Raw genomic sequence first — 194,966 nt, 5'->3', positions numbered from 1 at the left:
GGGCGTAAAGGAACGACGTTGCTTGGTCATCAGACACCTCTCTATGGCGAGCATTCTCGCCCTAAATGGGTGTCCGGAATCAGTAGACCACTACAACACAACAGTGTCTCTGGCTCCGCTGGCACCGGGTCCTGGGTCAGTCTCGGGTGGGCAAATAACGGCGGCGTCTCTCTATGGCTTCGCTACGCCTAAACATCAACGGCCCTCCGGGGCCTCTCCAAGGAGGACCTAATGGACTTTCCTATCGATCTCGAAACCGGCGTGGCCCTACTGGCCGCTAAGGACCCCGTATGGGGCAACCGCGAGCAGACCTACATCAATTGCACAGTGACTCTCCAGGGAGTGATTTTCGAGAGCCCGACTGAGGTTCCTTTCACAGCTGCACCCTGGGACACCATGCAACATGGGCGGGACCTGTTCGAGCACTTTAAGGACAGTGCGGCTCCGTATGAACGCCCTGAGGTGACCGTAGAGGACCTACAGCAGGACCTCGACAAGCTGATGCCGGACATCCTTCTGGGCCTGGCCACCGAAGAAGAGATCAGCCTCGCACGTACTCTGCGCTTGCAGATCAAGGCGATGTCCGCATGAGCATCTCTATCGACTTCAACAACGGAGTAATCCAAGCGACTCCGATTGCCGGAACGGCTGCTGCTGATGCGGTAAGTCGTGCTTTCTGGGGCCTGACGTTGAACGAGTGGTTCTACGTTTCGGCCATCCTCTATTCCCTCGTAATGACTGGCCTTGCGATCTATAAGGCAGTCAAGGAGACCACACCAAAAGGAGCATAACTATGAGCCAATCGGTTCTTGAGCAACTGCTTGAGGCCATCGACACGGAAACCGGGAAGAACCTATTGGCGGACCTGCGTGACCCCGACCGTCGCACCCCTCAGCTCTACAACGCCATCGGCAAGTACCTCGAACGACACAAGTTCACCATCCAGAAGTTGCAGCCTGACGAAGGCCTTCTGGGTGACCTCGCCGCTGCCCTCGAAGAAGTACCGGACCTATCCGATGCGGAGAGATACCACTAAATGAACGCCCTCATAACGAAAGTTGTGGGGGCTTTTTTTGCTCTATGCCTAATCGTCGGCCTCTCCTGGGGTTGGGGATATTCCGTTCGGGATCACAAGGCAGAGCGGGAAGCCCTCATTGCAAGCAACGCTGCGTTAGCTGCGCAGAACGAACTCAACGCTCAGCTCGAAAAGGAGCGTGAGACATCACAAAGGACACTCAATGAAATCTCAACGAAATGGCAAGCCTTCCTCAAGTCCGAGTCTCGTAATGCTGCTGACACTATTGCTGGCCTTAGGGCTACTGGTGTCCGGCTGTCAATCGAACTTGCCGACGCCAAAGTGTGTGCAGTCACGGGTAACTGTGGACCCAACACTAATGGCCGAGCCGAACTATCAGACCGAGCTTCTCAATTTCTTGTCGGACAAGCCAAGCGCGCCGACGAGCAAATAAAAGCCCTACAGGCCAACATCATAGAACTTCAAAGGGAAGCCAAATGATTCCTAAAGGCGAAGCAATGATCCCGTTCCGAGGGGAGTACGTGAAGTGTCATGTGGAAGTCCTCATGGTTGCCTTCACTACAGGCTCCTGTCGTGTGCGCGGAGTGGTCTTGGAAGGAAACGAAAACTGGCCCACCGGACAGACGTTCGGGGGCCACAACATTGCCCTCACTGAGGAGCTGCACGCTATTGTGATAGGAGGTAAATATGCCACGGAGGAAGGTAGACCCTGACTTTGTTGGGCCGCCGGCTCCGCCCAAGAAGAGAGCCCCGAGAAAGACCGCAACGCCCCCGCAAGACCCTCCCGCTGTAACCCCTCCAGAAGCCCCACCGAAGCCCGTAGCGAAGACCGACGCTGAGCGCCTACAGATGCTCAAGGGAAACTTCGTGGCCTTCCTGTTCGTCCTGTGGCGAGCCCTGGGGCTACCTAAGCCAACCCGCTGCCAGATCGATATGGGCCGGAAGCTCTCCGCAGGGGACGACCGCCGCTTCATCCTTCAGGCATTCCGAGGGATCGGGAAGTCGTTCATCACCTGCGCCTTCGTGGTGTGGATGCTCTGGAGGAACCCTCAGCTCAAGTTCATGATCGTGTCCGCCTCGAAGGAACGGGCAGATGCGAACTCCGTGTTCATCAAGCGGATCATCGACCTGCTGCCCTTCTTGCACGACCTGAAGCCCAGGCCCGGCCAGCGGGACTCTACAATCAGCTTCGATGTGGGGCCGGCAACGCCTGACCACTCGCCCTCGGTGAAGTCAGTAGGTATCACCGGCCAGCTGACGGGTAGCCGTGCGGACATCCTCATTGCGGACGACGTGGAGGTCCCGAACAACTCGGCGACCCAGGCGGCCCGAGATCGACTCGGCGAGCTGGTGAAGGAGTTCGATGCGATCCTGAAGCCGGGCGGGACGATCATCTACCTGGGCACGCCCCAGACCGAGATGACGCTGTACCGCGAGCTGGAGAACCGAGGCTACCGGACCACCATTTGGCCTGCTCGATACCCAGTGGACGCTAAGGCTCTGGAGAACTACGGCCATCGCCTGGCTCCCATGCTCCGTGCCGAGCTGGACGCTGAGGGCTGCTGGAACGTCCCAACTGACCCCGTGCGCTTCGACGATGCGGACCTGAGGGAGCGTGAGCTGTCCTACGGCAAGGGCGGCTTCGAGCTGCAATTCCAGCTGAACCCGAACCTCTCGGACGCCCAGAAGTACCCGCTGAAGCTGCGAGATTTCATCGTGGCTGCGCTGGACCCGGAGAGAGCCCCACTGTCCTACCAGTGGCTGCCCAACCCGGCCAACGAGATCACTGAGGTTCCCAACGTGGGCCTCAAGGGTGACCGCTTCCACCGCTATCAGGAAGCCAATACGTCCTTCGCCGAGTACCAGTCGAAAATCCTCGTGATTGACCCCTCGGGTCGAGGCAAGGATGAGACCGGCTATGCGGTCCTGTACCAGCTCAACGGCTACATCTACCTGATGGAGTGGGGCGGCTTCCGGGGCGGCTACGAGGACAAGACCCTTCAGTCCCTGGCGAACATCGGCAAGAAGTGGAAGGTGAATGAGGTAGTCATTGAGGGCAACTTCGGTGACGGCATGTACCTGAAGCTATTCAGCCCTGTGATGACCAAGGTTCACCGTTGCACCATCACAGAGGTGAAGTCCAAGGGGCAGAAGGAACAACGCATAGCGGACGTTCTGGAGCCTGTCCTGGGGTCCCACAAGCTGGTCGTCCGCGAGGCGGTCATTGAGGAGGACTACCGGACCGCTGCCAACATCGACGGCACCTTTGACGTTCAATACTGTGGCTTCCACCAGCTGACTCGCCTGACGAGGGAGCGCGGTGCCCTGGCCCATGACGACCGTCTGGATGCCCTTGCGATTGGCGTGCAGTTCTTCGTCGAGTCCATGGAGAAGAACTCGGAGGAGGGCGCCCAGGAGATGCTGGCTGACTTCCTTGAGGTTCACATGGAGAAGGAGCTGGCTGGCTTCGAGGATGCCCACCGGATTGCCCTGGGATCGGACGTCACGATTGTCTTCGAGGACGACTCGGGGTGGGGTGAGAACTACCTTTTCGGGTAGCCGTCAAGCACATTTAAAAACCCCCACTATAAGGGGGAGGAGACTCTAAGACTCTTAAAGCCTCCTCCCTCTGCCCAGCTTCACCTAAGGAGCGGCACGGGCAACCACCGATACCCAGACACAGGAGAGAGACGATGCGCTTAGCTCAGGCTTTTAGCGTTTTCAAAGTCGTCGCTACGCATCGTGTCACCTACCGATTTCTTGCTGTGGCTCTCGCTGCTATGGGTATTGCTGGATCAGACCAGCTATCACAGGCCCTTGAGACTGCTGTATGTCTATTTGCTGGTGGCTGTGTGTAGGGACGTTATCGAAGTAGTAATCACCCTATACGGGATCAGGAAGGCTCAGCCTCCTTGATGGGTAGAGCCTTCCTCAGTGCGTCCTTCACGATGCCCAGTTGGAGGCTCGACCCAGACCCGTAGTGGTCATAGGTGATCGAGTTCGAGCTGTGTCCCAGGATGCTCTGTGCGGCCTCAAGGGGAGTCCCTGTGGCCTTCAGCAGCGATGCCAGGGAGTGACGCAGCGAGTGGAACGTGGTGGTCGAGTCCTTCTCGTCCCCCAGGATTTCCTTCAGCACGACGTTCATATCCATGCTGACCCGTTTGTACACCGTCTTGGAGAGCCTTGCCCCTTTAGGCATGTTCCCCACAAATTCCAGAAAGGCCTTCAGGTCAAACCCGTAGGCACCATCAACGAGAGGCACCAGACGAGCGGAGTATTCGTTCTTCAGGCTCTTCCCTTCGCCTTCGTTGATGTCGATTACCCATCCACCGTCTACCTCACGGACGTCTTCCTTGAGGAGGTAGTAGATTTCGCCCAGGCGAGCCCCAGTGATGCACCCCAGGGTGATGAACCAACGCTCCCATTTGGTCTCCGGCCACTGCGACACAGCGTCCATCAACCGCTGGACCTGATCCTGAGTGAGCGCTTCACGAGAACTGTCCGCCCCTTTGGCGAGCTTCAGCTTCTTGTCGAAGGCACGCTCCAGATGGCCGTTGTTCACGCCCCAGCTGAGGACCGTGGAGAGACGGGCCAGGAGAGCGTTCACAGTGGAGCCCTTGCGGGTAGCCACGAGGCGAGCCTTCACGGCCACCAGATCGGCCCGAGTGTGGGTCTTCAGGTCCAGCTCGGCGCAGACCTCAGCGAGGCTCCGGCACTGGTAGGTCGTGTTCTTGAGGGTCGATTCCTTCATGTTCGCCCCTTGGTCCGCCAGGTATATCTCCGAGAGCTTCCCGAAGGTCATTGGCTCGCCATCCTCTTCAGCGGCAGGCTGTAGGACCTCTACGGGGATCGCAGCGGCACTCCGAGGGTGATCGGTGAGGTTCTCTATGAGATCGACGAGAGGCCCATTGTGGCCCGTCAGGAGACGCTCTTCGGCAGCCGCAAGGAACACTCGGGCTCCATCGGCGGCCTTCGCCTGGGGCACTGTGAGGGCTCCTGTGCGCGACCAGTCCCTGAGGTCCGCGCTCATATCCGAGTAGACCAGCCCCATCGTGTCCAGCAGCTCCCACTCGTTGGGCGTCGCAAGGGTGGCTTCGGCAATCTCACGCAGTCGATCCCTGAGCTGCTCCCAGGTGGCCTCTGGGTTGTCGAGATGAAAAGTCCTCAAGGTGCTCAGGAGTGTCTGGCTGCTTTGCATTGCTTTGGCTCGGTCGCTGGATCGAAGAGAGACGGTCATGGTAGCCGTGAGGCCCACTGGTCGGACCCGGAGGTAATAGACCCCTTCGCGCCGGTAGTGCCATGGCTTTGCCAGCTCAGTCTTTAACAGGACTTTAACAGTAGGCTCGTGTCCACTCGATTGCATTTGGCTGTAACCCTTGAGGTAGATGGGTCACGGCGCTTTACCACCTGCAATCCTTTGAAAATTTCCACGATAACCACTCGCGTTGGGCCACGGGGTGTGGCGGCTGCGGGGCGGCAGTCTATCAGCTCGACAGCGCCTTGCCGAACCTCCCGCTGCCCGGCAGCTGCCAGCGGCTAGCCCGGCATCGACCAGGGTTCCAGCAGATGGCCATCGTGCGCCAGTTCCAGGCGGGTCCGTTCGATCAGCGCGGCGAGGTGGCCGGCGTGGCTGTACTGACTGCGGGCGACATGGGCGACCGAGGCCAGGACCTGGCTGCCATCCGTCACCTCAAGGGAAAAGCTGGCGTCGCTGGGATCTTCACGGACTTCGCCGCGCAGCGGCAGAAAGGCTTTTTCGACGATGTGGACGGCGCGGGCGAGATCGATGGACATGGGCGGACTCCTCTATAGATCGCCTTCTATAGAGAGCGGGGTGCCGGAGAAATTCTGATTTGCCAACGCCAGCGGGCTTAGGCAGTCTCCCGGTCTTTGTCTGGACGTTTCCCCATGCGCAGCAACAATCCTCGTACCTTCTGGGCTCTGGTCGGCCTGGCCGCGGTCTTCGGTCTCGCCGGGCTGATCGGCAATCGGGTGGGCTGGGAGCGGCTGGAGATCGGCTATCGGACGGTGCCGTCGCCCAGTGGCCTGGACATCGGCGTGGCGGGGCAGGTCATCACCGGTCTGCCGTCGCTGTGCATAGCCCTGGCGCTGGTCACGATAGTGACGGCGCTGATCATCCGCGGTGGCCGCCGCTTTCGTTCGCGGCTGCCCCTGCCGGTGACGGCGGGCATTCTCTGGGTGCTACTGGCGGGCCTGCTGGTGCTCTTCTATCCCAGCACCCTGGCGTTCCAGTGGGAGAATCATCGCAGCGCGGCGGACATCGACTTCTATGTGCTGCAGGAGCGCCAGGGCCCGTTCCAGGGTACCGCGCAGAAAAGTCAGCGCCTGACCTACTACCGCGACTGCGGCGCCACCGGGCAGGCGGCCTGCCCGGTGTTCGAGTGCGTGGTGGAAAGACGCAGCTGGCTGGGCGGCCTGCAGAAGATCGAAGGCTTCTACCCGGGGCTGGATCAGGAGCGTCAGTTGGAGCTGCTGCGCACCCGCTGCCTGCCCGGCACGCCGTGACCGACGAAGCCGCCGGTCTGGTGGCGCCATAGGCGGGCATAGAGGCCGTTGTAGGCGATCAGCTCGTCGTGGGAGCCCATCTCGACGATCTGGCCGCGTTCCATGACCACCAGGCGATCCATGCGCGAGATGGTCGACAGCCGGTGGGCGATGGCGATCACCGTCTTGCCTTCCATGAGGGTTTCCAGGCTCTCCTGAATGGCCGCTTCCACCTCGGAGTCGAGGGCGGAGGTGGCTTCGTCCAGCAGCAGGATGGGGGCATCCTTGAGCAGGGTGCGGGCGATGGCGATGCGCTGGCGCTGGCCGCCGGAGAGCTTGACGCCGCGCTCACCCACCTGGGCGTCCAGGCCGGTGCGGCCGTGGGCGTCGGTGATGCGGGCGATGAAGTCGTCGGCCTTGGCCTTGCGCAGAGCCGCGTGCAGCTCCTCGTCGGTCGCCTCGGGGCGGCCGTAGAGCAGGTTCTCGCGGATCGAGCGGTGCAGCAGCGAGGTGTCCTGGGTGACCACGCCGATCTGGCATCTCAGGCTTTCCTGGGTGACATGGGCGATGTCCTGGCCATCGACCAGGATGCGACCGCCTTCCAGGTCGTAAAGGCGCAGGAGCACGTTGATCAGGGTGGACTTGCCGGCGCCCGACGGGCCGACCAGGCCGATCTTCTCGCCCGGTGCCACGTCGAGGGTCAGGCCTTCGATGATGCCGGCGCCCTTGCCGTAGTGGAAATGGATGTCCTCGAACAGCACGGCGCCACGGCTCACCTGCAACGGCTTGGCATCCGGGGCGTCGCCGACCTGGCGCGGCCTGGCGATGGTGCTCATGCCGTCCTGCACCATGCCGATGTTCTCGAAGATGCCGTTGACCACCCACATGATCCAGCCGGACATGCTGTTGATGCGGATCACCAGGCCGGTGGCCAGGGCGATGGCACCGACGCTGATGACGCCCTGGTGCCAGAGCCAGAGGGCGAGGCCGGTGGTGCCGGCGATGAGGAAGCCGCTGAGGATGGCGATGGTCACGCCCATGGCGGTGATCAGGCGCGCGGCGCTCTCGGCCTTTTCGGTCTGCTCTTCCATGGCCTGGCGAGCGTATTGCTCCTCCTGGGCCGAGTGGGAGAACAGCTTGAGGGTGGAGATGTTGGTGTAGCCGTCGACGATGCGCCCGGAGAGCTGCGAGCGGGCTTCGGAGGCGATGGCCGAGCGCTCCTTGGTCTGGGGCACGAAATACCAGAGGGCGATGACGTAGCCGATGATCCAGAGGACCAGGGGCACCATCAGCCAGACGTCTGCCTGGGCGAACAGGATCAGCGAGGTGACGGCAAAGATCAGCACGTGCCAGATGGCGTCCACCGCCTGCACCGCCGAATCGCGCAGGGAGACACCGGTCTGCATGATGCGGTTGGAGATGCGCCCGGCGAAGTCGCTGTGGAAGAAGCCCAGGCTCTGCTTGAGCACGTAGCGATGGTTCTGCCAGCGGATCAGGGTGGTGAGGCTTGGGGTGATGGTCTGGTGCACCAGCAGGTCGTGCAGGCTGATGAACAGCGGCCGGATGACCAGGGTGACCACCGCCATCCAGATCAGGGTGCCGCCATGTTCCTGGAAGAACACCGTGCTGTTGGGTGCGCTGCCGGCCAGGTCGACGATCTGGCCGATGAAGTTGAACAAGGCGACCTCGATCAGGGCGCCGATCAGGCCGACCGCCAACAGCAGGGCGAAGGCGGGCCAGGCTTGCTTGAGGAAGTGGAGATAGAAGGCGCCGACGCCAGTGGGCGGCATTTCATCGGGGGCTTCCCGAAACGCATCGATGAGGCGTTCGAAGCGGCGAAAGATCATGCGGGGTCCTTGTGAGGGGGAGACGGCGTCTCGCACTGGGGCCTCGCCTGGTTTACCGGACGACCGCCAGCGGATCGTCCGGCAGGACACGGGTCGGCTTACAGCCGTTTGGCAGCGAGAATCATCACCGGTTCACGGGGAATGTCGCGCAGCATGCCCTGGCGGGTGGTCTGCACCCCGGCGATCTGGTCGACGACTTCCATGCCGCGCACGACCTTGCCGAACACGGCATAGCCGAAGTCGCGCGAGCCGTGGTCGAGGAAGGCATTGTTCTCGACATTGATGAAGAACTGACTGGTAGCGGAGTTGACGTCCGAGGTCCGCGCCATGGCCAGGGTGCCACGCAGATTCTTCAGGCCGTTGTCGGCTTCGTTCTTGATCGGCGCCTTGGTGCGCTTCTCCTGCATGTCGCGAGTGTAGCCGCCGCCCTGGATCATGAAGCCGGGGATGACGCGGTGGAACAGGGTGCCCTTGTAGAAGCCGCTGTCGACGTAGCCGAGGAAGTTCTCGGTGCTGACCGGTGCCTTGGCCGCGTCCAGCTCGACCTCGATGTCACCCTTGTTGGTGCTGATGAGCACGTGCGGATTGTCCGCAGCCCAGGTGGAAGAGGCGACGAACAGGGCGCAGGCGGCAAGCAGGGCTTTGAACATGATGGATCCTTGAGTGGCAGAGACGACTGGCGAACGATAGCAACCCGGCTGGCACCCCGCCACGGTCAGCGTGGCAGGGCATGCTTGCGCAGCAGGTTCATGAGGATCTGCGAGGCCGGGCCCAACTCGTGCTGGCGGGTCTTGTAGAGCTGGAAGGGGTGGAAGCGCTGGGCCCCCTGTTCCAGTGGCAGCGGCTTGAGCAGGCCGGCATCGAGATCGGTCCGGATGGCGTCCCGCGGCAGCCAGGCGAAGCCCAGGCCGTCACGCAGGAAGGTCGCCGCGGTGCTGATGCTGCCTACCGTCCAGCGCTGCTCGGCGGCCAGCCAGCCGGCATCCCGCGGCTGGGCGCGACCGCTGTCGCGGATCACGATCTGCAGCTGTTCTTCCAGATCGGCGGTCACCAGGGTGCGCTGCAATTGATGCAGCGGATGCTCGGGATGGGCGACGGCGACGAATTCCACGTTGCCCAGGGAAGCGCCCAGATGAGCGGCGATCACCAGGCCGGTGATCGCCAGGTCCGCCGAGCCGTCGAGCAGGGCCTCTTCCACGCCGGACAGCACCTCTTCGCGCAGCCGCACCCGGCAACCACGGCTCTGCGGCATGAATTCGCGCAGGCACAGGAGCAGGGGACGAGTGGGGTAGGCGGCGTCCACCACCAGCCGCACCTCGGACTCCCAGCCCTGTTCCATGTGGTAGGCCAGTTCCTCCAGCTGGCTGGCCTGCTGCACCAGGCGGCGCGAGCGGCGCAGGAGCACGGCGCCGGCGTCGGTCAGCACGGCCCGGCGCCCCTCCAGGCGCAACAATGGCACGCCGAGCTGCTCCTGCATGCGTGCGACGGTATAGCTGACCGACGACTGGGAGCGATGCAGCACCTCGGCGGCCTGGGCGTAGCCGCCGTGATCCACCACCGCCTGCAGGGTCCGCCACTGATCGAGGGAAACGCGAGGAGTCTTCATCAAGCGCTCTGGGCTCACGAAAGGGCGCATGTTAGTGCCTAGGGTGGCAATGGCAAAACGCGGCGTCCATCACGGCATGAAAAAATGTCGGCTGGCGGGTCAAATGTCGCGCTGGCGCCGGCCTCCAAGCCTGCCGATGAGTTTCCCACTCTAGGCAAGACAAGGAGTCTCCATGTCGTCATTCAAGGCGTTGTTGGGTTGCTGTCTGGTCATCGCGCCGCTGCTGGTCCAGGCCGAGGAATTCCGCGCGGCGGCCGCCGAGCCGATCGATATCGAAGGCATGAACATCAGTCGGACCCTCGACTGCGAGGGGCGGGACGTGTCCCTGTCCGGCGAGGGCAATACCCTGACCTTGAAGGGCCAGTGCGGCGAGGTGGCGGTCTATGGCAGCCATCATCGACTGGTCCTCGACAGCGCCCGGGCGCTGACCATCCATGGCCTGGGCAGCGTGACCACGGTCAAGGGCGCGGTGGCCAGCCTGAGCATCGGCGGCGGCTACCAGCAGGTACAGGCCAATGTGCGTAGCAGCGACGGGCTGGCCAAGGTCGATGCCTACGGCTACGGCGCCAAGGCACGGCTGACTCTGCTCAGCCAGGCCGACATCGCGGTGGGCGGTTCCAGTCAGCAGGTCTACTGGTCGCGCGCCGCCGGGGTCGCCGAGCCCAAGACCCTGGTCTCTGGCGCCGACAACGTGCTGCAGGCCAATCAGTCGGTGGCGGGACTCACCGGCGGCGAGCCCTCGAGCCTGAGCGCCACCCGCTAGACAGCGACAGGTCGGGGGTTTCCCTCTGACGGCGGGCACGTTAAGGTCGCGCACCTTTTTCGTGCGTCGCCGTCATGCCTTATCTCCTGCTCGTCACCCTCATCTGGGCGTTTTCCTTCAGCCTGATCGGCGAATACCTCGCCGGTCGGGTCGACAGCGACTTCGCCGTGCTGGTCCGCGTGGCCATCGCCTTCGTGCTGTTCCTGCCCTTCACCCGCTGGCGCAGGGTGCCGGGCCGCTTCGCCCTGGGGCTGATGGCGGCGGGCGCCCTGCAATTCGGCATCACCTATCTGTGCCTGTATCGCAGCTTCGCGGTGCTGACGGTGCCCGAGGTGCTGCTGTTCACCGTGCTCACGCCCATCTACGTGACCCTGCTGGACGACGCCTGGCAGCGGCGCTTTCGCCTCTGGTCACTGCTGGCCGCCGTGGTGGCGGTGGGCGGCGCGGCACTGATCCGCTTCCAGCCGCTGACCGGCGACTATCTGCTGGGTTTTCTCCTGCTGCAGGTGGCCAACCTGACCTTCGCCGCCGGCCAGGTGCTGTGCAAGCACCTGGGGCATGCCTATGCCGGGCAGGGCGCCCTGCATCGCTATTTCGGGCTGTTCTTTCTCGGGGCCCTGCTGGTGGCCGCGCTATCCTTTCTGCTGTTCGGTAATCCGGCGCGGCTGCCCGGCACCCTGTTGCAGTGGGGCGTGCTGGTGTGGATGGGCGTCTTCGCCACGGCGCTCGGCCTCTACTGGTGGACCCTGGGCTCGCTACGGGTCAACGGCGGCACCCTGGCGATCATGAACGAAGCCCATGTGCCGGCGGGCCTGCTGGTCAGCCTGCTGATCTGGCAGCACCCGGCCGATCTGCCTAGGCTGTTGCTGGGCGGTGGGATCATCCTGCTGTCGCTATTCATCAATCGTCTGGGGCGTCAGTCATGAACGTGCTGTCCGGCAAGGGCCTGGGTCTGTCGGTGCTGTCGTCGGTGCTGTTCGCGCTGATGCCGGTGTACTTCGCCTGGCTGGCGCCGCTGGACGGCCTGCAGGTGGTGGCCCTGCGGGTGGTCTGGTCGCTGCCCATGGTGCTCCTGCTGGTGGTGGTCCTGCGGGAGGGCAGGGCGCTGTGGGCCACGCTCAAGCGACTGGTGCGCGAGCCCCGGCTGTGCCTGGCGATCCCGGCGGCGGCGCTGCTGATGGGCATCCAGTGGTGGGTGTTCGTCTGGGCGACCATGAATGGCGAGGCCATGGCCATGTCGCTGGGCTACTTCCTGCTGCCCCTGGCCATCGTGCTGACCGGCCGGCTGGTCTATGGCGAGCGCCTGCGGCCGCTGCAGCGGCTGGCGGTCGGCTGCGCGCTGCTGGGGGTGGTCAACGAGGTCTGGGTGACCGGTGCGCTGTCCTGGGTCAGCCTGCTGCCGGTGGTGGGCTATCCACCGTATTTCGTCCTGCGCCGCTGGATGGCGGTCGACGCCCTGTCCGGGTTCGTCCTGGAGATGGTCTGCCTGCTGCCCTTCGCGCTGCTGGCGCTGCACTGGGCCTCGCCCGGCGTCACCCTGCAGCAGTCGCCCTGGCTCTGGGCGCTGCTGCCCGGCCTGGGCCTGCTCAGCGCCATCGCCTTCGCCGCCATGCTGGCGTCCAGTCGCATGCTGCCGCTGAGTCTGTTCGGCATCCTCAGCTATGTGGAGCCGGCGTTGCTGGTGTTCGTCGCCCTCTATGTGCTCGGTGAGCAGCTGCCGGAGGGCGCGATCTGGACCTATGGCCCCATCTGGCTGGCGGTGGCCTGGGTTTGCCTGGACAGTGCGCGCCTGCTGCGCAAGCAGCTCAGGCGCGCGCCGGTGGCGCCCTAGAGGGCCAGGGTCGGGCACTCTGCGGCAGAGAAAAAGAACTCGTCGCAGTTGGGCAGGCTGCCGGCACGATCGACGATGAGGAATTCGTCCTCGTCGCGCAGGGCCAGCACCGGGTGGTGCCAAACGCCGGCATGGTAGTTGATGCCCTGGCGGCCATCGGTGCGGAAGACGCGGATGGCGCCGGCATCCGGGACCGCCGCCGGCGGCGCCACCACTACCAGGAAAGGTTCGCCGCGCAGCGGCACGAAGGCCTGGCTGCCGTGGGGATGGCGTTCGAGCATGGCGATGGTCAGCGGATAGTCCAGCCGCCGGGCGCGAAAGATGCTGATGATCGCCGCGCCGTCCGCCGGCCCCGTCTCGACCCGCGCCAGGGCGTGGTATCTCTGGGTCGAACCGTTGTTGATGGGATACCAGTCCCGGTCCGCTGTCTCGATGACCTCGCCGAAGGGCGCGAAGCCCTCGGCGGTCAGCGGCTCGATACGCAGTGGCCGACTCATGCCTGGCCCCGCGCCACCTTGCCGAACAGTCGCAGCCGGCTGACGCCGCCGTCCGGGAAGATGTTCAGGCGCACGTGGGTGATGGGGCCGAGGTCGCGCACCTGCTCGCGGAAGCTGTGCTCCTGGTGCATCTGCAGCTTTTGCGGCGGCAGCAGCTCCTTCCAGAAGAGACTCTGGGTCTCGATCTGGCCATCGGTACCGCCGCGCACATAGGCGCCCTGAATCTGGCAGCTGTCCGGGTAGTTGCCCTTGAAGTGCAGGGTGTCCACCAGGATTTCCTCGACGATGCCGGCGTGGCCCAGGGCGATGATCACCCAGTCGTTGCCGGGGGTGCGGCGGCGCGCGGTTTCCCAGCCGTCGGCCATGCTGGCGGCACGACCCGGATTGAGGATGTTGCTCATGCGACCGTAGTGCTCGTCGTTGCAGGCCAGGGCGCGACCGCCATTGAGGGCGGCGGCCAGATCCAGCACCTCGTCCTCGGCCTGGGCCGACCAGTCGCGATGGGGAATGCCATAGACCCGCAGGCGGGCCACACCGCCGTCGGGATAGATGTTCAGCCGCAGGTGGGTCCAGGGGCGGTCATCGGCGATGGCATGGTAGTGGTGGCTATTGCCCTGCATCTCGATGGCCGGCAGCACCTCGGTCCAGGCGGCATCGTCGGCCGGGTCGCCCTCGGCGCAGAAGCAGGCTTCCAGGGAGGCGGAGGGCGGGTAGTTGCCGGTGAACCAGCGGGTGTCGATGTCGACGCCCTTGATCGAGCCGGGTACGCCCAGGCGGATCACCGCATGGTCGTAGCCTTCGAATCTCTTGCGCCGCGACTCCCAGCCGTCCATCCATTTGCCGTTGTCGTCGTAGATGCCTTCCTTCCACTCCGGCTCGTGGGGCTGGAGCATACGATCGGCGGCGGCGAACCAGTCGTCGGTGACGCTGATGACGCGGGTGCCGAGGCGGGCGTCGGCAAGATTGAGGTATTTCTCGAAGGGCGCGGCGTAGGTGCGTTTCATGGGTTGCTCTTGTCGGGGAAGGGTCAGAGGGTCTGCAGGCGGAAGAGGGCGATGCGGTCGATCTCGGCCAGGGCGCGCTGGAATTCCTGCTCCGGGCTGTTGGGCAGGCGCTCTTCGAAAGCAGCCAGGATCAGATGCCGGTTGCTGCCCTTCACCGCCATGATGAAGGGGAAGCCGAATTTGGCGCGGTAGGCCTCATTGTGGCGGGTGAAGCGTTCGAGTTCGTCCGGGGTGCACTGATCGAGACCGGCACCCGCCTGTTCGCCACTGCTGGCGGCGGTCAGCTCGCCGGCCAGGGCGGCGCGGCCGGCGAGATCCGGATGCGCCTGGATCAGCGCCAGCTGTTCGGCCTGGCTGGCCCGGGCGACCTGGGTGGCGAGGCGCTGGTGCAGGGCCTCGACGCTATCCGGCAGCGGCTGGCCCTGGTCGAAGGCGCGCTCGGCGACCCAGGCGGAATGCTCGTAGATGCCGCCAAAGGCCGCGACGAAGGCGGCGCGCTCCAGCTGGCTTGGGGTGATGGTCTGGAAGGCAGTCATGCCGGCGGATGCTCCCTGTGCCAGTGACGGGCGATGTCCACCCGGCGGGCGAACCAGACGCGCTCATGGCTCTGGGCGTATTCGAGGAAACGCTTGAGCCCCACCAGGCGACCGGGGCGGCCGATCAGGCGGCAATGCAGACCGATGGAAAGCATCTTGGGCGCGGTGGCGCCTTCCGCGTAGAGGGTGTCGAAGGCGTCCTTGAGGTACTGGAAGAATTGCTCGGCGGTGTGGAAGCCCTGGACCTGGGTGAATCTCATGTCGTTGGTGTCCAGGGTGTAGGGGATCACCAGGTGCGGCTTGCCGGTGGGGGTGTCGGGTTCCCAGTAGGGCAGGTCGTCGTCGTAGGTGTCGCTGTCGTAGAGGAAGCCGCCTTCCTCCATCACCAGGCGCCGGGTGTTGGGGCCGGTCCGGCCGGTGTACCAGCCCAGCGGCCGCTCGCCGGTCAACTCGGTGAGGATCTCGATGGCACGCTGCAGATGGGCGCGTTCCTCGGCTTCGTCCATGTACTGGTAGTCGATCCAGCGATAGCCGTGGCTGCAGATCTCGTGGCCGGCCTGGACCATGGCGCGGATGACCTCGGGATGACGTTCGGCCGCCATGGCCACGGCAAAGACGGTCAGGGGCACCTGGTGCTTGGCGAACAGGTCCAGGATGCGCCAGACGCCGGCACGACTGCCGTATTCGTAGAGCGATTCCATGGACATGTTGCGTACGCCCGGCAACGGCTGGGCGGCGACCATCTCGGAAAGAAAGGCCTCTGACTCCTTGTCGCCGTGGAGGATGTTGCGCTCGCCACCCTCTTCGTAGTTGAGCACGAAGGACAGGGCGATGCGGGCGTCGCCCGGCCAGCGGGGGTGGGGCGGCTGGGCGCCATAGCCGATGAGATCGCGGGGATAGGTCATGGAAGGGGCATCCTGGCAGTCGAGATGTTTTGTATACAATGTTTGGAGACCTTTGCCGAGTCCCAGCAAGAATCCTGCCTAACTGGTCTGACCGGTCTGAAGACTTCCGGCAGGCTGGAGCGCTTCCGGGGCGCCAATAGAGCCACTGACCAGGCTGTATACAATCGCTGGCTGAAAAACTGCTAGGCTGGCTCATCCCCTTGCAGGAGCTTTCCCATGTCCGTTTCTTCCCCTGGCGGTTACCTGACGACCCATGTGCTGGACACCGCTGGTGGCTGTCCGGGCGCGGATATCGTCTTTCGCCTGTACCGTCTGGAGGGGGCTGCACGGCAGGCCCTGGGTGAAGGGCGGACCAATGCCGATGGCCGCAGCGATACGCCGTTGTTGCAGGGCGACGCCTTCACGGCGGGGGTCTATGAACTGGAGTTCGAGGTGGGCGCCTACTACCGGCGCCGCCAGGTGGCGCTGGATGAGCCGGCCTTTCTCGATACCGTGGTCCTGCGCTTCGGTCTCGCCGACGAGGGCGCGCACTACCATGTGCCGCTGCTGGTCTCCCCTTACAGCTACTCGACCTACCGTGGCAGCTAGCGGCAGCTGCTCCGCGCCGGTGCGCTTCCGCCCGGCCCGGCACCAGGGTAGGGCGCAGGTCCCGCGGAGCTAGTGGAAGTTCGGTTCGGTGTTCAGTCGCGCGGTCGCGAGCAGTGGGCGATCCGGCACGGCGCTGCCGGGCCAGGTCTGGGCGATGCGTTCCAGCACCACCTGGGCCAGCATGCTGTGGGTACGGCTGGCGAAATGACCCCGGGCACCGAAGATATAGGCCTGGTCGGCGCCCGGTTCGACGTAGCTGTCCGGATCGCAGAATTCGCGACCGGGCAGGCAGGCATCTCCTTCGGCATGGCTGAAGCCATAGTTGCCGTAGTGGGCGAAGACCTCTTCCATCACCCGGTAGGCATCCACCAGCAGCAGGCGGTCTCCGGCCGGCAGGTTGGCCTGCAGGGTATCGTTGTAGAGCTTGACCAGGTCATGGTTGCGCTGCGCCACCTGCTCGGTCCAGGGCTCGAGATAGGGCGCCTTGCCGTAGTCGGTGTTGTTGAGCACCACCAGCCGCTGGGCACCCAGGCTCAGCAGATAGCGCAGTAGCTTGACCTCGTTCAGGGCCGTATGCCGGATCCGCGCCTCGACCTGTTCGCGGACCTCCGGGGGTAGCGGGGCATCGGCCATCAACGCGGCCTTGAGCTTCTTGTCGTAGAAGGGGCCGATGATGTCATTGCCACCGATCTGCACCAGCACCAGGTCCTGCTGACGGAAGCGGCCATGCTGCATCTCGAAGTTGCGGATCTGCTGGGAAAAGGCCAGCGGCGCTTCGTTGTGGTCGAAGCCCGGCTCGGTGAAGCTGCCGGTCACGGCGCCGCCCTCGGCGTAGCAGAGACCGTCGGGATCGCTCGGCCCCTCGTGGCCATAGCCTTCCACCTGGCGATTAGGACCCAGCTCGATGCCATAGGCGTCGGCGATTTCCTGGGGGTAGGTACGACCGGGGTTGGTCGCATAGATGTGGCCGAAGGTGCCGCAATCCATGAGGCTGTCACCAAAGGCGATGACTCTCTGGATACCCCGCGCCTCGGCAATGGGCTCGGGACTGGGTACGAGGGCGAGTAGCGCGGCGACACCCGCCAATGCGGTCGCCAATCCCCAGTGCTTGCCCATCCTCCACCTCCCGGCAGCGCCCAGCGTCTGTGCTGCCCGTGCCTGCTGCAACCTTCATACCGGGAAGAGCGAAAAAGATCGCCGGGAGTTCCCGGCGCCCGGACCAGCCGAAGCGGCAGCCGACGACCAGCACGGAGCTCGGGTAGGAGAGGGTGATTTCGGCCCGCGCCCGCTGCCATCCCCGGCGGGCAGATTAGTCCGGTTTGGCGACGGGATCGGAAGACTGCGCCAGGATGGCTGCCATCAGCCCGGGAAAGCGCTGATCCAGGTCTTCGCGCCGCAACTGGTTCATGTGCGTGGTACCGGCGTTGCGGGTGTGCACCAGGCCGGCGTCGCGCAGGACACGGAAATGGTGCGACATGCTGGACTTGGGACGGCCGCCGTCGAGTTCGCCACAGGTGGCCTCGGCGACCCGCGCCAGGTAGCGGACGATATCCAGGCGCACGGGATCGCTGAGCGCGTGGAACAGACGCTCAAGGGAAAATTCGTCGGGACTGGGATGTTTGAAAGGGCGCATGGGCCAATCATACACCGGGGGTTGGCGATTATGTTATGTTCGATTAATATCGAAATAACGAAACAGCATCCACCTCATTGGAGACCGCTCAGATGTCCGCATTGTTCCAACCCTTCACCCTCAAGGACGTGACGCTGCGCAACCGCATCGCCATCCCGCCCATGTGCCAGTACAGCGCCGTCGACGGCGTCATCAACGACTGGCACCAGGTCCACTATGCCGGCCTGGCTCGTGGCGGTGCGGGGTTGGTCGTCGTCGAGGCCACGGCGGTCTCGCCGGAAGGCCGCATCACTCCCGGTTGCGCCGGCATCTGGTCGGACGCCCATGCCCAGGCCTTCGTGCCGGTGGTCAAGGCGATCAAGGCCGCCGGTTCGGTGCCGGGTATCCAGATCGCCCACGCCGGTCGCAAGGCCAGCGCCAACCGACCCTGGGAAGGTGACGACCATATCGCCGCCGACGACGCCCGCGGCTGGGACACCATCGCCCCGTCCGCCGTGGCTTTTGGCGCCAACCTGCCCAAGGTTCCCAAGGCCATGACTCTGGACGACATCGCCCGCGTCCGTCAGGACTTCGTTGATGCCGCCAAGCGGGCCTATGAAGCTGGCTTCGAGTGGCTGGAACTGCACTTCGCCCACGGCTATCTGGCTCAGAGCTTCTTCTCGGTGCATTCCAACCAGCGCGACGATCAGTACGGTGGCGATCTCGCCGGCCGCAGCCGCTTCCTGCTGGAAACCCTGGCCGAGGTGCGCAAGGTCTGGCCGGAGCACCTGCCGCTGACCGCGCGTTTTGGCGTTATCGAATACGATGGTCGCGATGAAGAGACCCTGGCCGAATCCATCGAGCTGGCCCAGGGCTTCAAGCGCGAAGGCCTGGACCTGCTGAGCGTCAGCATCGGCTTCTCCACCCCGACCGCCAACATCCCCTGGGGCTCGGGCCTGCTGGCGCCCATCACCGAGCAGGTGCGCAAGGCGACCGGCCTCAAGGTGGCCTCGGCCTGGAACATCGACACCCCGGCCCTCGCCAACCAGGTGGTGGCCGACGAGCAGCTGGATCTGGTGATGGTGGGGCGTGCCCACCTGGCCGATCCGCACTGGCCTTACTATGCGGCCAAGGCCCTGGGCGTCGACAAGCCGTCCTGGGTACTGCCGGCGCCCTACGCCCACTGGCTGGAGCGCTATCGCACCAGCTGAGTCGGCTCAGGCTGAAACTGAAAACCGCCCCTCGGGGCGGTTTTTTGTGGGCTTCGGATTAGGGGGCAGTGCCTTTGTCGGGCTTCGCTACGCGCAAACCAACCTACGTTGATGGGTAGATTGGGTTGAGGCGGCTCCTTCGGCGAAGCCCAACAGACCTGGGCCTCCTGGCGCCGCCCTTGGCCCACCCGTGGAAAACGCTGCGCGGTTTTCCAGGCTACCGGATTAAGGCTCGATCGGGCGCGGTCGCTTGGGGTCCGCTGGCTTCGCCCTTGGTCCTGGAACAGCGCCGGGAATGGGCAAGTAGGGTGGATAACGGCGCAGCCTTATCCACCTTCGCCACGAGCCTGCCAGCGGAAAACGCTGCGCGGTTTTCCACGCTACGGTGTCAGGCGTCGCGGCTGTGTACCCTGCGACCTGCGGCATGGGTCTCACGCACCACGCGGTCGTCGCCCAGCGTGGTGAGGACGAACAGGGTTTCCTCCAGGCTCCTGGACTGTTGCAGGCGGTAGTCGAGCAGCGGGGTGGCCTTGAGATCGAGCACCACGAAGTCGGCGTCGTGGCCAGGAGCCAGGCTGCCGATGCGATCGTCCAGGCGCAGGGCGCGGGCGCCGCCAAGGGTGGCCAGGTACAGCGACTTGAAGGGATGCAGGCGATGACCGCGCAACTGTTGCACCTTGTAGGCCTCGCCGAGGGTCTGCAGCAGCGAGAAGCTGGTGCCGGCGCCGACGTCGGTGCCGAGACCGACATTGACCTTGAAGGCTTCCATCCGCTCGAGATCGAACAACCCGCTGCCCAGGAAGAGGTTGGAGGTGGGGCAGTGGGCCACCGCCGAGCCGGTGTCGTGCAGGCGCTGGCATTCGGCGTCGCAGAGGTGGATGCCGTGGGCGAACACCGAGCGCGGACCGAGCAGCTGGAAGTGATCGTAGACGTCCAGGTAGTTGCTCCGCTCCGGGAATAGCGCCTTGACCCAGTCGATCTCCTTGAGGTTCTCGGAGAGGTGGGTGTGCAGGTAGACGTCCGAGTGCTCGGCCAGCAGGCGACCGGCGGCTGCCAGTTGTTCCGGCGTGCTGGTCGGCGCGAAGCGCGGGGTGACCGCATAGTGCAACCGGCCCTTGCCGTGCCAGCGCTGGATCAGCGCCTTGCTGTCGGTGTAGGCGGACTCGGCGGTGTCCTGCAGATAGTCCGGGGCGTTGCGGTCCATCAGCACCTTGCCGGCGATCATGCGCAGGTCGAGGCGTTCGGCGACCTGGAAGAAGGCATCCACCGACTGCGGATGGACGCTGCCGAACACCAGGGCGGTGGTGGTGCCGTTGCGCAGCAGTTCGCCGACGAAGACCTCAGCCACCTCGGCGGCCTTGGCCGGATCGGCGAAGGCGCCCTCGGTGGGAAAGGTGTAGGTGTCCAGCCAGTCCAGCAGCTGTTCGGCGTAGCTGGCGATCATGCCGGTCTGCGGATAGTGGATGTGGGTGTCGATGAAGCCGGGGGTGATCAGCGCATGGGGGTGCTCGATCACCGGGGTTCCGGTGGGCAGGGTGGGCAGCAGCTCGGCGGCCGGACCCATGGCCTGGATGCGGCCGTCCGCGACCAGCAGCAGGCCGTCGGCGTGGTATTCGTAGGAGGCGTCCAGACCCACCTCGGCCGGGTCGGCGAGGCTGTGGAGCAGGGCGGCGCGATGGGCGATGGCAGTCATAACGATCTCTGAAAGGCGAAGCGGCGAAAGAGGGGGTCAGCTGGGCACGGCATTGACCAGGCGCAGTGGCTGGTCCGCCGGCTGGGCCTGGCGGCCGTAGTGGACGATGACCTCGCCGGCCACGGCGATGGCGATCTCCAGCGGCAGCTTGCCCTGGACCTCGGGCAGGCCCAGCGGGCAGCGCACCGTGGCCAGGCGCTCGGCGCCGTGGCCACGCGCCGCCAGGCGGTGACGGAATTTGGCCCACTTGGTCCGGGAGCCGATCAGGCCGAAATAGCCATGGTCGCCGCGGGCGAGGATGGCATCGGTCAGCTCCAGGTCCAGGGGGTGATTATGGGTCATGACGATGTAGTAGGCACCCGCCGGCATCCGGGCGATCTCGTCGACCGGCTCCTCGGTGAGGACCTTTTCCACACCGGCGGGAAGCACGGCGGGAAATTCCTGGGGCCGGGAGTCGACCCAGCGCACCGCGCAGGGCAGGCCGGCCAGCAGGGGCACCAGGGCGCGGGCGACATGGCCGGCACCGAAGACGATCACCGGTACATCCTGGACCAATTGCGGTTCGAACAGCAGGGTGGTGACGCCGCCGCAGCACTGGCCGAGGCTGGCGGCCAGGGAGAAGCGCTCCAGGCGTGGCTGACGGACGCCGGCAGCGAGCATTTCCCGGGCGATCTCCACCGCGCGGTATTCCAGGTGGCCGCCACCGATGGTCAGGTGCTGTTCCTCGCGTCCCACCAGCATCTTGGTGCCGGCGTCGCGGGGGGTGGAGCCCTGGTCATCGGCCACGGTGATCAGCACGCAGGGTTCGCCGCGTGCCTCAAAGTCGGCGAGCAGGGCCAGCCAGCCGCGTTTGGTGTTCATGCCGGCTCCTCCGTGGCGGGGACCGGGGCGGCCTGCAGCTCGGCGGCCAGGCGGCGCATCCGCTCCACGCCCCAGAGCACTCGCTCCGGGGTAGCTGGAGCGTCCAGCGCCGGATGGAAGCGATAGTCCGCCACGCTGGCCACGGCGTCCTGCAGGGCGCACCACACCGAGATGCCGAGCATGAAGGGCGGCTCGCCCACGGCCTTGGAGTGGAACACCGTGGCCTCGGGATTCTGCCGATTCTCCACCAGGCGCACGCGCAGATCCGGTGGCACGTCGCTTACCGCCGGAATCTTGTAGGTGGAGGGACCGGCGGTGAGCAGCTTGCCGGCGTCGTTCCACACCAGTTCTTCCATGGTCAGCCAGCCCAGGCCCTGGACGAAGCCGCCTTCCACCTGGCCGATGTCGATGGCCGGATTCAGGGAGGCGCCGACGTCGTGGAGGATGTCGGTGCGCAGCAGTCGGTATTCGCCGGTGAGGGTGTCGATCAGCACCTCGGAGCAGGCGGCGCCGAAGGCGTAGTAGTAGAAGGGCCGGCCGCGGGCCTGGTCGCGATCGTAATGGATCTTGGGCGTGCGGTAGTAGCCGGTGCTGGACAGCGACACCTGGCCGACATAGGCCAGCTGGATCAGCTCCTCGAAGCTCAGCAGGCGATCGCGCAACCTGACGTGGCCGTTGCGGAAGTCGACTTCTTCGGGCCCGACGTGGAAGTGCCGACTGGCGAAGTCGATCAGCCGGTCCTTGATGGTCTGGGCGGCGTTCTGCGCGGCCTTGCCATTGAGGTCGGTGCCGCTGGAAGCGGCAGTGGGCGAGGTGTTGGGCACCTTGTCGGTGTTGGTCGCGGTGATCTGGATGCGGGCTATGTCGACCTGGAAGACCTCGGCCACCACCTGGGCGACCTTGGTGTTGAGTCCCTGGCCCATCTCGGTGCCGCCATGGTTCAGGTGGATGCTGCCATCGGTGTAGACGTTGACCAGGGCGCCGCCCTGGTTGAGGAAGGACGAGGTGAAGGAGATGCCGAATTTCACTGGGGTCAGGGCCAGGCCCTTCTTCAGTACCGGACTGTTCCGGTTGAAGTCGCGGATGGTCTCGCGGCGGGCCTGGTAGTCGCTGCTGGCCGCGAGGTCCGCGGTCATCTCGTCGAGCAGGTTGTCTTCCACCACCTGGTGGTAGTGGGTGACGTTGCGCGTCTCCTTGCCATAGTAGTTGCGCCGCCGTACTTCCAGCGGATCGAGGCCGCGATGGCGGGCGATGGCGTCCATGACGTTCTCGATAGCCAGCATGCCCTGGGGACCGCCGAAACCACGGTACGCGGTATTGGACGCCAGGTGGGTCTTGCATCTGTGGCCAGTGATCTGGGCGTTGCCGAGGAAGTAGGCGTTGTCGGCATGGAACATGGCGCGGTCGATGATGGCGTTGGAGAGGTCGGGCGAATAGCCGCAGTTGCCCGCCAGTTCGAAGCGGATGCCCAGCAGCCGGCCATCATCGTCGAAGCCGACGTCGTACTCGACGTGAAAGGGATGGCGCTTGCCGGTCATGTGCATGTCTTCGAACCGCGGCAGGCGCATCTTTACCGGACGCCCGGTGAGATGGGCGAAGACCGCGCAGAGCGCCGCCGGCATCCCGGCCTGGCTTTCCTTGCCGCCGAAGCCACCGCCCATGCGTCTCATGTCGACGGTGACCCTATTCATGGAGACGCCCAGCACCTCGGCCACCTGCTTCTGCACCTCGGTGGGATTCTGGGTCGAGGAATAGACCAGCATGCCGCCGTCCTCGGTGGGCATCACCGAGGCCACCTGGGTTTCCAGGTAGAAGTGCTCCTGGCCACCGATGGCCAGCTCGCCCTGCAGACGGTGGGGCGCGGCGGCCAGGGCGGCGGCCGCGTCACCGATCTGGTGGCTGTGGCTGGGCAAGATGAAGTGCTCGCGTTTAAGCGCTTCCTTGACGTCGAGGATGGCCTCCAGCGGCTCGTATTCGACGAGGGCGGCCTGGGCGGCGCGGCGGGCGGCCTCCAGACTGGTGGCGGCGACCGCCAGCACCGGCTGGCCCAGGTACTGCACCTCGCCATCGGCCAGCAGCGGATCGCCTGGCAAAACGGCGCCGATGTCGAGCTGGCCCGGTACGTCGGCGGCGGTGATGGCTAGGGCCACGCCGGGAATCCCGTAGCAGGGCGCGAGATCGATGCGCTTGATCCGCGCATGGGCGTGCTCGCTCATCCGCGCATAGACGTGCAGCTGGTTGGGGAATTCCAGGCGATCGTCGATGTAGAGGGCCTCGCCGCTGACATGCTTGGCGGCGCTCTCATGCTTGAGCGGCTTGCCGACGCCGGTGGCCAGTCCGGCGGCGAAGGCCGCGGCCATTTCTTCGGGGGTGCGAATGGGGAGGGTGCTAGACATGGGCGGTGACCCTCGTGGCGAGCGTGGGCTGGGTGGTCTCCAGGTGACATTTGCGCAGCAGGTTCTGCGCCGTCAGCAAACGATATTCGCGGCTGGCGCGAAAATCCGACAGCGGGGCGAAATCCTCGGCCAGGGCCTGAACGGCGCGCTCGATGGAAGAGGCGTCCCAGGGCTGGCCCAGCAGCGCCTGCTCGCAGTGGGCGGCGCGCTTTGGCGTGGCCGCCATGCCGCCATAGGCGATGCGTACCGCCGCGACACGACCCCCGTCGAGTTCCAGGGCGAAGGCGGCGCAGACCGCGGAGATGTCGTCGTCGAGGCGCTTGGACACCTTGAAGGCACGGAAGACCAGGCCCTCACGCGCCCGCGGCACCCGTACCGCCTGGATGAATTCACCCGGCGCCAGGGCGGTCTTGCGATAGTCGAGGAAGAAGTCGTCCAGCGGCAGTTCGCGCAGGCCTTCGCCCTGGCGCAACAGCACGCTGGCACCGAGGGCCAGGAGCAATGGCGGACTGTCGCCGATGGGCGAGGCGTTGCCGATGTTGCCGCCCAGGGTGCCCTGGTTGCGGATCTGCAGGGAGGCGAAGCGCTGCAGCAGGGCGCCGAAGTCCGGGTAGTCGGCGGCGAGGGCAGCAGCACAGTCGGCCAGCGGGGTGGCGGCGCCGATCTCGATAAGGTCGGCGCTGACGTTCACACCGCGTAGCTCGGGCAGGTTGCCCAGGTAGATCAGGGTCTCCAGGCGGCGATGGTTCTGGGTCACCTCAAGGGCCAGGTCGGTCCCGCCGGCCAAGAGCCGGGCCGCGGGATGGGCCTGGTAGAGGGTGGCGAGCTCGCCCAGGGTGGTGGGGCTATGACTGCGCCGACCGGCCCCTTCGAGGCGGGTCTCGGGCTGCGGCGCCAGGGCTTGCAGGCGCTCCAAGGTCTGTAGCTCGCGGGCATCGAACTGGTCCGGCTGGCGCTGGGCGCAGGCCTGTTCGGCCGCGGCCAGGATTGGCCGGTAGCCGGTGCAGCGGCAGAGATTGCCGGCCAGGGCCTCGTGGGTCGCGGCGTCATCGGGCGCGGCCACGTTCTTCTGCAAGGCGAACAGCGACATGACGAAACCCGGGGTGCAGTAGCCGCACTGGGAACCGTGGCAGTCGACCATGGCCTGCTGCACGCTGTGCAGGCGGCCCTGGTGCCTGAGGTCCTCCACGCTGATCAGCTGCCGGCCATCCAGGGCCGCGACAAAGGTCAGGCAGCTGTTGACCGTGCGATAGCGCAACCGGTCGCCGTCGGGTTCGGCCAGCACCACGGTGCAGGCGCCACAGTCGCCGGAGGCACAGCCTTCCTTGGTGCCGGTCTTGCCACAGCGCTCGCGCAGGTACTGCAGCACGGTAAGGTTGGGATCGAGCTGGTCTTCAACGCGCAGCTCCTGGTCCAGCAGAAACCTGATCACGGCCGCTCTCCAACTGGTCTCGAATGCCTTGATGGTGGGTAAAGCTGACCGATAGGTCAACATTTGCCCGGGGGAATGGCGGCGCTCTGTCGTTTTTGAGCAAGAGGGCCAGCAAAGGCTGCGCGTTCTTGGCGCGTCGAGCGCCGCCGTGCTCATGGATGGTGCAAATCTGGCCGCTCTAGCCAGGGTTTCTGCGGAATATTTATGCCGGCGCTTCAAGGCTGCTACGGCTATGCCGATATAAAAAGCAGACGATTACAGCTTTATCGCTGAACGTCCGCCGCCCCGTTCAATCCGTTGCATCAGGTCGCTTCCGTGCCTACCCAACTCAATCGTGTCGCCCGTCAGGCTTCCCTCGGCTTCTTCGCCCTGGTCACCCTCATCTTTGCCCTGGCAGGGTGGATGCTGTTCGATCTGTGCGCGCGCATCGACGAGCAGCAACGCCATCACAGCGAGGCGGATGCCCAGCGGGCACTGGAGATGCGGCTGGACAGACTGGGCCGGGTGCTGACCGATTACTCCTTCTGGCTGGAGGCCTATGCGCGGACCAGCAAGAAGGTGGACGTCAACTGGGCCTACGAGGAGGACAACGTCGGGCCGTCCCTCTACAGCGGCTACGGGGTGAATGGCGCCTTCATCCTGGCGCCCAATGGGGTCACCCGCTATTCCGTGGTCGGTGGCGGTCGCAGCAAGATGCAACTGGACACCTGGCTCGGCGACGACCAGACGGCGCTGCTGGCCCAGGCGCGGGAGCGGTCGCCCAAGGATGGCTATGCCCAGGGCTATTTTCTCATCGATGGCCAGCCGGCCAGCGTACTGGCCGCGGTCATCCGCCCGGATGCCACCTACCAGGACTTCAAGCGGCTGTCCTATATGGTTTTCGTCGACATCCTCACACCGGACAAGCTCGCCCAGCTCGGCCAGACCTTCGAATTGCACAATCTGACCGCGCAGCCGGGCGAACCCCCTGTCGCCTCGCAGCGGGCGACGCTGGTTGTGAGATCAGATCCAGGTATCGCCGTGACCTTCAACTGGACCGTCCATGGCATGGGTCAGCGGCTCCTGGCGCAATTCCTGCCATTGCTGGCAGTGATGTGCGGCCTGGCCTTGCTGATGGTCTGGTATCTGCGCCGGCGGGTCGGTTTGGCGGCTCTGCAGACGGACGTGGCCGAAGATGCCCTGAGGCACAGCGAGCAGCGCTTTCGCACCGTTTCCGAGGCCTCGTCCGACTGGATCTGGGAGACCGACGCCGAACAGCGGCTGGTCTATCTCTCGGAGCGTTTCGTGGCGGTGACCGGCTTCAGTCGGGAGGACTGGCTGGGCCGCCCGTTGCACGAGCTGCTGGGCTATGCGCCGAGCCAGGTCGAGGAGGTGGCGCGGACGCCGCTGGCGGCCGGCCGCAGCCGGCGTCCGCTGCCCTGCGAGATGCGCGACGCCCAGGCCAAGCTCAGGTACTGCCAGCTCTCGGCGCAGCCCATCATCAGTGGTGGCTTGCTGGCGGGCTTTCGCGGCACCGTGTGCGACGTGACCGAGGAGATCGAGGCCAAGGCCCGCATCGAACACATCAGCCAGCACGATGCCCTCACCGGACTGGCCAACCGTCATCAGCTGCACCGCTACCTGGCGCAGCGCTTTGCCGAGAACGTCAATGCCAGCCAGCCGCTGCATCTGCTGGCCCTCGACCTGGACCGCTTCAAGCCGGTCAACGACTCCCTCGGCCATGGGGCGGGCGACCAGGTGCTCTGCCAGGTCGCCCGGGAGTTGCGCGCCAGCGTCCGGGAGGGGGATCTGGTCGCGCGCATCGGCGGCGATGAATTCCTGATCGCGGTGAACGGCTGCCTGAGCGCCGAGCAGGTGAGCCTGCTCTGCAACCGCATGCTGGAAGGCATCGGCCGGACCATGCGCATCCACGAGCATGACATCAATATCGGCGCGAGCATCGGCATCGCCCAGGCCCCTCAGGATGGCCACAGCGCCGAGGATCTGCTGCGCTATGCGGATATCGCCCTGTACGAAGCCAAGGCCGCCGGACGCAACACCCTGAGATTCTATGAGCCCACCATGAACCAGCGCATCCTCGAACGGCGCCAGCTGGAGACCGAGTTGCGCCTGGGGTTGCAGCGGCTGGAGTTCGAGCTGGATTTCCAGCCGCGGTTCGACGCCAGCAGCCAGCGCCTGCTGGGCGCCGAGGCCCTGGTGCGCTGGGACCATCCCGCTCGCGGGCGCCTGGCACCTGCCGAGTTCATCGGGGTGGCGGAGGAGACCGGACTGATCCTCGGCCTGAGCGACTGGGTGCTGCAGGAGGCCTGCAGCCAGGCGCTGCTCTGGGAGCCGGAGCTGATCGTGTCCATCAACCTGTCGCCGCTGGAGTTCCAGCGCGACGACCTGGTCGCGCGGGTCCGCAAGGTGCTCGAGCGCACCGGCATCGATCCGGCGCGGGTCGAGCTGGAGCTGACCGAGAACGTCCTGCTGGACGACGCCGCGGGCGCCCTGGAGCTGATGAAGAAGCTCAAGGCGCTAGGGGTACGGCTGTCCATGGACGACTTCGGCACCGGCTATTCCTCACTGAGCTATCTGCGCACCTATCCCTTCGATTGCCTGAAGATCGATCGCAGCTTCGTCTCCAACATCGAGGTGAGCGAGAGCAACGCGGCCATCGTCGAGGCCATCGTCAGCATGGGAAAGGCGCTGTCGCTCACGGTGGTGGCCGAGGGCATCGAGACCGCCGGCCAATTGGCGCGCATTGCCGATCTCAGGTGCGACCAGGCCCAGGGGTTCCACCTGCAGCGACCGCTGTCCCAGGCGCGTTTCGCCGCCTTGCGACAGGAGCGGTCACGGCCGCGGCAAGCGTCCAACGACGCCAGTCGCACCCTGGTCGCCACTAGGCACCAGGAGAACCCGGGGCCGCACCCAGCAGCAGCGCGGCGAACAGCAGAAAGAGTCCGCCCGCCGCCTGGTTCAGGCGCGCGAGGGTAGAACCCGCGGTCAGGCGGGTACTCAAGGCTGCCGCAGCCCCGGCGTAGCTGCAGTGAATGAGGAGGCTCGACAGGCAGAAGGTCGTCACCAGCAGCACCAGCTGTGGCAGCACCGGGCGGTCGGCCTGGATGAAGGGCGGAAACAGCGCCAGAAAGAAGATGATCAGCTTGGGGTTGGTGAGGGACACCAGCAGCCCTTGGCGGAGACGTTTGGCAGCGCCGATCGCCGGCCGGGTCTTGCCGGTCCACTGGCCTGAGAGCGAGCCCTGGCGTAGGCGACTCAGACCCAGCCAGCCCAGATAGAGCGCGCCGAGCAGTTGCAGCCCCTGCAGCGCCCGCGGCGAACTGCTCATTTGGGCGCCGAGCGCGGTGCTCGCCAGAATGGCTACCAGCAGGATGCCCAGCATCACACCGAGGATGCCTGGCAGGGCGCCGCGCCACTGCAGCAGCAGGGCGTTGTTGACCGTGAGCAGCACGCCCGGACCGGGACTGGCAATGGTGAGGCCGCACAGCAGCAGGTAGAGGGCCAAGGTGTCCATGGCATGTCCGAGAGATTTGGCAGGCGGTCCCGTTGCCCAGGCGCGGAGCCGAGCCTGGGCCGGTCCCTCAGTGTGACCCGGAGCGCCAGGACGATCGCGGTGCAGAGTCTGGGTTTTTTGACCAGACAGCTCGGCCGCGGGTGAGCCAATCCTGTTTGAGTCGGATCGTTGTCCGACCCAGACCGCAGTGATCGGAATGCGCTATCGAATCCGTCATTCAGCGGGCGCCAGGGTTGACGGCGCGCTGGCCTGCAGGGCAACCGGCGCCGCGGCCGAGGCTTCCCAACCGCCGCCCAAAGCCTTGAAGGTCGCCACGGCAGCCTTGGCGGTTGCCGTCTGTGCCTGGGCCCGTGCATCGGCAGTGCGCAGCAGACGCTCATCCGCCTGCAGCACCTCCACCAGATTGACCACACCCCTGCGGTAGGCGAGGGCAGAGGCCTGGCGTGCTTGAGCGAGAGAGCGCTCGCTGGAGGCGAGTAGCGAGGCTTGCTCTTCGCGTCTCAGCTGACCGGTCAGCGCACCTTCGACATCCTCGGTAGCGCGCAATACGGCCAGCCGGTATGCCGCCAGCAATTCCGCATCTCGGCCCTTGGCCGCCTGGATCCGGGCATCGATGCGACCGAAGTCGAACAGCCGCCAGCGTACGCCGAGGGTCCCCAGGGCCTGGTTGGCGTCGTGGCTGAACAGGTTACCGCTCGAAATCGAGGTGGCACTACCCAGCAGGGCACTCAGGGTGAAACTGGGGTAATACTCCGCAACCGCTACGCCGATTCGCGCATTGGCCGCAGCCAGTCGACGCTCCGCCGCCATCAGATCGGGACGCCGCCGGAGCAGGTCGGCGGGATTGCCTGCGGTTTCGATACGCGGCGCCGCCGGGATGGGCGCCACCCTGGCCAGTGCTGTGCGATAGGTGCCAGGCGGCTTCGCCAACATGACATCGAGGGCATTCAGCGCCCGTTCGAGCGCGTCTTGCAGGACCGGTATCGAGGCCTGCACCTCCGCCAGGCCACCGGCGGCTTGGTGAAGCTCTCGTTCGGTCGCCAACCCCTTGCCATTCAGGAGCCTGACCATCGACAGCAGCCCCTGTTGGGTATCGACCTGACGCCGTGCGATCGCCAGGCGGGTCTGCAGACCGCGTACGTCGAGGTACAGATCGGCCGTCTGGGACGCCACCGCCAGGCGTGCGGCACTGGCGCCGGCCAAGGTGGCCTGGTAGTCGGCCTGAGCAGCTTCGCGACCTCGGCGCAGGCCGCCAAATACGTCCAGCTCCCAGCTCGCGCCGAGATTGGCCTCATAGGAAGAGCCGCTCCTGTCGTAGCCGGGCGATGAATCGAGGACCCGTCCAAGCGGTGTTTCCAGCGACTGATAGGCACGACCGGCCTGGCCACCGAAATCGCCTACCGGCAACAGCGTGGCTTTGGCCGCTGTCACGCCGGCGCGCGCCTGGGTAATGCGTGCGTCGGCCTGGGTCAGGTCGAGATTTTGCGCAAGAGCCTGCTCTACCAGGCGACTCAGGAGCGGATCGTCGAAACGGTCCCACCAGCCAGCAAGCGCCTGATCGGCCAGCGGCGCAGCGGCCGGCTGCTGCTGGAAGGCTGCCGGTAAGGCGACTACCGGGGCGTGGTAGTCGGGCCCGACTGTGCAGCCGCTCGCCAGGGTGGCGCTGGTGAGCAGAATAATCTGGAGTCTGGAGCGCATGGGCTTTTATCCTGAGCAACGCCTAACGGTTATAGTGACCATTATGTATATTGGTCACCTTCCGTTTCATTTTGCAACTGTTGGAACGCCCATCCCATGACTACCGAATCCGTTTCATCCGGCCAGGCCCGCGGACCGGCCGAGCACGACGTCCGCCACCAGATCATGGTGGCAGCTAAAGAACACTTCAGCCGCTACGGGTACGAGAAGACCACGGTGTCCGAACTCGCCAGGAGCATCGGGTTTTCCAAGGCCTACATCTACAAATTCTTCGACTCGAAGCAGGCGATCGGCGAGGCCATCTGTGCGGATTGCCTGAGCGGTATCGAGGCAGTGGCCAGGGCCGCAGTGGCCTCGACTACCCAACCGCCCGAGAAGCTTAGAAGGCTATTCCAGAGCCTGCCAATGGCGACATTGCAGCTGTTTTCAGACGATCGAAAGCTGTACGAAATCGCCATTTCCGCGGTGTCGGGTCGCTGGCCGGCCACGATCGGCTACGAAGCTCGGGTGCAGGAGCTCCTCAAGGAGATCCTGGTGCAAGGCCGCTGGGAGGGACAATTCGAACGCAAGACGCCGATCGACGATGTGACCTTGGCGACCTATCTCGTATTGCGACCCTACCTGAATCCGCTGCTGCTCCAGCACAGCTTCGAGCATTTCGACGTCGCTCCTGCCCAGTTGGCGAACCTGGTGCTGCGGAGCCTCGCACCCTAAATCGATTTGTGACTATTGACTAAAATAGTCACTCGTATCACATTGCGCGCTCTGCTGGCATCCTCTCGGAGCTTTCATGTTCGCGCGCCGTCCGCTCTCCACCGCTGTGGTGGCTACAGTCCTTTCGCTGTCCCTTGGCGGGTGCAACGCCCCTTCCCAAGGCGATCCCCGTACGCAGGCGCCTTTGGTGCGAGCCGCAGTGGCGGAGCCCGCCGAGAACGCTAGCCGCACCTTTACCGGTGTCGTCGCCGCGCGGATCCAGAGCGATCTGGGCTTTCGTGTGCCAGGCAAGGTCGCCGAACGTCTGGTGGACATCGGGGAAACCGTCAAGCGCGGGCAGCCGCTGCTGAAGCTCGATCCCATCGATCTGCAGCTGGCCCTGCAGGCTCAGCGCGAAGCCGTGGCAGCTGCGCAGGCGCGGGCGCGCCAGACGGCAGACGATGAGGCGCGCTATCGAGATCTGCGAGGCACGGGGGCGATTTCGGTCTCTGGCTACGATCAGATCAAGGCCGCTGCGGATACCGCCAGGGCCCAGCTCAAGGCTGCCGAAGCCCAGGCCGAAGTCGCGCTCAACGCCAGCCGCTATGCCGTCCTGGTGACCGATGCGGATGGCACCGTGGTCGACACCCTGGCCGAGCCCGGGCAGGTCGTAGCGGCAGGACAGAGCGTGGTGCGCCTGGCCCGCGCGGGTGCCCGCGAGGTCGTCGTCCAGCTACCGGAAACCTTGCGTCCAGCGCTTGGCTCACCTGCACAAGCCAGCCGTCTGGGTGGTGCTCAACAGCCGGGACCGGCACGGCTGCGGCAGTTGTCGGATAGCACCGACCGGGAGACGCGTACCTTCGAGGCGCGCTATGTGCTCGAAGGGGCGCTGGCCAGCGCTCCCCTGGGCACAACGGTGACACTGCGCATTCCGGAAGACACCGTGCAGCGGGCGAACGCCTTGAAGGTGCCGTTGGGGGCGCTGTACGACGCGGGCAAGGGCGCGGGGGTCTGGCGTATCCAGGGCTCGCCCGAGCAGGTTGCCTGGGTGCCCGTGCGGGTCCGTCAGGTGGCGGATGACACCGCTCTGGTAGAGGGGCCGCTGCAGCGGGGCGACAGGGTCGTAGCCCTCGGCGTTCATCTGCTCCACGACGGCCAAACGATCCGCCTGGCCACAGATGCCAATGGTGCCCTGGAAGGAAAGCAGCCGTGAGCGACAGCCGATTCAATCTGTCGGCGCTGGCCGTCCGCGAGCGCTCCATCACCCTGTTTCTGATCCTGCTGATCTCGGTCGGCGGGGTGCTGGCCTTCTTCAAACTAGGCCGGGCTGAAGATCCAGCCTTTACCGTCAAGGTCATGACCATCATCACGGCCTGGCCGGGTGCCACGGCGCAGGAGATGCAGGATCAGGTCGCCGAGAAGCTGGAAAAGCGCCTGCAGGAATTGCGCTGGTACGATCGTTCCGAAACCTATACCCGTCCGGGCCTGGCCTTCACCACCCTGACGCTGCTCGACAGCACGCCGCCCGCCGAGGTGCCGGAGGAGTTCTACCAGGCGCGCAAGAAGATCGGTGACGAAGCCAAGGCCTTGCCCGCCGGAGTCATTGGGCCAATGGTCAACGATGAGTACGCCGACGTCACCTTCGCGCTCTTCGCGCTGAAGGCCCGGGGTGAGCCACAGCGGTTGCTGGCGCGCGAGGCGGAGACGCTGCGCCAGCGTCTGCTGCATGTGCCGGGGGTCAAGAAGGTCAACATCCTGGGCGAGCAGACCGAGCGCATCCATGTGGAGTTTTCCCACGATCGCCTGGCGACCCTGGGGGTAGCACCGCAAGACATCTTCGCCGCGCTCAATGCCCAGAATGTCCTGACCCCCCGCGGGTTCCATCGAAACCCGCGGCCCCGAGGTGTTTGTCCGTCTCGACGGCGCCTTCGACCAGCTCGATGCCATTCGCGACACCCCGGTGATCGTCAAAGGCCGTACCTTCAAGCTGGCGGACATCGCCACGGTGAAGCGTGGCTATGAGGACCCGGCCACCTTCGTCATCCGCAGCGGTGGCGAGCCGGCGCTCTTGCTGGGCATCGTCATGCGCGACGGCTGGAATGGCCTGGATCTCGGCAAGTCACTCGAAAGCGAAGTCGGCGCCATAAACGCCGAGATGCCACTGGGCATGAGCCTGACCAAGGTGACCGATCAGGCGGTCAACATCGCCTCGTCGGTCGATGAGTTCATGGTCAAGTTCTTCGTCGCCCTGCTGGTGGTGATGGTGGTGTGCTTCGTCAGCATGGGCTGGCGCGTGGGCATCGTCGTGGCCGCTGCGGTGCCCCTGACACTGGCCGCGGTCTTCCTGATCATGGCCGCGACGGGCAAGAATTTCGATCGCATCACCCTGGGCTCGTTGATCCTGGCCCTGGGCCTGCTGGTGGACGATGCCATCATCGCCATCGAGATGATGGTGGTGAAGATGGAGGAGGGCTATAGCCGGATCAAGGCGTCGGCCTATGCCTGGAGCCACACCGCCGCCCCCATGCTGGCCGGCACCCTGGTAACGGCCGTGGGCTTCATGCCCAATGGCTTCGCCCAGTCCGCTGCGGGCGAATACACCAGCAACATGTTCTGGATCGTCGGTATCGCGCTGATCACCTCCTGGGTCGTGGCGGTGGTGTTCACGCCCTACCTGGGCGTCAAGCTGCTGCCGGAAACCAGGACCGTCGAAGGCGGGCACACCGCGCTCTACGACACGCCACGCTACAACCGCTTTCGCCGAGTGCTCGGCCAGGTGATCGCGCGCAAGTGGCTGGTCGCGTTGCTGGTAATAGCCCTGTTCGTCGGCGCCATCCTGGGCATGGCGGTCGTCAAGAAGCAGTTCTTCCCCATCTCCGATCGTCCCGAGGTGATGGTGGAGGTGCAGATGCCCTATGGCACCTCGATCACCGAGACCGAGCGGGCGACGGCCAAGGTCGAGGCCTGGCTCGCCCAGCAGGACGATGCCCGAATCGTGACCTCGTACATCGGGCAGGGTGCGCCGCGCTTCTTCCTGGCGATGAGCCCGGAACTGCCGGATCCGTCCTTCGCCAAGATCATCATCCGCACCGACAACCCCGAGGCCCGCGAAGCGCTCAAGGTGCGCCTGCGCGAGGCCATCGCCGCCGGGCTTGCGCCGGAGGCGCGGCTGCGGGTCACCCAGCTGGTGTTCGGGCCCTATTCGCCGTTCCCGGTCGCCTACCGGGTCAGCGGCCCCGATCCGCAGGTGCTGCGTCGGGTGGCGGGGGAGGTGGAGGAGGTGATGCGTGCCAGTCCGATGATGCGCACCGTCAACACCGACTGGGGCACCCGTACGCCGGTGCTGCGCTTCAAGCTGCAGCAGGATCGCCTGCAAGCGATAGGGCTGAGTTCCAACGCCGTGGCACAGCAGCTGCAATTCCTCCTCAGTGGCGTGCCGGTGACGGCGGTCCGCGAAGATATCCGCACCGTCCAGGTGGTGGCCCGCGCGGCGGGCGACGTTCGCCTCGACCCCGCGCGGCTGGGTGATCTCACCCTGGTCGGCGCTCAGGGGCAGCGTATTCCGCTGTCGCAGGTGGGCGACGTGGAGGTGCAGATGGAAGAGCCCCTCATGCGGCGGCGTGACCGGGTGCCCACCATCACCGTGCGCGGCGACATAGCCGAGGAGCTGCAGCCGCCGGACGTATCCACTGCCGTGCTCGAGCAACTCCAGCCGATCATCGATCGCCTGCCGGCGGGCTATCGAATCGTGCAGGCGGGCGCCATCGAGGAATCGGGCAAGGCGCTGGCGGCGATGCTGCCGATCTTCCCGCTGATGATCGCGCTGACGCTGCTCATCATCATCCTGCAGGTGCGCTCAATGGCCGCGATGATCATGGTCTTCATGACCAGCCCGCTGGGGCTGATCGGGGTCGTGCCAACGCTGATCCTCTTTCAGCAACCCTTCGGTATCAACGCCCTGGTCGGACTGATCGCGCTCTCGGGCATCCTGATGCGCAACACCCTGATCCTGATCGGGCAGATCCACCAGAACGAGCAGGACGGCCTGCCACCCTTCCAGGCGGTGGTCGAGGCGACCGTGCAGCGCGCAAGGCCGGTGATCCTCACGGCACTGGCGGCCGTGCTGGCCTTCATCCCGCTTACCCATTCCGTGTTCTGGGGCACCCTGGCCTACACCCTCATCGGCGGCACCCTCGCAGGCACCGTGCTCACGCTCGTATTCCTGCCGGCCATGTACGCCATCTGGTTCCGCATCAGGCTACCCGCCCGCAGTGATCCCCGGTCCTCCGACCTGGCAATCGCACCGTGATCGGACGCGAACAAGACTCGAGGTCGCTCGCAGGCGCCTCGTCCATCGAGAAAAGAGGTAAGGCAATGCAAGGCAACGACAGAACACGCATCGTGGTGACCGGTATGGGCACGGTCAGTCCCCTGGGCTATGGCACCGACGCCGTCTGGGCGCGGCTGCTGGCCGGTCGCTCGGGACTGAGCCTGTTGCCGGCCGAGGTCAGCGACGGGGTGGGCAGTCTCATCGCCGGTCAGGTCCCCGACCGCGCCGAAGATCCGGAAGCGGGCTACGACCCCTTGGTGGCCATCGCCGCCAAGGACCTGAAGAAGATGGATCGCTTCATCGAGTTCGCCCTGGTGGCGGCCCGGGAAGCGCTCGACCAGGCCGGCTGGCAGCCGACCAGCGAGGCGCAACGGGAGCGGACGGCGACCATCATCGCCTCTGGTGTCGGCGGTTTCGGCGCCATCGCCGAGGCGGTGCGGACCACCGACGCCCGTGGCCCACGGCGGCTCTCGCCGTTCACCGCACCCTCGTTCCTGGCCAACATGGCGGCAGGCAACGTCTCCATCCAGTACGGCTTGCGCGGTCCGCTGGGCGCGCCCATCACCGCCTGCGCCGCCGGTGTCCAGGCCATCGGCGATGCCGCCCGGCTGATTCGCAGTGGCGAAGCCGACATCGCCCTCTGCGGGGGCGCCGAGGCCGCCATCAACCGCGTCAGCCTGGGCAGCTTCGCCGTCGCCCGGGCGCTGTCCACGGGATTCAACGAGCGTCCGCAGGAGGCTTCGCGTCCCTTCGACAGTGATCGCGACGGCTTCGTCATGGCCGAAGGCGCGGGGCTGCTGGTGATCGAGACCCTGGCGCACGCCCTGGCACGGGGCGCCACACCCCTGGCCGAACTAGTGGGCTACGGTACCAGCGCCGATGCCTACCATCTCACCGCCGGCCCGGAAGATGGCAGCGGTGCCCGCCGCGCCATGACCCAGGCGCTGCGCCAGGCCGGTATCGACGCGACCCAGGTCCAGCACATCAACGCCCACGCCACCTCCACCCAGGTGGGCGACAAGGGTGAGCTGGCGGCCATCCGGGCGGTCTTCGGCGATAGCTCTCCGGTGGCCATCACCTCGACCAAGTCCAGTACGGGACATCTGCTAGGCGCTGCCGGGGGTATCGAAGCCATCTTCACGGTACTCGCCCTGCGCGACCAGATCGTGCCGCCGACTCTGAACCTGCACCACCCGGATCCGGCTGCCGAAGGCCTGAACCTCGTCGCCCTGCAGGCACGGCAACTACCGATTGAGTACGCGCTGTCGAATGGCTTCGGTTTCGGTGGGGTCAACGCCAGCGTGTTGTTCAAGCGCTGGACCGGGGCCTAGGCCCTCGCGCAGTCTTGGGGCTCGACGCAGCGGTAGGAACGGCGTTTCCCTGCGCCTGTTTCGGATACGGATTGAGCCCACCGGGAAGAGCCCTTTCTCTTCCCTTTTTTATCCCAAAGCGGGTGGCCGGACGCAGATGAGCAGGCGCCCGTGGCGGCCTTAGGCGAGTCATCCTCCGCTACGTCGCCCGCTCGACGCCTGTCCGACATCCTCATCCACCCGGGCGGCCATTCAGGGGCACCGAAAGCCCCCTAGAACGAGTAGTAGCGCATGCCGCCGTCCACGGTGGTCACCGAGCCGGTCACGTAGCGCGCCCGCGGGGATACCAGGAAGGCCGCCATGTTGGCCACGTCCTGGGGTTCGCCGAAGTCGCCGAGCGAGATGTGTGCCTGGGCGTACTCCTTGCGAGCGTCACCGGGGAACAGGCGACGGATTTGCGCGGTATCGAGCAGGCCCGGCTGGAGGGCATTCACGGTGACGCCGTACTTCCCCAGCTGATTGGACAGCCCCTTGGACCAGACGGCCATGGCCGCCTTCGCGACCGACCCGGCGTTGACGACGGGGGCTTCATAGGTGCCGGTGATATTCAAGATGGCACCTTGCTTGCGCTCGATGAATTGGGGGATCAGGTGCTGGGTCAGTTGGCGATGGCGATCGAAGTTGAGCGTCATCGTCTCCTCCCACACCGAATCTTCACCGATCATGTCGATCGGACGACTGCCGCCGGCATTGTTGACGAGGATGTCGATATGCCTCATTTCCCCGAGCGCCTGAACGGCGATGTTCCTGGCCGCATCGACGTCCAGAAAATCCTGGATGAAGGTGACGATCGGCGCCGAGCCTTCGGCTGCGGCTTTACGGACCAGGCTGGCCAGCCGCTCCTCACTGCGTGCGGTGGCAAACACCCTGACGCCTTCCCGGGCGAGTTCGAGGGCGATCGCGCGCCCCAGACCTTGGCTCGCGCCGGTGACAACGGCGGTCTTGCCTTGCAAGTGCAGATCCATACGTACTCCTGTTAGGTCGAAAGATGATCGTCAGCGACGCGATCGAGTCGGCCGCCGCCTTTCCACAAGCGGGGTTGCGATCGCACAGGCCCCGATCAGAACGCCTGCGCCCAGGCACGCCAGGGCGATGCCGCCGTGGCCGATGGCCCAGCCACCCAGAAGCGCACCCAGGCCAATACCGGCATTGGCTGCCGAGATGTTGAGCGTTCCGGCCAGCGCCTTGCCGGTGGTCGCCGCATTCATGACGCGAATCTGCGACAGCGGGAACAGCGCCGTATGGGCGATGCCCCAGACGACCAGGGTCGCGACGAAGGGAAGCGGCTGCTCCGCGACGAAGGGCGCCGATACCACGCCGACCGCCAACAGCGTGCAGAACAGCACGCTCGCTTGCCGCTCGTGCCTGTCCACCAGGCGACCGGCGAGGTAGTTGCCGACCAGGCCGACGGTGCCGAAGCCCATCAACCACCAGCCGACGTGGGCGGCCGGAACGTCCGCGGAACGCTCGAGCAGGTCGGCGAGATAGGTGTAGGCCGCGAACATGGCCGTGAAGATCGCCAGCGACAGGCCCAGGTTGGCCAGGAAGAAGCCGCTTTTGAACAGGGATACCTGGGACTTCAGGTTCTGCCGCGCACCCGCCGGGATCCGCGGCAGGGCGATGAGGAGCAGGGGAATCATGCCCAGGGACAGTGCCGCCAGGACCCAGAAGGCGCCACGCCAGCCGATGGCATTCCCCAGGACCGTGCCCAGGGGAATGCCGAAGAGCAGCGCTGCGGTCACGCCGAAATAGACGTGGGCCACCGCCTTGCCGGCATTTTCCCGGGATACGAGCTGTCCGGCGGATTCGCTGCCGATGCCCCAGAAGACCGGTACGAGCGCTGCCGGGATCACCCGTGCCACCACGAGCGCCCAGTAGCTGGGTGCCAGTGCGGCGGCGGCGTTGCACAGGGCGAAGGCCAGCGCCATGGCGACGAACAGCCGGCGGCGCTCGTAGCGTGACAACCAGGCGGTCATGAACGGGCCGGCGAGGGCAATGGTGAAGGCGAAGAGCGTCACCAACTGGCCAGCCATGGCCACTGAGATACCAAGATCCCTCGCCAGGGCGGGCAGCAGGCCCACGATGATGAACTCGGTGGTGACGATCACGAAGGCGGCCAGTGTCAGCGCGAAGATCGCCCAGCGGCCGGGCGGCCTGGTGGCTGGGTGCGGGATAGATTCGTTCGACATGGCGGCTCGTCCGGAGATAACGAATCGAATGGTAAATTCGCTGGATCGCGGGCACTATCCGGCCTGAATGACTGGCTGTGTAACGAATTTCGTTGGAATGAATCTCAAAGACCTGGACGTGTTCGTCAATGTCGTCGCGGTAGGCAGCCTGGCCGGAGCTGGGCGGCGCCTGGGCGTCAGCGCCATGGCGATTTCACGATCCCTGGCCGCCCTGGAAACCGAATTGGGCGTTCGCCTGATGCACCGCACGACGCGCTCGATTTCACTGACACCGGAAGGGGAGGTCTTCCTCGGCCATGCCCGTGCCTTGCTGGCTCTGGGCGAAGCCGCCCGGAGCAGCGTCACCACCGATCCGGAGATCGCCTCCGGAACCCTGAAGGCGACCTGTCCCCACCTCTTCGGCCGCGCCGTGTTGGTGCCGCTGCTCGGCGAACTGCAGCGCCGACAGCCGCCTTTGCAGGTGGAGCTCATTCTCAGCGACGAGCTGATCGACATCGTCGAGCAGGGAATCGACGTCGCGATTCGCCTGGCGCATCCCAAGGATTCGCGCCTGGTGGGGCGAAAGCTTTCGGACAATCCCCGCGCCTTGTACGCGGCACCCGCCTACCTGGACCGGCACGGGGCACCCAGCGCGCTTGGCGATCTCTCCCAGCACCAGGGCTTGCGCTCGCTGGCCATGACGTCCTGGCCCTTCATGGTCGGGGACGAGCTGCGCCTGATCCCCATCCCCGGACGTTTCGCCTGTAGCAGTGCGGAAGGGGTGAAGGAGGCCTGCCTGCAGGGGATGGGGCTGGCGATGTTGAGCTACTGGGACGTCGAGGCGGAAGTGGCGACGGGCCGCTTGCTACCTCTACCCCTTGCGGATGCCGAAGCCCAGAACCTGCCGATCTGGGCACTCATGCCTTCGTCCAGAAACGTGCCCACGCGCGTGCGCCTGCTCATCGACGAACTGCGGCAGCGCTTGCGGATCGCCCCGAGCGCAGGCTGAAGTCGTTGGCGCGAGGAGGCGGCAGCCAATCCCGCGTTGGGTACCTGCCAGCGAAGCACGAACCGCCTGCCGGATGGCCACCCCTGCAGTCGGCGCCGATCCTGACCGAGCGGGCGGCGCTGCTGGGCCAGCCAGCCACGATTCAGGCAGCGAGGGGCTCGCGATCTATTTGAAGCGTGCCGCGTAGCTCGCCAGGTTTTCGGCGGTGATCAGCTCGTACGGCACCCAGATATCCGCCTGGACCGGTTCCTTGCGGATCATCTTGAGCGCGGCTTGAACCGCCTGCATGGCCTGGCCTCGAGGGTCCTGGAACACCGAGGCGGCCAGCAGCCCGCGCTTGATGGCCGCCTGACCGTCGGGTAGACCATCCACGCCCACCACCGGAATCCGACCTTTGCCCATTCCGGCCTGTTGCAGCGCCATGGCGGCGCCGATGGCCATCTCGTCGTTGTTGGCGACAATGGCGTCGAAGCGGGTCCCGGCGGTCAGCCAGTTGCTGGTCAGGTCCATGCCCTTGCTGCGATCCCAATCGGCGTTCTGCTGGGCGACCACCTTGATGTCGGGATAGGCCTTGAGCGCTTCCTTGAGACCCTCGGAGCGGCCACGGGTGGCGTTCTGGGTCAGCTCCCCCATGATCAGGGCGATGCTGCCCTTGCCGTTCAATTGCTTGGCGATGAACTGCCCCTGCAACTGCCCGGCCTGCAGGTCGTCCGAGGCCACGGCGACCACCCCGGCGGGCAGCTTGGGATCGTCCGGGCGCCGGTTGACGTACACCAGCGGAACCTTGGCCGTGGTGGCGGCGCGAGTGATGTTGACGGTGGCGGCGGTGTCCACCGGCAGCACGATCACGGCGTCCACGTTCTGCGCCAGGAAGCTCTGCACCTGGTTCAGCTGGCGGACGACGTCGCCCTGGGCATCCTCGAATTGCAGGCTGATCTTTTCCGCCTTGCCAGCCTCTTCCAGATTGCGGCGGACATAGGTCATGAAGTTGTCGTCGACCTTGGCGATGCTGACCCCGATACGGTAGTCGGCGAGGGCCAGGGGTGTCAGGGCGAAGGCGAAGGCGGCGCACAGCAAGTTGCGAAGCAGCATGTTCGGTTCCTCTTGTTGTTATGCGAGCAGAAACACCGATCGGGATTACAGGGTGAAAGCCGTTCTGAAGCGCTCCAGCGCGCGTTCGGTATTGCCTTCTGCAGCCCAGCCTTCGAGGCCGACCACGCCGCGATAGCCGAGCCTGGCGAGCGCCCGGGCGATGGCCGGGTAGTGAATCTCGCCGGTCCCCGGCTCGCAGCGTCCGGGGACGTCGGCGACCTGGATCTCGCCAATGGCCGGTCCGGCCCGGCGGATCAGCTCGATCAGGTTCCCTTCGCCGATCTGGGCATGGTAGAGGTCCAGGTTGAGCTGCAGATGGGGACTGGCGACCGCCTCGATCAGGGCCAGGGTGTCTTCGGCGCGGGCGAAGGGCACGCCGGGATGGTCCATGGCGGTATTGAGGTTCTCCAGCAGGAAGACCCGGCCTGCGGATTCGCCCAGGCGGGCGATCCCGGCAAGGGTGTCGCGCGCCGCCAGCCAGTGCTGGCCGCTCGCCACGGCCAGCGGCTTGACCGGCAGGCCGCGCGGATCCAGGCCGGTGCCGTGCAGGTTGAGCGAGGGGCACCCCAGGCGCTCGGCCACGGCCAGGGATTCCCGAGCACTGGCGAGCAGGGCGGCACGGCCTTCGGCGCTGACCAGGTCGCCCGAGACATAGCCGGTCATGGAGGTGAAGCGCGCGCCGGTGGCGGCCAGGGCATCGATGTCGTGGTGCGTCCAGTCCCAGATCTCCACGGCGAAGCCCAGGGCGTGCAGGCGGCGGACCCGCTCGACGAAGGGCAGGTCGAGAAAGACCATTTCGGCGCTGACGGCCAGGACGAATGGCGATGAGGTCATTGGCTTCACTCCGCGACGGTGACTGGCTGGCCGGTTTGCACCGATTCGATGGCCGCCAGGGCAATGGCCAGCGCCGCCCGGGCGTCGTTGCCGCCCACCGGCACCGGGGTACCCTCGCGCACAGCATCGATGAAGGCGCGCAGCTCGGCCAGATAGGCGTCACGCAGCAACTCGGCGTCGGAGCGCTGGGTGGTCTGGCTGATACCTTCGGCGCCGTAGCAGACCAGCTCGCTGGTCCGGGCATCCCCGGCGGTCAGCATCCCCGCGCTGCCGAACACCTCGCCGCGCACGTCGTAGCCGTACACCGCCTGGAAGTTGGCCTCGGCGGTGGCGATGGCACCGTTGTCGTAGCGGATGGTCACCACGGCGGTGTCCAGCAATCCGCGGTCACGGAAATCGGGGCGCACCAGGGCGTCGGCGACCGCGTACACCTGGGTCGCCCGGGCGCCCGGATTGAAGAAGTTGAGGGTGTCGAAGTCGTGGATCAGGGTTTCCAGGAAGATGGTCCAGGGCTTCACCGCCGCCGGGTTATGGAGCGCCGGATCGCGGGTGAGGGAGCGCAGCAGCTGGGGGGTGCCAACGCGTCCCTGGGTGATCAGCTCACGAGCGGTTCGGAAGCTGGTGGCGAAACGCCGGTTGAAGCCCACCTGCAGGGCGACGCCTGCTGTAGCGCAGGCGGCGATGGCTCGGTCGGCCTCTTCCAGGGTCACGGCCATGGGCTTTTCGCAGAACACCGGCTTGCCGGCCCGGGCGGCGGCCACCACCAGCTCGGCATGGCTGCGAGCCGGGGCTACGATGACCACGGCCTCCACGGTGGGATCCTCGATCAGCGCCTGGGGATCGGTGTGGATGTGGGCGACGTCTAGAGTCTCGCCGAGCCGTATCGCGGCGCCGGGCGCCGGATCGGCGAGGGCGACCAGCCGCGCGCCATGCAGGTGCCGGGCGAGGGCGGTGGCATGGAAGGTACCCATGCGACCGGTACCGATGAGGCCGAGGGAGAGGGGGGTCTTAGTCTGCGGCATGAGGCGTCCTGTTGTGGTTGTTATAGGCGTGGGCGATGAACCCGTGAGGGTCTGAGCAACCGCCATGCCAGCGCAGGAAATGCGGCTAGGGTGCGGGCTGCAGGGCTTGTCAGTCCACGTTCATGTCTATAAAAAAGACATGTCCAGGTGGACATGTCCAAAGGTTGGACGAGGAGCCGAAGATGCAGGAGCAGGTCGCCCCGAGCGAGCTGACGCGGGAATTGCAATTCGTCAGCGAGCTGCAGCGGCCGTCGGTCGCGGAACGTGTCCAGCGCGAGCTGGATGCCGCCTGGACGGCCTGCCTGGCGGGGGCCTCTGAACTGGCCCCGGTGCGGCCGGTGATCCGGGCGTCCTGGCTGCGCAGTCGCGCGACGGGCATCGTCGCGGAGGAATTCCACTACGAGTTCGTCGGGTCGCAGGAGCTGGCCCGCCGGCTGCAGCGGCAGCGTGAGCTGCTGGACATCGCCGCACCGGTCATGGCCGAGCTGTTGCGCTACAACCCGGACGGGCACCTCAACCTGGCGGATGCCGAGGGCGTGACCCTGGCCGCCTGTGGGCTGGATCTCACGCCGCTGGGCAGTCGTCTGCTGGAGTCGGTGCAGGGCACCAACTGCACCGGCCTGGCCCTGCGCGAGCAGCGGCTGGTGTTCGTCCTGGCGGGCGAGAATTTCAAGCGCGAGCTGCGCGAGCGACGGATGCATTGCGCCTCGGCGCCGGTCCGCGACACCCAGGGACGGTTGCTCGGCGCCCTGACCCTCACCGCGGCGGTGGGCAACTTCCACTGCCATACCCTGGGCACGGTCCAGGCCGCGGCGGAGGCGATCTCTCGCCAGCTGGCGCTCACCGCGCTGCTGGACGAGCAGCAGCGGGTGCTGGAGGTACTCAACGAAGGCGTCATCCTGCTCGACGACGACCGTTGCATCCGTAGCCTGAACGGCTACGCGCGCCGCCTGCTGCAGCTCGACGATCCACAGCGAGGGCGTCCCTTCGCCAGCTTCATCACTCAGGACACCGACCTCGACCTCTGGCTGGATCGGCGCTGGGAGCGCCAGGACCGCGATCTCACCTTGTTGCTACCAGACGGCAGCGGTTTGCCGTGCCTGGCCTCCGCCGCGCCCATCGCCCAGGGCGGCTGGGTGCTTTCTCTACGAGAGAATCGCCGCATCCGCGAGATCACCCGGCAACTGCTGGGCACCCGGGCGCGTTACAGCTTCAACGATATCCAGGGACGCTCGCCAGCGTTGCAGAACGCCTTGCGCGTCGCGCAGGCAGCCAGCCACAGCGAAGCCACGGTGCTGGTGCTGGGAGAAAGCGGGGTAGGCAAGGAGCTGTTCGCCCAGGCGATCCACAACGCCAGTGCCCGTCGCCATGGCCCCTTCGTCGCGGTGAACTGCGGCGCCATCCCGCGCGACCTGGTGCAGAGCGAGCTGTTCGGCCACGTCGAGGGGGCCTTCACCGGCGCCGCCCGCGGCGGTACGGCGGGCAAGTTCGAGCTGGCCGACGGCGGCACGCTGTTTCTCGACGAGATCGGCGACATGCCCCTGGAGGCCCAGGCGAGCCTGCTGCGGGTGCTGCAGGAGGGCGAGGTGACCCGGGTCGGCGCCAAGAAGGCCCAGGCAGTGGACGTCCGCGTCATCGCGGCCACCCACCGGGATCTCGCCCAGGCCGTGACAGGCGGGAGCTTCCGTGAGGATGTCTTTTACCGTCTCAACGTGCTCCCCCTGCAGGTGCCGCCGTTGCGCGAGCGTCGCGAAGACATTCCACAGCTGGTGGCGACTCTGCTCAAGGCCCTGAGCCGTCACCTAGAGCGTCCGCCGCCGGCCATCACGGACGAGGCGCTGACGTTGCTGATGGCCCATAGCTGGCCCGGCAACGTGCGGGAGTTGGAAAACGTCATCGAACGCGCGGTCAATCTGGCCCAGGGATCGCTCATCCAGCCGGTGGACCTGCCACCTTCGCTGGTCTCCATCAGCCCTTCGCAAGGCGGAGGCGACGAGCCCCTTACTCCCCTTGAAAGGGGGCAGCGGGATCTGATCCGCGCCACCTTGCAGCAGACCCGCGGCAATCTTCGTCAAACGGCGACCCGACTCGGGATCTCACGCGCCGGGCTCTATGTGAAGCTGCGCCGCTATGCCCTGGATCCGGCGGATTTCCGGCCAGAACGCTGAAGTCCGGCAGCGCCCAAACGCAGCGAGCCAAGCTCGTTCCGGCCTGCCGGTTGCTGGCATCCTCGGTAACGTCAGGCCACCTGGAAGCGGCCGACCAGGGCTTGCTGCTGTTCCGCCAGGCGGGCCAGTTCGCGACTGGTGACCGCGGTCTGCTCGGCGCCGGCGCTGACCTGGATCACCAGCTCATGGATGTCGCTGACGTTGCGGCTGATGTCTTCGGCGACCTGGCTCTGCTGCTCGGCGGCCGAGGCCACCTGGATATTGCGGTCGTTGATCAGGGTCACGCCCTCGGCGATCTCGCTCAGCAGTTCGCCGGCGCGGAGCATGTTGCCGGCGCTGGTCTGCACCTGGCCGAGGGTTTCCTGCATGGCCTGGGCGGCGCGGTCGGCGCCGCTCTGCAGGTGGCTGATCATCTGCTGGATGCTGCCGGTGGATTGCTGGGTCTTTTGCGCCAGGGAGCGTACCTCGTCGGCGACCACGGCAAAGCCGCGCCCGGCTTCACCGGCGCGCGCCGCCTCGATGGCCGCGTTCAGCGCGAGCAGGTTGGTCTGCCCGGCGATGCCATTGATCACGTCCAGCACCAGGGAGATGGCGTCGCTCTCCTGCTTGAGTTCGACGATGATCTGCGCGGTGCGCTCGGCCTGGACCGATAGCCCTTGCACCAGGCCGATGGTGGCCTGCAGTTCGCGGCGACCCTGAAGGGTGTTGGCCTCCACCTGCCGCGAGCCCTCGGCGGCCTCGCTGGTGCTGCGGGCGACGTCCTTGACCGTAGCGCTCATCTCGGCGATGGCAGTGGCCACCTGGTCGGTACCCAGGCGCTGCTGAGCGACGCTCTCACTGGTCTGGATGGCGACCGCCGAGGCTCCTTCGGCGGCGGTGGCGACCTGCTGGGTAGCCGTCCGGATCTCCTGGATGACCTGGCCGAGTTCCTGGCTCATCAGGTTGAGATTGCCGGTGATGGTGCCGAATTCGTCCTGACCCCGATAGGCGCAACGGGCGGTGAGGTCACGAGTGGCCAGGCGGGTGAGGGTGCCATTGACCTGCCCGACCGCCTGCCTGATGTTGCGGATGACCAGCCACGCCAGCGCCGAGACGGCCATCAGCAGCACCAGCATCAGACCGAGGGTGGTCCAGAGATCGCGGCTGGCGCCGGCACGGGTGAGTTCGGTGATGGCGATGACGCCTGCGCCCAGTTCCGTTTCCAGCGTGCCCAGCTGATCGATGCGCTGGGTGGCCAGGGTGAACCAGGTTTCCGGCTGCACGTTCAGCGGCTTGCCCGGCGTCGTGTAGAGCGCACGCCGCTGCAACTGGGCCAACTCCAGGGCGCCGGGCTGCTGGAGAATGCTCTCGAACCGCTGGATGACCTCGGGCGCGGACCTCTGTCTGAAGGCGTCGGCGTAGGCGGTGAATTCGCCGAGATTGCGCGCGATCTGCACCAATATCGGCAACTCCAGACGATTCTTGCTGAAGGCTATCCCCAGCAGCGCGCGCTCGCGGCCAGCCCGTTCCTTCATCTCGACGAACAGATTCAGGGCATTCAGGGCGCGCTTGATAGCCGGATCCCCGACCCCGGCTTCGAGCTGGCCGTTGTAGCCGATCAATGCCTGGATCATCTCGGTATAGGCGGCACTGGATTGGGTACCGCTGACCGTCCTGCCGTCCACCTTGGTGCGCCAATCGGGCAGGCCGTCGAGGATCTTCAGCACGGGCTGGATGGCCGCATCGTCGCTGACCACCAGCGCGCGCAAGGCGTGTTGGGCCTGGTCGCTGTCCTGGCGGTAGGTCCGCAGCTCGTCGCGTAGGGCCATGCCGTCACTGCTGAGAAAGAGGCCACTGGCGCCCCGTTCACGCTGCAGGCGGGTGATCAGGGCGCTGACACCTTGCGCCGTGGCGCTGGCGGTCATGGTGTGATCGAGGTTCTCCAGCGTCTGGTAGCGCTCCTCCAGGAAGAGACCGCAAATCAGCAGAAAACCGGTCAAGGGCAGGAGCAGGATGAGCAGCAGCTTGGTACTCAGGGCGGCGTTCTTCAGCATCGGTCAGTCCTTTAATAGATGACCCTCGCGCCTGCTGGGGCGCGAGGGTTCGGTTCCAGGAGAGGTCACCGCGCAGGCGTCGCTGGAGGAAAGGATAAGCCCATCAAGTCTGGCTATTGATGGCAGAAAAAGCCTGGCAGCAGCGCGCTGTGGATGACCGGCCGCAACGCCTGCAAGTAGCGTGCTAGAGCGGATGGCTATTGTGGAGGTGCCGTTGCGGAGGGCTGCTTTGCCGCCCTGGCGAAGAGGCGCTCGCGGCAAAGGATCGAATCGACGCAGACGACTGACGTCCGGGTGGGTCGCGGTGAGTGAGGTGGGGCAGTGAAGGGTAGCGCGGGGAGGGTGTCGCGGGGCGGCAACGGTCGGTTGCAGCGAAGGGGAAGCGGGAGGACCTGGATCGGTCCTCCCATCTGGCGGTCGAGCGCCGGGTGGGCGTCAAGCCACCCGGAAGCGACCCACCAGCGCCTGCTGCTGTTCGGCGAGGCGGGCCAGTTCCCGGCTGGTGACGGCGGTCTGTTCGGCGCCGGCGCTGACCTGGATCACCAGGTCGTTGATGTCGTTGACGTTGCGGCTGATCTCTTCGGCGACCTGGCTCTGCTGCTCGGCGGCCGAGGCCACCTGGATGTTACGGTCGTTGATCAGGGTCACGCCCTCGGCGATCTCGCCCAGCAGCTCGCCGGCGCGAACGACGTTGCTGGCGCCGGTCTGCACCTGACTCAGGGTTTCCTGCATGGCCTGGGTGGCGCGGTCGGAGCCGTTCTGCAGATTATTGATCATCTGCTGAATGCTGCCGGTGGATTGCTGGGTCTTTTGCGCCAGGGAGCGCACCTCGTCGGCGACCACGGCGAAGCCACGACCGGCCTCACCGGCGCGAGCGGCTTCGATGGCGGCGTTGAGCGCCAGCAGGTTGGTCTGCTCGGCGATGCCGCGGATCACGTCCAGCACCGAGGAGATGGCGTCGCTCTCGTGCTTGAGTTCGGCGATGATCTCCGAGGTCCGTTCGGCCTGCACCGACAGCCCCTGCACCAGGCCAATGGTGGCCTGCAATTCGCGGCGACCCTGGCTGGTGTTGCCCTCGACCTGGCGCGAGCCTTCGGCGGCCTCGGTGGTGCTGCGGGCGACGTCCTTGACCGTGGCGCTCATCTCGGCGATGGCGGTCGCCACCTGGTCGGTGCCCAGGCGCTGCTGGGCGACGTTCTGGCTGGTCTGGACGGCGACCGCCGAAGCCTCTTCGGCAGCGGTGGCGACCTGCACGGTGGCCGCGCCGATCTCCTGGATCACCTGGCCCAGCTCCTGGCTCATCTGATTGAGGTTGCCGGTGATGGTGCCGAACTCGTCCCGTCCCTGGTAGGCGCAACGGGCGGTGAGGTCGCGGGTGGCCAGGCGAGTGAGGGTGCCATTGACCTGCTCGACCGCCTGCTTGATGTTGCGGATGATCACCCAGGCCAGCGTCGAGACGGCCACCAGCACCAGCAGCACCAGGCCGAGGGTGATCCAGAGGTCGCGACTGGCGTCGGCGCGGGCCTGCTCGGCCTGGCCGCCCACGCTGGCGCCGAGGTCCGCCTCCACCTTGCCCATCAGGTCGATGCGCTGGGTGGCCAGGTTGAACCAGTCCTCCGGCTTGACGCCCAGGGCATCGCCCAGGGGAACGGTGAAGGCCAATTGCTGCAGGCGACTGACTTCCTGGGCGCTGGGTTGCTTGAAGGTGTCGTCGAGCTCGCGGATGAAGTCGGGCGTGGCCTTGCGCTGGAAGGCGTCGGCATAGGCGGAGAATTCACCCAGGTTGCGAGCGAAGCGCGACAGCAGGCTGGCGTCGAAGCGATTCTGATTGAAGGCCAGACCCAGCAGCACCCGCTCGCGGCCGGCGCGTTCCTTCATCTCGACGAACAGATTGAGGGCGCCCAGGGCGCGCAGGATGGCCGGATCGTCGACGCCGGCTTCCAGCGAATGGGTGTAGCCGATCAGCGTCTTGATCAGGTCGGTGTAGGCCGCGCCGGACTGGGTGCTGTTGAGCGCCAGACCGTCGACCTTGGTGCGCAGCTCCGGCAGACCGTCCAGGGCACGCAGCAGGGCCTGGATGTTTGCATCGCTACCGCTGGCGAGGGTCTTGAGTTCGCCATGGGCCTTGTCGCTGTCCTGGCGGAAGGTCTTGAGCTTGTCCTGCATCGACTTGCCGCCGCTGCCGAGAAAGACGCCGCTGGCGCCGCGTTCGCGCTGCAGGCTGGTGATCACGGCGCTGATGCGCTGCGCCGTGGCACTGGCGGTGACCGTGTGCTCCATGTCCTTGAAGGTTTCGTAGCGGTCGGCGGTGTAGAGGCCCGAGATCACCAGGAAGCCAGCCAGCGGCAGCAGCAGGATCAGCAGGAGCTTGGTACTTAGGGGGGCATTCCTGAGCATCGTGGCATTCTCTGGGGTGTTCAGTGGGTACGCCGGCGGCAAGGGGGGAAGCCGGCGCGGGCAAGATCGCTTCCGGTTATGTCGGCACCCCGAGACGAACCTTGATAGTCAGGTTATTCATCGGCGTGAGAGGAATGGAGCTAAGCGCGCGGTCAGGCGCTACGCCGGCTGATGAACGCAGCGCCCGGAAAGGCCGGGCGCTATCGTCAGACGTCAATCAGCCCAGCTGGGCCTTGAAGAGCAGGGCGTAGCCGAGCAGCAGCAGCGGCCAGCCCACCGCTGGCCCGAACAGCAGGCGCCAGAGCCATAGGCGCGGCACGAAGCCGACGCCGTGGACCAGTCCGGCGGAGACGCCGAGCATGACCGCCATCAGCAATGGGTGGCTGTAGTGGCCGCTGGCGTCGAGCATCAGGCCAGGGTGGATCAGCAGCAGCAGGGCCAGGGGCGCTGCGAGTAGCAGCGAGAGCGTGCGCCCCAGCGGATGGACGCGGGGCAAGGCTTCAGCATTCGGCATCGTCATGGACGTCCAGCTCCCGGGTGCTTTCCAGCCAGAGGGCGTTGATGATGCCGAAGCTCGCGGCGAGCAGAACGCCGAGGATCCAGGTGAAGTACCACATGGCAGGTCTCCTTGAGAAAGGGCTGGTCAGTAGAGGCCGTGGGGGTTGGCGTCGATGAAGAGTTCGTCGACCTTGCCCCACATGCGCACGTAGCTCCACAGGGTGTAGGCCAGGATGAGCGGCACGAAAATGGCCGCGGCGACGAACATGATGCCCAGCGTCCTGTGGCTGGAGACGGCGTCCCAGACGGTCAGGCTGGAGGCCGGGTCCAGGCTCGACGGCAGCACGAAGGGAAACAGCGCGCAGCCGGCGGTGGCTAGGGTGCCGACGATGGCCAGGGCGGTGCCGGTGAAGGCCAGACCGGCCTGGCGCCAGCTGCTGCCGAGCAGGGCCAGGACGCTGCCCAATACGGCTACGACCGGGGCGATCAGGGTCAGCGGTTGGGCATGGTAGTTGGCCAGCCAGCCCGGGTTGCCAGCGGTCACGACCTTGTGCAGCGGATTCAGGGCACTTCCGGGATCGCCCTGGCTGATCAGCACGTAGCCGTCGAAGCCATAGGCCAGCCAGACGCCGGCCAGGCCGAAGGTGGCGAGGTGGAGCAGGGCGCACAGGCCGGTGGCGCGGCGGGCGCGCTCACCCAGGGCCTGGTGGGTACGCAGCATCAGCCAGCTGCCGCCATGGGCGCAGAGCATGGCCAGGCTGACCAGGCCGCAGAGCAGGGCGAAGGGGTTGAGCAGGGCGAAGAAGCTGCCGCTGTAGGTGGATCTCAGGGTGTCGTCGAGCTGGAAGGGCACGCCCTGGAAGAGGTTGCCGAAGGCCACGCCGAACACCAGTGCCGGGACCAGGCTGCCGGTGAACAGGCCCCAGTCCCAGGCGTTGCGCCAGCGGGTGTTGTCCAGCTTGCTGCGGTAGTCGAAGCCGACCGGACGCAGGAACAGGGCGAAGAGCACCAGCAGCAGTGCCCAGTAGAGCCCGGAGAAGGCGGTGGCATAGACCATCGGCCAGGCGGCGAAGAGCGCGCCGCCGGCGGTGATGAACCACACCTGGTTGCCGTCCCAGTGCGGCGCGATGCTGTTGATGGCGGCGCGGCGTTCCTTGTCGGTCTTGCCGATCAGGGGCATGAGGATCATGGCACCCATGTCGAAACCGTCGGTGAGGGCGAAGCCGATCAGCAGCACGCCGATCAGCACCCACCAGATGAGCTTGAGGACTTCATAGTCGAACATGGCGGTCTCCTCAGACGGTGGCCGGGGCGGCGGGCTTGGCCACCGCGGCCTGGCGCAGGGCGTCGCCGACCTGGGCGGCGCGTTCGTGGTAATAGCGGCCGCTGTGCAGGCTGCTCGGGCCGAGGCGGGCGAAGCGGATCATCAGGTACAGCTCCACGATCAGCAGTAGGGTGTAGAAGGTCACCAGGGCGCCGATGGAGCCCCAGAGGTCAGCGGGGGCCAGGGTCGAGGCCGAGAGGTGGGTGGGCAGTACTTCGCTGATGGTCCAGGGCTGGCGACCATGCTCGGCGACCCACCAGCCGGTCTGGGTGGCGATCCAGGGCAGTGGCAGGCTCAGCAGCGCCCATTTCAGCAGCCAGGGCTTCTTGAGTTCGTTGCGCCGGGTCGAGGCCCAGAAGGCGCAGAGGAACAGGGCCAGCATCAGCACGCCGCAGGCGACCATGATGCGGAAGGTCCAGAACACGCTCGCCACGTTGGGGATGGTGTCCAGGGCGGCCTTGCGCACCTGCTCGTCGGACGCGGCGGGCAGGTCGTTGGTGTACTTCTTGAGCAGCAGGCCATAGCCCAGGTCATGCTTGCGCGCATCGAAGGCGGCACGGGTGGCGGCGGAGTTGTCCCCCGCGCGCAGCCGTTCCAGCAGGGCATAGGCCTGGGCGCCGCTGCGGATGCGCTCCTCGTAGTGCTTGACCAGATCCTTGATGCCGGTGACCTGCTCGGTGGTGGAGCGGGTGGCGATCAGGCCCATCACATAGGGGATCTTCACCGCGTAGTCGGTGCGCATCTCCTGCTGGTTGGGGATCCCGAACAGCGTGAAGGAGGCGGGGGCTTCCTCGGTGTTCCACTCGGCTTCGATGGCGGCCAGCTTGACCTTCTGTACCTCGCCCACGCGATAGCCGGATTCGTCGCCCAGCACGATCACCGAGATGACCGCGGCCGTGCCGAAGGCGGCGGCCACGGCAAAGGAGCGCCGGGCGAAGCCGATGTCGCGGCCCTTGAGCAGGTAGTAGCTGGAGATCGCCAGCACGAAGATGGCGCCGGTGACGTAACCCGAGGCTACGGTGTGGACGAACTTCACCTGGGCGACGGGATTGAGCAGCAGGGCGCCGAAGTCGGCCAACTCCATGCGCATGGTCACATAGTTGAATTCGGCGCCGACCGGATTCTGCATCCAGCCATTGGCCACCAGGATCCACAGCGCGGAGAGATTCGAGCCCAGGGCCACCAGCCAGGTCACCAGCAGGTGCTGCCCTTTCGACAGCCGCTCCCAGCCAAAGAAGAACAGCCCGATCAGGGTCGATTCCAGGAAGAAGGCCATCAGGCCCTCGATGGCCAGGGGCGCGCCGAAGATGTCGCCGACATAGTGGGAGTAGTAGGCCCAGTTGGTGCCGAACTGGAACTCCATGGTCAGGCCGGTGGTGACGCCCAGGGCGAAGTTGATGCCGAACAGCTTGCCCCAGAACTGGGTCATGTCCTTGTAGACCTGTTTGCCGGTCATCACATAGACCGACTCCATGATCCCCAGGATCACCACCAGCCCCAGGGTCAGGGGCACGAAGATGAAGTGATACAGCGCGGTCATGCCGAATTGCAGGCGTGACAGGTCCACGACGGATTCCGAGATCATCCCGGCAATCTCCTCAAGCGAAGGGAAGGGGTACTAGTCCAGCAGGTGGGCGCTGACCGCCTGGGTGGCGTCGGGCGGGACCGTGGGGGCGCTGAACCAGAGGCTCTTGATGACCATCAGCAGCGCCAGCTTGATCAGGAGGATGACCAGCAGTTCTTTGACCAGGCGTCCGTTCATGGCGACCTCGCGAGCCGTGGCGCCCCTCCGGGGACGGAGTGGTGGCTGCATGCAGGATGCGCCTGCTGGCCTTGGGCAAAACTGATCCAGATCAATTGGCCAGTGGCCAGCGCCTGGGGCAGGTTGTCGCAGCCGTTCAGGTCGGGTTCAGAGGGGTTAAGACAGCGTTAAGACGCCTGGGCGCAAGGTGGAACCGTGACTGACGCCGGACCGTTTTCCGCGGCGACGCCAGCCCCCGTGTTCAAGACTGGAGGATTCACCATGAACGTCTTCAACAAGATGGCCGCTCTCGCCCTGCTCAGCACCGCCAGCTACACCGCCATGGCCGCCGAGATCAACGAAAGGCGCGCCCAGGCTGCACCGCAGCCCAAGGCGGCGCACAGCGAAGTCGTCGCGGTTCAGCGGCAGGCGCCGGCAGGCTGGGACCAGGTGCTCGATCCCCAGGCCTATGGCCAGGCGTCGGTGCGCTACCAGGCAAGAGCCGTGGATCCGGCGCTGCTGCGGGCCGTGAACGTCGGCTAGCGCCGAGGCGGGCCGGGCGGACCCTGGCCTCCGTCTGCATGCTATGTTGAACCCCTCGAGACATGCGCAGGGGAACGCCGATGCAGACGGTCGCAGCCATACCCGCGGGACCCAGGCCGATACGCTGGGAGGCGCATGCCTGCCTGCCGCTGGTGCCGGGGCAGGACATGGCTGGCTTGAGTCGCTATCGCGAAGCCGGCTTCCATCACGTGTCGATCAACGTCGGCATGGACATGACGCCTTTCGCGACGGTGCTGCAAACCCTCGCCGGCTTCCGCGCCTGGCTGGCTCGACATTCCGATGACTTCCGCCTCGTCGGCACGGTGGCCGACATCCACCGTGCGCATGAGCAAGACAGGCTGGCCGTTTCCTTCGATCTCGAAGGCTCGACCATGCTGCTCGACGACCCGGCGATGGTCGGGCTCTATGCCTCCCTCGGGGTGCGTCAGATGCTGCTCGCCTACAACCGCGATAACGCCTGCGCCGGGGGTTGCCATGGCGCGGGTGGCGGTCTGACCGCGCTGGGTCGCAAGGTTGTGGCGGCCGGCAATGCGGCAGGCATCACCCTCGACTGTGCCCACGCGAGCGAGCGCGCCAGCCTGGAAATCATGGCGGTCTCGACGCGGCCGGTGGTGTTTTCCCATACCAATATCAAGGCGCTCCACGATCATCCCCGGACGATCAGCGATCGGCAGATCCGCGCCTGTGCCGATCAGGATGGCGTGATCGGCCTGACGGGGCTAGGCATCTTTCTCGGCGATCCCGCGGCCTCGGTGGCCAGCTATGTCCGCCAGATCGACTACCTGGCGGAGCGGATCGGGACCCGCCATATCGGCATCGGGCTGGATACCGAGCTGTGCCCGGCCGACCATGACCTTCCCGCTGGCGTCGATGCTGAAGACTGGTGGCCCGCCCGCCACTATGGACAGCCGCATGGTCACGCCCAGCTGCAACCCGAGGCGCTGCCTGAGCTGATTGCGCAACTGGCGGCTCGGGGCTACAGCACCGATGACATCGACGCCATCCTGGGCGGGAATTTCCTGCGTATTGCGAGCCAGACCTGGCCGTCCGCGGCCGTCTGAGTCGCGACCTAGACGTACTGCGCCGCCGCGTAACCCGACGCCCAGGCCCACTGGAAGTTGAATCCGCCCAGGTGGCCGGTGACGTCCAGCACCTCGCCGATGAAGTACAGGCCAGGCGACTTCAGCGATTCCAGGGTCTTGGACGACACCTCGCGGGTGTCGACGCCACCCAGGGTGACCTCGGCGGTTCGGTAGCCCTCGGTGCCCGCCGGGACCAGTTGCCAATCGTGCAGGCGTGCGGCGATGGCCTTGAGTTCGTCCGGGGTGTATTGCTTCAACGGCTTGGACTGGAACCAGCTGTCGGCCAGCAGAGTGGCCATCTTCTTGGTGAACAGCTCGCCCAGCAGCGTCTTGAGTTCGCTGTTGGGCCGCGCCTGGCGCTGCTCGGCGAGCCACTGGGCCAGGTCGAGGTGCGGCAGCAGATCGATGCTGAGGCTGTCGCCGGGTTGCCAGTAGGAGGAGATCTGCAGGATCGCCGGACCGCTGAGGCCGCGGTGGGTGAACAGCAGATTCTCGACGAAGCTCTGGCCGTTGCAGCTGATCCGGCAGTCTTCCACCGCCGTACCGGACAGGGCGCTGCAGAATTCCTTGAGCTGCGGATCGGTGATCGTGAAGGGCACCAGACCGGCGCGGGTCGGCAGCAGCTGATGGCCGAACTGGCGGGCGACCTGGTAGCCGAAGCCGGTGGCTCCAAGGGTCGGGATGGACAGGCCGCCGGTGGCGATCACCAGGGACTCGCCACGCACCGGGCCCAGGCTGGTCTGCAGCTGATAGCCGCCCGGGTCGAGGCGGGTGATCTCCTGCACCGAGGTATCGAGACGGATGTCGACGCCGCCCTGTTCGCACTCGTCCAGCAGCACGGCGAGGATGTCGCTGGCCTTGTTGTCGCAGAACAGCTGGCCGAGCTTCTTCTCGTGATAGGGCACGCCGTGCTTGGCCACCAGGGCGATGAAGTCCCATTGGGTGTAGCGGGCCAGCGCCGATTTGCAGAAATGCGCGTTCTGCGAGAGGAAGTTGGCGGGCTCGCAATAGAGGTTGGTGAAGTTGCAGCGGCCGCCGCCAGACATGAGGATCTTCTTGCCGGCCTTGTTGGCGTGGTCGAGTACCAGCACCCGGCGCCCGCGCGCCGCAGCGCTCAAGGCGCACATCAAGCCGGCCGCGCCGGCACCGATGATGATGACCTGGGTATCGAACACTATGACTCCTTACCGATAGAAAGAGGGCCACTGGCCCGCGGCGGCGCATGTTACCTGATCGCCCGCGCAGGAGGGATGGCCGCTGTCGGTCCGTCCCGGTACTCCGTCGCGCCTTATCCTGCTCCGGCATGGTGCGCGGAGCGGGCACTCACTGCCGGGGCGGGCCGGAGGCCAGCGTTGCCGGCGGCGTACCTCAGGTCGCCAGGTGCGACTCGGGCTCGGCCATGATTTCCTGCAGCCGACGTGACAAGGCCTCCGCCGAGTAGGGCTTGTGGATCAGCTCGAAGCCCTGGGCGCCGTTGGTCGCCAGCACGTGGCTGTAGCCCGAGGTCAGCAGGATCGGCAGGCTGCGATAAAGGCGTCTGATCTTGATGGCCAGGTCCAGGCCACTCATGCCGGGCATGACGACGTCCGAGAAGACCACGTCGAACTGGCCTGGCTGGTCGGCGAGCAGGGCGAGGGCGATCTCGGCGTTGGCGGCCAGCACGGCGTGGTAGCCGAGATCGCTCAACAGGTCGACGGCGAAGGTACCGACCTCGAGATTGTCCTCGACCACCAGGACAGTGATCCCGCCGCCATCGGCCACCGCCGCGTAATCATCGAGGGCCGGTTGCTGCCCGGTTGCCGGCGCGAGCGGAAGATAGAGGTGAAAGGTCGTCCCGCGGCCGACTTCGCTGGTAACCCGTACTTCACCACCGGACTGCTTGATGAAGCCGAACACCTGACTCAGGCCGAGACCGGTGCCCTGGCCGACTCTCTTGGTGGTGAAGAAGGGCTCGAAGATGTGCTCCAGGTGCTCCTGGGTGATGCCACTGCCGCTGTCCGCCAGGGTGACGGCCACGGCCGGGAGGTCAAGGGCCGGCTGAGCCCCGCTAGCCGGAATGCTGGCGACGGTACCGACGCCGATGGTCAGGCGCCCGCCACCGCTCATGGCGTCACGGGCGTTCACCGCGATGTTCACCAGGGCGGTATCGAACTGGCTGGCGTCGGCGTAGACCAGGCAGGGGTCGTCGTTCACTTCGAGTGCGATGCCGACGTGCGAGCCGAGCAGGGTTTCCAGCATGTCGCTCAGGGCCAGGACATTGTCCCGCGCGGAAAACACCTCGGGTGCCAGGGTCTGGCGGCGCGCGAAGGCCAGTAGTTGCCCGGTCAGTCTGGCGGCGCGATCCACGGTGGTGGAAATCGCCTCTATGTAGCGCTCGCGACGGGCCTCGCTGAGGTTGGGGCGCTTGAGCAGGTCGCAGGAAGTGCGGGCGACGGTGAGCAGGTTGTTGAAGTCATGGGCCACGCCGCCGGTGAGCTGGCCGATGGCCTCCATCTTCTGCGCCTGGCGCAGGGCATCCTCGGCGGCTGCCAGATCCAGCGTCTGCTGGCGTTGCCGGGTCACGTCGCGCACGGTGGCATAGATCAGTTCGCCATTGCGCGTGGCATTCCAGGAAAACCAACGGTAGGACCCGTCGCGATGGCGATAGCGGTTTTCGAAGTTGATCAACGCGATGCCCTGCTTGATATCCCGGAACGCCTGGCGCGTGGCGACGAGATCGTCAGCGTGGACGAAGGTAAGGAAGGGGCGGGCCTTGAGCGCTTCGAGCGACCAGTCCAGGGTCGCCGTCCAGGCCGGGTTGAGGTTGACGAAGAAACCTTCGAGGTCAGCCACGCACAGTGGATCGGTGGAGCAATTCCAGATCTGGTCGCGCTCGGCGGTGCGCTCCGAGATGCGTTGCTCCAGTTCGCTGTTGAGCGCGGCGATGGCTTCGGCGCGGGCCTGCTGTGCCTGCTGGGCAAGGATGCGACTGCTGATGTCGCGGGAGATGCAGACGATCTTCACCTCACCGGTGCCGGCCACCACGAATCGCGAACAGGACACCTCCCACCAGCGCGGCTCGCCGCGGGCCGTGGGGCAGAAACCTTCTACCCGGGTGGTCTGGCCTTCGCCGGCGCGCGCGACGGCGTGGCGGATCTTCGCGACTTCTTCGTCGGGCCAGAGCGCGGCGTACTCGCAACCCATGACCTGGTCGAAGGACTGCAGTTGGTTGAGCTCCAGCCCCTGGGCATTCATGAATTCGATATGGCCCTCGGCGGAGAGGACCTTGACGCAATCCAGGCTGGCCTGGAGCAGGCTGCGGGAAAAGCCCTCGCTGTGCAGGACGTCGCGGGCGGCGGCGAAGCGGCGCTGGGCGCCGATCTCCAACGCGATCATGTCGGCGAAGAGTTCGAAGGCGGACAGGATCTCGGGGCTGCTGGGTTTGGCCGGCTGCGGATCGATGGCGCAGAGGGTGCCGAAGAAGCTGCCGTCGTCCAGCACGATGGGGACCGAGATATAGCTACGCAGGCCGTACTGCCGGGGCGTGTGATCGTGGCGGTAGAGGTCGTCCAGCGCCACGTCGTCGATCACCACCGGCTGGCGATGGTCGCGGATCTCGTCGCAGATGGTCGATTTGACTTCCAGCTCGCCACCGGGCTGGAGGCCGAAGCCGATCAGATCGAGGGTGCTGCAGGCGATCCAGCGATCGTCGGTCACCCGGGCGACGGTGGCAAAGCCCATGCCGGTCATCTGGCAGACCACATCCAGGATCTTGGGCACTGCGGCGATCTCGGCGATGAGATCGAGGTCCTGGGCCAGGGTGTACGAGGGGACTTGAGTCGAGGTGGGGGTGCTCATCGGGTCGCTCGTACGGTGCCCTACCGGGGCAGCAGGAAGATGGCGAGCGACAACAGGCTGAAGCCTCCGGCACGGATGCTAGAGGTATTCGTCACAGGCCGTGCGCGGCCAGTATAGCGAGCATCCAAGCGAAACGGGTGACAGGATGCCTTCCAGTTTGCGAAGGGCCTCTCCGTCTGCCACCCATGACCGCGGCCGCCGTTGCCCGGCGGCCAAGGCTTCAGCGGTTGCCTGACAACGGCGGCCGCCGTGCCGCCCAGGGTTGCGCGCGTTCCAGCTGGGCGGCCAGGGCCAGCAGGGTGCCTTCCTCGCCGAAACGCGCGGCGAAGTGGCTGCCCAGGGGCAGGCCGTTGGGGGTCCACCAGAGCGGTACCGACATGGCTGGCTGGCCGCTGGCATTGAACAGGGCGGTAAAGGGCGAGTAGCTGTGGAAGGCGGCGATGGCCTCGGCCAGCGGGCGCTCCTGGTGTGGACCATCCAGCTCGCCCAGGCGCGGCGGTTCGCGGGTCAGGGTGGGGGTGAGGATGACGTCATGGTCGGTGAGAAAGCGCGCCAGGGTCCGGCCAAGGGCATGCAGGCCTTCCACCGCAGCGGCGTAGCGGTGGGCAGGGATGTCGCCCCGTTCGCGCAGGATCACCCGGGTCCGGGCGTCCAGCTCCTCTTCGCTGACCGGAGCGCCGCGCATCGTGCCCAGCACCTGCAGGTAGTGGCGGGTGCTGGGACCGATGATGTCGAAGACCTGGTCGAGAAAGCGGGGCAGGTCCACTGGCAGGGTCGCCGGCTCGACGTGGTGGCCAAGGCTTTCGCACAGCCGCGCGGTGTGGCGCACCGCGGCCAGGGCGTCGGGACCGCTGGGCCAGGGCGCCAGGTGCTCTACCAGGGCGATGCGCAGCGGGCGCGGATCGCGTTCCAGCAGGCTGGCGAAGGGTAGGTCCTGGCGCGGTGCGGCATAGGGCGCGCCCAGGTCGGCACCGGCGGTGGCGTCCAGCAGCAGGGCGTTGTCGCGCACCGAGAGGCTCATGGCGTGGGGCGTGCCCATGCCGGCCCAGCCTTCGCCGACCATGGGGCCGGAGGGCATCCGGCCGCGACTGGGCTTGAGGCCGAAGATCCCGCAGCAGGAGGCCGGTACCCGCAGCGAACCGCCGCCGTCGTTGCCATGGGCGAAGGGCACTACCCGGGCGGCGACCAGGGCCGCGGCGCCGCCGCTCGAACCGCCGGCGCTGTGGGCCGGATTCCAGGGATTGGCGGTGGCGCCGAAACGGCGCGATTCGGTGCTGTAGGAGGTGCCGAATTCCGGCGAGGTGGTGGTGCCGACGAACAGGCAACCGGCCTGGCGCAAACGGGTGACCAGTTCACAGTCGAAGTCCGGGCGGGCTTCGCCCAGGGCCAGGGAGCCATTGGTCATGCGGGCGCCGGCGAGCGGGGTGAAGAGGTCCTTGACCAGGGTCGGGACTCCGGCGAAGGGCGCAGTGACGTCGAGCGGCGCCCTGGCCGCGGCGCGGGCCTGGTCATAGAGTCGCTCGCTCACGGCATTGAGGGACGGTTCCACAGTGTCCAGGCGTTCGATGACCGCTTCGAGCAGTTCGCTCGCCGTGATCTCGCGCTGCCGCAGCAGCGTCGCCAGGCCGTGGCCGTCGTGGGTGTCCAGCAGGGATTGCAGGCTGTGCATGGAAGATCCTCGATGAGAATTCAGGAAGAGCGCGACGGGGTCGGCAGGGCGGCCTTGCGCCTGAGCAGGCCGGCGGCGGCCCAGGCGAGCGCGGCGACCAGGGCGGCGCTGGCGAGGGCGCGGATGGCCAGGTGCAGATCACCGGCGAAGGGCAGGAGCACCGCCACCACCAACGGACTGGCGAACTGGCCCAGGTAGAGGCAGCCGGTGTAGCCACCCATGCCGCGACCCCGGGCGCGGGCGCTGAGGGCGCCCATCACCGGCGCCATGGTGTTGGGCACCAGCATGCCGACGCCCAGACCGTGGATGGTCACCGCCACCAGCACGGTCTCGTAGTTGCGTGCGGTCACCAGCAGCCAGAGACCGCTGCCCATGCAGGCCAGCAGCACGGCGTTGCAGCCGGCCAGGCCCCACCAGCGGCGCAACAGCGGCCAGAGCAGCGGTCCGCCGAGGGTGGCCAGCAGGCCGAGGCCCGCCGAGGCGCCGATCAGGGTGCTGGAGGTCACGCCCAGTTGCACCAGCAGCAACGGACTCTGGATGGGCACCACCACGCTGAGCACCATGCCGGCGAAGACCAGCAGGTAGTTGACGAGCAGCGGCAGGGGCGCACTGCGCTCGGGACCTTCGTCGAGGCGACTCTGGACACTGGCGCGGCTGGGCTCCCACAGCAGCCGCAGCATGAAGGGCACCAGCAGCAGGGGCAGCAGATAGAGATAGAAGGGCGTGCGCCAGGAATGCTCGCCCAGGGCGCCACCCACCACGAAGAACAGCGAGCCCACCAGGCTGATGGTGATGACCTGGCCGTTGACATAGGCCAGGCGCCGGCTGCCCTGCCAGTAATCGGCGATCAGCGTCACGCAGCAGGTCATCACCGCCGCTTCGGCCAGGCCGAAGACCAGGCGCGCGAGGGTGATGGTCGGCAGCGACTGCAGCAGCGCCGGCAACATGCCAAGCAGCGCATAGCACAGCGTCGCCAGGACCAGCAGGCGCTTGCGCCCCAGGCGGTCGGCCAGCCAGCCGGCCAGGGGAGCGAAGAGGGCGATGGCCAGGGCAGGGCCGGTCATCGCCAGGGGGATCAACAGATCGGCCCGGGGTTCGACGGGGCCGAATTCGGCGCCCAGCTTGGGTATGATCGGCGCGACCATCACCGAACCCATGATGGTCAGGCTGCTGCCGAGCAGGAGTACGGCGCCCTGGCGCCGGCCGGGGGTGGGGCGGGGGGAGGCGTTGGAGGTCATGGGCGGATCCTCAGAAACTGTGGGAGAGCCGCACGGCGAAGGCGTAGCCCTCGGCGCGGTTGCGGGCGTCGACTTCCTTGTAGAGGTGTACCCAGACCGGTGGCAGGCCAGGCTGGAAGAAGCTCAGCGCCGGTCCCAGCGCCAGCACCCGGGCGCGATTGCCGCGGGTGAGTCCGGGGGCGTCGTCGTCGGTGAGCTGGCGGTAGTAGTAGCCGCCCAGACCCAGGGTCCAGGGGCCTAGGTGCTGCCCCACGGCGAATTCGTGACGGTATTCCGTGCCGCTGCGGTAGTCGGTGGCGGGGTTGCGACTGTTGAAGTCGGCCTGGAAGCTGGACGAGACCTCGAAGCCCGAATCGCTGATGTAGCTCAGGTTGAGCATCGGCGAGACGGTCCAGTGGTTGGTACCCGGATTCACCAGTCGCCGTTTGTCGTAGTCCCCGGTGGGCGCCTGCACCTGGAACCAGAAGTTCACCCCCAGGTTGCGCGAGGGCTCCCATTGCAGGATCAGCGGAATGACCTGGATGTCGGCCTGGCGGAAGAGCTCGGCGCTGTCGGAAAACACCGGCACGCCATTGGCCTTGACGGTGAGATCCGCGTCCATCTTGAAGAACGGCTGGACCCCGCCAAAGCCGTAGCGGGCGCCCAGCACCCGGGTGTCGGTCATCTTCAGATAGGCCAGACCCAGGGAGAGCACATCGATGGAAAAGTCGTTGCCATTGTCGCGGCCATGACTGTCGCGGAGGGTGGTGGCGCGATAGAAGTTGGCGCGCAGGCCCAGGGTGCCGTGGGGCGTGGGCGGCGGGGTGAAGCCCGCGCCGAAGTCGTAGACCCCGAAAGCGGTGGTGGGCGAGCCGCTTTCGGTGGCGTGGCTCGCGGCGGTCATCCCCAGGGTGGCGAGGCCGACGGCAAGGACGTGAAGCTGGCGGGTAACGTTCATGGAGTTCCCTCTTCTTATTGGCCATTCGAGCCTGAGGGAAAGCCGTTACCCGCCGTTAGCCAGATTCAGCACTTCTGCGTGGCGGCCTTGAGGGTGGCGGAGGGCAGTTGCCCGAACAGTCTCTGGTAGTCGCGGGCGAAACGGCTGAGATGGCAGAAACCCCATTGGGCGGCGACGTCCTGTACCGATTCGCCCGCGCCCCGGCGCAGGGCACGGTGGGCCGCATTGAGGCGCAGGGTCCGCAGATAGGCCACCGGGTTGATGCCCAGCGTCTCCTGGAAACAGTACTGCAACTTGCGTCGACTGGCGCCGACTCTGTTGCACAGTTCGAGGATGCTGGGCGGCTGGTCCGGATGCGCCAGGGCGTATTCCCGTGCCCGCCGGATCACCCGCAAGCGCGCACTGGGGGCCAGTTCATGAGGTTCTCCCGTATCGAGCAGGTCGAGCAGGTGCGTCAGCACGGTGTCGCGTAGCACGGTACGCGTGCGCGGATGCGCCAGCCAGGTGAAGATCCGCGCCTCGGGCGCGAAGAGCTCCTGGGCCAGCCGCGCCAACGCCAGGTAGGCGCCCCCCGCCGGCAGCCGATAGCAGCCGGGCAGGTCGCGCACGCTCAGGCTACTGCGCTGGCAGGCGAGCAACTGCGCCATCTCGCCTTCCGGCAGGTTGATGCAGAGCAGTTCGAGATTGGCCGGCGTGCGCAGCTCCGGCAGGTCGTCCCCGCGCGCCACCAGCAACTGGGCGTCATGCAGGGTATGACCGGCACAGTGCAGGGCGCCCGCGTTCCCGATGGGCAGGCTGAAGGTCAGGGTGTTGCCCTGGGCTTCGCCACTCTTGAGCATCGCCTGGTTGGATCTGTCCCGCAGCAGGCTGAGATCGTCCAGCCAGAGATCGCTGAGTTCGCCGTGGAAGCGCCCCGCCGACAGCTGATCGTATTGCATGCGCCAGCCCTCGACGCAGAGCGCGTGCTCGTCGATGTCACCGGTATACCGATGCCGGACGCGCGGCGGTAACGCGAGGGAGCCGTCTTGGTGCATTTAGGAAACCTTTTGGGTAGCAAAGGGCCGGTAGTGCGGAAGCTACAAGTTTCGTACCTCAAGGCAGGATTGCGCGGCAAAGGTGCCAATTCTGGCTAGTGCGGCGTGTTCTGCTCGCCGCTGCCCTTACCGGGCACCGCCGATTGGCTACTCTGGGAAGACCCAACAACAAGGATGCAACCGATGCGCCATCTGTCCGCTGGATCCCTGCGTTCCTCGCTCGCGGCCATTGCCTGCTTGGCCAGTGCCACGGCCCTTGCGGTCACCTTGCCGGCAACCGATATCCCCGCCCGCCAGGAGGTGCTGACCTTCACCTCGCTGACCCTGAGCGATCAGCAATTCCTGACCGGGGACAAGGGCGGCACCGAGGTCCTGCTCGGTGGCGTGCTGTCGCTGCCGCCAGGCGAGGGCAGGGTACCGGTGGTGATTCTTCAGCATGGGTCGGGCGGGGTGGGCGCCAACATCACCTACTGGCAACGGCAGCTCAATCAGGCCGGCATCGCCACCTTCGCGGTGGATGGCTTCTCGGGCCGGGGCATCACCAGCACCACCACCGACCAGGCCCAGCTGGGGCGGCTCAATTTCGTGCTGGATGACTATCGCGCCGGCGCCTTGCTCGCGCGGCATCCCCGGGTCGATCCAGGCAAGATCATCCTCATGGGCTTTTCCCGCGGTGGGCAGGCCTCGCTCTATGCCGCCATGGAGCGCTTCGACAGACGCTGGAAAAGCCAGGACTTCCAGTTCGCCGGCTATCTGTCGTTCTATCCCGACTGCTCGATCAGCTTTCGCGAGCAGGACAGGGTCGTCGCCAAGCCGCTGCGCGTCTACCATGGCCTGGCCGATAACTACGATCCCTATTCCCGCTGCGAGGGCTATTTCGCCACGCTCGAGCAGCAGGGGGCCGATATCCAGGTGCATACCTATCCTCATGCCGAGCATGGCTTCGACAGCCCCTATGTCTGGAGTCCGGTGGTGGTCGCGAAGGGCAGCCAGACCGTGCGTGACTGTCGGATCACCGAGAACGCCAAGGGTGAGTTGATCAACCAGCAGACTGGCAAGGTGTTTTCCTACAGGGACAGCTGCGTCGTGCTGGGCCCCAAGGTGGGGGCCGATGCAGAGGCGACCCGGCAGGCCACCCGGGATGTGCTGGAGGCGGTCAGGGCCATCGCCAACTAGGCAAGCTCCCAGAGCGGCCGGGCTCTTGATTAGGAGTCTCCGAGCGGTTGGTGCCTGGACGCCCAGGCACCGACCGCTCGGACATCGGCCTAGGCGGAGGAGGGGCGCAAGGTCGCAACGGGGCTCGCGCGGACCGATTGACGGGATCGGCATCGTTCCAGGCAGGAGGCAGGCCCGCTGGTCGAAAAAGCCGCCGATATCCCGGTGTAGAGCCTTCAAGTCCGAGCGAGACGGCACTTTTACAAGATGTGTCCAGTCGTAATTCTGGCCTCGCGAGGGCGCTCAAGCGCCCTCGCGCCTCTCCCATGCTCCGCTCCGAGACCACTCCTGATGAATACCGCGAACTGGGCTTATATCCTTATCGTCGTTGCCGGATTCCTGCAGGCCGCCGGTGCGGCCATGAACGGCTCGCTCAACAAGGCGCTGGTCAATCCCTGGCTGGCGACCTCGGTGTCCTTCGTGATGGTCACCTTCGTCGCGATCGGGTTGTTCATCTGCATGCCCAGGCCGCTGCCTTCGATCAGCCAGATCGGCGACATGCCCTGGTGGGCGCCCCTCGGTGGCATCGCCGGCGCCGTGGCGGTCTTCGCCGGTCTGCTGTTCATCCAGCGCCTCGGCGCAGCGCCGGTGAACGGCGTCACCATCACCGCCAACCTCATCGCCAGCCTGGCCATCGATCACTTCGGCCTGTTTTCCATGGAACAGCATGCGGTCAACGGCTGGCGGTTGCTGGGCGCGATCCTGATGATTGCCGGGGTCGTCCTGATTGCCCGGTTCTGAACCTGACCTTCGGTAATCCCTAACGCATGGCGGCCCTCCTGTCCCCGGCTAGGATCGCTGTCGTCACTGCGCCTGGACGGTGAGGATAGCTCTGAGGCGCGGTGGGTCAGGCTAGCCGTCAGCCCTTTCCAGCCAGGCGCGGGCGATCTCTTCGCGGGTCGCGAACCACACCCCTTCGAACTGCCTGGCGTATTCGATGAATCTCTTGATCGCCCGGACCCGACCCGGACGACCGACCATGCGTGGGTGCAGTCCGATCGACATCATGCGCGGTCCGGTCGCGGAATCCTCGTAGAGGACCTCGAAGCTTTCCTTCATGTATTCGAGGAAGTCCGACGCCTGGGACAGACCGGGCGAATTCCAATAGCGGAAGTCGTTGACGTCGGCGGTGTAGGGCACGACGAGATGACGTTTGCCCTCGACCTCGACGAAGTAGGGGACGTCGTCGTTGTAGGCGTCGGAGTCGTAGAGAAAACCGCCTTCCTCGGCCACCAGCCGGCGCGTGTGGATGCTGGCGCCGTAGCGGCAATACCAGCCGACCGGCCGCTTGCCACAGGTGCGCTCGAAGGATTCGACGGCGAGGCGGATATGCTCGCGCTCCTCTTCTTCGCTGAGGCGAAAGACTTCCTCCCAGCGATAGCCATGGCTGCAGATCTCGTGGCCACCGGCCACTGCCGCCTGGGCGACGTCGGGATTCTGTTCGAAGGCTACCGCACAGGCATGGAAGGTCGCGCGCACCGCCTGCTCGTCGAGGATGTCGAGGATCCGCCAGATGCCGACGCGGGAACCGTATTCGTACATGGATTCCATGGCCAGGTTACGGGTGCCGGCGGGGATGGCGTAGCTGCCCCATTCCGTCATGGATTCCTGGTCCGGATCGCCCATGGCGAGCGAGCGCTCGGAGCCTTCCTCGTAGTTGATCACCAGACTGATGGCCAGACGGGCGCCGTTGGGCCAGGTGCCTTGCGGGCGTTGTCTTCCATAACCCACCAAATCGCGTGCAGGTGACAGCATCGGGGTCTACTCCTGAAGTGATTGTTGTGAACTACCTGGTGAGCGCAGGGGCTCAGCAGTCGATGTCCTTCAGCCGTTCATGGTCGAAGGCGCCATCGGTATCGCCCCGGCTGAAGGCGAGTCCCATGGCCAGGGTCTGGGCGATGCAGAAGGAGGCGGTGAGGGAGCGAAAGCCGAGCAGCTCCGCATCGTTGACCTCTATCACCGTCTCCGCCATCTTGCCGATCGGGCTCAGCACGGTGTCGGTGATGGCCACCAGCGTCACACCCGCCTCGCGCGCCTGACGGCAGGCTTCGACGGTGTCCCTCGCATAGGGCGGAAAACTTACGGCGATCAGCAGATCGTCCTGGGCGATGGCGCTGACCTGCTCCGGCAGGGTGCCGCCGCCGCCGCTGATCTGCACGGCGCGTCGGCCTACGCGGGCCAGGGCGTAGCTCAGGTAGGCGGCCACCGGAAAGGCCCGCCGCAGACCGATGACGAAGGTCGTACGTGCGACCTGCAGATGGGCGATGGCGGCTTCGATGTTGGCCTGCTGGTCGCCTTCCGCCAGGTGTTCCAGGGACACGATATTGGCCTGGCTGAACTCCCGCAGGATCGCGCCGACGTCGCTGGGATCGTCCAGCAGCTTTTCCCCGCCGTAATGCCGGATGCGCTCGCTGTGGGTATCGGCGGCCTGTTGCAGCGGCGCGCGAAACAGCCGCTGCAGATCCTTGAAACCGGCGAAGCCCAGCGCCTGGGCCAGGCGGATGTAGGCGGCCGGGGCGATGTTGGAGCGCCGGCCCAGCTCGGCGACCGTGCTGAGTGCGATCTCGTGCGGATTGTCGATGAGGAAGCGGGCCGCATCGCGCAGCCGCTCCGACAGGTGTTCGTGCTGGGCGGTTATGCAATCGCGCAGCTCCGCAAGGGTTTCGGGTAAGGCCATGAAAAACGCTCGGCAGAGGGAAAGGAGAGGCGCCGGTCAGCGCAATTCGGTGATTGCCTGATCCAGCGCGGCGATGAGGCGGTCGATCTCTTCGAGCGTGTTGTAGTGCGCCAGCGACACCCGCACCACGCCACCCTGGGGCGCCAGGCCCAGGGCTTCGATCAGGCGCCGGGCATAGAAGTCGCCGAAGCGGATGCCGATGCGCTGCTCGTCGACCTTGAGCACCACGGCTTCCGAGCGCACCCCTTCCACCACGAAGCTGATGGTGGGCACGCGCGCCTGGACGCTGGTCTTGCCGATGACCCGAACCCCTGGACGCTGGCGCAGAAAGCCCAGCAGCCGCTCGGCGAGGGCATCTTCCTGGACCTCGAAGGCGTCGAATGCTGCCTGCATCCGCTCGCGCTCGCTACCCTGGACGCCCAGTCGGTCGCCGATGTCGAGCAGATAGTCGGAGATGCCAATGCAGCCGAAGGACAGCTCGTAGTTGACGTTGCCGGGCTGCAGTTTGTAGGGCACCACCTCCTGGCCGATGAAGAAGTGGTTGAGGCTGGGAAATGCCAGCAGCAGATCGCGACGGCCCCAGAGTACGGCGAAGTGCGGGCCGAAGGTCTTGTAGAAGCTGTAGACATAGAAGTCGGCGCCGCTGGCCTGCACATCGACCAGCCGGTGTGGCGCATAGGCCACCGCGTCCACGCACAGCTGCGCGCCCACGGCATGGACGCGGCGGGCGATCTCGGCGACGGGATTGATCGAGCCGAGGATGTTGGAGGCGTGGGTCACCGCCACATAGCGGGTCCTGTCGCCGAGCAGCGCCTGCAGGTCGTCCAGTTCCAGCTCGAGGCTGTCGGGATCGACCTGCCAGACGCGCAGGGTGGCGCCGCGGTCTTCGCAGAGCCGGACCCAGGGGCCGATGTTGGCCTCGTGATCGCAATTGGTGACGATGATCTCGTCACCAGGCGCGATCAAGGGCGCGATGGCGCGGCAGAGTATCTGCAGCAGGTGGGTGGTCGAGCCGCCCATGATGACCTCGTCGGGGTGGGCCGCGTTGATCAGCTGCATGACCGAGCGGCGCGCCTGCATCACCCGTTCGCCGGCGGCGACCGAGGGCGGGTAGGAGGCGCCCAGCTGGACGCTGCTGTTGAGCAGGTAGTCGGCCACTCGGTCGGCGACCCCTTGCAACACCAGGGAGCCGCCAGCGTTGTCCATGAAGGCGTAGTCGGCGGCCAGACCGGGAAACTGCTTGCGAACGTATGCGATATCGAGGGAATTCACGCGACTTTCTCCAGCCAGGATCAGTGGTGCAGGATGGCCTGCAGGAAGGCCCGGGTGCGGGGTTCCTGAGGGGCGGTAAAGAAGGGTTCCGGTCTGTTCTGTTCGACGATGCGACCGCTCTCCATGAAGATCACCCGGTCGGCGACGCGGCGGGCGAAGCCCATTTCATGGGTCACCACGACCATGGTGACGCCGGAGCGGGCCAGGTTCTGCATGACGTCGAGCACCTCGCCGACCATCTCCGGGTCCAGCGCCGAGGTGGGCTCGTCGAAGAGGATGGCGCGGGGCTCCATGGCCATGGTGCGAGCGATGGCGACCCGTTGCTGCTGGCCGCCGGACAACTGGCTCGGGTACTTGTGGGCGTGATCGCCCATGCCGACCTTGACCAGCAGCTCCCGCGCGCGGGCATGGACCTCGCGCCGGTTCAGGCCGCGCACCCGGATCGGCGCCAGCGAGACGTTGTCGAGGACGCTCAGGTGCGGATAGAGGTTGAAGCTCTGGAAGACCATGCCTACTTCGCTACGGATACCGGCGAGGCGGGGTCCGTTCTCGACCCGTTCCCCGGCCACGCGGATATGGCCCTGCTGGTAGTTTTCCAGCAGGTTGATGCAGCGTATCAGCGTCGACTTGCCGGAGCCGGACGGGCCGAGGATGACCACCACCTCGCCTTCCTCGACCTGCAGATTGATGTCGCTCAGCGCCTGGAAATTGCCGTAGTACTTGTCGAGGTGTTCGATGTCGATCAGGGTGCTCATGCGGTCTTGCCTCCCATGCCATTGCGTCTTTCGACCCAGCTGACCAGTTGCACCATGGGCAGGAGCAGCAGCAGATAGAGCAGGGCGGCGCCCACCAGCGGGGTAGGGTTGGCGGTCAGGGCCTGGGCCTGGGTGGCCTGCTTGAGCAGGTCCGGCATCGCCACCACCGAGGCGAGGGCGGTGTCCTTCATGACGTTGATGCAATTGCTGGTCGTGGGCGGCAGCACGATGCGGATCGCCTGGGGCAGCACGACATCGCGCATGGTGTTGAAGAAGCTCATGCCCTGGGCGGCCGACGCCTCGAACTGACCACGGGGAATGGCTTCGATGCCCGAGCGGAAGATCTCGGCGCTATAGGCGCAGGACACGAGGGAAAGCGCGCTGGCCGCCGCCGCGAAGGAGGACAGGCGGATACCGACGAAGGGCAGCGCGTAATAGATCAGGACCAGCAGGACCAGCAGCGGGATTGACCTCATGATGTCGATGTAGATGCGCGCCAGCAGCCGCACCGGCGCGTAGGAATACAGGCGCAGCAGCGCCAGCAACAGGCCGCCGACCAGGCCCAGGACGATACTCACGAGGCCCAGCAGAACGGTCACGCCCAGGCCCCGGATCATCAGGGGCAGGGATTCGACCAGCACGTTCCAGTTGAAGAAGGTTTGCAGAAGATCCATGGGATACCTCGGTCACTGCCCGGGGGCGAACGGACGTCGCCCCGGGGCATGCAGCAGCGGCAGGGCTCACTTGGGCGCGGCGGAGACCTTCAGGGTGCTCGATTCCTTGTCAGCCTCGGTACCGAACCACTGTTTGTGGATGGCGCCCAGGGTGCCGTCTTCCTTCATCTTGCTGATGATGTCGTTGACCTGATCGCTCATGGCCCAGCCCTTGGCGTGCATCAGCGAATAGCGCTCACCGGTGGGGATGCGGGCGACGACGGAGAATTGCGGCTTGTCCTTGATGTAGTAGAGGACGGCGGGGATATCGCTCAGGTAGCCATCGATGCGCCCGGAGCCCAGGTCCAGCATGGCCGGTGACAGCCCTTCGTAGCGCGAAACGTCGGCGAACTTGTATTCGTTCTTGTGCTGGCCGATCCACATGTCGCCGGTGGAGCCGGTATCGACACCGACCACCTTGCCATTCATGTCCGCAAGGCTTTTCACCTTGGAGTTGGTCAGGGTGGTCAGCGACTGGTCGCTGTCGAAATAGGGTTGAGCGAAGGCGACCGATTCCAAGCGTTTGGGCGTGATGGTGATGGACGAAATCGCGATGTCGACGCGTTTCGACTGCACCGCGCTGAACAGGCCGTTGAAGGGAATGTTGACGAAATCCACGCTCTTGCCGGCCCGTTTCGCCACTTCCTTCACCACATCGACTTCGAAGCCGACGAAGTCCCCCTTGGCGTCCTGGAACTCCCAGGGCACGTTGCCGACGTTGGCCCCCACCGTCCAGTCGGCCGACCAGGCGGGCAGGGCTACTGCGGCGGTCATGAGCAGACCCAACGCTATCTTCGCTTTCATCTTCACTCCCTATTTTTCGGTGCGGTCAGTGGCTTTTTCCTTACGACGTCGAGCCGAGAGTAAGGCGATGAAATTTTTTATTCAATAGTCTTTTTTAATGAATATTTTGCTCCAAAATTGTGCGAAGCAGCCCAGTGGCTGCCCTCGTACAGGGGCTCTGCGCGGGTTTTCCTGGCTGCATTTTCAGTCAATTGCCGGAGCTAGACACCTCCAGCGGCTGGTCGCGTGCATGCCCGAAAATGAGTCACGAGACCTCTGGCCTGATGCTCGGGCCGTAAGCTCTCTCGCTGGCGGCGGACGAATGACAGCCTCCGCTGCAGCAGCGCGGCTGGGTCGTGGGCGACTGGCCTGGGCTATCCCCGGCCAAGGGCGGGTCTGCTCCCAGGACACTCGCTCAGAAAAGCGTCGCCGGCAGCCTGCTGTGGGCTCCGGGCAGTCCGGAACGGCCCCGAATTTCCCCTATGTCCTTGTGGCGACTACAGTTGTCTGACTAATCCAACAATGCCAACAAGGAAAGCCTGATGTCCGCTCCGTTCTTCCGTACCACCCTCGCTGCCGTTCTCGCCTGCTGCATCGTCATGCCCGCCAGTGCCGCGCTCGATGCGCGCATCCAGACCGCCGCGGAGCAGGCCAAGGCGCCGACGCTCAAGCTGCTGGAGCAACTGGTCAACATCGACTCGGGCTCCGGCTACGCGCCGGGGCTGACCGAGGTGGGCAAGCTCGTCAGCGCGGAATTGAAGAAACTCGGCGCCACGGTACAACAGGTGCCCAACACCGCGCCGGACAAGAGCCAGCACCTGGTGGCCACGCTCAAGGGCAATGGCAAGGCGAAGATTCTCCTGCTGGCGCACATGGACACGGTGTTCAAGGAGGGCACGGCCAAGGCCCGGCCCTATCGCACCGATGAAAAGCGCGCCTATGGTCCGGGCGTGTCCGACGACAAGGGTGGCATCGTGGTCGCCCTGGCGGCGCTGGAAATCCTCAAGCAGCTCGACTTCAAGGACTACGGGCAGATCACCCTGTTGCTGGATGCCAGCGAGGAAACCGGTTCCCAGGCGGCCACCGAGCTGATCGCCAGCACCGCCAGGCAGCATGACGTGACGCTGAATCTGGAGCCGGGTCGACCGGCCGATGGCCTGGTGGTATGGCGCAAGGGCAGCGCCACCGCCGTGGTGGAGGTCAAGGGCAAGTCGTCCCATGCCGGCGTCTCTCCGGAACTGGGACGCAACGCTGCCACCGAGGTCGCGCACCAGGTGCTGCAACTGGGCAACCTGGGCGATGCGGAGAAGAAGACCTCGGTCAATTTCACCGTGATCGAGGCGGGCGAGCGCATCAACGTGATTCCCGACCACGCCGTCGCCAAGGCCGACGTCCGCGCCGCGCTACCCGAAGAATTCGACCGGGTGGAAAAGGACCTGGCGCGAATCGCCGCCAACAAGCAGATCCCCGATACCGAGGTGACCACGCGGCTGGAGCGTGGCCTGCCGCCGATGCCGCAGACGGCGGCGAGCGATCGGCTGCTGGCCATGGCCCAGGGCATCTATGGCGAGTTGGGCCGTAAGCTGACCGTCGAGGGCAGCGGTGGCGCCGCGGATGCCAGCATCGCCGCCGGTGCCGGCGTGCCCACGCTGGACGGCTTCGGCATCGTCGGCGGCAAGCTGCACACCCCCGAGGAGTACGTCGAACTGGACAGCGTGACGCCGCGTATCTATCTGCTCACCCGGATGCTGGTGGAGCTGTCCAAGGGGCAGTGACGGCCTGGGCCCCCTGATGAGTGGGGGCCAGCGCCCAGGGGCTAGCGATCAGGGCGCGCAGTTGCCTGCCTTGGTGAAGCCTGCCGCCTTCGCCTCGGCTTCGGAGGCGAACTTGACCTGGTTCTTGGGCGACACCTGGGCGTAGCTCGGGCAGCCTTGCGGCAGGTGATAGACGTGGCTGTTGCGGTTGCCGATGATCGCGCCCTGGCTGGCAGCCGCGGGGTTATCGGTCTTGGCCGGTGCCTTCGGCGCCGATTTCGGTCCGGGCAGCGGGCTGACGATGCCGTCGCCCACCGGCTGGTAGCCCAGCGTCCAGTGCCGTTCGCCGGACACGAAGGGATTGCCATAGCCCATCACCGCGGCGATGCGTCTGTCCCTTTCGCGCTCCCAGGCGGTGACCGGCTGCTGCTTGTCCCAGGCCATGAGCAGTTGCTGCTGCTGGCGCGACATGTTCAGGCCGTAGCGATCGAACATGTAGAAGGTGACCCGGGCGACCAGTCCCTTGACCTCGTCGCGCGGTTCGGCGGCGCGTTCCTGGAAGTCGATCCTGGTCGTACAGCGGCCATATTGCGGCTGCACGCCCTGGGCCATGCCGTAATTGAAATTGGCCCGGTCCCCATTCACCTCACCCACGGCGGGGTAGAGGTTGAAGAGGTCGGCCTCCATCGCCCGGAACACCGGGTCATCCGCCACACAGTGTTCCCGCCCGCCGTTCTGCCAGCATTGGCGCTGATGACCGAAGGTCCAGGCCGGCACGATGTGCTCCCACTCGGTGCGTTCCCCACGGGTTTCCTGCTTGCGTGCCTGGAAGCCGCAGGAGGCGGCATCGACCCGTCCTCCGGATTTACCGACCCACTCCCACTGGCAGCCGCAATAGAGGTCGCCCTGGGCGCTGGTGTTCTGGTCGAAGTAGACCTTTTGTCTGGCGATTACCTTGGCTTCGACAAAGGTATCGGGCGCTGCGGCGAGCGCGGATGAGGCCAGCAGCGTGGCCAGGAGAAGCGAGAGCAGAGGGCGCATGTATCTTCACAGCTTATTTAGGGCGCCGAATTGTATAGCTTTTACCTGCCTGATGGCGGGTGCAGGGTTGCGGATGCCTCAGGCAGGCGCTCTAGCGCAAGGGGCTGGAAAACACCACGGCGGAACGCGCATTCAGCAACAATGAGATTCGCTACGATTTGTGAACCAAATCTCATAACCATGTCTGATGACGCAGTCTGTAATTTGTCCGGAGTGTTTTATGAATGGCCCCAACCCCTGCTGTGATCTGGGCATGAGCACCTCGTTGCTGGAAGAGGAGCTGGCCGAGCGCAAGATGCGTCTGGCCGAAGCCCAGGCCGATGCTCAGCGCCAGTTCCTGTCCTATGCGGACGAGCACGCCTGCATCGCCGTGCTGGAGCGGGCGCTGGCCAAGGCCTATCGGTTTTTCTAGCGTGTAGCTGCCGGCGCTGGCGTGGGGCTTCCGGATTCCGGCGCAGGGAGGTGCCTGTTCAGGTGCTCCCTTGGCCGGCGCGACGGTAGCCGCCGCGCTTCGTCACCGGGTCGACTAGCGCCTCAATTCTGGTTGTAGCAGCCGTTGCCAAACGCCAGGTAGTCCAGCTCATGTTCCCGGCCGGCGTGATCCAGGTAGTCGAGGCGTGCCGGCACGATGCCGCACTGGGCGTTCAGGTCGGTCTGGCTGACGACCCTGTCGACGTCGAGGGGGACGAAGAAGCCGGGCTTGTCGTGGATCAGGGCGGAATTATCGGAAGCGGCCAGGGCGGAGCCGGTGGCGAGCAGACCGAAGATGCCGAGCAGCAGTGCTTTCATGGAGAGTCCTCTTGAGTGGGGGTAGCTGTTCGCTGACCGGGCCACTTTAGGAGGGCAGGGGGAACGCCAGGCTGACCGGCGGATGACAAATCGGTCATGGAGGCTGTCGCGGGCCGCGCAGAAGGCCGTGATATCCGTGCGGCTCGAGGGTACGACGGCAAGAAGCGCCCTTGCGCAGCGCTCCCTGCCATGCGGGCACCGCTCAGACCGAGCAGTCCAGCGCCTTGCCCGGCACCTGGCGCCGCCCCCAGGACAGCATGACGATCACCAGGACGCAGCCGATCAGGATGGCGCCCGCCGACAGCATGAAGAGACTGCGCCGGTCGTTGCCTTCGATGAGCAGACTCAGCAGGGTCGGCGCCGCGGCCGCCGAGGCGACCTGTACCACACCGACCAGCTTGGTCAGGCGACCGCTCGGGTCGTGGGTCACGACCGAAGACATGTAGTAGGACAGTGCCAGGTTCCAGCCGAAGTTCATCAGGAACACCGCGAACAGCAGATCCGCCGCGGTGTGGATGCGCGTAGCCAGTAGATAGATGGCGCCGAGCACGGCCAGGGAGCCAGTGAGGATCATCGGCACGCGGCCCAGGTGCCGCCCGGCCAGGGTTGGCAGCGCCGCACCGGGCAGACCGCCGAGCAGGCCGATGCTGATCGCACAGCCGATATCGACCGGTGCCACCCCGGCGTCTCGGGCGATGCCTTCGACGAAGCCCCACAACGAATAGATCGACAGCTGCAGGAACAGCATGCCGAACAGCGAGCAGACGCCGATAACCGTCAGGCCGGAGCGCAGCGACGCCTTGTCCACCAATTGCGCTTCCGGACTCTGCCTGGCCGGCAGGCAGAGGCTCAGGAAGCAGACCAGGCCGAACCAGGCGGCCAGGTAGTAGATGGCCCCGGCGAAGCCCTGCCATTCGGCGATCATCGGCATGAGCACCGCGCTGCTCGCGAACAGGGCGGTCTGCACGAACAGCAGGATACCGAAGGACCGGTCCTGGCCCGGCATGCTGCCCAGCCAATAGATGGCGTAGGAGTAGAGCACGCCCGAGCAGAGACCCGAGAGGCCGCGCAAGGCCAGCAGCGGATCGAGGGTGGTGACGCTGGCGGTCGCCGCGTTGGCGAACAGCAGGAGCAGGGCGGTGCCCAGGGCAAGGGTGCGCGGTCCGAGAAAGCGGATCAGCGGCAGGTACAGCAGCGTCCCGACGATGGAGCCGCACATCTCCACGGACATGGTCCAGCTCTGCTGCGCCAGGGTCAGGCCGAGGCGTTCGGTCAGCAGTCCGATGAAGATCGGCTGTACACCGATGACGAGGATCGAGGCGGCGGCGATCGCGATGCAGGCGGCGCGTATTAGGCTTTGGTTGGCGATGGTCATGGTCAATTACCTGCCGGCTCGGCCACGGCGTGGCCTGCCGCTTCAGTAGAAAGCCGTGCTGCGAGAGGGGTGGCCGGTCAGGTGAGGCGATAGCAATGGATGGCCACCTGGTCGGCGGCGGGATAGCCCACCTTGCCGATCATCACGCTGCGGGTCAGCCAGTCGAGCCTGCCGCTGGCCACCTGGAAGCGCGGCGTGCAACTGCAGTGATAGTCCTCCTCGGCGATGGGCCATAGGCCCTGGGCGACCTGCGCCCGGCCCCGGTCGCTGAGAGTGATCACGCCGGTGTTGTGGATGTTGATCCACTCGCCCTGGTCGCTGCGCAGGCTGTAGCGTGCGTCCAGCTCGCCCACGCCGTCGCTGCGCAGCAGATAGAAATCCGCGCCGCCGGCGATCACCTCGCCGCGCACGTTCAGGCCTTCGAAGTGCCCGCCGGTGATCCGGTAGTTGCTGCGCTGGCCATCCGTGCAGACGCCCAGGCCATCGGCGGGGTCGATGAGGACATGGAGGCTCAGCACCCATTGCAGCGTCGGCACGGCGATCCCGTTTTTGGTATTCATCACGCTCTCCTGTGCCCCTCGGGGCAGTGGTGGCTGGTGGTCAGTAGCGATAGGTGAAGTACAGCTCGAGAGCACTGAAGCGGTCGTTGTCGCCGAACGCCTGGCGGGCGGCCGACCTGGCCTGCACCCAGTTGTACGAGAGCGAGCCGTAGAACTGCCGATTGGGCGTCCAATCGAGATACACCGCGGTCTCGTCGGCGAACCGCCGATCGCTGACGGCGGCGCCGCGGAAGTTGGCCTGGTCGAGCCAGAACTGGTAGTGGATGACGCCCAGGGTGAAGGTATCGTCGAGGCGGTTTTTCAGCGAGAACTGCTGGACGCGCTCGTTGCTGTTGAACAGCAGGTAGTTGCCCACCACGTCGCCCACCAGCCAGGTGCTCCAGTCGGTGAAGCCCTTGCTCAGCGGATCCCAGCCTTTCTGGCGGTTGTCAGTCGGGTCGCTGTCACCGGAGAAGACGGCATGGCGATAGCCGAGGGTGGGGGTGAAGGGCAGGTCCTGGAATTGATAGTCGGCCTGGACGTACCAGGCGCTGGCGTCGTAGCTGAGGGCGCCGTTACCACCACGCTGCATCGCGTATTCGCCATTCAAGGTGAGATTCGGCAGGCCCGGCAGATGACCGCGCAGGGCCCGCAGGTTGTACACCCCCATGCCGTCGCGGCGGACCGCGGTGCTCTTGTTGCTGGCCAGGGTATCGACCGTCATGGCCAGGGCGCCGAGGGTCACCTGGCCGTCGAGGTCGTAATCCAGGTTGGCGCCGCTCAGGCGGAAGTCGCCATAGTGATCGTCGGTGCGCAGGGTGAAGGCCTGTGCCTGGGCCGGGCCATGCCCCCACGCCAGGATCGCGGAGTCACGGAAGGCAGTGCGCGGGCCGAGCCAGTAGGCGCCATCGCCGAACAGATCGAGATTGCCGTCCATGACGATGAAGCCGGTGCCGACCATGAAGTTCTGGCGGCCCGCGGTGAATTTCCAGTTGCCCACCTGTACCCCGGCATAGCCTTCTTCGGGGGCGAAGCGGCCATCCGAGCTGCGGGTGAAGCCACCGGCATCACCGTCACCAAGGGTGATGGCGCCGACCACCGAGCCACCGGCCAGCAGGTGGACGCTGTCGCTGAGCGAATAGTCGAGGGTGACGCCGGGTTTGGCGTAGAACTCCTGCCAGGCGCTGCGGCTGCCCTCATTCCTGCCACTGCGGACATCCATGCGACCGGCGCCGAAGTTGACGCCCCGGGTGGTGATGGAACCGGCGCCCACCGTCAGGTTGAGGTCGCCTTTGAGGTTCCGGTAATCGAACGGATAGCCTGCCTGGGCCGGCTGACTGGCCAGCGGCAGGCCGAGCGCCAGCAGCACGCCGGGAAGGCGCTTGGTTATGCACATGTGGAGCTCCTGACTATTTTTCTTGTATTACAGGGCAGTGAAGGGTGGCCAAGGCGACCACCGGATACCTGGCGCAGCAGGTGGGAGCGCTGGCGGGCCGGCGCTCATCGATCTCGTTAGGGGGGGATCAGCCGCGCAACTGGGCAGCGATGGCGCGCAGCAGGCGTACGGTGTCGATGTCCAGTTCGGTGACCGCCTCGGGCAGCGACGACTGCTTGACGATCACCAGATCGGCGGCGAAATCGACGAACAGGTACTGGCCATGGATGCCGCTGGCCATGAGGGCCGAGCTGTGGTCGTTGAAGACGTACCACTGGCTGCGGTAGGAGGCGCCCGGGGTCCAGTCGGAGAAGTCCTGGTGCACGCCATAGACGGCCGGATCCCCGCCGGCCGCGATGGCCTGGATCACCGCCTGATCGATGACCTGCTGGCCGTCGACCACACCGCCGTTGGCCAGCATCAGACCGAAGCGGCCCATGTCGCGCAGGGTGGCGTTGAAGCCGGCGCCGGCGACGCTGCGGCCCCAGGGATCGGCCATGAAGTAGGCGTCGCGCTCGCAGCCGAGTTGCTGCCATATCCGCTGCAACTGCTCGGCGCAGCCCAGGCCGCTGGCGCGCTCCATGACCCAGGCCAGCACCTCGGTGGTGGCGGTCACGTAGTGGAAGAGGCCGCCGTGCTCGCATCTCTTGCGCAGCGACGGCAGGTACTGGTACAGCGACTCGTACTCGGCGTACGCGGGCGGCGCCGGCTTGAAGCCACAGGCGTAACCATACTGGGAGCTTTCCGAGGTGGGATCGTCATACAGCTCGGTGTAGTGGACGCCCACGGCCATGTCGAGCAACTGGCGGATGCTGGCGTCGCCGAAGGCGCTGCCGGCCAGTTCCGGCACATAGCGCTGGGTCAGCGCCTGGGCATCGAGCACGCCATCGTGGATGAGTTGCTCGCCGAGCACTCCGATCAGCGACTTGGTGACCGAGAACATGATGTGGCGGTCAGTGGCGACCTGGCCGTTGAAGTAGCGCTCGTACACCATCCGGCCCTGATGGAGCACCAGGAAGCCGTCGGTCTTGCTGGCCTGCAGATGGTCGAGGGCGCTGACGCTGCGGCCGCAGCTGCTTTCGAATCGCAGTTCTTCGAGGGCCACGGGTGCATGGGCCAACACCCTGTCCGGTCGCGGCCCGGCCGCCACCTCGATAGTGGGGCGCAGGCGCGCCAGATTGCGGAAGCCCCAGCGATTGAACGGCGGTGACATCCAGTTGGCCCAGGTCACGCGCCGGTCCGGCTCGGCTGGAAAGCCCTGCATCAGTACGGGCTCTTGTTCTTGTCTGTCGTACATCTCGCTGACTTCCCGACTCCGGGAAACCAGGGAGCGATCGAGGCTCTGGTTCATCAGGCTCATCCTGGCAGTGGCCCTGCGTAGAGCAGGTACGGGAAAATAATTAACCATGTTAATTTATTTAGTCAATAAAATATTTTCTGTAGCGAAGCCCGGCCAGCTATCCTTTCCGGCACCCCAGCAATCAGGAGCGACGGTGAGCGGGCTACGCGAACGTCAGAAGGAATTACGCCGCACCGCCATCTCGGCCGCGGCGGTCATGCTGTTCCAGCGTCAGGGCTTTCGCGAGACCACCGTCGAGCAGATCGCTCGCGAGGCCGGCGTCTCGGCGCCCACGGTGTTCAAGTATTTCGGCAGCAAGCACGAGATCATCCTGGAGATGATCAAGGAGTCCGATCGCCGGGCCCTGATCGACGTGCGCCGGCACCTGCGCGACTTCGCGGATCCCGTCGATGCGCTCTGCCACCTGGAGCACCTGCTCATCAGCTACGCGCTGGACGTCCTGCCCGCCGCCCTCTGGCGCGAACTGCTGCCGCTGGTGCTGGTAGGAGGCGACAGCGGTCTGCCCCAGGCCTACCGGCAGATGAACCGCGGCCTGCAGGACGAGATCGCCAAGGTGCTGCGCGAGTTGCAGGCCGCCGGCAAGTTGCGCGCCGACCTGGATGTGCAACTGGCCGCCTTCCTGCTCAACGACTACTCCCATCTGCAGCTGCTGCGCCTCACGGCCAGTGACCCGCTGGATCGCGAAGGCCATGCGGCCAACGTGCGCAATACCACGCGCCTGATCTTCGAGGGCATGCGCGCGCTGCCGCCGTGAGGCGCTAGCGGCTTCATCAGCCTCGGCGTTGTCTTCCCGCGTCGGCTGGCGTCTCGCGAGGTATGGCTCAGGGAGAGTGGCGGGTTGACCGGCGATCCGATTGCGAGGGCAGGGGGATCGCGACGCCAACCCGATATCGAGTCGAACAAGGCAGGCACCTTTCACCGATCCCAGCAGGGATTTGCCCAGCCCTTTTCAGATGCGCCTATAGTTAGCCCGCGCGTAGCTTGCGGAGCGTGCGGCTTTCAACGGGCCGGCCCGGCTCGCGCGTGCCAGGCATCGGTGCGCAGCCTGTCATGGCGGGCCGTTTGGAATAACAAGGTAACTGGGGTGCTTATGCCTATAGCGGGCTTCTTGATGCTGGTGGGTTGCTATCTGGTGGGCGCCTATATGACGACTCATATAGGCGGCATTCCGGCCAGCGTCATTGGGATCATCGTCCTCTTCATCCTGCTGATGCTGTTGCGTCGAGTGCCCGAGGGCGTGGAGACCATGGCCGGCAACCTGCTCCAGTACCTGCCGCTGATGCTCGTGGTGCCGGCGGTGGGCATCGTCGACTTCAGCGGCCTCGAAGCCTCGGTATGGCTGCGCCTGGTGCTGGTCATCGCCCTGTCTCTGCTGGTCACGGTGCCGCTGTGCGGCTGGCTGCTGCAGTACCTGATCGGTAGAAGCAAAGACCATGTCTGATCAAGCCCTCGCACCCCTGCTGGCCCTGTCCCTGACGCTCGCGGCCTATCAGCTGGCGCTCGTGCTGCAGCAGCGCCTGCGCCTGGTCATGCTGCAACCGGTATTGGTCACCACGGCCCTCGTCGCCACCGTGCTCTGGATCGGCGGCATTCCCTACGAGCAGTATCGAAGCGCCAGCGGGATGCTCTCGATGCTGCTCGGACCCACCACCGTGGGCCTCGCCGTTCCGCTCTACAAGAATGCCCAGCGCGTGAAGGCGCTGGGCAAGCCGCTGCTGATAACCCTCCTGGTCGGCGGCGTCGTAGGTGTCTCCCTGACCTTGGCCCTGGGCTGGCTGTTCGGCTTGTCGGAGACCCTGCTGATGAGCCTGGTGCCGAAGTCGGTCACCATGCCGATCGCCTTGCCACTGGCGGATCATTTCGGTGGCATCGCGCCCCTGACCGCGATGATCGTCATGTTGACCGGCGTGATCAGCACCACGCTGGCGCTGCCGCTGCTCAAGGTCTTCAAGGTGGAAGATCCGGCAGCCCGCGGCCTGACCCTGGGCATGAACGGCCATGCCATAGGCACCGCCCATGCGTTGCGCGAAAGTCAGGAGACGGCGGCCTTTTCGGCACTCGGCATGATCCTGCTCGGCATCCTGACGGCGCTGGTGCTGCCCGGGGTGCTAGGCGCCTGAGCGACCTCGCCCGAGCGGGCGGGAAGGGGCGTGGCAGGCCAGCCCGAGCGTCACGGCCTCAAGGGCTCCTGCAGGGCTCGTCGCAGACCGGCATTGCCCAACGAAAAGGCGATCCCGTCCTCGGCCAGGCCCAGCCCCGCGTTGATCCAGGTATCAGCGGCGTAGCGCTTGCGCAGTGCTATCGCGACCCTGGCCGCGACACAGGCTGCAGTCGCCCCGATCAAGGCAGGCAACAGTCTCGGTTGCCGCCGCACCCCTGCGAGTGCCGCCGCGCTGACGCCGCCGGACAGGGCACGGACCAGCATCGAAGGCGCTAGGGTGCGGTCCGGGGCGAAGGGCAACTTGTCACCCAACAGCTCTGCGGCCGCCAGGGGCAGCAGGTACTGCCGTACGGGCCGCGCCGCGAGCGTACGGGCGGGTTCGCCAACGCTGTCGAGGTCCGCACGTTCCGCCAGAGCCTGGCTGACCAGGGTCGGCGCCAGCATGCTGCGCATGCCGGTCACCACGCCTATGGCCAGGGCGCCCCACAAGACATCGCTGGTTGTCGTCATCGTCGAGTCTCCCAATGGTCGTTCCAATAGGGACCGGGTCCACGGGTGACTGTTCAGCGGGATGGCACCGCAGGTCGCACACGCTCCTCCCGGCTAGGGGTGAGATCAGGCGCTCAGCAATGCCCGCACGTGCGGCCGCCAGGGTTTGTGCACCAGCCGGCCCTTGAGCAGGTCGGCGTCGGCATCCAGCAGTCGCGAGGTCCGGAAATTGTCCCAGTCGTGCTGGAAGGCCGAGCGCGAACGCAACAGCTGGAGCTGCGCCAGCACCGCCTGTTCTTCCTCGGCCGTACTGCAGGGGTCGATCCAGTCGATGCGGCGGTGCTCCCGATCCACCTTGCCTGCCATGACCAGGTGGCCGTGGCGATCGGAGACGGAGATCCGCTTGGGGTGAAAGTCGAGTGTCGCCACGGGGGTCGGATAGCGATCCTGGCGGACCGCCGCCAAGGCGATCAGGAGGACGTCATCGAGCACACCGCACTGGCCGAGCTGGACATGGCCGGCGATATGGAAGGTGCCACGCCCGGCGTCTTCGAAGCGCTCCATCGTCCCATGCAGCAGGATGGTGAATTGCCGCTCGAACAGATCCTGGCGAAGCGACGTACCCGGTACATAGGGGTTGCTGACGAAGGGCTGGCCTTCGAAGTGTCGAATGATCAGATCCATGATGCCTCCGGCGTCCTGGAATCCATCATGCCCCCGAAAGGATGATGGATTCCTTAAGGGTAGACGAAGCAGGCGGGAAGCCAAGCCGGGCCGGCAAGCGTTCCGGTCCACCGTGCCGGTGATCCGCACTCCGCCTGCGAAGCGGAGTAGGGACCTCCCGTCTTGTCATCGCCGCACCCTACGGCTTGCCTGGAACCAGGGCGTAGGGTGCGCGCCCGAGCCGTCCACCTGAATACCGGCGACGGCTCGTGAAGAGTCGGGAATGAACCCGAGGCCTTGGCGACGTTCAGTGACTGACGGCGTGACGGCGGCTGCTCGTGGCTATCAGAAGCGAAAGGCCTGGCGGCCGATCAACAGCCAGTGGCCATTCTGTTTCTGCCAGATCTGGAAGTTTTCGATTTCGGTGGGCACGACCTTCCCGCTGTTCACGGCCTGGGCGGAAAAGTGGTTGCGCACCAGGGCGACGTCTCCGGACAGCGTGATCTTCTGGTTGAGCATCTTCAGATCGTTGAACGCGCTTTTGCCCGTTTCGATGTCGGCGATGAAGGCCTTCTTGTCCTGAATGTTGCCGCTCGAATGGCCGTAGGTCAGGTTGTCCGCGGTCAGGGCATCGAGTTGCGCAATATCCTTGTGCCACATGGCTTGGGTCAGCTTGTCGACAGCAGTGGCGACATCACCTTCATCGCCGGTGGCCGCTGCGACATAGCCGCTGAACAGACACAGGAAACCTACCGCCAATTTCAGCTTTTTCATGCTCGGATCCTTTTGTTGTAGTTGTCGGAAAGGGGACGTAGCAGGCGTCACAGGATGGCCATTCTTGTCGGTCATCGTATGACTATTGGATTGTGCCTTGCTGAAAGGCGTAAGGCCAGCCTTGGCTGCGCCCGCTAGCCCAGCGGAGTCATCCCCGCGGCTGGGCAAGAGGCACGGGCTTTCCATAGGCGTATTTGGCGAGCGGTCACCAGCGATTCTTCCGCCCAAGTGCCGCTCAGTCATCAATATGGACAGTTCATGCGATAACTGATGTATTCATCAGGTCGTCACGAAAGATGATGGCAATAAGCCAGTCGGCAATCGACAGCAGTGCTTTCAGGTAAGACCGCCATGGGCATCGACGACACCGAATTTCCCTCTCATCTCACCCTGGCCAGTCCGCTGGACCTGAACAGAGTCATGGATCAGGCCCGCCTCGATCAGGGCTTCATGCACCGGGTCATCACGGTGCTGGAAGAGTGCGGGGTGGACGATCGTACCGACGAAGAAAATGCGCTGCTCGAGTGGGCACGCAGCTTCCAGCGCCGGCAGCCTGGCGACGCTGAAGACTAGAAGGCCAGAGGTGCCCGCGCTTGGCGTTGGCCTGCCTTGGTCAGGCATTGCGCCTGGTCCGGGATTTTCAGCGACCCACCGGTCCTTGGCAGGCAGCCGCAGCCTGTCAATCCGGTATAAATGTGGCGTCAGCCTTGATCTGAGCTTCCCGTAGGAACCGTTTCTGCCACTAGCCCCAGTGGCAAAGGCGCCAGCAGCGCGGTCTCGGCCACCATGTCGGCGACCCGCTCGTTGAGATCCTGTATGGCCTGGAGGACAGCCTGGACGTCAGGGTCGTCGCAGTCGACCTTGCCCAGCCGCCTGGCATTTTCCTGTAGCTGACGATGGAGGCCGAGCAGCGCCTCCCGGGCTTGGCTCTGGGGATCAGGATGCATGACGGGGTCTCAGGCGTTTATTGGATTGATGGCGCATGGCCACTATGGCCGGATTGTTTTAGCATCGCAATAAACATTAAGACGATGACGCTACCTTTCGACGAGTGGCGGCCGCGCAGTGGGTCTGCCGTCTATTGGGTTGGCTAGCCAATGACAGGCTGGTGATTCGGAGCCCTGATGGGCGGTTCGGCTCCTGCTGCCGAGCCGCTGCGGTGGCATGCCGAGGTCCCGCAGCCAATCCGCTTCCAGGTTCAGTGACGGCAGGGGCAGGGGCAGGCGCAGCGGATATCCACGTTGTGGCTGAATTTCTCTGCACAGATTTCCAGCCACAGGGCGTAATGCCTGAGCCTGACGAATCTCGGGATGGCGCCAATGGAAAGTTCCAGCACGCTGATCAAGGATTCGACGGCGACTGCCCCGCGGTATCCCTGGAGCAGAGCCTCAAACTACGGTGGAGTAGCTTGAGGCGCGACGCCTGGCCTGCCCTGGGGCCGTCGCTTTCGGCTTCAGTAGCCGGCCACCAGGCCATCCTTGCGCGGATCGGAGCCGCCCACGTAGCCACCGGCGACGCGCTGGATGATCTGTGCGCCGCCGAAGGCGAACACGCCGGAGGGCTCTTCCACGGTCACCTCGTGGCCCAGTGCCCGCAGCGCCGCCAGGGTGGCCGGGTCCAGGCTGCTTTCCACCGCGACCCGGCGGCCGCCTTCGAGGCGCCAGCGCGGTGCATCGGCGGCGGCCTGGGGATTCTGCCGGTACTTGAGGATGCGCAGCATCAGCTGCAGGTGCCCCTGGGCCTGCATCGGGCCGCCCATCAGGCCGAAGGCCATCAGCGGGGTGCCGTCGGCGTTCATGGCGAAGCCGGGGATGATGGTGTGGAAGGGCCGCTTGCCCGGCGCCACGCTGTTGACGTGGTCAGGCGCCAGGGTGAAGCCGGCGCCGCGATTCTGCAGACTGATGCCGGTACCCGGCACCACCACGCCCGAGCCGAAGCCCATGTAGTTGGACTGAATGAAGGAAATCATCATGCCGCTGTCGTCGGCCGCCGACAGGCAAACGGTCCCACCGGGCCGCGGGGCGCCATAGCCGGGATCGCCGGCACGCGGCCCGAGCAGCCCGGCGCGTTCACGCAGGTAGGCCGGGTCCAGCAGATGCTCGGCCTGGATGCGCATGTGCGCGGAATCGGTGACATGCTGGTAGAGATCGGCCAGCCCCAGCTTCATGGCCTCGATCGATCGGTGCAGGGTGGCGGGGCTGTCCACGGGATCAGCGCCGATGCCGGCGGCTTCGAGGATACCCAGGCCGGCGAGGGTGGCGATGCCCTGGCCGTTGGGTGGCAACTCGTGCACCACGGCGCCAGCGAAGGGCACCGAGAGGGTGTCGATCCAGTCGGCCCGGTGGGCGCGCAAATCTTCTTCGTCCAGCACCGCCCCGTGTTCGCGGGCATGGCGTGCCATGGCCTGGGCCAGTTCGCCCTGATAGAAAGCGGCGCCTTCGCTTTCGGCGATGGCTTCCAGGGTTCGCGCATGATCGGGCAGGCGCACCAGGGTGCCGGCCCGGGGTACGCCGTTGGCCAGGAAGCAGGCGGCGAATCCGGGCTGGTCCTTGAGCTGCTCCGCGCCGCGGCGCCAGAGTTCGGCGATCAACGGGGTGAGCAGGAAGCCGTCGCGGGCATAGTGGATCGCCGGGCTGGCGAGGGTGGTCAGCGGCAGCTTGCCGTAGCGCTTGGCCAGGGCGACCCAGGCGGAGACGGCGCCGGGCACCGTGACCGCGCCCCAACCGCGGGCCGGCATGGCGCTCTGGCCGGCGAAGTATTCCGGCGTCCAACCGCGCGGTGCGCGGCCGGAGGCATTGAGGCCTTGCACCTTCTCGCCGTCCCAGACGATGGCGAAGGCGTCGCTGCCGATACCGCAGCCGGTGGGTTCCACCACGGTGAGCACCATGGCGGCGGCCACCGCGGCGTCCACCGCGTTGCCGCCGCGGCGCAGCATCTCCACCCCGGCCTGGGCGGCCAGGGGTTGCGAGCAGGCCACCAGGTTGCGGCCCATGACCGGCGAGCGAGCCGAGGAATAGGGGTTGTGATAATCCAGATCGGGCATGACGTAGGGTCTCATTGGTGACGAGGATCGAGGGCGTCGCGCAGGCCGTCGCCCAGCAGGTTGAAGCCCAGCACGGTGAGGTAGATGCAGACGCCCGGGGCGATGGACATCCAGGGCGCCTGCTCCATGAAGTTCTTGGCGGTGTTGAGCATGGAGCCCCAGGACGGCATCGGCGGTTGCTGGCCGAGGCCGAGGAACGACAGGCTGGCCTCGGCGAGGATGGCGGCGGCGATGGTCAGGGTGGCCTGCACCACCAGTGGCGAGAGGATGTTGGGCAGGACGTAGCGCCAGAGGATCCAGCGATCCGGCAGGCCGATGGCGCGGGCCCCTTCCAGATAGTCCTCGTGGCGGATGGCGAGCACCTGGCCACGGGTCAGTCGGGCGAATACCGGCATGGCGGACAGGCCGATGGCGATCATGGCGTTGCCCAGGCTCGGGCCGAGAAAGGCGCCCAAGGCGATGGCCAGGACCAGGAACGGACAGGACAGCAGGGCCTCCACCAGGCGCGAGATCAGGGCGTCCAGCCAGCCGCCGAAATAGCCGGCCACCAGGCCCAGAGGTACGCCCACCAGCAGGGCGATGGCCACCGAGACCACGCCGGCCAGCAGGGAGCTGCGCGCGCCCCACAGCAGGCGCGAGAGCAGGTCGCGCCCGAGTTCGTCGGTGCCCAGCCAGTTCAGCGCCGAGGGCGCCTTGCGTACCGCCAGGAAGCTGGTCTTGAGCGGATCGAAAGGGGCCAGCCAGGGCGCCAGCAGGGCGGCCAGGGCGAAGGTCAGGATCAGGGCGGCGCCGAGCAGCGCACCGCGATTGGCGCTGAACTTGCGCCAGAAGGGCGAGCGGGCGGGGCGCAGGGTGGCCGGGCGGGGCAGGGTCAGGGCGTTCATGCGGCTTGCCTCAGGCGCGGATTTATCAGGCGGTAGAGCAGGTCGGCGGCCAGGTTGAGCAGCACGAAGCCCACCGCCACGCAGAGCACCACCCCCTGGACCACCGCGTAGTCGCGGTTGAACACGGCGTCGACGATCATCTTGCCGAAGCCGGGGATGCTGAAGACCTGCTCGGTGAGCACCGCGCCGCCGAGCAGTTCGCCGAACAGCAGGGTGGTAAGGGTGACGATGGGCATCAGTGCATTGCGCAGGGCATGGCGCAGGATCACCACCCGCTCGCGCAGGCCCTTGGCCCGGGCGGTGCGCACGTAGTCGGCGCGCAGCACCTCCAGCATGGCCGCCCGGGTATGGCGCATCAGGGTGCCGGAGAGGCCGGCGCCCAGCACGAAGGCCGGCAGGATCAGGGTGCGCAGGTTGCGCAGCGGGTCTTCGTGGAAGGGCACGAAGCCGGAGGCCGGCAGCCATTGCAGCTTCACCGCGAACAGCAGGATCAGCAGGATGCCGAGCCAGAAGTGCGGGATGGAGATGCCGGACAGGGCCACCAGGTTGGCGCCGTAGTCCACCGCCGTGCCACGGCGCACCGCGGCGAGGATGCCCGTGGGGATACCGATGAGCAGGGCGATGACGATGGCCAGCAGCGACAGCTCCAGGGTCACCGGCAGCTTCTCGGCGATCAGCGCCGTCACCGGCTGGTCGGTGCGCAGCGAGATGCCCAGGTCACCCTGCAGCACCCCGGCCATCCAGTGCAGGTACTGCACCGGCACGGGGTCGTTGAGCCGGTATTTCTCGCGCAGGAATTCCAGCACCTGGGGATCGCGTTCCTCGCCGGCCATGGCCAGCACCGGATCGCCCGGCAGCAGTTGCTGCAGGGTGAAGACGAACAGCGACACCAGCAGCAGGGTCGGCAGGGCACTCAACAGGCCACGCAGGAAAAGACGTAGCATGGCTATTGCCCGCGGGTGACGCCGGCCAGGCGAATCAGGCCGTCGGGGTTGGGAATGAAGCCTTTGAGGTCCGCACGGGTGGCGATGATGCGCGGGTCGAAATAGAGATAGAACACCGGCAGTTCCTCACGCAGCAGGGTCAGGGCCTGGGCGTAGAGCGCCTGGCGCTGGGCCTGGTCGTTGGTGGTGCGGGCCTGATCGAGCAGTGTGTCCAGCGCCGCGTTGCAGTAGTGGCCGTCGTTCTGGTTGCCCTTGCAGGTGACGAATTGGTGCACGTTGCCATCCGGGTCGGGGCGGCCGGACCAGGCGCTCAGGCCGAGCTGGAAGTTGCCGGCGTGCTGTTCGGCCAGCAGGGTGGCGTATTCGGTGGCGACCAGGTTGACCTCGAAGCCCGCTTCGGCGGCCATGGCCTGGATCAGCTGGCCGACCTGCTGGGCGATGGGGTTGTTGGCGATCTTCAGCTCCACCTTGACCGGCAGGGCGACGCCGACGGCCTTGAGCAGCGCCTGGCTGCGTGCCACGTCGCGGGCCGGCACGGTGAAGGCCTTGTCGTAGTAGGGGCTGCTCTGCGGGAAGGGCTGCACGCTGGGCGCATAGAGACCCTCGAACACCACCTGGTTGAGCGCCTCGCGATCCAGCGCCAGGTCGAAGGCCTGACGCACGCGCTTGTCGCCGGCGAAGGGATTCTTCGCCCGGTCGCCGTTGGCCATATTCACCATCAGCTGCATGTAGCCCAGGCCCGGGGTGTTGTAGAGGGTGAAGCCAGCCTGGCCCTGCAGGCCCTTGACGTCGGTGGGCGCGACCCGCTCGACGATGTCCAGGTCGCCCGAGCGCAGGTTGGCCAGGCGCACCGAGGTGTCGGGGATGGGCAGGAAGACCACCTTGTCGAAGTGGTAGGCGCTGGCGTTCCAGTACTGCGGGAAGCGCTCCAGCACGATGCGGTCCTGCTGCACCCGCTGCACGAAGCGATAGGGGCCGGAGCAGACCGGCTTGCTGCCCACGTCACCCGCGGACGCCTTGGGCGCGAGCATCATGCCGGCGCGGTCGGAGAGCTGGGCGAGCAGGGTGGCGTCGGGTTGCTTGAGGCGGATGCGCACGGTCTGGGGATCGACCACCTCCACGGTATCCACCGAGGCCAGTTCGCTCTTGCGCAGCGAGTCGGGCAGGGTGCGGGCGCGGTCCAGGTTGAATTTCACCGCGGCGGCATCAAACGTCTCGCCGTCATGGAAGGTCACGCCCGGGCGCAGTTGCAGCGTCAGGCTGCGGTTGTCGTCGCTCCACTGCCAGGCGGTGGCCAGTTGAGGGACCAGCTCCAGTTGTGGCGAGACGTCCACCAGCTTGTCGCAGAGGGCGGTGTAGACCAGCCGGCCGGAATAGGTCCGCGAGCGGTGCGGATCGAGCACGTCGGGATCGTCCTGGATGCCGATGCGCAGGGTGGTCTCGGCCAGGGCGGAGCCGCCGGCCAGGAGCAGAAGGGTGGCGGTGAGCCAGGCGGAGGCTTTCATGGGGTGGACTCCAGGAGGGACTGATGACGGTTGAACAGGGCCAGGCGCCGGCTGAAGGCCGCGCTGGTGGCGATCAGGGGCGGCGGTGCGGCGCCGGCGCCAGCGATCTCGCGCCAGAAGTGGCAGGCCACGCGGGCCTCGTCGGAGGTGGCTTCGAGCGGCGGCTTGGCCTCGCGGCACAGCGATCGGGCGTGGGGACAGCGGGTGTGGAAGCGACAGCCGCTGGGCGGCGCCGTGGGGCTGGGCAGGTCGCCGCCGAGCAGGGTGCGCGGTCGCCGTGCCCGTGGATGGCTGACCGGCACCGCGGCCAGCAGCGCCTGGGTGTAGGGGTGCAGCGGCGTCTCGAACAGCGCTTCCACCGGCGCCAGTTCGACGATCTCGCCCAGGTACATCACCGCCACCCGGTCGCTCATGTGGCGAATCACGCCGAGGCCGTGGGCGACGATGATCAGGGTCAGGCCGAAGCGCGCCTTGAGGTCTTCCAGCAGGTTCACCACCTGCGCCTGCACCGAGACGTCCAGCGCCGAGACCGGCTCGTCACCCAGCAGCAGCCGCGGCTCGGCGGCCAGGGCGCGGGCGATGCCGATGCGCTGGCGCTGGCCGCCGGAAAATTCATGGGGATAGCGCCCCGCCAGTTCCGGCGCGAGGCCCACGGTGCGCAGCAACTCGGCCACCCGCTCCCCGCGCTGGCGGCGATCCAGCGGCTTGTGCAGCCACAGCGGCTCGCCAACGATGTCGGCCACGCTCATGCGCGGATTCAGCGAGGCGAAGGGGTCCTGGAAGATGATCTGCAATTCCTGGCGGACCTGGCGCAGCGCCGTCGGACTGAGGTTGCCCAGGTTGCGGCCTTCGTAGATGACGTCGCCGGCGGTGGGCGCGAGCAGGTTGAGCAGCAGGCGGCCGAGGGTCGACTTGCCCGAACCGGATTCGCCCACCAGGGCCAGGGTCTCGCCGCGGCGCACGGCGAAGGAGACATCGCTGACCGCCTGTACCGGTGGCCGCGGACGTTGCAGGAAACCGGCCTGGCCGCCGAAGTGCTTGGTCAGGCCGATGGCCTCGAGAATGGGACGTTCAACCGCTTTCATGCGCTGGTCTCCAGGTGCTGTTCCAGGGGCGCGCGGATACAGGCCACCTGTTGCCCCCGGGCGAGTTCCACCAGTGGCGGCGGGGCCAGGCGACAGGCGTCGAGGACGAAGGGGCAGCGGCTGGCGAAGCGACAGCCGGCGGGCATCTCGGCGGGCGTCGGCACCCGGCCGGCGATGGTCGCCAGGCGGCCCATGCGTGGCCCCAGCGAGGGCATGGAGCCCATCAGGCCGATGGTGTAGGGGTGCTGCGGGTCGTCGAACAGCTGGGCGACCGGGCCGGATTCCACCACCCGGCCGGCGTACATCACCGCCATCTCGTCGGCCACCTCGGCGACCACGCCGAGGTCGTGGGTGATGAGGATCATGGCGCTGCCGGTCTCGGCCTGCAGCCCGGCGATGAGTTCGAGGATCTGCGCCTGGATGGTCACGTCCAGCGCCGTAGTGGGTTCGTCGGCGATGATCAGCGCCGGATCGTTGGCCAGCGCCATGGCGATCATCACCCGCTGGCGCATGCCGCCGGAGAGTTCGTGGGGATAGGCCGCCAGGCGTTGGGCCGCGGCCGGTACCCGCACCTTTTCCAGCATCTCCAGGGCACGCTGGCGGGCGGTCGCCTGACTGCCACCGCGATGGCGCAGCACCGTCTCCATCAGCTGCTCGCCGACGCTGAAGGCGGGATTCAGCGAGGTCATCGGCTCCTGGAACACCATGGCCAGGCGATCGCCGCGCAGGTCGCGGCGGCGCGTCTCGGGCATGGTCAGCAGATCTTCGCCCATGAAGCTCGCCTGGCGGGCCTGGATCCGCGCGGTCGGCGGCAGCAGCCCCATCAGCGCCATGGAGGTCACGCTCTTGCCACAGCCGGATTCGCCCACCAGGGCCAGGGTACGGCCCGGCCGGACGGTGAAATTCAGGCCTTCCACCACGGCGGCAGGAGCGCCGGCGAAGCGTACGCTGAGGTCGTCCACCACCAATACCGGCGCGCTCATAGGGCCTGCTCCAGGGTCTGTTGCAGCACGCTATCCAGCGCCAGTTGCAGGGCGCGCAGATGGGCGCGCATCACCGCCGCGGCGCGGACCGGATCGCGGGCATCGATGCCTTCCACCAGGGCCTGGTGGTCATCGTGGTAGGCCAGCAGGCGCTGGGCGTTGCGTGCGCGGTGACGCAGGTCGCGCCAGATCGGGTCCAGGCGGATGGCGTCGAGCATCTCGAAGAGATCCAGCAGCAGGCGATTGCCGGCGGCCTCGGCGATGCTGCGGTGGAAGGCGCTGTCCCACAGCTCGATGGCGTCGGCGTCCTCGCTGCTGCCCAGGCGCTCGAAGGCGGTGCGCTCGGCCATGCGGCGGATCAGCGCGCGCTGTTCGCCACTGGCGCGCTGGGCGGCCAGGGCGGCGAGATTGGGCTCGAGGTGCAGCCGCGCCTCCATCACCTCGCTGAAGTTGGTGCGCGCGGAGAGCTGACTGAGGGTGAGGGCCGCGCTCGGCGGCGTAGGGCCGACGTAGGTACCCTTGCCCTGGCGGCGCCAGACCTGGCCCTCGGCTTCGAGTACCGCCAGGGCGCGGCGAATGGAACGCCGGCTGACGCCGAATTCACTGGCCAGCTCGCGCTCTGGCGGCAGCGGTTTGTCGGGAACGCTGCTCTGCTGGGTCACCAGGTTGCGCAAGGCATCCAGGGCCAGGCGGGCGCTGTCGTCGGTGTGGATCTGCATCGAACCTTTGCCTCTTAGGTCTGGGCTTTCTCCCGATGCGAAGGTGTTGCCAACGCGGCCGCAGGGGAGATGCGAATACCAGGGGCGGGTGCAAGGCCGATGCCATTTGAAATTGGTTCGCTGGGCCTTTCGGCGCGAGGCTCTGGGGCGATGCCTCGATTCCGCTCGCGGACCGGACCCATGGCATTGGTTCACGCTTGAGCGAACCTTTGGGCGGCTGCTCAGAAGGCGCTGCGCCAGGATGGAGCCAGGTCGCACCGCGGTGGCGCGTTGGGCGGCGAGCCTTTCCAGAGCGACCGCCCGCCCCGAGCTGCGGCAGGCTGACAGGTGTCTAGTCACCGGCCGGCAGGTAGCCTCACGACTTAGCATAAACAGGCGCAGTCGGGACTCTGCCAACGCTGCTTCCGGCAAGCATGAGGGCCGCTCAGCCCACAGCTTGCCTGAGCGTAAAATTCGCAGCGGCAACCGCCTCGCTCAAGGTCGAATCGGCATTCGACCGAGCGGCAGCACGAAAGTGGAGATGAGCGGGCAGGGCGCCTGTCCGATGCCACCTAGACTGGTAAGGCCGTAAATTACGCACCCAAGGTATGGCGGGACCGCTCCGATCTGGTCCGATCCGGGAAGTGGACTGTTTCCTAGGGCAAAGCCCCGTGGCGAAGCAGATGCACGACCTCGTCTTGCGTCTGGTTGACCGCCCCGAGTCGCTCGATCAGTTCGGCCGCGCGACTGCCACGCAGGCCGGCGGTGGTGAGCTGGCCGGCATGAACGTAGGTGTATACCCCGGATACGGCGAAGGCCTTGATACAGGCGATATGCTGCGCCTGCTCGGGCAGGCTGCCACGGAAGGCGTCACCGGCGAAGAAGCGTCGGCGTTCCAGCGGCGAGGCGAAGACGATCTCCACCATCGATAGCGCTGCGCGGATGGCATCGGCCCTGTGCGCCACGTCGGGCGACGGCGGATGTTGGTCGTCGTTGACGAAGGGCACGCAAGGGTGCACGCGAACCTTCAGGACGGCTGATTGTGCGGCCAGCCAGGGGCCTAGCTGGCTCAGCAGATAATTGTTCAGGTCCTCGAGGCTGTCGCGGGGATGCAGGTGCAGTTGCAGGCGATCCAGCTGGTCGGGGCCGTTGTGCTGCTCGTCCGCCAGCGTGTTCTTGAAGGCTTGCGAGCCATTGGGCAGGTCATAGGCAAGCGTCTCGGCGAACATGTTCTGCTCGTCGCTGAACAGCACCGGGCTGGCTGCCTGGAAGGTGCGCTGACGCCCCTCGTCAGCGAAGCCGATTTCCACCATCCCATCCAGTTCGTAGTCGGGAATCTCTCGGATGCCCTCAGCCAGTGGCCATAGATGGGCGTCCTGTTCGCGGTTGAAGTGGTACTGCACGTAGTGGTCGAGGCCCGGCAGACGGGCGCACAAGGGGCCGTGCACGTCCCGCCAGTAGTGCGCGAAGAGGTCATGGGGGACGCGTTCGCGGCGCTTGACCGTGGTGTAGCTGTTGATGGCGATCATGGGGGCACATTCCTGGAGGCGAGGCTAAGAAAGTGGACCCCTGATTCCGGCGATAAGCTCCAGACTTTCGCGCTCGGGATCGCTGGCCAGGGCTCGTGCCGGCCCACCCGCGCCAGGACGCGCTCGAGCCGTGGAGCTTGTCCTGGACATCTGTGATCGAGACGCCTGTCAGACCTGCGCCATGCCACCGTCGACCGGCAACTCGGCCCCGGTGATGAAGCTGCTCTGCTCGCTCGCGAGAAAGAGCGCGGCCGCGGCCACTTCGTCGACGCGTGCCATCCGGCCGAGCGGGATCAGCGTGTTCAGCTGCTCCCGTACCTCCGCGGAGGTCGCCGCCATCATGGCGGTGTCCGTGGGGCCCGGCGCGACGACGTTGACGCGGATGTTGCGGGGCGCCAGTTCATGGGCCCAGGTACGCGCCAAGGAGCGCACCGCCGCCTTGCTCGCCCCATAGACGCCATAGCCTTTGGTGCCGATCGCCGCGGCAATGGAGCCGATCAGTACGATGGCGCCGCCATCGGGCATGATCGCCGTCGCCGCCTGGGTGGCGAAGAGCAGGGCACGTACGTTGAGCGCGAAGGTCCGGTCGAAGTGTTCTTCGTTGATGGCCTCGAGCGGTGCGAACTCCGAAAGGCCGGCGTTCACCACCAGTACATCCACCCGACCGGCTTCGCGCCGCACGCTGTCGAAGAAGGCCGCGAGTGCCGTCACATCGGAGGCATCGAGGCTGCGCTCGAGCAACCTGCCCGCGCCGCGTTCGACGTCGCGGGCCTGGGTGCGCCGACTGCTGGCGTAGACGGTGGCGCCCTCGGTCGCGAACCGTTCCGCGATGGCCCCACCGATTCCGCCATGACCACCGATCACGACGGCGACTTTTGCTGAAAGCGTGCTCATAGATCCTCACCAGGCTGCTGTGGATGTCGAAGAGCAACGGTATCATTCGTATATCTGATCGCAAGAACGCACCTGAAGGTGCCTAGATATCCAGGCGGATACCCATGTCCAGCAACGAGCTCGAACTCCCTCTCAATGTCACCGCGACGCGTCCCATCCTCGAACACATCGGCAACAAGTGGGCCGTGCTGATCCTGAGCGTCCTGTGCACGCAGCCGGCGCGCTTCAACGACCTCAAGCGCCGCCTCCATGGCATCACCCACAAATCCCTTTCCGAGGCCTTGAAGCGGCTCGAGCGCAACGGCCTGATCAGCCGCAAGGTGCTGCCGACGCAGCCGATCGGTGTCGAATACACCATCACTCCGCTTGGCTGCTCGCTACGCGAACCCTTCGCCGCGCTCTATAGCTGGGCCCTGGCCAATGGCGCCGCCATGGAAGAGGCGCAACGGGTCTATGACGATTCGAGAAAGGCGGAAGGTCAGGACGCGGACCTCTAGCGCCCGTGATCTGGTTTCGCCGCTCTTGTCAGAGCAGGGAACGAGCGTGGCGCTCCAGGAAGCTGCCGGTGGATCTCAGGCAGAATTGCTGGCGAATCATGAGCGCGTGCTGGACGGCCTCACCCTCGCCTGGGAGGAGGGGGCACGCCGCACTCTGGAACCGCCACCATGCGGCGTGCGCCAGCGCTAGCGACTCAGCTCATAGGCGCACATGTTCACCGTGGCCGCCAGATTCAGGGACTCGATGGCGCCCGAGCCGGCGATGGTGAAGGGCTGGGCGTTCAGGGCGGTGAGGTGTTCACGGGGAACGCCGCGCGCTTCGTTGCCGAACAGGTAGCAGTCGAAGGCCTTGAAGGCGGCCGACTGCACGGGCGCACCCTGCATGTCCAGGCAGGCGAGGCGGGGGAAGCGCTCCTGCAGGCCGTCGAGTTCGACGTCGAGTTCCAGCGGGGTGTGGAAGATGGCGCCCATGCTGGCGCGGACCACCTTGGGGTTGTAGGGGTCGACGCTGCCTGGGCTGAGCAGGCAGCGGAAGCGCCCGAACCAGGCCAGGGTGCGCAGGATGGTGCCCAGATTGCCCGGATCCTGGATCTCGTGCAGATAGACGGCGCGCTCGCCCTCGACCGCTGCTGCCACGGGCTCCTGGGGCATTGGCACCACCGCAAGGATGCCCTGCGGGGTCTTGGTATCGGCGAGCTGCGCCATCTGGCGCTCGCTAATCGGATGGGTCCGGAACGGACTCTGCCAATTCTCGTAGGCGCCCGTCACATAGAGTTCGGCGCGCTGCAGCTCGGGGTGCTGCAGCGCGGCCTTTTGCAACTCCAGCGCGAGATGCTCGCCCTCCACCAGGAAGTGGCCGAATTCGGCGCGGTACTTCTTCTGGTGGAGCTTCTTGATGTCGTCGAGCTTCATCAACCCGCAGCCCGAACCAGCGGGGCGTCCTGCGCGTCGCCTTCCGCGAGCATCGCCTTGGCCAGGGCCTCGGCGACCTTGATGCCGTCCACGCCCGCGGAGAGGATGCCGCCCGCGTAGCCGGCGCCTTCACCGGCCGGATAGAGGCCACGCAGATTGAGGCTCTGCAGGCTGTCGTTGTCCCGGGTGATGCGCACCGGGGAGGAAGTGCGGGTCTCGATCCCGGTCAGGATGGCGTCATGGCGGTCGAAGCCGCGGATCTGCTTGCCGAAGGCGGGCAGGGCTTCGCGAATGGCCTCGATGGCATAGGCGGGCAGCGACGGTGCCAGATCGCCCAGGCGCACGCCGGGCTTGTAGGAGGGCTCGACTTCACCGAACTGGGTGGAGGGCACGCCGCGAATGAAGTCGCCGACCAGTTGGCCAGGGGCGGAATAGTCACTGCCGCCCAGTTCGTAGGCGCGGGATTCCAGGCGCTCCTGCAGCTCGACGCCGGCCAGCGGATCGCCGGGGAAGTCCTGCTCGGGATTGATGCCCACCACGATGCCGGAGTTGGCATTGCGCTCGTTGCGCGAGTACTGGCTCATGCCATTGGTGACGACGCGGCCCGGCTCGGAGGTAGCTGCCACCACGGTGCCGCCCGGGCACATGCAGAAGCTGTAGACAGCGCGGCCGTTCTTGGCGTGATGGACCAGCTTGTAGTCGGCGGCGCCCAGCTCCGGGTGACCGGCGTACTTGCCCAGGCGGGCCTGGTCGATCATGCCCTGGGGGTGTTCGATGCGGAAGCCGACGGCGAAGGGCTTGGCCTCGATGTACACGCCCTGGCGATGCAGCATGCGGAAGGTGTCGCGCGAGCTGTGGCCCAGGGCGAGCACCACGTGGCGGCTGTGCAGGGTCTCGCCACTGGCCAGCACCACGCCTTCGAGCTGGCCGTCATTGATCACCAGGTCGGTGACCTTGCTCTCGAAGCGGACTTCGCCGCCGAGGGCGATGATCTCTTCGCGCATGGCGGCGACCACGCCGGTCAGGCGGAAGGTGCCGATATGCGGCTTGCTGACGTAGAGGATCTCTTCGGGCGCGCCGGCGCGGACGAATTCGTGCATCACCTTGCGGGCGTAGAACTTCGGATCCTTGATCTGGCTATAGAGCTTGCCGTCGGAAAACAGCCCCGCCCCACCTTCACCGAATTGCACGTTGGATTCGGGGCTCAGTACCTTCTTGCGCCAGAGGGCCCAGGTGTCCTTGGTACGGCTGCGCACGTCCTTGCCGCGCTCGAGCACGATGGGCTTGAAGCCCATCTGGGCCAGCAGCAGGGCGGCGAACAGTCCACAGGGGCCGAACCCCACCACCAGCGGGCGCTCGGTCAGGTTGGCCGGAGCCTGGCCGACCGGGTAGTAGCCGGTGTCCGGCGCCGGGCGCACGTGCAGGTCATTGGCAAAGCGCGCCAGCACCGCCGCCTCGTCGCGTATTTCCAAATCGATGATGTAGATGAACAGGATGACGCTGTTCTTCTTGCGCGCATCGTAGCTGCGCTTGAACACGGTGAAATCGAGAAGGTCGGCGTCGCTCAGCTTCAGGCGCCCGAGGATGGCCTGGCGCAGCTCGGCGGGGGTGTGGTCAAGCGGGAGAGACAGTTCGTTGATGCGAATCATGACAATAATCCTGGCCGGTGACTCCGGCAAAGGAAGGGGACGAGGAGGGGTAGGGCGGCGATTGTACCCGGCGGCCCGGGCGCTGTCAGGCGCGGACGATGGGCGCGCTTTTGGGCGGCCTGGCGGTCGCTCGGGCGATCCCCGATTCGTCCCAGGGCGTTATCGGCTTATAATCGCCGCCACTTTGCGGCCGGCCAGACCTGGTGCGCGTCCGCTTCTCACCCGCTTTCCCGTGGTAGCTCCAACATGAAAAGATCCAAAAGCAGCCGTCGCTGGCTGGATGAACACGTCAACGATCCCTACGTCAAACGCGCTCAGAAAGACGGCCTGCGCTCGCGCTCCAGCTACAAGCTGATCGAGCTCAACGAGAAGGACAAGCTGATCCGTCCCGGCATGCTGGTCATGGACCTGGGCTCCGCGCCCGGTGGCTGGTCGCAGGTGGCCGGCGGCATCGTGGGCGACAAGGGCCGCGTGGTGGCCACCGACATCCTGCCGATGGGAGCCCTCGACAACGTCGACTTCGTCCAGGGCGACTTCACCGACGATGCCGTCTTCCAGAAGATCCTCGGCGTGCTCGATGGCCGCCAGCCCGATCTGATCGTCTCCGACATCGCGCCCAACATCAGCGGGGTCGCGGCCGCCGACCAGGCCGCCGCCATGTACCTGGTGGAGCTGACCCTCGACATGGTGCGCCAGGTGCTCAAGCCCGGCGGCAACTACGTGGTCAAGGTGTTCCAGGGCGAAGGATCCGATGTCTTCCTCAAGGACGTACGCACCTCCTTCGAGAAGGTGTCGATCCGCAAGCCCGAAGCCTCGCGTCCCCGCTCGCGGGAGGTCTATCTGGTGGGCAAGGGTTTCAAGGGCTGAGTCGGTCCGAGCCTTCGCTCCCTGCTCGGGCCCCTGCCAGGCGCCATGACGCTGGCGGGCTGACAAGAGCAGGCGCCTTCCTGACTCTAGGATGGCTGTTTGCCCATCCTCACCCGGTCGGAGCGATGAATTAAGTCCTCTGGTCTTTCGCTAGGGTGTCCCTTGATCGCGCGGCATCCCTTGGCTTTCCGCAAGAACGCTTCGAACCGGTCAGCGAGACGCTGCCCGCTAACCTTGTCGCCACTGCAACGACCGCAGCGCCTATGGCAACTGTGTGGGGATGTTTCCAGCAGGAGTTAATTCCTGGGTGGCTGCTAGGGTTGTCCATTCACCTGCACTCATGCAGTTGTGGCGGCGGCCTTTCGCCGAAAAGCAGGGAGCGGGATGGATGGATGTGTATGTGTTCGAGACGGCCAGGAGGTTGCTGACCGACATCTACGGCGCGCTCTACGAGATGCACAACGGTAATGGTTTCCGCTGCGTACGACCGCAAAGGGGACAGATATTTCTGTACCGGCCCAGCGCCGGTCTCGCCGAGGGCAACGCGGGCGAAATCGCTTTCGAGGTGGAGTCCCATGCCAGGAGGGCCGGTAAAGGGATCACAGAAACCAGACGCTTTTTCGAAGGGTTGCGCGTTGCCAACGGCCACGCTATCGCGCGCGACGGTCGCTATGACTGGATACGGGTCGGCTTTTCCGAAAAGCAAGAGGTCGCGTTCATCGCCCTGCAGCTCGAAGTCTTTCTCAAGCTGCGCGATTAGGGTGTCCGGAGCGGTCGTCTACCCGTAAGGCGATCATGAACACGCGGCCAGCCAACAGGCCGGTGCGCACGGCGTAAGCCCTCTACGGGTCCCTGCGGTCGACCTGCAGGGACCTGGCGTGAGACTTCGGATCAGGGCGCGGCGGGCACCTCTTGCAATCCAGCCTCGGGCTGGCGCCGCCGATACAGGACGAGGGTCGCACCCAGTCCGCAGAGCGCGGCGAACATCAGCCAGAAGGCCGGCGAGGCCTTGTCGCCGGTGGCATTGACCAGAAAGGTCGAGACTGCCGGGGTGAAGCCGCCGAACAGCGCCGTGGCCAGGCTGAAGGACAGCGAGAAGCCGGCGACGCGCACCTCGGCCGGCATGACCTCGGTCAGGGCCGCCACCATGGCGCCGTTGTAGCAGCCGAAGAACATCGAGAAATACAGCAGCACCGCGAGCATCCGCTCGAAGCTGGGCGCGGCGGCTAGCCAGGCCATGGCCGGATAGGCGGTGAGCAGGGCCAGGCTGGCGATGCCGAGCAGCAGCGGCCGACGACCGATGCGATCGGAAACGCTGCCGCCAATGGGTAGCCAGATGAAGTTGGATACACCGACGAACAGGGTGACGACCAGGCTGTCACTGGCGCTCAGGTGCAGCACGGTGCGGCCGAAGGTCGGGGTGTAGACGGTGATGAGGTAGAAGGTGGTGGTGGTCATGGAGGCCAGCAGACCGCCGGCCACGACCAGCACCCAGTTCTGCCGCATGGAGCGAAACACCTCGGCGGCGCTGGGGTGATGCCGGCGTTTCTTGAAGTCCTCGGTTTCCGCCAGCGAGCGGCGGATGAAAAAGATGAAGGGGACGATCAGACAGCCCACCACGAAGGGTAGGCGCCAGCCCCAATCGGTGAGCTGCTGGGCGCTGAGACTGGCATTGAGGACATAACCCAGCCCCGCGGCGACCACGATGGCCACCTGCTGGCTGGCCGATTGCCAACTGGTATAGAAGCCGCGCCGTCCGGGTGTGGCGATCTCCGAGAGGTACACCGAGACGCCGCCAAGTTCGGCGCCGGCCGAGAAGCCCTGCAGCAGTCTGCCGAGCAGCACCAGGGCCGGAGCCCAGAGGCCGATCTGGGCATAGCCGGGGACCAGCGCGATGAGGACGGTGCCGCTGGCCATGATCGCCAGGGTGACGATCAGGCCGCGGCGCCGGCCGACCTGGTCGATATAGGCGCCCAGCACGATGGCACCCAGCGGTCTCATCAGAAAGCCCGAGCCGAACACGGCGAAGGTCATCATCAGCGAGGCGAATTCGCTGTCGGACGGAAAGAACACCCGGGCGATGTAGGTGGCATAGAAGCCGAACAGGAAAAAGTCGAACTGCTCCAGGAAATTGCCGCTGGTGACGCGCAGGATGGCGCCGACCTTCGAGGGCTGGCGGGAGGTATCTGAGGACTTCATCGGTGCTCCATCATTGTTGTTGTCGTGGGGACGAGCGGATCAGTCGGCGCCGAGGCGCAGGCGATCGGGCTGGCGTTTCTCGATGGCGTGCTTGAGCAGCGCCGCGCTGCGAAAGATGCCGTGGGCGAACTTGCCGTAGGGCATGGTGAGGAAGAACGCCATGACGGCGCCCAGGTGGATGGCCAGCAGGGCGGCCATGGCGCCACTGTCGCGCCCCGCCAGCAGGGCCAGGCCGCTAAGGCCGACCAGCAGCAGCAGCAGGATGAAGGCCCGATCCATGGGGCGCTGGGCCACGTCGCCCTGTTGCGGATCGCGCCGCAGCCCGAGCCATAGCAGGCCGAGCGGACCCGCCATCAGGCCGAGACCCCCGGCGGTGCCGAGCAGGACCGGCGCGCTGAACAGTGGATAGGGTGCCTCCCAGGCCAGCAGATAGTGATAGAGGGTGGCCACCGAGGTGGCGGCGAAGCACAGCAGGAAGCCGTAGAAGGTCAGGTGGTGGAAGCGCCTGCGCCACAGGGTGAACCTGTCGCTTTCGTTGTTGCAGCCCTGGCCGTGGCCCCCGTCGAGGTATTTCAGGCGCAGCACCGCATCCACCGTCTCCGCACCGGCGGCCAGCGGCGATACGGGATCGCGTGGCGTCCCGGGCGGACTGATGCCGCGCCAGAAGCGGCCAACGCCGATCGCCAGGGCCAGGATCACCAGGGTGAAGACGCCACCGAACATCAGGGCCAGCAGGTTGTGGGGAAAGATCGCATAGAAGTTGCCCGCCAGCGGACCGGGGAACAGGGTGCCGCGCACTGCCAGCGCCAGCAGTAGGAACAGCGCAAGCCCACCGGCCGTGGCGCTGGCCAGGGTCAGCCCATTGCGCTGATAGAGCCGACCGAAAGCCGCCGGCCAGGCGAAGTGGGCGTAGGTCTGGCCACGCACCTTGGCCATGGCCTGGGGGATGTTCACGGCGAATTCGTGGGGTGGCGCATATTGGCAGGCGTGCAGACAGGCACCGCAGTTGTGGCAGAGGTTGGCCAGGTAGTGCATGTCCGCGCGGGCGAATTCCAGGCGCCGGGTCATGGCCGGGAACACCGCGCAGAAGCCTTCGCAATAACGGCAGGCGTTGCAGATGTGCAGCTGCCGATCGACCTCGCTTTCTTCGAGGGTGAGCAGATCGATGAGTTGTGGGGCCTGGTCCTGAAGTGGGCGGGTATCAAGCGGCTGCATGGTCGTAGCCCCGTTCGACGAAGGTGGAGGGATGGCCTGCGGCGGCGGCGGCACGCGCGCCGGCGATGCGGCCGAAGGCGGTGCCTATGCTCATGCCCACGCCGGCGGTGTAGCCCTTGCCCAGCACATTGCCGGCCATCATCTCGCCGGCGACGAACAGGTTGGGGCTGGGCTGGCCGGCGAAATGCACCGCGGCGCTGGTGTCGGTCTTGAGTCCCAGGTAGGTGAAGGTCACCCCCGGGCGCAGGGCATAGGCGTAGTAGGGCGGCGTATCCAGGGGGAGCGCCCAATGGCTCTTGCCCGGGCTGATGCCCTGGGTGTGGCAGTCGTCCAGCGAGGTGTGGTCGAAGTGACCTGGCTGGCAAGCCGCGTTGTAGGCGGAAACCGTGGCAAGAAAGGCCTCGACCGGCATTTCGAGCTTGCTGGCGAGTTCTTCCAGGCTGCCGGCCAGGGTGCCGGGAAAGACCGGCGGCATGAAGCGGCCGATGGCCTTGCGGTCGATGATGGAGTAGGCGATCTGTCCAGGTTGCCCGGCCACCAGGCGACCCCAGATGGCATAGCGCTTGGGCCAGAAATCCTCGCCTTCGTCGTAGAAGCGCTCGCCCTCGCGGTTGACCACCACGCCCAGGGAAACGCAGTCGATGCGGGTGCAGATGCCGCCGTCGTAGAGCGGCGCCCGGGCGTCGATGGCGACCATGTGCGCCTGGGTGGGATCGCCGATGGCATCGGCGCCCTCGGCCAGCAACTGCTTGAGCAGCACTCCCTGGTTGAAGCGGGTGCCCCGGATCAGGAAGTTGTCCGCCGGCCATTCGCCGCGCGCGTTCTGCCCCCAGGCTTCACGCAGCCAGTCGCGATTGGATTCGAAGCCGCCAGCGGCCAGCACGCAGGTCCGCGCCTCGATGCGCTCGGCTGGCAGGGCGACGCCGTCCACCTCGCGCGCGCCCAGATGGGCGGCGACGAAACGGCCGTCCTGCAGTTCGATGTGGGACACCGAGGCGTCATAGCGGATGCCTACCCCGAGCCGGGCGGCGCTGCGGTAGTAGGCATTCACCAGCGCCTTGCCGCCGCCCATGAAGAAGGCATTGGTGCGGGCGACGTGCAGGGCACCGGAGAGCGGGGGCTGGAAGTGCACGCCGTGCCGGCGCATCCAGTCGCGGCAGGTGGCGGAGGCGCGGATCACCAGGCGGGCCAGGGTTTCGTTGGTGAGGCCTCCGGTGACCTTGAGCAGGTCCTGCCAGTATTCCTCTTCGGGATAGGCCTCTATCAGCACGTCCTGGGGCGCCTCGTGCATGCAGCGCAGGTTACGGGTGTGCTGGGAATTGCCGCCGCGCCAGGCGCGTGGCGAACCTTCCAGCAGCAGGACGCTGGCTCCGGCTTCCCGGGCCATCAGCGCGGCGCAGAGAGCGGCGTTGCCACCCCCTACCACCAGGACGTCGATCATCGTGAATCCTCATTGGCTGGCCACAGCGGCCTTGTTTGCCACGGACCTTAGCCAAGAGGAGGATGCGGCCGACAGGGGCCGTCCGGGGGGTGGGCTTTAGTTTTGCTAAAGAGTAGGGGCGCTGGCATCCAGCAGGGTGGCGCCTGGCCAGCGCCCGTCACCGACCAGCCGGCGGACCACCTCCAGGGTCACCACCCGCGTCGCCAGCGCGGCCGGCGAGAGTTCATCATCCGCCAGGCTGGCGAGCAGGTTGCGGCGCTGCAGCGGGTGATCGCGCAAGGGGATGGCGCCCAGGCCCTCGGCGTAGGCGTGGGCCGCGGCCGAGCCCGGCTGGATGGTCGCGGCGAGGCCCTGGCGGACCACCTTCATCAGAGTGGCCAGGCCATCGATCTCCATGACCACGTTGATGTCCAGCCCGAGGGTCTCCGTGGCTGCTGCCAGACCGCTGCGCAGGCCGTGCTGCATGCTTGGCAACACCAGCGGCAGACGGCCCAGGGCGGCAAGCGACAGACTGGCGGTCGCCGGAACGCCCGGCAGGCCCGGCGCATGCAGCAGGATCAGGGCTTCGTCGAGCAAGGGATGCAGCGTCCAGCGGCGGCCCGGATCCGCCTGGAAGACCACGGCGAGGTCGAGCTGCCGGGCGTTGAGCTGAGCCCCCAGATAGCCCGACAGCATCTCCACCAGGTGCAGCTGGATGTCCGGATAGCGCTGCTGCAGCGTCTCGATCAAGGGCAGCGCCAGTACGCCGGCCACGGTCGGCGGCAGACCGACGCTGACATAGCCGCGCAGGCGATCGCGCTGGGCGGCTTGCACGGCGTAGTCGGCCTGGCGCAGGGTGAGCTGGGCATGGTGGAGGAAGGCCAGGCCGGCCGGGGTGGGCGTAGCGCCTAGCGAGGTGCGGTTGAGCAGGCGGATGCTCAGTTCCTGTTCCAGTCGGGTGAGCTGCTGACTCAGCGCCGAGGCGCCGATCCCCAGTTCCAGCGCGGCGCGCCCGAGACTGCCCATCTCGACGACCTTGGCGAAGTAGCGTAGCTGACGGAGTTCCATAAGCGTATCGCGTCCGCTCTACCCTGAGAGGGCGATCGGCGGCAGCGGACCTGGGATTTCTGGGGGTGGATCCACAGCATCGCAGATCTCGGCCAGCGGGTGCCGCTGTTTTCGACGCCTTCCTGGCCGTGGATAGCCGACGGCGCGCCAGCACCGTCGTACCCGTCCGATGGCTCCAACACGGTGCCAAGGTCTTCCGGCGCCAGAGGGGCCGGTATCGACAGCCGTCTCAGACCGCTTCCTCGAACCGCGCGAAACCGGCTGGTACGCCGCCCTGCGCGGCATGACGGGAGCTGTCGTTCGCTATCGATGGGCGCTTGGCCAGACCCGATCGCTTGGCCGCGGGTCGTGGCACATCTTGCGCGGCCGACGCGCCGTTCAGGGTAAAGAACTCCATCAGTTGCTGGAGCAATTCGGCCTGGCTGCTCATCTCTTCGGCGGTGGCGGCCAGTTCCTCGGAGGCCGAGGCGTTCTGCTGGGTGACCTGGCTGAGCTGCAACATGGCGCTGTTGATCTGCTCGACGCCGGAGGTCTGTTCTTCCGAGGCGGCAGTGATCTCCTGCACCAGGTCGGAGGTCTTGCTGATGGAGGGCACCATCTCGTCCAGCAGCGAGCCGGCGCGCTCGGCCAGGGCCACGCTGCCCTGGGCGACGTTGCTGATCTCCTGGGCCGCGACCTGGCTGCGCTCCGCCAGCTTGCGCACCTCGGAGGCCACCACGGCGAAGCCCTTGCCGTGTTCGCCGGCACGGGCAGCCTCGATGGCGGCGTTGAGGGCCAGCAGGTTGGTCTGGTAGGCGATGTCGTCGATGATGCTGATCTTGGCCGCGATGGTCTTCATGGCCACCAGGGTGTCCCTGACGGCCTGGCCGCCTTCGTTCGCCTCGCGATTGGCCTTGCCGGCCATGCCGTCGGTGACCTTGGCGTTCTCGGTGTTCTGGGCGATGGAAGCCGACATCTGCTCGACGCTGGCACTGGTCTCCTCGACCGAGGCGGCCTGTTCGGTGCTGGCCTGGCTGATGCTCTGGGCGGTGGCTGAGATCTCCTCCGAGGCACTGGCCAGCCCATCGGAGGCACTGCGGACATCGCTGATGATCTGCGACAGGCGCTGGTTCATGCCGTCCATGGCGCGCAGCAGGGCCGCGGTCTCGTCACGGCCTTCGGCGTCGATGCGCTGGGTGAGGTCGCCTGCAGCCAGGCGATCGGCGATCTCGACGGCCGCGCGCAAGGGGCGGGTGATGCTGCGGCTCATGAGGAAGCCCAGCAGGATGCCAAAGGCCACGCCTACCGCGATGATGCCGATCAGCATGACCCGGCTGCGGGCATAGATCTGGTCGGTGAGGTCGTTGGCGTCGCTGGCGTTCTGCTCCTTGCGCTTGGACAGCTCGGTCATCAGCACGCCCACCTGGTCGCCATAACGGCGGACACTGACCAGCTGGTTGTCCAACTCGGGATCGGCGTCCCGCAGCGTTCTCTTGCCCGCGATCGCCATGGCCTGGTCCAGCTGCGAGGTATAGCTGCCGAGCAACTCGTCGATCTGCCGGAAGTTGGCGGCCGACGCCTCGCTGCTGAACAGGGGGCGCGCCTTGGCGAGATTGTCCCGCACGTTGGCCAGACCCAGCTTGACCTCCGCCTGGGCGCGATTGCGATCCTCTTCGGAGGTCGCCAGCAGGTAGTTGCTGCGCGCGCGGCCGATAAAGACCAGATTCAGGTTGGCCTCCTTGATATAGGACAGCCCGAGCAACTCGTTCTGATAGAGCTGGGTCGCCAGATCGTTGATCTGGCTGCTGTTGTTCAAGCCTGCCAATCCCACCACCAGGCTGATGGACGCCACGGCGATGAAGGACACGATGAGACGGGTGCCAATCCGGAAATTCTTGAACATCTGAAAGCTCCTTGGGAAAGGACTAGCAGTCATAGCTAGCTGCAAGCGACGACGGGATAGTGACGTCAATAGTCAGGCTTTCGGATCGGATATCAGGAAATTTATGGTGGCGCTTTGCCGCATCGATGATTAGCAGCCGAATCGCCGAATTTCTCTGAAGTTTGGCCAATAATTGTTGTTGCAACAGCTTTTATGGGGGCTATCGAGTTTGGCGGGGGCGTCTGTATTCCGTATTGGGTCCCTGACTCGCTTCATCGAGCGTTCCACCTGAAACATGTGCCGACGCCATGTGGCGCTAGATTGCAGCTACCTGCTGTTTGAGCAGCTCGCGCAAACGCTGGGCGGCCGGGCTGAGCAGCTGGCCGTGCCGGGTAACGATACCGAGTGAACGGGTGATCGAGGGTTCAATCAGTTGCACGGCAACTAGACAGGTGTCGAGCGCACTGCCTGGAATGGCCAGCCGCGGTACCGTGGCTACGCCCAGTCCGGCGGCTACGAGATCGATCACGGTTCTGACGTGCCGCGCTTCCAGAACCGGTTTGGGCAGGTTGGGTATCTTGGCCAGGGCCAGATCCAGCAACATGCGATTGCCACTGGCTTTGTTGACTGAGATGTACCTGTGACCATTGAGCTCTGCCCAGCGCACCGCAGTGCGCGTAGCCAAGGGGTGAGTGTTCTGGCAGACCAGCACGAAGTCGTCCTCATGCAGAGGTTCGAACACCAGATTGCCTTCCTGGGCACCCAGGTAGTTGATGCCGAAGTCCGCTTCGCCACGCGTCACTCGGGTCAGTACATCGCTGGCGCCTTCGTCCAAGAGCCGTACCAGAATGCCCGGGTATAGCCTGTGATATTGATCGAGGACTTTAGGCATGAGTTGATTGACGGCCGTGGGGACGCAAGCCAGGGTGACCTCGCCGGTCAGACGGTTCGCCGCATCCGTTACGTCCAGCAGCGACTCATCGAAATCGTTGAGAACCTGCCGAGCGCGACCGAGGAAAGCGCGGCCGGGCGCGCTGAGTTCGATACGGCGCGTGGTCCGGTTGAGCAGGCGTACGCCCAGGCTGGTCTCCAGCTTGATGATGCGCCGGGATAGTGCAGGCTGGGAGAGGTGGAGCTCCCGCGCTGCCGCCGCGAAGCTGCCCAGCTCTGCCACCGCGACAAAGGCGCGCAGGTCTCCCATCTCCACATTCATGTTTTTCATGCATGGGTCCATTTGATAAATGCAGTTAAGTTTAGCGGGAGACTGAATCATGCTGTGAGGGCGCGCACCGCTCAGCACAATCCCAACATCGGAGCCTTGCATGATTCCCCTGAACCGTCGCAGCTTGCTCAAGATCAGCGCCGTCGCCTCGGCGGCCGCTGCCGCACCCCGCTTTGCCCTGGCAGCGGATGCCGCTCCAGCCGCCTCTGCATCGGCACCCGAGGAGGGCAAGAACACCACACGCATCCTGGCGGCCTATCTGGTGAAGGCTCGCTATGAAGACCTGCCGGCGAACGTACGCAAGGAGGGTGTACGCACGTTGCTCAACTGGGTGGGTGTCGCCGTGGGTGGTTCCCAACACGAAACGGTCGTTCGCGCCCTGCATGCGCTCCAGCCGTTCTCCGGGCCCGAACAGGCCAGCCTGCTCGGGCGGACCGAACGACTCGACATCATGAATGCCGCCTTTCTCAATGGCGTGGCGAGTCATATCTTCGACTACGACGACACCCATCTGAAAACCATCATCCATCCCGCCGGGCCGGTGGTGTCGGCCATCCTGGCGCTAGCCGAATACCGGCCGGTGAGGGGGGCGGATTTCCTGAATGCCCTGATCCTGGGAGTGGAAACCGAGTGCCGCATCGGCAATGCCGTCTACCCCAATCATTATGATGTGGGTTGGCATATCACCGGCACGGCGGGGGTGTTCGGCGCGGCTGCGGCGGCCGGCAAGCTGCTGGGGCTCAATGAGCAGCAGATGGTCTGGGCGCTGGGCCTGGCCGCCTCACAGCCGGTAGGCCTGCGGGAATCCTTTGGTTCCATGAACAAGAGCTTCAATCCTGGTCGGGCCGCGAGCAACGGTCTCTTCGCCGCGTTGCTGGCGGCGCAGGATTTCACCAGCTCCCAGGGCATGCTGGAGGCCAAGCGCGGCTGGGCTCATACCATCAGCACCAAGCAGGATTTCACCCAGATCACCGAAGGGCTGGGTACTCGCTACGAAGCAGCGCTCAACACCTACAAACCCTTCGCCTGCGGCATCGTCATCCATCCGGCGCTGGATGCGGCCATCCAGCTCCGCAACCAGTACCAGCTCAAGCCCGAGCAGATTGCCGAGGTGCGCTTGCGCGTCCATCCCCTGGTGCTTGAGCTGACTGGCAAGAAGACCCCCACGACGGGTCTGGAAGGCAAGTTCAGCATCTATCATTCGGTGGCCATCGCGCTGATCCAGGGCGCCGCAGGGGAACGGCAATACAGCGATCGAGCGGTTCAGGATCCCGCTGTGGTAGCCCTGCGGGGCAAGGTGACAGCCACGGTCGATCCTGAGATCAAGCCGCAGCAGGTCGACATGACCGTGGTGCTCAAGGATGGACGCGAGCTGCATAAGTACATCCAGCACGCGATCGGCAGCGTGGAAGTGCCCATGACCGACGAGCAGCTCGAAGCCAAATTCAGTGATCTCGCCGAGGGTGTCTTGCCCAGGCAGCAGACCCAGGCACTCCTGGAAAACTGCTGGAAAGTGGAGCAGCTGACGGACGCGGGACAGATCGCCCGGGCCGCAAGGCAAAATCCAGCGTAACGGGCGGCGGAATCGAGCCTGGGGGGTAAAACCTTGGTAGCGGAGCCGAGCCTGCGTGTAGGATTGAGCGTTATTCCAGGTCCGAGTCCATCGATGCTGACCCCCCGCGTTTCCCTGACCCTGACGCTGCTGCAAGCACGCGAAGCCGCCATGGCCTTTTTTCGACCATTGCTCAACCAGCATGGGCTGACCGAGCAGCAGTGGCGGGTGATCCGGCTGCTCAAGCAGCGCGGCGATACCGAGATGCACGAGCTGGCCACCCAGGCCTGTATCCTCAAGCCGAGCATGTCGGGAGTGCTGGCGCGCATGGAGCAGACGGGCTATGTGGAGCGCTATCGCAACGCCCGGGATGCCAGGCGGGTGCACGTCAAGCTGACTACCCAGGGCGAGGCCTGCTTTGCCGCCATGGCCGGTGGCATGGAGGCAAACTATCAGCGCATCCTCGAACAATTCGGCGAAGAAAAGCTCGGGACGCTGATCGGCCTGCTCGAAGAGCTAAAGCGCATCGAGCCGGAGGGCGGAATGGCGCCGGCCTCCGAATCGAATGAGGACGTCTAGTAGACTCCGCCGCCTGCCACAGGCTGCACGTCCTTGAAGTCTGCCAGCAGGGTCTGCAGCCCCTTGACCAGCACACTGGTGTCCACGCCCACGGCGACGAAGGTCGCACCCAGTTCCAGGTAGCACCTAGCCAACCCCTGGTCTGCGCTGAGAATGCCGGCCGCCTTGCCGCTGGCGACGATCTGGCCGATGGCCGTCTCGATGGCGGCCTGCACCTCGGGATGCCCCGGGTTACCCCGGTGGCCCAGGGCAGCGCTGAGGTCGGCGGGGCCGATGAAGACGCCGTCGACGCCCTCGACCGCGAGGATCTCCGGCAGGGCGGCAAGGCCCGCGCGGTTCTCCACCTGCACCAGCAGGCAGAGTTGCTCCTCGGCACGATTCAGATAGTCGGGCACGGTGTTCCAGCGCGAGGCGCGGGCGAGCGCGCTGCCGACGCCGCGGATGCCTTCGGGCGGGTAACGCATCGCCCGCACCAGTTCCTGTGCCTGGGTGGCGGATTCCACCATGGGCACCAGCAGGGTCTGGGCGCCGATGTCGAGCAACTGCTTGATCAGCACCGCATCGCCCACCGGCGGGCGAACGATGGGCTGGCTGCGGTACGGGGCCACGGCCTGCAGCTGGCCGAGCAGACTGCGCAGATCATTCGGGGCATGCTCGCCATCGAGCAGCAACCAATCGTAGCCGAGGGTTGCGGCCAGTTCGGCGGCGTAGGCATCGGCCAGTCCGACCCAGAGGCCGATCAAGGGATCGCCGCCCTTGAGCCGTTGCTTGAAGGTATTCAGCGGCAGGTCCATGGGCGTTCCTCAGACGAAGCGGCAGGCGATGCTGCCGAGTTGGTCGTAGTCGACGTGGAAGGTATCGCCAGGACGCGCCGCCACCGGACGGGTGAAGGAGCCGCCGAGGATGATCTGGCCCGCTTCGAGGGTGACGTCGTGGGCGGCCAGTTTGTTGGCGAGCCAGACCACGCCCTTGGCCGGATGGTTGAGCACCGCGGCGGAGACGCCGGATTCTTCGATGACGCCATTGCGATAGAGGATCGCCGGCACCCGTCGCAGGTCCAGGTCATGGGGACGGACGGCCTTGCCACCCATGACCACGCCGGCGTTGGCGGCGTTGTCGGAGATGGTGTCGAACACCTTGCGCGTGGCCTGGGTCTGGGGATCGACCTGCTGGATGCGGGCATCGATGATTTCCAGCGCCGGGATCACGTAGTCGGTGGCGGCGAGGACGTCGAAGAGGGTGCAGTTCGGACCACGCAGCGGCTTGCCGAGGATGAAGGCCAGCTCCACTTCCACCCGCGGCACGATGAAGCGCTGGAAGGGGATGTCGGTGCCTTCGTCGAAGAACATGTCGTCCAGCAGGGCGCCATAGTCGGGTTCGCTGATATTGGACGAGACCTGCATGGCGCGCGAGGTCAGGCCGATCTTGTGCCCCACCAGCTTGCGACCGTCGGCGATCTTCTGCTCGACCCAGGCGCGCTGGATGGCATAGGCGTCGTCGAGGGTGATCTCGGGTCGCTCCAGGGAAAGCTGGCCAATCTGTTCGCGGGAGCGTTCGGCCTGGTCGAGGCGACGCGCGGCGGCATGGAGGAAGGCGGTGTCGAGCATGGCTTAGTGTCCTTGTGGATTGACGAGACGGGCGGGCGTGCGCAGTACCAGCAGGGCGCCGAGCGCGATGAGCATGGCCAGCACCTGCAGGGCCAGGGCGCTGCTCTGGGTGGTGTCGCGCATCCAGCCGATGAAGAAGGGCGCACCGAAGGAGGCGATGCTGCCCAGGGAACTGATCAGCCCGATGCCGGCGGCCAGGGTCCGCTGGCCGAGAAAGGCCGGGGGCAGTTGCCAGAACTGCGGCAGGGCGGCGCTGGCGCCCATGCCGGCGAGCACCAGGCCGAGCATCACCGGCCAGGGCGCCTGGGGCAGCAGGCTGGCCAGGGCCAGGCCCAGCGCGGCCATGAGCAGGGGCACGCAGAGGTGCCAGCGGCGCTCGCGATGGTGGTCGGAGGAGCGGCCGGCGGCGAGCATGAACAGGCAACCCGCCAGGTACGGCAGGGCGCTGAGCAGGCCCACCTGACCGTCGCTGCCGATGCCGGCGCCGTGGATCAGCGCCGGCATCCAGAAGGCCAGGGTGTTGACCGCCAGCATCACCGCGCAATAGATGGCCACCAGCAACCAGAGATGACCGCTGCGCAGCAGGCCGGCGGCGGAGGTCACCGGCTTGCCGGCTTCCTCCTGGGCGAAGTCCTCGTGCAAGCGGGCCTTCTGGCGTTCGTCCAGCCAATGGACCCTCTGGTAGCCATCGGGCAGGGCGCGCAGCACCAGCAGGCCGAGCAGCACCACCGGCAGGCCTTCGAGCAGGAACATCCACTGCCAGCCGCGCAGCAGCGGCCCTTCGCGAAAGGCTTCGAGCAGGGCGCCGGACAGGGGGCCGCCGAGTACCCCGGCCAGGGGCACCGCCAGGGCGAACAGCGCGGTGACGCTGCCGCGTCGCCGTGCCGGGAACCAGCGCGCCAGATAGACCAGGATGCCGGGGAAGAAGCCGGCTTCGGCGGCGCCGAGCAGGAATCTCAGGGTGTAGAAGGCACCTGGCGTCTGCACCAGGAACATGCCGGCCGAGAGCAGCCCCCATACCACCATCAGCAGGGCGATCCAGCGCCGCGGGCCGACCCGCTCCAGCGCCAGGTTGCTGGGCACGCCGCACAGCGCATAGGCGATGAAGAACAGTCCGGCGCCGAAGCCATAGACGGTATCGCTGAAGTGCAGATCGGCGCTCATCTGCGTCTTGGCGAAGCCGATGTTGATGCGATCCAGATGGGCGAATAGATAGCAGACCAGCAGCAGCGGCATGAGGCGCCAGGTGATGCGGCGGTAGGGTGTCGTCGCCTGGGCCGTGGAGGCAGGAAGATCCAGCGCCTGGGGCATGGAAGACCTCGTCGTTATTGTTGTTGTAGGACGCGCTTGGCGGGTTAGCGAAACAGCGGGTGCAGGCTGCTGCGCTTGCCGTCGTAGACCTGGCCGGGGCTTTCGTCGATCTGCAGGGTGATGCCGACCGGGCGCCGCTCCAGTAGCGCGCCCAGGTGCTGTTCCAGGGTGGCGAGCAGGGCGTCACCGACCTGGCGGTGCAGCTCCGGTGCGCGGCCGGCGCCCATGCGCAGATTGGCGTAGAGGAAGCCATAGTCGCCTTCGCTGTCGGCGATGGCCGCGTGGGCCGCCGGATAGGCCAGCACCCGCACGCCGCCGGTGGGAAAGATGGCCTTGCCGGCCGGGTCGCGCTGGGCCAGCAGGGTGTCGGCCAGCGCCCGGCAGAGCGTGGGCAGCTCGGCATCGCCGTCGAGGTCGGGGCTGTAGAGCAGGGTCAGATGGGGCATGGCGAAGGCCTCCGTTACAGGCGGCTGCTGGTGGGGACGTTGGCGGGAACGCTGGCCTGAGGCCGGGGAATGGCGGCGCCGGTCTGCGCGGTGACCGGGAAGAGGGCGTTGATCTGCCCGGTCCCGGAGGCGGCGAAATAGGGTGTCAGCACCTCGACCTGGCCGTCGTAATCGCTCCAGCCGAGCGCGCCGAGCAGCATGGCGGTGTCGTGCATGAAGCCTTCGCCATGCCCCTTGGCGGCGTATTCCGGGAGCATGCCGCAGAATTCCGTCCAGTCGCCGTCCTGCCACATGCGCACCACGCGCTCGTCCAGGGTCTCCAGGAAGGGGCTCCAGATCCTGGTGGCGAACTCCGGCGCCTGGCCGTTCTGGGCGAAGCGGTGGGACAGCGAGCCGCTGGCGAGAAAGGCCACGGTGCCGTCGTAGTGGTCTTCCACCGCGCGCCGCAGCGCCCAGCCCAGGCGAGCGCTGTCGTGCAGGTAGTGGGAGGTGCACAGCGAGGAAACCGAGATCACCCTGAAGTGCTGATCGGCGTTCATGTAGCGCATCGGCACCAGGGTGCCGTACTCCGGTGCCAGGGTGGTGGCGTCGTGGGCCATGGTCTCCACGCCCAGGGCATTGGCGCTTTCCGCGAGCAGCTTGCCCAGCGCCGGATTGCCGGGAAACTCGTAGTCCATGTTGGCGATGAAGTGCGGCAGCTCGTTGCTGGTGTACAGCCCCTTGAAATGCGGACCGCAATTGATGTGGTAGTTGGCGTTGACCAGCCAGTGGGTATCGAACACCACCAGGGTGTCGACGCCCAACTCGCGGCAGCGGCGGCTGATCTCCTTGTGGCCATCGATGGCGGCCTGGCGAAAGCCCTTGCGCGGGCCGTCCAGTTCGCTCAGGTACATGGAGGGGACGTGGGTGATCTTGGCGGCGAGTGCGAGGGTGCCCATGTTGTTCTCCTGACCGGGGGCGGCAGGCGACCCCGGGTGGTGGTTAGGCGCTGGGGCTGGCGATCAAACGCCCCAGCGGGGGATGTGATGGCTGCCCATGGAGATGCAGACGTTTTTCACCTCGGTGAAGACCTCGAAGCTGTATTCGCCGCCTTCGCGACCGGTGCCCGAGCCCTTGACGCCGCCGAAGGGCTGGCGCAGGTCACGCACGTTCTGGCTGTTGATGAACACCATGCCGGCCTCGATGCCCTGAGCCAGGCGGTGGGCCTTGCCGATGTCCTGGGTCCAGACATAGGAGGCCAGGCCATAGTCGGTGTCGTTGGCCAGGCGCAGGGCCTCGGCTTCGTCCTTGAACCTGAGCAGGCAGACCACCGGGCCGAAGATTTCCTCCTGGGCGATGCGCATGCGGTTGTCGACGTCGGCGAACACCGTGGGCTGGATGAATTGCCCCCTGGCCAGGTGCGCGGGCAGATTGGCCGGACGCTCCAGGCCGCCGGCCAGCAGATTCGCGCCTTCTTCGAGACCGATGCGGATGTAGCCGGTGACCTTGTCGTAGTGCGCCTGGGTGATCATGGAGCCGACCTGGGTCTTGGGATCCTGGGGATCACCCACCAGCAGGCGCCTGGCGCGCGCGGCGAACTCGGCGACGAACTGGTCGTAGACGTCTTCCTGGATGAAGATCCGGCTGCCGGCGGTGCAGCGTTCGCCATTGAGCGAGAAGATGGTGAACAGCGCGGCGTCCAGGGCGCGGTCCAGGTCGGCGTCGGCGAAGATCAGTACCGGGCTCTTGCCGCCCAGTTCCATGGAGTACTTCTTCAGGCCGGCCGTCTGCATGATCTTGCGGCCGGTGGCGGTACCGCCGGTGAAGGAGATGGCGCGCACGTCCGGGTGGCGAACCAGGGCGTCGCCGGCGGTGGCGCCATAGCCCTGGACCACGTTGAGCACGCCCGGTGGCAGGCCGGCCTCCAGTGCCAGCCGTCCCAGTTCGTTGGCGGTCAGTGGTGAGAGTTCGCTCATCTTCAGCACCGCCGTGTTGCCCAGCGCCAGGCAGGGCGCGGTCTTCCAGGTGGCGGTCATGAAGGGCACGTTCCACGGCGAGACCAGGCCACAGACCCCCACCGGCTGGTGCAGGGTGTAGTTGAGCATCTGGTCGTCCACCGGGTAGCTGTGGCCGTCCATGCGCGTGCAGACCTCGGCGAAGAAGTCGAAGTTGTGCGAGGCGCGGGGGATCAGCACGTTGCGGGTCTGGTGGATCGGCAGGCCGGTGTCCAGGGTTTCCAGCGCGGCCAGCTTGGGCACGTTCTGGTCGATCAACTCGCCCAGCTTGCGCATCAGGCGGGCGCGTTCCTTGGCCGGGGTGGTGGCCCATTTCGGGAAGGCCGCCTTGGCCGCGGCCACCGCCTGGTCGATCTCGCGCTGGCCGCCGCTGGCGACCTCGCCGAGGGCTTCGCCAGTGGCGGGGTTGTAGTTGGTGAAGGACTCGGCGCTCTCGACTTCGCGGCCGTCGATCCAGTGCTTGATCATGTTCAGGCTCCCTTGATGTGCTTGGCCGAAGCCGGGTTGGCGAAGAATTCGGCTTCGCTGACGATGCGGTTGACCAGGCGGCCCACGCCTTCCACTTCCACCACCACCTCATCCCCCGGCACCACGTCGGCCAGGCCCTCGGGCGTGCCGGTGGCGATCATGTCGCCCGGTTGCAGGGTCATGAAGCTGGAGAAGTATTCGATGAGGTAGGGGATGTCGAAGATCATGTCGGCGGTGGTGCCCTCCTGGGTGAGCTCGCCGTTGACCCAGGTGCGCAGCTTGAGATTGCTGGCGTCCGGCACGTCGGCCACGTCGACGATCCAGGGACCGACCGGGGTGGTGGCGTCACGGTTCTTTACCCGCAGATTCGGCCGGTAGTAGTTCTCCAGGTAGTCGCGGATGGCGTAGTCGTTGCAGACGGTGTAGCCGGCCAGGTAGTCCAGGGCGTCCGCGCGCTTGACATTGCGCGCCGGCTTGCCGATCACCGCCACCAGCTCGCACTCGTAGTGCATGTAGTCGACGCCATCCGGGCGCCAGGTCACCTGCTCATGGCCGGTGTAGGTGCCGGCCGACTTGATGAAGGCCAGCGGCTCGGTCGGCGGCGTGAAGGCCAGCTCACGGGCGTGGTCGGCATAGTTGAGGCCGAGGGCGAACATGGTGCCGGTAGCCGGTGGTAGCCATTCCACGGCGTCGGCAGCCAGGCGTTCACCACTGGGCAGGCGGATGTTCAGCTCGTCATCCAGGGTGACCTGCAGGACGGCGCCCCGATGGCGGATGCGCGCATGTTTCATGGGCGCACCTCCGCGACCACGGTGTTGGCCAGCCGGCCGATGCCATCGATGATCACCTCCACCCGATCTCCCGGGACCACGTCCACCCGACCTTCCGGAGTACCGGTGATGAGCACGTCACCGACGTCCAGGGTCATGAATTCGCTGATCTCCGCCAGCAGTTGCGGCAGGCGGCGGACCCAGTTGGCGGTGGTGTTCTCTTGCCGCACCTCGCCGTTCACCAGCAGGCGCAGGGTGAGGTCATCGACATCCGCCACGGCCTCGCGCGGCACCAGCGGATCACCCAGGGCGCAAAAGCCGTCGCGGCACTTGGCCTTTACCGCCGGGCGGTAGTAGCTGTCCTCGGGCAGGCTGAATTCGTTGACCACCAGGTAGCCGGCGATATGGTCCAGGGCATCGGCGAGCTGGACGCGGCTGGCGCGGCGACCGATCACCACCCCCAGCGCCGGACCGGGTTGCAGGCGTTCACCAGCCGGCGCCACGACCGAGCCCTCGTGGCCGTTACGGGTATTGGGCGTCTTGATGAACAGCACCGGCCGCTTTGGCGGCTCGAGATAGGGCTTTTCGCCGAACTCGGCGAGGCGGCTGTCGAGCAGGCCCCGGTAGTTGAGCGCGACACCGAACAGGGTGCCGCCGGGGGCGTGGAGGGCTGGGGTCATGGTCTCTCCCGAACGGCCTTGCTGGCCGTATTTATTAATATGTTAATGATATAGTTAAGATGTTAATGATCGTCAAGCTTCACTGGCTTCGCTAAGCTCTCCGGACAACGACAAGAAGATCCGCCATGCCCCGCGCCGCACCGCAGTTGCTGCCCATTCCCAACATCCATATCGGTGAGGTCTACGACCAGCGCTATGCCGACGCCGAGGTGCACTACGACGCCCTGGGCAACCTGGCCGAGTTCTTTGGCCGCAACATGCGCGCCCATCGTCATGATCGCTTCTTCCAGGTGCACTACGTCGCCAGCGGCCGGGTACGGCTCTTTCTGGACGACCAGCATTACGAGGAAGAGGGACCGCTGTTCTTTCTCACGCCGCCGCCAGTGCCCCATGCCTTCACCACGGAAGAAGGCAGCGACGGCCATGTGCTCACGGTCCGCCAGCAACTGGTCTGGACGCTGCTGGACGAGGCGCCCGAGCTGTCGCCGGGAACGCCGTTCCAGCCGCTGTGCGTACCCCTGGGCGACCTGACCGGCCAGGACCGTGAAGAGGCCGATCGCCTGGCCGCGCTGTTCGAGCTGTTGCGGCTGGAAACCCAGGCGCCGCGACCGGCGCAGTCGAGCAGCCTGAGAGCCCTGGCGCGATTGCTGTTCATCAGCCTGTTGCGCCTGGCGCCACGCTCGCGCGCCGCCCAATCCGTCCGTCATGAAGACCTCCTGGTCTTTCGTCGTTTCAACGAGCTCATCGAAGCCCACTACACCGAGCACTGGCCGCTGCCGCGCTATGCCGAGCGACTCGGGGTGAGCGAGGCGCGCCTCAACGACAGCTGTCGCCGCATCGGCGGCTTGCCGTCCAAGCGGCTGATCCACGACCGGTTGATGCAGGAAGCCAAGCGCCTGCTGGTGTTCACCGGCGCCTCGGCCAACGAGATCTGCTACGGCCTCGGCTTCAAGGACCCGGCCTACTTCAGTCGCTTCTTCCTGCGCCAGGCCGGGGCAACCCCGGGCGACTACCGCCAGCGGCATCGCGCGACGGTGGCGGACGCCCGGCGCTCTTCCTAGGCGGCCGAGACCGGTTGCAGCTGGTGGAAATGGCGGCCGAAGTAGACGAGGCTGGCGCAGTGTTCGCGGGTGGCGATCTCGTCGAGTTCCACCAGGAACACCGAATGGGTACCCACCTCCTGGGTCTCGACAATGCGACCCTGCAGGCTGGCCAGGGCGTCTTCCAGTAGCGGCAGCCCCTGGACGCTCTGGCCCCAGGCGTGGCGGGCGAAACGCTCGTCCATGTCCACCCCGGTCATGCCGGCGAAATGGCGCGCCACCTCTTCGTGCTCGCCGGCCAGGACGTTCACGCACAGTCGCGCGTTGGTCTTGAACACGGCGTTCATGGCGCTGCTGCGGTTGACGCAGACCAGCAGGGTGGGTGGGCTGTCGGTGACCGAGCAGACCGCCGTGGCGGTGATGCCGCAGCGGCCACCGGGACCATCGGTGGTGATGACGTTGACCGCGGCGGACAGCGCCGCCATGGCGTTGCGGAAGGCCTGTTGCACGGGGGTGAGCGCGTTCATGGGCGGGCTCCTCACTGACGGATGCGATCGAGCATGTTGATGTCGTCGGGGTTGGTGAGATGCGGCACGGTCCAGCCGTCGAGGTCGTAGTCGGCCATGCAGCGCTCCACCAGGTCGGTCATCTGCTTCATCGCCCCCGTGCCCTGGGCATGACGCAGCGCCTGCATGCGGATCTCGTCCTGGCTGCCGGCGTAGTTGATCTCGTACAGCTCGTGACGCCCGCCGAACTCGGTACCTATGGCGTCCCACAGCAGCTTGAGGATCTTGATGCGTTCCTGGTGACCCATGCCGGCCGAGCCGCGGCAGTAGGTGGCCAGGTACTTGTCGAGCATCGGATCCTTGAGGTCGCGCGAGCCGCTGGGCAGGTAGATCAGGCCGCTGGCCACCACCTGCTCGATGACCTTCTTGATCTCCGGATAGGCCTGGGGCGCCAGCACCCGGTAGGCCTGCAGCGCCTGGGCGCTGGGCAGCCAGGCGCCGCTCCGCCATTCGCTGGCGTTGCCGTGCATGGCGTCGGTCAGCGACCAGAACAGGTTGCGCCAGGCGACCACCTCGCCCATGGCGGCCTGGACCCCGCGGAATTCCAGGGAGCCGGTGCATTGCAGCGCCTTGAACAGGGCGCCGGTGATGAAGTCCAGCTTGACCGCCAGGCGAGTACAACCCTGCATGGGGAACAGCCGCCCGAAACCGCCCTGGGGAAACCACTGCCGGCAGCGCTCGAAGTCGCGGTAGATCAGCACGTTCTCCCAGGGAATGAACACCCGGTCCATGATCAGGATGGCGTCGTTCTCGTCGAAGCGGCTGGACAGCGGATAGTCGAAGGGCGCACCGGTCATCCCGGCCACCAATTCATAGGAGGGGCGGCAGATCAGCTTCATGCCGGAGGTGTTCATCGGCGCGATGAACATCAGCGCGAAGTCGGTGTTGTCGCCCAGCAGCTGCGCCGAGCCCTGGCCGACGAAGTTGTAGTGGGTGAGAGCGGAGTTGGTGGCCACCACCTTGGCGCCGCTGACGATGATGCCGCCCTCGACTTCCTCGTCCACCGAGATGAACACGTCCTTGACCTGATCCACCGGCTTGTCGCGGTCGATGGGCGGATTGACGATGGCGTGGTTGAGGTAGAGGCAGGATTCCTGGATGCGCTGGTACCAGGTACGGGCGTTCTGCTCGAAGCGACCGTAGAACTCGGGGTTGGCACCCAGGGCGCTGCCGAAGGCGGCCTTGTAGTCCGGGGTGCGGCCCATCCAGCCGTAGGTCAGCCGCGACCATTCGGCGATGGCGTCGCGCTGCTCGCGCAGGTCGCTGGCGGAACGGGCGAAGCGAAAGAACTTGTGGGTGTAGCCGCCGTTGCCGGTATCGGTTTCCCAGCACAGCTTGTCCCTGGTGGCCGGGTCGTGCAGGGCGTCGTAGAGTTTGGCCATGGACGCCGCGGCATTGCGAAAGGCCGGGTGGGTGGTCACGTCCTTGACGCGATCGCCGTAGATGTAGATCTCGCGGTCGTCCCTGAGGCTGGCGAGGTATTCGGCGCCAGTCAGGGGGCGATTGGCTTCGGCGCGATAGTCTTCGGGTTTCATGGCGGGCAGGACTCCGTCTCTTTGTTGTTGTGGGCTCGCTCCAGGCGACTGACGCCAGCATCGCCGGGTGCCTGCCGCGACTGAATGGCTTTTCCGCACCACGCCTTGTACTTTTCATAGCTGATGGACGGGCAAGATAAGCCCTTGGGCTAAAATCGATAATATGTTAACTATCTAGGCCGAATGACGCTCTTGGGAGACCCGGCATGGACACAGGCACGGTTTCTGGCGATACCTTCGATAGCTGGCTGCACAGCCTGCACGGCGCCTGTGGCGCGCGTTTCCACGCCGAGCGCGGTCTTGGCGGTTCGCTGTTCATCGGTCAGGCCAGGCCGCGCTGCCTGGCTGGGCTGGAGCAGGTGCAGATTCGCACCAACGCCGCCCGCATCGCGCGACGCCTCCCCGCGGGGGCCCAGGATGGCGACCGTCATTGCTTCCTGGTGCTGCAAGGGAGCGGTCGCTCCCTCATCCATCAGTTCGACCGTACCCTGGCGCTGGAGCCGGGCGATCTGGCGCTGGTCGACTCGGCGGCTGACTTCGAGATCGAGCCCCAGGGGCTGATGGAGCATCTGTCGCTGCACCTGCCCCGCCGCGAGGTCCTGGCCCATCTGACCGGTGAGCAGCGGGCCTTCGGCAAGGTGGCGCGACATACGCTCAGTGGCCGAACGCTGTTGTCCTTCTATCGCGAACTGCTGGCCGCCGAAGGCGCCGTGCCGGTGCGCGCGGACGAGCAGGGGGCGCTGCAGGAGGTGATCCTGGCGCTGCTCGGACCGGCGCTGACCGCCGAGCCGGCTGGCGCGGCTCTGGCCCAGCAGCCGTCTGCCTTGCAGCGCCGTGGCGCGGAAGCGTTCATCCTGGAACGGCTGCACGAGGCCAGCCTGTCACCGGCTCAGGTCGCCGACGGTATAGGCGTGTCCCTGCGGCAGCTGTACCGGCTGTTCGCGGAAGATGCCATGGGCATCAGCGAGTGGATTCGCCACCGCCGCCTGGCGCGCTGTGCTGCCGATTTGCGCGACGGCAGCCAGGATCATCTGCCCATCACCGAGATCGCCTTTCGCTGGGGCTTCAGCGATGCGGCGCACTTCAGTCGTGCCTTCAAGCAGCAATTCGGTGTGGCGCCACGGGACTACCGCGGCGCGCGCGTGCTGGTCGCCTAGTAGGCGATGCAGACCGACTTGAGTTCGGTGAAGGCTTCCACCGCGCCCCGGCCGAACTCCCGACCGATGCCGGATTGCTTGTAGCCGCCGAAGGGCAGGTTGGGATCCACCGGCACATGGCTGTTGACCCACACCGTGCCGGCCTCGATGCGCGGGATCAGGTCCAGGGTGCGGGTGAGGTCGTTAGTCCAGATGCTCGCGGTCAGGCCGTAGTGGCTGGCGTTGATCTGGCGCAGGGCCTCTTCCAGGTCATCGTAGGCCAGCACCGACAGCACCGGTCCGAACACCTCTTCCTGGGCCACGCTCATCTCGGCGCTCACGTCCAGCACCGTCGGTTGCACGAAGAAGCCCGGCAGATCGGGCGCGGCGCCACCCGCCACCACCTTCGCGCCTTGCTGGCGTGCCTGCTGCAGGTGGTCCAACACAGAACGCTGCTGCTTGCGCGAGACCAGCGGATTGATCTGCGCGCTCGGATCCAGGCCCGCGCCCAGGGTCATGGCGCCCACGGCTGCGCTCAGGGCTTCGAGGAAGGGCTTGTGCAGTCGCCGTGGCACGAAGAAGCGCGAGGCCGCGGCGCAGACCTGGCCCTGGTTGAGCAAGCCGCCCATGAGGGCGCCGCCAACGGCCTTCTCCAGGTCTGCGTCGTTCAGCAGCAGCATGGGATTCTTGCCGCCCAGCTCCAGCGAGAAGCGGGTCATGTTCTGCAGGGCGGCGACGCCGACCTGCTTGCCCACGGCGGTGGAACCGGTGAAGGACACCTTGTTGACCCCGGGATGGGCGACCAGCGCGGCCCCGACCTTGGAACCGCGACCGATCAGCACGTTGAACACTCCCGCCGGTACGCCGGCCTCGATGGCCAGGGCGGCTATCCGCAGCGCGGTCAGCGGGGTCTCGTCGGCGGGCTTGATGATGATGGAGTTGCCCGCGGCCAGGGCCGGCATGATCTTCCACAGGGCGATCATCAGCGGGAAATTCCACGGCACGATGCCGGCCACCACCCCTACGGCTTCGCGGCGGGTGTAGGCGTTGTAGCGGGCGCCGGCCGGCACCGGGATGGAGACGTCCAGGGTCTGGCCTTCCAGCTTGGTCGCCCAGCCCGCCATGTACCTCATGTATTCGACGCTGCCGCCGACCTCGATGGCGCGGGCGATATGGATGGACTTGCCCTGTTCCAGGGTTTCCAGTTGGGCCAGTTCCTCGCCGTGCTGCTCCACCAGGTCGGCGAATCTGAGCAGGGTGCGTTCGCGATCGGCTGGGCGCAGGCGGCTCCAGCTACCGGCCTCGAAGGCCGTCCGGGCTGAAGTCACGCAACGCTCCACGGTGGCGTCATCGGCCTGGTGGGTCCGGGCGATCGGCTGGCCGGTGGCCGGGTCGAACACCTCGGTGGTGTCCGTCGAGCCAGTGACGGTCTGGCCGTCGATGAAGCTGCCATGGGCCTGATCGAGAAAGGCCGTGACGCGGTCGAGCGGGGCGAGGAGGGCAGGGGTAGGCATGGCAATGTCCTTGTAATTGTCATCGAGCCGGTCGAGCGGCGATGGGGCAGCTTAGGCAGGCCGGATCGCCGCGGGCTTGCCTCTGGCTGCCGTGCGGCTTGACCCGGCCTGCCAGCGATGGATAGCTGGGTCAGGGGCCGGGTCGCACCTCCGCCAGGCCGGCGCCCCCGTCCACCACCAGGGTCTGGCCGGTGACGTAGCGCGCTGCGTCTGAGGCCAGGAAGAGCATGGCGGCGGCGATATCCTGAGGTTCGCCCAGCCGACCGAGCGGGACGCCACTGGCGATATGGGTGGCGTTGGCGTCGTCCCCTAGGTTGTCCATCGCCGGCGTCCGGAACATCCCCGGCTCCACCCCGTTGACTCGAATGTTGTCCGCGGCCAGCTCCAGCGCCGCCGCGCGGATGAAGCCGTTAACCCCGGCTTTGGAGGCGGCGTAGTGGGCCAGGCCCGGATAGGCGAAGCGCGGGCCGGTTACCGAGGAAGTGATCAGCAGGCTGCCACCGCCCTGGGCCCGCATGAGCGGTATGGCCGCCTGGGCCAGCCAGAAGCAGGCGGCGAGATTGACCGCCAGGGTGCGCTCCAGCAACACGGGGGTGATGGCGGCGAAATCGGTGAGCGGAAAGTAGGCGGCGTTGTGCACCACCACGTCCAGCCGCTCGAGATCGGCCAGCAGTGCCCCGGCACTTTCCGGTACGGCGAGATCGGTGGCGCCGGACGCCTCCACGTCCAGGCCCTCCGCGGTCAATTCGGCAGCCAGCGCGGCCGCCGCCTGGGCCTGCAGATCGGCGATCCGTACTCGCGCGCCGGCCCGGGCGAAGCCCTCGACCAGGGCGCGGCCAATCCCCTGGGCACCGCCGGTAACCAGCACCTGGCGCCCGCGAAAATCGAAGGTGGTCATGTCAGGCGTCTCCCAGGCGAGCGAAGGCGAGGGTGGGCAGGTCGACGCAGGAGGCGCCGCCATCGGCCACCAGCAGGGTGCCGGTAACGATGGCCGCCTCCGCAGAGGCGAGAAAGGCGCAGACACTGGCGATTTCTTCCGCCAGCGCAGGGCGGCGCAAGGGCACATCGGCGCACACCCGGGCATAGGCTGCATCCAGGTCCTCGCCATGGGCCTGCATCAGCGGTTGCATCTCGGCATCGGCCATCGGCGTGCGCACCCAGCCTGGGCAGACGGCGTTGGCGCGCACGCCCAGGGGGCCATAATCCCGCGCCAGGGAGCGGGTCAGGCCGAGCAGGGCGTGCTTGGCCGTGGTGTAGCCGCACACCTCCGGGCCGGCGACCAGGGCGGCGATGGACGCCACCAGCACCAGATTGCCGCGCCGCTCGATCAGCGCCGGCAGGCAGGCGCGGGCACTGAAGAAGGCGCTGTCGAGATTGCTGCGCAGGGCGGCTGTCCAGTTTTCCGGAGAGGTGTCGGTCGCGCTACCCAGACCATGACCGCCGGCGTTGGCGATCAATACGTCGATCCCGCCAAGCTGCCGCTGGATTTCAGCGGTCAGCCGCAGCCAGGCGTCGGGATCGGCGGCATCGCCACTCAAGGCGAGTCCGCCAATCTCGCCTGCCAGGCGCTCCAGGGGTTCGCGGCGCCGACCGATCAGCACCACCCTATCGCCCTGGGCGGCGAAGCGCCGGGCGCAGGCCGCGCCGATGCCCGTACCGGCCCCGGTGATGACCACCACCCGGCCGCTCACGCCGGGTACTCGGTGTGGTTGAGCACCTGGCAATGGGAGGCGACCGGAAAATTGCTCCAGGCCTGGCAGTCGGCATCGCTATAGCCCCAGATCTTGCCATCGCTGCGGTGCTGGTCGAGGTCGATCAGCAGCACGCCGAGGGTGGGTACGATCTTTTCCCGCCAGACGAAGAGATAGAGGTGCTCGGCGATACGGTAGTAGTGGCAGCGATCGGTGTCGGTCAGGCCGCCTTCCACGCCCTGCAGGCATTGCCAGGTATAGAAGTTCTCGTTGAGGTAGATGTGCTCGTAGACCTCGGTCGGGCTGTAGCGATAGAGGTTGCGTAGTCCGACCAGCTCCCGGGTTGGCGCATGCGGACAGGCGCCGTCCTGCCAGGGACGCTCCAGGCTGCCGTGGAGAACTTCCACCTCGACGCCGGTCAGCGGCTGTCCGGCCAGGGCGCGGGCATAGAGGCCTTCACGGGTGGCGGCGAGGCTGGGCAACCGGCCGATCACGGCGGTGAACGCCTGGTTGGGCAGGTCCAGCACCAGGGTCACCGACCAGTCCTGGTCGTTCTCGCGTTTGATGAAGTCCACCAGAAAGACCTCTGGCCTAAGGGTGGTGGCGCGATAGCTGGCCTCGCCGCTGCCGTTCTCCAGGTGCCATTCCAGGCGCTCCGCGGTGAAACGGTGTTCGATGCACCAACCGTTGGCGAAATGCAGGGTGAGGTGGCGGCCTTGCAGCGCGGCGTTGGCCGGCAACACGAAGCCTTCGGGGGCGAAGCCATCGGCCAGGGCGCCTACGGTGATCCAGTCTGAGGTTGAACTCATGATGCGACTCCGGTGCAGGAAGGGAGTCGTCATGTTCAGCGGTACCTGGCGGCTTGCCCATCAACCGGATGGTTGAGGTGGGTGCCATTCAGAGAAAGAGGGCGGTGACCAGTTCGGTGCGATTGCCCACGCCCACCTTGCGGTAGAGATTGATGAGATGGGTCTTTACCGTGGGCAGGCCGATACCCAGCAGTTGCGCCAGGCGCTTGTTGCCGTGTCCGGCACGCAACAACTCGGCGAGTTCGCGCTCGCGGTGGGTGAGGGCGGTCAGCGCCATCGGTTGGGAGCCCGTCGCCAGGCGGGGCAGCGCCAGCTCGAGCATCGCCTGCAGGCCCTGCAGTCGTTCGAGCTCCCCGGCACTGAAGCTGCCTTCGGCCTCCCGGCGCAGCAGGGACAGCCCCAGCACCGGCTGCCCGGCCTGGCGGGCGAAGATCTCCACCACATCGCAGATGCCGTGGCGGGCGAGAAAGCCGGCATAGTGTTCGCGGCTGCCCGCCGCCTGGGCCGCTTGGCCGAGCCGCAAGGGCACGAGGTCCATGGCGAGGTTCTGGCAACGACGGGGATGCAGCGGATCGCTGCCCTGATAGCGCTCCAGATAGCTCTGGTGCATCGGCGTGGCGAGGCCCAGCAGATGGAAATCCGCTGGGCGTGCCTGGTCGTCGATGCGATAGAGCGCCGCCAGGGAGGCGCCACCGGCCCTGGCACAGGCCTGCAGGCATTGCCGGGCCAGGGCGTCACCCATGGTCAGGCCACGGCGTGGTAGTGCTTGACGAAGCTGTCGCTGAGGATCTCCCAGCGCACCGGAGTGCCTTTTGCCACATACCAGCTGTCGCCGACGCCGAAGCGGTTGGTCTCGCCGGTGGATTCGTCCGTCAGCAGCACCTCGCCGGTGACGACCGTGGCCTGTTCGTTGAAGGGATAGGTCATGCGTAAGGTGCTCTTGCTGACGCCGAAGTAGGCGGCGCTGACCGGGTCGGTCGGCGCGCCAGCGGTCATCTTGCCGTAGGCCTTGCCGTCGCCGGCAAGAATCTCCGAACCGAGGTCGGCCACGGTGCCCCAGGGGTCGAGCTGGTCGAGGGTGATGTGGCGGGTGATGGGATGCAGCGACATGGTGGACTCCTGTTGGGAAAAAGAATTAGCGGCGACCGTTCCAGTAGCCGGATACCTGGTGCCAGGTCTTGCCACCGGTGAGCAGCAGCGGCCCGAAGACATCCTTGCCGGCGACCTCGATGCGCCGGATGGAGCTGATCAGGTCATAGCGCGCCGAGCCTTCGCTCATGCCCTCGGCCAGCACCTTGCAGATGATGTGGCTGGGGGTGACGCCGAAGCCCGAATAGCCCTGGACGAAAAAGGCATTGGGCCGACCGGGCAGGGTGCCGATCTGCGGAAACAGATTGGGACTCACCGCCATGGGCCCACCCCAGGCCAGGTCGATCTTCACCTCGGCGAGGTAGGGGAAAATCTTCAGCATCAGCTTGCGATTCCAGGCCTTGAGGTCCTTGGGAATGTGCTCTACCAGGGACGTGGCCGAGCCGAACAGCAGGCGGTTCTCGTTGGTTACCCGGTAGTAGTCGATCACCGGGCGGATATCGCTGTAGGCCCCGCGAATCGGGCTGATGCGCTGGATGAGTTCATCCGACAGCGGTTCGGTGACGATCTGGAAGGCGTAGGTGTTGATGGTGGTGCGATGCAGCTCGGGTTCCAGCTTGTTGAGAAAGCTGTCGCAGGCCCAGAGCAGCTTGCTGGCGGTCACCGTGCCGCGTCCGGTACGCACCTTGATGCGCTCGCCATAGCTGACGTCCAGCACCGGGCTGAATTCGAAGATGCGCACTCCAAGACTGGCGGCCGCCTTGGCTTCGCCCAGCAGCAGGTTCAGCGAGTGCACATGACCACCGCCGCGATGCAGCAGGGCGCAGCTGTAGGCGTCCGAGCCGATGATCTCGCGGACCTCGCGGCCGGCCAGGAAGCGGATCTCGTGAGGGGTGCCGGTGGACCTGAACTCCTTTTCCCAGGTGCGCAGGGTCTTCTCCTGCCTGGCGTTGAAGCCCATGTAGCCGTAGCCATGGCAGAAGTCGGCGTCGATGTCGTAGCGGGCGATGCGCGCCTTGATGATGTCGGCGCCGAGGTCGCTGATCTCGAAGATCTGCCGCAGGCCGTCTTCGCCCACGTCCTTCTTGATCTTCTCCAGATCGTGACCGATGCCGGCCATGATCTGGCCGCCGTTGCGACCGGTACCGCCGAAGCCGAGATGCCGAGCTTCCAGCACCACGATGTTGGTGATGCCCTTTTCGGCCAGCTCCAGCGCGGTGTTGATCCCGGAAAAGCCACCACCGATGACGACGACGTCGGCTTCGATATCGTCCGCCAGGGAGGGAAAGCTCAAGTCATATTTCTTGGTGGCCGTGTAGTAGGTCGGGGTTTCGAGAGTGATCATCTGCGCGTGCCGTACTGCCAGACTGGAAGGGGGATGCCCGGGGGCATCAGCTCATGGAGCTATTAAGGCAACAACTCCGACCGAAGCTATTGTCTTTGCCTGCCAGGACTTTTGATCCTGGCTGCCGGCGTCGCTCTCGCGCGAATCCCGGCACGGTCGTCCACGGCGCCCGCCCGGTCCGCCGCCCTTGGCAGCGAGAGGCAATTGCGCTGGCACGCCGGGGCAAGGTCGCCGGCCGAGGCCTTCTTTAAGCTGGGATTCGCGGCGTCCCCCACGAAGACGCCCCCGACAATCCATAGCACCCGTCCGGCTTTCCGGATTTCGCCCTGCCTAGAGCAATAACAACCAGAGGGCTTCTGACATGACCTTGCACCAACGTTTGTCCCAGCATCTGCAGCAGGGGGTGGTCGGCTTTCCGACCGCTCTCGCCAGCGCCGTCGGCCTGATCATGGCCAGCCCGGTGATCCTCACGGCCACCACCGGCTTCGGCCTGGGCGGCGGATTGTTCGCCCTGGCCATGGGTATCGCCCTGGTCATGATGCTGGCGCAATCCACCACCTTCGCCGAGGCCGCCTGCCTGTTGCCCACCAACGGCTCGGTCTACGACTACCTGGCCTGCGGCCTGGGTCGCTTCTTCGCCATCACCGGCACGCTGTCCGCCTACCTGATCGTGCATGTCTTCGCCGGCACGGCGGAAACCATCCTCAGTGGCACCATGGCCCTGGTCAATTTCGAATCCCTGAATGTCCTGACCGAACCGGGTGGCCAGGCCTGGCTGGTCGGCATTGGCCTGGTGCTGGGCTTCGCCGTGCTCAACGTGCTGGGCGTGACGGTGTTCGGCAAGGCCGAGGTCATCCTGACCTTCGGCATGTGGACCACCCTGATGATCTTCGGCATCGCCGGCCTGCTCAAGGCGCCCGCGGTGGCCCTGGACGGTCCCTTCGGCGCGTCCCTGGTAGGCGATGACCTGACCACGCTGCTGTCCTTGATCGGCATGGCGATGTTCATGTTCGTCGGCTGCGAATTCGTCACGCCCCTGGCGCCCGAGGTGCGCAATGCCTCGCGGACCCTGCCGCGCGCCATGGTGCTCGGGTTGCTGGGCGTGGCGGGCTGCATGTTCATCTATGGCGCCGCGATGCGCCGGCAGGTGGAAAACGTCCTGATCGATGCCGCGGCCAATGTCCACCTGCTGGATACGCCCATGGCCATTCCGCAATTCGCCGAACAGGTGATGGGCCCCTTCGGCCGGGTCTGGCTGGGCGTCGGCCTGCTGTTCGCCGGGGCGGCCACCATCAACACCCTGATGGCGGGGGTGCCGCGCATCCTCTACGGCATGGCGGTGGATGGCGCCTTGCCGCGTGTCTTCAGCTACCTGCATCCACGCTTCAAGACCCCGGTGGTGTGCATCGCCGTGGTCGCCGCCATCCCCTGCCTGCACGCCTGGTGGCTGGGCGGCAATGCCGACCGGATCGTGCCGCTGATCCTCGCCGCGGTCTGTGCCTGGAGTACCGCCTACCTGCTGGTCAATCTCTCGGTGGTGCTGCTGCGCCTGCGCCGGCCCGACCTGCCGCGCGCCTATCGCTCACCGCTGTTCCCGCTGCCGCAGATCATCGCCAGTGCCGGCCTGCTGCTGGGCATGTGGTTCATCACTCCGCCAGGCATGAACGCCGCGGATATCTATCGCCCTTTCGGTGCCATGCTCGCCCTGACGGCGGCCTTCGCGCTGTTCTGGACGCTGGCGGTCCAGCGCGTCCACCCGTTCCGCCCGGTGCCGGTGGAGGACGCGCTGGAAAAGGAGTTCAACCGCGAGGTCGGCCTGCAGTTGCCCGCCATCGAGCCCGTGCTGCGTGGCGCGGTCTGAGATGTGGCAGCTCTGGAAGCAGCCGGCGGGCTATCGCCCCGGTGCGACGCTGACTCGCCTGGTGCGGGATCTGCCCGGTCTACAGGTAACGGAACTGGCCGTCGACCACCTGCAGGTGGGCCAGGAGGGCCAAGACTGGACCTTCGAGATCAGGGAGCGACCCCAGGCGCTGTTTCTCATGCACCTGGTGACCTGTCGCTTCCAGTGGCAGCGGCCAACCCGCATCGTCGCGCCAGTGCGTATCCGTTTGCGGCATAGCGGCTGGTGGCGGCGGACGGGGCTGGCCTTCCGCATCCTCGAAGGGCGAGACCCTGCACTGGAGCAATGGTGCGCCGATCTGGTGCGGGATCCGGCGCTGATCGAGGCGCTGCAGGTACTGGATTTCCGGCATCTGGAGCTTGAACGCCGGGGTGGGCGGTGGTGCCTGGTGCTGGAGCCCTTCGCGGCCAGCGAGGTGGTCAGCCGCTTTCCTGCCTATCGCCGCTATCTGCGACTGCTGCCGGATCAGGCCCAGGCAGCGCTGCAGGTTCTTGCGCGCCTGCAGGCCTGGATCGCCCCGGAAGTGGCCCCGCGTTAATGCCGAAAACGGCTAGTGCGCCGGTGTGCTTATTGCGTGCTGAACAGCCAGGTTACCGGGAGTAACGCCCAATCTCAGGCAACCCGAGCGTACGTTGAACGGAGGAGAGCGAGATGACCCAGCAGGCCCTGATGCAGGATTTCGCCAACTGGACCCAGGCCCTGCAGTCGGTATGCGGTCGCTTCCAGTCCTGGCTGGCGCCCGAGCATTCATTGTTCATCGGCGAGATCCTGCACCACGACATCGGCGGCTTCGAATACACCACCATCAGCACCAATGCCGGGCGCATCGCCTGCGAGCGGCCGGCGGCGGATCAGGTGGATGACCGCACCTGCTTTCTCATCGTCCAGGAGGCCGGGCACTCGGTGCTGCGCCACCAGGGCGAGGCGATGGAATTGCGTCCCGGCGACATGGCGCTGATGTGCCCGGAATTCGATTGCGACATCCTGCCCTGCGGACTGATTCGCCACACCTCCTTCCACCTGGATCGTCAGGCGCTCGGACGGCGGCTGGCCGGCGGTGATCCGCGCTTCGGCAAGCTGCCGACCGCGGGTCTGACCACCCTGCTGCTGCGCTCCCTGGTCAGCCAGGTCACCCACCTCGACGCGCAAGCCGCTACCCCGGAAGAGGGCGCTGCCCTGAGCGAAGCCCTGCACGCACTGCTGATTCCAGCGCTCGATCAACGGCGTGATCTGCCGCTGGAGAGTGGCGACCAGCAGGTCCTGAGCGGCCTCAAGCGCAACGCCCTGGCCCTGATCGACGCCTCGCTGGGGCAGCCGCTGCTGTCACCCAACTGGTTGGCCCAGGAGTTGGGTGTCTCGGTGCGCAATCTCTACCGGGCCTTCGAGGAGGGCGACAGCATCTGCCAGTCCATCATGCGCGCCCGGCTGGAGCGCAGCGCCGCCGATCTCAGCAGCCCCGTCCTCCAAGGCGCCTCCATTACCGAAATCGCCTATCGCTGGGGCTTCACCGATTCGGCCCATTTCAGCCGCGCCTTTCGCAAGAGATTCTCCTGCACGCCCAAGGATTATCGGCGACAGGCCGTGGCGGGATGACAGCGCGCGACCGGAAGGCGGCAGCTAGGCATGGATCACGGACACCATCGCGCTGAGCTCCCCGAGCACCTCATCGCCAGGCGCCGCATCCGTTACCAGGGTGCTGACATCGGCCAGCGGGATGATGCCGTAGGGCGAGGCCGTGCCGAGCTTTTCCCGCGTCGCCAGGACGAAGGTCTCCGCCGCCTGGCGGCTGATGATGCGCTTGAGCGCGGCTTCCTCGGCATTGCCGGTGGTGGCGCCCGTCTCGGGATGCAGCCCGGTCACGCCCATGAAGTAGCTGTCGACCCGCACCCGGGCGATAGCCTCCGCACAGGCCGCGCCCAGCGTCACGATGGAATGCTTGAACAGGCGGCCACCAATGAGCTCGACCTCGATCAGCGGATGCTCGACCAGCTCCACCGCGATGTTCGGGCTATGGGTCACCACGGTGATCTCAAGCTCCCTGGGCAGGTGGCGGACGAGTTGGACGTTGGTCGTACCGCCATCGATAAAGACGATCTGTCCCGGCTGGATCAGTCGGGTGCCCGCCTGGCCGAGCGCTACCTTGCTGGCCGTGGACGCCTCTTCGCGCCTGGCGTAGTCCGCGACGGCAGCCGAAGCCGGCAAGGCGCCGCCATGCACGCGTTGCAGCACACCTTCAGCCGCCAACTCACGTAGATCGCGGCGAATGGTGTCTTCCGAGACGCCCAGTTGCTGGCTGAAGGTCTTGGCGACCAGCCGTCCTTCCTCACGCAGTACCTGCTGGATAAGCGCCTTGCGTTCACGGGTCAGCATCAGCGACTCCTGCACGAAAATTCTTGACGTTGCACGAAACTGCACGAATTCTAGCGCGAAGCCCCGGGGCGGTAAACACCGCCCGCCTACCCAGAGGATCGCCCATGAGCATCGCCCCGCGTATTCGTGTCGAAGAGGTCGAGGTATTGTCTGACGACTGGTTCGTCCTGAAGAAAACCACCTTCGCCTTCCTGCGCAGTGACGGCACCTGGCAGCGGCAATCACGGGAGACCTACGACCGCGGCAATGGCGCAACCATCCTGCTCTACGATCCCCGGCGGCGCACCGTGGTGCTGACCCGCCAGCTGCGCTATCCGGCCTTCGTGAACGGGCACGACGACCTGCTGATCGAGGCGCCCGCCGGCCTGCTGGACGCGGCCGAGCCCGAGGTGCGCATCCGTGCCGAGGTCGAGGAGGAGACGGGCTTTCAGGTGCGGGAGGTGCGGCAGGTGTTCGATGCCTTCATGAGTCCCGGCTCGGTGACCGAGCGGCTGCACTTCTTCGTCGGCGAATACGCCCCGGGCGATCGCAAGTCGGCCGGGGGCGGCAATGTCGCGGAAGGCGAGGACATCGCCGTGCTCGAGGTCGACCTGGAAGAAGCGCTGGCGATGATCGATGCCGGGACCATTCGCGACGGCAAGACCATCATGCTGCTGCAGTACGCGGCCCTGAAGCTCATGCCACACCTGGCGGTCAGCTGATCTCCAAGGCTGACGACCAGGGCTCCAGCGGCCTGTCTCGGATCCCGGAGACGCGGCTTCCGGCGCTGGCCGCCTGGCGGCTAGGACGACACGCCGGGTCTCAGGAGGGGCAGTAGATGGGCGACATAGTCGGCCTTGCCCAGGTCCACGCCCTGCGCGCGGAGGATGGCGTAGGCGGTCATCACGTGGAAGTAGAACTGCGGCAGCGCCCAGTCGCGGACGTACTGCTCGGCCGTGAAGTCGAATACCAGACCTTGAGGCAGTTCGTGGGCGACAGGCGCACCCTCCTTGAGCGGAGAGCCTTCGCCCGCGATCGCCTGCACCCGATCCAGGGTTTCGCGGATGCGGGTCTGTGCCTGGGCCAGCGTACCCGGCTGTTCGGCGGCGTCGCGGCCTTCGTTGAGCAGGTCCGTCAGTTCGGGCGGAAAGGCCTGCTCGTGCAGCCGCAACAGGCCTTCCTGGGCCTGGACGCAGGCGAAGCGGATCTGGGTGGCGAGCGGGAACATGTCGGGCGCCAGGCGGGCGACCAGCAGCGTCTCGGCCGCGCCGTCCGGCCGCTGGGCCTCGGCCTTGCCAAGCCAGGCCGACAGGGCGCCGAGCAGATTCGTGTAGGTGGGAACGAGGATATCCGTGAAGGTCATGGCAGGTCCTTGCTGGTCTGGAAGCAGGGTGAGTCAGCCTAGTAGAGCGTATTGGCGATCCGCTGGGGCAGGGCCTGGTCGTAGGCCTCGCCGTCCACCTGCGTCGGGCAGAGCTGCTTGAAGATCGTGCCGGGAGAAGGCAGGGCACTGCGCGGCAGGTGCTTGGCGGCATCCCACAGGCCGGCCCGGACAACCGCGCGGCTGCACTGAAAGTAGACGCTGGTGACGTTGATCTCCAGGACCGTCCGCGGGCGCTGACCCTTGACCTCGAAGCGCGCCAGCAGCGCCGGATCTATGGCTATCCGGGCGGTGCCATTGATCCGCAGCGTCTCGCCGATGCCGGGAATCAGGAACAGCAGCGCTACCCGGGGATCCTGGAGGACGTTGCGCAGCGTATCCAGGCGGTTGTTGCCCCGGCGGTCCGGCAGGTAGAGCGTCCTGGCGTCCTCGACCTGGACGAAACCCGCCGCATCGCCACGCGGCGAGGCATCCAGTCCCTGGGGCCCCGCGGAAGCCAGGACCACGAAGGACGCCGCCTCGATGAAGGGCTGGTAGACGGGGTGGATGTGATCGACCTCCTTGAGGATCGAGGGTGCCGCGACCTCGCCGTAGAGCCCTTCCAGCATCTCCAGCGAGGTGAGGTAGTTCTGCTCTTGGTCGTTCTGCTCCATGCGTGACTCCTGGTTCGTTGTGCGCTGCGCGCGGTTGGTCACGCGCGGATCTTTCGGCGCAAAGCGTTAACGATAGGCGAGAAGCTGACCGAACTGTAGCCGATACAGGGGACGGGAGCCCGATCCGTGGACAGACTGCGGCGATAGTCGCCTGGCTAGCGACCCTCGCCAGCCAAGTGAAGAGTCCGTCCGGCGAGCACAACCTTCATCCGGCCAAGAGGTGGGAGGTCGCCGAGAGCATGGGTGGACGGCTGTCGGGGAGCCGAGCCGAGGACTGCCGTCGGTTGCCACACTGCAGCCAAGCAATACAGGAGCTACTGGCAAGCTAGTGGCTATCGAGACGACGTCTGGGCGCGATAACGCCCCACTCAGATCGTCAGTTTCCGGCTGAACTTCGTTTCCATCACGATGTGCGAGGCCGTGTGGGCGACACCCTTGATCATGTTGATGCGGGTGAGCTCCGCATTCAGCTCGCCAAGCGTGTGAGTGGCGAGGTGGATGATGAAATCGGATTCACCCGACACGGCGTACACCGCCTGTACCGCGTCCATGTTGCGCAGGTGCGTCATGACATCGGTGTAGCTCTTGTTGGTACAGGAGGTCATGGTGAAGCAGTTGATCACCTGCTGCAGTCGGTCCTGATCGATGCGGACGCTGTAGCCGGTGATCACGCCGGCTCGTTCCAGGCGGGTGATCCGCTCCTGTACGGCGGAGCGCGAGACGCCAAGCTTGCGTGCCAGGGCAGCCGTGGGTTCGCGGGCGTTGGCCTGCAGCAGAGCCAGCAGCTGCCGATCCTTTTCCGTCAGTTGAAACAGCGTCCCGCTGTTATGTGCATCCATGACCTTTCCTCGGCTCAGCGGTGTCCGTGCGCGCGGGCTTCCTGGAATCTGTCCATCAGCTTGAGATAGGCATAGACGGTTTGTGCGGCTGCCGGTCCGACGGGACCGCCATTCCATTCGAGGCCGTAGGCGGCGAACAGCCGATAACGATCCGTCTCGCCACAGATGGCTTCCGCTATCACGCGGCCCCCGATCGGTGCGGTGTTCATACCATGGCCTCCAAATGAAGTACAGGTCCACAGTCCTTCCGCCAGGCGACCGATATGCGGCATCTTGTGCCGCGCATAACCCATCAGTCCGGACCAGGCTTTGGCGATCTTCAGGCCCTGCAGTTGGGGATAGACAGCGAGAATGTCGCGGGTGAGCAATTGCCCCAGCCGCTGCTCGTCCTGCAGGTTGCGGGTGGTGATATGGCCGCCCCAGAGCAGACGATCGCCTTCGACGATGCGGTAGTAGTCCGAGGCGCGTCGGTTGTCGCCGACCGCATCCGTGGTGGTCACGGCGCTCGCGAGCCGCTCGCCCAGTGGCTCGGTCAGCACCACGTAGGTGGCAATCGGCAGGAAGGCGCGGCGGAGTTGTCCGAACTCGGCGCCGCCGTAGCCTCCGCAGCAGTAGACCACGTCGCGGCAGGTCACCGAACCCTGGTCGGTCGTGACCCTGTGGCGATCCGCCTGGCTCATCACCTCGCGCATTGCCGTGTGCTCGTGGATCACGCCGCCGCCGGCCTCGAACAGTTCCGCCAGGCCCAGGCAATAGTTCAAGGGGTGGAAGTGAAAGCCATGGGTGTCGCGCAGCGCCTGAAAATAGCGATCGGTCTTCAGACGCTCACGGATCTGCTGGGTGTCCAGATACTCCAGTTCAAAACCGAAGTCTCGCGCCATGCGATCGCGGGTCCGTTGCAGATTGACCCCATCCTCGTAGCGCACCACGCTGAGCTTGCCAGGTGTAGGCGCACACCCGGGCAGCTGGTGGCGGGCGATGGTGTCTCGGACGATGTCGACGCCTTCCAGCGAGAGCCTGAACAAGGCGGCCGCCGTCTGACGGCCGCAGCGCCGCTCGATCGCGGCCAGGCCTTCCGACCAGCCCTGTAGCACGAATCCGCCATTGCGACCGGACGCTCCCCAGGCCACCCGATTCGCTTCCAGCAAGACGACCGAACGGCCGCGAGCCTGCAGCTCCTGGGCCGTGCTCAGGCCGGCCAGACCGCCGCCGATGACGCAGACGTCCGCGGCTACATCGCCTCGCAGTGGAGCCCGCTGCGTGGTCGCACGCATCGTTCCGGTGTAGTAGTTGTTGCTGTAAACAGCCATCGGTGGATGTCCTTTTTCAGGCAGCAGCGGGCCTCGTGCCCGCCGCATGACAGGCACGGGTTTCCGCAACGGTGGTTACTGGATCAGGGTGAGGTCAGTGCCGTACCACTTCTGCGAGAGTTGCTTGAGCGTACCGTCGGCTTTCATGTCGGTGACGGCCTTGGCCAGCTCGGCGTTGAAGGCCTCGTCACCCTTGTCGACCGCGATGGCGAGGGGTTCGTAGTAGGCCGGCTTGCCCGCTACGGCGGCGATCGGGTAGCCCGCCTTGATAGCGCCCAGAACGGTCGGCAGTGCCGATAGGGTGGCGTCCAGCCGGGTACCATTGCCCATGCGCAGATCATCGAGCGGACCCATGCTGTCGCCATAGGTCAGGACTTCGCCAGGCTCTACCTCATAAGTGAACGCGGGCACATCGACGGCATCGATCTTCAGGCGCCTGTTGATGTAATCCTCTGAAGTGGTACCGGCTTCGACGCCGATCTTCTTGCCATTCAGCGCGTAGAGCGTCGTCGTGGCCGCGTCCTTGTGCACCGCGAACACATAGGGCGTGTAGTAGTAGACGGCAGGGAAGTCGAGCACCCGCGCCCGGGCGGTCGTCGGTGTCATGGAGCCGACCGAGAGATCCCAGCGATTGGCCCAGCGCCCGGCGGTGATGATGCCGTACTCGGGGGTCACGAAGGTCACCTTGGTCCCGAGTCTTCGTCCAATCTCGGTCGCCACGTCGATGTCGAAGCCACGCAGTTGATTGTCCTCGCCGAGAAAGGACTGCGGCGGCCAATTGGCTGCGGTGGCCACCTTCATGACCTTGGTCTGGTGAATGCGATCCAGGGTCGCGCCGGCCCAGGCGGAGGGCAGGGCGGCGCCCAGGGCTGCAACAGTGGCGATGGCGGTGAGAAGGCGAGCGGCTGGGATCATGGTGATGTCTCCGGATACACGTTTGTTGTTGTCGTGAGAGGTGTAACGGCTGCGGTCAGTGACTGAGTATCTGCGAGAGAAACTCGCGCGCCCTCGGCTGGCGTGGGTTATCGAAGAATTCGTCCGGACGGGCCTCTTCGATGATCTGGCCCTGGTCCATGAAGATGATCCGGTCGGCCACCTTGCGAGCGAAACCCATCTCGTGGGTCACGCAGAGCATGGTGATCCCGTCCTGAGCCAGTTCGCCCATCACATCCAGGACCTCCTTGACCATCTCCGGGTCGAGCGCCGAGGTCGGCTCGTCGAAGAGCATGATGCGGGGCTTCATGCACAGCGCCCGAGCGATGGCGACCCGCTGCTGCTGGCCGCCGGAGAGCTGGCCGGGATACTTGTCCGCCTGGTTGGCGATCCGCACCCGCGCCAGGTACTGCAGGGCAAGTCTTCTTGCCTCGGCCTGGTCGAGCTTGCCGACCAGCCGTGGGCCCAGCATCAGGTTCTCCAGCACCGTCAGGTGCGGGAAGAGGTTGAACTGCTGGAACACCATGCCGACCTGCCGGCGGATACTGGCCACGCTGGCCGCGTCGCGGCTCAGTACCTGGCCGGCGATCCGCACCTCGCCCTGCTGGAAGTCTTCCAGCAGGTTCAGGCAGCGGATCAGCGTCGACTTGCCCGAGCCCGAGGGGCCGCAGATCACGACGATCTCGCCGCTGGCGATGTGCAGGTCGATCCCCTTGAGTACCTGGAAGTCGCCGTACCATTTCTGCAGATCGCGTACCGAGACGGCTGCGTTGAGGCTGGATGAATCAGAGGTCTGATGCATGGGATGCTCCCGGGTTAGCGGTGGGCGCGGTCGAAGCGCTTTTCCAGGCGGGCCTGCACGGTTTCGAGCAGGATCGACAGCACCCAATAGAGCACCGCGGCCGTGATCAGCATCTCCAGATGGCGGAACTCCGCTCGTCCCTGGGTACGCGCCAGGAACATCAGCTCCCAGACCCCGATCACCGACACCAGAGAGCTGTCCTTGAGCATCGAGATGAACTGGTTGCCGGTCGGCGGAATGATGAGTCGCATCGACTGCGGCAGGATCACGCGGGTCATGGCCTGGAAGGGGGTAAGGCCGATTGCCCGGCAAGCCTCCCATTGCCCACGCGGGATGCTGCTGATCCCGGCACGAAAGATCTCGGTCATGTAGGCGCCGTAGCACAGCGACAGCGCCAGCACTCCCGCCGGCACCGCGCCCACGACATAGCCCAGTTGAGGAATGCCCAGGTAGATCAGGTAGATCTGGATCAGCAGCGGTACGCCGCGAAAGAATGAGGTGTAGAAACTCGCGATGGCGACGGCAAAGCCATTGGCCGAAAGACGGGCGGTGGCGCCGAGCAAGGCCAGCACGAAGGCGATGGCGATGGAAAGCGCCGAGACGTAGACGGTGGTGAACACCCCCTGGGTGATCATGAAGCCGACTTTGCTGAGAATGAAGCTGTAGGACAGATCGAAGGTGTCGAAGAACAGCAGGAAGAGCAGCAGAAGTTCGCACCATACGGTGATGACCTGAGCCCGCAGCGGAAACCGGCCGAGGATGAAGAGATTCAGCATGAGGGTGAGTGTCAGGGTGCCGGCTACCGCAACGTTGCGCAGCATCGGCGCTTCGAGGTCGAGTACGATCGGCCCCATGAGGCGGGCCAGACCGCCCTCTCCAACGCCATAGAGGCAGGCCAGGAGAAAGACCGCGATGGCCATCGTCGCCATGAAGGGAAGACTGTCTGTCGCGCGGGGTTTGACGATGTGGTCTCGATACATGGTTCGGTCCTCACGCGCTGGGCGCCTTTTATTGTTCTGAGGCCATTGTATGGAGGCGTTGTGCGGGGCAATACCCGGCGGAAATACCCGATTCGTCACTAAAATCGTACGAATGGATGGACATGACCTGTCGATTTGATAGCCAGGACTTGCGAATGAACAGCGTGGCGACGGCGGGTGAAGGCGCTGTGCAGTCGTCGTGCAGGCTATAGTCCTAACCTGGTGAGCATCGTAGAGCGCTTGGGTCTTGGCGTTCACGCCCGGGCGCGCTTCCGCCTGGGACGTATCCGGTGACTATCCGAGACGAGATGACCGCTTGCGGCTTGGCGATCTTGGATAAGCGGGCACTTGCGGTCGAGGCGTGGTCTTAGCAAGGCGTGGTCAGCCGCCACTGTAGCCGACCTTGAGCCATGCCGGCGGCAGACCAGGAGCATGAGCATGATCCCGCCATCCGTGACAGCTGCTGTTTTGGATGGCCAGATGAACAACGAGAAGGAACCCCCGATGATCCATCCTCTACGCCTGTACGAATTGACCGGTGCCGACGACAACTGCCGCTTCAGCCCCTATTGCTGGCGCATACGGCTGGCCCTGGCGCACAAGGGTCTGCCAGTCGAGACCGTTGCCTGGCGCTTTCACGAGAAGGAGGCCATCGCCGCTTCCGGGCAAGGCAAGGTGCCGGTGCTGGTGGATGGCGACCAGTGGGTGAGCGACAGCTGGGCCATCGCCGAGTATCTGGATCGGCAATACCCCGAGCGGCCGTCGCTGTTGGGTGATGCCTCGCTCACCGCGGTGACCCGCTTCGTCAATCAGTGGGTGGCCGAAAGTGTGCATCCGGCGCTGGCGCGGGTGATCCTCCCCGACGTCCATGCGGTGCTGGATGAAGCCGACAAGGACTATTTCAAGAGGACCCGCGAGGCGGCGTTCGGTGTGTCCCTGGACGAGCTCGCGGTTCAACGGGACGCGTCGCTGCAGGCTTTTCTCCAGGTGGTGAAGCCCCTGCGCAGTACCTTGACCCAGCAGTCTTATCTGGCCGGTGACGCTCCAGCCTACGTCGACCATATCGTGTTCGGTGCCTTTCAATGGGCCCATGTCGTCAGCGCCCAGCCGCTCCTGGCGCCGGACGATCCCATCACTCTCTGGTGCGAACGGGTACGCCAGGCCTACGACGACCAGGCTACCTAAGGGCCGCCAATCGCCAGCGGATGTTGCGCTGGCTCAGGCGTAGACCCTCGATCAATGCCGATCCTGCGGGGGGTGGCTCGCGGGATTGCACACCGTGCGGGCAACCTTGCCAATGGTCAGGCCCTGGCCCAGGATCGAGCAGATCACCACCACGTAGGTCAGCGTCAGGATGACATCCCGTTCCGCACCGATCGGCAGGGACAATGCCAGTGCGACCGAGATGCCACCGCGCAGGCCGCCCCAGGTCAGGATCCGCCAGGAGCCGGGCACCAGGCGGAATTTCCTGCCTAGCAGTCTCACCGGAAGACCTACCGTGACCAGGCGTGCAAGCAGGGTCAGGACCGCTACCAGGATGCCACCCAGCAGCAAGGGGGGAGCGAGATCGATGAGGATGATTTCCAGGCCGATTAGTACGAACAGCACGGCGTTGAGAATTTCGTCCAGGGCCTCCCAGAAGGCGTCGATCCGTTTGCGTGTGGTATCCGACATCGCCAGCGCCCGGCCATGGTTGCCGATGATCAAGCCGGCGACCACCATCGCCAGCGGACCGGATACGCCCAGGTGATTGGCCAGGGTATAGCCGCCCAGTACGGTGGCCAGGGTGATGAGGATCTCTTCCGGATAGCTGTCGATGCTGCGCAGCATGACGAAGGCTAGGTAACCCGCGATCAGCCCCAGCAGAATGCCACCGCCCGCTTCATGAGCGAAGATTTCCAGGGTACTGGTCAGGGTGATGGGCTCATCGTTGACCAGCGTCGCCAGCAGCACAGAGAACAGCACCACACCCACGCCGTCGTTGAACAGGGACTCCCCGGCGATGACCAGCTCGGTGTTCTTGGGTGCGCCAGCGGTCTTGAGGATGCCCATGACGGCGATGGGATCCGTGGGGGAGATCAGAGCGCCGAAGATCAGACAGTGGATCAGGGACAGCGAGACGTGGGTGAAGGACAGCAGATAGAACAGCGCAAAGCCCACTACCAGCGTTGAAATCGTCGTACCCACCACCGCCAGCAGGGACACCTGCCAGCGAAAGGCTCTGAGCTCGCTCAGATCGATATGCAGGGCGCCCGCAAACAGCAGCACCGACAGCATCCCCTGCATCAGCAGCTCGGAGAAGTCGATGGAGCTCAGCAGGTTCTGCTCGTAGTCGCGTACCAGCGGATAGCCCAGCCAGTCCAGCCCGATGCAGGCGAGGGAGAGGGCCAGGGCGATGGCCATCACCCCGATGGCCGATGGGAGCCCGACATAGCGGCGGTTCAGGAATGCCAGCCCCGCGGTGATGAAGAGAATGATCGCTGCCAATTCCAGCATTAGCCTGCTCCGATATCGTGCTACTGGATTCCGGGTTGGGTCCAGGCAACCGGCTGCGCCTCTTCCCGCCGTCCTTTTTCCGCGAGGAAATCGCTGGGAAGGGATTCGACATAGAGACTTCTGCTGGCCAGCGCGAACCGGACGCCGATCTGGGCGAAGGCCTCCATCATCTCGATATTGATCGCCTGCTGGATGTCCATGTAGATGTTGTAGCTAGGATCCAGCACGATGTAGACGACCTCGAAGTCCAGCGAATTGGCGCCGAAGGCCAGGAGATGCGCGCGATCGAAGCGGGTCTTTTCCTGCCGTTGAATGATCTCCTTCAAGGCGGAGGTGACCTGCTTGACCTGGCTTGGTTGGCAGGCGTAGGTCAGACCGAACTTGAAGACGATGCGGCGCTCCTGCAGCTTCTTGTAGTTCTGGATGGTGCTGCCGATCATCTCGGCATTCGCCATGACGATCTGCTCGCCACCCAGGCTTCTGATCCGGGTGGTCTTCAGGCCCACGTGTTCGACGGTGCCCGCCAGCGAACCGACGACGATGAAGTCGCCCACCTCGAAGGGTTTGTCGACCGCGATGGACAGGGAGGCGAATACGTCACCGAGGATGTTCTGCACGGCCAGGGCGATGGCGATGCCACCCACGCCAAGGCTGGCGACGAAGGCGGTGATGTTGACGCCGAGATTGGACAGCATCGCCAGGCCGACCACGGCCCAGAGCAGCACCTTGGCGCCCCACAGCGACAGGGTGGCCAGGGCGCTGCCCTGATAGACGTCGGCCTGGCTGTGCTTGACGAAGTAATGGTGCACCGCCAGGGCCACCGCCCGGTTGGCCCACAGCCCGACCTGCAGGGCCGCGACCACGAACCAGAGGCTGCTGACCCGTGTCAGCCAGCGCTCGGGCAAGTCCAGTATCCCCACGCCGATCAGGATGGCGGCCAGCAGCAGTAGGGTGTTGCTGGTGCTCGACAGCACCTGGATGGCGATATGGCTGACGTGTGCGCCCGGCCTTTCCGCGCGGGTCCGCAGGTTTCTCTGGACGAAGCCGATGACGGTGCGGGCGAGGGTGAAGCTGAGCACGATGACGCCCAGCATGACGGACCAGTTGGCCAGCGAGATGCCGAGCAACTTGGTCGTGAGCAGGAAGTTGAAAAATCCGAGATCCATAAAGCAGAGGTCTTCTAGCCGGTTCTGAAATCGCCACGACTCGGCCGCTCAGGCGCGGTCGCGACTCGTTTTATCCCAGTGCGCGCTTGGTCACCTGGAACAGTGGACACCGTTCGCGAGCTCGGCCGTTCAGCCAGGAACCCACGGATGGCATCAGCCAGGTTTGAGTCCGTTGAGGCGATGCCGTGCACTTTTTTTCACGGTCGGGCGAGCTTCAGCTTCTGCTGATGGAGCGGCTGTCAACTGCGAGCACCTCTGGAACGGATGTTACGGCATGAGCGGCAGAGCGATAAAAAGTCGGCTCACTCCATGCTCGATGGGGCATGCGGGAGGCGATGAGTAGCCAGGAGGGTAGAGCGGCGGTCGCGCTCAGGAGGGCAGGAAACGGCGGCTTCGCCAGAGGACCGGCAGAGCCATGGCCGGCAGGCTCCCAAGGCGATCACCTGGCCTGCGAGACGCCAGACCAGATCGATCCCGGGAGCCCTCCTGGGCTCAGTGACTGTAGCCGGTCGGCTTGTTGCGGATGGTCTTGAGCAGGTCTTCCGGGCTGATGCTGGCGAGCGCCTTGGCCGCGGCCTGGCTGCCGGGCAGCGGCAGGTCGAGGATGTGGCCCTTCATCTTGCCCACCACGTGCATCTCGCAGGGCTTGCAGTCGAACTTCAGGGTCAGCACCTCGTCGCCGTGGACCAGTTGCATGGGCGCGACCTTGGTGCGCACGCCGGTGACGCCCTTGGCCTGCTTGGGACAGAGGTTGAAGGAGAAGCGCAGGCAGTGCTTGGTGATCATCACCGGCACCTCGCCGGGCTCTTCGTGAGCTTCGTAGGCGGCGTCGATCAGCTGCACGCCATGGCGATGGTAGAAGTCGCGGGCCTTCTGGTTGTAGACGTTGTAGAGAAACGACAGGTGCGACTCGGGGTACACCGGCGGCGGGCTGGTCTCGGGCTTGCGGCGGCCGCGCGGATGGACGGCGATGCGCGCGGCGGTCAGCTGTTCGATGGCTTCGCGGCGCAGTGCCTTGAGTTGCGAATTGGGCACGAAGAAGGCCTGGGGCGCGTCCAGGGTCACGTCCAAGGCGTGGTATTCGGTGGTGCCCAGCTGGGTCAGCAGATCGCGCAGGCCCTCCAGCGCCTGCTCCGGCTTGTTGGCCACGCCGAAGGGGCCGTCCAGGGCAACGAAGACACTGACGCCTTCCTCGCTGGTGACGGTCAGCTGTAGCCGCTGCTCGCGCAGCTCGGCCTGCCAGCGCACGCCGATGCGGCGCTCGGCGCTGGTCTTGAGCAGGGCCTGCTGCCAGTTGTGGTCCAGGTTGCGCGACAGCGGATGATTCGGGCGCAGACGGAACAGCCCCTCGGGCATCTCGTTGGGTTCGACACGATAGCGATAGCGCTTCGCCCCGTCTTCTTCGAATTCACCCTTCAGCTCGGCGACGTTGGCGCGAAAGCCCACCACCTCGCGCTTGACCAGCACATTGAGGCCGTCGCCATTGGACAGCGGTTCCTCGGTCACGGCGATGAAGTCGCGCTTGCCGACCTTTTCCACCTGACCCACCGGCAGACCGGTAAAGGTCGGCGAGTCGAAGGCGCCGATGTCCACCTTGCGGTCGGTAACGAAGTAGTCGGTGCTGCCGCGGTGAAAGGTCTTGTCCGGATCCGGCACGAAGAAATGCGCGGTACGCCCGCTGGAGGCGCGGGCCAGGTCGGTGCGGTCTTCGAGGATCTCGTCGAGCAATTGGCGGTAGTAGGCGGTGATGTTCTTCACGTAGCCCATGTCCTTGTAGCGCCCCTCGATCTTGAAGGAGCGCACGCCGGCCTCGACCAAGGCACGCAGGTTGGCGCTCTGGTTGTTGTCCTTCATCGACAGCAGGTGCTTCTCGAAGGCTACCACCCGACCCTGGTCATCCTTCAGGGTGTAGGGCAGGCGACAGGCCTGGGAGCAGTCGCCGCGGTTGGCGCTGCGACCGGTCTGGGCATGGGAGATGTTGCACTGGCCGGAGAAGGCCACGCACAGGGCGCCATGGATGAAGAATTCGATGGCCGCGTCGGTCTCGGCGGCGATGGCCGAAATCTCCTGCAGATTCAGCTCGCGCGCCAGCACCAGCTGGGAGAAGCCGGCCTGGTCGAGAAACTTGGCCCGCGCCAGGGTGCGGATGTCGGTCTGGGTGCTGGCATGCAGCTCGATCGGCGGGATGTCCAGTTCCAGCACGCCCAGGTCCTGCACGATCAGCGCATCCACACCCGCGTCGTACAGCTGATGAATCAACTTACGCGCCGGTTCCAGCTCGTCGTCATGCAGGATGGTGTTGAGGGTGGTGAACACCCGCGCATGGTAGCGGCGAGCGAATTCCACCAGCTCGGCGATCTCGCTGACCTCGTTGCAGGCATTGTGCCGCGCACCAAAGCTCGGCCCGCCGATGTAGATGGCGTCGGCCCCATGCAGGATGGCCTCCCGAGCGATACCGACATCGCGGGCAGGGCTGAGCAATTCCAGATGGTGCTTGGGCAGGGACATGGCGGTTCTTCTCGATCAGGCGTGGCACGGCAAGGCGCGCATTGTAGCGGGCGAGGGGGTGGAGGGCACGCCTGGGGTGCTGGGTGGTTGGGCCAGTCCATCAACCGGGGCAGGATTCACAGCCCTGCCGGCTGATTGACAGTTATCCGTGTTTCCACCCCCTGTTCCTGCCCAGGGAGTGCAGCGATCGCCACCCGCAAGCTGGCTGCCAAGGGCTCAAGCATCGCTATCCCGCCGAGTGCGGGCGCTGCTCATTCCCAGGGGGAATGAATACCTGTGCCTCTTTATCGCTTTTTTCCATTAATGGGTCGTCGTAAAACCTCCGTCACCTTTAATAAACATAAAAATCGGAGGACTCATGACCGAATCCCTGGCTTCAAAGCCGGCGCCGGCAGTAGCGGAACGGTCAGCGCTACAGACGCGGTCCAGGACCCGCTATCGCTGGGTGGTACTGGCGGTCATCGTGGTCGTGTACATGCTCGCTGCAGCCGATCGGGCCAATATCGGCATCGCCTTGCCCTATATCCAGAAGGAGTTCGGCGCGACCAATGCCGAGGTGGGTCTGCTGGTCAGTGCCTTCTTCCTGTTCTACTCGCTGGGTCAGATACCGGCAGGCTTTCTGCTGAGCAAGGTCAGCGTACGCGTGGTCGCTCCCGCAGCGATAGGGCTGACGTCGCTGGTGACGCTGCTGATCGGCACCTCCCACAGCATCGGCATGCTCAAGATCTATCGCTCGGCGCTGGGCGTCGCAGAAGCTGCCTTGCCCCTGTCGATGCTGAGCACCATCAACCGCTGGTTTCCGCCGCGGGAAAAGGGCACGGCTACCGGAGCCTTCCTGTCCGCCGCCAAGATGGGCGCGGTGATAGCACCGCCATTGGGGGCAGCGCTAATTCTGCTCGATGGCTGGCGCACCATGTTCATCGCCTTCGCCCTGCCAGGCGTGCTGCTCGCCTTGCTGTGGTGGTGGCTCGTCCCCAATGATCCGAGAGCCTGCAAGCAGGTCAGTGACGCCGAAGCCGAGCACATCGAAGACCAGACGACCGCGCACAGCGAGTCGGTCCGTAAGCACCGGGATTTCGGCAGGCTCGACCGCGCGCTGCGCTATGAGCGCACCCCCGTCCTGGATACGTCCCGCTCCGTGTTCAGGTCCTGGAACATTTGGGGCTGTGGGCTGGGCTACCTGCTCATGACCGGTGTGGTGAACGTGCTCCTGGCCTGGCTCCCCAAGTACCTGGGTGAGGTGAAGCACTTCGAACTGATGCAGGTCGGCTTCGTGGCGTCCTTGCCCTTCGTTGGCGGGGTGCTTGGCAATATCGTCGGCGGCTGGCTGTCGGATCGAATCCTGGACCGCCGTCGCAAACCGACCATGATGATCAGCGCGGTAGCGACCTGCGTGATGATGGTCGCGCTGGTTTACGCGCCCAAGGGGTTGCTCGCGGTCGGTCTGTTGCTGTTCGGTACCGGCTTTCTGCTCAATATCGGCTACTCGTCGTTCTCGGTCTATTCGATGGGACTGACGACCAGAACGACCTATCCGGTGGCGGCATCCGTGGTCAACAGCGCGGGCCAGGCGGGGGGCGCCATGGCGCCGCTGATCACCGGTTTCCTGCTGGACAGCTACAGCTGGACGGCGGTGTTCATCTTTCTCGGCGTCTGCTCCCTGGCCGCGCTGGCCTTCGTGCTGACCATTTCCGAGCCGGCTACCGCGCCTTTCAGCGAGTCGGGTGCCTAGCGGGTCGAGTGGCCCGGCAAGGTCTTGACCATTGCCCCGCGAAAGTTACGCGCGGGGCGATGCAGCGGTCCCTGACTAACGCTGCAACTGTTTTGTGAAGTCGCAGAATTGCGTCGCCAGCGTGGCGATCTCGGCGACGAAGGTCGAGGGCCGGTCGTTGCGGTACATCGCCATGTAGGGAACAGGTGGCAGCTCGGGATCGGTCTCGACGATGACGAGCTTGCCTTCGTCCACCAGCGGGCGGAAACACTCGCGCGGCAGATAGGTAACGCCCAGGCCCGCCGAGGCCAGGCCGAGCATGGCGGTAAGGCTGTCAGAGGAGAGGATCCTCGGCAGCTCTATTCCGCGGGCATGCAGCCAGCGGTTCACGAACAGGCCGGATCCTGACTTCTTGCCCTGCATCAGCATGGGATACCTGGCCAGCTCGGCCAGGCTCACCACGCCTGAATTCCGCACCAGTCCCGGCGCGGCCATCCAGGCATTCTCCACGGTCGCCAGGGGCACGCTGGTGACCTCGGGGGCGGTGAAGGTGTCCGGGATCACGATGAGGTCGACCAGATCGTCCATCAGCCGCTCGTGCAGGTTGCGACTCATGTCGACCTCGGGTTCCACGGTCAGCCCGGGGAAGTCCGCGACCAGTCGTGTGACCAGGCGCGGTAGCCAGGTCCAGGCGGTAAGTTCGGTAACGCCCAGTCGCAAACGGCGGGTGGTGACGTGCTTGCCGTCCTTGAGCGAGGTGATGCGCTCGTTCAGATCGAGCATCTCGCGCGCAATGACCAGCAGCTCCTCGCCCTCGGCGGTGAAGCGCGCACCCCGCTGCGAGCGATCGAACAGCTGCAGACCGGTGGAGGACTCCAGCTCCTGCACCCGTTTCGAGATGGCTGATTGGGTGGTGTTGAGATGCTCGGCGGCCCTTTCGAACGTACCCAAACGTTCGATCCAGTGCAGCGCCAGCAACTGGCGTAACGTGACCATTGGTATTCCTCCAGGGCATGAATGGCCATACCTTAATATCGCTTTTTCTATTTGGCCACCGGCCTATCCTCGACGTTATCCAACAAGAGGAGCCCCCATGAACGTCAACGCTTCCAGTCCGACCGCGCTAGTCGAAGCCTTTGCCCGCACCTCCACCTCGATCATCAGCGACTGTCTCGACCGGCTTCCCGGCGCTCCGCTGCGGCCCTTCCACCGGATCGAAGGCACCATGGCCGGCCTTGCGCTCACCGTCAAAGTACCCGCTGGCGACAACCGGGCGATCCACCAGGCGCTGGAGCTCCTCGTCCCCGGCCAGGTGCTGGTGGTCGATGGTGGTGGCGACCTGAGTCGCGCCCTGATGGGCGACATCATGGCGGCTATCGCGGAAAAACGCGGTGCCGCAGGAGTCGTTGTCGATGGGGCGATTCGCGACCTGGCGACGATCAGCAAGGGCAGCTTCCCCATCTTTGCTCGCGGGGGCTACCACCGTGGCCCTTACAAGAACGGCCCGGGGGAGATCAACGTGCCGGTGAGCATTGGCGACATGATCGTGTCACCAGGAGACCTCGTCGTGGGTGACCATGACGGTATCGTCGCCTTTCCCCTGGCCCAGGCGGCGGCGCTGCTCGACCGTTGCCTGGCGACCGAGCGCAAGGAAGCGGAGATGCTCGCGCAGATTGCCGCTGGAACCTACCGGGGCGCCTACGCGGCCCACTGATTACGGAACACGCAAATGAAACTAGCGATTATCGGCGCAGGCGAAGTTGGCCTTACCTACGCGCACCCCTGGGCGGCAGCAGGCCACAAGATCCTCTTGTGCGACCTCAAGCCGTCACCCAGAGCCCAGGCCTTCGCGAAAGAGCATGACGTGGCTCTCGTCACCTCGATGGAGGATGGGGTAGCCGAGTGCGACGTCGTCGTCTCCTGCGTATTCGGCACTGTCTCGCTGCCAGTCGCCGAGCAGGCGCTCGCCCTTATGCCGGCGGGTGTGCTGTTCATCGACATGACCACCGCGGATCCGGAGCAGATCAGACGAGCCGCGGCCATCGCGGCCGAGCGCTCCATTCCCTATGTGGACGTGGCCATCCTGGGGGCCATCGCCTTGACGCACGCGAAAACCAATCTGCTGGGCGCCGGCATTGGCCTGGAGCGCGCGGTCGTCCTCTTCGCGGAAGCCGGCGCACCGCTCAAGCCGGTCGAGGGAGGCGCCGCGGGCGATGCAGCCGCCCTGAAGATCCTGCGCAGCGTGTTCACCAAGGGACTGGAAGCCCTGACCATCGAGTGCTTCATGGCGGCCGAGAAGCAGGGCGTCACGGAAAAGCTCCACGATGCTCTGAGCGATATCGACCAGACTTCGCTCAGAGACTTTCTCGGCGCCCTTATCAGAACGCATGTCGTTCATGCCTCGCGCCGTCTCAAGGAAGTGGAAGAGGCCGAACGCCAACTGCGGGCTGCCGAGCTGCCGGTGGCGGTGCTGCCCGGGGTCAGGGAAGTGTTTGCACGGACAGCCGCGCAGCTCGCACGCGCGCCTATCGACACGGCATCGCCGAGTCTTGGCCAGGCCTTCGATTGGCTGTTCAAGGCCAATGGCGTGGTGAAATAGCAGAGCACTCGATGTGACGCCGAGCGCATGTCACCGCTCGGCGAGCTCATTGACCGGGGTCAAAGCGCCTCTGGCCGTCAGACGGCTTCCGGCACCGCCGGCTGCCCCAACAACTCCTCCAGAATGCTCAGCCTGAACTGCCGCTGCAGGGTCACCGCATAGAAGCGCTCGGTGATCTCGGGCACCTCGGCGTAGAGCTGCAGGGCGCCGCTGCGCAGTTCGTCCTGGACCACCACGGCGGGCAGCAGGGCCATGTCGCCGGAGTCGCGGGCGAGCAGGCGCAGCAGGGCCATGTCGTCGACCTCGGCGCAGATATGGGGCGTCAGCCCCTGGCCGCTGCAATAGACGTCGAACTGGCTGCGCACGTCGCTGCTGCGACCGGGCACGATCAGGCGGGCCTGTTGCAGGTCGCGGTGGAGATCGAAGGGGCGACTGTCCTGGCGCGGCGGGCCGATCAGGCACACCGGCTGGCGATGGAGCAGGCGGCATTGCCAGGTGCGCTGGCTGTCGGCGCTCACCGCCTGGTTGGTCAGCACCACGTCCAGCTTGTGCAGCGCCAGGCGCTCCAGCAGTTCGTCCACGCCCCCGGATTCGAGGGTCAGCACCAGGTCCTCACGGCCAAGGAAGGGGCGCAGCAGGTTCTCCTGGAAGTTGCGCGAGAGGGTCGCCACTGAGCCGATGCGCAGCGTCTGATTGGCTTCCTGGGTGTTCTGCAGGGTGTCCTGCAACTCGCTGCCCAGGGCGAAGATGGTTTCGGCGTAGTCCAGTACCAGCTGCCCGGCTTCGGTCAGCCGCAGACTGCGTCCGGAGCGGAGGAACAGGGGATGGCCGAGCTGATCTTCCAGTACCCGGATCTGGGTGGAGAGGGCGGACTGGGAGACATGCAGCGCCTCGGCGGCGCGGGTGAGGTTGCCTTCCTTGGCTACGGCCCAGAAGTAGTGCAGGTGATGAAAATTGAGTCGGCGCATGCTTCGTTCTTCAAAAGTGAACGTTAGGTTCTGATCAATCTATTTTAAATAATTCGCACACATCCGGACACTATGGGTATCTGGTGTTCATGGAGTGTGCACGATGTCTAGCCCGCTGTTTTCCCTGGCTCCCCTGTTGCCCTGGGTCTATGTCCTGGCACTGTTGCCTGTGGCCTCTCTCGCATCACCTGGCCGACTTTGGGTACCGGCTCGAATCGCGGGTTATCTGGGTGTTTTCCTGGTTCTGGCGGCCTGGCTACAGGTGCTCTTCGCCACCCCACATCACGACCGCCTGGGCCTGGCGATGGCCGGACTGGTCAGCCTGCTGGCGCTGGTGATCATCGAGTATTCCCGGCGCTATCTGGAAGGGGAGGCAGGGCAGCGGCGCTACGTGCTCGCGCTGCTGGGCACCCTGGCGGCGGTGGCTACAGTCGTTACCAGCGGCAATCTCCTGCTGGTGGCAGGGGCCTGGATCCTGTCCAGCCTGTGCCTGCACCCGCTGCTGACCTTCTACCGCGAGCGTCCCCAGGCCGTGGTCGCAGCCCACAAGAAATTCCTCGCCAGCCGCCTGGCCGATGTCAGTCTGCTGCTGGCGACCCTGTTGCTGGTACGGGCCGGCGGTAGCAGCCAGATCTCGCTGATCCTCGCTGCCGTGCAGGCCCAGGTGCAGGCGGGAGGGTCGCTCGGCTGGGAATGGCAGGGCGCGGCGCTGCTGCTGGCGCTGACGGTGATCCTCAAGTCGGCGCAATTGCCGGTGCATGGCTGGCTGATCCAGGTGATGGAGGCCCCCACGCCGGTCTCGGCCTTGCTGCATGCCGGGGTGGTCAACCTGGGCGGTTTCGTGCTGCTGCGCTTCGCTCCGCTGTTTTCCGCCGCGGTGCCGGCGCAGAGCCTGCTGGTGCTGGTCGGCGGCCTGACCGCGGTCCTGGCCGCGCTGGTGATGATGACGCGGATCAGCATCAAGGTCCGCCTGGCCTGGTCGACCTGCGCGCAGATGGGCCTGATGCTGCTGGAATGCGGTCTGGGGCTGTACGAACTGGCGGTGGTGCATCTGCTGGCGCACTCGCTGTACAAGGCCCATGCCTTCCTCGCCGCCGGCGAGACGGTGGCCCATGCTCGCCAGCATGCCCTGCAGCCAGCACCCGCGCTCGACCTGGGCGGTCTGCTGCGTGCGCTACTGGTAGCGGCGCTGGCGCTGCTCTTGTTGCAAGGCCTCTGGAGTTGGCTGCTGCCCAGTCATGAGCTGCCCCTGGTGGCCCTGACGCTGCTGGCGATCGGCCTGGCGCCCTGGTGCCTGCGCCGCGACCAGCCGGCCTATGGACTGCTCATGTTCGGCGTGCTGCTGGGCGTTTACCTGCTGTGGCATCAGGCGGCCGGCTGGATTCTCGACCAGCACCTCGCCACGGCGCCGCTACCGCTGGCCTTGGTAGCCATGGTCATGCTGGTCGGTCTTTACCTGGTACAGGGCCTGCTACTGGCGCGACCGCGCGGCGCCTTGGCTCAACGTCTCTATCCCCTGGCCTTTGCCGGCTTCTACCTGGACGAGCGCTTCACCCGCCTGACCTTCCGCCTCTGGCCGGCGCGTGCGCCCCAGCCCCTGAACGCAACCCTTGGAGACCGCGCATGACTGCCTTCGAACCCCTTCCCAGCTTCAAGCACAAGGCCTTGCACGAGGCCGCGCGCCAGGCCTGTGCGCGCATCGCGCCGACCTGGCCGCTGGATCGCATGATCGCCGTCAGCCCGCTGTGGGAGCGGCGCGATCAGGCCTGGCAGACCGTGGCCACGCAACTCTGGCAACGAGCCGGCAGTCGCCTGACGCTGGACGCCGCCGACTATCGCCGGGCCTGGCAAGACGGTCGCATCGCCGAGCGCCATCTGCGGCGGGCCCTCGCCGAGCAGGGAGAGTCCTGCAAGCCGGTCCGGCTCCTGGAGGCGCTGGACGCCCCCGCCGAGGTTGGCCAGGGGTTGCCGCTGCTGGAAGACCTGGCCGAGCCTGGGATCCCGCTCCCGGGCTGGCCGGCGCTGATCACCCACCAGATCGGCCAGAGTTGCGCGGCCTGGTTCGACCACGAACAGGCCGATTGGCGTCCTGCGGATAGCGCCGGGCTGTACCACACCTGGCGCGCTAGCTTGCTGGCCGACCGGGGCCTGAGCGTACTCAGTGGCTGTCACGACCTGCCTCGGCGGATGGCGGCGTTGCCGGCGCAACCCGAGGCGGCCCTGGAAGCGGCGGTCGAGCATCTGGGCCTGCCGGTGGAAGAGTGGGCCGCCTGGTTCGATTGCCTGCTGTTGCGCAACCTGGGCTGGGCCTCCTGGTGCGCCTATCGGCGCTGGCAGGCTCGGTTGCAGGGAGCGGACGACCAGACGCTGCTGGAGTTGCTGGCCATCCGCGCGGCGTGGGAGTGGCTGGTGGATGATCGGCGGCGCGATACCGATAGCCGCTGGCACAGCTGGCGTGTGGCCTGGCAGGAGGGTTTGCAGCGGGCGCCCTCGGCCAATTGGCAGGCCCTGCAGCTGTGGCAGCGCGCCGATGAACTGGCCTGGCAGGAGAACCTGCAGCGAGCGCTGTGCCAGAGCGTACCCGCGGCCCTGCCCGCAGCGCCGCTGGCCAAGCTGTTCTTCTGTATCGACGTACGCTCCGAGCCTCTCAGGCGCGCTCTGGAGCAGACCTGCCCGACACTGGAAACCGGCGGTTTCGCCGGCTTCTTCGGCTTGCCCATCGCCTATACGCCGCTGGGCACCCGCGCCACGCGACCGCAGTTGCCGGGCCTGCTCGCGCCGCAGCTGCAGGTCAGTGAGGGCAGTGGCGATGCCACGCAGGATCGGCGCCTGGCACAGGTGCGTCAGGCGCGTCTGGCACGGCAGGGCCGCTGGCGGCTGTTCGAGCGGCTGCCGGCCTCGAGCTTCACCTTGGTGGAAAGCGTCGGGCTGGGTTACGCAGGCGCGTTGCTGGGTCGCACCTATGGCCTTACCAGCGGCGCGCCTTCGCCAGACCTCAGCGCCTGGCGGAGCCACGAATGGCAGCGGCTGCAACCCCGGCTGCCGGCCATGTCGCGACTGCAGCAGGTCGACCTGGCCGAGCGTATCCTCAAGGCCATGGGCCTGAGCGGGCCAGTACCGCCCCTGCTGGTGCTGCTCGGTCATGGCAGTCAGAGCGCCAACAATCCTCAGGCAGCAGGACTGGACTGCGGCGCCTGCTGTGGTCAGAGCGGCGAGATCAATGCGCGGCTGCTAGCCGGCCTGCTCAACGAGCCCGAGGTGCGCGACGGGCTGCGGGTGCGCGGCCTCGACCTGCCGCCGCACTGCCAGGTGCTGGCCGGGCTACACAACACCATGACGGATGAGGTGCAGGTCTTCGGTCACGAGGCGCTTCCTGCAGAGCTTCAGCCCAGCTGGCAGCGTTTGCGGCTGGCGCTGGACAGCGCCAGCGCCCAGGTACGGCAGCAGCGGGCCAGCACATTGGGCCTGGCACCGCTGCAGGATCAGCCGAAAAAGCTGCTAGGGCAGTTGCGCCGGCGCGCTCGGGACTGGGCGCAGACCCGGCCGGAATGGGGCCTCGCCGGGAATGCCGCCTTCATCGCCGCGCCGCGTGCGCGTACCCGCGCGGTGAACCTGGAGGGCCGCGCCTTCCTGCACGATTACGACTGGCGGCAGGACGCGGGGGGCAAGGTGCTGGAGCTGATCATGACGGCGCCCATGGTGGTGGCGCACTGGATCAACCTGCAGTACTTCACCTCGACCACCGACAACCTGCGCTTCGGCAGCGGCAACAAGCTGCTGCACAACGTGGTGGGCGGCCATATCGGCGTCTTCGAAGGCAACGGTGGCGACTTGCGTATCGGTCTGGCGCGCCAGTCACTGCATGACGGTCAGCAGTGGATGCATCGTCCGCTGCGCCTGCACGTGGTGATCGAGGCGCCGCGCGCCATGATCGATCAGGTGATCGCCACCCACGCCGTGGTGCGCGATCTGGTGCGCAACGGCTGGCTGCACCTGCTGCGTCTGGATGGCATGCCGGCCTGCGTCGAGCTGCGCACGGCCGGCGGGTGGCAGCCGCTGCCCGAGGTCTGAGGCATGCCGGCGCCAGAGCCGCCTGCTGCTCGAGGCGGCACGGCATGGCAAGGCTGAAAGCGGTGGGCAAGGGATCGAGGCGGGTTGCTAAGGGATCAGCAGTTGCCGCTTCAGCAGCGGAAGGATCACGTCGCGGGTCAGGGGCGCCAGCGGCAAATCGCCGGGTTCGTCCATTGCCATCCACATAGCCTCTGCTATCTCGGCGGCAGGCACCGCCTGGTCTCCCGCGCGCAGGGTCACCTGATACAGCGCGCAATCGACCCGGAAGCCGGGTTCGTTGGCGGCGGGCGCCTGATGATTGCCGAGAAAGGTCGCAGCCTCCGCGGTGATGACCAGACCGAGTTCTTCCCGCAATTCGCGGATCAAGGCTTCCAAAGGTTGTTCCCCCGGATCCACCTTGCCGCCCGGCTGCATGAAGGCGGTGGTGCCACCCTTGCGCACCAGCAGCACCTGCCGACGTTCGTTCAGGAGGATGGCGGCGGCGATGTGGAGGGTAGGGGTCAAGGTAGGCGTCCCGGTCAGCGTAGGCGGATCACCCTGCAGTGAAGCGAGCGAAAAGGCAATCGTCGGCGCTCCTGGCTACGCCTGGTCATTGACCCTGCGGCGACCGTCAAAGGTCGGTGTGCAGCGCATAGCCATTGAACCCGGCAGCGAACAGCAGGGCGCCCCAGAGGAAGAGGTCCGTCTGCAGGAATTCGCGCCTTATGCAGGCGAACTTGATGCCGCGTTGCAGGGAGAGGGAGGGATCGATCAGCCACCCCAGAAGGACGGCTGCCAAGCCCAGTATCATGGCGATAGCGCCGATGCTCTTCAGGACGTGCTTCACCTCGGTAACCCTCTGCGCGAAAACGGCATTCAGTGAGTGATCGCCGGGGGTCAAGGGTATCGATCGATAAAGGACCGCGTGTAAAACTTCCTGAACGCTTGTAAACAAGTGTTAAAGCGCTGCCCTGGGCAACGTGAACCTACCAGCGGCTAGGCGCCCGCCAGCACCTTGATCCGGGCCAAACTACCGCGCTGGCCAAGCGGCCCGGGGCCTTCGAGCCGGGAGGCTACTGCACTGCCTCGGGTAGGACGCTCTCAACGCAGCATCCGAAAGGCCTCCCGCAGATCCGCGACGAATTGCTGCGGATTCTCCATCGCCGCGAAGTGTCCGCCGTGATCGGCCTCGCCAAAGAACCGCAGATCGGCGAAGCGCCGCTCGGCCCAGCGGCGCGATAGCCGCAACTGCTCGCCGGGGAACATGCTGACGCCCGCGGGCAGGGGCAGTGGCGCGCTGGGCATGCCGTTCGCCATCTCGCGCATGGCCTCCCAGTAGAAGCGCGCCGAACTGGCGCCGGCATTGGGCAGCCAGTAGAGCATGATGTCGTCCAGCAGATGATCCAACGCCAGGACGCGCTCGGGTTCGCCCGCGCTGTCCGAGACGTCCTGGAACAGGGCGTAGATCCAGGCCGCCAGGCCTACGGGCGAATCGGCCAGGGCGAAGCCTACCGATTGCGGGCGGGTCGTCTGCACCTTCATGTAGCCCGAATATTGGCGTTCATAGCGGGCGGCGTCGGCGAGCATCCGCTGCTCGGCCGGCGTGGCCTCGGCCACCTCCTGCGCGGTGGGCTGGAACATCACCATGTTCAGGTGCACGCCGGCCAGGCCCGCCGGGCGCATGTGCGCCAGGGCCGTGGTCACCGCGGCGCCCCAGTCGCCGCCCTGGGCCAGCCAGTGATCGCCGTAGCCGAGTCGGCGCATGAGTTCGATCCAGGCGAGCGCGGTACGGCCCACTCCCCAGCCGGCTTCGCTCGGCTGGTCCGAGAAGGCGAAGCCGGGCAGCGCGGGAATGACCAGGTGAAAGGCGTCGGTGGAATCTCCGCCATGGGCGACCGGGTCGGTGAGCGGGCCTATGACCTCGCGAAATTCCAGCACCGAGCCCGGCCAGCCATGGGTGAGCAGCAGCGGCGTGGCCGTGGGTTCGGCGGAGCGCACATGCAGGAAGTGGATGCCCAGACCGTCGATCTCGGTGCGGCTGCTGCCCCAACCGTTCAGCAGGGCCTCGGCCACCCGCCAGTCGTAACCGCCGCTCCAGCGCTCCACCAATGCTTGCAGGCGCGCGAGCTGTGGCCCCTGGCTGCCGTCGTGGACCGTCTCGCGATCGGGCCAGCGCGTTAATCTGAGTCGTGCCGCCAGGTCGTCGAGCTGGGTTTGCGGCACGTGGATGGGAAAAGGCTGGATGGACGCTGTCATGACTGGCCTCGAGACGAAAACGCGAATTCAGATAACTGAACGTTATCGTTCAGTTTACAGCCTCTGTCAATCCGCCTAAGGTTCGCCCATGAACGAGACAACCAGACTCCGCGGTGGACGACCGCGCCGCGAAGAGGCGGGCGATGTCGATCGCCGCCTGCTGGACGCCGCCTTCGAACTTTTTCTCGCCCAGGGCTTTGCCGGGACCTCCTGCGAGGCGGTGGCGCGACAGGCCGGAGCGGGCAAGGCCAGCCTCTATGCGCGCTTCGCCAACAAGGATCAGCTGTTCGAGGCGGTGATCCGCCGTCATTCGGGAACCCTGCCGCAAATCGAGCCCTTGCCCTCCGGCCTTCCGCTCGCGGAGCGCCTGCGGCTGGCCGGTCAGGACATGCTGGAACACGCCTCGCGGCCGGAGACCCTGGCGATGATGCGCCTGGTGATCGCCACGGCGGATCGCTTTCCAGCTGTGGCGGCCGAGGCGACCCGGATCGGCTGGGAGGCGGGTCGCCTGCGGGTGCGCCAGGCCATCGAAGCGGGCCCGGACCGGCCGCACGACGTCGAGCGCCTGCTCGAGGGGTTCATCGATCTGGTCTTCGCGCCGCATCAGTTGCGGGCGCTGCTGGGCGACGATCCCAGGGCACTGCAGGCTCAGGCGGCGGAGCGGATCGAGCGGGCGATTTGCCTGTTGCTCGGATGAGAGTGTCCGGCGACCTCGACCACTCGCTGATCATGCAGTCGCCTGAGGCGTTGGTGTCAGGCGACGTTTCGGTCTGACGCCATTGGAGCCTGCTTGCCCGCAACTATCTATCGCTAGCCCTTGCGCTTGGCCGATATTGCCGCCGCGGTGGAAATGAGCAGGTCCGCCATGCGCTTTTCGTCGCGCTCGGCATTCCAGCGTGCGCGGGTCACCGCGACGTTGACTGCCCCTATCCCGCGGCCTGCCGCATCGACGATGGCTGCCGCGGTCGAGGTGTCGCCGTAGAAGAACTGGTCTTCGACGTGGGCGTAGCGCCGCTGGCGAGCCTGCCGGATGTTTTCCCAGACCTTGGCGCGATCGGTGACCGTCGCCGGGGTGTAGGCGATCAGCTCGCTGCGATCGAGGATGTCGTCCACCTCGTCATCTGCATAGGTGGAAAGAATCGCCAGTCCGGGTGCGGTACACCAGGCGGGAAGTCGACTGCCGACGATGACGTTGGCGTTGAAAACGTGGCGGCTGACGATACGCACGACGTAGACGATGTCGGTCCCATCCATGACGGTCAGGTTGGTGGCTTCTTCCGTCTCGCTGCTGAGTTGTTGCAGATAGGGCGCGGCTCGATTGACCAGTTCGCTGGACGACAGGTAGTGAAAGGTGAAATCGAGCAGCCTGGGCGACAGCTCGTATTTCTTGTCGGCGCCCTTCGTGAGGTAGCCAAGGGTACTGAGCGTATGGGTAAAGCGCTGGGCGGCGCTGATGTCCATATCGGCGAGCCCGGCGATTTCCGAGAGCGAAAGATGGCGTTTGCTGCCATCGAACGCGGTCAGGACCTTCATCGCCTTCTCGACGGATTGCACGTAAAGCGAAGAGGCGGTGGGGTCCTTGCGCGGACGTCGCGGATCACTCATGGAGAGACTCCTGCTTGGGGGGCGCGAATTATCGGGTCGCCGGCGCTATTTTTCTATCGCAGTTCGATAAAGTCAGTCCTAGGTCCTCTCTCCGCACCGCCAGGCATCCGCCGTCGAGCGGCTCAGCAGATGCTTTCTGATGCGTTCGCTGGGTGTCAGGTCGAAGGCGTCGACCGCCTGATAGAAGGTCGGTCGCTGATAGGAAGCGAGCTTGTCTGCGGACCAGGCCGCGAGGGCGGCGAAGTCGAGCGTGGCATCAGGCTTGGCCTGCACGTACAAGAGGATTTCCTGTTCACCGATCGCGGAGGCGACACCGATCGCCGCGCTGGCATGCACGGCCGGATGGCTATTGAAAACCCGCTCCACTTCCCAGGCAGAGACGTTCTCGCCACGAACGCGCATGCTGTCGGTTTTTCGGCCCACGAAAAACAGTTCGCCGTCGGCGTTGCGCCGGGCCAGGTCGCCGGTGAACAGTCGTCCCTCGCGAAGGGTGGCGGCGGTCGCCGCGGGATTGTCGAGATAGCCTGGCAGAAAGGCGCCTTCCACCGCGCTCGACAGTACGATTTCTCCCAGTTCGCCGTCGGTCACCGTGTGACCATGCGGATCCAACAGTTCGACGGTCAGCCAGGGCAGAGGGCGTCCCACCGAACCCGGCGTTCCCCGCTCGTTCAGCGTGGCGAAGCTCGAGCATTCGGTCATGCCATAGCACTCGCGCAGGGCACAGCCAAACCGCGCTTCGGTGTCGGCCCAGCGATTCAGGCCGACGCCTGCGCCCCACAGGACGCGCAGCGGGTGACGGGCAGGCCAGGCCGCTGGCGGCTGTTGCATCAGGATGTCGATGATGCCGCCCAGATAGTGCAGCTGGGTGGCCTGGGCCGCAGCGCACTGATCCCAGAAGCGACTGGCCGAGAAGCGCGGCACGATGTGCAGCTCGCAGGGGATCAGCAGGGGCGCCATCAGCATCTGGGCGCCGCCGATATGGCACATCGGCTCCCAGATCAGCAGATGGTCGTCCGGCTGGACGTCGGCCACCCGGATGACCGACTCGCCAGCGATGCGCATCATGCGATGGGTAAAGATCACGCCCTTGGGGTGGCCAGTCGTGCCGGACGTATAGATGATGCACAGCGGATGGTCGAAGGCCACCTGCTCTGGGCGAAGCTCGGCAGCGGGCGCGGCTTCGGCCTCGCGAACGAGGTCTGCGAGGGTTACCAGAGGCAGACGATGGGCAGCTCCCGCCTGCAGCAGCGGTTGCAGGGCGGACTCGCTGATCACCAGGTCGGGCTGGGCATGTTCGAAGGGATAGTCGAGTCCCGGGCCCCGCAGTTTGGTGTTGATCGGGATCCAGGTGATACCGCTCAGCGTCATGGCATAGATCAGCGCGACCTGATCGGCGCTGTTGCCCAGAAAGGTCGCTATCCGGCCGCCCACCCCTATTCCACGCGCCTCCAGGGCGCGCTGCAAACCGGCGACGCGAGCGCAAAGCTGGTCGCGATCCAGCGCCAGTTCGCCGAAGACGATGCGCATCCGGCTGGAAGCATCGGTCAGGCGTTCATGAAGGAGCGGGATGACGTCCAGGCGATCCTGGGGGGAACGCCCGGGAAAGAAATCGGTATAGGGATGCATGGATCAGCGTCCTTGGAGTTTGGCGGTAGCGCGCGATGACACCCAGCGGGCGAGGAGCGCGAAGACGACGATGAAGGCGACCAGCGTGGTCGAGACCGCCGCCAGGGTGGGGGAGAGCGCCAGCTGGATGCTGTCCCACATCTGCTTGGGCAGGGTCGTGTTGATGCCGCCGCTGACGAAGATGGCGATGGTCAGGTCATCGAAGGAGGTGATGAAGGCCAGCAGGAAGGCGGAGATCAGGCTGCTCGACATCAGCGGCAGGGTGACGGTCCGCAGGCGCGTCAGCGGGGATGCCCCCAGGATCCGCGCGGCATCGTCCAGGCGCCAGTCGTACTGCTTGAAGGCGGCGCTGAGGGTGACCACCACATAGGGCAGGGCCAGCACGGTATGCCCGATGACCAGGCCCAGGTCGCGACCGGCCAGGCCGATGCGCGAGAACAGATAGAGCAGGCCGAGCGCGATCACGATACGTGGCACGATCAGGGGCGAGATGAACAGCGCGAACAGCAGCTTGTTCCAGCGTGAGGGCAGTCGGGTCAGGGCTAGCGTCGCACCGAAACCGAGGATCACCGCGAGCAGCGCCGTGAGCACCCCGACGCTCAGCGACCGCCAGAGCGCCGCCTGCCAGACCGGCGAGAAGAAGAATTCGGCGAACCATTTCAAGCTGAACAGCTTGGGTGGAAAGGCGATATAGGGCGCGCTGGTGAAGGCCAGGGGAATCACCACCAGGACCGGCAGGATCAGCAGCGCCACCAGCAGCACGCTGTAGCCGGTAAGGATGAGGCTGTCGCCCTGGCCGTATCGCCGCGGCAGCAGGCCCGACAGGGCATGACCAAGACCGATCAGCAGGCGTTGGGACACCCCGGCGCGGCGATTCTTCGGCGCCTCGCCGCTGAGCGAAGACAATCCGGCGACGCGATCGAACAGCCAGAACACCAGCAGCGAGCAGGCCAGCAGCACCACCGACAGGGCGCCGGCGAAATGCAGGTCGAAGAGGTCGAGTACGGAAGAGATGACCAGCTGCGCCACCATCATTTCGCGAGGCGAGCCGAGCAGCGCCGGCACGATGAAGAAGCCAAGACTGGTGATGAAGACCAGCAGGCTCGCCGCGGCGACGCCGGGCCCGGACAGGGGCAGGAAGACACTGAAGAAACTCATGGTCCGGCTCGCGCCCAGGGTCTCCGCCGCGGGCATCAGGCGCTTGTCGATGGTTCTCATGATCGGCAGCAGGGTGATCACCGCCAGGGGCAGCATGGCGTGGACCATGCCGATCAGGGTGCCGGACAGCGCCGGCACCAGTCCTGACGGATCGTCGACGACCTTGGCGGCGATCGTCGTCAGCAAACCCTTGCGACTGAGCAGCAGCATCCAGGCGTAGGTCTTCACCAGATAGCTGGTCCAGAACGGCAGCATGATCCACAGCAGCCAACGCTCCCGCCCATGAGGCGACAGGCGACACAGCAGATAGGCGATGGGGTAGGCGAGCAGGACCGCGAGCACCGCGGTAAGGGCGGAAATCCAGAAGGTGATCCAGAGCACTCGGGCATAGATGGGCGTCGAGGCAATCCGTTCGAAATTGGCCAGGGTCAGTTCGCCGGCGTTGCCCTGGACGCTGCCCACCAGCATCTCGGCGACCGGGAGCAGAAAGAAGGCGCCCAGAAACAGCAGTGCCGGCAGCGCGGGCAGCAGACCTCGACGCAGGCTCATGGACGGACCTCCGCGGGCAGCAGCGCGGCCTGGCGAGGCTCCCAGGTGATGCCCACCACATCACCCGGTCTGACGGTCAGTTGCCGCGGGCACCTGACGTTGAACGCCTTGCCCGAGGGCAATCTGACCTGGGCACGCAGATCGCTGCCCAGGAAGACGCACTCGTCCACCAGACCCTGCAGCAGTCCATCCCCTGGCGCCGTCAGCCGCGCGGCTTCCGGTCGGACCAGGAGCAGGCCTTCGCGGCCATCGCACCCCTGATGAGCGTCGAGCTCCAGAGTGACGTTTTCGACCTGCAACCTGCGTTCGGCGACAAAGCGGCCCTCCAGCAGATTGGAGTGGCCGATGAAGCCCGCGGCGAAGCGGCTGACCGGTCTGTCGTAGAGGTCCTCGGGCGTTCCCAGCTGTTCGATGCGAGCCTGATTCATCAGGCAGATGCGATCGGACAGCGTGAGGGCCTCTTCCTGATCGTGGGTGACATAGATGAAGGTAGCACCCAGCTCGCGATGCAGGTGGCGGATCTCGAGCTGCATGTGCTCGCGCAGATTCTTGTCCAGCGCGCCCAGGGGCTCGTCCAGCAGGATCACCGAAGGGCGGTAGACGAAGCAGCGCGCCAGGGCGATGCGTTGCTGCTGACCGCCGGAGAGTTCCTGCGGGTAGCGACGTGCGAAATCGCGCATCCGCACCATGTCGAGGGCGTCGTCGACCGCCTTCGCGGTGTCGACCTTGCTCCGCCTGCGCATACGCAAGCCGTAGGCGACGTTGTCCCACACGCTCAGGTGCGGGAACAGCGCATAGCTCTGGAACACCAGGCCGATCCCCCGTTCGCCTGGCGGCGTGCGGGTGGCATCCTGGCCATCGATCAGCAGGGTACCCATCGAGGGCTGGACCAGCCCCGAGATCATCTGCAGGAGCGTGGTCTTGCCCGAGCCGGAAGGGCCGAGCAGGGTAAGGAATTCGCCGTCCTGCACGGTCAGGTCGGTGGGTTGCAGCGCAACGGCGTCCCCATAGGTTTTGCCGAGGCCGACGGTTGCTAGTTTTGTGGCCATCTCCAGCTCCCCCTCAGGACAGAATCCAGGCGTTGAAGCGCTCGGTCACCGCAGCGCGATTTTCCGCCCACCACTGCGGACTGGGCAGCCGCATGTGCTGCAGGTTGCCCGGCTCGGTGGGCAGCAGACGCGCGCGCTCGGCGGGGATGCTGTCGAAGGCCTTGCGATTGGTGGGGCCGTAGGCGAGGGTCTTGGTCAGTTCGGCCTGGCGCTGCGCATCTGCGCAGAAGCGGACGAACTGCTTGGCGATGTCCGCGCGCGGCGTGCCCTTGGGAATGGCCCAGCCTTCGATGGAGTACAGGCCCTGGTTCCAGGCGATCTCGACCGGGGCGCCATTGTCGATGGCCGCCTGGGCGCGACCATTCCAAGTGGAGATCATGTCGACCTCGCCACTCTGGATGGCTTGCATGGCCTGGGCCCCGGAGGTCCACCAGATGTCGACGTGACGCTTGATGCGATCGAGGCTCTTGAAGGCACGGTCCACATCCAGTGGATAGAGATCGTCGATAGCGACCCCGTCGGCCATGAGCGCCTGTTCGAGGGTATCCAGCGGGTTGCGTCTCAGGCAGCGGCGACCGGGAAATTTGTCGACGTCCCAGAAGTCGCGCCAGGACTGAGGGCCCTTGCCGGGTGCGAAAGTGTCGGTGCGGTAGGCCAGGACGGTGGAATAGACGTCCACGCCCAGCCAGTTGGGCGTGACCGCCTCGGGGAGGAGGTCGGGATAGTCCTCCGCCTTCAGTCCGATGGGCTCGAGGAAACCCTTTTCCTCGAGAAAGGGAATGTCTGCGGAAATCGTCAGGGTAGTGACGTCCCAGACGTAGTTGCGGGTCTGCACCATGGCCGAGAACTGGGCGACCGGCTGGGATTCGCGGGCCACGCTGATGACCTTGATACCGGTCGCCTGCTCGAAGGGCGTATAGAAGGCGCGGCGATAAGCCTCGGTATAGGGACCGCCAGGGTCCGAGACCACGAGGCGCTGATCCTGAGCGAAAACGATACGTGGCAGGCCGGCCGCGGCGGCCAGGAGGGCGCCGGCCTTGAGCACCTGTCGGCGACCTGGATTCTGGAATTGACTCATCTGGACTGACTCCTTGGCAACGAAAATTCGTTTGCAGGTCACGCCGTGCCGCAAACGCCTGGCAGCGGTGAACCCATGTCGTCGGCAGAGATAGCGGAAGACCTCGTGGGCGAGGCGTGGAGGGTGGAGCTCCCGGTCAGGGGCGGCCGCGCTCTTACTTGGCGCGTTGACGGAAGAAGGCTTCCATCATCCGGGCGGGTTCGCCGGATTCGTAGGCCTCGCGCTGGATGCGGGTGCCAGCCTCGATGCTGTCCTGGAAGCCGGCTTCGGTCATTTCCCGGAAACGCTGCTTGTCCAGGCGCATGGCCACCGGCGGTTTCGCCGCCAGGGCTTCGGCAATTTCCAACGCCTTGGTGAACACCTCGGCGGCCGGGACGAGATGATGGATCAGGCCGATGCGGTGACACTCGTCGGCTTCCATGAGACGGCCGGTCAGGGTCAGTTCGATGGTGCGGGACATGCCGAGCATGCTGTTCATGATCCAGGGGCCGGTCGTGCTGGCGATCCCGGCATTGATCTCGGGTTGACCCATGCGCACGCCTGGATGGCCGACTCGGATGTCACCCAGCAGGGCCACCTGGAACGCCGAACCTGCCGCGGTGCCGTTCAGGGCCATCACCAGCGGCTTGGACAGGCCACGCAGGGCAGCGTAGTAGCGCTGCCATTCGCCCACCCAGGCGACAGCGCGCTCGCCGTCGAAGTCATGCGCTTCGGAGAGGTCCTGGCCAGCGGAGAAGGCCCGGTCACCGGCCCCCGTCATGATGATGGCCCGGATGGCGTCGTCCGCCTCGAAGCGCTGGAGCGCCTCGATGATCTCGTTGCGCATGGGAGTGGTCCAGGCGTTGAGCTTGGCGGGGCGGTCGAGCGTAATCACGGCCACCGCGCCCTGGATATCGATCAGGATGTCGCTCATTGTTATCTCCATTCGATAAAAGTTATTTAAAGAAGATTTACCTTTATCTTTTATCGAGGGGCTGTCAAGCCACGATTGAGGTCGCTGACGAGTCGGCGACAGACAGCTGGAGGAGTCATGAAATCAACGCGGGCAAAGGCCTCGCATTCGCTTGGGCGGTGCGCAGGCGGCAACGGCCCTCAGCGACGCCTTATCAGGCCGCTGACTGTTTGGGCGGGCAAGGAAGGGTAGCGGCTGCGCAGGCCCATGCGGTCGTGGCCGTGGATAGATACCTGGGGTTCAGTCCCGCGCCCGCCGCTGCGGCCTGCCGGCCAGTTGCCTGGCCAGGGCGATGAAGTTCTGCAAGGCGGGCGAGGGGTTGAAGGCGCGGCAGGCCAGGGTGATCGGGGCAGCCAGCCGAGGGCGGGCGTCCAGGATGGGGCAGTAGAAGATGCTGGACCTGTGCAGCTCGGTCATGGAGGCCGGGACCGCGGAGATGCCGGCGCCGGCCGCCACCAGGCTGAGGTTGGTGAGCATGCGGTCGACTTCGAAGGCGACCCGGGGCTCGAAGCCGGCATGGCGACAGGCGTCCAGCAGATTGGCATACATGCCCGGCGCGCCAGGTTTGCGCACCAGGATGAAGGCTTCATCGGCCAGGGTCACCAGTGGCAGTCCGCGTTGCGCCAGGCTTTTCAGGGCCTCTGCGTCGATCCCGGCGATGAGTCGGTGATTGCTCGGCAAGGCCAGCAGCATCGCCTCGTTGAGCAGCCGGTGATAGGTGACACCCTCTGGCGCGCTGACGGGGGCGCGCAGAATGCCCAGGTCCAGACGGCCTTCCGCCACCCGCTGGGTGAGGCCCTGGGCATTGTCCTCGGCGATGGCGATCTCCACATCCGGGTAACTGTCACGGTAGGCGCGGATGATGCGGGGGATAAGGGCGTGGGCGGCCGCCGAGCTGGTGAAGCCGAGGGCCAGGGTGCCGTCGATGCCGCGGGCGACGCGGGCCGCGCGATGCGCGCCCTGGCCGACCCGGGCCAGGATGTCACGGGCCTCCCGCAGGAAGGCGGCGCCGCCGGCGGTCAGGGCGACGCCCTTGGGATGGCGCAGGAAGAGGGCGAAGCCCAGTTCGTCTTCCAGGGCCCGGATCTGCTGGCTGAGCGGCGGCTGCTGCATGTGCAGGCGCGCGGCGGCGCGGGTGAAATGCTGCTCCTCGGCCACCGTGACGAAGTACCTCAGATGCCGCAATTCCATTCGCTCGCTGACCTCGCAGACGTCGGCCAGGGAGACCGATCGGTTAGGATGGGGCGCACGGTGTCTGGCGCCACCGGTACAATAATAACAATGGCAGGAGTCCGGATGATCGCGCGGATCGCTCGCAATGGCAGTGTGCAGATAGGCGTAGCCCTCGCCAGCGGGCTGCTGCTCGGACTCTGGCATCCGGACCTCGCCGCGGCCATGAAGCCCTTGAGCGATCTGTTCCTGCGCACCCTTGGCCTGGTGATCCCCCTGCTGATGTTTGCGCTCATCGTCTCGGCCATCGCCCGGCTGGGGCAGGGCGTTGGCGTCATGGCGGCGCGCATGGTTCTGTACTTTCAGGCGATGTCGTTGCTCTCCCTGCTGGTCGGTCTGATCGTCGGCCTGGCGATCCATCCCGGTAGCGCTGTCGGGTCTGGCCCGATACCGATCAACTGGGGCAGTGCCGAACCGGCTGACCCGCTGCTGCCGGCTGCATCCTCGTCGCTGCCGGGCCTGCTCGACAGCCTGCCGGGCACTCTGCTGAGCGCCTTTACCCAGAGCGCCATATTGCCGCTGCTGTGCCTGGCCATCGCCCTGGGAATCGTCCTGCGTGCCCTGGGGGATCGTGGCGCCCCCTGGCTCGCCGGGATCGAGCGGGCCTTGGCGCTCATGCTGCGGCTGCTGCGCCTGTTCCTCCGTCTGGCGCCTGTCGCCGCCTTTGCCGCCATGGCCTTTACCGTCTCCCGTTATGGCGGCGCCTCCCTGTGGCCGCTGTTGAAGTTTCTGCTCGCGATCTATCTGGCCGCCCTGTGTTTCATCTGCGGCGTGCTGGCACTGGTGGCGCATCTCTGTGGCTTTTCCCTGTTGCGCCTGATCCTCTGGCTGAAGCATGAGTTGCTGCTGGTGGCGGTGACCGGTTCCTCGGTCGCCGCCTTGCCCTTGCTGATCGGCCGCCTCGAACGCGTCGGTTGCCCGACGGAGCTGGTGCGGTTGTCGCTGACCACCGGCTACACCTTCAACCTGGCAGGCTCGAATCTATACATTGCCGTGGCGATGCTGTTCCTGACCCAGTTCGCCGGGATCGAGCTGTCGGTCGCGCAGTTGGCGATCTTTCTCCTCGTCGGCCTGATCACCACCCTGGGTTCGACCAGCGTCGCCGGCTCGGCCTTCCTGACCCTGGCGGCGACCCTGTCGATCCTGCACTTCGTGCCGGTGGAGGCGGTCGGCCTGTTGCTGGGCGTCGAGCGCCTGATGAAGTGCCGCTCGCTCACCAATGTGCTGGGTAACTGCGTCGCCTGCCTGGCGCTGGCGCGCTGGCAGGGGACGCTGGACCGGCCGCGCCTGGCGGCGGCGCTCGCCCGTTGAAGAGCGCTAGCCGCTCACGGCTTCAGCAGCTTGGCAAAGGCCTGATCGAGCGCGGTATCGGCCGCGGCCAGGTGTTGACGCCGGGCCTTGGTCCAGTCGACATCGACCTGCAGGGCCTCTTTCGCCGCGCCAAGCATGCGCTGCACCTCGTCCGGTTGCGGACCGCCGGTGCCGACCCGGGTCCTGACCATGTTGGTTGGCGAGAGGGCATTACGGAATTCGCCTTCCTGCAGTGGCAGTCGGGTTTCCTTCCACTGATACTTTTCCGCGGCCTGGGTATAGAGCTGCTGGGCCTTGGCGAAGGGGAAGGTCTTGGGCGTATAGCCTTCGTTGCGCGCCTCCGTGACGATCAGCGAGGCGAAGCTGTGACCGATGCGGAACGGCACCTTGTGCGCCCGCTCAAGGGTGTCGGCCAGCTCCATCGAGGTGGTCCATTCGTTCTCCAGCTCTTCCAGGGCGCGCTGCGGATTGACCTTCAGGGCGTCGAGCACGCGGTCCATGCTGGTGAACATGCCAATGGCCGAGTCATAGAAATTCAGGTCATCGAAGGCGAACTTGTAGTCCGTCATGCCGGTGGTCACGTTGTGCGCGCGCAGGGTGATGGTCTGCGCCAGGCCGATGGTGTCCGAGGCGGCTTCCCGGGTGCGCATCAGCAGTCCGGGATTGCGTTTCTGCGGCATGGCGCTGCTGGTGTAGGTGGAGCCTTCCTCCAGCAGCAGCCAGGGGCGGATCTGATGGTACTGGGTATGGATGTCGCCGATCATCGCCCCCAGCCGGATCGCCGAGGAGGCGGCGATGTCGGCCGCTTCGATGGGGATGTCGTAGGTGGAGACCTGGCTGGAATCCAGCGAATTCTGACGCACCCCATCGAAGCCGAGCAGGGTAGCGAGACGCTCGCGGTTCAGCGGATAGGCGGAGTTGGCCAGCACGGCGGTGCCCATCGGGCTGAGGTTGAGGCGCTGGTAGAGCTGGGCGATGCGCTGGGCGTCGCGGGCGAAGGAATCGGCGTAGGCGAGCAGGTAGTGAGCGTAGGAGATCGGCATCGCCTGGACGCCGTTGGTATAGGCCGGCACCAGGGTGTCGACGTTGGCGGCGGCGAGGGTGAGCAGGCGCTGGCGGGTCGCGTTCATGGCGTCGCTGTAGGCCAGCACCTGGCCCCGCAGGGACGCCAGCCGGTAGGTGGCGTAAATGTCCTGGCGACTGCGGCCAGAGTGGATCAGCGAGGCTTCCGGACCGATCCTGTCGGTCATGATCTTTTCCAGCTGGAGAATATCGGTGGGTCGCTTGCCGTCCGGCTGACCCCCCTGGTCAATGGCGAATTCGACCCCGCTGGCGATCTTGCGGCCCAGCTCTGGCGTGACAATGCCTTCCTCGGTCAGCATCACGATGGAGGCCTTGTTGATGCGATTCAGTCCGTCGAACTGGTCTTCGACGCCGCCGGCACGGGTACCACTGTGCGTCACGGTGCCGCCGATCCTGGCGACCTCTGCCTTGCACTCGGCGGTGGTCTTGCAAGGGGCGTCGGCGGTATTGGCGGCCAGCGCCGGGGTACCGGCGGCAAGGGCGACGAGCAGGGCAAGCGGCAGTAAACGTGGGGTAGCGAGCATGGATGAGCGTCCTGTCGGGAGGGGATCGAGGCCGGTGCGGTCCGCAGCCGGCCGTGGGGTCAGAGCAGGGGCAGGGTGTAGCTGAGGATCAGGCGGTTCTGGTCGAGCTCGGTGTCGTTGCGGCTGCGGTAGCTGCCGTTGCGCCAACGCACCTTGAAGTTCTTCAGGCTGCCGCTCTGGAAGGTGTATTCCAGTTCGGTGTCGCGCTCCCACTCCCGGCCGGCGACGTCCCCGGGTCCGTCGAAGTGGTCGCCCTTGAGATAGCGCGTCATGAAGGCGAGGCCCGGCAGGCCCCAGGCCGCGAAGTCGTAGTCGTAGCGCACCTGCCAGGAGCGCTCGCCTGGATTGGCGAAGTCCGGCGACAGCATCACGTAGTTGACCAGGTACGAATCGGTGCCATTGAGATGGGGAAAGCCGGTCGCGCCATGCATCTGCTGGTAGGCAGCGCCGAAGGCATGATGACCGACGTTGAAGGTGAACTTGGCGCCATAGGCATCGTTGTCGACGTTGCTGCCGCCGTCCTTGCGCGAGCGGGCGTAGCGCAGGTCCGTCTCCAGCGACCGGTCTTTGCCGAGCGGCAGGACGTGCAGCACGTTGAACATATGCTGTTCGTAATTCTGATCGAGGTGACCGTAGTCGTAGACCGTCGTGAGCTGCTTGCTCCATTTGTAGCTCAGGCCGGCGAAATCGAACTGATCGGAGGCGCGGCCGCCGCGGATGCCGCTGCCCGCTACGGTCATGTCCTCGTTGGCGCTGTCGTTGCGAATCCGGTTCTGAGTCAGGCGACCGGCGTTGACGGTGAGGTTGTCCAGTTCCTTGGACACCAGCTGAGCGCCCTGGAAGGTCTGCGGCAGCAGACGTGAATTGCTGCTGCGAACGGTCTGTATCCGTGGGATCAGGGTGCCGACCTTCAGGGTGCTCTTGGACACCCGGACCTTGCCGGTCAGCCCGAGCTTGCTGTAGTCGTCGGGCGCTCGCCGATCGCCCACCGGCAGCAGACCGGTGTTCTGCCGATCTGGCCCTGAATCGAGCTTAAGGCCGAGCATGCCCAGGGCGTCGACGCCAAAGCCCACTGGCCCTTCGGTAAAGCCGGATTCATAGTTGAGAATGAAGCCTTGGGCCCATTCCTCTCGCTTGGATTGCCGGGCGCCCGACTGGCGATAGTCGCCGTTGAAGTAGAAGTTGCGCAGTTCCAGATCGGCCTTGCTGTCGGCAAAGAACTCCGCGGAGGCATCGGCGGGGAGAAAGGAGGCGAGGGCGGCGGTACCGACCCCGAGGGCTAGCGGTGACAGGCGCATGATGAGATTCCTTGACGCGTTATTGTTATTGGGCGCGTTTTCTCGTGAGGCTGTAGCAGCTCACGGTGGGAACCTTAAGGACTTTGCTGAAAGATTAAAAATATATGAAAAGTCGTTTATGGATACTTTTCAAATATGGCATTTGATCGCTTCAAAGATTGGGCGTGTCTTGGTGACTGGCAGTAGGTGACAAAGCCTTTGCAGTGCCTGGCCAGATGCGGATGAATGATCATCACCAGGCAGTCGGCGGATGACGGCAACAGCGAAGGACAGAAAGCCTAGCCTGCCGAGGAAAGAAACGACGATCTTTGATGAATAGGGCAGGCTGTGATCGTCGGTAACCGGCGTCATGGGCTGCGGCCTGCCGCCCTCACTCCTCGCTGGACGCGAAACCCTCCAGCCAGCGCGCCTCCGAGCAGAGCAGGTGGTGCCGCATGGCGGTCTGGGCGCCGATCAGGTCGCGGGCTTCCAGGGCGCGCAGGATGGCTTGGTGTTCAGCCACGGCGACGCCCCAGGTCTTCTGGCTTTCGGTCTGCTCGGCGACGTGGGTGGAGAGGGGGCTGTGGCGCTCGTCGAACAGCGAGGTGATGATGCGCACCAGCGTGGAGTTGCCGCTCATCCTGGCCAGGCGGCAGTGGAACTTGCGATCGTCCTCCATGGGCGACAGCCCCTGGGCGATCTTGTCGCTCATGTTCTGGATGCACTTCGCCAGGTAGCGGTAGTCGGCCTTGCCGCCCAGGGAACAGGCCAGCACGATGGTCGCGCCCTCGATCATGGCCCGGGCGTGCATCAGCTCCGAGGGACTCTCGCCGAGGGTGGAGGTCCGCGCGCCGTTGTTCAGCAGGGCGGCGTTCACATAGATGCCGGAACCCTGGCGGACCTCAATGCTGCCTTCGATCTCCAGGGCGATCAGGGCTTCGCGCAGCGACGGCCGGGAGACGCCCAGCAACTGCGCCAGGTCGCGCTCCGGTGGCAGGCGGGTGCCGGCCTCGATGGCGCCTTCGCGGATATGCTGGCGCAGGCGGTCCGCGATCTTCTGGTAGAGCTTTCTTTCGGTGGTGGCAGTGGGCAGCGTCATCGATGAAACCTGCATCTTCAAGGGCTTCAGTATCTCATGAGCTACCCGGATCGACGCCAGCGGCCTAGGGCAGGGCCGCCAGCTCGAACAGCGGGCTCGCCAGTTGCCACTTCTCCGATCCCGCCTCCGGCGAGGACAGCTGATAGCGCGCCATCAGGGTTTCCCATTCCTGGACCTTCGGATTGCGCTGTTCCAGCTCGTGCAGGCGGGCGAAGGAGAAGTCCGGCCCGGCTTCGAGCAGCATGGTCAGGCGGCAGCCGAGGCGCCAGATGGTCATGTTGGCGACGCCGGCTTCGCGCAGATGGGCGATGACCTCGGGCCAGACCGCGGCGTGCTGACGTTCGTATTCGGCGATGAGTTCGGGGTCGTCCCGCAGGTCCAGCAATAGGCAGTAGCGTGTCATGGTCTCGCTCCTCGGCCAGGTCAGGCCCGTTAGATTTCGACGATGGCTTTGACGACGCCGCGGGCCGGGTCCAGCAGCTCGGCGAAGCGGCTGGGCAGCTCGGCCAATTGCAGGCGATGGGTATTGAGCGCCTGGTCCGGGATCAGGCCTTCTCGCAGGCAGCGCTCGACGTGCTGGAAGTCCTCGGCGGTGGCGTTGCGACTGCCCAGCAGGGTGGTCTCGCGCTTGTGGAATTCGGGGTCGGCGAAGCGGATGTGGTCCTTGACCACCGAGATCAGCACATAGCTGCCGGCATGGGCGACGAATTCGAAACCCCGCTCGATGGCGCGGGCGTTGCCGGTGGCGTCGAACACCACGTCGAAGAAGTCGCCGTCGGTCAGCCGCGCCAGTTCGTCCTTGTCGCCGTCACCGACGGTGACCGTGGCCGCGACCTGCAGGTGCTGGCGACAGAACTCGAGGCGATCGCTGCGGGTGTCGAGGACGGTGACCTGGGCCCCGGCGATACCGGCGAAGATTGCCGCCGCCATGCCGATGGGACCGGCGCCCACCACCAGCACGCGCTGCGCCTGGCCCAGGCCCGAACGGCGCACGGCATGGGCGCCGATGGCGAGAAACTCCACCATGGCCGCCTGGTCGAGGGTGAGGCCCTCGGCCTTGAAGACGAAGCGGTCGGGCAGGCTGAGGTATTCGGTGAGGGCGCCGTCGCGATGCACGCCCAAGACCGCGATCTTGGTGCAGCAGTTGGTCTTGCCCTGGCGGCAGGCGATGCACTGGCCGCAGGACAGGTAGGGCACCACGTAGACGATGTCCCCCGCCTGCAGGCGCCCGCTGTCGTCGGTTTCCTCGACGACGCCGGAGATCTCGTGGCCCATCACCCGCGGGTATTCCAGGTAGGGCTGGTTGCCTTCGTAGATGTGCAGGTCGGTGCCGCAGACGCCGACTCGGCGGATGCGAATCAGGGTTTCGCCTTCGCCACGGGCGGGCTTGAGCGTGTCGCGCGAGACCAGCAGGCCGGGTTTTTCACAGATGACGGTCAGCATAGGAAGACTCCGCATCGCATCGGGATGCACGTTGGATTCAGGGCGGGGCGCTCGTTGGGAATGGCAGCGAACGTCCGTCGCCACGGAGGCGAGTGGAAAGGGCGGTGCGGCTTCATGCCGAGGCTCCCGCCACGGGGCGTCGGCGTCCAGCAGGCCGCGCTGCTTGAGGGTGCTCCAGAACTCCGCCGGAATGGGCGTCTGCAGCCAGGCCAGGTTGCTGGCGACCTGCTCGGCGCTGCGTGCGCCGATGACCGCCGAGGCGACCGCCGAATGGGCGAGGGGAAATTGCAGGGCGGCGGCGGCCAGGGGGATCGCGAATTCCTGACAGACCTCCTGTAGCGCCCGGACCTTGGCGACCACCGCCGGCGGCGCGGCGCCGTAGTCGAAGTGCTGGCCACCGGCGAGGATCCCGGAGTTGAAGACTCCGCCGGCGACGATGGCGTGGCCCTGGGCCTGGCAGCGGTCGAGCAGAGGTTTCAGGCTCTCCTGCTCAAGCAGGGTGTAGCGACCGGCCAGCAGGGTGCAGTCCAGCGGGCACTCGTCGAGGCTGTCGACCACGACTTCCCATTCGTTGACGCCGAGTCCGATGGCCTGGATCCGGCCACTGCTGCGCAACTCCTCCAGGGCGCGGAAACCGCGGCCCCGGGTCAGCGCCTGCCAGTGGAGGTCATGCCGCTCGCCGTGAGTGCGGCGACCGATGTCGTGCACATAGAGGATGTCGATCCGCGCCAGCCCCAGTCGCTGCAGGCTGTCTTCGTGGGACCTCAGGATGGCGTCGTAGCTGTAGTCGTAGACCGGCTTGAAGGGCAGCGGCCGTTCCCAGCCGTCGCCGTTGGCGCGCTCGTTGCCGTTGGGCGCGAGCAGCCGGCCCACCTTGCTGCTGAGCACGAATTCATCCCGTGGCTGTTCGTCGAGAAAGGCGCCGAGGCGATGCTCCGAGCGGCCATAGCCATAGAAGGGCGCCGTATCGAAATAGCGGATGCCCTGCTGCCAGGCGCCGGCCAGGGTGTCGACGGCCTGCTGCAGTGGCATGTCCCGGTACAGCCCGCCCAGCTGGGAGCACCCGAGCCCGAGGATCGGGATGGCCAGTGGGCTTTTCGCCAGGGGACGCCGTTCGGAGAGATTCATCGCCAGGCCTCCACTCAATAGAGCACGTTGCGTGCGTCGGGGCTGTCCAGGTTGGCCTTGTCGATGAGCAGGACGCCGGTGTCGATGAACTTGGGCACCTTCTGCTTCTCGATGACCTTGATCACCGTGGCGACCGATTCCAGGCCCATGCGATAGGAACTCTGCACCACGATGGCGTCCAGGGTGCCGTCACGGACGAAGCCCTGCAGGTCCTCGTTGCCGTCGAAGCCGATGGCCTGCAGCTTGCCGGCCTTGCCGGACTGGGCGATGGCCCGCGCCATGCCGACCGCGGTGGGTTCGTTGGCGCCGTAGATGCCCTTGAGGTCGGGATTGGAGGCCAGGACGTCGGTGGTCTGGTTGAGGGCGTTGGCCATCTGCGACTGCGAGTAGAAGGGGCCCACCACGGTCAGCTGCGAATGCTGCTCCAGGTACTTGCGGAAGCCGCCGACCCGGCCCACTTCCGAGCCGGTGCCCGGCACATAGGACATGATGGCGATCTTGCCGGTCTTGCCGACCTTCTCGATCATGCGCTGGGCGGACAGCTCGCCGGCCTTGGTGTTGTCGGTGGAGAGAAAGGACTGGTAGTAGGGCGCGCCGCTCTCCGCCACCGAGGAGTCGATCAGCACCACCGGGATATGGGCCTCCCAGGCCTGCTTGATGGCGGGTACCAGGGCGTCCGGATCGGACGGCGCCAGCACGATGCCCGAGACGCCGCGGTTGACGGCGTTGACCACCATGTTCACCTCGTCCGCGATCGCCGATTCCGAGGCCGGTCCCTGGAAGGTGACCTTGTAGCTGGTGTGCTGCTTGGCCGTTTCCTGCACGCCCTTCTGCACGTTCTGCCAGTAGTTGGAGTTGGCACTCTTGACGATGACGGCGATCTCGCCGTTACCGGCCAGCGCCAGGGAGGTCGCGGCGGAGAGGGCGACACCCAGGACCACTTTCTTGAAGTTTTTCATCGGTCGTTCCTTGTTGTTGTTATCGAGGGTTCACTTCTTGCGGTTGCGGAGCTGATCGATGCAGACGGTCAGCAGGATCACCAGGCCGATGATGATCTGCTGGGTGAAGCTGGAGACGCCGAGCATGTTGAGGCCGTTGCGCAGCACGCCGATGGTGAAGGCACCGATCAGGGTGCCCGACACGCTGCCGATGCCGCCGGAGAGGGAGGTGCCGCCGATCACCGCGCTGGCGATGGCGTCCAGTTCATACATCACCCCTTCGTTGGGCTGGGCGGTGACCAGGCGCGACATCAGCACCGCGCCGGTCAGGCCGGCCAGCACGCCGGACAGCACATAGGTGAAGAGGGTGACCGCGCGCACCTTGACCCCGGAGAGGCGGGCCGCCTCGGCGTTCGAGCCCACGGCATAGATGTGGCGGCCCAGGCGGGTGCGGCTGAGCACCAGCCACAGGGCGATGGCCAGGACGATCATGATGATCACCGGGTAGGGGATGCCCGGAAAGATCACGTTGGGAAAGCCGTCGTCGCCGATGCGCTCGACGCGCCCCAGGGTGCCGTTGCCGAGCACGCCGAAGGCGGCGCCGAGGCCGGAGATGGGCTGGGCATCGGTCAGTCGCAGCGCCAGGCCGCGGGCCACCAGCATCATGCCCAGGGTGGCGATGAAGGGCGGCAGCTTGACCAGGGTCACGAACAGCCCGTTGATCGCGCCGCAGATCCCGCCGACGACCAGGCCGACCAGGATGCCCACCTCGATGGACGCGCCGGCCTTGACCGCCATGGCGTTGGCCACGCCGGCCAGGGCCAGCACCGAGCCCACCGAGAGGTCGATGCCGCCGGTGATGATTACCGCCGTCGCGCCGAGGCCGAGAAAGGCGATGGAGGTGACCTGCAAGGCCACGCTCATGCCGTTGCCCATGGTCAGGAAGGCGCTGCTCATGGAGGAAAACACCGCGATCAGCGCCAGCAGGCTGACCAGCGCGCCAAACTTCTGCAGGAATTCTTTTTGTTTTTCGGTCATTTCTCTGTCTCGCTCGACACGCGTGGGCGAGCTGCCGTCAGTGCGACGTGCAGCCGGAGGCGTAGTGCATGATCTGGTCCTGGGAGGTGGCCCGGGTCTCGACGTCACCGGTCAGGCGACCTTCGTGAAAGACCAGGATCCGATCGCTCATGCCGAGCAATTCCGGCAGCTCCGAGCTGATCAGGACGACGCCGATGCCCTGGGCCGCCAGCTGGTCCATCATTTCGTAGATGGCGTACTTGGCGCCGACGTCGATACCCCGGGTGGGCTCGTCGAAGAACATGATCCGGGCGTCGCGGAACAGCCATTTGCCGATGATGATCTTTTGCTGGTTGCCGCCCAAGAGATAGCGGGTGACCTTGTCGATCGAGGGCGTGCGGATGTCCAGCCGCCGCACGTAGTCCTGGGCGACCCGCGCCTCCTCGCCGAAGCGGATGAATCCCAGCGGCCCGCAGAGAGCGTCCAGATTGGCCAGGGTCAGGTTGTGCGCCAGGGTCATCTTGACCGCCAGGCCGTCCTTCTTGCGGTCCTCGGACAGGTAGGCGATGCCTTCATCGATCCCGTCGCGCGGACTGCGGATGGTGACCGCGCGGCCGTTGATCTCCACCTCGCCGGCATCCAGCCGGTCGGCGCCAAAGATCGCCCGGGCGATCTCGGTACGCCCGGCGCCCATGAGGCCGGCGAAGCCGAGGATCTCGCCGCGGCGCAGCTCGAAGCTGATGTCCTGGAAGACGCCCTTGCGGGTCAGGTCCTGCGCCCGCAGCAGCACCTCGCCGGTGGGGACGGCGGTGCGGGGTGGGAATTTCTCGTCCAGGGAGCGCCCGACCATGCCCGCTACGATCGCGTCGACGCTGGTGTCGGCAAAGCGCTGGGTGGAGACGTAGCGACCGTCGCGCAGGATGGTCACCCGGTCGACGATGTGGCACATCTCGTCCAGCCGGTGCGAGATGTAGAGCATGCCGACGCCGCGCGCCTTGAGGTCCTGGATGACCTTGAACAGTGCCTGGGTCTCGCTTTCGGTCAGGGAGGAGGTCGGTTCGTCGAGAATGAGCACCCGGGCGTCCAGCGACAGCGCCTTGGCGATCTCCACCATCTGCTGCTGGGCCACCGACAGCTTGGCCACCGGGGCGCGGGGGCTGATGGCGACGCCCAGGCGCGCCAGGCAGGCTTCGGTGTCCGCCTGCATCTTGCGTCTGTCGATCAGGCCGAAGCGCACCGGCTCGCGGGCCAGGAAGATGTTTTCCGCCACCGTGAGGTGCGGCACCAGGTTGAGTTCCTGGTGAATGATGGCGATGCCCACCTGCTCGGCTTCCGACACCGACTTGAAGTGCCGCTCTTCGCCCAGGTAGCGGATCCGCCCCTCGTCCGGCGGCTGCTGGCCGCTGACGATCTTCATCAGGGTGGATTTGCCGGCGCCGTTCTCGCCGCAGATGGCGTGGACTTCGCCCGGGTAGAGGCTGAGGCTGACATCGTTGAGGGCCACGACGCCGGGAAAGCGCTTGGAGATGTTCTCGAGCGTCAGACAGGGCGCGGGCGCGGCCGGGACGGGGCCGCCACCTTCGCCGCGGGGCGATGGGGTATCCAGCATGGTGCTCTCTCTTGTTGTTGTTCTAGGGTCGGTGCCCTATGTGAGATCCATGGCAGGGAAAGCTACACCCCAGATCAGACGTCTGGCAAGACCAATTGGATTTTTTGAAATTGGTCTTGCCAGATTGGGTCCGGGTTCGCACGCCGCTCGTGGGTCCAGCGGTGGGTGGTCCCCAGCTCGGGCGGGTGATTTCGCAACGGCGGCGAGGCTGGCGGAAGCCGAGCAAGAGGAGAGGCCTGGCGTGCGGGGCGCAAAAATGAAACGGCCACCGGCAGGGCTGTGGCCGTCTTGATCGAGTGCCGCGGTCAGAGTCGCGATGGGATAACCGCGCTAGACGCGTAGCGCTTCAGGGCTTGAGTTCCAGGCGTTCGAACCGCCGGGCGAGCACGGTGTAGGCGAAGATCCCCAGCACGCCATGGGCGGCGACGAACCAGAGCGCCAGGTCGAAGGAGCCGGTGCGGGCGAGCACCAGCCCGATCACCACCGGGGTAACGATGCCTGCCAGATTGCCCAGGCCGTTGAAGACGCCCCCGCTCAGACCCACCATGCTCTTTGGCGCCGTGTCGGAGAGCACCGCCCAGCCCACGGCGGCAAGGCCCTTGCCAAAGAAGGCCAGCGCCATCAGCGCGATGACAGCGGCATTGGCATCGACGAAGTTGCACAGCACCAGGGTGGTGGAGAGCGCCATGCCGGTCACGAAGGGAATCTTGCGGGCCAGCGACGGGTGGGTCCCGCGGCGGATCAGGTAGTCGGACAGCATCCCGCCCAGCACGCCGCCGCTGAAGCCGCAGATCGCCGGCAGCGCCGCGACCCAGCCAGCCTCCATGATGGTCATGCCGCGACCCTTGATCAGATAGATGGGAAACCAGGTGATGAAGAAATAGGTGAGGGCGGTGATGCAGTACTGACCCAGGTAGATGCCCCACAGCGTCCGCTGGGTGAACAGTTGCATGATCTGCCGTCCCTTGGGTCTTTCCCGCTGGGTGATGCGCTGCTGCTCCAGATCGACCAGGGCGCCACCGTCGCGCATGGTCGCGAGCTCCGCGGCGGTCAGGCGGGGATCGCTCAGTGGTTCGCGGTAGTAGGCGAACCACACCAGGGTCAGCAGCAGCCCCAGCGCGCCCATCCAGAGAAAGACGTGCTCCCAGCCGAGCGCGTGGGTCAGCCAGGCCATCAGCGGCGTGAACACCACCACCGCCATGTACTGCGCCGAGTTGAACAGGGCCGAGGCCGTGCCGCGCTCGCGGGTGGGAAACCAGCAGGACACGATGCGGTTGTTGGCCGGAAAGGCGGGCGACTCCACCAGGCCGAGCATGAACCTCAGGCAGAACAGCGCGACCGCCGCCGAGGCGCCGGCGAAGCCCAGGCCACCTACCGTGCCCTGGAGCAGGGTGAAGACCGACCACAGCAGCAGGCTGCAGCCATAGACCCGCCGCGCGCCGAAGCGATCCAGCAACCAGCCGCCGGGGATCTGGCCGAGGGCATAGGCCCAGGCGAAGGCCGAGAAGATCAGCCCCAGGGCCACGGGATCGATGCCCAATTCGGCGATCACCCCGGTACCGGCGATGGAAAGGGTCGCCCGGTCGGCGTAGTTGATGACGGTGACCAGGAAGATCAGCGCCAGCACCGCGTAGCGATGCCGGCCGAGGGCTGTGGTGGCGGTGGTTGCGGTATTGGCGAGCGGCGAGGAGAGGGTCTTGCTGTGCATGTCTGGGGCGCCTCCATGTTGTTATTGTGCAGGGCGACAGGCGGCTGCCTAGCCGACGGCGGCTTCGGTGGCGAAGCACTCGGCGAGGTGGCGCAGGACGATCTCGCCCATGGCCAGTCGGGTCTGCTCGGTCGCGCTGGCGCGATGGGGTTGCAGCACCACGTTGTCGAGATCGAGCAGGGCCGGCGGGACGTGGGGTTCGTTGGCGAAGACATCCAGGCCGGCGCCGGCAATGCGCCGCTCCTGCAGCGCCCGTACCAGGGCCGGTTCATCCACCAGCTTGCCGCGGGCGACGTTGATGAAATAGCCCTGGGGTCCCAGCGCCTCCAGCACCTCCGTGGTGATCAGCACCCGCCCTTGATCGGCCGAGGCGGCGAGGATCAGCGCATCGCTGTCCCGCGCCAGGGCGAGCAGATCCGGCTCGTGGCGATAGGGGAGTTGGGACTGCGCCTTGGGATCGGTATAGGCGATCCGCATGTCGAAGGCCTCGGCGCGCCGGGCGATCGCCCGACCCACCTGACCCAGACCGATGATGCCCAGGCGGATGCCCGTCACCTTGCGCGCCAGCGCCTGTGCCGTCTGGCCCCACTGGCCGGCCCGGACCAGCCGTTCTCCCAGGCCGAGGTCGCGCAGGGTCATCAGCAGCAGACCCAGCGCCATGTCGGCGACATCGTCGGTGAGGACCCCGGGCGTCGTGGTGACCCGAATGCCACGCCGCGCGGCCTCGCCCAGATCGACGGCATCGGTCCCCACGCCGGCGACGGCCACGATCTCCAGCCTGGGCAGGCGATCCATCAGCGTCTTGGCGCAGCCTTTGGCGCCGCCGGTGACGACCCCGCGAATACGGGGGCCGACCTTGTCCAGCAACGCCTCGGGATCCGCGGCGAGATCGAGCCGATGGATCTCGTAGGTCGCCCGGAGCCGGGCGTCGATCGCGGCAGGTACGGCCTGGGTAAGCAGCAATGCGGTCATGATGGGGCTGGTCCTTTGCTGGATGTTGCCGCCGAGCATAGGAACAGCATCGATATACGTCTAACATAGATACTGGATGGATTGATGCGCGGATTGAATCGTGGAATTACATCAGTTGCGCTGCTTCGTCGCCGTTGCCGAGGAATTGCACTTCGGCCGTGCCGCCAGGCGGCTGTTCATGACCCAGCCGCCGCTGAGTCGGCAGATCCAGCTGCTGGAGCGTGACCTCGGGGTCCAGTTGCTGGAGCGCTCCAACCGTCAGGTACGCCTCACGGCGGCCGGTGTCGGCTTCCTGCGTGACGCCCGGCACCTCCTGCTGTTCGCCGAGCGGGCGGGAGAGACGGCCCGCAGCCTGGCGCGGGGCAGCAGCGGCCGGCTCAGCCTGGGCTTCACCGCCGTCGCGGGTTATCGCCTGATCCCCGAGCTCGTTCGGCACCTCCAGGACGCCCTGCCGGAAGTGGATCTCGTCTTGCAGGAACAGGTCACCACCGACCAGACCGAGACGCTGGCCGCCCAGATGATCGACGTGGGTTTCCTGCGGCAGCTGGCGCCGCGCGGACCGCTACGAGGGGAGCGGGTCTGGCGGGAACCGCTGTTGCTCGCCTTGCGCCTTGGCCATCCTCTCGCCGAACAGCGGGCGGTGTCGGTAAGGGCTTTGGAACACCAGCCCTTCGTCATGTATGCGCCCGGCGAAGGTCGCTATTTCCATGACAGCATCGCCGGTCTCTTCGCCAGTACCGGCGTCCGGCCCAGGTTCGTCCAGCACCTGGGCCAGACCCATTCCATCCTGGGCCTGGTCCGCGCCGGGGTCGGGGTCGCCTTGCTGCCAGCGTCGGCGGCACATCTGCACGTCGACCAGGTCTGCTTCCGTCCGCTGACGGATGCCGAACTCCACGCGGATGTCTGGATGGCCTGGCGGGAAGACAACAGCAATCCCGCCCTGCCGCTCTTTCTGCACCAGGCGCGCCGTTACTTCACTCGCGATCCGGGATCCGTAGAGGCGTCCTAGCGCACGGGTGCAGCCGCCGCGGCGCGCGCCGGGCGGGCGTCGCGGAAGGTGACCAGAAAGGCTAGCAGCACGCCCAGGGAGAACACCGCCGGGAACAGCCAGATGCCCTGCCAGTCATGGCCGGCGGCGCCGGCATAGTGATCCGAGACCATCCCGGCCACCCAGAAGCCGACCAGCATGCCCACGCCATAGGTGGCCAGGGTGATCAGGCCCTGGGCCGCGCTCTTGTCGGCCTCGCCGGCCTTGGCGTCGGTGTAGATCTGCCCCGAGACGAAGAAGAAGTCGTAGCAGACGCCATGCAGGGCGATGCCCAGCAGCAGGTAGGCGAGGGCGTCACCCTGGGCGCCCAGGGCGAAGCAGCCATAGCGCACCGCCCAGGCCAGCATCCCCACCAGCAGGGTGCGCTTGAGGCCGAAGCGGCGGATGAACAGCGGCAGGAGCAGCATGAAGCCCACCTCGGACACCTGGCCGAGGGTCATCATGCCGGTGGGATTGGCCACCCCCAGTTCGGCGAGAAAGAGGTTGGCGTTCTGGTAGTAGAAGGCCAGCGGAATGCAGATCAGCACCGAGGCGGCGAAGAACACCGCGAAGCTGCGGTCCTTGAGCAGGCGCAGGGCGTCCAGGCCGAGCATCGCGCCCAGGCCGCCGCGGGTGGCCGGCAGCGGCGCGGTGCGCGGCAGGCTGAAGCTGTAGAGGCCGAGGATGAGGGAGGCCGCGGCGCCAAGCAGGAAGGTGTTGCGCAGGGTGCCGGCGGCGATGCCGCTGCGGCTGTCCCAGGCGAAGACGAAGCTGATCGCCAGCCCGGCGGCGATCCAGCCCAGGGTGCCCCAGACGCGGATCCTGGCGAATTGCCGGGCCGGATCGGCCAGGTGGCGGAAGGCCACGGAATTGGCCAGCGCCAGGGTCGGCATGTAGCAGAGCATGTAGGCCAGCACCAGCGGATAGAAGGTGGTGAAGTCGGCCGCCGCATAGAGCTGGTAGAGCAGCACCGCGCCGGCCAGGTGCAGCAGGCCGAGGATGCGCTCGGCGTTGAAGTAGCGATCGGCGATCAGGCCGATCACGAAGGGCGCCAGGATCGCGCCCCAGGATTGGGTGGCGAAGGCCTGGCCGATCTGGCCGCCATTGGCGCCCAGGGTGTTGCCGAGAAAGGTCGCCAGGGTGACGAACCAGCTGCCCCAGATGAAGAACTGCAGGAACATCAGGGTGCTCAGGCGTAGCGAGAGTGCGTTCATCGTCGATTCCTTGTTGTGGGTTATGTGACGAAAAAACGAGCGGGGTCCTTACTCCAGGCCGAGCATCCGCCGATTTCGCGCCGGGTCGGCGTCGCTGCCGGCGAAGTCGTCGAAGGCACGGGTGGCCGGCTGGATCAGGTGGCGCTGGATGAAGGGCGCCCCTTCGGCCGCGCCCTGGGCCGCGTCCTTGAGGCAGCATTCCCATTCCAGCACCGCCCAGCCGTCGAAGCCGTACTGGGTGAGCTTGCTGAAGATGGCGCCGAAGTCGACCTGGCCATCGCCCAGGGAGCGAAAGCGCCCCGGCCGCTCGGCCCAGTCCTGGTAGCCGCCATAGACGCCGCTGCGGGCATCGGGACGGAATTCCGCGTCCTTGACATGGAACATGCCGATGCGCGCGTGATAGCGGTCGATGAAGCCCAGGTAGTCCAGTTGCTGCAGGACGAAATGGCTGGGGTCATAGAGGATCCGCGCGCGGGGATGGTCGTCCACCGCCGCCAGGAAACGCTCGAAGGTGGCGCCGTCGTGCAGGTCTTCGCCCGGGTGCAATTCGAAGCAGAGGTCGATGCCTTCTTCGCCATAGACGTCGAGGATGGGGCGCCAGCGACGGGCCAGTTCGGCGAAGCCCTCGTCCACCAGGCCCGCCGGACGCTGCGGCCAGGGATAGACATAGGGCCAGAGCAGGGCGCCGGAAAAGCTCGCCACCGCCTTCAGGCCGAGGCGGCGACTGGCCTTGGCGGCCAGTTTGAGCTGCTTGACCGCCCAGGCCTGGCGCTCTTCCGGACGACCGCGCAGCGCCGGTGGGGCGAAGCCGTCGAAGGCCTCGCTGAAGGCCGGATGCACGGCCACCAGTTGCCCTTGCAAGTGGGTGGAGAGTTCGCTGATGGCCACTCCGGCGTCGGCGCACTGCCCGAGCAGTTCGTCGCAGTAGTCCTGGCTGGCGGCGGCGCGTTCCAGATTCGGGCACTGGGGGCCCAGCGTCGGCAGCTGGATGCCGCGGTAGCCGAGCCCCGCCGCCCAGCGCGCCAGATTGGGCAGGGTATCGAAGGGTGGCTTGTCGTCGAGAAACTGGGCTAGAAAGATCGCCGGCCCCTTGAGGCCTGGGCGTGAGGTAGCGGCCATGATCAGGCTCCTAGGATTGGCAGGGATGTCCAGGCGCCCTGGCGTTGGTGGCTGGCCAGGGCGGTTTCGATGAAGGCCAGGCCGCGCCAGCCGGTGGTGATGCCGGGCAGGCCAAGCGCGGGATCGGCGGGGTCGCGAATGGCTGCGGCCAGCTCGCGATAGAGATTGGCCAGGGCTTCCAGATAGCCCTCCGGGTGTCCGGCGGGCAGGCGCAGGCGCTGCTGGGTACCGGCGCTCAGCCAGGGCAGACCGAGGCCGGCACGCAGATTCCGCGGCGGTTGGTCGAGGCTGCGCTGCAGCAGGCTGTTGGGATCCTGCTGCTGCCATTCCAGACTGCCGCGCTCGCCGTAGAGGCGGATGCGCAGGCCGTTTTCCTCGCCCACGCAGACCTGGCTCGCTAGCAGGCTGCCGCTGGCACCCGTGGCGGTTTCGAACAGCACCATGACATCGTCGTCCAGCCGCCGGCCGGGCAGATGGCTGCGCAGGTGGGCGCTGAGCCGGGTGATGGGCTGGCCGCCGATGAATTCGGCAAGGCTGAAGGCATGGGTGCCTATGTCGCCCAGGCAACCGCCCGGGCCGGAGAGGGCTGGATCGTCGCGCCAGCTCGCCTGCCGGTTACCGGTGGCGGCCAGGTCCTGGGCGAGCCAGCCCTGGGGGTATTCCACATGGATCTTGCGCAGTGCCCCCAACTCTCCACGGGCGACCCGCTCGCGGGCTTCCCACACCAGGGGATAGCCGAGGTAGGTATGGGCCAGGGCATAGCGCAGGGGCAGGGCAGCCAGCGTGTCCGCCAGGCTCTGCACCTGGGCCAGGGAGATGCCCGCGGGTTTTTCCGAAAAGACGTGGAAGCCGGCGGTCAGGGCCGCCTGGGCGATGGGCACATGGAGGTCGTTGGGCGTCACGATCACCAGCAATTCGACTCGCTGCTCGGGTGGCAGCCGGGCTTCGCTGGCCAGCAGGGTCTCCCAGGAGGCATAGACCCGTTCGGCCGCCAGACCCAGCTCCCTTCCGGTCGCGCCGTTGTTGGCGGGATCGCGGCTGAAGGCGCCGCAGACCAGTTCGAGGGCGCCATCCAGGGCCGCTGCACGCCGATGGGCCGCGCCGATGAACGCACCCTGGCCGCCGCCGATCATGCCGTAACGGACCTTGCCGCCGGATTCAGCCTGCATCCTCTTACCCTCGGTTTGTAATTGTGTGGATTGTAACCGGTTACATCTCTGGGTATTTGGAGCCTGCGCCGGTCTTTAGTCAAGCGCCTGGCGGACGTACGGCTTGCCCGCACGCCGGGCTTTGCGCACAGTTGCAACCTTTCCCACGCTCACCGAGGCCGCATGTCCAACATTCGCAGGGTTGCCGAACTGGCCGGGGTATCGGTCGCGACCGTGTCGCGCACCCTGAAGAATCCCGAGGTGGTGGCGCCGGCGACCCGCGAACGGGTGCAGGCCGCCGTGACCGCGGCCAACTACCGGCCCAACGGGATGGCGGTGCAGTTTCGCTCGCGACGCACCGGCAACCTGGTGGTGCTGGTGCCGCTGATCGCCAACAGCTTCTTCGCCCGTGTCATCGCCGGGATCCAGCAGGCGGCCCAGGCGGCGGGGTATCGGGTGCTGCTGTGCGATACCGCGGGCGACGAGGCCCGCGAGCGCCAGTACGCCGAACTGGTCTATGCACGGCAGGCGGATGGGGTGATCCAGCTGCGCGCCTTCGACCCCTTCGCCGGTGACGCCGATGCGCCGCCGGTGGTGAATGCCTGCGAGGTGCTCGCCGAGCACCCCTGGCCCAAGGTGCGGCTGGACAATCGCGCCGCCGCCCGCTGCCTGACCGAACACCTGCTGGCGCTCGGGCACAGACGTATCGCCCTGATCAAGGGACCGGAAAGCAGCCCGCTGACCCTGGAACGCCTGGCCGGTTACCGGGAGGCGCTCACCCAGGCCGGTGTCCCGCTGGACCCTGATCTGTTGCACCCGGGCGATTTCACCCTGGCCGCTGGCGCCACGGCGGCCAGGGCACTGCTGAGGTTACCGAAACGTCCGACGGCATTGTTCTGCTCTAGCGACGAGATGGCGATCGGCGCGCTCCAGACCCTTCGCGGCGCCGGGCTGAGGGTGCCCGAGGACCTGTCCCTGGCAGGCTTCGACGACATCGCCTTCGCCGCCTACAGCGATCCGCCGCTGACCACCATCGCCCAACCGGCGGAGGCCTTCGGCCAGCGAGCGGTCGCCCTATTGCTGGAGATCCTGGCCGGTTCGCCACCGCCCCGCCGGGAGGTGGTGTTGCCCTTCGAACTGGTGGTACGTGGCAGTACCGGGCCCTGCCGTCTTGGCTGAGAACCCGTTGGCGCTGAGGGCCGGTCAGAAGCGGGAGGAGCTCAACAGCGCCAGCCGCTCGCGGATATAGCTGTCGTCATCGATCGCCCGGACATCGAAGGGGATGGCGATCACGCGCCTATCGGAGCGGGAATATAGGCGCGCGAAGATCGAACCGTCCGGGCAGGTCGGGCTGACCAGCACGGTCCAGTCGTCCAGTTCACGAGTCAGGCGCTGCATCAGTGTTTGCGTGGGCAGGGTGGCGAGTTTGGAGTCGTTCATCTGTCTTGCCTTGGGCTCTTTGCGATGACTGCGACGGGTACCTGGCATGTCTTGGCATGCTTTTCACCGGGTAAGCTCGATTCGGCTGGGCGCCCAAGGTGCTCGAGCACGCGGGACAGTGCCGAGGAAGAGGAGCCGCAGCAGGGCACCTCGGCCCCAGAAGCGAGGGGCACGTCCTGGGCCGCGTTCTGGTTGTTCAATTTTTCCAGCATGGAATGGAGAGGGTGGGACGTGGTCCGGCCAGCGCTACCTATCCAAGCTGAATTTCCCTCGGGCGTGTATTTCTCTCTGATCAAGGCGATCACGCGCGCAGCTTCTTCCGAGGGCTTGCCTTGGCGACCATCCGCCAGGCCCCCTGAAAGCTTCCTGCCCGAGCACGCCGCCGCAATCGTCAGCTAATGCGCATCGGTCGCCAGCCGCACGGCTACTTCCTCGACCAACTGGATGGGTTCCGCCGTCAGGGCTTCGAACTGGAAGAGAATCTCTTGCAGTTGCGAGCTGCCCATATCCACATTGCGCAGCTGATCGATTCTCAAGGTTAGAAGTCGGTGAATGTTCAACAGACAATCGCGGTCGGGGTTATCGGGTATGGTGAAGCGGCTGCTCATCGTTGTCTCCGTGGAGTTGACCACCATGACTCTCGATATCGCCTAACCTGCTTGTTTTTTAAGGTAATTCGTCGCCGACGGCCTGCCTGTGGGGACCGCTTTTAATGCTTGACTCCGCGTGCCCTTATATAAAGCGGAAGGCCTTTGTCGCTTTCCCTATGCCATCTTCAAAAAGCTCGTCAAGAACCTGTGAAAAATTCGTCAAGACATCAGGAGAACATTCAGTTCGATTGCACGCGAATTGAAAAAGTTATAGCGAAAATGGCGTTGAATCCGACGAACGAGCGCTTCGTCTCAGGCCTGACAAACATCCGCTATCCGCGCCTTCAATAGATTCGCCAACTCATCGAAGAGGATCTGCACCGAGCGCAGCGACAGATTGTCCGGACGGGTCAGCAGCCAGATATCGGTGTCGCAACCGGGCAGCGCCGGGCCCAGGCGTTCGACGCCGTCCAGGCTGCTGATCATGAAGTCGGGGAGGGCGGCCACCCCGAGGCCGGCGCCGACCAGGCTGCCGACCGAGGACATGCTGCTGCAGCGATAGCGCGGGGTGAGGCTGGGATAGGCCTGGCGCAGCCAGGTCACCGAGACGTGATCGGCGAGGGAATCGTCCGGGGCGATCCAGGGCAGCTCGGTGGCCAGCTGGGCGTAACCGGCGCGATGGCGCTCGTGACCGCAGACGAAATAGGAGCTGCGACCGAGCCGGCGGCCGATCAGGTGTTCGGGCGGGGCATTGGACAGCCGCAGGGCGATGTCCGCGTCCCGCCGACTCAGGCTGGCGAAGGTGTTGGAGGTGGCGACTTCCAGGGCGACCGCGGGATAGCGCGGCATGAGTTCGGCGAGGCCCGGCAGCAGCAGGCTGCGCAGCACGGCATCGGTGCAGGTCAGGCGGACCGTGCCGCTGATGACGTTCTCGCCCTGGGTGAGGGCGATGCGCGCCGCCTCCAGCGCCTGTTCGGCGCGCTCCGCCTGTTCGGCGAGGGCCTTGGCGCTCTGGGTGGGGGTGTAGCCGCGGCGAGTCTTTTCGAACAGCGCGACCTGCAGATTGGCTTCGAGCTTGCGGATGGCGCGAAAGACCGTGGAGACGTCCACCTGCAACTGTTCCGCCGCTCGGGCCAGCGTCCTGCCGCGGACCAGGGCGAGGATCAGCTTGAGATCGGCATGACCTATCTGATATTGCATCGGTGCATTCTTCCTTTGCCGATTCGCCGATATGGGTTGCGCTCATGCCAATTTATACTGGCCCGGCCCTCCAAGGGCAATCAGGTGGAAGGGCGGACCTTGCAGACAGGGTCGGCGCCTGCAGGAACCACCGCCCACAGCCACGCTGCCAGACCCGCACGAGCAAGCACAACGAAGCGGGCCAGCGTCAAGGATGCCTTCCATGAACTCGATATCCCCCCGCGTCGTCCAGCTCACCGAAGCCAACGGCTTTCTCAAGGAGCACCCCGAGATCCAGTACGTCGATCTGTTGATCACCGACATGAACGGCGTCATCCGGGGCAAGCGCGTCGAGCGGGCCAGTCTATCCAAGGTCTATGAGCGCGGCATCAATCTGCCGGCCTCGCTGTTCGCCCTGGACATCAACGGCTCCACGGTGGAAAGCACCGGCCTGGGCCTGCACATCGGCGATGCCGACCGCACCTGCTTTCCCATTCCCGGCACCCTGAGCTACGAACCCTGGCAGAAGCGCCCGACCGCGCAACTGCTGATGACCATGCACGAACAGGACGGCTCGCCGTTCTTCGCCGATCCGCGCGAGGTGCTGCGCCGGGTGGTGAAGAAGTTCGACGACCTGGGCCTGACCATCTGCGCCGCCTTCGAACTGGAGTTCTACCTGATCGACCAGGAGAACGTGAACGGGCGGCCGCAGCCGCCGCGCTCACCGATCTCCGGCAAGCGGCCGGTCTCCACCCAGGTCTATCTGATCGACGACCTGGACGAATACGTGGATTGCCTGCAGGACATGCTCGAAGGTGCCAAGGAGCAGGGACTGCCGGCCGATGCCATCGTCAAGGAGTCCGCGCCGGCGCAATTCGAGGTCAACCTGCATCACGTCGAGGACGCCATCAAGGCCTGCGACCATGCGGTGCTGCTCAAGCGGCTGATCAAGAACATCGCCTACGACCATGAGATGGATTCCACCTTCATGGCCAAGCCCTATCCCGGCCAGGCGGGCAATGGCCTGCACGTGCACATCTCGCTGCTAGACAAGCGGACCGGGCAGAACATCTTCGCCACCGACGATCCCGAGCACCATGCGCCGCTGCGCCATGCCATCGCCGGGATTCTCGAAACCCTGCCGGCGTCGATGGCCTTCCTCTGCCCGAACGTCAATTCCTATCGCCGCTTCGGCGCCCAGTTCTATGTGCCCAATGCGCCGAGCTGGGGCCTGGACAACCGCACCGTGGCGGTGCGCGTGCCCACTGGCAGCAGCGAGGCGATCCGCATCGAGCACCGGGTCGCCGGGGCCGACGCCAATCCCTATCTGATGATGGCCTCGATCCTCGCCGGCATTCACCACGGCATGACCCAGCGCCTGGAGCCCTGCGCCCCGGTCAGTGGCAACTCCTACGAGCAGCTCGAACAGAGCCTGCCGAACAACCTGCGCGATGCCCTGCGCCAGCTGGATGACAGCGCGGTAATGAACCAGTACATCAGCCCCGAGTACATCGACATCTTCGTCGCCTGCAAGGAAGCCGAGCTGGAGGAGTTCGAGACCACCATCTCCGACCTCGAATACAACTGGTACCTGCACACCGTCTAGGAGGCGTAGTCATGACCGTGCTGACGCAACAGGACTGGGAACGGCGTGCCCAGGCGTTGACCATCGAAGCCCGAGCCTTCATCGACGGCCGCTACCAGGCCGCCCAGGGCGACGCGACCTTCGAAGACCTGAGTCCGGTGGATGGTCGCTCGCTGGCCCGGGTGGCCAGTTGCATGGCCGAGGATGCCGAGCTCGCCGTGCAGGCTGCGCGGGTGAGTTTCGCGCGGGGCGACTGGGCCCATCGGGCACCGGCACAGCGCAAGGGGGTGCTGATCGCCTTCGCCGATCTCCTGCTGGCCCATGCCGAGGAGCTGGCCCTGCTGGAAACCCTGGACATGGGCAAGCCGATCAGCGATTCGCTCGCCATCGACGTGCCGGCGGCGGCCAATGCCATCCGCTGGAGCGCCGAGGCCATCGACAAGGTCTACGACGAGGTGGCGCCGACCCCGCGCGACCAGCTCGGCCTGGTGACCCGCGAACCGGTCGGGGTGGTCGCGGCCATCGTGCCCTGGAATTTCCCGCTGATGATGGCCTGCTGGAAACTGGGTCCGGCGCTCGCCACCGGCAACTCGGTGATCCTCAAGCCGTCCGAGAAGTCGCCGCTGACCGCCATTCGCATCGCCGCCCTGGCGCTGGAGGCCGGCATCCCGGCGGGGGTATTCAACGTGCTGCCCGGCTACGGCCACACCGTTGGCCAGGCGCTGGCGCTGCACCCGGACGTGGACACCCTGGTCTTTACCGGATCCACCCGCATCGCCAAGCAGCTCTTGGTCCATGCCGGCGAGTCGAACATGAAGCGCGTCTGGCTGGAGGCGGGCGGCAAGAGTCCCAACATCGTCTTCGCCGACGCCCCGGACCTGGTAGCCGCGGCCGAAGCGGCCGCGGCGGCCATCGCCTTCAACCAGGGCGAGGTGTGCATCGCCGGCTCGCGGCTGCTGGTCGAGCGCTCGATCAGGGCGCGTTTTCTGGCTCTGGTGGCGGAGGCGCTGCAGGCTTGGGCGCCCGGCCATGCCCTGAATCCCGAGACCCGCGTCGGCGCCCTGGTGGACGAGGGCCATCTGCGCACCGTCCTGGATTTCATCGAAGCCGGCCGCGCCGAGGGGGCGCGACTGGTGAGCGGCGGTGAGCGGGCCCTGAGCGAAACCGGCGGCAGCTACGTCACGCCGACTATCTTCGAAGGGGTGGACAACGCCATGCGCATCGCCCGGGAAGAGATTTTCGGGCCGGTGCTGGCGGTGATCGACTTCGAGGGCGAAGAAGAGGCGGTGCGCATCGCCAACGATACCCCCTATGGCCTGGCCGCCGCCGTCTGGACGAGCGACCTCTCCCGTGCCCATCGCGTGGCCCGCGCCTTGCGTGCGGGCAGTGTCTGGGTCAACCAGTATGATGGCGGCGACATGACGGCGCCCTTCGGTGGCTTCAAGCAATCCGGCAACGGACGCGACAAGTCGCTGCACGCCTTCGACAAATACACCGAACTCAAGGCGACCTGGATCAAGCTCTGAACAGGCGCGGCGGCTCGGGCGTTCGCGCCGGAGCCGCAGGCAGAGGAATTTCACCATGCAACAACACGTCGGCAGTTACTACGCGGCTTCGCGCAATATCCACACCGAATATCCGGTGCTCCAGGGCAGCGTCGACAGCGACGTCTGCGTCATCGGCGCCGGTTACACCGGGCTTTCCACCGCGCTGTTCCTGCTGGAGCACGGCTTCAGCGTGACGGTGCTGGAAGCGGCGCGGGTCGGTTTCGGCGCCTCCGGGCGCAATGGCGGCCAGATCGTCAACAGCTACAGCCGCGACATCGATACCATCGAGCGCCAGCTGCCACCCAGGCAGGCGCAACTGCTGGGCGAGATGGCCTTCGAAGGCGGACGCATCATTCGTGAGCGCATCGCCCGCTACGACATCCAGTGCGATCTGAAGGATGGCGGCGTCTTCGCCGCCCTGACCGGCAAGCAGCTCGGTCATCTGGAAGCCCAGCAGAAGCTCTGGGAGCGCTACGGCCATACCCAGCTGCAGCTGCTCGACAAGGCCGGTATCGGCGAGGTGGTCGGCACCGATCGCTACCTCGGCGGCCTGCTGGACATGAGCGGCGGCCATATCCACCCGCTCAATCTGGCCCTGGGCGAGGCAGCGGCCGTGGCGTCCCTGGGCGGCAAGATCTACGAGCAGAGCGCGGCCACCCGCATCGACCGCGGCGCCAATCCGGTGGTGCACACCGCCCAGGGGCAGGTGAAGGCACGCTTCGTGGTGGTGGCCGGCAACGCCTATCTGGGCGGGCTGGTGCCGGAACTGGCCGCCAAGTCCATGCCCTGCGGCACCCAGGTGCTCACCACCGAGCCGCTGTCCGAGGAGCTGGCGCGCAGCCTGCTGCCCCAGGACTATTGCGTCGAGGACTGCAACTACCTGCTCGACTACTTCCGCCTCAGCGCCGATCGCCGGCTGATCTACGGCGGTGGCGTGGTCTATGGCGCGCGGGATCCGGCGGATATCGAAGCCATCATCCGGCCGAAGATGCTGCAGACCTTTCCGCAGCTCAAGGACGTGAAGATCGACTTCACCTGGACCGGCAACTTCCTGCTGACGCTGTCGCGCCTGCCCCAGGTGGGCCGCCTCGGCGACAACATCTACTACTCCCAGGGCTGCAGCGGTCACGGCGTCACCTACACCCACCTGGCGGGCAAGGTACTGGCCGAGGCCCTGCGCGGCCAGGCCGAGCGCTTCGACGCCTTCGCCGGTCTGCCGCACTATCCCTTCCCGGGCGGGCAGCTCTTGCGCGTGCCCTTCACCGCACTGGGCGCGACCTACTACCAGTTGCGCGATCGCCTCGGTATCTGACCCTGTCCGCCCGCCGGGAATCGGCGGGCACTCTGGAGATAAGCCATGTCCCCTATGCCCCTGATCGGCGTGACGGCGTGCCGGCAGACGCTCGGCAAATACGACTCCCATACCGTCGGCGACAAGTACGTCGAGGCGGCGGGTCATGCCGGCGTGCCGGTGGTGCTGCCGGCGCGCAGCGTGCCGAGCGATCCGCGGGCGCTGCTGGCGCACCTGGACGGCCTGCTGTTCACCGGCTCGCCCTCCAATGTCGAGCCCCATCACTACCAGGGACCGGCAAGTCTCGCCGGCACCCACCACGATGCCGCGCGCGACGCCTACACCCTGCCGCTGCTGCGCCTGGCCATCGACCGTGGCATCCCGGTGTTCTGCATCTGCCGCGGCTTCCAGGAGCTGAACGTGGCCCTGGGCGGCAGTCTGCATCAGCGCGTCCAGGAGCTGCCTGGGCATGCCGATCATCGCGAGCCCCAGAGCGAGCTGCTCGCCGAGCAGTACGCGCCCACGCATCCGGTCACGGTGCCGCCGGGCGGGGTGTTCCAGCGCCTCGGCCTGCCGGCCACCTTCCAGGTGAACTCGCTGCACAGCCAGGGCATCGCGCGCCTGGCGCCCGGGCTGCGCATCGAAGCCCAGGCGCCGGATGGCCTGGTGGAAGGGGTATCCCTGGCCGACGCGCCCGGTTTCGTCGTCGGGGTGCAGTGGCATCCCGAGTGGAATTTCCGTGACAACCCCGAATCCCTGGCGCTGCTGGACGCGTTCCGCGACGCCTGCCAGCGCCATGCCGCCGCGCGTTAGGCGCCTTGCCGCCTACGCCGGACTCTGAATAACAAGACCAACAGCAGGGCAGAGACCTATGACTGAACAGCGCAAGGGCACGCCGGTCGGCGGCTCGGACACCGCCGGGCCGGCAGCCCTGGCCGATCCGTCCGCCAAGGGCCTGGCCGCCGGCTCCCTGGGACTGCTCGCCTGCGTGGTGCTGGGCATTTCCACCATCGCCCCCGTCTACACCCTGACCGGGGCCCTGGGGCCGACCGTGCGCGAGGTGGGCGTCTATCTGCCCGCGGTCTTCATCGTCGGCTTCCTGCCGATGCTCTTGGTGGCCCTGGGGTATCGCGAGCTGAACGCGGTCGATCCGGACAGCGGCACCTCCTTTACCTGGTCGACCCGCGCCTTCGGTCCCATGATCGGCTGGATCGGCGGCTGGGGCCTGGTCACGGCGACCACCATCGTGCTGTCCAACCTCGCCGGGGTGGCGGTGGACTTCTTCTACCTGTTCCTGGCCCAGCTCAGCGGCCGGGCGGAGCTGGCGGCGCTGTCGCAGCACCTGCTGGTGAACGTCGTCACCTGCTGCGTCTTCATCGCCATCGCGGTCTGGATCAGCTGTCGCGGCATCGGCATGACCATGAGCGTCCAGTACGGCCTGGTGGCCCTGCAGCTGCTGGTGCTGATCGGCTTTTCCCTGGCGGCCTTCAATGCCGCGCCGGAGGCGGCGCCGGTGGTCTTCCACCCGGAGTGGTTCAACCCCTTCAACGTGGAATCCTTTTCCGCCTTCGCCGCGGGGCTGTCGCTGTCGATCTTCATCTTCTGGGGCTGGGATGTCTGCCTCACGGTGAGCGAGGAGTCGGTGGGCAGCCAGAAGGTGCCGGGGCGGGCGGCCACGGTCACGGTGCTCCTGATCCTGCTGCTGTACCTCTTCACCGCGGCGGCGACCCTGCAGTTCGCCGGCATCAGCGAAGCCGGCCTGGGCCTGGGCAATCCGGAGATCCAGGAAAACGTCTTCGCCCACCTGGCCGGGCCGGTGATGGGGCCGCTGGCGATCCTGATGTCCATCGCCGTGCTGGCCAGTACCGCCGCCTCCTTGCAGTCCACCTTCATCTCCCCGGCACGCACCCTGCTGGCGATGGGGCACTACGGCGCGGTGTCGCGGCGCTTCGCCCACATCTGCCCCAGATCGCGCACGCCGCGCTATGCCACCATTGCCGCCGGCATCGCCACGGGTGGCTTCTATGTGGTCATGCGTACCCTGAGCTACAATGTCCTGGCGGACACCATCACCGCCTTGGGCATGATGATCTGCTTCTACTACTCGCTGACCGCCTATGCCTGCGTCTGGTACTTCCGCCGCAGCCTGTTCGACAGCCTGCGCCATGCGCTCCTACGCGGCCTCTGCCCGCTGCTGGGCGCCATCATCCTCTCGGTGATCTTCTGGCAGACCGCCATCGCCAGCCTCTCGCCGGACTTCGGCAGCGGCTCCCACCTCGGTGGCATCGGCCTGGTGTTCATCATCGCCGTGACGATCCTGGCACTGGGCCTGGTGCTGATGCTGTTCGCCCGCTGGCGCGCGCCGGCGTTCTTCCAGGGCGAGACGCTTGCGGCGCTCCCGCACCGGAGTTGAGTGGGGCGGGCAGGGCGGCCGCCCCCAGGGTCAGGTTGTGATGTCATGGCGTCTGCCGTCCAGCGGCGGGCCTGGCAGCCGAGCGGTCTGCCAAGGCTATGCGGTCGATGACGTCCTGATAGGGGACGAGATCGAGAAAGGCCTCAACCTGGGTCGCATGCGCCCCGTCCATCTTGAGG

180 protein-coding genes and 1 pseudogene (1 of these 181 cut by a window edge) are annotated in these 194,966 nt (G+C 66.0%); 55 read left to right on the top strand and 126 right to left on the bottom strand.

Features of this window, described 5'->3' with window-relative positions:
• Positions 1 to 231 precede the first annotated feature (231 nt).
• The 6 genes from EC839_RS05635 (at position 232) to EC839_RS24855 (ending at position 3,894) form a co-directional block, all read left to right on the top strand.
• On the top strand, positions 232 to 591 hold the full coding sequence (locus EC839_RS05635) for a hypothetical protein (RefSeq protein WP_132832458.1): 360 nt from the start codon (positions 232 to 234) through the stop codon (positions 589 to 591).
• Positions 588 to 791, top strand: coding sequence for a type II holin (locus EC839_RS05630; RefSeq protein ID WP_132832457.1), 204 nt, complete (start codon positions 588 to 590; stop codon positions 789 to 791). The genes EC839_RS05635 and EC839_RS05630 overlap by 4 nt, the downstream gene beginning before the upstream one ends.
• 2 nt (positions 792 to 793) lie before the next feature.
• Positions 794 to 1,036, top strand: a complete 243-nt coding sequence (locus EC839_RS05625; protein WP_132832456.1) for a DNA packaging protein — start codon at positions 794 to 796, stop codon at positions 1,034 to 1,036.
• 202 nt (positions 1,037 to 1,238) lie between these two features.
• A complete protein-coding gene (locus EC839_RS24860; RefSeq protein WP_372237642.1) occupies positions 1,239 to 1,469 on the top strand; it encodes an Rz1-like spanin outer membrane subunit in 231 nt (76 codons plus the stop codon).
• Positions 1,470 to 1,885: 416 nt separating this feature from the next.
• Positions 1,886 to 3,595: a phage terminase large subunit gene (terL, locus tag EC839_RS05615; protein WP_132832454.1), complete on the top strand. Its 1,710-nt coding sequence runs from the start codon at positions 1,886 to 1,888 to the stop codon at positions 3,593 to 3,595.
• A 134-nt stretch (positions 3,596 to 3,729) separates the two neighbouring features.
• Complete coding sequence (locus EC839_RS24855) at positions 3,730 to 3,894, top strand: gp19.5 family protein (RefSeq protein WP_372237641.1); 165 nt, start codon at positions 3,730 to 3,732, stop codon at positions 3,892 to 3,894.
• A gap of 35 nt (positions 3,895 to 3,929) precedes the next feature.
• On the opposite strand, the gene EC839_RS05610 is transcribed toward EC839_RS24855, so the two are convergent.
• Together EC839_RS05610 and EC839_RS05605 are read right to left on the bottom strand one after the other, a co-directional pair.
• On the bottom strand, positions 3,930 to 5,234 hold the full coding sequence (locus tag EC839_RS05610) for a tyrosine-type recombinase/integrase (protein ID WP_165904652.1): 1,305 nt from the start codon (positions 5,232 to 5,234) through the stop codon (positions 3,930 to 3,932).
• A 338-nt stretch (positions 5,235 to 5,572) separates the two neighbouring features.
• Complete coding sequence (locus EC839_RS05605) at positions 5,573 to 5,830, bottom strand: DUF1652 domain-containing protein (protein ID WP_132832452.1); 258 nt, start codon at positions 5,828 to 5,830, stop codon at positions 5,573 to 5,575.
• Positions 5,831 to 5,944: 114 nt separating this feature from the next.
• Here EC839_RS05605 and EC839_RS05600 point away from each other — a divergent pair, with 114 nt between their 5' ends.
• On the top strand, positions 5,945 to 6,562 hold the full coding sequence (locus EC839_RS05600) for a hypothetical protein (protein WP_132832451.1): 618 nt from the start codon (positions 5,945 to 5,947) through the stop codon (positions 6,560 to 6,562).
• On the opposite strand, the gene EC839_RS05595 is transcribed toward EC839_RS05600, so the two are convergent.
• The 3 genes from EC839_RS05595 to EC839_RS05585 form a co-directional block, all read right to left on the bottom strand.
• A complete protein-coding gene (locus EC839_RS05595; protein WP_132832450.1) occupies positions 6,517 to 8,388 on the bottom strand; it encodes an ABC transporter ATP-binding protein in 1,872 nt (623 codons plus the stop codon). The genes EC839_RS05600 and EC839_RS05595 overlap by 46 nt on opposite strands.
• Positions 8,389 to 8,486: 98 nt before the next feature.
• Complete coding sequence (locus EC839_RS05590; protein ID WP_027599788.1) at positions 8,487 to 9,041, bottom strand: peptidylprolyl isomerase; 555 nt, start codon at positions 9,039 to 9,041, stop codon at positions 8,487 to 8,489.
• Positions 9,042 to 9,103: 62 nt separating this feature from the next.
• Positions 9,104 to 9,994, bottom strand: coding sequence for a LysR family transcriptional regulator (locus EC839_RS05585; RefSeq protein WP_132832449.1), 891 nt, complete (start codon positions 9,992 to 9,994; stop codon positions 9,104 to 9,106).
• Positions 9,995 to 10,166: 172 nt separating this feature from the next.
• On the opposite strand from EC839_RS05585, the gene EC839_RS05580 reads away from it, so the two are divergent.
• From EC839_RS05580 to rarD, 3 genes are all read left to right on the top strand, one after another.
• Entirely contained in the window at positions 10,167 to 10,757 is a 591-nt protein-coding gene (locus EC839_RS05580) for a DUF3060 domain-containing protein (RefSeq protein WP_132832448.1), read from the top strand.
• A gap of 74 nt (positions 10,758 to 10,831) precedes the next feature.
• On the top strand, positions 10,832 to 11,683 hold the full coding sequence (locus EC839_RS05575; protein ID WP_132832447.1) for an EamA family transporter: 852 nt from the start codon (positions 10,832 to 10,834) through the stop codon (positions 11,681 to 11,683).
• Entirely contained in the window at positions 11,680 to 12,588 is a 909-nt protein-coding gene (gene rarD, locus EC839_RS05570) for an EamA family transporter RarD (protein ID WP_132832446.1), read from the top strand. The genes EC839_RS05575 and rarD overlap by 4 nt, the downstream gene beginning before the upstream one ends.
• Here rarD and EC839_RS05565 read toward each other — a convergent pair.
• Genes EC839_RS05565 through puuE form a run of 4 tightly spaced genes read right to left on the bottom strand, consistent with a single transcriptional unit; the run spans position 12,585 to position 15,530 of the window.
• Positions 12,585 to 13,085 (bottom strand): ureidoglycolate lyase, encoded by a 501-nt coding sequence (locus EC839_RS05565; protein WP_132832445.1) that lies wholly within the window; start codon positions 13,083 to 13,085, stop codon positions 12,585 to 12,587. The two genes, rarD and EC839_RS05565, sit on opposite strands and share 4 nt — an antisense overlap.
• The gene (gene alc / locus EC839_RS05560) at positions 13,082 to 14,089 is read right to left on the bottom strand and encodes an allantoicase (RefSeq protein WP_132832444.1); all 1,008 of its coding nucleotides are present in this window, start codon (positions 14,087 to 14,089) and stop codon (positions 13,082 to 13,084) included. Before alc ends, EC839_RS05565 begins: the two co-directional genes overlap by 4 nt.
• Positions 14,090 to 14,112: 23 nt before the next feature.
• Entirely contained in the window at positions 14,113 to 14,625 is a 513-nt protein-coding gene (gene uraD / locus EC839_RS05555) for a 2-oxo-4-hydroxy-4-carboxy-5-ureidoimidazoline decarboxylase (RefSeq protein ID WP_132832443.1), read from the bottom strand.
• Entirely contained in the window at positions 14,622 to 15,530 is a 909-nt protein-coding gene (gene puuE, locus EC839_RS05550; protein ID WP_132832442.1) for an allantoinase PuuE, read from the bottom strand. The genes uraD and puuE overlap by 4 nt, the downstream gene beginning before the upstream one ends.
• A gap of 216 nt (positions 15,531 to 15,746) precedes the next feature.
• On the opposite strand from puuE, the gene uraH reads away from it, so the two are divergent.
• Positions 15,747 to 16,118 carry a hydroxyisourate hydrolase gene (gene uraH, locus EC839_RS05545; RefSeq protein ID WP_042133511.1) on the top strand — a complete coding sequence of 124 codons (372 nt, stop codon included), beginning with the start codon at positions 15,747 to 15,749 and terminating at the stop codon, positions 16,116 to 16,118.
• A gap of 69 nt (positions 16,119 to 16,187) precedes the next feature.
• Here uraH and EC839_RS05540 read toward each other — a convergent pair whose 3' ends face one another.
• Positions 16,188 to 17,234 (bottom strand): SGNH/GDSL hydrolase family protein, encoded by a 1,047-nt coding sequence (locus tag EC839_RS05540; protein WP_132832441.1) that lies wholly within the window; start codon positions 17,232 to 17,234, stop codon positions 16,188 to 16,190.
• Between the two features lie 193 nt (positions 17,235 to 17,427).
• Complete coding sequence (locus EC839_RS05535) at positions 17,428 to 17,751, bottom strand: helix-turn-helix transcriptional regulator (protein ID WP_007158858.1); 324 nt, start codon at positions 17,749 to 17,751, stop codon at positions 17,428 to 17,430.
• Between the two features lie 92 nt (positions 17,752 to 17,843).
• On the opposite strand from EC839_RS05535, the gene EC839_RS05530 reads away from it, so the two are divergent.
• Positions 17,844 to 18,941, top strand: a complete 1,098-nt coding sequence (locus EC839_RS05530) for an NADH:flavin oxidoreductase/NADH oxidase (protein ID WP_132832440.1) — start codon at positions 17,844 to 17,846, stop codon at positions 18,939 to 18,941.
• 388 nt (positions 18,942 to 19,329) lie between these two features.
• Here EC839_RS05530 and guaD read toward each other — a convergent pair whose 3' ends face one another.
• From guaD to xdhA, 4 genes are read right to left on the bottom strand one after another with little or no spacing between them, the layout of a single operon-like run.
• Positions 19,330 to 20,634 (bottom strand): guanine deaminase, encoded by a 1,305-nt coding sequence (gene guaD / locus EC839_RS05525; RefSeq protein WP_372237640.1) that lies wholly within the window; start codon positions 20,632 to 20,634, stop codon positions 19,330 to 19,332.
• Positions 20,635 to 20,670: 36 nt separating this feature from the next.
• A complete protein-coding gene (xdhC, locus tag EC839_RS05520) occupies positions 20,671 to 21,495 on the bottom strand; it encodes a xanthine dehydrogenase accessory protein XdhC (RefSeq protein ID WP_132832438.1) in 825 nt (274 codons plus the stop codon).
• Positions 21,492 to 23,891, bottom strand: coding sequence for a xanthine dehydrogenase molybdopterin binding subunit (xdhB, locus tag EC839_RS05515; RefSeq protein WP_132832437.1), 2,400 nt, complete (start codon positions 23,889 to 23,891; stop codon positions 21,492 to 21,494). The genes xdhC and xdhB overlap by 4 nt, the downstream gene beginning before the upstream one ends.
• Positions 23,884 to 25,323 carry a xanthine dehydrogenase small subunit gene (xdhA, locus tag EC839_RS05510; RefSeq protein WP_132832436.1) on the bottom strand — a complete coding sequence of 480 codons (1,440 nt, stop codon included), beginning with the start codon at positions 25,321 to 25,323 and terminating at the stop codon, positions 23,884 to 23,886. Before xdhA ends, xdhB begins: the two co-directional genes overlap by 8 nt.
• Before the next feature lie 315 nt (positions 25,324 to 25,638).
• On the opposite strand from xdhA, the gene EC839_RS05505 reads away from it, so the two are divergent.
• A complete protein-coding gene (locus EC839_RS05505) occupies positions 25,639 to 28,299 on the top strand; it encodes an EAL domain-containing protein (protein ID WP_256680943.1) in 2,661 nt (886 codons plus the stop codon).
• On the opposite strand, the gene EC839_RS05500 is transcribed toward EC839_RS05505, so the two are convergent.
• Positions 28,205 to 28,837 carry a LysE family translocator gene (locus EC839_RS05500; RefSeq protein ID WP_132832435.1) on the bottom strand — a complete coding sequence of 211 codons (633 nt, stop codon included), beginning with the start codon at positions 28,835 to 28,837 and terminating at the stop codon, positions 28,205 to 28,207. The genes EC839_RS05505 and EC839_RS05500 overlap by 95 nt on opposite strands.
• A 213-nt stretch (positions 28,838 to 29,050) precedes the next feature.
• Positions 29,051 to 30,535 carry an efflux transporter outer membrane subunit gene (locus tag EC839_RS05495; RefSeq protein WP_132832434.1) on the bottom strand — a complete coding sequence of 495 codons (1,485 nt, stop codon included), beginning with the start codon at positions 30,533 to 30,535 and terminating at the stop codon, positions 29,051 to 29,053.
• 96 nt (positions 30,536 to 30,631) lie between these two features.
• Here EC839_RS05495 and EC839_RS05490 point away from each other — a divergent pair, with 96 nt between their 5' ends.
• The 4 genes and pseudogenes from EC839_RS05490 (at position 30,632) to fabF (ending at position 36,889) form a co-directional block, all read left to right on the top strand.
• Positions 30,632 to 31,249: a TetR/AcrR family transcriptional regulator gene (locus EC839_RS05490; RefSeq protein ID WP_132832433.1), complete on the top strand. Its 618-nt coding sequence runs from the start codon at positions 30,632 to 30,634 to the stop codon at positions 31,247 to 31,249.
• 76 nt (positions 31,250 to 31,325) lie between these two features.
• Positions 31,326 to 32,441 (top strand): efflux RND transporter periplasmic adaptor subunit, encoded by a 1,116-nt coding sequence (locus tag EC839_RS05485; protein ID WP_132832432.1) that lies wholly within the window; start codon positions 31,326 to 31,328, stop codon positions 32,439 to 32,441.
• Positions 32,438 to 35,537, top strand: a pseudogene (locus tag EC839_RS05480) (efflux RND transporter permease subunit). The gene EC839_RS05485 and the pseudogene EC839_RS05480 overlap by 4 nt, the downstream one beginning before the upstream one ends.
• Positions 35,538 to 35,602: 65 nt before the next feature.
• On the top strand, positions 35,603 to 36,889 hold the full coding sequence (gene fabF, locus EC839_RS05475; protein ID WP_132832431.1) for a beta-ketoacyl-ACP synthase II: 1,287 nt from the start codon (positions 35,603 to 35,605) through the stop codon (positions 36,887 to 36,889).
• 251 nt (positions 36,890 to 37,140) lie between these two features.
• Here fabF and EC839_RS05470 read toward each other — a convergent pair whose 3' ends face one another.
• Complete coding sequence (locus EC839_RS05470; protein ID WP_132832430.1) at positions 37,141 to 37,893, bottom strand: SDR family NAD(P)-dependent oxidoreductase; 753 nt, start codon at positions 37,891 to 37,893, stop codon at positions 37,141 to 37,143.
• A 30-nt stretch (positions 37,894 to 37,923) separates the two neighbouring features.
• Positions 37,924 to 39,117 carry an MFS transporter gene (locus EC839_RS05465; protein ID WP_132832429.1) on the bottom strand — a complete coding sequence of 398 codons (1,194 nt, stop codon included), beginning with the start codon at positions 39,115 to 39,117 and terminating at the stop codon, positions 37,924 to 37,926.
• A 97-nt stretch (positions 39,118 to 39,214) separates the two neighbouring features.
• On the opposite strand from EC839_RS05465, the gene EC839_RS05460 reads away from it, so the two are divergent.
• A complete protein-coding gene (locus EC839_RS05460) occupies positions 39,215 to 40,105 on the top strand; it encodes a LysR family transcriptional regulator (RefSeq protein WP_165904651.1) in 891 nt (296 codons plus the stop codon).
• Positions 40,106 to 40,270: 165 nt separating this feature from the next.
• Here EC839_RS05460 and EC839_RS05455 read toward each other — a convergent pair whose 3' ends face one another.
• The 3 genes from EC839_RS05455 to EC839_RS05445 are packed head-to-tail and all read right to left on the bottom strand — an operon-like array spanning position 40,271 to position 43,053.
• Positions 40,271 to 41,197 carry a sugar ABC transporter substrate-binding protein gene (locus tag EC839_RS05455; protein WP_132832427.1) on the bottom strand — a complete coding sequence of 309 codons (927 nt, stop codon included), beginning with the start codon at positions 41,195 to 41,197 and terminating at the stop codon, positions 40,271 to 40,273.
• A gap of 45 nt (positions 41,198 to 41,242) precedes the next feature.
• Positions 41,243 to 42,031, bottom strand: a complete 789-nt coding sequence (locus tag EC839_RS05450) for a TIM barrel protein (protein ID WP_132832426.1) — start codon at positions 42,029 to 42,031, stop codon at positions 41,243 to 41,245.
• A gap of 5 nt (positions 42,032 to 42,036) precedes the next feature.
• On the bottom strand, positions 42,037 to 43,053 hold the full coding sequence (locus EC839_RS05445) for a Gfo/Idh/MocA family oxidoreductase (RefSeq protein ID WP_132832425.1): 1,017 nt from the start codon (positions 43,051 to 43,053) through the stop codon (positions 42,037 to 42,039).
• 182 nt (positions 43,054 to 43,235) lie between these two features.
• On the opposite strand from EC839_RS05445, the gene EC839_RS05440 reads away from it, so the two are divergent.
• The gene (locus EC839_RS05440) at positions 43,236 to 45,221 is read left to right on the top strand and encodes a sigma-54-dependent Fis family transcriptional regulator (protein ID WP_132832424.1); all 1,986 of its coding nucleotides are present in this window, start codon (positions 43,236 to 43,238) and stop codon (positions 45,219 to 45,221) included.
• A 71-nt stretch (positions 45,222 to 45,292) separates the two neighbouring features.
• Here the strand turns inward: EC839_RS05440 and EC839_RS05435 are convergent, their stop codons facing one another.
• From EC839_RS05435 to cydP, 7 genes are all read right to left on the bottom strand, one after another.
• The gene (locus EC839_RS05435) at positions 45,293 to 47,254 is read right to left on the bottom strand and encodes a methyl-accepting chemotaxis protein (RefSeq protein ID WP_132832423.1); all 1,962 of its coding nucleotides are present in this window, start codon (positions 47,252 to 47,254) and stop codon (positions 45,293 to 45,295) included.
• A 435-nt stretch (positions 47,255 to 47,689) separates the two neighbouring features.
• Positions 47,690 to 49,651: a methyl-accepting chemotaxis protein gene (locus EC839_RS05430; RefSeq protein WP_132832422.1), complete on the bottom strand. Its 1,962-nt coding sequence runs from the start codon at positions 49,649 to 49,651 to the stop codon at positions 47,690 to 47,692.
• Positions 49,652 to 49,868: 217 nt separating this feature from the next.
• Positions 49,869 to 50,165, bottom strand: coding sequence for a cyd operon YbgE family protein (locus tag EC839_RS05425; RefSeq protein ID WP_132832466.1), 297 nt, complete (start codon positions 50,163 to 50,165; stop codon positions 49,869 to 49,871).
• On the bottom strand, positions 50,152 to 50,268 hold the full coding sequence (cydX, locus tag EC839_RS05420) for a cytochrome bd-I oxidase subunit CydX (protein ID WP_007158843.1): 117 nt from the start codon (positions 50,266 to 50,268) through the stop codon (positions 50,152 to 50,154). The genes EC839_RS05425 and cydX overlap by 14 nt, the downstream gene beginning before the upstream one ends.
• Before the next feature lie 26 nt (positions 50,269 to 50,294).
• On the bottom strand, positions 50,295 to 51,434 hold the full coding sequence (gene cydB / locus EC839_RS05415) for a cytochrome d ubiquinol oxidase subunit II (RefSeq protein WP_132832421.1): 1,140 nt from the start codon (positions 51,432 to 51,434) through the stop codon (positions 50,295 to 50,297).
• A gap of 10 nt (positions 51,435 to 51,444) precedes the next feature.
• Positions 51,445 to 53,058 (bottom strand): cytochrome ubiquinol oxidase subunit I, encoded by a 1,614-nt coding sequence (locus EC839_RS05410; RefSeq protein ID WP_132832420.1) that lies wholly within the window; start codon positions 53,056 to 53,058, stop codon positions 51,445 to 51,447.
• A 33-nt stretch (positions 53,059 to 53,091) separates the two neighbouring features.
• A complete protein-coding gene (cydP, locus tag EC839_RS24125) occupies positions 53,092 to 53,235 on the bottom strand; it encodes a cytochrome oxidase putative small subunit CydP (protein ID WP_017641416.1) in 144 nt (47 codons plus the stop codon).
• A gap of 261 nt (positions 53,236 to 53,496) precedes the next feature.
• Between cydP and EC839_RS05405 the strand changes: the two genes are divergently transcribed.
• Positions 53,497 to 53,757 (top strand): hypothetical protein, encoded by a 261-nt coding sequence (locus EC839_RS05405; RefSeq protein ID WP_132832419.1) that lies wholly within the window; start codon positions 53,497 to 53,499, stop codon positions 53,755 to 53,757.
• An 80-nt stretch (positions 53,758 to 53,837) separates the two neighbouring features.
• Complete coding sequence (locus tag EC839_RS05400; RefSeq protein ID WP_132832418.1) at positions 53,838 to 54,839, top strand: dipeptidase; 1,002 nt, start codon at positions 53,838 to 53,840, stop codon at positions 54,837 to 54,839.
• An 8-nt stretch (positions 54,840 to 54,847) separates the two neighbouring features.
• Here the strand turns inward: EC839_RS05400 and EC839_RS05395 are convergent, their stop codons facing one another.
• The 6 genes from EC839_RS05395 to EC839_RS05370 all read right to left on the bottom strand — a co-directional run bounded on the left by EC839_RS05395 (position 54,848) and on the right by EC839_RS05370 (position 63,575).
• Complete coding sequence (locus EC839_RS05395; RefSeq protein WP_132832417.1) at positions 54,848 to 56,035, bottom strand: NAD(P)/FAD-dependent oxidoreductase; 1,188 nt, start codon at positions 56,033 to 56,035, stop codon at positions 54,848 to 54,850.
• A 193-nt stretch (positions 56,036 to 56,228) separates the two neighbouring features.
• Complete coding sequence (locus EC839_RS05390) at positions 56,229 to 58,697, bottom strand: PAS domain-containing protein (protein WP_132832416.1); 2,469 nt, start codon at positions 58,695 to 58,697, stop codon at positions 56,229 to 56,231.
• A gap of 220 nt (positions 58,698 to 58,917) precedes the next feature.
• Entirely contained in the window at positions 58,918 to 60,366 is a 1,449-nt protein-coding gene (locus EC839_RS05385) for an amidase (RefSeq protein WP_132832415.1), read from the bottom strand.
• Positions 60,367 to 60,386: 20 nt separating this feature from the next.
• Positions 60,387 to 61,604 carry an MFS transporter gene (locus tag EC839_RS05380; protein WP_132832414.1) on the bottom strand — a complete coding sequence of 406 codons (1,218 nt, stop codon included), beginning with the start codon at positions 61,602 to 61,604 and terminating at the stop codon, positions 60,387 to 60,389.
• A gap of 10 nt (positions 61,605 to 61,614) precedes the next feature.
• On the bottom strand, positions 61,615 to 62,541 hold the full coding sequence (locus tag EC839_RS05375) for a transporter (protein ID WP_132832413.1): 927 nt from the start codon (positions 62,539 to 62,541) through the stop codon (positions 61,615 to 61,617).
• Between the two features lie 65 nt (positions 62,542 to 62,606).
• Positions 62,607 to 63,575: a helix-turn-helix domain-containing protein gene (locus tag EC839_RS05370; protein ID WP_132832412.1), complete on the bottom strand. Its 969-nt coding sequence runs from the start codon at positions 63,573 to 63,575 to the stop codon at positions 62,607 to 62,609.
• Between the two features lie 183 nt (positions 63,576 to 63,758).
• Here EC839_RS05370 and EC839_RS05365 point away from each other — a divergent pair, with 183 nt between their 5' ends.
• Positions 63,759 to 64,751, top strand: coding sequence for a dienelactone hydrolase family protein (locus EC839_RS05365; RefSeq protein WP_132832411.1), 993 nt, complete (start codon positions 63,759 to 63,761; stop codon positions 64,749 to 64,751).
• Positions 64,752 to 65,081: 330 nt separating this feature from the next.
• Positions 65,082 to 65,531 (top strand): DMT family transporter, encoded by a 450-nt coding sequence (locus EC839_RS05360; RefSeq protein ID WP_132832410.1) that lies wholly within the window; start codon positions 65,082 to 65,084, stop codon positions 65,529 to 65,531.
• A gap of 111 nt (positions 65,532 to 65,642) precedes the next feature.
• Here EC839_RS05360 and EC839_RS05355 read toward each other — a convergent pair whose 3' ends face one another.
• From EC839_RS05355 to EC839_RS05330, 6 genes are all read right to left on the bottom strand, one after another.
• Positions 65,643 to 66,545: an allantoinase PuuE gene (locus tag EC839_RS05355; protein ID WP_132832409.1), complete on the bottom strand. Its 903-nt coding sequence runs from the start codon at positions 66,543 to 66,545 to the stop codon at positions 65,643 to 65,645.
• A gap of 52 nt (positions 66,546 to 66,597) precedes the next feature.
• Positions 66,598 to 67,467 carry a MurR/RpiR family transcriptional regulator gene (locus EC839_RS05350; RefSeq protein WP_132832408.1) on the bottom strand — a complete coding sequence of 290 codons (870 nt, stop codon included), beginning with the start codon at positions 67,465 to 67,467 and terminating at the stop codon, positions 66,598 to 66,600.
• Positions 67,468 to 67,503: 36 nt separating this feature from the next.
• Positions 67,504 to 68,739 carry a cysteine desulfurase-like protein gene (locus EC839_RS05345; protein ID WP_132832407.1) on the bottom strand — a complete coding sequence of 412 codons (1,236 nt, stop codon included), beginning with the start codon at positions 68,737 to 68,739 and terminating at the stop codon, positions 67,504 to 67,506.
• A 20-nt stretch (positions 68,740 to 68,759) separates the two neighbouring features.
• Positions 68,760 to 69,494 carry an amino acid ABC transporter ATP-binding protein gene (locus EC839_RS05340; RefSeq protein WP_132832406.1) on the bottom strand — a complete coding sequence of 245 codons (735 nt, stop codon included), beginning with the start codon at positions 69,492 to 69,494 and terminating at the stop codon, positions 68,760 to 68,762.
• Complete coding sequence (locus tag EC839_RS05335) at positions 69,491 to 70,168, bottom strand: amino acid ABC transporter permease (RefSeq protein WP_132832405.1); 678 nt, start codon at positions 70,166 to 70,168, stop codon at positions 69,491 to 69,493. The genes EC839_RS05340 and EC839_RS05335 overlap by 4 nt, the downstream gene beginning before the upstream one ends.
• A 66-nt stretch (positions 70,169 to 70,234) precedes the next feature.
• Complete coding sequence (locus EC839_RS05330; RefSeq protein WP_132832404.1) at positions 70,235 to 71,011, bottom strand: transporter substrate-binding domain-containing protein; 777 nt, start codon at positions 71,009 to 71,011, stop codon at positions 70,235 to 70,237.
• Between the two features lie 521 nt (positions 71,012 to 71,532).
• Here EC839_RS05330 and EC839_RS05325 point away from each other — a divergent pair.
• Positions 71,533 to 72,765, top strand: a complete 1,233-nt coding sequence (locus EC839_RS05325; RefSeq protein WP_132832403.1) for a glutamate carboxypeptidase — start codon at positions 71,533 to 71,535, stop codon at positions 72,763 to 72,765.
• Positions 72,766 to 72,813: 48 nt separating this feature from the next.
• Here EC839_RS05325 and EC839_RS05320 read toward each other — a convergent pair whose 3' ends face one another.
• Complete coding sequence (locus tag EC839_RS05320) at positions 72,814 to 73,776, bottom strand: endonuclease (protein WP_132832465.1); 963 nt, start codon at positions 73,774 to 73,776, stop codon at positions 72,814 to 72,816.
• Positions 73,777 to 74,005: 229 nt separating this feature from the next.
• On the opposite strand from EC839_RS05320, the gene EC839_RS05315 reads away from it, so the two are divergent.
• Complete coding sequence (locus EC839_RS05315; RefSeq protein ID WP_132832402.1) at positions 74,006 to 74,197, top strand: hypothetical protein; 192 nt, start codon at positions 74,006 to 74,008, stop codon at positions 74,195 to 74,197.
• A 122-nt stretch (positions 74,198 to 74,319) separates the two neighbouring features.
• On the opposite strand, the gene EC839_RS05310 is transcribed toward EC839_RS05315, so the two are convergent.
• The 5 genes from EC839_RS05310 to EC839_RS05290 form a co-directional block, all read right to left on the bottom strand.
• Positions 74,320 to 74,574, bottom strand: a complete 255-nt coding sequence (locus tag EC839_RS05310) for a DUF2790 domain-containing protein (RefSeq protein ID WP_132832401.1) — start codon at positions 74,572 to 74,574, stop codon at positions 74,320 to 74,322.
• Between the two features lie 202 nt (positions 74,575 to 74,776).
• Positions 74,777 to 75,949, bottom strand: a complete 1,173-nt coding sequence (locus EC839_RS05305; RefSeq protein ID WP_132832400.1) for an MFS transporter — start codon at positions 75,947 to 75,949, stop codon at positions 74,777 to 74,779.
• Positions 75,950 to 76,026: 77 nt separating this feature from the next.
• Positions 76,027 to 76,509, bottom strand: a complete 483-nt coding sequence (locus EC839_RS05300) for a DUF3237 domain-containing protein (RefSeq protein ID WP_132832399.1) — start codon at positions 76,507 to 76,509, stop codon at positions 76,027 to 76,029.
• A 40-nt stretch (positions 76,510 to 76,549) separates the two neighbouring features.
• A complete protein-coding gene (locus tag EC839_RS05295) occupies positions 76,550 to 77,884 on the bottom strand; it encodes an alginate export family protein (protein ID WP_132832398.1) in 1,335 nt (444 codons plus the stop codon).
• Positions 77,885 to 78,011: 127 nt separating this feature from the next.
• Positions 78,012 to 79,274: a serine hydrolase gene (locus tag EC839_RS05290; protein ID WP_132832397.1), complete on the bottom strand. Its 1,263-nt coding sequence runs from the start codon at positions 79,272 to 79,274 to the stop codon at positions 78,012 to 78,014.
• 142 nt (positions 79,275 to 79,416) lie between these two features.
• Here EC839_RS05290 and EC839_RS05285 point away from each other — a divergent pair, with 142 nt between their 5' ends.
• From EC839_RS05285 to EC839_RS05275, 3 genes are all read left to right on the top strand, one after another.
• Positions 79,417 to 80,037 (top strand): TetR/AcrR family transcriptional regulator, encoded by a 621-nt coding sequence (locus tag EC839_RS05285; protein WP_132832396.1) that lies wholly within the window; start codon positions 79,417 to 79,419, stop codon positions 80,035 to 80,037.
• 390 nt (positions 80,038 to 80,427) lie between these two features.
• A complete protein-coding gene (locus EC839_RS05280) occupies positions 80,428 to 80,724 on the top strand; it encodes a CidA/LrgA family protein (protein WP_177416678.1) in 297 nt (98 codons plus the stop codon).
• Entirely contained in the window at positions 80,717 to 81,403 is a 687-nt protein-coding gene (locus EC839_RS05275; RefSeq protein ID WP_132832395.1) for an LrgB family protein, read from the top strand. The genes EC839_RS05280 and EC839_RS05275 overlap by 8 nt, the downstream gene beginning before the upstream one ends.
• Positions 81,404 to 81,453: 50 nt before the next feature.
• Here the strand turns inward: EC839_RS05275 and EC839_RS05270 are convergent, their stop codons facing one another.
• The 3 genes from EC839_RS05270 to EC839_RS05260 all read right to left on the bottom strand — a co-directional run bounded on the left by EC839_RS05270 (position 81,454) and on the right by EC839_RS05260 (position 83,370).
• Positions 81,454 to 81,954, bottom strand: coding sequence for a DUF4126 domain-containing protein (locus tag EC839_RS05270; RefSeq protein WP_132832394.1), 501 nt, complete (start codon positions 81,952 to 81,954; stop codon positions 81,454 to 81,456).
• 105 nt (positions 81,955 to 82,059) lie between these two features.
• Positions 82,060 to 82,617 (bottom strand): hypothetical protein, encoded by a 558-nt coding sequence (locus tag EC839_RS05265; RefSeq protein ID WP_132832393.1) that lies wholly within the window; start codon positions 82,615 to 82,617, stop codon positions 82,060 to 82,062.
• A gap of 324 nt (positions 82,618 to 82,941) precedes the next feature.
• Positions 82,942 to 83,370, bottom strand: a complete 429-nt coding sequence (locus EC839_RS05260) for a nuclear transport factor 2 family protein (protein ID WP_132832392.1) — start codon at positions 83,368 to 83,370, stop codon at positions 82,942 to 82,944.
• Positions 83,371 to 83,721: 351 nt separating this feature from the next.
• Here EC839_RS05260 and EC839_RS05255 point away from each other — a divergent pair, with 351 nt between their 5' ends.
• Positions 83,722 to 83,943, top strand: a complete 222-nt coding sequence (locus EC839_RS05255; RefSeq protein WP_132832391.1) for a hypothetical protein — start codon at positions 83,722 to 83,724, stop codon at positions 83,941 to 83,943.
• A gap of 128 nt (positions 83,944 to 84,071) precedes the next feature.
• On the opposite strand, the gene EC839_RS05250 is transcribed toward EC839_RS05255, so the two are convergent.
• From EC839_RS05250 to EC839_RS05205, 10 genes are all read right to left on the bottom strand, one after another.
• Complete coding sequence (locus tag EC839_RS05250) at positions 84,072 to 84,317, bottom strand: hypothetical protein (protein WP_132832390.1); 246 nt, start codon at positions 84,315 to 84,317, stop codon at positions 84,072 to 84,074.
• Between the two features lie 506 nt (positions 84,318 to 84,823).
• Positions 84,824 to 86,413: a gamma-glutamyltransferase family protein gene (locus tag EC839_RS05245; protein ID WP_256680934.1), complete on the bottom strand. Its 1,590-nt coding sequence runs from the start codon at positions 86,411 to 86,413 to the stop codon at positions 84,824 to 84,826.
• Positions 86,414 to 86,424: 11 nt separating this feature from the next.
• Positions 86,425 to 87,297, bottom strand: a complete 873-nt coding sequence (locus EC839_RS05240) for an ABC transporter permease (protein WP_115945423.1) — start codon at positions 87,295 to 87,297, stop codon at positions 86,425 to 86,427.
• A complete protein-coding gene (locus tag EC839_RS05235; RefSeq protein ID WP_132832388.1) occupies positions 87,294 to 88,241 on the bottom strand; it encodes an ABC transporter permease in 948 nt (315 codons plus the stop codon). The genes EC839_RS05240 and EC839_RS05235 overlap by 4 nt, the downstream gene beginning before the upstream one ends.
• A 2-nt stretch (positions 88,242 to 88,243) precedes the next feature.
• Positions 88,244 to 89,746: an ABC transporter substrate-binding protein gene (locus tag EC839_RS05230; protein ID WP_132832387.1), complete on the bottom strand. Its 1,503-nt coding sequence runs from the start codon at positions 89,744 to 89,746 to the stop codon at positions 88,244 to 88,246.
• Positions 89,743 to 90,831 (bottom strand): ABC transporter ATP-binding protein, encoded by a 1,089-nt coding sequence (locus EC839_RS05225; protein WP_132832386.1) that lies wholly within the window; start codon positions 90,829 to 90,831, stop codon positions 89,743 to 89,745. The genes EC839_RS05230 and EC839_RS05225 overlap by 4 nt, the downstream gene beginning before the upstream one ends.
• Positions 90,828 to 91,814: an ABC transporter ATP-binding protein gene (locus tag EC839_RS05220; protein WP_132832385.1), complete on the bottom strand. Its 987-nt coding sequence runs from the start codon at positions 91,812 to 91,814 to the stop codon at positions 90,828 to 90,830. The genes EC839_RS05225 and EC839_RS05220 overlap by 4 nt, the downstream gene beginning before the upstream one ends.
• Positions 91,811 to 92,533 carry a FadR/GntR family transcriptional regulator gene (locus EC839_RS05215; RefSeq protein ID WP_132832384.1) on the bottom strand — a complete coding sequence of 241 codons (723 nt, stop codon included), beginning with the start codon at positions 92,531 to 92,533 and terminating at the stop codon, positions 91,811 to 91,813. The genes EC839_RS05220 and EC839_RS05215 overlap by 4 nt, the downstream gene beginning before the upstream one ends.
• A gap of 635 nt (positions 92,534 to 93,168) precedes the next feature.
• Positions 93,169 to 94,041, bottom strand: coding sequence for an EthD domain-containing protein (locus EC839_RS05210; protein ID WP_132832383.1), 873 nt, complete (start codon positions 94,039 to 94,041; stop codon positions 93,169 to 93,171).
• Between the two features lie 168 nt (positions 94,042 to 94,209).
• The gene (locus EC839_RS05205) at positions 94,210 to 94,935 is read right to left on the bottom strand and encodes an SDR family NAD(P)-dependent oxidoreductase (protein ID WP_132832382.1); all 726 of its coding nucleotides are present in this window, start codon (positions 94,933 to 94,935) and stop codon (positions 94,210 to 94,212) included.
• A 104-nt stretch (positions 94,936 to 95,039) separates the two neighbouring features.
• On the opposite strand from EC839_RS05205, the gene EC839_RS05200 reads away from it, so the two are divergent.
• On the top strand, positions 95,040 to 95,432 hold the full coding sequence (locus tag EC839_RS05200; protein ID WP_132832381.1) for a helix-turn-helix domain-containing protein: 393 nt from the start codon (positions 95,040 to 95,042) through the stop codon (positions 95,430 to 95,432).
• Between the two features lie 186 nt (positions 95,433 to 95,618).
• On the opposite strand, the gene EC839_RS05195 is transcribed toward EC839_RS05200, so the two are convergent.
• Positions 95,619 to 96,344 (bottom strand): RNA methyltransferase, encoded by a 726-nt coding sequence (locus tag EC839_RS05195; RefSeq protein WP_132832380.1) that lies wholly within the window; start codon positions 96,342 to 96,344, stop codon positions 95,619 to 95,621.
• The gene (locus tag EC839_RS05190) at positions 96,344 to 97,993 is read right to left on the bottom strand and encodes an NAD(P)/FAD-dependent oxidoreductase (protein ID WP_132832379.1); all 1,650 of its coding nucleotides are present in this window, start codon (positions 97,991 to 97,993) and stop codon (positions 96,344 to 96,346) included. The genes EC839_RS05195 and EC839_RS05190 overlap by 1 nt, the downstream gene beginning before the upstream one ends.
• A 246-nt stretch (positions 97,994 to 98,239) precedes the next feature.
• Here EC839_RS05190 and rlmE point away from each other — a divergent pair, with 246 nt between their 5' ends.
• Complete coding sequence (gene rlmE, locus EC839_RS05185; RefSeq protein WP_007158737.1) at positions 98,240 to 98,860, top strand: 23S rRNA (uridine(2552)-2'-O)-methyltransferase RlmE; 621 nt, start codon at positions 98,240 to 98,242, stop codon at positions 98,858 to 98,860.
• Between the two features lie 388 nt (positions 98,861 to 99,248).
• Positions 99,249 to 99,620 carry a hypothetical protein gene (locus EC839_RS05180; protein WP_132832378.1) on the top strand — a complete coding sequence of 124 codons (372 nt, stop codon included), beginning with the start codon at positions 99,249 to 99,251 and terminating at the stop codon, positions 99,618 to 99,620.
• A gap of 131 nt (positions 99,621 to 99,751) precedes the next feature.
• Here the strand turns inward: EC839_RS05180 and EC839_RS05175 are convergent, their stop codons facing one another.
• The 6 genes from EC839_RS05175 to EC839_RS05150 form a co-directional block, all read right to left on the bottom strand.
• Positions 99,752 to 101,059 (bottom strand): MFS transporter, encoded by a 1,308-nt coding sequence (locus EC839_RS05175; RefSeq protein WP_132832377.1) that lies wholly within the window; start codon positions 101,057 to 101,059, stop codon positions 99,752 to 99,754.
• Between the two features lie 39 nt (positions 101,060 to 101,098).
• The gene (gene tcuB, locus EC839_RS05170; RefSeq protein ID WP_132832376.1) at positions 101,099 to 102,274 is read right to left on the bottom strand and encodes a tricarballylate utilization 4Fe-4S protein TcuB; all 1,176 of its coding nucleotides are present in this window, start codon (positions 102,272 to 102,274) and stop codon (positions 101,099 to 101,101) included.
• On the bottom strand, positions 102,261 to 103,715 hold the full coding sequence (gene tcuA / locus EC839_RS05165) for an FAD-dependent tricarballylate dehydrogenase TcuA (protein WP_132832375.1): 1,455 nt from the start codon (positions 103,713 to 103,715) through the stop codon (positions 102,261 to 102,263). Before tcuA ends, tcuB begins: the two co-directional genes overlap by 14 nt.
• A 105-nt stretch (positions 103,716 to 103,820) precedes the next feature.
• A complete protein-coding gene (locus EC839_RS05160) occupies positions 103,821 to 104,762 on the bottom strand; it encodes a LysR family transcriptional regulator (protein WP_132832374.1) in 942 nt (313 codons plus the stop codon).
• A 229-nt stretch (positions 104,763 to 104,991) separates the two neighbouring features.
• Positions 104,992 to 106,644 (bottom strand): methyl-accepting chemotaxis protein, encoded by a 1,653-nt coding sequence (locus EC839_RS05155; protein ID WP_132832373.1) that lies wholly within the window; start codon positions 106,642 to 106,644, stop codon positions 104,992 to 104,994.
• A gap of 295 nt (positions 106,645 to 106,939) precedes the next feature.
• Entirely contained in the window at positions 106,940 to 107,836 is an 897-nt protein-coding gene (locus EC839_RS05150; RefSeq protein ID WP_132832463.1) for a LysR family transcriptional regulator, read from the bottom strand.
• Between the two features lie 109 nt (positions 107,837 to 107,945).
• Here EC839_RS05150 and EC839_RS05145 point away from each other — a divergent pair, with 109 nt between their 5' ends.
• Both EC839_RS05145 and hpaR read left to right on the top strand, forming a co-directional pair.
• The gene (locus EC839_RS05145) at positions 107,946 to 109,418 is read left to right on the top strand and encodes an MmgE/PrpD family protein (RefSeq protein ID WP_132832372.1); all 1,473 of its coding nucleotides are present in this window, start codon (positions 107,946 to 107,948) and stop codon (positions 109,416 to 109,418) included.
• 93 nt (positions 109,419 to 109,511) lie between these two features.
• Positions 109,512 to 109,976 carry a homoprotocatechuate degradation operon regulator HpaR gene (gene hpaR, locus EC839_RS05140; protein ID WP_132832371.1) on the top strand — a complete coding sequence of 155 codons (465 nt, stop codon included), beginning with the start codon at positions 109,512 to 109,514 and terminating at the stop codon, positions 109,974 to 109,976.
• Here hpaR and hpaI read toward each other — a convergent pair.
• From hpaI to EC839_RS05100, 8 genes are all read right to left on the bottom strand, one after another.
• Positions 109,973 to 110,770, bottom strand: coding sequence for a 4-hydroxy-2-oxoheptanedioate aldolase (hpaI, locus tag EC839_RS05135; RefSeq protein ID WP_132832370.1), 798 nt, complete (start codon positions 110,768 to 110,770; stop codon positions 109,973 to 109,975). The genes hpaR and hpaI overlap by 4 nt on opposite strands.
• A gap of 9 nt (positions 110,771 to 110,779) precedes the next feature.
• Positions 110,780 to 111,583 (bottom strand): 2-oxo-hept-4-ene-1,7-dioate hydratase, encoded by an 804-nt coding sequence (gene hpaH, locus EC839_RS05130; protein ID WP_132832369.1) that lies wholly within the window; start codon positions 111,581 to 111,583, stop codon positions 110,780 to 110,782.
• A gap of 3 nt (positions 111,584 to 111,586) precedes the next feature.
• On the bottom strand, positions 111,587 to 112,894 hold the full coding sequence (locus EC839_RS05125) for an MFS transporter (protein WP_132832368.1): 1,308 nt from the start codon (positions 112,892 to 112,894) through the stop codon (positions 111,587 to 111,589).
• Positions 112,895 to 112,938: 44 nt separating this feature from the next.
• Positions 112,939 to 113,340 (bottom strand): 5-carboxymethyl-2-hydroxymuconate Delta-isomerase, encoded by a 402-nt coding sequence (locus tag EC839_RS05120; protein ID WP_132832367.1) that lies wholly within the window; start codon positions 113,338 to 113,340, stop codon positions 112,939 to 112,941.
• A 14-nt stretch (positions 113,341 to 113,354) separates the two neighbouring features.
• The gene (hpaD, locus tag EC839_RS05115) at positions 113,355 to 114,278 is read right to left on the bottom strand and encodes a 3,4-dihydroxyphenylacetate 2,3-dioxygenase (protein ID WP_132832366.1); all 924 of its coding nucleotides are present in this window, start codon (positions 114,276 to 114,278) and stop codon (positions 113,355 to 113,357) included.
• A gap of 63 nt (positions 114,279 to 114,341) precedes the next feature.
• Entirely contained in the window at positions 114,342 to 115,802 is a 1,461-nt protein-coding gene (gene hpaE, locus EC839_RS05110) for a 5-carboxymethyl-2-hydroxymuconate semialdehyde dehydrogenase (RefSeq protein WP_132832365.1), read from the bottom strand.
• Between the two features lie 2 nt (positions 115,803 to 115,804).
• Positions 115,805 to 116,593 carry a fumarylacetoacetate hydrolase family protein gene (locus tag EC839_RS05105; RefSeq protein WP_132832364.1) on the bottom strand — a complete coding sequence of 263 codons (789 nt, stop codon included), beginning with the start codon at positions 116,591 to 116,593 and terminating at the stop codon, positions 115,805 to 115,807.
• Positions 116,590 to 117,252 (bottom strand): fumarylacetoacetate hydrolase family protein, encoded by a 663-nt coding sequence (locus EC839_RS05100; protein WP_132832363.1) that lies wholly within the window; start codon positions 117,250 to 117,252, stop codon positions 116,590 to 116,592. The genes EC839_RS05105 and EC839_RS05100 overlap by 4 nt, the downstream gene beginning before the upstream one ends.
• 125 nt (positions 117,253 to 117,377) lie before the next feature.
• On the opposite strand from EC839_RS05100, the gene hpaA reads away from it, so the two are divergent.
• A complete protein-coding gene (gene hpaA / locus EC839_RS05095; protein ID WP_132832362.1) occupies positions 117,378 to 118,313 on the top strand; it encodes a 4-hydroxyphenylacetate catabolism regulatory protein HpaA in 936 nt (311 codons plus the stop codon).
• Here hpaA and hpaC read toward each other — a convergent pair.
• Positions 118,310 to 118,819: a 4-hydroxyphenylacetate 3-monooxygenase, reductase component gene (hpaC, locus tag EC839_RS05090; protein WP_132832361.1), complete on the bottom strand. Its 510-nt coding sequence runs from the start codon at positions 118,817 to 118,819 to the stop codon at positions 118,310 to 118,312. The genes hpaA and hpaC overlap by 4 nt on opposite strands.
• Positions 118,820 to 118,830: 11 nt before the next feature.
• Entirely contained in the window at positions 118,831 to 120,393 is a 1,563-nt protein-coding gene (gene hpaB / locus EC839_RS05085) for a 4-hydroxyphenylacetate 3-monooxygenase, oxygenase component (protein ID WP_132832360.1), read from the bottom strand.
• 206 nt (positions 120,394 to 120,599) lie between these two features.
• Here hpaB and feaR (EC839_RS05080) point away from each other — a divergent pair, with 206 nt between their 5' ends.
• Positions 120,600 to 121,550 carry a transcriptional regulator FeaR gene (gene feaR, locus EC839_RS05080; protein ID WP_132832359.1) on the top strand — a complete coding sequence of 317 codons (951 nt, stop codon included), beginning with the start codon at positions 120,600 to 120,602 and terminating at the stop codon, positions 121,548 to 121,550.
• Here the strand turns inward: feaR (EC839_RS05080) and EC839_RS05075 are convergent.
• From EC839_RS05075 to EC839_RS05045, 7 genes are all read right to left on the bottom strand, one after another.
• A complete protein-coding gene (locus tag EC839_RS05075; protein ID WP_132832358.1) occupies positions 121,547 to 123,043 on the bottom strand; it encodes an aldehyde dehydrogenase family protein in 1,497 nt (498 codons plus the stop codon). The two genes, feaR (EC839_RS05080) and EC839_RS05075, sit on opposite strands and share 4 nt — an antisense overlap.
• A 130-nt stretch (positions 123,044 to 123,173) precedes the next feature.
• Positions 123,174 to 123,941 (bottom strand): SDR family oxidoreductase, encoded by a 768-nt coding sequence (locus tag EC839_RS05070; protein ID WP_132832357.1) that lies wholly within the window; start codon positions 123,939 to 123,941, stop codon positions 123,174 to 123,176.
• A 1-nt stretch (position 123,942) separates the two neighbouring features.
• A complete protein-coding gene (locus EC839_RS05065; RefSeq protein ID WP_132832356.1) occupies positions 123,943 to 124,734 on the bottom strand; it encodes an SDR family NAD(P)-dependent oxidoreductase in 792 nt (263 codons plus the stop codon).
• On the bottom strand, positions 124,731 to 125,543 hold the full coding sequence (locus EC839_RS05060; RefSeq protein ID WP_132832355.1) for a molybdenum cofactor biosynthesis F family protein: 813 nt from the start codon (positions 125,541 to 125,543) through the stop codon (positions 124,731 to 124,733). Before EC839_RS05060 ends, EC839_RS05065 begins: the two co-directional genes overlap by 4 nt.
• Before the next feature lie 88 nt (positions 125,544 to 125,631).
• Complete coding sequence (locus EC839_RS05055) at positions 125,632 to 126,285, bottom strand: helix-turn-helix transcriptional regulator (RefSeq protein ID WP_132832354.1); 654 nt, start codon at positions 126,283 to 126,285, stop codon at positions 125,632 to 125,634.
• A 2-nt stretch (positions 126,286 to 126,287) separates the two neighbouring features.
• Positions 126,288 to 126,653: a cupin domain-containing protein gene (locus EC839_RS05050; protein WP_132832353.1), complete on the bottom strand. Its 366-nt coding sequence runs from the start codon at positions 126,651 to 126,653 to the stop codon at positions 126,288 to 126,290.
• Positions 126,654 to 126,678: 25 nt separating this feature from the next.
• The gene (locus EC839_RS05045; RefSeq protein WP_132832352.1) at positions 126,679 to 127,977 is read right to left on the bottom strand and encodes an FAD-binding oxidoreductase; all 1,299 of its coding nucleotides are present in this window, start codon (positions 127,975 to 127,977) and stop codon (positions 126,679 to 126,681) included.
• Between the two features lie 361 nt (positions 127,978 to 128,338).
• On the opposite strand from EC839_RS05045, the gene EC839_RS05040 reads away from it, so the two are divergent.
• The 3 genes from EC839_RS05040 (at position 128,339) to feaR (EC839_RS05030) (ending at position 131,470) form a co-directional block, all read left to right on the top strand.
• Positions 128,339 to 129,838 carry an APC family permease gene (locus EC839_RS05040; RefSeq protein ID WP_132832351.1) on the top strand — a complete coding sequence of 500 codons (1,500 nt, stop codon included), beginning with the start codon at positions 128,339 to 128,341 and terminating at the stop codon, positions 129,836 to 129,838.
• Position 129,839: 1 nt separating this feature from the next.
• Positions 129,840 to 130,415: a DUF3156 family protein gene (locus tag EC839_RS05035; RefSeq protein WP_132832350.1), complete on the top strand. Its 576-nt coding sequence runs from the start codon at positions 129,840 to 129,842 to the stop codon at positions 130,413 to 130,415.
• Positions 130,416 to 130,528: 113 nt separating this feature from the next.
• Positions 130,529 to 131,470 carry a transcriptional regulator FeaR gene (gene feaR / locus EC839_RS05030; protein ID WP_132832349.1) on the top strand — a complete coding sequence of 314 codons (942 nt, stop codon included), beginning with the start codon at positions 130,529 to 130,531 and terminating at the stop codon, positions 131,468 to 131,470.
• 24 nt (positions 131,471 to 131,494) lie between these two features.
• On the opposite strand, the gene EC839_RS05025 is transcribed toward feaR (EC839_RS05030), so the two are convergent.
• Entirely contained in the window at positions 131,495 to 132,247 is a 753-nt protein-coding gene (locus EC839_RS05025; RefSeq protein WP_132832348.1) for a DeoR/GlpR family DNA-binding transcription regulator, read from the bottom strand.
• A gap of 104 nt (positions 132,248 to 132,351) precedes the next feature.
• On the opposite strand from EC839_RS05025, the gene EC839_RS05020 reads away from it, so the two are divergent.
• Positions 132,352 to 132,948 (top strand): NUDIX domain-containing protein, encoded by a 597-nt coding sequence (locus EC839_RS05020; RefSeq protein WP_132832347.1) that lies wholly within the window; start codon positions 132,352 to 132,354, stop codon positions 132,946 to 132,948.
• Positions 132,949 to 133,028: 80 nt separating this feature from the next.
• On the opposite strand, the gene EC839_RS05015 is transcribed toward EC839_RS05020, so the two are convergent.
• The 7 genes from EC839_RS05015 to EC839_RS04985 form a co-directional block, all read right to left on the bottom strand.
• Complete coding sequence (locus EC839_RS05015; protein WP_132832346.1) at positions 133,029 to 133,589, bottom strand: DUF1993 family protein; 561 nt, start codon at positions 133,587 to 133,589, stop codon at positions 133,029 to 133,031.
• Positions 133,590 to 133,627: 38 nt separating this feature from the next.
• The gene (locus tag EC839_RS05010; RefSeq protein WP_132832345.1) at positions 133,628 to 134,260 is read right to left on the bottom strand and encodes a pyridoxamine 5'-phosphate oxidase family protein; all 633 of its coding nucleotides are present in this window, start codon (positions 134,258 to 134,260) and stop codon (positions 133,628 to 133,630) included.
• A 368-nt stretch (positions 134,261 to 134,628) separates the two neighbouring features.
• Positions 134,629 to 135,099 (bottom strand): Lrp/AsnC family transcriptional regulator, encoded by a 471-nt coding sequence (locus EC839_RS05005; RefSeq protein WP_132832344.1) that lies wholly within the window; start codon positions 135,097 to 135,099, stop codon positions 134,629 to 134,631.
• A 14-nt stretch (positions 135,100 to 135,113) separates the two neighbouring features.
• On the bottom strand, positions 135,114 to 136,409 hold the full coding sequence (locus EC839_RS05000; protein WP_132832343.1) for an FAD-binding oxidoreductase: 1,296 nt from the start codon (positions 136,407 to 136,409) through the stop codon (positions 135,114 to 135,116).
• A gap of 75 nt (positions 136,410 to 136,484) precedes the next feature.
• Entirely contained in the window at positions 136,485 to 137,324 is an 840-nt protein-coding gene (locus EC839_RS04995; protein ID WP_132832342.1) for a transporter substrate-binding domain-containing protein, read from the bottom strand.
• Between the two features lie 55 nt (positions 137,325 to 137,379).
• A complete protein-coding gene (locus tag EC839_RS04990; protein WP_132832341.1) occupies positions 137,380 to 138,144 on the bottom strand; it encodes an amino acid ABC transporter ATP-binding protein in 765 nt (254 codons plus the stop codon).
• Positions 138,145 to 138,158: 14 nt separating this feature from the next.
• Entirely contained in the window at positions 138,159 to 139,124 is a 966-nt protein-coding gene (locus EC839_RS04985; protein WP_132832340.1) for an amino acid ABC transporter permease, read from the bottom strand.
• A gap of 438 nt (positions 139,125 to 139,562) precedes the next feature.
• On the opposite strand from EC839_RS04985, the gene EC839_RS04980 reads away from it, so the two are divergent.
• A complete protein-coding gene (locus tag EC839_RS04980; RefSeq protein WP_256680928.1) occupies positions 139,563 to 140,309 on the top strand; it encodes a glutathione S-transferase N-terminal domain-containing protein in 747 nt (248 codons plus the stop codon).
• 51 nt (positions 140,310 to 140,360) lie between these two features.
• Here the strand turns inward: EC839_RS04980 and EC839_RS04975 are convergent, their stop codons facing one another.
• From EC839_RS04975 to EC839_RS04965, 3 genes are all read right to left on the bottom strand, one after another.
• Complete coding sequence (locus tag EC839_RS04975; protein ID WP_132832339.1) at positions 140,361 to 141,620, bottom strand: sodium:proton antiporter; 1,260 nt, start codon at positions 141,618 to 141,620, stop codon at positions 140,361 to 140,363.
• 20 nt (positions 141,621 to 141,640) lie between these two features.
• On the bottom strand, positions 141,641 to 142,786 hold the full coding sequence (locus tag EC839_RS04970; RefSeq protein WP_132832338.1) for a mechanosensitive ion channel family protein: 1,146 nt from the start codon (positions 142,784 to 142,786) through the stop codon (positions 141,641 to 141,643).
• Between the two features lie 492 nt (positions 142,787 to 143,278).
• On the bottom strand, positions 143,279 to 145,294 hold the full coding sequence (locus tag EC839_RS04965; protein WP_132832337.1) for a U32 family peptidase: 2,016 nt from the start codon (positions 145,292 to 145,294) through the stop codon (positions 143,279 to 143,281).
• A 358-nt stretch (positions 145,295 to 145,652) separates the two neighbouring features.
• Between EC839_RS04965 and EC839_RS04960 the strand changes: the two genes are divergently transcribed.
• Positions 145,653 to 147,026: an MFS transporter gene (locus tag EC839_RS04960; RefSeq protein WP_132832336.1), complete on the top strand. Its 1,374-nt coding sequence runs from the start codon at positions 145,653 to 145,655 to the stop codon at positions 147,024 to 147,026.
• 75 nt (positions 147,027 to 147,101) lie between these two features.
• On the opposite strand, the gene EC839_RS04955 is transcribed toward EC839_RS04960, so the two are convergent.
• Positions 147,102 to 148,001, bottom strand: a complete 900-nt coding sequence (locus tag EC839_RS04955) for a LysR family transcriptional regulator (RefSeq protein ID WP_132832335.1) — start codon at positions 147,999 to 148,001, stop codon at positions 147,102 to 147,104.
• 97 nt (positions 148,002 to 148,098) lie between these two features.
• Between EC839_RS04955 and EC839_RS04950 the strand changes: the two genes are divergently transcribed.
• The gene (locus EC839_RS04950; RefSeq protein WP_132832334.1) at positions 148,099 to 148,719 is read left to right on the top strand and encodes an RraA family protein; all 621 of its coding nucleotides are present in this window, start codon (positions 148,099 to 148,101) and stop codon (positions 148,717 to 148,719) included.
• 15 nt (positions 148,720 to 148,734) lie between these two features.
• Positions 148,735 to 149,604 (top strand): NAD(P)-dependent oxidoreductase, encoded by an 870-nt coding sequence (locus EC839_RS04945; RefSeq protein ID WP_132832333.1) that lies wholly within the window; start codon positions 148,735 to 148,737, stop codon positions 149,602 to 149,604.
• Positions 149,605 to 149,681: 77 nt separating this feature from the next.
• On the opposite strand, the gene EC839_RS04940 is transcribed toward EC839_RS04945, so the two are convergent.
• Positions 149,682 to 150,572 (bottom strand): LysR family transcriptional regulator, encoded by an 891-nt coding sequence (locus tag EC839_RS04940; protein ID WP_132832332.1) that lies wholly within the window; start codon positions 150,570 to 150,572, stop codon positions 149,682 to 149,684.
• 103 nt (positions 150,573 to 150,675) lie between these two features.
• Between EC839_RS04940 and EC839_RS04935 the strand changes: the two genes are divergently transcribed.
• Together EC839_RS04935 and EC839_RS04930 are read left to right on the top strand one after the other, a co-directional pair.
• Positions 150,676 to 152,199 (top strand): NADH-quinone oxidoreductase subunit L, encoded by a 1,524-nt coding sequence (locus EC839_RS04935; protein WP_132832331.1) that lies wholly within the window; start codon positions 150,676 to 150,678, stop codon positions 152,197 to 152,199.
• Entirely contained in the window at positions 152,196 to 154,643 is a 2,448-nt protein-coding gene (locus tag EC839_RS04930; protein WP_132832330.1) for a YbcC family protein, read from the top strand. Before EC839_RS04935 ends, EC839_RS04930 begins: the two co-directional genes overlap by 4 nt.
• An 87-nt stretch (positions 154,644 to 154,730) precedes the next feature.
• Here the strand turns inward: EC839_RS04930 and EC839_RS04925 are convergent, their stop codons facing one another.
• From EC839_RS04925 to EC839_RS04915, 3 genes are all read right to left on the bottom strand, one after another.
• On the bottom strand, positions 154,731 to 155,147 hold the full coding sequence (locus tag EC839_RS04925) for an NUDIX domain-containing protein (protein WP_132832329.1): 417 nt from the start codon (positions 155,145 to 155,147) through the stop codon (positions 154,731 to 154,733).
• A gap of 106 nt (positions 155,148 to 155,253) precedes the next feature.
• Complete coding sequence (locus EC839_RS04920) at positions 155,254 to 155,421, bottom strand: hypothetical protein (protein WP_256680926.1); 168 nt, start codon at positions 155,419 to 155,421, stop codon at positions 155,254 to 155,256.
• A 302-nt stretch (positions 155,422 to 155,723) separates the two neighbouring features.
• Positions 155,724 to 156,878: an epoxide hydrolase family protein gene (locus EC839_RS04915; protein WP_132832327.1), complete on the bottom strand. Its 1,155-nt coding sequence runs from the start codon at positions 156,876 to 156,878 to the stop codon at positions 155,724 to 155,726.
• 88 nt (positions 156,879 to 156,966) lie between these two features.
• Here EC839_RS04915 and EC839_RS04910 point away from each other — a divergent pair, with 88 nt between their 5' ends.
• The gene (locus tag EC839_RS04910) at positions 156,967 to 157,575 is read left to right on the top strand and encodes a TetR/AcrR family transcriptional regulator (protein WP_132832326.1); all 609 of its coding nucleotides are present in this window, start codon (positions 156,967 to 156,969) and stop codon (positions 157,573 to 157,575) included.
• 113 nt (positions 157,576 to 157,688) lie between these two features.
• Here EC839_RS04910 and EC839_RS04905 read toward each other — a convergent pair whose 3' ends face one another.
• The 7 genes from EC839_RS04905 to EC839_RS04875 all read right to left on the bottom strand — a co-directional run bounded on the left by EC839_RS04905 (position 157,689) and on the right by EC839_RS04875 (position 166,086).
• The gene (locus EC839_RS04905; protein ID WP_218568239.1) at positions 157,689 to 158,483 is read right to left on the bottom strand and encodes an IclR family transcriptional regulator; all 795 of its coding nucleotides are present in this window, start codon (positions 158,481 to 158,483) and stop codon (positions 157,689 to 157,691) included.
• Positions 158,484 to 158,561: 78 nt separating this feature from the next.
• A complete protein-coding gene (locus tag EC839_RS04900; RefSeq protein WP_218568238.1) occupies positions 158,562 to 160,010 on the bottom strand; it encodes an AMP-binding protein in 1,449 nt (482 codons plus the stop codon).
• A gap of 102 nt (positions 160,011 to 160,112) precedes the next feature.
• Complete coding sequence (locus tag EC839_RS04895; RefSeq protein WP_132832324.1) at positions 160,113 to 161,816, bottom strand: ABC transporter permease subunit; 1,704 nt, start codon at positions 161,814 to 161,816, stop codon at positions 160,113 to 160,115.
• On the bottom strand, positions 161,813 to 162,865 hold the full coding sequence (locus EC839_RS04890) for an ABC transporter ATP-binding protein (protein ID WP_132832323.1): 1,053 nt from the start codon (positions 162,863 to 162,865) through the stop codon (positions 161,813 to 161,815). The genes EC839_RS04895 and EC839_RS04890 overlap by 4 nt, the downstream gene beginning before the upstream one ends.
• Positions 162,866 to 162,878: 13 nt before the next feature.
• The gene (locus tag EC839_RS04885) at positions 162,879 to 163,943 is read right to left on the bottom strand and encodes an ABC transporter substrate-binding protein (protein ID WP_132832322.1); all 1,065 of its coding nucleotides are present in this window, start codon (positions 163,941 to 163,943) and stop codon (positions 162,879 to 162,881) included.
• A gap of 154 nt (positions 163,944 to 164,097) precedes the next feature.
• Positions 164,098 to 164,856 (bottom strand): enoyl-CoA hydratase/isomerase family protein, encoded by a 759-nt coding sequence (locus EC839_RS04880; protein ID WP_132832321.1) that lies wholly within the window; start codon positions 164,854 to 164,856, stop codon positions 164,098 to 164,100.
• 279 nt (positions 164,857 to 165,135) lie between these two features.
• Positions 165,136 to 166,086, bottom strand: coding sequence for a LysR family transcriptional regulator (locus EC839_RS04875; RefSeq protein ID WP_132832320.1), 951 nt, complete (start codon positions 166,084 to 166,086; stop codon positions 165,136 to 165,138).
• A 105-nt stretch (positions 166,087 to 166,191) separates the two neighbouring features.
• On the opposite strand from EC839_RS04875, the gene EC839_RS04870 reads away from it, so the two are divergent.
• Positions 166,192 to 167,436: a cation:dicarboxylate symporter family transporter gene (locus EC839_RS04870; RefSeq protein ID WP_132832319.1), complete on the top strand. Its 1,245-nt coding sequence runs from the start codon at positions 166,192 to 166,194 to the stop codon at positions 167,434 to 167,436.
• Positions 167,437 to 167,450: 14 nt separating this feature from the next.
• Here EC839_RS04870 and EC839_RS04865 read toward each other — a convergent pair whose 3' ends face one another.
• The 11 genes from EC839_RS04865 to EC839_RS04810 form a co-directional block, all read right to left on the bottom strand.
• Entirely contained in the window at positions 167,451 to 169,043 is a 1,593-nt protein-coding gene (locus EC839_RS04865; RefSeq protein WP_132832318.1) for an argininosuccinate lyase, read from the bottom strand.
• Between the two features lie 59 nt (positions 169,044 to 169,102).
• The gene (locus EC839_RS04860; RefSeq protein ID WP_132832317.1) at positions 169,103 to 170,341 is read right to left on the bottom strand and encodes an OprD family porin; all 1,239 of its coding nucleotides are present in this window, start codon (positions 170,339 to 170,341) and stop codon (positions 169,103 to 169,105) included.
• 129 nt (positions 170,342 to 170,470) lie between these two features.
• Positions 170,471 to 170,692 (bottom strand): hypothetical protein, encoded by a 222-nt coding sequence (locus EC839_RS04855; protein WP_132832316.1) that lies wholly within the window; start codon positions 170,690 to 170,692, stop codon positions 170,471 to 170,473.
• A gap of 19 nt (positions 170,693 to 170,711) precedes the next feature.
• Complete coding sequence (locus EC839_RS04850; RefSeq protein ID WP_132832315.1) at positions 170,712 to 171,419, bottom strand: FadR/GntR family transcriptional regulator; 708 nt, start codon at positions 171,417 to 171,419, stop codon at positions 170,712 to 170,714.
• 64 nt (positions 171,420 to 171,483) lie between these two features.
• Positions 171,484 to 171,822 carry an L-rhamnose mutarotase gene (locus EC839_RS04845; protein ID WP_132832314.1) on the bottom strand — a complete coding sequence of 113 codons (339 nt, stop codon included), beginning with the start codon at positions 171,820 to 171,822 and terminating at the stop codon, positions 171,484 to 171,486.
• A 29-nt stretch (positions 171,823 to 171,851) separates the two neighbouring features.
• Complete coding sequence (locus EC839_RS24475; RefSeq protein ID WP_256680925.1) at positions 171,852 to 173,990, bottom strand: aldo/keto reductase; 2,139 nt, start codon at positions 173,988 to 173,990, stop codon at positions 171,852 to 171,854.
• Between the two features lie 14 nt (positions 173,991 to 174,004).
• Positions 174,005 to 174,949 (bottom strand): ABC transporter substrate-binding protein, encoded by a 945-nt coding sequence (locus tag EC839_RS04830; protein ID WP_132832313.1) that lies wholly within the window; start codon positions 174,947 to 174,949, stop codon positions 174,005 to 174,007.
• Positions 174,950 to 174,979: 30 nt separating this feature from the next.
• Positions 174,980 to 175,966, bottom strand: a complete 987-nt coding sequence (locus EC839_RS04825; protein WP_132832312.1) for an ABC transporter permease — start codon at positions 175,964 to 175,966, stop codon at positions 174,980 to 174,982.
• Between the two features lie 37 nt (positions 175,967 to 176,003).
• Positions 176,004 to 177,554, bottom strand: coding sequence for a sugar ABC transporter ATP-binding protein (locus tag EC839_RS04820; RefSeq protein ID WP_132832311.1), 1,551 nt, complete (start codon positions 177,552 to 177,554; stop codon positions 176,004 to 176,006).
• A gap of 346 nt (positions 177,555 to 177,900) precedes the next feature.
• On the bottom strand, positions 177,901 to 179,262 hold the full coding sequence (locus EC839_RS04815; protein ID WP_132832310.1) for an MFS transporter: 1,362 nt from the start codon (positions 179,260 to 179,262) through the stop codon (positions 177,901 to 177,903).
• A 48-nt stretch (positions 179,263 to 179,310) separates the two neighbouring features.
• Positions 179,311 to 180,234, bottom strand: a complete 924-nt coding sequence (locus EC839_RS04810; protein ID WP_132832309.1) for a 2-hydroxyacid dehydrogenase — start codon at positions 180,232 to 180,234, stop codon at positions 179,311 to 179,313.
• A 100-nt stretch (positions 180,235 to 180,334) separates the two neighbouring features.
• Between EC839_RS04810 and EC839_RS04805 the strand changes: the two genes are divergently transcribed.
• Complete coding sequence (locus EC839_RS04805) at positions 180,335 to 181,243, top strand: LysR family transcriptional regulator (RefSeq protein ID WP_218568237.1); 909 nt, start codon at positions 180,335 to 180,337, stop codon at positions 181,241 to 181,243.
• Here EC839_RS04805 and EC839_RS04800 read toward each other — a convergent pair.
• Genes EC839_RS04800 through EC839_RS04790 form a run of 3 tightly spaced genes read right to left on the bottom strand, consistent with a single transcriptional unit; the run spans position 181,240 to position 184,763 of the window.
• Positions 181,240 to 182,475, bottom strand: coding sequence for a nucleoside permease (locus EC839_RS04800; protein ID WP_132832307.1), 1,236 nt, complete (start codon positions 182,473 to 182,475; stop codon positions 181,240 to 181,242). The two genes, EC839_RS04805 and EC839_RS04800, sit on opposite strands and share 4 nt — an antisense overlap.
• Positions 182,476 to 182,523: 48 nt before the next feature.
• The gene (locus EC839_RS04795) at positions 182,524 to 183,594 is read right to left on the bottom strand and encodes a sugar phosphate isomerase/epimerase (RefSeq protein WP_132832306.1); all 1,071 of its coding nucleotides are present in this window, start codon (positions 183,592 to 183,594) and stop codon (positions 182,524 to 182,526) included.
• Between the two features lie 2 nt (positions 183,595 to 183,596).
• Positions 183,597 to 184,763 carry a Gfo/Idh/MocA family protein gene (locus EC839_RS04790; RefSeq protein ID WP_132832305.1) on the bottom strand — a complete coding sequence of 389 codons (1,167 nt, stop codon included), beginning with the start codon at positions 184,761 to 184,763 and terminating at the stop codon, positions 183,597 to 183,599.
• Positions 184,764 to 184,925: 162 nt separating this feature from the next.
• Here EC839_RS04790 and EC839_RS04785 point away from each other — a divergent pair, with 162 nt between their 5' ends.
• Positions 184,926 to 185,921, top strand: a complete 996-nt coding sequence (locus tag EC839_RS04785; RefSeq protein ID WP_132832304.1) for a LacI family DNA-binding transcriptional regulator — start codon at positions 184,926 to 184,928, stop codon at positions 185,919 to 185,921.
• Positions 185,922 to 185,945: 24 nt separating this feature from the next.
• On the opposite strand, the gene EC839_RS04780 is transcribed toward EC839_RS04785, so the two are convergent.
• The 3 genes from EC839_RS04780 to EC839_RS04770 form a co-directional block, all read right to left on the bottom strand.
• Positions 185,946 to 186,182 carry a hypothetical protein gene (locus tag EC839_RS04780; protein ID WP_132832303.1) on the bottom strand — a complete coding sequence of 79 codons (237 nt, stop codon included), beginning with the start codon at positions 186,180 to 186,182 and terminating at the stop codon, positions 185,946 to 185,948.
• Between the two features lie 395 nt (positions 186,183 to 186,577).
• Positions 186,578 to 186,790 carry a hypothetical protein gene (locus tag EC839_RS04775; RefSeq protein WP_132832302.1) on the bottom strand — a complete coding sequence of 71 codons (213 nt, stop codon included), beginning with the start codon at positions 186,788 to 186,790 and terminating at the stop codon, positions 186,578 to 186,580.
• A gap of 294 nt (positions 186,791 to 187,084) precedes the next feature.
• Positions 187,085 to 187,972 (bottom strand): LysR family transcriptional regulator, encoded by an 888-nt coding sequence (locus EC839_RS04770; RefSeq protein ID WP_132832301.1) that lies wholly within the window; start codon positions 187,970 to 187,972, stop codon positions 187,085 to 187,087.
• A 202-nt stretch (positions 187,973 to 188,174) separates the two neighbouring features.
• On the opposite strand from EC839_RS04770, the gene EC839_RS04765 reads away from it, so the two are divergent.
• From EC839_RS04765 to EC839_RS04745, 5 genes are read left to right on the top strand one after another with little or no spacing between them, the layout of a single operon-like run.
• Entirely contained in the window at positions 188,175 to 189,557 is a 1,383-nt protein-coding gene (locus EC839_RS04765; protein ID WP_132832300.1) for a glutamine synthetase family protein, read from the top strand.
• 11 nt (positions 189,558 to 189,568) lie between these two features.
• Complete coding sequence (locus EC839_RS04760; RefSeq protein WP_132832299.1) at positions 189,569 to 191,062, top strand: aldehyde dehydrogenase; 1,494 nt, start codon at positions 189,569 to 189,571, stop codon at positions 191,060 to 191,062.
• Between the two features lie 55 nt (positions 191,063 to 191,117).
• A complete protein-coding gene (locus EC839_RS04755) occupies positions 191,118 to 192,395 on the top strand; it encodes an FAD-binding oxidoreductase (RefSeq protein ID WP_132832298.1) in 1,278 nt (425 codons plus the stop codon).
• Between the two features lie 45 nt (positions 192,396 to 192,440).
• A complete protein-coding gene (locus tag EC839_RS04750) occupies positions 192,441 to 193,187 on the top strand; it encodes a gamma-glutamyl-gamma-aminobutyrate hydrolase family protein (RefSeq protein WP_132832297.1) in 747 nt (248 codons plus the stop codon).
• A 58-nt stretch (positions 193,188 to 193,245) separates the two neighbouring features.
• Complete coding sequence (locus tag EC839_RS04745; RefSeq protein WP_132832296.1) at positions 193,246 to 194,787, top strand: APC family permease; 1,542 nt, start codon at positions 193,246 to 193,248, stop codon at positions 194,785 to 194,787.
• Between the two features lie 43 nt (positions 194,788 to 194,830).
• On the opposite strand, the gene EC839_RS04740 is transcribed toward EC839_RS04745, so the two are convergent.
• On the bottom strand, positions 194,831 to 194,966 hold the 3' portion of the coding sequence (locus EC839_RS04740; protein ID WP_132832295.1) for a nuclear transport factor 2 family protein. It continues 404 nt past the right edge of the window; 136 of the gene's 540 nt are visible here — the last part of the coding sequence; its start codon lies beyond the right edge, outside the window; its stop codon occupies positions 194,831 to 194,833.

The sequence above is a fragment of the Pseudomonas sp. JUb52 genome, assembly GCF_004341115.1.
In the GTDB taxonomy this organism is placed as follows: domain Bacteria; phylum Pseudomonadota; class Gammaproteobacteria; order Pseudomonadales; family Pseudomonadaceae; genus Chryseomonas; species Chryseomonas oryzihabitans.
Note: the sequence above shows the minus strand (reverse complement) of the source record. Positions and strands in the feature narration are given on the sequence as shown.

What these genes read in the sequence shown, in the direction of transcription:
- terL (WP_132832454.1), top strand. Translation starts at nt 1,886, where the DNA reads ATGCTCAAGGGAAACTTCGTGGCCTTCCTGTTCGTCCTGTGGCGAGCC.
- EC839_RS05495 (WP_132832434.1), bottom strand. Translation starts at nt 30,535, where the DNA reads ATGCGCTCCAGACTCCAGATTATTCTGCTCACCAGCGCCACCCTGGCG.
- EC839_RS05100 (WP_132832363.1), bottom strand. Translation starts at nt 117,252, where the DNA reads ATGACCCCAGCCCTCCACGCCCCCGGCGGCACCCTGTTCGGTGTCGCG.
- xdhC (WP_132832438.1), bottom strand. Translation starts at nt 21,495, where the DNA reads ATGAACACCAAACGCGGCTGGCTGGCCCTGCTCGCCGACTTTGAGGCA.
- EC839_RS04845 (WP_132832314.1), bottom strand. Translation starts at nt 171,822, where the DNA reads ATGACACGCTACTGCCTATTGCTGGACCTGCGGGACGACCCCGAACTC.
- EC839_RS05010 (WP_132832345.1), bottom strand. Translation starts at nt 134,260, where the DNA reads ATGGAGCAGAACGACCAAGAGCAGAACTACCTCACCTCGCTGGAGATG.
- EC839_RS05305 (WP_132832400.1), bottom strand. Translation starts at nt 75,949, where the DNA reads ATGACCATCGCCAACCAAAGCCTAATACGCGCCGCCTGCATCGCGATC.
- EC839_RS05350 (WP_132832408.1), bottom strand. Translation starts at nt 67,467, where the DNA reads ATGGCCTTACCCGAAACCCTTGCGGAGCTGCGCGATTGCATAACCGCC.
- EC839_RS05270 (WP_132832394.1), bottom strand. Translation starts at nt 81,954, where the DNA reads ATGACGACAACCAGCGATGTCTTGTGGGGCGCCCTGGCCATAGGCGTG.
- EC839_RS04895 (WP_132832324.1), bottom strand. Translation starts at nt 161,816, where the DNA reads ATGAGCCTGCGTCGAGGTCTGCTGCCCGCGCTGCCGGCACTGCTGTTT.
- cydX (WP_007158843.1), bottom strand. Translation starts at nt 50,268, where the DNA reads ATGTGGTACTTCACCTGGATCCTCGGCGTTCTGCTCGCCGCGAGCTTC.
- EC839_RS04750 (WP_132832297.1), top strand. Translation starts at nt 192,441, where the DNA reads ATGTCCCCTATGCCCCTGATCGGCGTGACGGCGTGCCGGCAGACGCTC.
- uraH (WP_042133511.1), top strand. Translation starts at nt 15,747, where the DNA reads ATGTCCGTTTCTTCCCCTGGCGGTTACCTGACGACCCATGTGCTGGAC.
- EC839_RS05400 (WP_132832418.1), top strand. Translation starts at nt 53,838, where the DNA reads ATGCAGACGGTCGCAGCCATACCCGCGGGACCCAGGCCGATACGCTGG.
- EC839_RS05380 (WP_132832414.1), bottom strand. Translation starts at nt 61,604, where the DNA reads ATGACCTCCAACGCCTCCCCCCGCCCCACCCCCGGCCGGCGCCAGGGC.
- rlmE (WP_007158737.1), top strand. Translation starts at nt 98,240, where the DNA reads ATGAAAAGATCCAAAAGCAGCCGTCGCTGGCTGGATGAACACGTCAAC.
- EC839_RS05070 (WP_132832357.1), bottom strand. Translation starts at nt 123,941, where the DNA reads ATGACCACCTTCGATTTTCGCGGGCGCCAGGTGCTGGTTACCGGCGGT.
- EC839_RS05540 (WP_132832441.1), bottom strand. Translation starts at nt 17,234, where the DNA reads ATGGGCAAGCACTGGGGATTGGCGACCGCATTGGCGGGTGTCGCCGCG.
- EC839_RS04910 (WP_132832326.1), top strand. Translation starts at nt 156,967, where the DNA reads ATGAACGAGACAACCAGACTCCGCGGTGGACGACCGCGCCGCGAAGAG.
- EC839_RS04765 (WP_132832300.1), top strand. Translation starts at nt 188,175, where the DNA reads ATGAACTCGATATCCCCCCGCGTCGTCCAGCTCACCGAAGCCAACGGC.
- EC839_RS04980 (WP_256680928.1), top strand. Translation starts at nt 139,563, where the DNA reads ATGATCCCGCCATCCGTGACAGCTGCTGTTTTGGATGGCCAGATGAAC.
- EC839_RS04975 (WP_132832339.1), bottom strand. Translation starts at nt 141,620, where the DNA reads ATGCTGGAATTGGCAGCGATCATTCTCTTCATCACCGCGGGGCTGGCA.
- EC839_RS05530 (WP_132832440.1), top strand. Translation starts at nt 17,844, where the DNA reads ATGTCCGCATTGTTCCAACCCTTCACCCTCAAGGACGTGACGCTGCGC.
- EC839_RS05050 (WP_132832353.1), bottom strand. Translation starts at nt 126,653, where the DNA reads ATGTCGCTGCATCCCATCACCCGCCACATCACCCTCGACCAGCTCGAC.
- EC839_RS04850 (WP_132832315.1), bottom strand. Translation starts at nt 171,419, where the DNA reads ATGACGCTGCCCACTGCCACCACCGAAAGAAAGCTCTACCAGAAGATC.
- fabF (WP_132832431.1), top strand. Translation starts at nt 35,603, where the DNA reads ATGCAAGGCAACGACAGAACACGCATCGTGGTGACCGGTATGGGCACG.
- EC839_RS05020 (WP_132832347.1), top strand. Translation starts at nt 132,352, where the DNA reads ATGAGCATCGCCCCGCGTATTCGTGTCGAAGAGGTCGAGGTATTGTCT.
- EC839_RS04810 (WP_132832309.1), bottom strand. Translation starts at nt 180,234, where the DNA reads ATGACCGCATTGCTGCTTACCCAGGCCGTACCTGCCGCGATCGACGCC.
- EC839_RS05035 (WP_132832350.1), top strand. Translation starts at nt 129,840, where the DNA reads ATGTGGCAGCTCTGGAAGCAGCCGGCGGGCTATCGCCCCGGTGCGACG.
- EC839_RS04760 (WP_132832299.1), top strand. Translation starts at nt 189,569, where the DNA reads ATGACCGTGCTGACGCAACAGGACTGGGAACGGCGTGCCCAGGCGTTG.
- EC839_RS05000 (WP_132832343.1), bottom strand. Translation starts at nt 136,409, where the DNA reads ATGGCTGTTTACAGCAACAACTACTACACCGGAACGATGCGTGCGACC.
- EC839_RS05565 (WP_132832445.1), bottom strand. Translation starts at nt 13,085, where the DNA reads ATGAGTCGGCCACTGCGTATCGAGCCGCTGACCGCCGAGGGCTTCGCG.
- EC839_RS05485 (WP_132832432.1), top strand. Translation starts at nt 31,326, where the DNA reads ATGTTCGCGCGCCGTCCGCTCTCCACCGCTGTGGTGGCTACAGTCCTT.
- EC839_RS05600 (WP_132832451.1), top strand. Translation starts at nt 5,945, where the DNA reads ATGCGCAGCAACAATCCTCGTACCTTCTGGGCTCTGGTCGGCCTGGCC.
- EC839_RS04800 (WP_132832307.1), bottom strand. Translation starts at nt 182,475, where the DNA reads ATGAACGCACTCTCGCTACGCCTGAGCACCCTGATGTTCCTGCAGTTC.
- EC839_RS05015 (WP_132832346.1), bottom strand. Translation starts at nt 133,589, where the DNA reads ATGACCTTCACGGATATCCTCGTTCCCACCTACACGAATCTGCTCGGC.
- EC839_RS05235 (WP_132832388.1), bottom strand. Translation starts at nt 88,241, where the DNA reads ATGCTACGTCTTTTCCTGCGTGGCCTGTTGAGTGCCCTGCCGACCCTG.
- EC839_RS05210 (WP_132832383.1), bottom strand. Translation starts at nt 94,041, where the DNA reads ATGATCGCCATCAACAGCTACACCACGGTCAAGCGCCGCGAACGCGTC.
- tcuB (WP_132832376.1), bottom strand. Translation starts at nt 102,274, where the DNA reads ATGCAGCCGCTTGATACCCGCCCACTTCAGGACCAGGCCCCACAACTC.
- EC839_RS05470 (WP_132832430.1), bottom strand. Translation starts at nt 37,893, where the DNA reads ATGGATCTGCACTTGCAAGGCAAGACCGCCGTTGTCACCGGCGCGAGC.
- EC839_RS05195 (WP_132832380.1), bottom strand. Translation starts at nt 96,344, where the DNA reads ATGAAGCTCGACGACATCAAGAAGCTCCACCAGAAGAAGTACCGCGCC.
- EC839_RS05500 (WP_132832435.1), bottom strand. Translation starts at nt 28,837, where the DNA reads ATGGACACCTTGGCCCTCTACCTGCTGCTGTGCGGCCTCACCATTGCC.
- uraD (WP_132832443.1), bottom strand. Translation starts at nt 14,625, where the DNA reads ATGACTGCCTTCCAGACCATCACCCCAAGCCAGCTGGAGCGCGCCGCC.
- hpaC (WP_132832361.1), bottom strand. Translation starts at nt 118,819, where the DNA reads ATGAACGCGCTCACCCCCGTGCAACAGGCCTTCCGCAACGCCATGGCG.
- EC839_RS05045 (WP_132832352.1), bottom strand. Translation starts at nt 127,977, where the DNA reads ATGATCACTCTCGAAACCCCGACCTACTACACGGCCACCAAGAAATAT.
- EC839_RS05025 (WP_132832348.1), bottom strand. Translation starts at nt 132,247, where the DNA reads ATGCTGACCCGTGAACGCAAGGCGCTTATCCAGCAGGTACTGCGTGAG.
- EC839_RS05535 (WP_007158858.1), bottom strand. Translation starts at nt 17,751, where the DNA reads ATGCGCCCTTTCAAACATCCCAGTCCCGACGAATTTTCCCTTGAGCGT.
- EC839_RS05280 (WP_177416678.1), top strand. Translation starts at nt 80,428, where the DNA reads ATGACGACTCATATAGGCGGCATTCCGGCCAGCGTCATTGGGATCATC.
- EC839_RS05060 (WP_132832355.1), bottom strand. Translation starts at nt 125,543, where the DNA reads ATGAGTTCAACCTCAGACTGGATCACCGTAGGCGCCCTGGCCGATGGC.
- rarD (WP_132832446.1), top strand. Translation starts at nt 11,680, where the DNA reads ATGAACGTGCTGTCCGGCAAGGGCCTGGGTCTGTCGGTGCTGTCGTCG.
- EC839_RS04815 (WP_132832310.1), bottom strand. Translation starts at nt 179,262, where the DNA reads ATGCACAGCAAGACCCTCTCCTCGCCGCTCGCCAATACCGCAACCACC.
- EC839_RS05370 (WP_132832412.1), bottom strand. Translation starts at nt 63,575, where the DNA reads ATGCACCAAGACGGCTCCCTCGCGTTACCGCCGCGCGTCCGGCATCGG.
- EC839_RS05255 (WP_132832391.1), top strand. Translation starts at nt 83,722, where the DNA reads ATGGGCATCGACGACACCGAATTTCCCTCTCATCTCACCCTGGCCAGT.
- EC839_RS05005 (WP_132832344.1), bottom strand. Translation starts at nt 135,099, where the DNA reads ATGGATGCACATAACAGCGGGACGCTGTTTCAACTGACGGAAAAGGAT.
- EC839_RS04780 (WP_132832303.1), bottom strand. Translation starts at nt 186,182, where the DNA reads ATGAACGACTCCAAACTCGCCACCCTGCCCACGCAAACACTGATGCAG.
- EC839_RS05230 (WP_132832387.1), bottom strand. Translation starts at nt 89,746, where the DNA reads ATGAAAGCCTCCGCCTGGCTCACCGCCACCCTTCTGCTCCTGGCCGGC.
- EC839_RS05605 (WP_132832452.1), bottom strand. Translation starts at nt 5,830, where the DNA reads ATGTCCATCGATCTCGCCCGCGCCGTCCACATCGTCGAAAAAGCCTTT.
- EC839_RS04965 (WP_132832337.1), bottom strand. Translation starts at nt 145,294, where the DNA reads ATGTCCCTGCCCAAGCACCATCTGGAATTGCTCAGCCCTGCCCGCGAT.
- hpaD (WP_132832366.1), bottom strand. Translation starts at nt 114,278, where the DNA reads ATGGGCACCCTCGCACTCGCCGCCAAGATCACCCACGTCCCCTCCATG.
- EC839_RS04915 (WP_132832327.1), bottom strand. Translation starts at nt 156,878, where the DNA reads ATGACAGCGTCCATCCAGCCTTTTCCCATCCACGTGCCGCAAACCCAG.
- EC839_RS05335 (WP_132832405.1), bottom strand. Translation starts at nt 70,168, where the DNA reads ATGGATCTTCTGCAAACCTTCTTCAACTGGAACGTGCTGGTCGAATCC.
- EC839_RS05240 (WP_115945423.1), bottom strand. Translation starts at nt 87,297, where the DNA reads ATGAACGCCCTGACCCTGCCCCGCCCGGCCACCCTGCGCCCCGCCCGC.
- EC839_RS05260 (WP_132832392.1), bottom strand. Translation starts at nt 83,370, where the DNA reads ATGAAAAAGCTGAAATTGGCGGTAGGTTTCCTGTGTCTGTTCAGCGGC.
- alc (WP_132832444.1), bottom strand. Translation starts at nt 14,089, where the DNA reads ATGAAACGCACCTACGCCGCGCCCTTCGAGAAATACCTCAATCTTGCC.
- EC839_RS05405 (WP_132832419.1), top strand. Translation starts at nt 53,497, where the DNA reads ATGAACGTCTTCAACAAGATGGCCGCTCTCGCCCTGCTCAGCACCGCC.
- EC839_RS05585 (WP_132832449.1), bottom strand. Translation starts at nt 9,994, where the DNA reads ATGAAGACTCCTCGCGTTTCCCTCGATCAGTGGCGGACCCTGCAGGCG.
- guaD (WP_372237640.1), bottom strand. Translation starts at nt 20,634, where the DNA reads ATGACTGCCATCGCCCATCGCGCCGCCCTGCTCCACAGCCTCGCCGAC.
- EC839_RS04880 (WP_132832321.1), bottom strand. Translation starts at nt 164,856, where the DNA reads ATGAGCGACATCCTGATCGATATCCAGGGCGCGGTGGCCGTGATTACG.
- EC839_RS05145 (WP_132832372.1), top strand. Translation starts at nt 107,946, where the DNA reads ATGATTCCCCTGAACCGTCGCAGCTTGCTCAAGATCAGCGCCGTCGCC.
- EC839_RS05575 (WP_132832447.1), top strand. Translation starts at nt 10,832, where the DNA reads ATGCCTTATCTCCTGCTCGTCACCCTCATCTGGGCGTTTTCCTTCAGC.
- EC839_RS04790 (WP_132832305.1), bottom strand. Translation starts at nt 184,763, where the DNA reads ATGCAGGCTGAATCCGGCGGCAAGGTCCGTTACGGCATGATCGGCGGC.
- EC839_RS05040 (WP_132832351.1), top strand. Translation starts at nt 128,339, where the DNA reads ATGACCTTGCACCAACGTTTGTCCCAGCATCTGCAGCAGGGGGTGGTC.
- EC839_RS05425 (WP_132832466.1), bottom strand. Translation starts at nt 50,165, where the DNA reads ATGCCGAATGCTGAAGCCTTGCCCCGCGTCCATCCGCTGGGGCGCACG.
- EC839_RS05315 (WP_132832402.1), top strand. Translation starts at nt 74,006, where the DNA reads ATGAATGGCCCCAACCCCTGCTGTGATCTGGGCATGAGCACCTCGTTG.
- EC839_RS05290 (WP_132832397.1), bottom strand. Translation starts at nt 79,274, where the DNA reads ATGAACCAGAGCCTCGATCGCTCCCTGGTTTCCCGGAGTCGGGAAGTC.
- EC839_RS04935 (WP_132832331.1), top strand. Translation starts at nt 150,676, where the DNA reads ATGTCTAGCCCGCTGTTTTCCCTGGCTCCCCTGTTGCCCTGGGTCTAT.
- EC839_RS04985 (WP_132832340.1), bottom strand. Translation starts at nt 139,124, where the DNA reads ATGTATCGAGACCACATCGTCAAACCCCGCGCGACAGACAGTCTTCCC.
- feaR (WP_132832359.1), top strand. Translation starts at nt 120,600, where the DNA reads ATGGACACAGGCACGGTTTCTGGCGATACCTTCGATAGCTGGCTGCAC.
- EC839_RS05595 (WP_132832450.1), bottom strand. Translation starts at nt 8,388, where the DNA reads ATGATCTTTCGCCGCTTCGAACGCCTCATCGATGCGTTTCGGGAAGCC.
- EC839_RS04960 (WP_132832336.1), top strand. Translation starts at nt 145,653, where the DNA reads ATGACCGAATCCCTGGCTTCAAAGCCGGCGCCGGCAGTAGCGGAACGG.
- EC839_RS05375 (WP_132832413.1), bottom strand. Translation starts at nt 62,541, where the DNA reads ATGAACGTTACCCGCCAGCTTCACGTCCTTGCCGTCGGCCTCGCCACC.
- EC839_RS04755 (WP_132832298.1), top strand. Translation starts at nt 191,118, where the DNA reads ATGCAACAACACGTCGGCAGTTACTACGCGGCTTCGCGCAATATCCAC.
- hpaE (WP_132832365.1), bottom strand. Translation starts at nt 115,802, where the DNA reads ATGATCAAGCACTGGATCGACGGCCGCGAAGTCGAGAGCGCCGAGTCC.
- EC839_RS05125 (WP_132832368.1), bottom strand. Translation starts at nt 112,894, where the DNA reads ATGCCCCAGGCGCTGGATCTTCCTGCCTCCACGGCCCAGGCGACGACA.
- EC839_RS05250 (WP_132832390.1), bottom strand. Translation starts at nt 84,317, where the DNA reads ATGCATCCTGATCCCCAGAGCCAAGCCCGGGAGGCGCTGCTCGGCCTC.
- EC839_RS05055 (WP_132832354.1), bottom strand. Translation starts at nt 126,285, where the DNA reads ATGGGTGACGCCCTGGCCCGGCAATGCCTGCAGGCCTGTGCCAGGGCC.
- hpaI (WP_132832370.1), bottom strand. Translation starts at nt 110,770, where the DNA reads ATGGACCTGCCGCTGAATACCTTCAAGCAACGGCTCAAGGGCGGCGAT.
- EC839_RS04775 (WP_132832302.1), bottom strand. Translation starts at nt 186,790, where the DNA reads ATGAGCAGCCGCTTCACCATACCCGATAACCCCGACCGCGATTGTCTG.
- EC839_RS05180 (WP_132832378.1), top strand. Translation starts at nt 99,249, where the DNA reads ATGGATGTGTATGTGTTCGAGACGGCCAGGAGGTTGCTGACCGACATC.
- EC839_RS04930 (WP_132832330.1), top strand. Translation starts at nt 152,196, where the DNA reads ATGACTGCCTTCGAACCCCTTCCCAGCTTCAAGCACAAGGCCTTGCAC.
- hpaH (WP_132832369.1), bottom strand. Translation starts at nt 111,583, where the DNA reads ATGCTCGACACCGCCTTCCTCCATGCCGCCGCGCGTCGCCTCGACCAG.
- EC839_RS04870 (WP_132832319.1), top strand. Translation starts at nt 166,192, where the DNA reads ATGATCGCGCGGATCGCTCGCAATGGCAGTGTGCAGATAGGCGTAGCC.
- EC839_RS04940 (WP_132832332.1), bottom strand. Translation starts at nt 150,572, where the DNA reads ATGCGCCGACTCAATTTTCATCACCTGCACTACTTCTGGGCCGTAGCC.
- EC839_RS04770 (WP_132832301.1), bottom strand. Translation starts at nt 187,972, where the DNA reads ATGCAATATCAGATAGGTCATGCCGATCTCAAGCTGATCCTCGCCCTG.
- EC839_RS05215 (WP_132832384.1), bottom strand. Translation starts at nt 92,533, where the DNA reads ATGCAGATCCACACCGACGACAGCGCCCGCCTGGCCCTGGATGCCTTG.
- EC839_RS04950 (WP_132832334.1), top strand. Translation starts at nt 148,099, where the DNA reads ATGAACGTCAACGCTTCCAGTCCGACCGCGCTAGTCGAAGCCTTTGCC.
- EC839_RS05365 (WP_132832411.1), top strand. Translation starts at nt 63,759, where the DNA reads ATGCGCCATCTGTCCGCTGGATCCCTGCGTTCCTCGCTCGCGGCCATT.
- EC839_RS04825 (WP_132832312.1), bottom strand. Translation starts at nt 175,966, where the DNA reads ATGACCGAAAAACAAAAAGAATTCCTGCAGAAGTTTGGCGCGCTGGTC.
- puuE (WP_132832442.1), bottom strand. Translation starts at nt 15,530, where the DNA reads ATGACCTATCCCCGCGATCTCATCGGCTATGGCGCCCAGCCGCCCCAC.
- EC839_RS05175 (WP_132832377.1), bottom strand. Translation starts at nt 101,059, where the DNA reads ATGAAGTCCTCAGATACCTCCCGCCAGCCCTCGAAGGTCGGCGCCATC.
- EC839_RS05340 (WP_132832406.1), bottom strand. Translation starts at nt 69,494, where the DNA reads ATGAGCACCCTGATCGACATCGAACACCTCGACAAGTACTACGGCAAT.
- EC839_RS05390 (WP_132832416.1), bottom strand. Translation starts at nt 58,697, where the DNA reads ATGAGCACCCCCACCTCGACTCAAGTCCCCTCGTACACCCTGGCCCAG.
- EC839_RS04990 (WP_132832341.1), bottom strand. Translation starts at nt 138,144, where the DNA reads ATGCATCAGACCTCTGATTCATCCAGCCTCAACGCAGCCGTCTCGGTA.
- EC839_RS05440 (WP_132832424.1), top strand. Translation starts at nt 43,236, where the DNA reads ATGCAGGAGCAGGTCGCCCCGAGCGAGCTGACGCGGGAATTGCAATTC.
- EC839_RS05200 (WP_132832381.1), top strand. Translation starts at nt 95,040, where the DNA reads ATGTCCAGCAACGAGCTCGAACTCCCTCTCAATGTCACCGCGACGCGT.
- EC839_RS05245 (WP_256680934.1), bottom strand. Translation starts at nt 86,413, where the DNA reads ATGCCCGATCTGGATTATCACAACCCCTATTCCTCGGCTCGCTCGCCG.
- hpaA (WP_132832362.1), top strand. Translation starts at nt 117,378, where the DNA reads ATGCCCCGCGCCGCACCGCAGTTGCTGCCCATTCCCAACATCCATATC.
- EC839_RS05465 (WP_132832429.1), bottom strand. Translation starts at nt 39,117, where the DNA reads ATGTCGAACGAATCTATCCCGCACCCAGCCACCAGGCCGCCCGGCCGC.
- tcuA (WP_132832375.1), bottom strand. Translation starts at nt 103,715, where the DNA reads ATGATCGACGTCCTGGTGGTAGGGGGTGGCAACGCCGCTCTCTGCGCC.
- xdhB (WP_132832437.1), bottom strand. Translation starts at nt 23,891, where the DNA reads ATGTCTAGCACCCTCCCCATTCGCACCCCCGAAGAAATGGCCGCGGCC.
- EC839_RS05385 (WP_132832415.1), bottom strand. Translation starts at nt 60,366, where the DNA reads ATGCACAGCCTGCAATCCCTGCTGGACACCCACGACGGCCACGGCCTG.
- EC839_RS04820 (WP_132832311.1), bottom strand. Translation starts at nt 177,554, where the DNA reads ATGCTGGATACCCCATCGCCCCGCGGCGAAGGTGGCGGCCCCGTCCCG.
- EC839_RS04995 (WP_132832342.1), bottom strand. Translation starts at nt 137,324, where the DNA reads ATGATCCCAGCCGCTCGCCTTCTCACCGCCATCGCCACTGTTGCAGCC.
- EC839_RS05460 (WP_165904651.1), top strand. Translation starts at nt 39,215, where the DNA reads ATGAATCTCAAAGACCTGGACGTGTTCGTCAATGTCGTCGCGGTAGGC.
- EC839_RS05310 (WP_132832401.1), bottom strand. Translation starts at nt 74,574, where the DNA reads ATGAAAGCACTGCTGCTCGGCATCTTCGGTCTGCTCGCCACCGGCTCC.
- EC839_RS05410 (WP_132832420.1), bottom strand. Translation starts at nt 53,058, where the DNA reads ATGATCTCGGAATCCGTCGTGGACCTGTCACGCCTGCAATTCGGCATG.
- EC839_RS24475 (WP_256680925.1), bottom strand. Translation starts at nt 173,990, where the DNA reads ATGAATCTCTCCGAACGGCGTCCCCTGGCGAAAAGCCCACTGGCCATC.
- EC839_RS05450 (WP_132832426.1), bottom strand. Translation starts at nt 42,031, where the DNA reads ATGACCTCATCGCCATTCGTCCTGGCCGTCAGCGCCGAAATGGTCTTT.
- EC839_RS05635 (WP_132832458.1), top strand. Translation starts at nt 232, where the DNA reads ATGGACTTTCCTATCGATCTCGAAACCGGCGTGGCCCTACTGGCCGCT.
- EC839_RS05610 (WP_165904652.1), bottom strand. Translation starts at nt 5,234, where the DNA reads ATGCAAAGCAGCCAGACACTCCTGAGCACCTTGAGGACTTTTCATCTC.
- EC839_RS05490 (WP_132832433.1), top strand. Translation starts at nt 30,632, where the DNA reads ATGACTACCGAATCCGTTTCATCCGGCCAGGCCCGCGGACCGGCCGAG.
- EC839_RS04855 (WP_132832316.1), bottom strand. Translation starts at nt 170,692, where the DNA reads ATGACGCCGGTTACCGACGATCACAGCCTGCCCTATTCATCAAAGATC.
- EC839_RS05120 (WP_132832367.1), bottom strand. Translation starts at nt 113,340, where the DNA reads ATGCCCCATCTGACCCTGCTCTACAGCCCCGACCTCGACGGCGATGCC.
- EC839_RS05295 (WP_132832398.1), bottom strand. Translation starts at nt 77,884, where the DNA reads ATGTGCATAACCAAGCGCCTTCCCGGCGTGCTGCTGGCGCTCGGCCTG.
- EC839_RS04890 (WP_132832323.1), bottom strand. Translation starts at nt 162,865, where the DNA reads ATGGCCACAAAACTAGCAACCGTCGGCCTCGGCAAAACCTATGGGGAC.
- EC839_RS05265 (WP_132832393.1), bottom strand. Translation starts at nt 82,617, where the DNA reads ATGGATCTGATCATTCGACACTTCGAAGGCCAGCCCTTCGTCAGCAAC.
- EC839_RS04865 (WP_132832318.1), bottom strand. Translation starts at nt 169,043, where the DNA reads ATGCTCGCTACCCCACGTTTACTGCCGCTTGCCCTGCTCGTCGCCCTT.
- EC839_RS04905 (WP_218568239.1), bottom strand. Translation starts at nt 158,483, where the DNA reads ATGAGTGATCCGCGACGTCCGCGCAAGGACCCCACCGCCTCTTCGCTT.
- feaR (WP_132832349.1), top strand. Translation starts at nt 130,529, where the DNA reads ATGACCCAGCAGGCCCTGATGCAGGATTTCGCCAACTGGACCCAGGCC.
- EC839_RS05445 (WP_132832425.1), bottom strand. Translation starts at nt 43,053, where the DNA reads ATGCCGCAGACTAAGACCCCCCTCTCCCTCGGCCTCATCGGTACCGGT.
- EC839_RS04745 (WP_132832296.1), top strand. Translation starts at nt 193,246, where the DNA reads ATGACTGAACAGCGCAAGGGCACGCCGGTCGGCGGCTCGGACACCGCC.
- EC839_RS24860 (WP_372237642.1), top strand. Translation starts at nt 1,239, where the DNA reads ATGAAATCTCAACGAAATGGCAAGCCTTCCTCAAGTCCGAGTCTCGTA.
- EC839_RS05430 (WP_132832422.1), bottom strand. Translation starts at nt 49,651, where the DNA reads ATGCTCAGGAATGCCCCCCTAAGTACCAAGCTCCTGCTGATCCTGCTG.
- hpaB (WP_132832360.1), bottom strand. Translation starts at nt 120,393, where the DNA reads ATGAAACCCGAAGACTATCGCGCCGAAGCCAATCGCCCCCTGACTGGC.
- cydP (WP_017641416.1), bottom strand. Translation starts at nt 53,235, where the DNA reads ATGAACGGACGCCTGGTCAAAGAACTGCTGGTCATCCTCCTGATCAAG.
- EC839_RS05630 (WP_132832457.1), top strand. Translation starts at nt 588, where the DNA reads ATGAGCATCTCTATCGACTTCAACAACGGAGTAATCCAAGCGACTCCG.
- cydB (WP_132832421.1), bottom strand. Translation starts at nt 51,434, where the DNA reads ATGTTCGACTATGAAGTCCTCAAGCTCATCTGGTGGGTGCTGATCGGC.
- EC839_RS05455 (WP_132832427.1), bottom strand. Translation starts at nt 41,197, where the DNA reads ATGCTGCTTCGCAACTTGCTGTGCGCCGCCTTCGCCTTCGCCCTGACA.
- EC839_RS24855 (WP_372237641.1), top strand. Translation starts at nt 3,730, where the DNA reads ATGCGCTTAGCTCAGGCTTTTAGCGTTTTCAAAGTCGTCGCTACGCAT.
- EC839_RS05190 (WP_132832379.1), bottom strand. Translation starts at nt 97,993, where the DNA reads ATGATTCGCATCAACGAACTGTCTCTCCCGCTTGACCACACCCCCGCC.
- EC839_RS05360 (WP_132832410.1), top strand. Translation starts at nt 65,082, where the DNA reads ATGAATACCGCGAACTGGGCTTATATCCTTATCGTCGTTGCCGGATTC.
- EC839_RS05435 (WP_132832423.1), bottom strand. Translation starts at nt 47,254, where the DNA reads ATGCTGAAGAACGCCGCCCTGAGTACCAAGCTGCTGCTCATCCTGCTC.
- EC839_RS05580 (WP_132832448.1), top strand. Translation starts at nt 10,167, where the DNA reads ATGTCGTCATTCAAGGCGTTGTTGGGTTGCTGTCTGGTCATCGCGCCG.
- EC839_RS04830 (WP_132832313.1), bottom strand. Translation starts at nt 174,949, where the DNA reads ATGAAAAACTTCAAGAAAGTGGTCCTGGGTGTCGCCCTCTCCGCCGCG.
- EC839_RS05275 (WP_132832395.1), top strand. Translation starts at nt 80,717, where the DNA reads ATGTCTGATCAAGCCCTCGCACCCCTGCTGGCCCTGTCCCTGACGCTC.
- EC839_RS05325 (WP_132832403.1), top strand. Translation starts at nt 71,533, where the DNA reads ATGTCCGCTCCGTTCTTCCGTACCACCCTCGCTGCCGTTCTCGCCTGC.
- EC839_RS04785 (WP_132832304.1), top strand. Translation starts at nt 184,926, where the DNA reads ATGTCCAACATTCGCAGGGTTGCCGAACTGGCCGGGGTATCGGTCGCG.
- hpaR (WP_132832371.1), top strand. Translation starts at nt 109,512, where the DNA reads ATGCTGACCCCCCGCGTTTCCCTGACCCTGACGCTGCTGCAAGCACGC.
- EC839_RS05330 (WP_132832404.1), bottom strand. Translation starts at nt 71,011, where the DNA reads ATGAAAGCGAAGATAGCGTTGGGTCTGCTCATGACCGCCGCAGTAGCC.
- EC839_RS04970 (WP_132832338.1), bottom strand. Translation starts at nt 142,786, where the DNA reads ATGGATCTCGGATTTTTCAACTTCCTGCTCACGACCAAGTTGCTCGGC.
- EC839_RS05355 (WP_132832409.1), bottom strand. Translation starts at nt 66,545, where the DNA reads ATGCTGTCACCTGCACGCGATTTGGTGGGTTATGGAAGACAACGCCCG.
- EC839_RS05300 (WP_132832399.1), bottom strand. Translation starts at nt 76,509, where the DNA reads ATGAATACCAAAAACGGGATCGCCGTGCCGACGCTGCAATGGGTGCTG.
- EC839_RS05155 (WP_132832373.1), bottom strand. Translation starts at nt 106,644, where the DNA reads ATGTTCAAGAATTTCCGGATTGGCACCCGTCTCATCGTGTCCTTCATC.
- EC839_RS05160 (WP_132832374.1), bottom strand. Translation starts at nt 104,762, where the DNA reads ATGGAACTCCGTCAGCTACGCTACTTCGCCAAGGTCGTCGAGATGGGC.
- EC839_RS05075 (WP_132832358.1), bottom strand. Translation starts at nt 123,043, where the DNA reads ATGCCTACCCCTGCCCTCCTCGCCCCGCTCGACCGCGTCACGGCCTTT.
- EC839_RS04885 (WP_132832322.1), bottom strand. Translation starts at nt 163,943, where the DNA reads ATGAGTCAATTCCAGAATCCAGGTCGCCGACAGGTGCTCAAGGCCGGC.
- EC839_RS04860 (WP_132832317.1), bottom strand. Translation starts at nt 170,341, where the DNA reads ATGCGCCTGTCACCGCTAGCCCTCGGGGTCGGTACCGCCGCCCTCGCC.
- EC839_RS04900 (WP_218568238.1), bottom strand. Translation starts at nt 160,010, where the DNA reads ATGCGCATCGTCTTCGGCGAACTGGCGCTGGATCGCGACCAGCTTTGC.
- EC839_RS05150 (WP_132832463.1), bottom strand. Translation starts at nt 107,836, where the DNA reads ATGAATGTGGAGATGGGAGACCTGCGCGCCTTTGTCGCGGTGGCAGAG.
- EC839_RS05625 (WP_132832456.1), top strand. Translation starts at nt 794, where the DNA reads ATGAGCCAATCGGTTCTTGAGCAACTGCTTGAGGCCATCGACACGGAA.
- EC839_RS05205 (WP_132832382.1), bottom strand. Translation starts at nt 94,935, where the DNA reads ATGAGCACGCTTTCAGCAAAAGTCGCCGTCGTGATCGGTGGTCATGGC.
- EC839_RS05220 (WP_132832385.1), bottom strand. Translation starts at nt 91,814, where the DNA reads ATGAGCGCGCCGGTATTGGTGGTGGACGACCTCAGCGTACGCTTCGCC.
- EC839_RS05225 (WP_132832386.1), bottom strand. Translation starts at nt 90,831, where the DNA reads ATGAAAGCGGTTGAACGTCCCATTCTCGAGGCCATCGGCCTGACCAAG.
- EC839_RS04945 (WP_132832333.1), top strand. Translation starts at nt 148,735, where the DNA reads ATGAAACTAGCGATTATCGGCGCAGGCGAAGTTGGCCTTACCTACGCG.
- EC839_RS04875 (WP_132832320.1), bottom strand. Translation starts at nt 166,086, where the DNA reads ATGGAATTGCGGCATCTGAGGTACTTCGTCACGGTGGCCGAGGAGCAG.
- EC839_RS04955 (WP_132832335.1), bottom strand. Translation starts at nt 148,001, where the DNA reads ATGGTCACGTTACGCCAGTTGCTGGCGCTGCACTGGATCGAACGTTTG.
- EC839_RS04795 (WP_132832306.1), bottom strand. Translation starts at nt 183,594, where the DNA reads ATGGCCGCTACCTCACGCCCAGGCCTCAAGGGGCCGGCGATCTTTCTA.
- EC839_RS05105 (WP_132832364.1), bottom strand. Translation starts at nt 116,593, where the DNA reads ATGAAACATGCGCGCATCCGCCATCGGGGCGCCGTCCTGCAGGTCACC.